The sequence below is a fragment of the Serratia sp. MYb239 genome, from assembly GCF_002966855.1.
GTDB lineage: Bacteria > Pseudomonadota > Gammaproteobacteria > Enterobacterales > Enterobacteriaceae > Serratia_B > Serratia_B rhizosphaerae.
Window position 1 is genome coordinate 2401548 of record NZ_CP023268.1, and the last position, 229021, is coordinate 2630568.

The window sequence follows — 229021 nt, forward strand, 5'->3', positions numbered from 1 at the left end:
CCGACAAGCCGCCGCAGGCCTGACGCTCACGACGCGCCCGGTTCGGGGCGCGTCACCCTTAATTCGGGTGTGCCGACACGCAAGACATGACACGGAAGACATTATGACTGTTACTCGCAAACGCGTGGTGATAACCGGGATGGGGCACCTCTCCTCCATCGCCACCAATGTGCCTGAGTTTAAGCAGGCGCTGCTCAATAAAACCTGCGGTATTAAACCGAGTGAAAAGTACCTGGAATGGTTTGAAGACGCCAACGCTTCGGAAGTGCTGCAGCCGCTGAGCTGGCCGGGACTGTCCGACGAGATGGTTGCTTCGCTGGATAACGCCGCGCTGTGGGCCTATAAGGTGGGCCATGAAGCGCTGGAGCAGGGGGAACTGCCGCCGGGCGCGCTGCGTGACAGAACGGCGTTAATTATCGGCGTCTCCTCGGCCGGCACCGAAGCCTTTATTCCGCTGATCGAGCAGCGTATGGAGGCGTTTTCACTGCAGAAAGCCATCATTTCCGGCAGTTTCGCCTCGTGCAGCGCCATTGTCTCTTCGCTGCTGGGGCTGAAGGGCGGCTTTGAACTGGTCGCCACCGCCTGTACCGCCAGCACCAACGCCATGGGCATCGGCTATGACCTGATCCAGAACGGCAAGAACAGCACCGCGCTGGTGGTGGGCACCGAACCTATCTATCTGCCGACCTTCGCCGGCTTCTATGCGCTGCATGCCATGAAACGCACGCCGTCCAGCCCGTTCTCCGGCTCGCCGGGCATGTCGATCGGCGAAGGCGCCGGCGCGCTGCTGCTGGAAGAGTATGAGCACGCGCTGGCGCGCGGCGCGACCATCTATGGTGAAATGGTGTCGTACGCCACCTCCTGCGACGCCTACCATGAAACCGCGCCGGATCCGCGCGGCGAGGGCGCGGTACAGGTGATGCGCCACGCGCTGCAGAATGCGGCGCTGACGCCGGAAGATATCGGCTATATCAACGCGCACGGCACCGGCACCGAGGCCAACGACCGTTGTGAAACGCTGGCGATGAAGAAAGTGTTTCCCAACATCATGGACATTCCGGTCAGCTCCACCAAGGCCTATGTCGGCCACAATATCGGCTCCGCCGGTATCATTGAGCTGATCGCCTGCTTCCTGACGCTGCCGGAAAACAAAATCCTACCGACGCTTAATTTCACCACCCCCCGTCCCAACTGCGATCTCAACTACGTGCCTAACGAGTTCCAGGACGGCGACGTCAGGTTGTTTATGAAAAACAACTACGCCTTCGGCGGCAATAACTGCTGCGTCATCGCCAGCGTAAAGCCGGAGCAGAGTCCTCCCAGCGTCTACGCGCCGAAGCGCGTGGCAATCACCGGGATGGGCGCGGTCAGCGCCGCCGGCCACACGCTGCAGGCGATGCTGCAGCGTATGTGGCAGCAGCAGACGCCGGACAGTCTGCAACCGCTGCTGCTGGATGAGGAGACGCGTGAAGAGTTCCGGCAGATGCTGGGTGCGGTCAACCAGAACAGTGAATCCCGCGCCTTCCTGAACCAGCGCTTCGCCGGTATGGACATCGACGCCGAACTGGACAAGGCGACCGGCTTGCACCAAATCACCGGTCTGGATCCGCGCAAGACGCTGCGCCGCTTCGATCCGCGCAAGGCCAACCTGATCAGCACCTTTGCGCTGCTGGCGCTGACTCAGGCGATGAACGACGCCGGGCGCAAAATCAAACGCGACGGCCAGACGCTGGGCATGATACTCGGCATGTCCAAAGGCCCGCAGGCGACGGTGGATCGCTATCTGCAGAGCCTGTTCCCGGATCCGACCAAAGTGCGGACGTCGGAATTCCCCGGCTCGCTGATGAACGCCATCTCCACCTTCTGTTCCATCTCCGAAGGCATCAAGGGGTATAACACCTCGCTGGCGACCGGCATCAACGCCGGATTAGGGGCGCTGACCTATGGTTACGAGCTGGTGCGTCAGGCGCTGCAGCCGCAGGTAATCGTCGGCGGCGCAGATGAAAACATGAGCACCTTCGCGGTGTATCTGCAGGCGCTCAGCGGCGATCTGCAGCTGACCTGCGATGCGGCGGCTTTTCAGGTGTACAGCAATCATGCACAAGGCTACATCCCCGGTGAAGGCGCGGCGATGCTGCTCCTGGAAGATCTGCAGCATGCTCAGGCGCGTGGGGCGCATATTCACGCCGAAATCATCGGCTACGGCAAAGACAACGACGGCAGCTTCTTTGATCCCCATGATGTTGTGGCCCGGTCGGCCTCGCTGTCGCGCGCCATCGGACAGGCGCTGCAGGAAGTGGCGCTCGAACCGCATGAGTTAGATCTGGTGTGCGGCACCAGCGACGGCACGCCGCTGCGCAATGCGGTGGAAGTCGACGCGCTGCGCCGTAGTCTGGGTGAGGCGCGTCGCAAGGTGCCGTTGGTCAACTATAACGGCTGGTTCGGTCTGGTCGAATCGAGCATTGGCCTGCTCAATATCGCCGTGGTCAGTGAAATCATGCGGCGCGGTGAAATCCTGCCGATTCCGTATACGCAGGAATTCTGCGCCGAAGATTTCCACTTCGTTAACGCGCCACTGCAGCAGACGGTGAATACGGCGCTGGTGATCGGCGCCACAGAAGGCGGTAACCACTACGCCGTGGTGCTGAGGAAGGCAGCGTGAAACCGCGGGTGATAGCCAGCGGCTGGGGGCAGTGCAGCCCGCTGGCGGCGGATTTTCCGGCGCTGATTGAGGCGATTTCCGCCGGACGCTGTGCGACGGGCACCCCCTGGTTCGACAACGACGATGACTGGCAGAACCTGCGGCTGGGCAGTAATCCGCATACGGTGCACGCACCGCGCGCTGACGCCGAGCCGTGGCAGCAGCTGCAGCCGGTGATTGACGAGGCGCTGGCGATGGCCGGCCTGCAGGCGTCCGCTTTGCAGGGGCCGCGCGTGCGGGCATTCCTGGCCGGCAACGGCATGCGGCCGAATATCGCCGACTTTGCCGGCTACCAGGATCGCAATGACGGGGAAGATTTGCTGTTCTTCCCGGCGATCAAACGGCTGCATGCCGACAGTTACGCGCAGGACGCGCTGGCGCGCCGCTTTGTCGACACTTATCGCCTCGACTGGCCACCGACTTCGGTGTACAGCGCCAGCAACTCCTCGCTGACGGCGCTGCATCTGGCACAGGCCGGCATTGCCGCCGGCCGGCTCGATGTGGCGCTGGTGGCCGGCTGGCTGAAGATCGTGCTGCAGGATGTGGTGTTTATGGGCGGGCAAGGCATGCTCGGCAATGGACAATCGCAGCCGTTCAGCAATCAAGACAACAGCGTATTGCTGGCCGACGGCGCGGTGGCGTTGGTGATTGAAAGTGAAGATCACGCCAGACGGCGCGGCGTCACGCCGGCGGTCGCCATCCGCAGTTCGGTGTGCCGCCAGAGCAGCGGCGGGCGCGGCGGCGCCTTTACCGCCGATTTTCGCACCATTGCGCAAACCATCGACAGCGCGCTGCTGGCGGCCGGGCTGACGCCGCAGGATATCGCCTGCGCACTGCCGCACGCCAACGGCACCGTCGCCGGCGACAAGGCCGAAGCGATGGCGCTGCAGAAAGTGTGGGGCAAAGGCGGCATTCCGGTCGTCAGTTACAAAGGGCAGGCGGGCTATGTCGCCACCTGCAGCGGCGTGCTGGACTTTATGCTGGCGGCGGATGCCCTGCTGCAGCGGCGCCTGCTGGCCGCCGCCGGCCGTCATCCGGTCGACGCCGCTTTACCGATCCATGTGCATATGGACGCGCCGCCGCTGCCTCTGCATACCCCGCACCTGCTCAAGTCCGGCATCGGGCTGGATGGCTCGGTGATCGCCATGGTGCTCTCAGACTGCCGGGAGAGCCCCCATGAGTAAACCGTCTGAACGTCAGATACCGGCGGACGCCGTCCGCCTGGCCGGTTTTTCCCTGCTGGAGCCGAACACGCTGCTGCAGCGTTTTCAGCCGACTTGGTTCAACGTCTGGGAGGCGTCGCTGTATAAAAAAGCCAACGCCAGATCCGGCAGCCGCCAGTGGCTGCTGCGCCGCTTCGGAATTGATGATGCGATGCTGCCCGCCGAGGCACTGCGCAAAACCAATTACCGCGACTGGCTGAACGGCCTGGGCGACGCCTGCCATCAGGCGGTGGCGCAGTTGGGCGCCAAAGGTGAATTTCAGCTGCGCCATGAGCGTAATGCGTTGCTGTACGTCGACGCCTGGGGAGAAACCACTACCTTTGAAGAGGTCAACAGCTGGCGCGATGCGCTGAGCGTCGACATCCTGCCGAAAAATATCGTGCGCGACTATGGCATCAACGGCTTCAGCGGCAAGCTGCGCGGCGAGCGCAACGGGTTAATGAGCGCGCTGCTGATCGCGCAGGACATGCTGAACAGCGATCTCAGCGACAACGTGATTATCTGCGGCCACTTCCGCAGCATCCCGGTGCTGACCTTCTCGGAAATGCAGCGTTATGCCCGCGCGCGCGGCGGTACGCAGAGCAACAGCCAGGCCAGCGTAGAACGGATCGGCTGCCTGATCCTGAAAAAAACCGCCCCCGGCGGCCCCTGGCTGCACCTTAGCCGCTATCTGCGGCTGCCGGACTCGTCGCGCCAGGCCGCGCAGTATCTGGCGGACAGCTGGCTGCAGCATTGCGGCGCCAATACCCGTCAGGTACTGGGCGTTACGCCGCCGGCCGGCGCGCTGCGTCAGCTGCAGCAGCAGGCGTTCGATCGCCTGCCCGTTACGCTGGCACATCGGGCGCTGAACGAACTGTACGGCGACAGCGGCTGCATGAACCCCGCGCTGTTTTGGCGCTATCTGCAGCAGTTCCCGATGCCGCCGGGCCATGCGCTGCTGAACGTGCTGGATGGCCAGGACGGCGCCTGGTTGCTGGAGAGCTGGCTGACGGAGGCGATGCCGTGAAGAAATACGGCTTGTTGATGCTGATCGCCGCCGCGCCGCTTTCGGCCGCGCCACGGCCCGATTACCAGGCGGTGTACCACATCCTGCCGCTGCGCGGCGACGTGCCGATCGGGGAATACCGCGTCAGTCAGCGCTGGCAGCCGGACAGCAATAGCTACCTGCAGCAGGCCAGCATTCAGTTTCGTTGGCGGGTGCTGCTGCGCTCGCACCAGTACCGCTACCGCGATGAAGTGCGCTACGGCGCCGACGGCGGGTTCAGCTACCGGATTGAAGAAGATAACGACGGCAAGACGCGTCAGGTCATCGGCCGCTGGCGTCCCAATGAAAGAGCGTTGACGCTGGCGACACGGTACGAGCGGCGTCAGGAGGCGAAGACGGTAGCGAAAGAGACGTTTGATTTCCCGCTGTTCGCCCTGCGCTTTCCCAACCCCTGCTCGCCGCAGCAGGCGGGGACGCAGCGCAGCCACCGGATGCTGATGCCGATTGACGGTGAAGTGGTGCAGGTCGAGAGCCGTTATGTCAACGTCGGCGATTTTACGCTGCCCGGCGACAGCGCCGTGACCATAGGGCTGTGCCAGATCGTCAGCAGCGGCCCGCGACGGGACGCGAATCACCGCTCCTGGGTCAACCGGGACGGCTATCTGGTGTACGAAATCTCTGCGGATTACCGCCTGCGGCTGGTGCCGGAGGCATCCCATTTACCGCCCAACGTTCAGGAAAAAGGATTATGACGATACACGCTGCACAACCCTTGCCCGTGGTGTCCCTGCAACAGGCCAGCAAACGCTTCGGCAAAGGCCCCGGCGCAATCACCGCGCTGGCGGCGATCAGTACCGAGATCCATGACGGCGAGTTTATCGCGCTGTGCGGGCCGTCCGGCAGCGGCAAAAGTACGCTGCTGAACCTGATGGCCGGCATCGACTATCCAACCGGCGGCCACGTCTATCTGCTGGGCAACGATCTGGCGACGCTGAACGATAAACAGACCGCGCGTCTGCGTGCCGACGCCATCGGCTTTGTCTTCCAGTTCTTCAATCTGCTGCCGGTACTGAGCGTGTTCGATAACGTCTATTACCCACTGATGCTCAACGGCTTCAGCCGCCGCGTAGCGCAGGATCAGGTGATGGACATGATCGAGAAAGTGGGGCTGGTCGACCACTACCGCCGCCAGCCCGGCGAGCTGTCCGGCGGCCAGCAGCAGCGGGTGGCCATTGCCCGCGCGCTGGTCAAGCGCCCGCGGCTGATCGTCGCCGACGAACCGACCGGTAACCTGGATACCCGCACCGGGCAGGAGATTGTCGATTTGCTGCTGACGATGAATCAGGAGCTGAAAACCACCTTTGTGATTTCGACCCACTCGCTGAAATTGCGCGATCAGGCCAGACGCGTGCTGGAAATCAAGGACGGAGAGCTGAAAAATGACTTTCACAATGCTTAAGCATTACGGTGTCACAATATTATTGGCCATCGGCGTCAATGCTTCTGCCGCCGACCAACGCGCCGCGCCGGAGAGCGGGCGGCTACAGACCATTCTGACGATTAACGCGCAGGCGCCGATCGCCGATCTGAACCGCGCCACCGCCAGCCTGAAGGCGCAGTTTGAGCAACATGCGGATTACAGCGTCGGCAAGATGTTCTATGGCTACGGGCAGCTGTTTATCGCTACGGATTTTTTAAAGAAAAAGAACTACCTGCGCGCCGCCGAATCCTCCAAGCTGGGATTTTTCTACATTGATGAGGCGGCGGAAACGGATGACGGCGATTGGCGTCTGCGCTTTTTACGGGCGCGGATGGACGCTTTCGTACCGGCCAGCAACGGCCGCTGCGTGGTGGCGGTAAAAGATACCGACTATCTGCAGCAGAGCGCATCGCTGCCTGCGCCGCTGCGGCCGATGGTCACGCTGATGTCGGCGCGCGCGCTGGAGACCTGCAAGCAGCAGGAAAAGGCCGCCGCCGCCTGGACGGCGCTGGGCAGGCAGGGTGAAGAGGGGCAACGGCTGTTGGCGCTGCGCAATCAGCCAGCACCGGCGTGGGCGCCTGCGGAGCTGAGCCTGGTGATCCGGCCGCTGACGGAGGGCGCGTTATGATGAATATCCTGTTCTGGATCTCCAATATCATCATCGTGTATGCGCTGTTGGTGGTGGTCGTCACCGCGCTGCGCAAGCCGACCGATATCCGTTACACCTTCCTTAACCTGTTCCGCCAGCGCCGTCGCTCCGGCGTAACGCTGCTGGCCATCACCCTGGGCGGCGTGGCGGTGTTTATTTTCGGCGGTTTTGTCGACTATTCGTTCTGGGCGCTGCGGGAGCAAACCATCCGCACCAACCTCGGGCATATTCAGCTGTATGAGAAGGGCTACCTCACCGGCGGCGCCAATAATTCGCTGCAGTACACCATCAAAAACTATGACGAGGTGAAACGGCTGCTGCTGGCGGATGCGCAGATCGCGCCGCAGATCGCCACCGTCACCGGGCAGCTGGCGTTTTCCGGCATTATTTCCCAGTACGATACCGGTACCTCAACCTTCTTTACCGGCGTGGGCATTGAGCCGGAGACGTCGCTGGTGCTGGGTTCGCTGGATCGCATTGTTTCCGGCAGCGATCTGTCGCGCGTGGAGCAGCAGGACATCACCGTCGGCTCCGGCATCGCCAATGCGCTGTCGGCCGGCTACAGCGACTGGGTGGATATGCTGGTGGTGAACCCGCAGGGAGGGCAGAACGCCATGTCGTCTCAGGTGCGCGGCGTGTTCCAGTCCGGCATTAAAGAGTATGACGACACGGCGATCAAACTGCCGCTGAAAACCGCGCAGCGACTGCTGCAAACCAGTGATGTCAGCAAGATCATCATCATGCTGCAGGATACCGAGCGGACGCCGGCGGTGCTGGCGCAGATCAACCGGCTGATTGAACAGCACCAGTTGCCGCTGGAGGCGCGCTCCTGGGACGATCTGGCGGTGTTCTACCACCAGGTGGTGAACCTGTTCGAAGGCATCTTCCTGTTTATCAAATCCATCGTCAGCGTGATTGTGGTGTTTATGATCGGCAATACCCTGATGATGAACGTGGTGGAGCGCACGCGCGAAATCGCCACGTTGCGGGCGCTGGGGTTAAGCCAATCTTATATCGGCCGCTTATTCGTACTGGAAGGCATCATTATCGGCATTATCGGTTCGGTGCTGAGCGTCAGCTTCGGCATTCTGATCGCCTCCATCATCAATATCAACGGCATTCCGATGCCGCCGTCGCCGGGCTATACCCAGGGCTATCTGGCCTTTGTCATGTGGGATCAGGACATCAACCTGTTCTGGTTCTCCTGCGCCTTGCCGCTGGTGACCGCATTGATTGCCTCCATTATTCCGGCGCGTCGCGCCTCAAAACTGGTGATCGCAGAAGCGTTCCGTTTCGTTTAACACTCAGGGAGAACATGAATGACTAAAGGACAAACCGTACTGATTACCGGCGCAGGGCGCGGCATCGGCATGGCCGTGGCGGAAACGCTGGCGGCGGAAGGCTATGACCTGATCCTCAACTATCGCAAGGATCAGGGCAAAAGCGCCGCCAACCTGCAGCGCTTTCAGGCGGCGGAAACCCGCGTCAAGGTACGGTTGGCAAAGGCCGACATCGGTGAAACGCGTGATATTCAGGAGATGATGAAAAAGCTGCGGGCAGACGGCGTGGAACGCATCAATCACCTGGTGCTAAACGCCGCCGCCGCGCCGTTCAAAGGTTTTATGGAGATGACGCGCAGCGACTGGAAGCTGCTGTTCAACACCAACCTGATCGGCAACACCGCCTGCGTGCAGGAAGTGGCGCCGCTGATGAAAGACGGCGGCACGATTTGCGCCATTTCCAGCATGGGCAGCCAGCGGGTGTTGCCGAAATATCCGCTCGGCATCGCCAAATCGGCGCTGGAGAATCTGGTGCGCTACCTCGAAGTGGAACTGCATCCGCGCAATATCCGCGTTAACGGCGTGTGCGCCGGCATGGTCAACACCGATATGTCGCAGTTTCTGAAAGATCTGTGGCCCTCGCTGCACGACCGATACGAGCACTTGCCGCGCCGCTGGCTGCTGGAGCCGCAGGAAGTGGCGGATATCGTCTCGTTCCTGATTTCCGATCGCTCAAGCGCAATACGCGGCACCACGCTGATCGCTGATTTGGGCATGTCGCTGGAAGCTTAACCCCTATTTACGGAAGAACAGGCCATGAGAATTTCGATTATCGCCGGCTGGCTGCTATGCGGCATGTCGCTCAGCGTATGGGCCGATGAGTCATTGCCGAAATCACTGGATCGCACCGAACTGGAGAAACTGACGCAGGAAGACCAGCGTGCGCGCGACATTATCCGCAACGCGGACCGGGTCAGGGCGCCGGAGCAACCGTTCCGCTATACCCTGACGCTGACCGAGCACCGCGGCGGGCGCGATCTCACCGAGAACCAGCAGGTGCTGGATGTTTCGATGCGTTTTTATAAACCGTCGGAACGCTATGAGAAAGGCGACGCACGTGCGCTGGTGCGCTTTGTGTCGCCGGCGCGCGATCGCGGCAAAGCGCTGCTCTCCGATCTGGACAAGATGTGGTATTACGCCCCCGACCTGCGGCGGCCGATTCCGATATCGCGTCAGCAGCGGCTGATGGGGCAAGTCTCTAACGGCGACGTGGTGGCGGCGGACTTTGATTATTCCTACATCTCCACGCTGGTCGGTGAAGAGGCCTGCGGCGACAAAACCTGCTACAAGCTGACGCTGAAGCGCCGCTGGCCTTATGTGACTTACCCGGCGATCGACTACTGGGTGGAAAAGGACACCGGCAACCCCAGCCGGGCGGACTTTCTGTCGGCGGACGGCGTGCTGATCAAACGCTCTTATTACCGCGATTACCAGCAGGCGCTGGGCCGCCTGCGGCCGGGCACCATCGTGGTGGAAGACGCGCTGCGCAAGGACAATTACACCACCATGCAATACAGCAATCTGGAGCTGGAGTCGCTGCCGGAGAGTAATTTCCAGAAAGAGTACCTGATGAGACTGAACGGATGAACCGCGTCAACCGGCTGCCGCTGGCGGGGCTGATGCTGCTGGCCTGTGGCGGTAACGCCTGGGCGGCGGCGGAGTGCCGGCTGCAGCGCGGTTTCGCCGGCGTGGAGGGCGTGGCGGCGCTGACGTCCGGTTCGTTATGGAAGTTCGACGACCCGGCGTTTCGCAACAACGCCATCGCCAACCTGTATCTGACGTCGGTGGCGCGCTGCACCCTCGGCGAAACGCTGAGCATCAAGGGGCAGGCCAGCGGCGCCTATACGCAGCAGGCGCGCCGGCCCGGTGAGCTGGAGGATAAACGGCAGCAGGGCGTGGCAATCCTCAACGAACTGGTGGCCAGCCTGGCGGTGCGCGATAACTTCTATCTCGATCTCGGCAAACTGCGTCATACCAGCGGCTATCTGTTCTCACGCGCGCCGCTCGATCTGCTGCGCAACGTCAGCGGCGGATTGCGCACCGCGCGGGTGTACGCCACCGGCGACAGTTGGCGCGGACTATACGATGAAGGCAGCTACGGCGCCGGCGGCACGCTGTACCGCAAAGAGGGCACCTATACGCTGGCGGTGCTGCCGCGGCTGAAGCGTTTTCCGCCGCGGCGCGAGGCCGCGTCGGAATGGGATGCGCTGCTGCGCACCAACGGCAGCGAGCGCTATTACGCCAGTTACACCTCTACCGGGCTGAACACATTCAACCCGACGGTATCGCTGCTGGCGGGCCAGCAAAAAACGCTGGCGCTGGGAGCCAGCGGCAATCTGACCGATAACCTGATCCTGAGCATTGAGGGCGCCGTGTCCCACGGGGAAACCTGGCGACATCTGGACAGCCGCTACGCGCGTGACATGCGTGAGGATCTGGCGTATCGCGAAGAAGCCTACCGGATAAACGGCAAGGGCATTGAAGGGGAGATCGGCGTCGGCTTGCGTTATACCACGGCCGAACAAACGGAATTCGGCGTGGAATACTATGGCCAAAGCCAGGGGTACAGCCGCAGCGAATGGCGTAATAACACTGATACCATCAGGTTTATCAACGGAGGCTATGCCGACCGGCTGGATCCGTTCTGGCTGCCGGTGGTGCGCGACAGTTTTCAGCAATATTCACGCCTGATGGCGGCGGAAACCACCAACGTCAGCCGCGGCGGCAACCTGTTCGGCAAACACTATCTGACATTTTATACCCGTACCAACAAGGAACGGGTCGGGGAGATCGATTGGTCCGTGTCGAGCATGGCCAATCTGGTCGATTACAGCACGGTACTGAATGTGCATCTCCGCGCGCCGATGAAAAACAATATTGAATTGTACGCTGGCGCCGTCGCCAGTATTGGCCGCAGGGACAGCGAATTTGGCATCTTTGGCGAAAAAGGGAATCTGTATGCAGGTATGCGAATCAGTTGGTAATCGTTTTATGGCGTCCACGCTGGCCGAGGGCTGGATGGTGATTTTTCCGGGGCAGGGATCGCCGACGATCGGCATGGGCGGCGATGTATGCGATGTTTCACCGGGCACCCGTGCGGTGTGGGATTGCGCCAGCGATATCTCCGGTATCGACATGCGGAAACTTTGTCAGAAAGGGCCGATGACGCGGCTGACCAAAACGCTGTATCAGCAGTTGGCGGTCACCACGGTTAATACGGCGATGCTGACGCTGCTGCGCGAACGCCATACGCTGCCGGAAAGCGGCTATGCCGGCCACAGCGCCGGCGAATACAGCGCGCTGTACGCGGCCGGCGTCATGAATCTGGAAACCCTGTTCCACGCCGTCAGCCGGCGGGCCGCCATCATGCAGCAACTGGCGGAACAGCGCAAAGGGGCGATGTATGTGGTGAAACCGTACGAGTATGCGGCACTGCGGCGGCTGATCGACGAGATGCAGTTGGGCGATCGGCTGAATGTCTGCTGCGACAACGGCCGCCAGCAGCAGGTGGTCGGCGGCGAGGTGGCGGCGCTGAAAACGCTGATCAATCAGCTGGCGCGGCAGGGCGTGACCACCATCAAGCTGGCGGTTAACGGCGCCTGGCATACGCCATTGATGGCGGAAGGCGTGGCGCAGATGCGTGAAGCGCTGGCAGTGCTGCCGTTCTCCTCGCCGAGCTGCCCGGTGATTATGAACCGCAGCGGCCGGGCGGAATACGCCATCGCGCAGATTAAGGAGAACCTGGCGCATCACCTGACCGATACCGTCCGCTGGCGCGACAGTATGGATCTGTGGTCAAGCATGGGCTACCGCCGTTTTCTGGAGATCGGCAATAAAAAAATGCTGGGCCATCTGTTGCATGAGCACTATGCCGCAGAAAGCGGGCATGACATTCAGCATTACTATCAGCTACAGCGCGACACGCAGCGGCAGGCAGGGTAACGCGGATGATCCCGAATTTTGATACCTTCAGCACGCGCTACCTGCGGGCGGCGCGCATTCCTGTCGTACTGGTTTCTGCGTTGCTGACCTCATCGCTGCTGCGCAATGTGATCGATATCAGCCTGTGGGAGATGCTGGCCGGGCTGGGGACGATTTGTCTGTCGATCGTCTGGAGCATGATGCGTGACGGGCGCGGCTACTGGGTTTACACGGTCTATACGATGCGGGTGTACGAAACGCCGGAGGAGATCGCACGGCGTATTGAACACCTGCCGCTGGGCGGCGCGTCCAGGCTGTTTTATCAGCCGCTTGGCGCTTCGCTGGTGACGCTGGGCGTGGTAGTGGCGCTGAGCCTGGCGGCATGGCTGTGCGGACCGCAGTACCGTTATCCGCTGATTGGTCTGTTGGGCGTGGTGCTGCTGCCGGCAGTGATGTTATGGCAGTTGTATCGTTCCATTCCCTTTTTAATCCGTCAGGCGATGATGATTCATAAAGATAAAGCAAGCCATACGCCGCGGCCGCGGCGTTTACCGGGCTGTCTGGCGGAGGATCTGCTGCTCGGGCTGCTGATCAACTTTGCCCTGGTGCTGCCCATCGGCCGTAAGGCCGAGTTCAGTCTGGCGGCCGGTTACGGCAATCCGGCGTTTATCGTCGCGTTTATGATTCTGTTGACGATAGTGATGCTGTTTATGTTCTTCTTCGCCATCCGCCCACGCCGTTATGTGCTCCTGGGCGATATGCTGATCGGCAATATTGCTGCGGACTTCGCCCCCTGCGCGCCCTGGTCGCTGACTGCCAGGCTGACGCGCCCGTGGCGGCTGGTTATCTGGCTGGTGGTGGTAGCGCTGTGGAGCGTGGCGATCTGCCTGCTTTTCCAGGCGATGGAGCTGCCGCAAAGTTTTGTGCCGTTTTATCTCTGCAGTCTGCTGCCTATCGTGCTGATTTACTGTGCCGAGCGTTATCAGGCGCTGTATGACAACTACCTTGAGGCGCAGGAGATGCGGCAGCGCTATGAAACCGTCGCGGCGGCCGTCAACGGCAAGCTGAATAAAGCGTAATGACCACAGCCCGGCAGCTGCCGGGCTGTGCGTTTACTTGGCGACCACCAGACCGGTGCCGCGACCGCGCGGATCCGAAGCGGTTTCCGGCGTGTCGTTATTGACCCGAATCACCTGAATATCGCCCATATTCCAGCCCTGATCTTCCAGCGTATAGCCCATCGTCTTCAGCTGTGCCGCCACCTCGCCGGTTAACGGCGCGAAGCTGTCGAAGTAAATGGTGTCTTTCGGCAACAGCTGATGATGCACCCGCTGTGCCGCCACCGCCTGCTGCAGCGGCAGGTGATAGTCATAAATATTGTTCAGCACCTGGAAAATCGAGGTGAAGATCCGCGAGCCGCCCGGCGTGCCGATCACCAGCGTCACGTTACCGTCGCGGGTGACAATGGTCGGGCTCATCGAGGAGAGCATGCGTTTGCCCGGTTCGATGGCGTTGGCATCGCTGCCGACCACGCCAAACGCATTGGCGACGCCGGGCTTGGCGCTGAAATCGTCCATTTCGTCATTCAGCAGGAAGCCGGCGCCTTTGACCACCACGCCGCTGCCAAAGTCCCAGTTCAGGGTATAGGTGTTGCTGACCGCGTTGCCGTCGGCATCCACGATGGAGAAGTGGGTGGTTTGGTGGCTCTCCAGCCCCGGCCGCACCTTCTCGGTGGCGGAGATCGCCTGCGGATTGACCTCTGCCGCACGCTGCTGCAGATAGTCAGCGGCGATCAGTTTTGCTACCGGCACGTCGCTGAAATCCGGGTCGCCCAGATAGTCGGCGCGATCGGCAAACACCCGCTTCTCAATTTCTGCCAGCAGGTGGATATAGCGCGCCGAGTTCAGCTTAACACCGATAAAGTCTGCCGCGCGGTCTTCTTTAATGCCCAGCAGCTGCGCCAGCGCGATACCGCCGGAGCTGGGCAGCGGGGCGGTATACAGGGTGTTGCCGCGCCAGCTGATTTGCATCGGTTCGCGCCACTTCACCCGGTAGTCTTTCAGATCCTGTGCGCTGATCAGCCCGCCGTCCTGTTGCATCTGCCTGAGCAGCAGGGCGGCGGTTTCCCCCTGATAGAAATCCGCCGCGCCTTTATCGGCAATTCTGGTCAACGTTTTCGCCAGCTCCGGCTGTTTAAACACTACGCCCGGCTGCATCTTGCCAAAGTAGTCGCCAAAGTTGGTTTTGCCGGCAAACAGCTTATTGGCGTCTTCACGGTATTGATACTGCTGGCCGGCGACCTTAAAGCCCTGTTGCGCATAGCCGATGGCCGGCGTCAGCAGCTCCGCCCACGGCAGCTTGCCGAATTTCTTGTGCGCCTCCCACAGCCCGAGCACCGTGCCCGGCACGCCGGCGGCCTTACTGCCGATCAGGCTGAGGTTCTCAATCACTTCGCCTTTTTCATTCAGGTACATGCCTTTGCTGGCGGCCTTTGGCGCGATTTCACGGTAATCCAGGAAGTAGGGTTTGCCGTCGACGTACAGCGTCATAAAACCGCCGCCGCCAATATTGCCGGCCTCCGGATAGGTCACCGCCAGCGTAAATGCTGTCGCTACTGCGGCATCCACCGCGTTGCCGCCGGCCTTCAGGATCTGTGCCGCCACTTTGGCGCCGTATTCATCCGGTGCGGCGACGGCGCCGGCGGTGAGATCCGCCGCCAGCAGCGGGGTACTGGTCGCCATGATGGCGGCGCTGAGCGTCAGGATTTTGAACAGACGAGTCTGCATAATGATTCCTTGTAGGGTAGATTCTTATTAGGTTTTTCCTTACCGGACAGCAGCCTGCAGAGCGGCGCCGCGATCGGCCTAAAGAAAGTAGCAGCAGAAACGGCAGGACGCCGGATGAAGGTCGGGTTTCGTGATATGGCGCAAATGGAAGAATGGCACGGCACGCCGCAGCATCCGCATGAGCTGATTCATCACCGCTGCATCGGCTGGCGTAAAGAGCCTGGTGCCTCTCCCTACCGCTGGGAGTTTGCCGAGCAGGGGCGTGATTTTGATGTGGCCGTCAATCCTCAGCTCACCACGAACGATATGGGCGTGATGGTGCGCACCGCCTGCGCAGGCGGCGGTATCAGCTTTGGCATGGAGGAGACCTTTCTGCCATACCTCGCACGCGGTGAGCTGGTGACGCTGCTGGATGAATGGCTACCGACTTTCCCCGGCTTCTATCTTTATTTCCCCAGCAGAAAATATTTGGCGCCGAAGCTCCGGGCGTTTATTGATCATGTGAAGATGTAATAGATTTAATTAATAGACATAGTGATATTTTTCATTAATGGAAAATAAGCACAATCTGGCTGCACTAAAATAACTCCCGCTGCACGCCCGCAGTGAGTTTATGCCGCAAAGAAATAGCGCACACCTGCTGTTACCCACTGTTTAATAATGACTTATTAATAGTGGCATGCCTGATGCATACCTCTGTGAGCACGCTTATTCAATATAACGCATCGTTGCCTGCGCCAAATAGGGCGCCTGGCCTTTTGCCGGAGGAAATATGACTACGCTTAACCTTCCCGTCGTTGTCAGCGCACGCACCAAATGGATTCAGTTATTTCTTGGGCTGGTCTGTATGGCGTCAATATCCAGCCCGCAATATGTCTGGACATTATTAACCCGTCCGCTGGCGGAGAAAATAGGCGTGGGCCTGGCGGAGCTGCAGGTGACTTTCTCGCTGCTGATTATCCTGCAAACCTTTTTCTCCCCGTTTCAGGGCAAACTGATCGACCGCTTCGGCCCGCGCCGGTTGATCGCTATCGGTACGCTGCTGTCGGGGCTGAGCTGGGTGCTGGCCTCGCAGGTCACCAACCTGACCGGGCTGTATCTGGCCTATGGCTGCCTTGGCGGGCTGGGCACCGGTATCGTGTATGTCGGCGTGGTCGGGCTGATGGTGCGCTGGTTCCCGCAGCAGCGCGGGTTCGCCGCCGGTGCGGTTGCCGCCGGCTACGGCATGGGCGCCATTCTGACCACCTTTCCGGTAGCGAACAGTCTGGCTGCGTACGGTCTTGAACACACGCTGTGGCTGTTCGGCGCTATTTTTTCGCTGGTCGGGCTGCTGGCCAGCCAGGGGCTGAAAGCGCCGCTGGACGAGGTGACAGAGCCGGCCAGCCGTTTTGTGGCGCAGTCGTCGCGCCAGTACCGCTCCGGCGAGATGCTGCGCCAGCCGCTGTTTTGGCTGATGTTTGCCATGATGGCCATGATGTCGACCTCCGGCCTGATGGTGACCTCGCAAATGGCGATATTTGCCCGTGACTTCGGCATCGCTGACGTGGTGGTGTTCGGCATGGCGGCGCTGCCGCTGGCGTTAACGCTCGACCGCTTTACCAACGGCCTGACGCGGCCGCTGTTCGGCTTTATCTCCGACCGCTACGGCCGGGAAAAAACCATGTTTATCGCGTTTGCCCTGGAAGGATGCGCGATGACGCTGTGGCTGATGTCGCGCGATAACGCCGTACTGTTTGTGCTGCTGTCCGGCGTGGTGTTTTTTGGCTGGGGCGAGATCTTTTCGCTGTTCCCGTCAACGCTGACGGATACCTTCGGCAGTCGGCATGCCACCGCCAATTACGGCTGGTTATACATGTCGCAGGGCATTGGCTCCATCCTCGGCGGGCCGCTGGCGGCGCTGATGTATCAATATACCGGCGGCTGGCATCTGGTGTTCGGCTGCGCCATTGCGCTGGATTTTATCACCGCCGGCCTGGCGCTGTGGGTGCTGCAGCCGTGGCGCCGTCGTTTTATGCAGCGGCAGGCGTGACGGAAAACGGGGATAAAAAAACCGGTTAGCGAACGCTAACCGGTTGTGTATCGCACGGGCGAGGGTAAATTAACGGCCGGCGACGGTGACGAAGCGGGTTTCCAGATAGGCTTCGATCGCTTCGCTGCCGCCTTCGGTGCCGTGGCCGGAGTCTTTCACGCCGCCGAACGGCGTTTCCGGCAGGCCGAAGCCGATATGGTTAATGGTCAGCATACCGCTTTCGACATCGCGACCCAGCGCGTTGACGGTGGCGATGTTGCGGCTGTAGGCATACGCCGCCAGCCCGTAAGGCAGGCGGTTGGCTTCAGCGATGGCTTCGTCATAGTCGTTGAACGGACGCAGCAGCGCCACCGGGCCAAACGGCTCTTCCGACATGGCGCGCGCGTTCAGCGGCACGTCGCGCAGTACGGTCGGCGCAAAGAAATTACCGTTGCCGGCCAGACGCTTCCCGCCGGTGGTGAGCTTGGCACCCGTGGCAATCGCGTCCTCAACAAAGGTCTCAATCGCGTCGACGCTGCGGCCCAGCACCATTGGTCCCATGGTGACGCCGTCCTCCTGGCCGTTGCCCACCACCAGTTTATTCACTTCGGCGGTAAACTTCTCAACGAAGGCTTCGTAAACGCCCTGTTGGATCAGGAAACGGGTCGGGGCGATGCACACCTGCCCGGCGTTGCGGAACTTGGAGGCCGCCAGCTCTTTGGCCGCGGCATCCAGATCGGCATCGTCGAAAATCAGCACCGGCGCGTGACCGCCCAGCTCCATGGTGGCTTTTTTCATATGCTGGCCGGCCAGCGCCGCCAGATGTTTACCGACACGGGTGGAACCGGTGAAGGAAATTTTACGGATGGTCGGATGCGGGATCAGGTATTCGGAGATCTCCGCCGGCGTGCCGTACACCAGGCCGATAACGCCGGCCGGAATGCCGGCGTCGACGAAGGCCTGAATCAGCGCGGCCGGCGAGGCAGGGGTCTCTTCCGGGCCTTTGACAATGATCGAGCAGCCGGCCGCCAGCGCGGCGGACAGCTTGCGCACGATCTGGTTAATCGGGAAGTTCCACGGCGTGAAGGCGGCCACCGGGCCGACCGGCAGCTTCAGAGTCTGCTGCTGAACGTCCTGCTGGCGCGACGGAATGATCTGGCCGTAAGTGCGGCTGGCTTCGCCGGCGAACCAGTCGATCACGTCGGCGGCGCCGAGGATCTCGGCTTTTGCCTGCGCGACCGGCTTGCCTTGCTCTGCGGTCATCACTTTGGCGATATCACCGGCGCGTTCACGCAGCAGCACCGCCGCCTGACGCATAATGGCGGTGCGGCGGTGGGCGGAGGTTTCACGCCACAGCTTAAAACCGCGCTCGGTGGCGGCCAGTGCCAGCTCCAGATCGGCTTCGCCGGCGTGCGCCACCTGGCCGATAACGGCATCGGTGGCCGGGTTGGTGACGGTCAGGGTTTTACCGGCGACGGCGTCGCGCCATTCACCATCGATAAATAATTGCGTATTTGGGTACATATGGCCTCTTTTTAATGTCTTACTTCTGATTCAACAGCGCCAGCAGCGCTTTGGCGGTGGCCGCCGAGGAAGCGGGGTTCTGGCCGGTCACCAGCAGGTCGTCGGTGATCACGTACGATGCCCAGTCCTCGCCTTTGCTATAGCGGCCGCCATTTTGTTTCAACACCTCTTCAACCAGGAACGGAACGACGTCAGTCAGACCGACCGCATCCTCTTCGCTGTTGCTGAAGCCGGTGACGGACTTGCCTTTCACCCACGGCTGACCGCGTGAATCCTTGACATGGCGCAGCACGCCCGGCGCATGGCACACGGTGGCCACCGGCTTGCCGTGCGCCAGCGTCTCCTGGATCAGCGCGATGGAGTGGTGGTCTTCGGCCAAATCCCACAATGGCCCGTGACCTCCCGGATAGAATACCGCATCAAATTCCTGCGGCACGATCTGCGCCAGTTTCCGGGTGGAAGAGAGCGCCGCTACCGCCGGCGCGTCGTTGACAAAACGGCGGGTATCGGCGGTTTGCGATTCCTCTTCATTACTCTTCGGGTCCAGCGGCGGCTGTCCGCCGGCCGGCGAAGCCAGCACCAGCTGCACGCCGGCATCCTTGAAGATATAATAGGGCGCGGCAAACTCTTCCAGCCAGAAGCCGGTTTTTTTGCCGGTATCGCCCAGTTGGTCATGCGATGTGAGCACCATTAGAATTTTCATCATGGGTTCCTTCAGTGGGATTAGACCAGTCGTCTAGAGTGGCATGTTCGCCAGGCTAATTCTAGCCCAGTGTGGTTTTTCGCTCCGGCAACGCACAGGATGTGAACGTACTACTCAAAAACCAGGCAATTCTTTACTATGATCGCTACAGGATTTTTTTGCCAACAGGATGCTCTGATATGCAAGGCGTACCCGACAGATTCCCCGATAAAAAAGATCATGCCCATTTTCGCCATCTGTCGCAGCATGCCGGGGTAGAGCTTTATCATGCCTATATCGATCGCTACGCCTTCGCGCCCCATACGCATGATGCCTTCGGCATTGGCACCGTGGTGCAGGGCGCGGAGCGTTTTCGCTATCAGGGTGCGCAGCATCTGGCGGCGCCCGGCTCGCTGGTGCTGATGAATCCCGATGAACTGCATACCGGCGAATCCGCCAGCGACGGCGGCTGGCATTACCGCATGATCTATCTGGAACCGGCCACGCTGGCGCAAATCAGCGGCGAGGCGGACATGTGGTTCAGCGATGCGGTACGTCACGATCCGCAGGCTTCTCAGCGCATTGCTGTGACGCTGAGCGCGCTGTGGCGGACAGACGATCCGCTGGCGCAGGACGGCCTGCTGCTGGATATCGTCGATACGTTCCGCCCCCACGCGCGGCTTGCGCGGCCGACGCGTTCTGAAACCGCCCACCGTTTCGCGGTGGTGAGGGAGTATCTGTGGGACAACTACGCCCAACCGGTGACGCTGGCGCAGCTGGCCGCGCTGGTGATGCTCAGCCCGTTCCACTTTCAACGTAAATTCAAGGCGGAATTCCACGTAACGCCGCACCAGATGCTGATGGCGATCCGCCTGTATCGTGCCAAACAGCTGCTGACGCAGGGGGTGCCGGCTGCACAGGTCGCGGCGGCGGTGGGGCTGAGCGATCAGGCGCACCTGACGCGCGCCTTCGCCGCTCGTTACGGTGTCACTCCCGCCGGTTATCAAAAACAGGTATTCTCTGCCTGATAACTTTTAAAACAGCAATTTGCTACAAGCCAGCCATGCCTAATTGCGTTAGATTGGCACCCATTACCGGTTATTCGCACACTGCCAGAGCGTTATCGTATGCGCTCTGGCTCTTTTTATGGAGTCACCATGTTTTTAGGGATTATGTTTGCGCTGTCTGCCGGGCTGATGTGGGGGCTGATTTTCGTCGGGCCGCTGATCGTGCCGGATTACCCTGCAGCGCTGCAGTCCACCGGTCGCTATCTGGCGTTTGGCCTGATCGCGCTGCCGCTGGCCTGGCTCGATCGCCAGCGGCTGAAAAAGCTGCGGCGTCAGGACTGGCTGGAAGCGCTGAAGTTTACCGCCATCGGTAACCTGTTGTATTACGTGTGTCTGGCCAGCGCCATCCAACGCACCGGCGCGCCGATTTCCACCATGATTATCGGCACCTTGCCGGTGGTGATGTCGGTCACCGCCAACCTGTGTTACGGCCGTCATGAAGGGCGGCTCTCCTGGCGACGGTTGACACCGGCGTTGCTGCTTATCGCCTTGGGGCTGGTGCTGGTTAACGTCGCGGAACTGCACAGCAGCACGGTGCCTGTGGATCTCTGGCGCTACGTCAGCGGTCTGGCGCTGGCGCTGCTGGCGGTAGCCTGCTGGACCTGGTATCCGCTGCGCAATGCGCGCTGGCTGCGCGAACATCCGCAGCTGCGGCCGACCACTTGGGCGACGGCAATGGGGGTAGCGACGTTGCCACTGTCGCTGGTCGGTTATCTGCTGGTCTGTGGTCAGCTGGCGCTGACACAGCCTGAGTTTGCCTTGCCGTTCGGCCCCAGACCGTGGGTGTTTGTCGCTTTGATGGTCGTGCTCGGGATTTTTTGCTCGTGGATCGGCACGCTGTGCTGGAACGAAGCCAGCCAGCGTTTACCGACGGTGCTGGTCGGGCCGCTGATCGTGTTCGAGATTCTGGCGGGGTTGGCCTACACGTTTATTCTGCGCCAGAGCTGGCCGCCGCTGCTGACCAGTGCCGGCATCGCCTGTCTGATGATCGGGGTGATTTACGCCATGCGCATCCGGCCGGAGCCGGTAGTGGTCTCGCTGGACAGCAAGGCGTAATGTCTGCCGCCGACGGCGGCAGACAGGGGGTTAACGCGCGCGCTGGCTGATGATCTCATCGGCCACATTGCGCGGCGCTTCCGCGTAGTGGCTGAACTCCATGGTAAAGGTGGCGCGCCCCTGCGTCATTGAACGCAGGGTGGTGGAGTAGCCGAACATCTCGGACAGCGGCACTTTGGCATGGATCTCCTTACCGCCGCCGCCGGCGATATCCTCCATGCCCTGCAGCTGACCGCGGCGGGATGACAGATCGCCCATCACGCCGCCGGCATACTCTTCCGGCGTCTCTATTTCCACCTTCATAATCGGCTCCAGGATCACCGGGTTCGCCTGACGGCAGGCCTCTTTAAAGCCGAAAATCGCCGCCATGCGAAACGCCTGCTCCGAAGAGTCGACGTCGTGGTAAGAGCCGAAGGTCAGGTGCACCTTGACGTCCACCACCGGGAAACCGGCCAGAATGCCGTTGTTCAGCGCCTCCTGAACGCCTTTTTTCACCGCCGGGATATATTCCCCCGGCACCACGCCGCCTTTGATCTCATCGAAAAACTCGAAGCCTTTGCCGGCTTCGTTCGGTTCGACCGTTAACACCACGTGACCGTACTGGCCTTTACCGCCGGACTGGCGCACGAATTTGCCTTCCACATCGCTCACTTTGCTGCGGATGGTTTCGCGGTACGATACCTGCGGCTTGCCGGTGTTGGTGTCCACGCCGAATTCGCGCCGCATGCGGTCGACGATGATTTCCAGATGCAGTTCGCCCATACCGTAAATAATGGTCTGACCGGACTCCTCATCGGTACGTACCCGAAACGACGGATCTTCGGAAGAGAGGCGCTGAAGCGCAATGCCCATCTTCTCCTGGTCGGCTTTGGTTTTCGGTTCGATCGCCTGGGCGATCACCGGCTCCGGAAACACCATACGCTCCAGCGTGATAATCGCGTTGGGATCGCACAGCGTATCGCCGGTGGTGACGTCCTTCAGCCCGACGCAGGCGGCGATATCGCCGGCGTGCAGCTCATCGACGTCTTTGCGGTCGTTGGCGTGCATCTGCACGATGCGGCCGATGCGCTCTTTCTTGCCTTTCACCGGGTTGTAGACGCTGCTGCCTTTCGCCAGCACGCCGGAGTAGACGCGCACAAACGTCAGTTGGCCGACGAACGGATCGGTCATCAGTTTGAACGCCAGCGCCGAGAATTTTTCCTCATCGTCGGCATGGCGCACCACGATCCGATCATCCTCATCGTGGCCTTCCATCGGCGGTACGTCGAGCGGCGAGGGCATCAATTCTATTACCGCGTCCAGCATGCGCTGCACGCCTTTATTGCGGAACGCCGAACCGCACAGCATGGGTTGAATTTCGCCGGCGATGGTGCGCGCACGCAGGCCGGCGGTAATCTCCGCCTCGCTCAGCGCTTCGCCGGCCAGGTATTTCTCCATCAGCGCTTCCGAACCTTCGGCGGCGGCTTCCACCATTTTCTCCCGCCATTCGTCAGCCTCGGCCTGCAGCTCGGCGGGAATGGCCTCAAAGCGGAAGGTCATGCCCTGGCTGGCATCGTCCCACAAAATGGCCTGCATGCGGATGAGATCCACCACGCCGCTGAAGTTATCTTCAGCGCCGATCGGAATGACAATCGGCACCGGGTTGGCCTTCAGGCGGTCGATCATCATCTGCCGCACGCGGAAAAAGTTGGCGCCGACGCGATCCATCTTGTTGACGAATGCCAGCCGCGGCACATGATATTTATTGGCCTGCCGCCAGACGGTTTCCGACTGCGGCTGAACGCCGCCCACCGAGTCATAAACCATCACCGCGCCGTCGAGCACGCGCATCGAGCGCTCGACCTCAATGGTAAAATCGACGTGTCCCGGGGTGTCGATAATATTGATGCGGTGCTGCGGATAATTATGTTCCATGCCGTTCCAAAAGCAGGTGGTCGCCGCCGAGGTGATGGTGATCCCGCGCTCCTGTTCCTGTGCCATCCAGTCCATCGTTGCTGCGCCGTCGTGCACTTCGCCCAACTTGTGACTGACCCCGGTGTAAAACAGAATCCGCTCGGTGGTGGTAGTTTTGCCGGCATCGATATGTGCCGAGATGCCGATATTGCGGTAACGTTCGATAGGGGTAGTGCGTGCCATAATTAACCTTGCTTAGCCGTGTGGCGTTTGACTCGGCGCCGCTGCGGGCGCCATATACCCGTTAATGAAAGGGCGCCCCGGCGTGGGGCGCTCATACCGTATCCGGCGCTGTCGCTGCCGGATGCTCCTTAATCGTAGTTTACCCCGGTGATTTTATTAACCTATGGCTGCGATAGGCGTAGCTTTTCAATATGTTGATTTTATTGTTATTGCTTTTACCCCGGAAGTGACAGGATGAGGCAGGTAACACCCGCAGGCCTGAGAGTGGCGATCGGCGCGTGGTGGCCGGTATAATCTAGCGTGAATATGAACACGCCCGGGCGTAGTTTCCCCGGGCGCTCGGATGGAAAACGGCCGGTGTTAACCGGCCATGATTTAATTTGACGGGGAAATTGTTTTTTTCAATCGCCGGGCTAACATGAAGATCAACTTGCAACACACTATTGATATAAGAACATTTAAAGCAAATGCAATTAATAGCGCTGCAAGATCATATGGCTCTGGATATCCACCGATAATATCCGTTATATATATTGCAGTATCCAATGACATGATATGACTCATGTTTACTCTAATGAAGTAGTAATATGGTAACCACGCACCCATAATTATCATTAATACGATGAAAACAGCTATCTTTGCCAGTATTAAAAATGACTTTTTCATCCGTTTACCTTGCATTCTCCGTGGCTAATCACATCAATCATACCATAAGCACGAAATCTCGTATTTCTGACGGGGACTGTCTTAGTTCTAAGCAACGCGGTACGAATTGCAGCAAAATCCGAGTGGTGTTTTAACGTAATGCAGCCAAGGGACAGAGTGCCCGGATGTAGTCTAAAGTTTCCTCGCCTAACCCCGTTTATCCATGTGTAATCGTCTATCGAACCATCGTCCCTGAATAGTCCGAACCAGTCATTTTTACTCGTTGGCACGTTATATAAGTGACGGTTTACCACGTCACTAAACCACGTCTTTATTGGCTCCCTGACGCCCCCAGAGGGGCGATCCACAATCCAGTATTTCCCCGCCGGAATTGGGCCGTTGTCGGGGATTGCTTCGCACCCCGGTGCGTTCCGGTAATTCCCGTTGCCGGAGAAGGCGAGAAACGTACCGATACCATAAAGAGTCAGCGGTGAATAATCCGCATCATTAACTATAAACTTTCCGTATAGTGCCATGTTTTCTATCCATGATTGATATAAAAAACGCTGTTCCTGCGAACGGACAACATAAACCGTGGCATAAATTTTTTAATTAGCGGTTTGCATTTTTTATAGCAAAATAGGAGATTGCCTGATTTTTTGTAGCCAAACACCGAAAGAGGAGCGGTGAGTCAGGCGTTAGCGGCGGTTATTAAACATCGCCTAAACAAAAGGCATATTTATCGGCAACATAAATCAATCCTGCTTATAATCCCCGCGACGTTTATAGCGATATCTCGTTTGGCGAGGCTCCTATACAAACACAGGTTACTGATCTGACGACATCGAGAGATGCCCAAGGTTAAGACAGGCTTGATCGGATTAAGGTTTAGCCCAAGGTAACTTCTGATATTTCATTCAGATACGTTGTATAGTGCTAAAACCTGGACGCGGAGATAGGCTTCCTGCACTCCCTCTTTGGTTACTCTCCTGACGACCCGCCGCATAAACAGCGTAGCGGGGCGGTTTTTTTGCCATCAAACCACCAGCACCGCACATCTGAAACGGCAACTTATGCCATCAAGGATAGGGAGGTTGAAACTCTTAATGCGACGACGCGAGGTCACTATCGAAAACACTTAACTTGAGGATATGAAAATGGGAAACATGACGGTATTTCTCGGCTTTCTGGGCCTGATCAGCACCTTGGGACTGCTGGCAGCCTATATGAGCATCAAATGGGACGACTAAATGAATCTTAACGATCCACCCAGTCAGCTCCTCCCCGCAATCACACTGCGTATTACGGGGAGGAGATCGTAACGACCTAACCTGGATGCGGTTGCACAGTGTGTTGCTATCATGATTATTTCAATTTTTGTTTTGTTGTATGCCATCCTGATGATCTCCGTCGGCATCAATGAGATCTACTTTTCCTCCACCGGTGAATCCGAATTCTTTATCAGCCTGCTGCTGACTTTCTCCGGCACTCTGGTGCTGCTGGGCGTAATATGGCGCTTTGTCGGCCGGCGCGGTGAACGAAAACGCCATAAATCGCAGCGCTGACGGCCTGCGTTACCGCTCTGCGCACAGCGCGCAGGATTCCGATGTTCTGCCTATCATTAAGCAGCTATCATAATCTCGGTTTATTGTTATAGACGGGATAGCCCGGCTGTCTCATCTGTTTTATCTATCTATCAACTATGTTGGGCATCGAGATTTATGATTAGGCCGTTACAGATCGTTCTGTTGCTACTGGTGCTGTTCGGGCTGCCGCTGTCGCCGCACAGCGGCTATGCCGCCGAAGAGGCGCAGCCTGCCGAGCGGGCCGAACTGAGCCAGCAGGATATTGCCGCAGCGCTGAAAAACTATCAAAAAGAGCTGGACGATATTAAGCAACAGGTTTCCAAAGCCACCACCGATAACCAACTGAGCAAACTGCAGGAGCGTACGCAGCAGCTGGCGGGCAATACCGAACAGTTTCTGACCGACCTGCAGCCGATGCAGGAGAAGCTGAAAGGGCAGCTGGATGTGCTCGGCCCACCGCCGGCGCCGGGTGCGCAGGCGGAAACCGCCGCGGTGGCGCAACAGCGTAACAGTCTGAACAACAGTAAAAAGCTGCTGGATGATTCGGTAAAACGTTCGCAGGCCATTCGCGGCAGCGCCCATGAGCTGACGCAGCAGATCGGCGATTTACGCCGCGTGGCGTTCAAGTCTCAACTGGCGCTGAATTCCGGCAGCGTGCTCAGCCTGTCGTTCTGGACGCCGGTGATTGCGCCGCAGCCGCAGGACAAACAGCGCCTAACGGAGTTCGCCGCTGAACTGCGCGCCGTCTGGGACGCCAGCTGGCAGGCGCCGTGGCGTTACGGCACCGCCGGCCTGCTGCTGTTGGCCGGGGTGATCTGGTCGCTGGGACGCTATTTCTCCGAACAGGCGCTCGCCTGGTTCAGCATCCGCTATCTGCCGGACGGCCGCCTGCGCCGCAGCTTTACCGCACTCGGCACCGCGCTGATTACGCTGTGCACTACCGCGCTGGCGCTTAATCTGTTGTATCAGGCGTTCACCCGCGCGACCGAACTGTCATCGATGCTGCAGGACTTTGCCGACGGCTTCACCCGTCTGGGCATCTTCTGCGCGCTGATCGCCGGTCTGGGAAGGGCATTTTTGTCCAACCGTCGTCCCTCCTGGCGTCTGCCTGCCATTGACGACACCATCGCCGCCGGCCTGCGTAACTTCTCGCCGCTGCTGGCGGCGCTGGTGCTGGCGTTCGGCACGGTCGAACTGATTAACAACGTGATTGGCGCCAGCCTTGGTTCCACCATTTTCAGCAACGGCCTGCTGGCTGCGCTGATGGCGCTGGTGCTGTTGGCGATAACGCTGCGCGCCCATCGTCTGCGCCAGCGCAGCGAACGCCAGGGCGAACAGCTGGAAAAACGCTCGATGATCGGCGGACTGGCGCAGCTCGCCACGCTGCTGGTGTCGTTAGTGGTGCTGCTGGCGCTGCTCATCGGTTATATCTCGTTTGCCCGTTTCCTGATTTATCAGGCGATCTGGACGACGCTGGTGCTGATGGCGTTCTATTTCCTGATTCAGTTCTCCACCGACGTCTGGAGCGCCATTTTCTCGTCGCATACCGCCAGCGGCCGTTCGCTGATGCGCTCGCTCGGCCTTGGCGAGCGCCATCTGGAACAGCTGACCATCGTCTTTACCGCCGCCTTTAAGTGCGGGCTGTTGCTGCTGATGATCGTGGCGCTGCTCAACGGCACCTTCGGCACCACCACGCCGAACTCGCTGCTGGAAAAAATCGTCGCCATTCTCAGCGGCGAAGGGCTGAAAAAGCTGCATATCGTGCCCGGCAATCTGATTAACGCGCTGATTTGCCTGCTGATAGGCGGCTATATTCTGCGCGCCAGCAGCCGCTGGCTGAATAACGAACTGCTGCCGAAAACCATTAACGACGTTGGTATTCGCGCCTCGCTGGTGACGTTGTTCACCAACGTCGGCTATGTGCTGCTGATTCTGATCACGCTGGCCGCGCTGGGCATCCAGTGGAATAACCTGGCCTGGATCGTCAGTGCGCTGTCGGTGGGTATCGGTTTCGGCCTGCAGGAGATTGTGAAGAACTTCATTTCCGGCCTGATACTGCTGACCGAACGGCCGGTGAAAGTGGGGGATATGATCGGCATCGGCGGCGTGGAAGGGGACGTGCGGCGCATCAACGTGCGCGCTACCGAGATCCAGCTCAGCGACCGTTCCACCATGATCGTGCCGAACTCGCAGCTGATTTCGCAGAACGTGCGTAACGCCACCATGGGCAACGCGCAGGGGGTGGTGACCATCGCGCTGACCTTCCCGACCGAGATCGACCCCGAGCAGGTGCGCAACCTGCTGCTGACCGCCTACCAGGAATATGAGGCGATTCAGGAGTCGCCGGCGCCTTATGTGCGCTTCAGCCAGCTCGGCCCGGAGGGCATTATCCTCAGCGTTACCGGCTATGTCGCCAGCCCGCGCATGGTCGGCGCCACCAAAAGCGAGCTGCTGTTCAATATCCTCAAGCTGCTGCGTCAGGAGCAGGTGCATCTCTCCAGTCCGCAGGAGGTGGTGGTCATGAGGCAGCGCCAGCAGCAGCTGACGGAGGATAAGGAGGCTTCGGCGTAATTGCTGCGCGCAGCCCATAGAAAAAATCTATATTTACGCCGCGCAAATCAATTTCACTTTTGTGCCGTCGCGGCGCATGCTGATCGGGTTATCACGCTTGACGGAGGGGTTATGACGTTAGTGAATTTGGCCGACGTACTGCTGGCGGCCTTCGGCGGTGCGCAGAATGTGGATCGCCTGCGCTACTGCGCCAGCCGTATCCGCGTTTCGCTTAAAGAAGATGGCAGGCTGAACCGGGACGGCATCGCCGGGCTGGAGGGCATCAAGGCCCTGCTGGAAGTGCCGGACACACAGGGCGGCGTTGAGTACCAACTGGTAGTCGGCCCCGGCAACGCCAGGCCGTTGTATCAGGCGCTGAGCGAATCCGCCGGTCGCGACTACTGAAGCTGCGGCCCCAGCCGTTCGATATGCTGGCGCATCAGCGCCAGCATCTGCTGAACCTGCGGCGCGTCCGCCTTTTCCCGTATCAGATACATACCCACGGTGCACACATTGTGGGATTCCATATTCAGCGGTGCAATGCCGTAGCGGGCAAAGTAGCCGGCCATACAGCGGGGATAGGTCAGCATCACCGCGTCAGAATCATTTACCATATCAATCGCTGACATCATCGAGTTGGTGGACCAGATCACCCGCTCCGCCAGATGCTGGCGGTTGCGCGTCAGCTTCTTCTGCTGCATATCCGCCACCATATGCTGATAGCGGGTTTCATCCGGCGTCAGCTCTACACAGGGGTAATCCAGCAGATCGTCCGGCCGCACGGCGCGCCCCTGTAGCGGATGATCCTGACGGGCGAACAGCGTGTCGGCGGTGGCGAACAGCGGCAGAAAGGTAATGCCGGCCTTCGGGTTCAGCCCCTGAATTTCATGGCCGATAAACAGGTCGATATCACCGCCTAACAGCAGATCCATCAGCCGCAGGTGGTTGCCCAGGTCAATATGGATATTGACCGTCGCGTGCTGCTCGCGGTAACGGTTAAAGCAGTCGCGCACGAACATATACCACCAGGCGTGGCCGCTGCCCATACGCAGGCTCTGCGCCTGACGCGCTTTGATCGCCGCCATCTTCAGCAGCGTATTATCATAGATACGCTGCATCATCTGCGCCTGCTCCAGCAGCAGCTCGCCATACTGGGTGGTGGTCACGCCGCTGGAGGTGCGCTCCAGCAGCTGCACGCCCAGATTTTCTTCCAGTTTCTTCATGTTATGCGTCAGCGTCGGCTGGCTGAGGCAGAGTTTGTTTGCTGCATGACTCACATTTTTAAACATGGCGACTTCGATAAACTGGCGCAGAATTTTGTCCACGATCATGTTTTCCGCTGTTGATATAGAAGATTTCTATATCGTAGGTGCGAAAAACAATTTCCGCCAATGACGCCCAGCCGATAGCGTGCACCTATGCCGATTGATTCCGCACAGGGGACGCCATGAGAAAACTGTTGTTAAACCTGACCGCCTGCTCATTGGCGTTGCTGCCGGCGCTGGCGCAGGCCGATACGCTGAGGATGGAGTGCTCGCCCAGCAAAGAAGGACGTGAGTTTTGCCATTACGTCAAACAGCGGTTTGAAGCCCAGACCGGGCACACCCTGACCTTTATCGATTTACCCCGCGCCTCTGACGAGAAGCTGTCGCTGTTTCAGCAGTTGTTTGCCGCCAGAGACGCCAACGCCATCGATCTGTTCCAGGCCGACACGGTGTGGATCGGCGTGCTCAATAAACATCTGCTCGATCTGACGCCATACGTCAGCGATATGCAGCAGGACTTTTTTCCCGCCGCCTGGCGCAACGACATGGTGAACGGCCGCGTTAAGGCGATTCCCGCCTATATGGACACCGGCGCGCTCTACTACCGCAAAGACCTGCTGGAGAAGTACGGCGAACAGCCACCGAAAACCTGGGCCGAGCTGACGCGTATCGCCGCGCGCATTCAGCAGGCGGAGCGTGAGAACGGGCATAAAGGCCTCTGGGGTCTGGTGTTTCAGGGCAAATCTTATGAAGGGCTGACCTGCAACGCGCTGGAGTGGGTGGCGTCGCAGGGCGGCGGCACCTTTATCGACGCCGACGGCAACATCACCATCAACAATCCGCGCGCGGCGCGGGCGCTGGAGATGGCCGCCGGCTGGGTCGGCACCATCGCGCCGCCCGGCGTGCTGGGCTATATGGAGGAAGAGGGGCGCGCGCTGTTTCAGAACGGTGATGCGGTGTTTATGCGCAACTGGCTGTACGCCTATGTGCTGACGCAGGATAAAAGCAGCGCGATACGCGGCAAAGTGGGCGTGATGCCGGTGCCGGGCGGCGTCGACGGCCAGTCGGTCAGCACCCTGGGCGGCTGGCAGTGGGCGATCAGCAGCTACACCAAAAATCCGCAGGCGGCGGTGGCGCTGCTGAAAATCGTCAGCGATGCCGAATCGCAGAAAAAAGCGCAGGCGCTGCTGGGCTGGGCGCCGTCACGCCAGGCGCTGTATCAGGATCCGCAGGTGCTGGCGCAGGCGCCGTATCTGGCAACCTTCAGCGGCATTCTGGCCAAGGCCACGCCGCGGCCGGCAACCCAGACGCAACGCAAATACGCCCAGGTCTCCAAGGCGATTTACAACACCTCATTCAACGTATTGCGTCGCGACAGCGATGGCGCCGATGCCGTGCAGACGCTGCAGGCGCGTCTGGAACGCATTCGCGCCCGGGGATGGCGCTAAGCGCCGCCGATTAACCATCAGGAGCCTTATGCCATGAAACGCGATACGCAACCTTTGTCTCTGACGGTGGCCCATCCTCCGCTGGAAAAGCGCGCGCAAACGCGCCGTAAACTGAATTATCAGCAAAAACGCAGCCGCATCGCCTGGCTGCTGGTCGCGCCCGCCTTACTGTTACTGCTGGCGATCGCCGGCTGGCCGCTGCTGCGCACGCTGTTTTACAGCTTTACCGACGCCATGCTGGATATGCCGGGCGAATGGCGCTTTGTCGGTTTCGCCAACTATCTCGATCTGGCCGACGAACGCAGTTACGGCGTGCTGGCGGACCCGCTGTGGTGGCAGGCGGTGGGCAATACGCTGCGCTTCAGTCTGTTGTCGGTGTCGCTGGAGCTGCTGTTCGGCATGCTGCTGGCGCTGCTGATGAATCAGAAATTCCGTGGGCAGGGATTGGTGCGCACCGCCATTCTGGTGCCGTGGGCCATTCCGACCATCGTCTCCGCCAAAATGTGGGGCTGGATGTTCCACGACCAGTACGGCGTGGTGAACGACCTGCTGCTGAAAATCGGTCTGATCGATACGCCGCTGGCCTGGGTGGCCGAGCCGGGGCTGTCGATGTGGGCGGTGGTGATCGCCGACGTGTGGAAAACCACGCCGTTTATGGCGCTGATGCTGCTGGCGGCGCTGCAGCTGATTCCCGGCGATCTGTATGAGGCGGCGCGGGTGGACGGCGCCAACGCCTGGCAGCGCTTCCGCCGCATTACGCTGCCGCTGATTATGCCGGCGATGATCGTGGCGCTGATCTTCCGGGTAATGGATGCGCTGCGGGTATTTGACCTGATCTACGTGCTGACCTCCAACAGCGAGGCCACGGTATCGGTCTCCGGCTATGCCCGCGACCAGATGGTCAGCTACCAGGAGATGGGTGCCGGTTCGGCCGCTTCGGTACTGGTCTTTATGATGGTGGCCGGCATCGCCGCCTGCTTCCTGACGCTGTCCCGTCTGAACGATAAGGAGAAACGCGCATGAAACTGACGCGGCAACAACAGCAGTTCGGCCATCGCGCGATGATCTACGCCGGTGCGGCGCTGGCCAGCGTGATCTGCCTGTTTCCTTTCTACTATGCGCTGATTACCTCGCTGCGCGGCGGGCAGGATCTGTTCCGCGTCGCCTATCTGCCGGACGCCTGGCACTGGGGCAACTATGTCACCGCGCTGATGGAGAACGGCATCGCCCGCAGCCTGTTGAATTCGATACTGGTGGCCGGCGTCACGGTGGGGCTGTGCCTGCTGGTGTCGATCACCGCGGCGTTCGCGCTGGCGCGTATCTCGTTCCGCGGGCGCAAGTATCTGCTGTTCACCATTTTATGCGTGTCGATGTTTCCGCAGGTGGCGGTGCTGTCAGGCATGTTTGAGCTGGTGCGTTTTCTCGGACTGTATGACTCGCTGGGGGCGCTGGTACTGTCCTACGCCACCTTTTCGCTGCCGTTCACCGTCTGGGTGCTGACCACCTTTATGAAATCCATCCCGCTGGAGCTGGAGGAGGCGGCGATCGTCGACGGCGCCGGCACCTGGACCATTATCAGCCGCATTTTCGCGCCGATTATGGGGCCGTCGCTGGTGACCACCGGGCTGCTGGCGTTTATCGGCGCCTGGAATGAATTTATGTTCGCGCTGACGTTTGTCATTTCCAGCGGCAAACGCACCGTGCCGGTGGCTATCGGCATGCTGCAGGGCGCCTCGCAGTTTGAACTGCCGTGGGGGGCGATTATGGCCGCCTCGGTGATTGTCACGCTGCCGATCGTGGTGCTGGTGCTGATCTTCCAGCGTCGCATCGTCAGCGGCTTAACGAACGGTGCCGTAAAAGGCTGATATATCGACTAACCCTGAGGTAAGAGGAAAAAACAATGGCGACAAAAATCGTATTGGTAGGTGCCGGCAGCGCACAGTTCGGCTTCGGTACGCTGGGGGATATCTTCCAGAGCAAGACGCTGTACGGCAGTGAGATTGTGCTGCACGACATCAACCCCGCCTCGCTGGCGGTAACTGAAAAGACCGCGCGCGACTTCCTGGCGGCGCAGGATCTGCCGTTCAGCGTCAGCGCCACCACCGACCGCAAAAGCGCGCTGCAGGGCGCCGAGTTCGTGATTATCTCCATCGAAGTCGGCGACCGCTTCGCCCTGTGGGATCAGGACTGGCAGATCCCGCAGCAGTACGGCATCCAGCAGGTTTACGGTGAAAACGGCGGGCCGGGCGGGCTGTTCCATTCGCTGCGCATTATCCCGCCGATCCTCGATATCTGTGCCGACGTTGCCGACATCTGCCCGGATGCCTGGGTGTTTAACTACTCCAACCCTATGAGCCGCATCTGCACCACGGTGCAGCGTAAGTTCCCCGAACTGAATTTTGTCGGCATGTGCCACGAAATCGCCTCGCTGGAGCGCTATCTGCCGGAAATGCTCGGCACGCCGTTCAGCAACCTGCAGCTGCGCGCCGCCGGCCTGAACCACTTCAGCGTACTGCTGGAGGCCAGCTACAAAGACAGCGGCCGCGACGCCTATCCGGACGTGCGCGCCAAAGCGCCGGGCTATTTTGAGCGCCTGCCGGGCTACAGCGATATTCTGGCCTACACCCGCCAGTACGGCAAACTGGTGGAGACGGAAGGCAGCACCGAACGCGACGCGCTCGGCGGCAAAGACAGCCTCTATCCGTGGGCGGACCGCACGCTGTTCAAAGAGGTGCTGGAGAAGTTCCACCACCTGCCGATCACCGGCGATAGCCACTTCGGCGAGTATATCCGCTGGGCCTACGAGGTGAGCGATCACCGTGGCATTCTCGATTTCTACACCTTCTACCGCAACTATCTCGGCCACGTCGAACCGCGCATTGAACTGAAGCTGAAAGAGCGCGTGGTGCCGATTATGGAAGGCATGCTGACCGACGCCGGTTATGAAGAGGCGGCGGTAAATATTCCCAATCGCGGCTTTATCAAACAGCTGCCGGCGTTTATCGCGGTGGAGGTGCCGGCGATCGTCGACAAGAAGGGCATTCACGGCATTAAGGTGGAGATGCCGGCCGGTATCGGCGGGCTGCTCAGCAACCAGATTGCGGTGCACGACCTGACCGCCGAGGCGGTGATCAACGGTTCGCGCGATCTGGTGATCCAGGCGCTGCTGGTGGATTCGGTGAACGATAAGTGCCGCGCCATCCCGGAGCTGGTGGATCTGATGATCGCCCGCCAGAGCCCGTGGCTGGACTATCTGAAATAAGCCGCTGCGGCGGGGCGCACGTCGCTCCGCCGCCATCGACGTCGCGAACAGGAGACCCTTATGGCGCAACTTACGCTGGAAAAACTGCAAAAACGCTACGGCAGCCACGCCGAGGTGATTAAATCGCTGGATCTGCAGATCAACAGCGGCGAATTCGTGGTGATCGTCGGCCCGTCCGGCTGCGGCAAATCGACCCTGCTGCGGATGATCGCCGGGCTGGAGGCGATCAGCGGCGGCGGCATGTATATCGACGGTAACTACGTTAACGACGATTCGCCGGCGGAACGCGGCATCGGCATGGTTTTCCAGTCTTACGCGCTCTATCCGCATATGACGGTGTATCAGAATATGGCCTTTGCGCTGGAGCTGGCGAAGGTCGGCAAAAGCGAAATTGACCGCCGGGTGCGCGACAGCGCGCGCGTGCTGCAGCTGGAGCAGTTGCTCGACCGCAAGCCGAAAGACCTGTCCGGCGGCCAGCGCCAGCGGGTGGCGATCGGCCGCGCCATCGTGCGCGAACCCAAACTGTTTCTGTTTGACGAGCCGCTGTCCAACCTGGACGCCTCGCTGCGCGTACAGATGCGGATGGAGGTGGCCGCGCTGCATAAGCGCCTCGGCGCCACCATTATTTACGTCACCCACGATCAGGTGGAGGCGATGACGCTGGCCGACCGCATCGTGGTGCTGAACAAAGGGCATATCGAACAGGTCGGCACGCCGCTGGAGCTGTATGACCATCCCGCCAATGAGTTTGTCGCGCAGTTTATCGGTTCGCCGAAAATGAACCTGATCCCGGCGGTGCTCAAGCGCGCCGGCGAACGGCAGAGCGTGGTGGAGCTGGATAACGGCAAGCAGCTGGTGCTGCCTGTGGCGACGCCGCAGGCGGCGGAAGGGCAAAGCGTCAACCTCGGCATCCGCCCGGAGCATATCCGCGGCGGCCGGCTAGAGGAGTGTGAATATCAGGGCGAGGTGATGTTTGTCGAACATATGGGCAACGAGACCTACCTTTACCTGGACAATGGCAACGCCGGCGAGCCCTGGGTGCTGCGCAACCCGCAGCGTTCGCCGATTACGGCGGGCGAGACCGTCGGCGTGCGGCTGCCGGTGGAGTGCTGCTATCTGTTTGATCATTACGGCCGGGCGTTCCCGCGCCAGCTTCCCTCCGAGCAGGCGCACTAACCGAAGGAGCAGGCATGAAACAACGGTGGTGGAAAGAGGCGGTGGTGTACCAGATTTATCCGCGTAGCCTTATGGACAAGCTTGGGGAATGATCCTGATGTTACGGTGTCACATACTTTGCGCCCTTACGAGGCGCGGGTTTGCCTGTTGGCGTGATAGCGCTGCCGGCCTTTTTGCCCTTAAGCCGTGAAGGTCAGGGCTGGCGCGCTAAATGAGCCCCTTCTGGGCAAACGTGAACCGGGTCGCTTCATTCAAATCCATGCTTTTCAGCGCTTCGGCCGGCACCCAGATAACGTCCTGAAACTCCTCGTTAAACGTAATCTTCCTGTTGGTGCTCACACAGTCAAATATCAGATAAATCATGTAAATTTCTTCGGTGGTTCCATCCGGATAGGTTTTGGTCCGGATATCATCACGAAACGCCCATGGTTTAACATCAGTGATGCAGAGTTTTTCGCCTAATTCTTCCATGATTTCGCGCCTTAGCGCGGTTTCCATGGTTTCGCCGGGTTCCATTCCGCCGCCGGGCAAAGCCCATTGTCCCGGGAAAACCCCGCGATCGGCGGCCATTTTAGCCAGCAGATACTCGCCGTTGTTTTGTATCACCGGGCACACGATGACTCTCTGGCGCATTTTCATTCCCTTAATCTTGTTGTTTTCACCAGTGTATCTCTTCCCGACGCCAAGGGGCAGTGCTGATCACATTGCTACGTTTGGATTTGGCCTGCTGGCTGGCGATGACCGTTCAGTCGCTCTTTCTGGGTATATATGCGCTGCTGGCAAACTCCATTTTTATATACGGCCAGGCGAAAAATAAAACCATACCCATAACCGTTATGCCGATCGACACCCTGAAAAAGCGCTTGCCGCCATTGTTCAAAATGAATGAGGGGAAACCCATCAGGCTTACTCGGTATGCGGACTGCGGTAGATTTGAACCACAACGCTATTTGGCGAAGTATATTTAATTAAGGTCACAACATCTTTGGACTGCGGAGTGCGCCAGCACTCTGCTTCAACGTCGCATCGAGACTGTGGTTGATAGCCCGCAGACGCTAGGTAACTGCGAATTTTGCTTGTATCCGTTGCGTTGTCGAATCTAACGGTAAAGACCTGCGCCTCCGGCCCGCTGACGTTACCAAACTCAAAGCTATAGTGCTCCGCGATACGCGGCATGTTTTTCAGCAGTTCAGGCGTGTAGAACGCATATTCCCGACTATCTTGCTGGGTATAGTATGCGCTACCGGCAAATTCCATTTTTATATAGGGCCAGGCGAAGGCGAACATAGCGCCGATGGCAACGAGCACGATTGTCAGTATTCTAAACGTCTTCATAGTTTCATCCTGCCGTTACCTGTACCTATAACGAAAAACGTTTTATCACGGCGTGGTAAAATCACATTCCCCGATAAAAAATCCTTATAGGGTACGATCGTTTGCATAAACGGCGGTAGCATGCCTTTACGTGGTCTGGCATAAGGAAATTTTTTCGGGTCGGGAAACAATAGCGGTTTAAATTCTTCGTTTTTCCATGCGCCAATTTTTCCGTAATGATCCCAGCGTCTTAGCGCTTCCACCTTGCTGACCGGGCGCAGCATAGGAAAAGGGTTCTGAATCGACACGGCGCGATAAAAACCGAGCAAATCAGAAACCAGATCTTCACCGCTGTATCCGCTGTCAGTCACAAAGTTGATAGGGAATGTGCCCTGGAAAGCCTCAAACTTTCGCGCCAGTGTCATCATCATAGCCAACGCGATGCTTTTTTGCTCCCAAAAAGGGCGGCCACGTCTGATACGCCACGTTATCATTTTACCCGAGCGGATTAAGTTAAATGGGTCTCTCATGCCTTGAGAATAAGTCACATCATAGTATTTATGTCCGGATAATTCTCCACGGGCTAGCTTATTCAGCAAAGCATGAATATCAGTTCCTTGCGCATGGCCTAGATCAATCCAACCGAGTACTTCTGTATAAACCAGACCATATTTTTCAGTCGCAGCGTATTTTCCGTCGAGTATATCTGAACGTTTGCTCATCCCTAAGAATCCTTCCTGTCCTTGTTCACTATGCCGCTGTGCATAATTCGCACAGCGGATACTACCTAATCTCCGTGCCGTTTCAATACTGGTTCGCCTATGTCGACCGAAAAAACAGCGCCTTATTATCAGGCGCTGCGGGCGGAGGGCTTAACGCGCTGCCGACGGGTTATCCGCCGCCGGCTGATAGGCCTGAATCGCCTCGGTCATCGGGCGGCAAAACCCCATTTCGCCGGGCGGAATCGGCGCGCCATCCAGTGACATCACCATTTTGGCGTCGTCAGGGCCGTTATTGAGGCGGCAGGTCACCCCACAGCCGGCCGCCGGTATAAAGCCAAAACGCGGGTAATACAGCGGATGCCCAAGAACGGTGATGATTTTCTCGCCGGCGGCGCGCGCCGCCTCAATGCAGGCCAGCATGAGTGCGCTGCCGACGCCGGAACCCTGATGTGCCGGATGCACCGACAGCGGCGCCAACGTTACCGCCGGATGTGCGCCGACGCTGGCGCGGGTGCAGACAACGTGGCCGATAACCGCACCATGGCGGTCTTTGGCAACCAGCGACAGCGCTGGAAGCCAGCCCGGGTCCTGGCGCAGCTGATTCACCAATGCCGCTTCTTCGTGGGAGCCGAAAGCATCAGCAATCACCTGCTGCACCTGGGGGATATCCTGCGGGGTTTCTAAACTAATGGTTATGTTCATATCGTTACCTGATAGATATTGCTGTCACGTCAATAAGCCTACCGGCGGAGCCGATCGCGCCGGTAGGCAATGGGGTTTTAACGGTTGTCGAGCTGTGCGCGGACGTGCGCCAAGCCGGTGGTATTGATGCGGTACGGCTGGCCATTGACTGACTTAATCAGTCTCTTCGTCCGCAGTTTTTTGAATACCGTAAGCGTGCAGTCGCTCAGCAGCAGTCCTTCACGACTGTAACATTCCACTGCGATTACGCGGCCGGAGGCGGCCCGGGTGTGGACGATGCGTCCGCCTTTGGCGAGGACGTGGAGCGTCCGCTGTTCCTGACGGGAGATATTCATGCTGTTAATTACCTGTAATCATCATATGCAAAAACGAACCGACACCGGGTGTCAGCGTAAAAAGTTTTAGCGTGGTGATAATCAGTCCCGTTTTCAGAGAAATGGGAAACCAATTATCAGATGATTACATGCTCCAGCATCAATGCCTCAGGGTGAGATGGGAAAAGGAAACGTGGCGAATAATAGCACAGGCCGGGCGCTATTAACCAGTTTACCCGGCGGCAAAAAGGGGGCTACAATACGCAACTCATGTATGGATAAACAGGTATTTGCTATGACGCTGACCCTGGATGGCGAAAAGATTGACCGCAACCGCTTTACCGGTGCAAAAGTTGAAAATGCGACCTTTCACAACTGTGACTTTTCGGGGGCGGACCTGACCGGCAGCGAGTTTATCGGCTGCACGTTCTACGACCGCGACAGCCGGTTAGGGTGCCGCTTCAGCCGGGCGCAGCTGAAGGACGCCAGCTTCAAAAGCTGTGATTTATCCATGACGGACTTCAGAAACGTCAGCGCGTTAGGCATTGAAATCCGTGAATGCCGAGCGCAGGGCGCAGACTTTCGCGGCGCCAGCTTTATGAACATGATCACCTCACGCAGCTGGTTTTGCAGCGCCTACATCACCAAGAGCAACCTGAGTTACGCCAACTTTTCAAAAGTGGTGCTGGAGAAGTGCGAACTGTGGGAAAACCGCTGGAACGGCGCTCAGATTCTGGGGGCAAATTTCAGCGGCTCCGACCTTTCCGGCGGCGAGTTTGCTTCGTTCGACTGGCGCGCCGCCGATTTTACCCACTGCGACCTGACCAATTCGGAACTGGGCGAGCTGGACCTGCGCAACGTTGATCTGCAAGGGGTCAAACTGGACAGCGAGCAGGCGTCGCAGCTGATGGAGCGCTTAGGTATCCTGGTTATCGGCTAGCGTTGCTGCCCGGCAATGCACACGGCGTCAGGATTCATCCATCAGAATACAGGCGTCGCCGTCGCCGCTTTGCTGGTAACGGGCGTACAGCGCGGCCACGTCAATATGGGCGAACTCTTCCGTCAGCGCATCCAGCAGGCTACGGATGGCGGGCATCAGACCGCGCCGCGACGGAAACAGGGCGTTTACCTCCGCTGGCTTCGGCTGCCAGGCCGGCAGCACTGTGCTCAGTTTGCCGCGTTTGAGATCCTTGTACACCACAAAGGTCGGCAGTTGCACCACGCCGCGGCCTTCCAGCGCCGCGCGGCGCAGGGTGATCATATCGTCGGTCACCAGATTAGGGCTGTGGCGGATACGACGTTCCGCGCCGTCGGGGCCGTGCAGTTGCCATTCGTGCGACTGATAGGCGGTGGAGACCGACAGGCTGGGATAGCGGTCGAGCGCCGCCGGATCGCCGATCGTACCGTATGTTTCCAGCAGCTGCGGGCTGGCGACCAGCTGATAGGTGCAGGGCGACAGCCGTTTGCTCGCCAACCCGCTGTCAGGCAGCGGCGGCACGTCGATACGCAGCGCCAGGTCAAAACCCTCCCGCAGAATATCCACCTGGCGATTGGTGCTCTCCAGATAAATCTCGACGTTCGGATAGCGTTTCATATAGCGCGCCAGCATGCCGGTCACCAGGAAGTTCAGCAACGCCGTCGGGCAGGCGATGCGGATGCCGCCTTTCGGTTCGGTCTGGCTCTGGTGCACGATGGCCTGCGCAGCCTCCGCCGCCGCAGTCAACTCCATACAGTGGCGGTAGTAGGCGTGCCCCAGTTCGGTGACGGAAAACTGCCGGGTGGAGCGGTTAATCAGTTTGATCTCCAGCCGCTCTTCCAGCGCATTGATACGTCTGCTTAACCGTGATTTGGGAATGCCCAACGCGCGCCCGGCGGCGCTGAAGCCACCGTGTTCGACCACGCGGGCAAAGTAATACATATCATCCAGGTTCTGCATCTTTACGTTCCAATATTGCAACAATGAATTCTAAAACTGGCATTTGTGGCTTGCGTGTACCAAGTTTAAGCTAAATGGTAACAGAGTTAACGTAAAACGGGATACACAGATGTCAGTTGAAGCGAACGGCACGACGCTGCCGACCAGTATGAAGCAAATCATTATCCGCGAACCCGGCGGCCCCGAGGTGTTACAGGTAGTCAGCGCCGAGCTGCCGCGCCCCGGCGCCGGTGAAGTGTTGATCCGCGTCCGGGCGGCGGGGATTAATCGCCCTGATATTATGCAGCGGCAGGGAATATACCCGATGCCTGCCGGCGTCACGCCGGTTCCCGGGCTGGAGATTGCCGGCGAGATCGTGGCATGCGGGGAAGGGGCGACGCGTTTCGCCCTTGGCGAACGCGTCTGCGCGCTGACCGACGGCGGCGGCTATGCCGAATACTGCGTGGTGCCGGAAACCCAACTGCTGCCGATACCGCAGGGGTTCAGCATGGAGCAGGCGGCGGCGCTGCCGGAAACCTTCTTTACCGTCTGGGCCAACCTGCTGGCCGACCAGCGGGTGAAGCCGGGCGACAGCGTACTGATTCACGGCGGCACTAGCGGCATCGGCACCTCCGCGCTGATGCTGTGCCGGGCGCTGGGCATTACCGCCTACGCCACCGCCGGCAGCGATGAGAAATGCGCCGCCATCGCCGAACTGGGCGGCATCGGCATCAACTACCGCCGCGATGACTTTGTTGCGGCGATTGAGAAGCACACCGATGGCGCAGGCGTTAATGCGGTGCTGGATATTATGGGCGGCAGTTACTTTAACCAGAATATTGAGGTGCTGAAAAAGGACGGCCAGCTGATTATTATCGGCTTCCTCGGCGGCAACGAGGCGGAAAAGGCTAACCTGATGAAGCTGGTGCTGAAGCGTGCGCGGGTGACAGGCTCCACCATGCGCGCACGCAGCAAAGAGGAAAAAGCGCAGATTGCCCGCGAGCTGCAGCAGCACGTCTGGCCGCTGCTGGAAAGCGGCCAGTGCCGCCCGCCGCTGATCTACCAGACCTGGGCGCTGGACGAGGTAACGCGCGCACATCAGGAAATGGACAGCGGTAAGCATATCGGCAAAATTGTGCTGACCGTTGGTTAACGGCACAGGCAGAAGGCACAAAAAAGCCCGCTTGATTGTAGAGCGGGCTGTTAAAGAACCTCCATTTCATTGCACCTCACTTAGTATTCAATAACCGCAATTCAATAATCCCTCATGCAACGTCCTCTCTATCTTTGCTATTTACCTTATAACTTCGGTTTTTAAGAAAAAAACGCTTTTTTTTATGGGGGGAAGAATGTACTTTCGCCATTAGGAAGTGTTTTTATTTTAAATTAATACAACAAGTTACAAGGAAAGGTAACGTATATGCCAATGGCAAAGCTCCCACAGACCATCTATACCACGCAGCGCAAATTTAATGATTATGGTACTGACGACATGCGGTATGGCGACATTGCAGCAGCCCGGTTAAAAAACGAATTCAGACTGATTTCTGTATCGAATGTCGTTGATCCCTATACATTAACAAGATTGACAGCCTTTAATAATCCTCAGTCAAGATTTGCAGGTGTCTATGGCAATCAGCGTCGCGGAGGCGTTGTCAGTGTTCAAGAGTGCGCTCAATTACTATTCGACGAGATGCAGGTAACCTCATTGCCTTATGCCTTCGTTGGTTCTTATAAATATCTGATTAATAAAATGCTCAGGCACTTCCAACAATCCACTGGAGCTCCATTTACAGACATGCAGCTTAATGCTGCATATAAATCGCGCATCTTTAGCGAGAATAAATTCGATAGTACGCGATCAACCATTTACCAGATGATAAACAACTACGTTGATTACGACAGGCGAGGGTATCCACAAAGACGTATCCCAGAAATAACAGAGCTAATCAATGCCAGAGTATTGCCAAAATTTAACTCTTTAATCATGGATAAAATAAATGGAATGGGTATTACTATTCATGATGTCCACGCAACCCGTATTGAAATATTGCGTTTAGATGTGAAGCAAAACCGTTGGCGAGCTGAGGTTAAATTTTCTGCTCAGGATCATTTTGGCCTGGATGTTGATGACATCCGTAAACTGAGATTTTATCAATTTCAATTCTTTAGGATTTGGTTCATTCTACAACGTTATGACAGGTTTGGTTTCCAGCCGTTCTTCACCAACCTGGAGGCAACGATTGACATGGAAGGGGGGCGGTGATGAGAAAATGGTTGTTCGCAGGTGCCGCTATCGGAGCTATTGCTATCGGCAGTTATACCTATCTGAACCAGCGAGCTATTAAGGTGTTTGCCGCACATCATGGTACTTACACCGCCGAGATACTGGTTGATCATTTGCCGCTATCGGCTGCAGCCAGTATTGATTGGTGGCTAAAAAATCAACATGAGATTCTGTCGAAATACCATATCCGTTCAAGCGATGACGGCGGGCCTGTTTATATTACTGTTTTTGCATTCGGCGATGGTTATAAAGAAGAGGAAAAGAAAGATCGACGCTGTTTTTCAGATGTCGAGCCTCCAAAAAATTGCATCGATAAAGACATTCTGATGACCATTAACCGAACACGCAGTGGTGAAACACGTTTCAATTTTGAGTACTCATCCTACCTAAAAACTCACGATGGCAAGATCGTCAAAACGGATGACTAAAGCGCCCGTTAGGTCGCCATAAAAAAGCCCGCTTGGCGACCAAGCGGGCTGGTTCTTATTGTACGGAATTATTTATCCAGCGCGTAGGCAATCACGTAGTCGCCGCGGTCCGGTGACTGACGTGCGCCGCCGGCGGAGATCAGGATGTACTGCTTGCCGGTTTCCGGTGAAATATAGCTCATCGGGGTGCCGCCGCTGCCGACCGGCAGACGCGCTTTCCATACCTCTTTGCCGGTTGACGAGTCAAAGGCGCGCAGGTAGTAGTCCTGCGTACCGGCGATAAACACCAGGCCGCCCTGGGTCGCCAGCGTACCGCCCAGCGTCGGCATGCCGACCGGCATCTGCGCGCGCATCTTGATGCCGAACGGGCCGGTGTCCTGCACGGTGCCGGCCGGTACCTGCCAGACCACTTTCTGGGTCTTCAGATCGATGGCGGACAGGGTGCCGAACGGCGGCTTCTGGCACGGAATGCCCAGCGGCGACATAAAGCGGTTTTTGTTCACCGCATATGGCGTGCCTTTCAGCGGCACCGCGCCCATCCCGGCATTCACCGATTCACCGCCGGTGCTGGCAGGCGCATTGGCGTCTTCCTGTTTCTGCGGAATCATCTGCACCCACAGGCCCAGACGCATATCGTTGGCGAAGATATAGTGGTTGTTCGGGTCAACCGACAGGCCGCCCCAGTTCATGCCGCCGAGCGAGCCGGGGAAGCTGAGGGATACGTCGGTATCCGGTGCGGTGAACAGGCCGTCATAACGCATCGATTTAAAGCTGATGCGGCACATCAGCTGGTCGAACGGCGTGGCGCCCCACATATCCGATTCGCTGAGCTTCTGTGCGCCAATCTGCGGCATACCGACCGAGAACGGCTGGGTGGCGGAATACTGCTCGTTCGGAATGTTGCGGGTTTTCACCGGCAGTTCTTTCACTTCGGTCAGCGGCTTGCCGGTATGGCGATCCAGCACGAAGATCTGACCGGTTTTCGCGCCAAACACCAGCGCCGGTTTGGTGCTGCCGTCCTTCATCGGGAAGTCGATCAGGCTTGGCTGCATCGGGATATCGAAGTCCCACAGATCGTTATGCACGGTCTGGTAGACCCATTTCTCTTTACCGGTGGTGGCGTCCAGCGCCAGGATGGACGCGCCGTATTTGTGGTCCAGCTTGGTGCGGTTGGCGCCCCACAGGTCCACCGACGAGCTGCCCATCGGCAGGAACACGGTGTTCATCGCCGGGTCATAGGACATCGGCGCCCAGGAGTTCGGGGTGCTGCGCACATAGTTCTGGCCCGGTTTCAACGCCGCATTCGGATCGTCGTTGCCCGGGTCGAACGCCCAGCGCATCTCGCCGGTGATCACGTTAAAGCCGCGCAGCACGCCGCCCGGCATATCGGTCTGAACGTTATCCGCCACGCGGCCGCCCACCACCACGGTGGTGCCGGCCAGCGTCGGCGCGGAGGTCAGCTGATATTTCGGATCGGCGGCGTCGCCGAGACCGGCTTTCAGATCGACGATGCCGTTCTGGCCGAAGTTGTGGCAGAACTCGCCGTTGTCGGCGTTAATCGCCACCAGACGCGCATCGATGGTGTTCATCAGAATACGACGCTGGCAGGTGTCGCCGGCCGCCAGCGCAACCGGCGCGGCAGGGGTGGAGCCGGGAACGCTTGGCTGCGGGATCGGCTTGTTAACGTCGAAATAGGCCAGACCGCGGCAGCGGTTCCAGACCTGAGATTTGGCGTTGATTTCACGCTTCCAAATCTCTTTACCGCTGTCTGCGTCAACCGCAATCACGTTGTTGTGCGGGGTACAGAGGAAAATGCGGTTGCCAACCTGCAGCGGCGTCTGCTGATCTTCCGCGCCGTTGCCGTCCGGGCTCAGCGGGGTATCGCCGGTGTGGAAGGTCCAGGCCACTTTCAGATCTTTAACGTTATCGCGGGTGATCTGGTCCAGCGCCACAAAGCGGTCGCCGCCCGGCGTGTTGCCGTAGTTGTCCCAGTCTTTTTGCTGTTTGGCTTTATCCACCGGCACCAATGGCAGCGGCTCGCCGCTGAAGGCGACGGTCGGGTGCGGCTGGAACATCTGCACAAAGGTCACGACCATGCCGACGGCCAGCAGCGCCGACAGCAGGTAGGAGAGTTTGCCCAGCGGCGCTTTACCTTCCGCCTTGCGCAATGCCGGCCAGGTGAGAAACGCCAGCAGCATCAGGCCGGTCGGCACCATCAGGCGCGACACCAGCGGCCAGAAGTCGAAGCCGGCGTCAATCACCGACCAGATCAGGGTGCCGATAAACATCAGCAGGAACAGCACCACCGCCGACGAGCGGCGGCGGAACAGCTGGATGGCCGCCAGCAGCGTCACCACGCCGGCGATCAGAAAGTACCAACTGCCGCCCAGCGAGACCAGTTTGCCGCCGGCAATGGCGAAAAACAGCCCGGTGGCGGCGAGGACGATCCCCAATAGCGCGCACCATATTTTCATGCCCGGTCGGGCATTTGTATCAGACATATCAGTGACTCTCCCGAATCATGTTACTTATCGTTGTGTGTTAACAAAGTGTAATCGTTAGCCGGTATTGCGCCACGAACGCGGCGCATGGCGGGGCAATTAAACCGTTAAGAAGGCTTTATTGTACCATTTGATTCGTTTTTGTCGTTACAGATATGTGTTGTATAAAAAGGATTAATGTGAAGATTTAGATCGAAGGGAACAACCGGCGCTGCCCGTCAAGCAGCGCCGGCAAATCCAGCGCCGCCAGCGCGGCGGCGTCTGGCCGCTGTTCCAACAGACTTTCGCGCGTGTGCTGCAAATAGTCGCCGGCGGAGAGTTGCAGGCTCTGGGCCAGCGTCTGTTTCGCCTGCTGCAGCGCCGTATCGTTCAGCACGGCTAATTCCTGCCGCATCTGCTGTAAAAACTCGTGGGTATAGCGCTGCAACTGCGCAAGGCTGCAGTGCGGCGACTGCAGGGCAAACAGCATGCCGTCGCGATCGGCGCAGCGGTGATAGGCGCAGTGCGCCACATAGCCGATATTCAGCTCGACCCGCAGCCGCTGGAAGAAGCGGGGCGCATACAGCTGCGCCAGCAGCCGCAGCGCCAGTCGCGCCGCCGGCGAGCTATCCGACAGCGGGCAAAACAGCAGCAGGGTCCGATCGTCATCTTCGTCGCTGAGTATCACCGGCCGTGCGTCGGTGATCATTGCGGCATCCTGCGCGGCGATAATCGGTGCCGGGAAAGCGGACAACAGCCGACTCAACTGCTGATGCAGCGCCGCATCGCCGGCAAACAGCGTCGCCTGCCAACACACCGCATCGCCCGGCGGCGTCAGAACCTCCGGTAATTGCGCCGCCAGACGGCGCACGGCGATCTCGCCCTGAGCGCGCAGCTGCGTACGCTGCCAGCTGAGTGCCGCCTCCTGTTTAAGAGCATCGTCAAGGGAGGTCAGGCGCTGATTGATCTGATTGAGCGACCGACCCAGCAGCGGGGCGTCGCCGGACAGCTGCAGCGTCCAGACGCCGTGACTCTGCATCACGCCGAGATAGCCGCCCTGATGCGCCGTTTCTGCCGCCAGCGTGCGTAGCGCCGAGGTCAGTAAACTGGCCTGCGCCGACGCCAGCGGCGTTGCCGGCGCGGGGCGCAGCAGCAATACCGGCGGATGATCGCCGTCAGAATGCCATGTCAGCGGTGCCCGTTCAGCGGGCAGCATCAACGGCGGCGGCGGGGCGTCGCTGTGCGGATAAAAGCGATAGCGCGGCGCAATGCGCGTGCTGTGGGTGGCGACAAAGGGGGCCAGCGCCAGCGGTAACCCTTGCAGTATGCGCGGCGTTGCCGTTCCCTCCGGGGTCACCAGCAGACGACGCAGATTGCCCGCCGTCAGTGCGGCCAGGCAGGCCGTCCACGGTGCATCTTCAGTCGCCGGCGGCAGGCCGAACGCCCGCGCCCGCAGCTGATCCAGCGGCGGCAAGCGCATAAAGTCCTGATTGCCACGCCGCATGTAGTGCTCGCGCTGTGCTGCGCTGAGCGACGGCAGCTGCCGCAGCCAGTTCAGCAGGGCGCTTTCAATCCTTGCGGCTTCCGCCGCGCTGCCCCGGTTGACGCTAAAGATAAACGTCAGCAGCGCGCGTCCTTCGGCGCAGGGCGTATGCTGCAGCCGGACGCCGTCGCAGCAGGCTTCACGGCGCAGCAGCGCCATCAGGCTGCCGGGCGCTTCGTCCTGCAGCAGCGCATCCAGCAGGCGCAGTCCGTCACGGGCGGCGGCGTCCGGCTGGTTAAGCGCAAAGGTTAAGCGTAGCTGCGGCAGTCCCGGCAGACACAGCCGGCGATCGGCTTGCGGGATCAGCCGCGGCGGTTCCGCCTGTAGGACCACATCGCCGCCAGGGAGCGTCGCCGTCAGCCGCTCGGCCAGCTGTCGCAAAGTGTCGAGCGGCAGCGGCGCCTGCAGCCATAGCGTCATGTTGGCAGCGTGGTAATGGCGACGATGGAAATCGCACAGGGCGGCGCGTAACGCCGGCATATCCTCGCCAAACGCCTGACGGTTGCCGATGGTGAAGCGTCGCATGGCGGCGATGCCGTCAAACGCCTGCTGCTGCGCGGCCTCGCACAGCGTATCCGCGTCTTTGCACAACAGACGGTATTCGGCCTCGATCACCTCAACCTCCTGCGCCAGCGCCGGCAGGGCCAGCAGCGGGGCGGCCAGCATGTCGATCAGCCGCGCCAAACCGTCGGCGAAGCGTTCGCCGTCGATTTCAAAAAAGAAGTGGGTTTGCGTTTCGCGGGTGGTGGCGTTGAGGCGGCCGCCGTGGGCGGGCACCCAGTTCATCAGGCGTTGATCGTCGTCAAAGGTGCGACTGCCGCGAAACAGCATATGTTCCAACAGATGCGCCAGCCCCGGCCAGGCCGACGGTTCGTGGTGGCTGCCGGCGTCAATCTGCATCAACGCCGCCGCGCGCGGGGCAGCCGCATCGGCCAGCAGTTTCAGCTGCAGGCCGCTCGCGAGCCGCAGCGTAACCGGGGGCTGGGGCATGGTTAGGCCTGACCTTTGAAGATCAGCTGGGAGTTGGCGCGGTTGCGGAAGCGCAGCTGATCGATGCCGATCTGCGTCTGGTTCGCCGCCTCGCGTGCCGCCAGGATGGTGCCGTGGTGCGCTGATTTCGAACACACCGGGTCAGCATTGCTGGCGTCGCCGGTCAGCATAAACGCCTGGCAGCGGCAGCCGCCGTAATCCTGCTCTTTTTCCGGGCAGGAGCGGCATGGCTCCGGCATCCAGTCATAGCCGCGATAGCGGTTAAAGCCGAATGATTCGTACCAGATGTGCTCCAGGCTGTGCTCCAGCACCGACGGGAATTTCACCGGCAGCTGACGGGCGCTGTGACAGGGTAACGCCATGCCTTCCGGCGTCACGCTGAGGAAAATCGCGCCCCAGCCGCCCATGCAGCCTTTCGGCCGTTCTTCGTAGTAGTCCGGCGTGACGAACAGCAGGTTGGCCAGGTTGCCGCTGTCGGCCATTTTTTCACGATAGCGCTGCACCACCTGTTCTGCATCGGCAATCTGCTCGCGGGTCGGCAGCAGGCCTTCGCGGTTCAATTGCGCCCAGCCGTAAAACTGACAGGTCGCCAGCTCCACGTCGTCGGCCTCCAGCTGAATCGCCAGCTCGATAATACGGTCGATCTGGTCGATGTTATGCCGGTGCAGCACAAAGTTCAGCACCATCGGGTAGCCCAGCGCCTTGACCGCTTTTGCCATCGCCAGCTTTTGCTGGAAGGCTTTCGGGTTACCGGCCAGCGCCGCGTTCAGCGTTTCATCGCTGGCCTGGAAGCTGATCTGGATATGGTCCAGACCGGCGTCGGCGAAAGTCTGCAGCTTTTTCTCCGTCAGCCCGATGCCGGAGGTGATCAGGTTGGTATAGAACCCCAGATCGCGCGCGGCGGCAATCAGCTCCGGCAAATCTTTGCGCACCAGCGGCTCGCCGCCGGAAAAGCCCAGTTGCACGCTGCCCATCGCCCGTGCCTGCCGGAACACCTCAATCCACTGTTCGGTGGTCAGCTCCTGCTCCTGCGCGGCGAAGTCGAGCGGGTTGGAGCAGTAGGGACATTGCAGCGGGCAGCGGTAGGTCAGCTCCGCCAGCAGCCACAGCGGCGGGTTAACCGACGGTTTTACAGCATTCTCAGTCACGGAAAATTACCCATTTTTGCTCGTAGGCGCTCTGGAAAAACTCCAGCACGTCCTGCGCCAGCCCGTCGGCGCCGGGAAAGCGCGCGTTCAGCTGGTCTATGATGCCTTGCAGCGTCGATTTGCCGTCCACCAGTTGCAAAATGGCGGCGGCGCTGTCGTTCAGTTTGGCCATGCCCTCAGGGTACAGAATCACATGGCTCTGCTGCACCTCTTCCCACTGCAGGCGGTAGCCGCGGCGGAACATCGGGGTTTGTTCTGGATTCAGGGTCATTACACCAGCCTCTGGGTATGCCACGCCCGCGCATCGGTCACGGTGTGGTACGGCGCTCGGTTCAGGGTATAGGCCATGGTCATGGCGTCCAGCATGCTCCACAGAATATCCAGTTTAAACTGCAGGATCTCCAGCATACGCTGCTGCTTCTCTACGCTGTCGCAGTACTCCAGCGCCAGCGCCAGGCCGTGCTCTACGTCGCGGTTGGCCTGGCCGAGGCGGCTGCGGAAGTAGTCATAGCCTTCGGCCTCAATCCACTGATAGTGCTGCGGCCAGGTGTCAAGGCGCGCCTGATGGATCTGCGGTGCGAACAGTTCGGTCAGCGAGCTGCAGGCCGCTTCCTGCCAGCAGGCGCGGCGGGCGAAATTGACATAGGCGTCGACGGCGAAGCGCACGCCCGGCAGCACCAGCTCTTCAGACAGCAGAGTCTCGCGCTGCAGGCCCACCGCTTCGCCCAGCCGCAGCCAGGCTTCGATACCGCCTTCGCCGCCGCCGTAGCCGTCGTGGTCGAGAATACGCTGCACCCACTTGCGGCGCACGTCCGGCTGCGGGCAGTTGGCCATAATCGCCGCGTCCTTGATCGGGATGCTGGTCTGGTAATAGAAACGGTTGGCGACCCAGCCCTGGATCTGCTCGCGCGTCGCCTCGCCGTTGTGCATGGCGATATGGTACGGATGATGAATATGGTAATACGCGCCTTTCGCCCGCAGCGCCGCTTCAAATTCGGCCGGGGAAAGGGGATGTTGCTGTGTCATGGCGTTAACCTACAGGTCGATGTTCATACCGTCCCAGCTCACTTCGATGCCGGCCTGCGTCAGGCTGCGACGCTCGGCGGAATCTTCGTCCAGGATCGGATTGGTATTATTAATATGGATCAGGATTTTGCGTTTTGCCGGCAGCGAAGCCAGCAGCGCCGCCAGGCCCTGTTCCTCGGCCAGCGCCAGGTGGCCCATGTCTTTGCCGGTGTTGCGGCCGACGCCGGTGTCCGCCAGCTCATTGTCGCGCCACAGCGTGCCGTCAATCAGCAGGCAGTCGGCGCGCTGCAGCCACGGCAGCAGGGCATCGTCCGGCTCGCCCAGCCCCGGCGCGTACAGCAGGTTGCTGCCGCGTGCGGTATCTTCGATAAACAGGGCGACGTTATGCCCCGGCAGCGGACGGTGGCGATACTGCGAATAGGGCGGTGCATTGCTCAGCAGCGGGATGGCGGTAAAGCGGATGGTCGGGCAGACCGCCGTCTGGAAGCTCTCCAGCGGTTCAACCGGGTGGTGGATCAGCCCGCCGTTCCAGTGCGACAGCATGGTGAACAGCGGGAAGCCGTTGCTGAGATCGTCGTGCACTTCACGGGTGCACCAGACATGATGCGGGCAGCCTTCACGTAAATTGAGTAAACCCGCGCTGTGATCGATCTGGCTGTCGGTCAGGATAATCGAACCGATGCCGGTACCGCGCAACACGTCGGGGTTATTCAATTCAGGCGAAGCCAGCAGTTGATGGCAGATATCGGGGGAGACGTTGCACAGCACCCAGTTTTTACCGTCGTCGCTGATGGCGATGGAGGACTGGGTACGGCGCGACGCCTTGATGGTGTTGTTACGCACGCCCTGACAATTCTTGCAGTTGCAGTTCCACTGAGGGAAACCGCCGCCTGCCGCAGAGCCGAGAACTTTAATCTGCATGTGTGGACCAGATAAGGGAAAACCAAAGAGATGCCCGCACAGGGCGGGCATGACGGGCAATTAACGGTTGGAAATGTACAGCGTCACTTCCAGGCCCAGGCGCAGGTCGACGAATTCAGGTTTAGTCCAGGTGGTCATATGTCGTACTCCTATTTTATAGTCGCGGGCAAAAAGCGCCCATTTAGAAAACCGTTTACATTCGGCCGCTGCGATGTTGAATAAATGTGATGAACTTCGCAACCTTTAAAGGGTAAAAGTTTTTGGCTACGCGCGCCAGTTGACATCAAGCGTTTTTATCCAGTTGCCCCAACAGAGCTTGTCCAGCAGCGGTTGGTCAAAACCCGCCAGCGACAGCGTCTGAATCAGCGTCGGCAGCCCGCTGACGTCTCCCAGCGGCTGCGGCACATTCACACCGTCAAAATCCGAACCGAATCCAACGTGGTCTTCACCAAGTTTAGCGATTAGAAACTCAATATGTTTAACAATTTCGGTCAAATCGGTATTGGCGCTGTCTCGTTTGCCGTCGGCGCGCAAAAATGCGGTGCCGAAGTTGACGCCGACCATGCCGCCGCTGTGCGCGATGGCCTCCAACTGCGCGTCGGTGAGGTTACGCGGCTGCGGGCAGAGCGCATGGGCGTTGGAGTGGGTCGCCACCAACGGCGCATTGCTGAGCGCGGCGGTGTCCCAGAAAGCCTTTTCGTTCATATGCGAGACGTCGATCATGATGTGCCGCCGGTTGCAGGCGGCAATCAGCGCTTTGCCGGCGGAGGTCAGGCCGGGGCCGCTGTCCGGAGAGCCGGGAAACGCGCCGCGTATCCCTTCGCCAAACGCGTTGGGCACATTCCAGAACGGGCCGATGCTGCGTACGCCCAGTTGATAGAAATGATCCAGCTGTGACAGATCGGCGTCCAGCGCGCCGGCGCCCTCAATATGCAGCACCGCGGCGATCCGTCCGTCGGCCCGGCACTGGCGGATATCGTCGGCCGTACGGCAGATGCGCAGCCGTTCCGGCGCCGCCTGCTCCAGCTGATACATAATAGCGATCTGCTGCTCGACGATGGTCAGCGGATCGAAATAGTCCTGCACCTGCGCTTCAGACTGCCCGCGCTGCTGGGCGACATACGCCACCGGCGGGATAAATACCGCAAACAGCCCGCCGGCGAAACCGCCGCGCCGCATACGCGGAAAATCGAGATGGCCGCCCGCCACCTGATGGTAAAAGGCGCCGGCCGGATCGTCGGGGTGGTCAAGCCACAGTTTGAGCAGCAGGTCGTTATGGCCGTCAAATACGGCGTGGGGCGCTGGGGTCGTCATGGTGGTTTCGCTCTGTCGGCAGGTAGGCGTCTATGTTCCCCGATCTGCCGGGACAGGGCAACCGCCGACCTTGCCGAACGGTGGTTTGTGCGGCAAGTCGCTAAAAAATGGCCGCCCCGAAGGACGCAATTTCTTGATTTTTGGTGGCGAGTTAAAGCAGTGCCTGTGTGACACCTGTTTTCCCCATTTTTTACTATCAAAAGTTGTACACCTCGCACAAATAATCTTCCTGCCAGATAGCTCCTATTGATACGTCCCTCTACCCACATTAACATCAGGAAACTTACTGATAGGGAGAGTTATAAATGGATGTTATGGATGCAGGGAAAGCTATTGCATTAGGTATTGCCAGTATTCCACGTGATGCATATTTAGGGTTAGAACGCACGTTGCAGGATCTAAACCTGAGTGATGGACGTAGCTACTATCAGCGCCGTAATCTGGCAGAGGATGCCCGTTTTGCTCGCGGTATGATTAAGATAGCCAAGAACCGCAATCAGATATACGACATAGCCAGAATCATATTAGATGATGTAATTGATAAAGTTCCTGAACCGGTTCTGCGATGGCTGCATAGTGCTGTAACGCAAAAACAGACGGAAGCGGAGAGTAGCTGGGTTATGCAAAACTTAATTGTCACCTACCTTGCGCAACAACTTTGTGAAGGGGTAATGATGAGTGCATTCTTCAAGCTCACGATCCGTACAACCCTTACCGCTGGGGTAGGTTTGATATTAACGCAAGGCTTGCTAGCCAATGCAGCTAATGCATCCCGTGAACTGGTGTTGACTAACCCCGCCCTGTATCGCAAGCTCTACATCAAAGACTTTGATATGCTGTACTTTATGTTTGAAAAGCCGATCGGTAAAATTACCAAGCTCATCCAAACGTATCAAAACAGCCCGGCTCAGTTGCAGGAGTCTGTACGAAACCTAGATTTTAAAGGGTGAGAATATGATTTTCCTCATGCGTTTACTTTTCGGTCTGGTGGGTTCCGTGATGGGAGGTGCTGCACTTCTTAGTTTTGCGTACTTCTACGAGGAACCCGGCAACATGAAGATTATAGCCCCGTTAGGGATTGTTGTTGTTGGCGTCCTGTTGCTTATCGTGATCGACAAGTTTACTCCCAAAAAAGACTGATGCCGAAGAGTGCCCTCTACTGTTCTTCATCGAATGTCATGGTATGAGGGCAGGAATGACCAGCAATAAGTCTATGGTTTGGCCGGTTCCGGGACGATGGAAAGACAGATGATGTGACGTTCACACAGGGCGTTATGCGTGGTGGATTCCGGTTGCATCCAGCGGGGCCGCGTAAGATTTCTGAGGGCTGCATCACCCTGTTCAATCAGCGTGAATTCAATGTGCTCCGGTGGCGTATCCTCAACTCTCCAAAGTTCAAAATCCCCGGCTCAAACCTTTACGCCTACGGTGAGGTCAGAGTGATATGAAACGCATTCTCTTGAGCCTGATAGCCTTTGTGGTGCTGGCTATCGTCCTGATGTTTATTCTGGGGGCTATTATGCCGGATAGTCTGATCCGCTCACTGGCGAGCCTGCTTGATATCCACGATGCGGAGGGAATAACAAACCTGCTTGCAGATGTGACTCTCATAGCGTCTGCGGCGCTCTCTCTGCCGATCGTCTGGATGGGTAACCGCAGGTTCAGATAGGTAAAGAAAAGGGCGCAGAGCGCGCCCTATAACGATAACGTTCATGGCGGGTTGAAATGACTGATCGTCTCCCCACTTTCCCTGCCTAAGCTCTCACAAAAAAATGGCCGCCCCGAAGGGCGGCCATCTGCTGTACTCACACGCGTTAGCGCGTCAGATTACTTGCTTTCGGTGCCGTCTGGCAGGGCATAGGCCACAATGTAGTCGCCCATTTTGGTGCCGAACGAGCCGTGGCCGCCTGCGGCGATCACCACGTACTGCTTACCGTTGACCTGATAGGTCATTGGCGTTGCCTGGCCGCCGGCCGGCAGACGCGCTTCCCACAGTTTATCGCCGTTGCTGACGTTAAACGCACGCAGGTAGTTATCTGCGGTAGCGCCGATAAAGAAGATATTACCCGCGGTGGTCACAGGACCGCCCAGCATTGGCATACCCATTTTAAACGGCAGTGGAACCGGCGAGCTGTCGCGCACGGTGCCGATACGTTTTTTCCACACGATCTTGTTGGTTTTCAGATCGACCGCAGAAATGTAACCCCAGGCCGGCTGTTTGCACGGGAAGCCCAGTGGCGACAGGAACGGGTTCAGAGTTACGCCGTACGGTACGCCGTACTGCGGCTGAATGCCGGACTCGGAGCCGGTGCCGCCTTTGTCATTTTCATCCGGTTCGATCGGGTTGCCCGGACCGCGCGGAATCAACTTGGAGACAAACGGCAGCGCCATCGGGTTGGCGATCGCCACCTGACGGTCGGTATCCACCGACAGGCCGCCCCATTCAAACATCCCCAGGTTGCCCGGGAACACCAACGTGCCTTGCTCGGACGGCGGGGTGAAGGTGCCTTCATAGCGCAGGCTGTGGAACATCACGCGGCAGACCAGCTGATCGTAGATGGTCGCACCCCAGGTGTCCGCACCGGTCAGTTTCTCTTCCGGACGGAAGGTCAGCTCGGAGAACGGCTGCGTCGGTGACAGACGGTCGCCTTTCGCCGGGCCCTGCGGTACCGGACGCTCCGGTGCAGGCACCACCAGTTTGCCGGTGGCGCGGTTCAGCACGAAGATGTTGCCGGTTTTGGTCGGTACGTAAATGACCGGTACTTTCTTGCCGTCTTTATCAGTGATATCCGCCAGCGTCGGCTGGGCAGGGATATCCATGTCCCACAGGTCGTGGTGCACGGTCTGATAAGACCAGGCCAGTTTACCGGTGCTGGCATGCAGAGCCACCAGGCTGCTGGAGTAACGCTCCATTTCCGGCGTACGGTCGCCGCCCCAGATATCCGGGGTAGGAACGCCCATCGGCAGGTAAACCAGATCCAGTTTGGCGTCATAGGCTGCCGGCGCCCAGGAGTTCGGCGAGTTCGGCACGAAGTGGTGTTCGTCGGCAGGGATCTTGTTCGGATCGGCGCTGCCCGGATCGAAGGCCCACAGCAGTTTGCCGCTGTTGACGTCAAAGCCGCGGATTACCCCGGAAGGCTCGCGGTTGGAGTAGTTATCGGTGACCGCACCGGCGATGATGATCACTTTATCGGTGACCACCGGCGGCGAAGTCGGCTCATAACGGCCCGGCGACGCATACGGCATATTGCTCTGCAGGTTCAGCTCGCCGTTGTTGGCAAAGTCCGGGCAGCGTTTGCCGGTTTCCGCATCCAACGCAAACAGACGACCGTCGTTCACCGGCATGATAATACGGCGGGCGCACTGGGCAGCCGGCGTATGATTGGCATCGGCCTGCGCCGCAGCCGGTGTTTCATGATAAGAAACGCCGCGGCAGGTGATGTGCTGGAAGGTCGAGTTGTATTTGAGCTGCGGATCGAACTGCCACTTCTGTTTACCGGTAGCGGCGTCCAGCGCGAACAGTTTCTGGTGCGCGGTGCACAGATACAGCGTGTCGCGGATTTTAATCGGCGTCACTTCGTTGGTGATCTCACCCGGGTCGTTCTCGGTTTTCAGATCGCCGGTGCGGAAGGTCCAGGCTTCTTTCAGCTGAGAGACGTTTTTGTCGTTGATCTGCTTCAGCGGCGAGTAGCGGGTACCTTCCTGAGTACGGCCGTAGGCCGGCCAGTCAGCGCCGTCAGCCTGCGCGGCCTGATCGACCACCGCCTGTGTCTGCGCCGGGTCCAGCGTGCCGTGGATCTCCTGCGGGTCGTTGAACACCGCATAGACCAGCACCACCACGGTCAGCACCAGCACCGCGCTCAGCGCGCCGTAGGCCAGTTTGCCGCCGGCAACCAGTTTGCGGTAAATGAACGGCAGCACCATCCACAGACCGAAGAAGAAGGTGACGTCGAGACGCGGCGTCAGCGCCCAGAAATCAGGGCCGACTTCCCACAGCGCCCAGATCACCGTGCCCAACAGGAACAGGGCGTACAACAGTAAAGCAGTAGCACGACGACGATACAGCAGCCATGCGGTTATTAACATTACCAGACCGGCGACGATGTAATAGAACGAGCCGCCAAGTTTGGTCAACCATATCCCGCCGACTAACAGATATACGCCGCTTAACGCAGCGAACAGTGCTGTTAATAGGATCAGGATGGATGAGGGGTGTTTTTTTTCCATAGAATTAACCACCGTGAATTAAAAAAGCTTCATTTTGAGAATAAGCCAAATCTCAAAAAGCATTCTGTTTTTTTGTTTCACCGGGCCGAAAATAGCGTTCGGCCGGTCGCTTTATTGACCCTGGAATCAATAAAGATGCGCAAGTATGAGACTTATTTCACAGATATGGTAGAGCTTTAATGGTAAGACGCACGTTTTTTCACCGCCGCAACACCGGCTGGAGAGCGCCTCAGGCCAGTAATCATGCGGCCTGAGGCGGGAAGCGCGGCCGATGAACAATTAATGCGTCACCCGTCACAGAGCGATAGCGCATGGTTTATTAATCATCAAATATCGTACGTTATTTATGGCTATTCACGCGCCGGTGAAATATACCCTTAATTTTATTGCCACAATATATCGGGGGCAGGATGATTCTAAATTTGATTACCCCTGATTTTTTCGTTGTTTTTTTTCGCGTTTTTTTCGTCCTGCGCGCCCGCACGTTCCATCATCTTTACTAATCTATTACAGGCGCGGTCGCATGTTGGCGGCTGCGCATACCTTTGGATGCGTTTAGGAGACGGAAATGACTATCCACCATAATACCTCGGGAAAATCGACGCTTGCCGTGGCGCTGTATGAACTGCTGAACCCGATTCCGCTCGGATTCTTTGTTGCCGCCTGGGTCTTTGACATTATTTACCTGAAAACTTTTGTACTGATGTGGACCCACGCCGCCAGCTGGCTGATCGCCATCGGGCTGGTGATCGCCATTATTCCACGGCTGATTAATCTGGTGCAGGTCTGGTTCAGCGGCAGCGCGCGTGAGAGCGGGGCGAAACTGCACTTCTGGCTGAACCTGCTGGCCATCCTGCTGGCAATCGTCAACGCCTTTATTCACAGCCGCGACGCCTACGCGGTGGTGCCGTTGGGCGTCACGCTCTCGACCCTGGTGGTGATCCTGCTGCTGCTGGGCAATGTGCAATTTGCGTTACGTCAACGTGCCGCTTAAGGAGAAGCCGACCATGAAAAAACTCAATACCGTCCTGACCGCCGCCGTCCTCAGCGCCCTGCTGGCGGGGTGCGACAACGGCTCACAGCTGGATCCGCAAAAGCAGATAGGCCCGGACCCGGAGCTGCCGCAGGCGAAAAACTTCCTGATGCCGCCGATGCAGGTGCCGGAAGGCACCGCCTGGAAACAGGGCGAGATGCCCAAGGTGGCCGAAGGGCTGAAAATTGAAAAAATCGCCGAGGGTCTGATGCACCCGCGCCAGGTTTACGTGCTGCCGAATAACGATATTCTGGTGGCCGAATCCAACGGGCCGGCCAAGCCCACCACGCGGCCGAAGCAGCTGATTATGGGCATCGTGCAGAAATCTTCCGGCAAGGGCGGCGCGGGCGGCAACCGCATTACGCTGCTGCGCAACGTTGACGGCCAGTGGCAGAAACACACCTTTATCGAAAATCTACGCTCGCCGTTCGGCATTCAGCTGATCGGCAACACGCTGTGGGTGGCCAATGCCGACAGCCTGGTGAAATTCCCTTACCAGGAGGGGCAAACCGAGATCCGCGAGCCGGGGGTTGAAGTGACCGAACTGCCGGGCGGCCCGCTCAATCACCACTGGACCAAAGCGCTGCTCGCCAGCCCGGACGGCAGCAAGCTGTATGTCGGGGTCGGCTCCAACAGCAATATCACGGAAAACGGCATCGGCGCGGAGTATCGCCGCGCGGCGGTGCTGGAAGTGGACGCCGACAGCGGCGCCAGCCGTATTTATGCCGGCGGTCTGCGCAACCCGACCGGGCTGCAGTGGGAGCCGCAAAGCGGCAAGCTGTGGGCGATCGTCAACGAACGTGATGAAATCGGTTCCGATCTGGTGCCGGACTATATGACCTCGGTGCAGGAGAACGGCTTCTACGGCTGGCCGTACAGCTATTTCGGCCAGCATGTGGACAGCCGCGTACAGCCGCCGCGGCCGGATCTGGTGGAAAAGGCGATCAAGCCCGACTATGCGCTCAGCTCACACGTCGCGCCGCTGGGGCTGCTGTTCTACACCGGCGACAATATGCCGCAGTACCGCGGCGGGGCGTTTATCAGCGAGCACGGCAGTTGGAACCGCACGCCGCTCAACGGCTACCGGGTGGTGTGGGTGAAGTTTGAAAACGGCAAGCCGGTCGGCAAGCCGCAGCCGGTGGTGACCGGATTCCTGACCGACGACCAGAAGCAGGTGCGCGGCCTGCCGGTCGGCCTGGCGATGGATAAGCAGGGCGGCGTGGTGATTGCCGATGACGCTGGCGACAGCGTCTGGCGCATCAGCGCCGCGCAATAACGCGTTAACCCGGGTCTGGCGCGACGGCCAGACCCGTTATCTTGCCTGCGCCGTCCGGCAACATCAGCCGGACGGCGTTTTTCATCCTCAGCCGTCGCTGGACAGGGCGCTGAGGCGCAGACGCTTGCGGCGCTGGTGCCGATACAGGTGATCCATAATCTCGGCCCGCGACTCAATCGCCGGCGGCGAGCCTTCCAGCGGCTGACAGGCGCTCTCTTTACTCATCCGTACCGCAATCAGCCCCACCAACGCGCCGAACATCAGATAGCCGGCGGGCGCCAGCGGGTTGTCGGTGACGTTGACCAGCCAGGCGCTGAGCAGCGGCGCGGTGCCGCCGAACAGCGACGTGGAGAGGTTATAGGCGATCGCCAGCCCGCCATAGCGCACCGCGGTGGGGAACAGCGCCGGCAGCGTAGAGGCCACGGTGCTGAGAAAGCAGGTCAGCAGCAGCCCCATCACCAGCATGCCGATAAAGGTCAGCGCCAGGTTTTTGCTGCCCAGCGCGTAAAAGCAGGGCAGCGTCAGTAGCAGAAAACCGACGCAGCCGAGGGTCCACAGCGGCTTGCGGCCGATCTTGTCGGACAGCGCGCCCATAAACGGCAGCACCACCATCATACACAGCATGGCCGCCACCACGATGGTCAGCCCCTCCAGCTCGCTCAGCCCCAGCACCACGTTCAGATAGCCGGGCATCCAGGTCAGCAGCATATAGTCGGCAAGATTGAGGATAAACACCATGCCGATGCACAGCAGGAAGGCGCGCAGGTGATGGGTGACAATCTCCCGCCACTGCTGGCGCAGCCCCGGCGGCGGCGCGCTGTTTTCCATATGTTTGGCGAAGGCCGGGGTCTCTTCCAACCGCAGACGCAGCCAGACGCCGATCAGCCCCAGCGGGCCGCCTATAAGAAACGGCACCCGCCAGCCCCATTCACGCATCGCTTCATTGCCCAGCAGCAGGGTCATGGCGGTGACCAGCGCGGCGGAGAAGATCAGCCCCAGCAGGGTGCCGACCTCCAGCCAGCTGCCCAGCCGGCCGCGCTTTCTGTCCGGCGCATATTCGGCAATAAAGGTGGCGGCGCCGCCGTATTCGCCGCCGGTGGAAAAACCCTGTACGCCGCGCGCCACGATCAGCAGCGCCGGCGCCCACAGGCCGATGCTGGCGTAGCTCGGGATCAGGCCGATGGCGAAGGTGCCGAGCGCCATCATGATCATGGTCAGCGCCAGCACCCGTTTGCGGCCGATACGGTCGCCGAGCGGGCCGAAAAACATGCCGCCGAGCGGGCGGATCAGAAAGGCGACGGCAAAGGCGGCATAGGTGGAGAGCAGTTGGGCCCCGGGGCTGATCTCCGGAAAGAAGACCATCCCCAGGGTCACGGCCAGATAGCCGTAGATGCCGAAGTCGAACCACTCCATGGCATTGCCCAGTGAGGCCGCCGCCACGGCGCGTTTCACCAGGGATTTGTCGATGATGGTGACATCGGGGACGGCGTCAGCATGATGTTGTGATGCAGGTGATGTGTTGCTATTCATTATTTTTCTCCATGATTAATCTGGAGAGCGGGGCGGCGGGAACGAAGCGCCGCCCACGGCATTACCCATATTCCCTGCGTTTATACCTCTATGTCGCCTTCACGGCGCAGGCTTTGCAGCGCCGCGACGGACTTTACGTTTTTGGTGACGATATAGGTAAAATAGCGTTCGATGCCCAGGTCGGAATCCAGCCAGCTGTCAATCAGACGCTGATACTCGTCGATAGACAGCGTTTCGAATTTGGCCCAGTAATCCACGCCGCCGCCCACTGCCACACATTCGGTCAGTTCTGGCGTATTGAGCACGCGTTTTTCAAAACGGGCAAAGCTCTCTGCGTTATGTTGTTTAAGCTCGATCGATACCCAAATCGGCAGGCGCTTCATCAGCACCCGGGCGTTGAGCCTGGCGTAATATCCTTCGATCAGTCCGGCCTGCTCCAGGCGTTTTACCCGCTCCCAGCAGGGGCTGACGGACAGGTTTATCGACTCCGCCAGCCGCGACTTGGTAATGCGGCCGTCTTTACTCAGAATGTCGAGGATCTTCAGGTCATAGCGATCGAGTTTCATACGGTAATTACATCCTTAATGGCGACCGGCGCGCCGGGGCCGTTAATCGCTATGGCGATACGATCTCCCGGGCAATAACGGCCAGCGTGTCCCCCATCGCAACCTGTGCCGGAAAGCGCCGCGCCAGCACAATGCCGTCGCGCAACGCCCGGTACTCCACCGGCGGCTGGCCGCTGCGGGAAGGGTCATAAACGCGGGCCAACAGTTCACCCGCGTTTACGCGCTGGCCCAGTGGGCAGAGAAATTCCAGAATGCCGCAGTGCTCGCTTTGTACATAGCAGGATGCATCCGGCATATCAAGCAGCTGCGTTTCTCCCTCCCAGGGCTGCGGCGTCTCCGCCAGCACGCCGTGATGGGCCAGAAAGTTGCGCACGCCGCGTTCCGCCAACTGCTGGCGCTGCGGCGTGGTGGTGCCGCCGCCGCCCAGCTCGGTGGTGACAAATCCCTTACCCTGGCTCTCCACCACCGTGTCGTACAGCTGGCTGGCGTCCAGCTCATACATCATCACGGTCAGCGGCGCGCCGAAGGCCTGCGCGGCGGCCAGGTTATCGGCCTGCTGACGCTCGTCATCCAGCGCGTGCAGCGCGGCGAAGGGCATGATTTCCAGCGTGTGGCCGCCGGAGTGCAGATCCAGCGCCACGTCGCACATCGGCACCAGCACCCGGGTAAAATAGTCGGCAATCTGCGCGGTGACGCCGCCGTCCGGCGCGCCGGGAAAGCTGCGGTTGAGATTGCCGCCGTCGATGGGAGACGTGCGCTTACCGGCCTGTACCGCCGGCGCGTTCATCATCGGAATGATGATTACCCGCCCTTGAACCTCGTCGGCCTGCAGCGTGTTGGCCAGTTTCAGCAGGGCGATAATGCCCTCGTACTCATCGCCGTGGTTGCCGGCGGTCAGCAGCGCCGTCGGCCCCGGCGCGCCGTTGATCACCGTCACCGGGATCATCACCGCGCCCCAGGCGGAGTTGTCGTGGGACCAGGGCAGCTTCAGGAAGCCGTGCTGCACGCCGGGCTGGCCGAAATCCACCCCGGCATACACGGGGCTGGGCTTTTCATGACTCATGCTGTTGGCTCCTTATTTGACGAACAGACGTCGTGGGTAGTCGCACAGGACGTCGGCGCCCTGTGCGGTGATAACGATGCTTTCGGTGATCTCCAGCCCCCAGTCATCCATCCACAGACCGGGCATAAAGTGGAAAGTCATGCCCGGCTGCAGCGGCGTTTCGTCGCTGGCGCGCAGGCTCATGGTGCGTTCGCCCCAGTCCGGCGGGTAGCTGATGCCGATGGGGTAGCCGCAGCGTGCGCCGCCGCGATCGATGCCGGCACGACGCATGGCGCCTTCCAGCGCCCGGGCGACATCGCCGCAGGTGTTGCCCGGACGGGCGGCGGCCAGCCCCAGCTCAATGCCGGACAGCAGCGCCTCTTCACCGCGCCGGAAGTGATCCGGCACGTCGCCGAGGAAAATGGTGCGCGACAGCGGCGCGTGGTAGTGACGGTAGCAGCCGGCGATCTCAAAGAAGGTGCCTTCCCCGCGGCGGAACGGCCGGTCATCCCAGGTGAGATGCGGCGCGGCCGCGTCGGCGCCGCCCGGCAACAGCGGCACTATCGCGGCGTAATCGCCGCCGAAACGCACGCCGTCGTCGTCCACCCAGCCTTCGATGGCGCAGCGCTGGATCTCCGCCACCAACATGTTTTTCGGCAGACCCGGCTCCACCATCTGGTAAATGCGCTCATGCATCCTGCCGACGATGCGCGCGGCGATACGCATATACGCCAGCTCGCGCGGCGACTTGACCGCCCGGCACCAGTTCACCAAGGCGGTGGCGTCGATAAATTCCTGCTGCGGGCAGTTCAGCTGCAGGTTCAGAAAGGCCAGGGCGGAGAAGTAGTAGTTATCCATTTCCACGCCGATGCGCGCCTGACTCCAGCCGAACAGCGGCAGCACTTCCTGAGCCAGGGCGCGCATCGGATGTTCGTCCGGATTCTGCACCAGCCGCTCCGGGTAACCGATAATCCGCTCGTCGGCCATCCAGCAGGTGCGCAGCGCGCCGTTGCTGTCCTGCTGGCGGCCGAACCACACCGGTTCATCTTCCAACCCCAGCAGCACGCACTGATGCACGTAAAAAGACCAACCGTCGTAACCGGTCAGCCAGGCCATATTGGAAGGGTCGCTGACCACCAACAGCTCGATGCCTTGCTGCACCATGGCGGCGCGGGTTTTGGCGATCCGCTGGTCGTACTCTTCGCGTGTGAAGGGCAAAGTTTTCGTCAACATGCTGTTTTATCACTCATCGCAAGCGTGAAAGCCCTGACCGGCGGGGAAACGCCGGCCTGTTTACCCTGTACCCAGGGCGCGGGGTTACTGCGACTGCTCCAACTGCTCCAACTGCTCCAACTGCGCCAGCGCAAAGGCGGCGATGGCGCTGTCCTGCACCCCGGTGCCACTCAGGCAGCACAGGGTGATGTCTTGCGGCGTAAGGCGCAGCGGCGTGCCGCCGGCAACTAATGCGCCCAGTTCGTACACCGTGAAGGGCGGCGTCTGCCCGTTAAACGCTTTCAGCTCGCCGTTGTGCTCGCTCTGGCTGCGCAGATCGCAGACGACGTGGTCGGCATGCAGCAGGGCGCTGATATCAATCTCCCGCTTGTCCGGGCTGTCGGATCCCATGGCGGTGACGTGTACGCCGGGAGGCAGGTGCTCGGCAAACAGCAGCGGCTCGCGGGACGGCGTGGTGGTGACGATAATGTCCGCCCCGGCGCAGGCGGCGCCGCTCTCCGGGTATCCCGTCGCCTGTAGCCCGGCATCCGACAGTTCCCGGGCCAACCGCTGCGCCGCCTCCGTGCGCCGCGCCCAGATTGATACCTGTTCGACCGGAAACAGCAGACGCAGGGCGGCCAGCTGCAGCCGCGCCTGTTCGCCGGCGCCAATCAGCGTGATGCGCCGGCTCTCCGGCCGGGCAAGATATTTGGCCGCCAGCAGCCCGGCCAGCGCGGTACGCACGGCGGTGAGGTAGCCCTCATCCAGCAGCAGCGCCCGTGGGACGCCGGTTTCGGCGCTCAGCACCACCATCAGCCCGTTAAGGCTGGGCAACCCGCGCCGGGGATTATCAAAAAATCCGGGGCTGATTTTGATGGCGAAACTGTCGCTGCCGCGGATCCAGGCGGTTTTGACGTCCACTTCGCCGTTGACCTCCGGCAGCGCCATCGAAAGGATCGGCGGCTGCACCACGTTGCCCGTGCCGAGGGCGCGGAATCCTGCCTCAACCGCCGCCAGCGCGGCGGCATCCAGCCGCACCGCGGCGCTAATCTGCTGTCGGTTATAGATCTGCATCCTGTGCCTGCTCCTGTCTGGCCCGATCGAAGGTTTCCAGCGCGACGTTGTTGCCGCTCAGCACCAACGCCACCTCCTTGCCTGCGATCGGGATACGGTGGTGTTCTATCGCCGCCAGCCCGACGGCCGCGGCCCCTTCCAGCAACATCTTCTCCTGCTCCAGCAGGGTGACCATCGCCCGGGCGATGGCCGTCTCCGGCACCTGATAGTGGCTGTCCATTGTCGCGCGTACCAGCGCCAGGGTGTGGCGGTTATCAAGCCCGATACCGCCGCCCAGCGAGTCGGCCAGGCTCGGCGTCTCCGGCACGCTGACCGGTTTCCCCGCCTGCAGGCTGTGCCACATGGCGGCCCCGTCGCTGAGGCTGACGCCGACCACCTCGGTGCGCGGACTCAGCTGCTTCATCACCAGACCGATGCCGCCCAGCAGCCCGCCGCCGGACAGGCCCGCGAACACCATATCGAGCTGCGGCCGCGCCTCGAGGATCTCCAGCGCCAGCGTGCCCTGACCGGCGATAATCAGCGGGTGGTCGAAGGGCGGAATCGCCACCTGGCCGCGGCTCGTCACCCGTTCATCCACCGTCTCAAACGCCTCATCCTGGCTGTCGCCGCAGCGGCAGACCTCGGCGCCCAATGCCTCAATGGCCGCTACCTTATTGGCCGGCACCAGCGAGGAGAGGCAGACGGTAGCCGGAATGCCCAGTTCCCGGGCGGCCCAGGCCACCGCCCGGCCGTGGTTGCCGGTGGAGGCGGTAATCACGCCGGCCTGCAGCCGCTGCGGCCCGTATTGCTCCAGCAGGGCGGCGATCATGTTGCTGGCGCCGCGCAGTTTAAACGCGCCGGTAGGCTGCAGATTTTCCAGCTTGAGCCAGACCTTGGCGTCATAGCGCTGCGACAGGTACGGCGAATAGCGCAGCGGCGTGTTATCCGCCTGAGCGCGGATGCGCCGGCGCGCCTGCCAGACATCAGCCAGCGTAACGCCGCCGGGAAGTTCAGGATTCATCGTTGTTCCTTCTGTCAGCGTAGCTGGCCGGCGGAGCCAAGCTCATCGGCCACGCGGTTCACCGCCCGCAGGGCGCGGTCGACCAGTTCATCCACCTCGGCGCGGTTGATCACCAGCGGCGGCGCAAAGCCGAGGATATCCCCCTGCGGCATGGCGCGGGCGATCAGTCCGTTGTCCAGCGCCGCTGCCGACACGCGCGGCCCTACTTTCAGCGCCGGATCGAACGGCCGGCAGCGGGTTTTGTCGCCGGAGAATTCAATTGCCGCCATCAGCCCGACGCCGCGCACCTCACCGACCAGCGGATGATCGGCAAAACTGTCGTGCAGGCGCTGCTGGAAGTACGCGCCGGTGTCGGCGGCGTTCTGCACCAGGTTTTCCCGCTCGATAATCTGCAGATTCGCCAGCGCCGCCGCCGCCCCCAGCGGGTGGCCGGAATAGGTCCAGCCGTGACCGATCGGACCGTATTCGCCGGCGCCTTGCTCCAGCACGCGCCACACCTTGTCGCCGACGATCACGCCGGACAGCGGCTGATAGGCGCTGGTCAGCCCCTTGGCGATGGTGATCAGATCCGGGCGCATACCGTAGGTATGGGAGCCGAACTCACTGCCGGTACGGCCGAAGCCGCAGACCACTTCATCGGCAATCAGCAGGACGTCGTACTTATCCAGCACCGCCTGTATCGCCGGCCAGTAGCCCTCCGGCGGCGGCACGATACCGCCGGTGCCCAGTACCGGTTCGCCGATGAACGCCGCCACGCTGTCCGGCCCCGCCGCCAGGATCATTGCCTCCAGCCGCTCGGCGCAGTGCTGCGAGAACGCCAGTTCGCTGACGCCCGCCAGCTCCGGCGCCCGTTGGTAGTAGTAGGGGGCGTCGGTATGCAATATGCCGTCAATCGGCAGGTCGAAATGGTCGTGGAACGACGCCAGCCCGGTCAGGGATCCGGCGGCGATGCTGGAACCGTGGTAGCCGCGCAGGCGTGAGATGATTTTCTTCTTCTGCGGCCGACCGAGAATGTTGTTGTAGTAACGCACCAGTTTGATCTGGGTTTCGTTGGCGTCGGAGCCGGACATACCGTAATAGACTTTGGACATGTTCATCCCGGCTTTGGCGATGATCTTTTCCGACAGCGCCACCAGAGGCTCGTTGGTATGGCCGACATAGGTGTGGTAGTAGGCCAGCTCTTTGGCCTGACGATAGATGGCTTCGGCCATCTCTTCACGGCCGTAGCCGATATTGACGCAGTACAGGCCGGCAAACCCGTCGATAAACTGATTACCGTCGGCATCGTGCACCATAATACCGCTGCCGCCGGTCATCACCCGGCCAGGCAGTTCGCCGTGCGCATAGTCGCGCAGATGGGTGGAGGCGTGAAACGTCACCTGACGATCGCGGGAAATCAAGTCGTTGCGCTGTTCCATGATCATTCTCCTGTTACTGAGGGCAGAGTGGGTTCGCCTGACAAACCGCCAAGGCAGAAGTAGCGGGTGGTGAGATATTCATCGATGCCGGTGCGGCCGCCTTCGCGCCCCAGGCCGGACTGTTTGACGCCGCCGAAGGGCACGGTAGGGCCGGTCATTTTGACGCTGTTCACCGCCACCATGCCGTACTCCAGCTCGCGGATGTAGCGCCAGACCCGGCGCTGATCGCGGGTCCAGAGGTAGGCCGCCAGCCCGTATTCGGTGGCGTTGGCCTGAGCGATCGCCTCATCATCCTGCTGCCAGGCGGCGACGGTGGCGATAGGGGCAAAGCTCTCCTCCTGCCAGACCCGCATCGCCGGCGTCACTCCGGCCAACAGGGTGGGCATAAAGTAGTTGGCGCCCGGCGCCTGACGCTGATCGCCGTGGATCAGGCGCGCGCCGCGGGACAGGGCGTCATCCACCAGGGCCTGCGCCTTCTCGACCGCCTCACGGTGGATCAGCGGGCCGATATCGCTGTCCGGGCTGTCGCCGGGGCCGACTTTCAGTTCGCGCAGCCGTGCGGTAAACGCCTCAATAAACGCGTCGTGGATCTGCTGATGCACCATAATGCGGTTGGCGGCCAGGCAGTCCTGACCGCTGGTCTGGAAGCGGGCGGCGATGGCCGCCGTCGCCGCTTCATCGATATCCACGTCCGGCGCCACCACGAACGGCGCGTTGCCGCCCAGTTCCAGCGACACGCGCTTCACGCTGCCGGCGCACTGGGCCAGCAACAGCTTGCCCACCCGGGTGGAGCCGGTAAACGACAGGGCGCGCACGCGCGGTTCTTCACACAGCTGGGCGCAGACCGCCGGCGGATCGCCGGTAATAACGTTAAACACGCCGTTCGGCAGCCCGGCGCGTTCCGCCAGCTCGGCCAGCGCCAGCGCGGAAAAGGGCGTTTCATTGGCGGGTTTGACCAGCACGCTGCAGCCGGCGGCCAGCGCCGCGGCCGCTTTGCGGGTGATCATCGCCAGCGGAAAGTTCCAGGGAGTAATTAATGCGCAGACGCCCACCGGCTGTTTCAGCGTGCCGGGCAGGGTGCCGTCGATTTGTACGGCGAGCGTTTCACCGTTGATCCGCACCGCCTCTTCGGCAAACCAGCGGATAAAACTGGCGGCGTACTCCACTTCGCCTTCGGCCTCGCGGCGCGGTTTGCCCTGTTCATTCACCAGCAGGGTGGCCAGATCGTCGCGGTGCGCCAGCAACTGTTGATACCAGGCCATCAGCAATGCCGCGCGCCGGTCGGTACGCACCTGACGCCAGCGACTGAAGGCCTGTTCGGCGGCATCCACTGCCCGTTCGATCTGCGCCGGCTCCAGCAGCGGGATATGCCCCAGCAGGCTGTTATCGGCCGGGTTATACACCGGCCATTCAGCGCCGGACTCACTGTGGCACCACTCGCCGTTAATCCAGGCGAAATGACGAAACAGACGGGGATCCTCTAACTTCATCTGCGTTCTCCTTAGCGCCGAATAGACGCGGCGCTTAGTCTGCTCCCCCGTCAAGATTACCGGGGGAAAGGCACATGGGATGCTTTGAAGATAAGAGAAAGTGTGAATAAATAATTTCTGTTTCAGCGTCGTAATTATTGGTTTTTTTCTGTTGTTATTGCAATAGACGCTAAATCAACGCCGCGCAACAGGCACCAAGGAAATAAATATGACCACATTGTTTTTATTTATTACGCCACCGGTGAAACGGTATGCCGCGAGCCAAACAGAATGCTGGACACGCCCGCAGATGGCGGAATGATTGTCTGAAGAAATGGCATAATCCGCTGGTAAATACGTGATCCACAGGAACACCGTTAACGTCGGGGATTATCATAGGTGTTTGATTATAATGGGGTGCCGAGTAGGTTTCGGGCAAAATTCCCCGCACATCCGGGACACCGTCGGCCAGTGCCGCCGCATAGGGCAATAAGCCAAAGTTATTTTTCGTGATATGGCTCATAAATTTAAACTGACACGAGCAGGTTATTAATGATGACGGAGTTCACAGAAATGATGCTTACCGTAAGCGGCTGCAAGATTAATAACAGAAAGACGCAGCAATAATAACGGCAGAATAGTTTTTATGATGCGGCGCTTGAATGATAAGGAATCGCTATGGCGCATATTTCATCCGCCGGAAAAGTATTAATGCCCCCCGAGAAAGGAGGGCTGAAAAGTATCGCTTATTGATCCCAGCGGGCGCGTTGCATATCGATAACAAAACGATATTTCACGTCGCCCTGCAGCATGCGGCTAAACGCGGTTTCTACCTCGCCGGCATCAATCAGCTCTACGTCGGCGGTGATATTGTGCTGGCCGCAGAAGTCGAGCATCGCCTGCGTTTCCGCAATGCTGCCGATCGAGGTGCCGGTAATGCTCAGGCGACGGAACACCATCGGCGTCACGTCCGTCGGCGGGTGCGGGCTGTCCGGAATGCCGACCAGCACCAGATGGCCGTTGGTCTTCAGGCAGGCCAGGTAAGGATCAAGCTGATGCGGCGCGGCAACGCAGTCGAGAATAATGTCCAGACTGTGTTGCTGGGCGGCCATCTGCTGTGCATCCTTGGATACCACCACCTGGCTGGCGCCCAGACGGCGCGCATCGGCGCCTTTTTCCGGCGAGGTGGTGAACAGCGTCACCTCCGCCCCCAGTGCGCTGGCCAGCTTCACCGCCATATGGCCCAGCCCGCCCAGGCCGATCACGCCGACCTTATCGCCCGGCTGCAGTTTCAGGTGCTGCAGCGGCGACCAGACGGTCACGCCGGCGCACAGCAGCGGCGCTACCGCGTGCAGCGGCAGGTTCTGCGGCACCGATACCACAAAATGCTGGTCTACCACGATCTGCTCGGCATAGCCGCCGGTCGTCAGCCGGCCAGTATATCTGTCGGTGCCGTTATAGGTTGGCACAAAGCCCGTCTCGCAGTACTGCTCCTCCTGCTGGCGGCAGAAATGGCAGTCGCCGCAGGAATCCACCATCACGCCGACGCCCACCAGATCGCCCGGCTGAAAGCGCGTTACCGCCGCGCCGGTGGCCCGCACCCGGCCGACAATCTCATGGCCCGGCACCAGCGGATAGTTGCTGACACCCCATTCGTTGCGCGCCATATGCAGATCGGAATGGCATACCCCGCAATACAGGATCTCAATGCTGACGTCTTCCGGCTGTACATCACGCAGCGTAATCTGGGCGGGGGCCAAAGGGCGGTCGGCATGGCTGGCCGCGATAGCGTTAATTTTCATCGTTTCACCTTTCGTTATCGGCATCTGTCCGCAGCGGTACGGACAAACTTGCGTTGAGGGCGGCAGACTATAGACAAAAGGTTCCTTTATTGATAGTAGTCACCATTTGGTAACCATGATGTTCAGGAGTCTCCGATGCCGGATTGGATCGATGGGAAAGTCTATTTTTATGCCGACTCGGCGCCGCGCCGGCTGATGTCGCTGTTTGCCGTCAAGTGGAGCACCATGGTGCTGCATGCGCTGTGGCACTGGCCGCAGCCGGGCGCGCGCACCGGTGAACTGCAGCGCAGCCTGCAGGGCATTTCCAAGAAGATGCTGTTTCAGACATTGCGTGAACTGGAGCTGCGCGGGTTGATTGAGCGTAAGGTGTATCAGGTAGTGCCGCCGAAGGTGGAATATTCGCTGACCCCGCTGGGGTGCACGCTGGCGCAGCCGATTGAGCAGATGTATCAGTGGGGGCTGGATAATCAGGCGGCGCTGGATGAGATGGAGCAAAATCTGGCGCGCAACGGCCAGAACGCCGGCGCAGAGCCGTAAGGCGATAAAAAAAGCCGATAACCTGGGTTATCGGCTTGTTGTCTGTCGGCAGGGCGCTTAGGCGTTTGCCAGCCCCTGTGCGGCGCTGTCTACCAGATCCAGCAGGCGCTTGACGTCGTCCAGCGTTACCGTCGGGTTCAGCAGCGTCAGCTTCAGGCAGGTGACGCCGTTAAATTCGGTCACACCAACGTTGGCCTGACCGGATTCCAGCAGGTTATCGCCGATACGCTGATTCAGCAGCGCCACCGCGGCGTCGTCCGCCAGCTGTGCCGGACGTGAACGGAACAGTACGCTGGCCAGCTGCGGCTGCATCACCAGTTCCAGCGTCGGCTGCGCGTTGACGTATTCCGCCACCTGCTGCGACAGGGTAATACCGTGATCGATAATCTCGGCGTACTGTTGCTGCCCCAGCGCTTCCAGCCCCATCCACAGTTTCAATGCGTCAAAACGGCGGGTGGTCTGCAGCGATTTGGACACCAGGTTCGGCACGCCCTGCGCTTCGTCAAACTCGGAGTTCAGGTAAGCCGCCTGATAGCGCATCAGCTCATAGTGGCGCGCCTCTTTCAGCAGGAACGCGCCGCAGCTGATGGTCTGGAAGAACTGCTTGTGGAAGTCCAGGGTGATGGAGTCCACCAGTTCAATACCGTCCAGATAGTGGCGGTACTGCTCGGACAGCAGCAGCGCGCCGCCCCAGGCGGCATCCACATGCAGCCAGATCTGGTGCTGCGCCGCAATCTGTGCGATATCACGCAGCGGGTCGATCGCGCCGGCGTCGGTGGTGCCGGCGGTGGCGACAATCGCCATAATCTGTTCGCCGTTGGCATGCGCCTGAGCCACTTTTTCCGCCAGATCGTTCAGATCCATCCGCGCGCGCTCGTCGGTTTTCACCTGCGTCACGCACTGATAGCCGAAGCCCAGCAGCGCCATGTTCTTCTGCACCGAGAAGTGGGCATTGGCAGAGCAGAACACTTTGATTTTACGCAGATCGCCGATCAGGCCGTCCTGCTGCACCGAGTGTCCCTGACGGGCGAAGAAGGCATCGCGCGCCAGCATCAGCCCCATCAGGTTGCTCTGGGTGCCGCCGCTGGTGAACACGCCGGCGTCGCCAGGCTGGTAACCCACGCGTTCACGCAGCCATTCGACCAGCTTCATCTCGATGATGGTGGCGGAAGGGCTCTGATCCCAGGAGTCCATGCTCTGGTTGGTGGCGTTAATCAGTACCTCGGCGGCCTGGCTGACCACCAGGCTCGGGCAGTGCAGGTGCGCCACGCACTGCGGATGGTGTACCGCCAGGCTGTCCTGCAGGAAGTATTCAACCGCACGTTCAATCGCCGCCTGGTTGCCCAGGCCCTGCGGATTGAAGTCCAGCTGAATGCGCTCGCGCAGTTCGGCCACGGTTTTACCCTGATACATCTCAGGCTGCTGCAGCCACTGTGCCACCGCCTCGCTGCTCTGGGCGATCGCCTGCTGGTAGGCTTCAATGCTTTGCGCTGAGCCGGCCAGGATCGGGTTTGACTTGGACATTGCGTTCAACTCCACTCAGACAGGCTTAACGCCCGCGCTCAACAGAGCGTTTTCAAATTTATCCAGGAATACGCCCAGCTCTTCATTGCTGATCAGCAGGGAAGGCAACAGACGCAGCACGCTGCCGTGACGGCCGCCGCGTTCCAGAATCAGGCCGCCTTCAAAGCATTTTTTCTGCAGCAGCGCGGACAGCTCGCCATCGGCAGGGTAGCTGCCCATATGATCCGGCGCTTCGTGCGGTTTGACGATCTCGATGCCGAGCATCAGACCCAGGCCGCGTACGTGGCCAATCACCGGGTAACGCTGCTGCAGTTCGGCCAACTTGCCTTTCAGCCATTCGCCCTGAGCGGCTACTTTGTCGGCAATGTTGTGTTCTTGCAGGTACTTCAGCGTGGTCAGGCCGGTCGCCATCGCCAGCTGGTTGCCGCGGAAGGTGCCGGTGTGGTGGCCAGGCTCCCAGGCGTCGAACTGCTTCTTGATGCCCAGCACCGCCAACGGCAGGCCGCCGCCGACCGCTTTCGACATTACGATGATGTCCGGCTCAATGCCGGCGTGCTCGAAGGCGAAGAATTTACCGGTACGGGCAAAGCCGGCCTGCACTTCGTCGATAATCAGCAGAATACCGTGCTCCTGCGTCACCTTACGGATACGCTGCAGCCACTCGACCGGCGCCGGGTTCACGCCGCCTTCGCCCTGAACTGCTTCCAGGATCACTGCCGCTGGCTTACGCACGCCGCTTTCAACGTCGTTAATCAGGTTTTCGAAGTAGTAGCTCAGCGCCTTGACGCCGGCTTCGCCGCCGATACCCAGCGGGCAACGGTATTCATGCGGGTAAGGCATGAACTGCACTTCCGGCATCATGCCGTTGATGGCTTCTTTCGGCGACAGGTTGCCGGTGACCGACAGCGCGCCGTGGGTCATGCCGTGGTAGCCGCCGGAGAAGCTGATCACGCCGCTGCGGCCGGTGTGCTTCTTCGCCAGTTTCAGCGCGGCTTCCACCGCGTCGGCGCCGGAAGGGCCGCAGAACTGCAGGCAGTACTCTTTCCCCTGACCCGGCAGCAGAGAGAGCAGGTGGGCAGAGAAGCCGTCTTTTAACGGCGTAGTCAGATCGAGCGTATGTAACGGCAAGCCGCTGGTAATGACATTTTGGATGCTCTGCAGGACATCAGGATGATTATGGCCCAGCGCCAGCGTACCCGCGCCGGCCAGGCAATCAAGATATTGTTTGTTTTCAACATCGGTCAGCCAGACACCCTGAGCCTTCGCAATCGCTAATGGCAATTTACGAGGATAACTCCTAACGTTTGATTCAAATTCAGCCTGTCTGGCCAAATAGGTTTCGTTGTTTCCATTAAATGAATCGGCACCTAAAGTATCAATACGGACTTTATCCGTCATCATATCACTCCTACAACCAGGGTTATTGACAACGCCTGATTGAATAATTGAATTAACAAATGATTTGCTCTGCATAAAAGCGCGCCCAATATATTTGTTTTTAACCTGTGGCTCAATCATTTATTTTGTTTAATTTTGTTTAGATTTTCCCTATATGAATCAATACGTTGTTGATTTTGTGGCCGAAAATATGCGCCATAACAGAATCGCGCCGGGTTTAACAAGAGGGCGAACTGTTACTTTTTTGCAACATACTGTCTTGTAACGAGTTTTTTATCGTTTAGTGATAAAAGGCGCACCGACGGGCGGCCGCAACAAAGGCTAAGCGATTATTTATAAACCACATTTATTTCTTCGATAACCTTTTCTGGGATAAATAATAAGGCTTTATTCGACGATATAAAGTGCGCCGGCATAGAGCAAAAAGTTATTGATTGAGCCACGGATAAACAAGGAAAGGGCATATGCATAACGCCAGGAGAGCGACAGACAGAAAGCTCTGAATTTTCACTGACGTCAACCGACAACCGTTACTCAGCGAATAATTGGTGCACAGAAGCAAGTTTGCGCGTTCCTGACTCCTGGCCTACAGTAAGCTGGCGTCACGAAACTGTCATATTCCTTGTCCGACTTTGCTTGTTATTCATGACTTCAACACCATGCGGATTTTTGTAGGTGGCAGGGCAGTTATTACCCCTGCCGTATCAAGCTCCGCCTTCATTCCCTGAAGGCGGGAACGTTCGCATAAGGAAAGTACCCGATGAGTAACCGCACCAAGACCTTGTCATTATGTGCACTGCTGGCGTTTACCTGCTCGTTGTCCGCTCAGGCAGAGGAGGCCAGTAAGAGAAGTGAAGTCCAACAAAGTATTGGCCCCAAGCATGGCGCCACGCAGATCCCCAAGGCGCGTCAGGTGATTTGCGAGAACGACGGCGGCTATAACTACCCCGATGACGGTTCCAACATACCCAACGCCGCCTGCCGCGCCGCTTTTCTGTTTAAACAGGACAGCATCCCGGTCTGGGAACGCCGGCAGATGTTTGTCGAATGGCCGGCCTATTCGCAAAACCTGGAGGGCACCAGCTCGCCGGCGGATAAAGTGCCCGATGGCCATTTGTGCTCCGCCGGGGTGGCCAAGTTTGAAGGTATCGACCAGCCGCATAAGGATTGGCAGGTTTCCAGCGTAACGGTCAAAGACGGCAAAGCAACGCTGTACTATGACGCCACCAAGATCCACGAACCCAGTAAGTGGAATATCTATATCGCCAAAAAAGAGTTCGATCCAACCACGCAAACGCTGAGCTGGGGCGTACTGGAACCGCTGACGGTGACCGAGGTGATTGTTCCGCCGGGTGACAATGCCGGGGTCTATCAGATCGAGGTGGACATTCCGCAGGATCGGGTGAACGGTCAACACACTTTGCTCTATGTGCAGTGGGAACGTATCGATCCGGCGCGGGAAACTTTCTTCAGCTGTAGTGACGTCAGTTTTACCGCCACGCCCACCAAGGCAAAACTGAGCAAGTAACGCCATAGCGTAAATTGACATGCCGGAAGCGCTGTCCGGCATGTTTCCGCACTCCCTCGCATGTAACCCGCGTTTCTGATAAAGAATGCCCTATCATTGCGGTTCCGCAACGTCTTACCTAAGCTAAAACAGGAAAATACGTGGAGAATAATGGAGAATTATCTCCGTGTGACCTTCCGGCTCTTGGCGTTAAGGGAAGGGGAACGTGATAACCTTGGCTAGCGGCAGAACGTAGATATGGGAAAAGAGAATAAACGGCGACAACCCGGAGTATTGGCGCATCGGGATGATATGGTCAACCAGGCGATATGCAGCAGTCTTCCCTGGCTGGCGTCCATCAATATCGCCTTCGCCATGCTGGTGGTATTGCGTAATCTGCTGTTCCCCGGTTTCGACGCCACGCTGCATATCGGCGCCGTTATCCCCTTTATTATGGATGGCATGATGGCGACAGTAGTGACGCTGTCACTTATTCTGTGGGGTGTTTCCCGCATCGGAAAAGGTGGCGACGGTCGCCGTGTCCGCCTGTGGGCCTTACTGCTGCTGCCGTTGCTGGGCGTGCTCTGGGCTATCAGCTGTTTTGGCTTCGTGGCTTATTGGCAGTTGCCGTTCGCCTGGCCGTTGGTATGCATACTGATGCTGACCGGCATGACCTCACTCTATTTTTATCCTCCGGGGTTCGCGCTGTTTCTTACTCCGCTGTGGCTTATCACGCCGCTGGCCAGCATCCAGCTTAATCATGGCGTCAACGGCCATTTTGCGGTGATATGGCTGATCTTCACCGTTATTGTGATTTACGGTCGTCAGACCTTGCTGCGCTGGTTTGATGAAGCCTGGTCACGCTATCAGGAAAACCAACTGCTGATCTCTCGCCTGGAGACGCTGGCGTTGCAGGACCCGCTGACGGGGCTGGCCAACAGAAGGGCGTTGGAATCCCATCTCGCCAGCCTGTGCGCCGTACAGGTACCGTTCGCCCTGATCATGGTCGACGTCGACTACTTCAAGCACTACAACGATCGCTATGGTCATCAGGCGGGGGATGCGTGCCTGACGGACGTCGCCGCGCTGCTGGCAGCGGCGGTCAGAACGCCGGAAGATCTGGTTGCCCGCTACGGCGGGGAAGAATTCACCCTGGTATTGGCGCACGCTAATGCGGAGCAGGCTGCGCAGGTTGCCGAACGGATTCGGGCCAGGATAGAGCAGGCGGCATTACCCCATGCCGCATCGGCAGTCAGCCGGTTGGTTACCGTCAGCCTGGGAATTGCCGCCTCGGCCGGGCGGCTGACGCCGCCGCAGATGATTGCCGAGGCCGATGAGGCGTTGTACCGCGCCAAGCAGGCCGGGCGCGATCGCTGGTCATACTGATATCACTGCTGAGTGAAGTCCGGGCAGTGAATGCGTTTCAGCTGTTGCTGATACCGTTCCTGCTGGTGGTTCTTCAACGCGCTGGCGGTGGCGCTGAGCGCGTCGTGGTTTTCCTTGCTGTTGATAAATACCGATTTGATCTTCTCGTCCGGCACCTCTTTGGCGATCTGGCAGTGCGCGCGCAGATCGTTAATCAGCGTTTGCTGATTCAGCGCAAAGGCCAGGCTGTCGTAGGCTCCGGCGGTTGCACCAAAGGCGGGCAGCAGCAGAGCGGCGGATAACACCCATGTTTTTATCATGATCTCTTTCCTCAAACGGTGAAAACATGCGTAGCCAGCGCCCCGCAGGGCGCTGGCTATTCCTTACGGAGTTACAATATTAAACCAGAACTCGAACTTATCCATATAACTCAAGAGTTCATTGACCTTATCAGCGCTGCCTTTGATTTTCAGCCCGCCGTTTTTCTCAGCCTGTTTATTGGGCAACGCCGGGTGGCGGCGTTGAATGCGGCGAGTCATTTGAGCAAGCGGCCATCAGAGAACTGTGGGAAGAAACCGGCATTGTAAGCGACAAGATAGGTGCAAGCGTCGCACAGCGAAATTTCGTTATGACGTTACCGAGCGGTGAAACAGTAAAAGCTGAAGAAAGGTTTTTCGTCGTGCGGGTGGCTAACCATCAGATCAATGGTGACAACTGGAGCCATGATGAAAAGCAGGTTATCAGCGAGCATCACTGGTGGAGTGAGGAAGAACTCAAAACAACCCGCGAAGTTGTTTATCCGCAGAATATGGTTGAGCTGTTGTTGTCGATCCGGGGAAAAAGTGAATCTGCCGGATAGAATGTACAAAGGTGGGATTACGTAGAAAACCCATGATAAAGCCCAAAGACACAGATTCCGTGTACCGGCACCTAGGTGCGCATAATGTATATTATGTTAAATTGGATTGATGGATGCGCACCCGGCTATCTCTTGGCGCTCTATCTCACCTCACCTTCAACCTTTGCCCGATATCTTCGACAGTATTTGCTAAGGTTTATCCCTTGGCCATCATTCTGGTTTAAAGATTTTCTCCAGGCTTAATCATCGATCGGCGTGCCCTGATGAAAACGCATCTGCCAACGAGCTTCTTTTTCTGATGATGATAGCAGCCAGATTGACGAACGTTCCGTGTGACGCACAACTTTGCCACTGGTATCACGCTGAAAACTTTTATACCTCAGCAATGCGACGCCTTCGCTAATCATCGTCAGCTGGAACCCTTCGGCGAAAATTTGCAGCTGCTCAGTTTCCGTTGCCAGCGCCGCAACGGTTTGCCGTTTGTCATAGCGCCGTCCTGAACGACCGACTTCTTCAAATTCATCATGCAGCAACTCGCCAACGATCTCTGTGTTGTTACGCATCGCCGGCAGATGCAGCTGAATCTCCAATGACTGGAGTACCGACAAAAGCCCGCAATAATCGGTCAAAACGCCCTCCTATTTTGATCGCGCTACGTGAAATCTGAGAATGAATGGCTATCTTACCTCTGCAGATTTCACCAAAACGCACGGCTTATTTATGCCCGGCAGCGCTATGTCTGCCGAGCGGCATTACAGGTTTATACAGAGTATCCTTAAATTTGCGCCAGACCACCGTCAACGAAGACCTCGCTGCCAGTCATAAAGCTGCTCTCGTCAGAGGCCAGGAATAAGGCAACGGCGGCGATCTCATCCGAATCACCAATGCGTCCAAGCGGCGCTTCCTGCGCGAAATTGGCCAACAAACTCTCTTTTTTCCCTGAGCTTTCCAGTACATTAAACAGCCCTGGCGTCGCTGTGGAGCCAGGTGAAAGGACATTTACACGGATCCCTGTTCCCTGCAGATCCAGCGCCCAGCTTCTGGCAAAGTTACGGACTGCTGCTTTCGAAGCGCTGTAAACGCTAAATGCTGGCGTGCCCATTGAGCCAGTTGTCGAGCCGGTAAGAATAATCGAACCGCCTTGCGGCATAAGCGGCAGTGCCTTTTGCACGCTAAACAGCGTCCCTTTGACGTTAACGTTAAACGTATACTCATACGATTCCTCGGTAATCGCGCCAAGCGGCTGAAGCTCACCCAAGCCCGCATTAGCGAAAAGGACATCAACTTTTCCTTTCACTTGCTGGATATGAGAAAAAATACGCTCCAGATCGGCCAGTTTTGATACGTCACCCTGAATCGCAAGCGCCTCATGACCAATCAGCGCAATGGCTTCATCAAGCTCTTTCTGACGCCGCCCTGTGATGATCACCTGAGCGCCTTCCCGGGCAAAGCGCCTGGCCGTAGCCAGACCGATACCGCTATTTCCGCCAGTAATCACCGCGATTTTTCCCGCTAATCTGCTCATAACGCTCTCCTCAACAGTGGAAAGCTCTAGCATAAACAGAGTTAAATATTTAGTATAGTATGCACCTTTTGGTAAGTACCCGGCGAATGAGAGCTTATGCTAAATAAAAAATTCAACTGCGGTCTGGAAGCGTCGTTGGCGGTACTAAGCGGAAAGTGGAAACCGCTGATACTGTTTTACCTCGCCCATAAAGTACATCGTTACGGGGAGCTGAAGCGCGCTATTGGAAAAGTAAGCGATAAGGTATTGATTCAACAGCTTAAAGAACTTCAGCAAGATGGCGTGGTTGAGCGCACCGACTACGGCGAAATCCCACCCAGGGTTGAGTACGCCTTAACCGGTTTCGGCGACTCTCTGGCCCGCGCGTTAGCACCGCTCTGTCAGTGGGGAGAGCGGCATACGGAGCAGATTGAAAATATCGTGCGTAATCGAAAAGCGTGACGGATTGCCTTATCAACGGCATCACACTGAGAAATTACGCGTTGCCGGCAGATGCAGCTGAACCGCTACGTATAAGCAATTAGCTCGTTCAGCGTTTTTAATCTCACCAAATACACCTAAATCTTCAGCACCCCTTCAATCAGCGTACAGCTCTGACCGCCAATCCACGGCTCATCGCGAATAAAACTTACGCTGACCCGGCCCTCGCGATGCAGTTGAGTGCCTTGCCGGACCTGATATCCTTGTGCTGTTACACCACCGTCGGGGAAATTATTGGTCTGCAGCAAACGGGCCAGACACGCATTAGCGCTGCCGGTCACCGGATCCTCGACCAGCTTGTCCCACTCAACCAGAAACGCCCGTATCTCGTAATCTGCGGGATCGCCGGATGGATAAGCGCCATAAATCACCACGCCGTCAACCTGATAATCAATTTGCATCTTCTTAATCATGGCCTGGTTTGGCGTCATCGCCAGACAGGATTGCGCGTCTGGCATACGCACCATCAGCCAACGGATGCCCATGTCGGCCACCACCGGCAGAATCTCTGTAGCCATTACCGCCGGTTGAAAATCGGCCGCCAACTGCTGCCGTTCTTCAACCGTCAGCGTGCGCAGCGTGACCTCCGGCGCGGCAAACGCCAGCGTGCCTTCCGGCAGGATATTGACCGCCACCAGACCGACTCCGCATTCCTGCATCATCACCCCCGGTTGTTTGGTCACCAAACCAGCTTCCAGTAAGGCATGGGCCGTGCCCAATGTCGGATGCCCGGCAAAGGGCAACTCTTTTTCAGGGGTAAAGATGCGCACCCGGTAATCTGCGGCCGGATGCGTCGGCTTGAAAACGAAGGTGGTTTCCGAAAGGTTGGTCCAGCGCGCTAACGCAAGCATCTGCGCTTCATCCAACCCTTCCGCTTCCAGGATCACCGCCAGGGGGTTTCCCTGTAGTGGCGAGGTGGTAAATACATCCACCTGTTTGTAAGCGCGTGGCGTTACGTTATCACTTTTGTGCATTTACCCTAACCCGCTAGGTTTGACTGAGAGGGTTCTCAATCTACCGAAATATGCAGATTATTCAATAGCTCAGTCGGATAGATACACCTTAACGTGTGGATCCCGGACGGTGCCGGGATCTTATACACCTCGACGAGACGTCTAACCCTCTCCCCCTGCTTTCAATGCCTTGAAGCCTGCCTGCGCCGACCGTTTATCTTGTTCTCCATGCAACGAAATGCGCGAGGTTTCCGGCAGCGCCAGGCCACCAGCCAGCGCCAGTAATGCCACCAGCGCCAGATAAAATGCCGGTGACACGCTGCTGCCGGTGTAGCCGATCAGCCAGGTCGCGACTAAAGGCGCCGTTCCGCCAAAAATTGTGTAGGCCAGATTATAAGTAATCGCGGAGGCGGTATAGCGCGCTCGGGTGGGGAAAACTTCCGAGAGCAGCGCCGCGGTCACCACGCCGGACAATACCGCCCCGGTCGCCAACAGCAGATCGCCGAGAATCGCTGCCCAAAGATGGCCTGAGCTGGCCAACTGCCAGGCAGGATAGACGCTCAGTATCACCCAGACTCCGGTCAGGGCGACGGTTTTTCTGCGCCCTATCCGATCGCACAGCGCACCGACCGGCGGACACATTCCAGCGGCAAACAGCAGCGCAACGGTGGAAACCAACAGCGCGGCAGCACGGCTAAAATGCCCTTCCAGTTGCAGGAAGGTGGAAAAATAAGTGGTGAACATATAAAACGACAGCGCCGTCAAAGAGATAAACGCCCCCAGCCGCAAGATATTCCCCGCCTGCTGGCGTAACGTCTCGCTTAACGGTGCGTGGGCAGTGGCGGATTCAGCAAGCGCCGCGCGAAACGCCGGCGTCTCTTCCATACGCAGCCGCAGATAAACGCCAACCAGGCCGAGCGGTGCCGCCACCAGAAAAGGAATACGCCAACCCCAACGGCTCATCTGCTCCGCGCTCAGGCTGGCATCCAGCAGATAGGTAATCGTCGCCGCTGCGGCAAAGGCGGAAAAGGTAGAAACCGTGATAAAACTGCCGTACCAGGCGCGTTTGTGGTTAGGGGCATGCTCCATCACATAGGCGCAGGCCCCGGCATATTCACCACCAGCAGAAAACCCTTGAACACAGCGGGTTAGGGTCAGAAACAGCGGCGCCAGCATGCCAATGCTGGCATAGGTGGGCAGCAGACCAATGATCGTGGTCGATCCCGCCATCAGTAACACGGTTAAAGACAAAATACGCTTGCGGCCCAGTTTGTCGCCCAGCATACCGAATATCACCCCGCCCAGCGGGCGCAGTGCAAAAGCCACGGCGAATACGGCGAATGTCTGTAACAATGCCGCCTGCGGCAGATCTGCCGAAAAAAATTGTTGCGCAATGATCGTCGCCAGAAAGCCATAGACGGCGAAATCAAACCACTCGACAAAATTACCAATCGCTGCGGCGGTTGTCACCTTACGCAGCGTGGCTGCCGAGACGGACGTCATATTATCCATAGCCATCTTCCCCCTGTTTGGGTGTTCTAACCAGATGTAGGTCGAAATTACAGGGGAATGCGCTTCCCCTGCGCGGTTATAGCGTGGAATATTCGCTGTCTTTTTGATTCTGTCATTAAGTCATTAGTCCGTTATTGATAACAGATTAACTTCTAATTCGAAAATTAATGACAGACAAGTTCAACCGCAGAGTCGCATAAAGTTTTTGGGTGTTCAACAAAACCGTCGTTACACACCAAATAACAACAACATTCACGAATGAACCCATCAATAAAACACAATAAACATCAATTAGTTATATAAAATCATTGGCTACCATATGATTTTCATTTAGAGAAAAATACTGGAGGGATAACATTAATCGCTGCCGGTTTGGTCGCTTGCTTAGGATAACCTATTGATTTTATTTTTTATTACGGCGTGATTTTTTAGGGAGGCGCGCCAGATATTAAATACTATTTATTCACCTGTCGCTTTTAGATATCGAAGCGTCGTTTTTCATGTTTTTATATTTTATTTAAATCCTATTATAGGCTATTAACATCTGCTCATCCGATTGCAATTAAAATACCCCCTAAATGTATTTTTAAGTTTTCACTATTTTTAACGCCACTTTCACTTTGTCCCGAGTAGCGCTGTTTTTGCTGCCGAAAGGAAACGTTCGGAAATTTCATCCCCTTCAGTTGCCCTTGCCAACATCAACGCCCCCGCCATCAGCGCTAGCTGTGTCAGATGCTTGTCGGCAGGCGCCGTATCCGGTTTATCTTCCTCAATCGCGGCCAGGCGCTCTGCCATTTTTTTGACGCCAGCTTTGTAAGTCTCGCGAACCGGCTTTTCACGATCTTTACGCAACACATCGCTGGCCAGCGCCGAGACCGTACATCCGCTACGGGTGTTATCACGGTGTTCCGTTGAAAGATAGTATTCAACCAGTTGTGCAAAGCTGCCCATGTCGCCTTGATCCAGGAAAGCATCCGTATCATCAAATGCCTGGCGGCAGGCCAACGCCTCTAACTCATCCTTGGAACTAAAATGCCCATAAAAGCCGCCATGGGTCAGGCCGACGGCCGACATAATGTCGTTTACGCTGACACCGTCAAGCCCCCGCTGACGAAACAGTTCTGAGGACGCTTTAATGATATTTTTCCGGTTATGTTCCATCTGTTCTTTAGATACGCGTCCCATTTTTCCTCCTGTAGCCCGTAATATCAGCGCGGATCAATCGCTCCAACCGCCGCATCCCCAGCCTGTCTGGCGTGCGGCGGGATGATGTTAACATACTCCGCCTCGCGGCAGAGAGCAGCAATCTGGTGGATATAAGCCCATTGCTTATCATTTCAGCCGCCCTGTGTGGCTAGTGTGGATTCATCGTACATACCACCAGCCATTGAATCCCTACCCAGCCCCCCACTCACAAACGCCTGAACGCCGGATATCGATCGCCCTTCATTTTAAATGATGGTTGACATTTATTATACATGTCGAGCATCATTTAAAAAGCATGCGTTTTTGCCACAACCACAACCTAAGAGAGATTGCGATGAAAGACACCACCTCGGTATTAATCACCGGCGCTTCAACGGGAATCGGCGCTGTTTATGCGGATCGTTTTGCCCGCCGTGGACACAACCTTATCCTGGTTGCCCGCGATACCACGCGTATGGCGGCGCTGGCTGAACGGCTGCGCGCGCAATATAACGTGAGCATCGACATCCTGCCGGCTGACCTCAGCCAGCCTTCAGAGATCGAAAACGTGGCGCAGCGGCTGCGGGACGATAAGGACATCACCGTGCTGGTGAATAACGCCGGGATGGGGCTGTCAGGCAGCTTTACGTCGCAGAGCGCTGCCGATATCGATCGGATGATAGCCGTAAATCTGTCTGCGGTTGTCCGCCTGGCGCACGCCGTGGCGCCACGTCTGGCTGCGGCCGGCAACGGCGCCATCATCAATATCGGTTCCGTCGTTGGGCTGGCTCCTGAACTCGGCCTGACGGCTTACGGCGCCACCAAAGCGTTTGTGCAGTTCCTCTCCCAGGGATTGAGCCTCGAACTTGCGCCGCAGGGGGTATATGTTCAGGCCGTGCTGCCCGCCGTGACGCGTACCGAAATATGGCAGCGTTCGGGGGCGGACATTACGACGATGAGCGGCGTGATGGAAGCCGGCGATCTGGTGGATGCGGCCCTTGCCGGTTTTGACCGCCGCGAACCGGTGACCATTCCCCCACTGCACGAAGAACGGTTATGGACGGAGTTTGACCAGGCGCGTCAGGCGATGCTGCCAAACTTCCAGCAGGCGCAGCCGGCGCCACGTTATACCCGTGATACCGAGTAACCCGGCAATCTATCTCCCTTAAAGAGCGACGGACATACATGATGAAAGCACTACAGCTGAAAAGTTATGGTAAATCAGCCCAGTTACAGTTTGAAAATATCCCCCGACCGGCGATCAACGATGATGAGTTGCTGGTCAGGGTTTATGCCGCAGGGCTGAATGCGATCGACTGTATGATCCCGACAGGGAGTTTTAAACCCATTCTCAAGCTGACGCTGCCCGCGGTTATGGGCAGCGATCTGGCCGGAGTGGTTGAGGAAGTCGGTAAAAACGTCACCCGCTTCAAGCCGGGCGACGCGGTATTCGCCAGCCTGTTTGATATGGACCAAGGGGCGCTGGCGGAATATGCCGCGGTGCCTGAGCGTGCCGCCGCCCTGAAGCCGGCCCGCCTTGATTTTATCGAGGCGGCGTCCCTCCCGATGGTTGCTCTGACCTGCTGGCAGGCCTTTTCGCGAGCGAAGTTAAGCGCCGGCCAGCGCGTCTTTATCCCTGCCGGTTCCGGCGGGGTTGGGACATTCGCCATTCAGCTGGCAAAACATCTTGGCGCCAGCGTCGGCACCACGACCAGTGCGGCCAACATGGAATTGGTCAGCGCTCTGGGGGCCGATGAGGCGATCGATTACAAGAAAGCCGACTTTGATAAAATCCTGAGCAATTACGATCTGGCGCTGGCAACCGTTCGGGGTGACGGTCTTGAAAAGACGCTTGAGATCCTGAAACCCCATGGCGAGGTTGTTTCTCTCGTCGGTCCGCCGGATCTTCCGTTCGCCCGTCAGCGGGGAATGAATAGCGTGATGAAAGCGCTGTTCTGGCTGTTAAGCCGGAAAATCATCAGCCGCGCCGCCCGCCGCCAGATCCGCTACTCTTTCCTGTTTGTTTCGCCAAACGGCGACCAGCTGTCAGAGATTGCCGCACTGATTGATGCCGGAAAACTGAAGCCGGTAATCGATAAGACTTTTTCATTTGCTGACAGCATCAACGCGTTGTCTTATCTCGCCGCTGGCCATGCAAAAGGGAAAGTTGTCGTGCAACTGACAGACTCGCCGTCCGCATCCTGACAATAAACGCCCCGCATGTCGCGATCAGGCAGGTTATAAGAATTCCCTATGTCGTTATCAGATCAGTGGCAGGAACGCCATTCACCTAGACTGGGCGTGCAGAACCAGTGCGCTATCGCGGTACTTAGTGCTCACTCTGCTTCAGAGATAGACATCTTACAGCATGATATGGAGCAACTATGGGACACTCATCAAACAGAGGCGTTGTATACCAGGGGCCGGGAAACGTTGAGGTGATGGATATTGATGAACCAAAGTTCGTCAGCCCGTCAGGCAAGAAAATCGACCACGCAGTAATTCTCAAAGTTCTGTCGACCAACATTTGCGGTTCGGACCAGCATATGGTTCGCGGCCGCACTACCGCGCCGGCCGGCATGGTTCTGGGGCATGAAATCACCGGGGAAATCATTGAGAAAGGTTCCGATGTTGAAATGCTTAACGTCGGCGATATTGTCTCCGTCCCCTTCAATGTGGCGTGCGGCCGCTGCCGCTGCTGTCGCGAGCTTGATACCGGCGTGTGCCTGACCGTTAACCCGGCGCGCGCGGGCGGCGCCTTTGGCTATGTGGATATGGGCGGCTGGGTCGGCGGACAGGCCAAATACGTTATGGTGCCGTATGCCGATTTCAACCTGCTGAAATTCCCCGACCGCGATCAGGCGCTGGCAAAAATTCTGGATCTGACCATGCTGTCAGATATCCTGCCAACCGGCTTTCACGGGGCGATCACCGCCGGTGTAGGCGTCGGTTCTGTCACCTATGTCGCCGGCGCCGGCCCGGTGGGTCTGGCTGCTGCGGCCTCCGCGCAGATCCTGGGTTCAGCGGTGGTGATGGTCGGCGATTTCAATAAAGAACGCCTCGCGCACGCCGAAAGAATGGGCTTTGTGCCGATCGATTTAGGCAAACACGATCGGCTTGGCGAGATGATCGCCGAAGTGGTCGGCGTGCCGGAGGTCGATTCGGCCATTGATGCGGTAGGCTTTGAAGCCAAGGGCCACTCCGGTAAAGAACAGCCGGCGGTAGTGTTGAACAGTATGATGGACATTACCCGCGTGGCTGGCAATATCGGTATTCCGGGGCTGTATGTAACGGATGACCCGGGCGCCCATGAGCAGGCGGCGCGCGAAGGATCGTTAAGCCTGAAGTTTGGTCTCGGCTGGTCCAAGGCGCAAACCTTCCATACCGGGCAGACGCCGGTTCTACGCTATAACCGGCAGCTGATGAATGCGATTCTGCATGACCGCCTGCCGATCGCCAAGATTGTGAATGCCAAGGTGATCCCGCTGGAAAGCGCCGCCGAGGGCTATGCCAGCTTTGATGCCGGCGTGGCGGCGAAATACGTTCTGGATCCCCACGGCATCCTCGCTTAATCACGATACGTTCACGTTTGTTCTGACAGTTAGCGGCGGGTCTGCTGCTATCTGTCAGGTTATCCCGCCTTCACCCCGTGAACGGGCGGGCATACCCCGCCACGTTCACATCCTGCTAATCCGTTATCGGGGTTCCTGCCTGTTTTGCGCCCTCCGGGCGGATTTTGAACCAGATGGCATACATCGCCGGCAGGAACACCAGCGTGATGATGGTGCCGCCGAACGTGCCGCCGATGAGGGTATAAGCCAGCGTCCCCCAGAACACCGAGTGCGTCAGCGGGATAAACGCCAGAATTGCCGCCAGGGCGGTCAGCAACACCGGTCTGGCTCTCTGGATGGTCGCCTCCACCACCGCATGGAACGGCGTAAGCCCTTCCTGTTCGTTATGGTGGATCTGGCCAATCAAAATCAACGTGTTGCGCATCAAAATGCCCGACAGCGCAATCAGGCCAACCAACGCATTAATGCCGAAAGGCTGGTTAAACAGCAGCAGCGTCGGCACCACCCCAATCAGCCCAAGCGGCGCGGTAAGAAATACCATCACCATCGCCGACATTGAGCGTACCTGCAGGATAATAATCAACAGCGTGATGGCAATCATGATCGGAAACAACGGCGCCATCGCTTTGGTGGCTTTGCCGGACTCTTCAATCGACCCTGCCTGCTCAATGCGGTATCCGGCCGGCAGTTTATCCACGATCGGCTGCAACTCTTTGGTTATCGCCGCAGACACATCCGGCGGCTGCAGGTTTTCAGCAATATCCCCGCGCACGGTAATCGTCGGGGTACGGTCCCGGCGCCGCAGTACGGGATCTTCCATTCGCACGTCAACCTCGCCAATCTGCGACAGCGGCACCCGCTGGCCGGCAGACCCCACCAGGGTAAAACCGGCTATTTTGGCCGGATCGAGCCTGATATCCCCCGCCGCGCGCCCCATGACCTGCACGGAACGAATGTCTTCGCGCACTTCGGTGATCGGCACGCCGGAAAGCAGAAACTGAAGCTGCTGGGCAACGGCATTTGATGTCAGCCCGACCGCCTGCAGTCGGTCCTGAACGAGCGTAAAATGCAGCGTCGGCACCCGCGGCCCCCAGTCGGTATTGACGGTCCTCATCATCGGGCTGGCCTGCATGACGGTTTTCACCTGCTTTGCGATCTCGCGCAGCCTGGCGGGATCCGGCCCCATAACGCGGTAGGCCACCGGATACGGGGAATACGGGCCAAACACCAGCTGCGTCACACGCACGCGGGCTTCAGGCGCCAGCCCGTTGGCCGCCGCTTCACGCAGCCGGAACTTGAGCGCTTCACGCGCTTCCTGGCTGTCCGTCAGCACCACAATTTTGGCAAATGATGGATCGGGCAATTCTGGCGCCATGGCCAGATAGAAACGCGGCGAACCCTGCCCAATGTAAGCGGTGACAATTTTTGCTTCTTTTTGCTGATGCAACCAGTCTTCAATTTTCGCCGTTGCGGCATGGGTCTGTGCTATTGAGGTGCCATAAGGCATTTGTACTTCTACCAAGACTTCCGGGCGATCGGAGGTGGGGAAAAATTGTTTTTTAACCAGCCCCATGCCGAGAATGGCCGCGGTAAATATGCCAAGCACGGCGCCAGCCACCAGCCATTTGCGCGCGATGACGCGGGTCAGCAGCCGGCGAAAACGGTTGTAATGACGCGTGTCGTAAATCGCCGCGTGGCCCCCTGCCACCGTTTTGATTTTCGGCAGCATTTTCACGCCCAGATAAGGCGTAAATACGACCGCCACCACCCAGGATGCAATCAGGGCGATGCCCACAATCCAGAACATGTTGCTGGTATACTCGCCGGCGGTGGACTGCGCAAAGCCGTTGGGCATAAAGCCAACGGCCGTTACCAGCGTACCCGCCAGCATCGGAGCCGCCGTATGGCTCCAGGCATAGGCGGAGGCTTTGATGCGGTCATAGCCCTCTTCCATTTTCACCACCATCATTTCGATGGCGATGATGGCGTCATCGACCAGCAGGCCCAGCGCCAGAATCAGTGAGCCCAGCGTGATACGGTCGAAGTTTTTGCCGGATGCCTCCATCACCACAAAGACGATCGCCAGCGTCAGCGGCACCGCCGCGGCGACGACAACCCCCACGCGCCACCCCATACTGATAAAGCAGACCACCATCACCACCAGCAGTGCAACAAAGAATTTGATCATGAACTCGTCGACGGCTGAGCTAATGTTGACGGACTGATCGGTGACCTTGGTCAACGCCATGCCCAGCGGCATATCCGCATTGATGTTGGCCGTTTCCGCATCCAGAGCCTTCCCCAGCTCCAGTCCGTTCCAGCCTTCGCGCATCACGATGCCGAGCAGCAGCGCCGGTTCCCCCTGATTGCGCACCAGGAAAGTCGCCGGATCTTCATAACCACGTTCCACGGTTGCGACGTCTGAAAGCTGCAGGGTTCTGCCATGTACGACGATGGGCGTCGCGCGGATCGCATCCAGCTTGTTGAAGGCGCCGTCCAGACGGATAAAGACCTGCGGCCCGCGCGCATCAATCGACCCTGCCGGCGTCAGGACGTTCTGACTGTTCAGCGCCGAGAAAATATCCTGGGGAGAAATACCCAGCGTCGCCAGCCGGTCATGGGAGAAAGAAACAAAGATGCGCTCCGACTGCTCGCCGATAATATTGACCTTCTTAACCCCCGGAACGTGCAACAGCCGCTGGCGCAGTGATTCAGCATCACGCACCAGCAAACGCTGCGGCACCCCCTTCGCCTTCAGCGCGAAGAGCGCAAAGGTGACATCGGCAAATTCATCGTTGACCATCGGCCCGATGACGCCGGCCGGCAGGTTTTTTGCCTCATCATTAATTTTCTTGCGCGCCTGATAAAACTCTTCCTGCACCTGCGAAGGCGGCGTGCTGTCCTGCAGCGACAGCATGGTGAAGGCCATACCGGGGCGGGTGTAGGTTTCGCTGCGGTCATACCACTTCAGCTCCTGCAGACGCTTTTCCAGCGGTTCGGCAACCTGGTCCTGCATTTCCTGCGCCGTCGCTCCCGGCCAGGCGGAGATAATCGTCATCTGTTTGACTGTAAACGGCGGATCCTCCGCACGCCCCAGCCCAAAGAACGCGAGGATCCCGGCCACGGTAATCAGAATAATCAGGAATAAGGTGATGGAACGCTCGCGAACGGCAAGCGCCGAAAGATTAAAACGCCCGTCGCTCATGGTTTGCTCCCGGCTACGCGGGCATCGCCCTGTTCAGCCATTCTGACGGTCTCGCCGTCATGCAGCAGATGCGCGCCCAGTGCAACCACCCGATCGCCGGGTTTGAGGTTACCGCTCACGCTTGCCGCATCGTCCCCCAGACTCAGCACCTGAACCGCCCGCCACGTCACCCTGGCAGGCTTGCCTGAAATACTCCAGACCCCCGGACCTTTACCCGGGTCGTAGAGGGCGGCCAAAGGCACCTGCATAACATCGCGGGCTATTTTATCTTTCGCTATTTGCAGCGTAACGGTTGAACCCAGCGGCGCACCCGCCAGCGCACCTTCCAGCACATACCTCGCCTCGAAGGTGCGGGTCACCGGGTCGGCCGCATTGGACAGCAGGCGCAGTTTCGCCGCCACTGCCTGAGTATGGTTTCCGTATAGTGAGGCCCGCGCCTCGCTGCCGATAGCCGGCCGCAGCGTCTCGGGCAACTGCACGCTGGCCTCACGTTGCCCTGCTCTGGCGAGCCTGACCACCGGCTGCCCGGCACTGACAACCTGCCCCGGTTCAGCCAGCGTATCCATGACCACGCCGTCGGCATCGGCCAGCAATACGGTATATGCCGACGCATTTTTCGCTACGTCAGCCTGCGCCTGGGCGGCACTGAGCTCTGCCCGGGCCGTGTCAGCGGCGGCTTTTATTTGGGCGTAGGCGGAGGCGGATACGGCGCCGGTAGCAACCAAACCGCGATAGCGCGCCTCATCACCCGCCGTCTGTCTGGCGCGCGCCCGTGCGGCAGCAACCGCCTGTTGCTGAGCCTTGGCCTGTAGGTTCAGATCGGCGGGATCGAGACGCATCAACGGTTGCCCGCGCTCAACGGTCTGGCCGGTATCAACAAGACGCTCAAGGATTTTTCCTGACACCCGGAAGCCAAGATCGCTTTGCGTCCGGGCAACGATAACGCCGGTGAACGCGCGGGAAGCATCGACGGCAGCGGCCACCGCCGCCGTTCTTACCAGAGGGGGCTGATTGCGCGGATCATCGCTCCCCGACGTGTCGCCGCATGCCGCCAGGGCAAAGGACAACGAACAAATGGCAATAGAGACAGGTTTGAGCCTGAGCATGGGTTCCCTTATTGAGGTAACAGGACAGTAACCGCATTCTCAGACTAGTGACCAATATTGTCAATAGTCACCAATCAAGGCGACAGGCTTCTCAGTATCAATGATGACAACAATACGGCAGCCGATGAGGCCGTTTCCAGGTTGTACTGCAGCTGAACCGGGTTGATGTAAGGCCGCATGACCAGGTATATCGCATGCGCCGCCTCATCCAACGGCGTTTTTCGCTCGAACTCGCCGTTCTGCCGGCCCTCAAGGATGATTTGCTCGATCAGTTGCCGCAGACGCTCCTCATGCGCCGCGGCTGAAGGCCAGCTGTCACGGGCAGCGACCGCAGCGATGTCATAAAGCTTGCGATCGTGAAAAAACAGGTCGCTGCCGGCTTCCGTCAGGGCTTTGAATAGGCGTCTCAGCTTCTCGGCGGCCGTCGGCGCATCGGCGATGGCCGCATGGACAATCTCCATGATCATCGCCAGCCGGTTACTGCAGATCACCTCGCCGATCGCCTGCTTGGAATCGAAAAACTTATAGATATACGCCTTGGAGAAACCGATCGCTTTGGCGAGATCGGACACGGTGGTTTTTTCGTAGCCAAAGTGCCCGAAATGCTCGGTGGCGGCGTCCACGACCTGATCGCGGACGCTGTGGTCCGCGGGGCCCCGCGCAGGGGTTGTATTGATATGTTTAGTCATTTATCCAGCTTAGCGTAATGCGCCCTGAGCGACAACAAGTGACCAGTTTGCGATAAGGTTACACGAATGTGTTCGACCCAGGGCTTCCCTATTATTCCTGTGGCGTGCTGTTACGTTGTGACCGGCAGGGGGAATTGTCCGTCGCCAAACGCCCCTCTACCGTGGAGCGGTTACCGCCCGGTTGCGGGCCACGATGCGATCGTGGGTCAGCGTTTCGCCCGCAGACATAAACTCATCCAGCAGCACATCCCTGTTTTTCGCTGCGCGGGCTTTATCCGCATGCTGCAGAGCCGCCTTTAGCTCGGCAGGAGACAATTCCGTACAATAGGCAGGCGTGCCGGGTTGCTGACGCCAGGATTCTGCCAGTTGGCCCGCATCGACAGGCTCGAATCCCGTGTCACTGACCAATGCCATGGCAATGGATTTGGCGTTTTCATCATCTCCGGCCACGGGAATCGCGATGCGTTCAGCGGCGCCGTCCGGCAAGCCTTTATCCGCCAGCGTGGCGGCAAGCACCGCATTCCACGCTTTGATCAGAGGCCGTCCGAGCTGCTCGCTGGCCCAAACGCCCTCCGGCTTGCCCTGCTCAATCTCGGCGATAGCGCCATCGCGGAACGGATAATAATTTGAGGTATCAATAATCGTCACGCCGGCTGGCGCGTTGCTCAGCCAGGTCGCGACGTCGGTGTGGTTAGCAAACGGGATGGCCAGGATAATCACCTCGGCGTCACTGACGGCCTCTTCCCGGCTCACCGCCACGGCGTTGGCCTGGCGGGCGATATCAACGATCGTCGCCGGCCCCCTGGAGTTTGCCAGCTTCACGTGATGGCCGCAGGCAGAAAGTTTACTCGCCAGTGTCGCGCCGATGCTGCCTGCGCCAATAATGCTGATATTCATCGTAGGTCTCCTCAGTATCCTGAATCGTTTATGACTTATTCCGCTGCCGGATGCGCAAAGTCGTTGAGCGTATCGCGCAGCTGAACCAATCCTTCCTCCGTCAGCTGGCACGCCGAGCGGATTTTGTCGGTGACGGACCAGAGTTCCTCACGCAGCGCTTCGCCACCGGCGGTCAGCGTGATCAGCACCCGGCGCTCGTCGCTCGGATCGCGCCGGCGCAATACCCTGCCCGAAGCCTCCAGCCGCTTTAGTAAAGGCGTTATCGTCCCGGTATCCATCCCCAGACTGTTACCCAGTTCCCCGACAGAACGCGGCGTCCCGCTGAACAGTTCCAGCATCACCAGGTACTGCGGGAAAGTCAGCCCCAGCGGGTCGAGAAAAGGTTTGTGCATCCGGTGCATCCGGTTTGCCGCGCCGTACAACGCGAAGGAAAGCTCTGTGCCAATCCCCCGCGGTTCTTTTTTATTCATCGTCATCGCAAAAATCTGTTGGTTGATATTCTAGTGCACTAGATAAAGTAAGCGAATTCTCCCGCCATCAGCAAACAATATCAATGGATGATCGTGCGCTGCCGCGAGAAAGCGGACTTCAAATATCTGACCGAAGCCGGCTCTGCTGACGGAGCCGATCCGGCGTCACAGGCTAAATGTCCCTTCCATCGTGATGACGCTGTTGCCTCCTACCCGGATACACGGCCTTGTCGACGTGGCGTCATAGCTTGCACAAAGTAAACTTGCACGCCCCATATCTACCCCCTGGCTGACGCGCAGAGACAGCAGCGTTTTACCATGGCGCTGTGCCAACAGAGCCGTCACCGCCGCGGTCGCACTGCCTGTCGCCGGATCTTCCGTCATACGGGGAGTAAACATGCGCGCCTGCAGGTCGCACCGCTCTTCGGGTGTGGTGTCTGACGTATACGCATAGATTGACACCGCACCATCAAGCGGCAGAACGGCACGAAATCCCTGCAGATTTGGCACGCAGCGGCGAAGCGCATCACGGGACACCAGCTCCACCACAAGGAAAGGCAAGCCAACCGAAACAACCTGCGGCCTATGCACTTGTGTGCGGATATCTTCCGTTGCCAGTGAAAGGCAGGCGGCCACGTTTTCCAGACTGACTTCGGAACGGCATGACAATGCCTCTGGCGCCAGAAGCTCTGCGCCGGTGACTGCCCCGTTGTCTTTTATCAGCCTGACCGGCACCAGACCGGCGCCTTCCTCAAAAAGCACAGTATCAGGAAGCGCCTCTCCCTTGACTGCGGCATAGCTTGCCAGCACAAAAGCGGTGCCGACATTAGGATGCCCGGCGAACGGAATTTCACGCGATGGCGTGAAAATTCGGACGCGTGCCGTATTGGACGTCTCTTCCGGAGGAAGCACAAACGTTGTTTCACTATAACCAAATTCAACGGCAATCCGCTGCATCTGCTCCGTGCTCATCCCCTCGGCGTCTAAAACAACCGCGACAGGATTACCGAGAAACGGCCGATCCGTAAAAACATCCGCAATAACATAGCGTCTTTTCATCGTCTGCCCTGAGTTGACTGTTATAGGTATTAAACGCATTTTGGTGCTTAGGTGCCACCATCCTGTTTGGCGGCATTATGCATCAACGCGTTATCTCCGCGTCAGTGAGCGGTATATTTCTAACTTGCCCGCCCGATAACTCAATCCCGGCCACCACGCTTCTTGATGATGTGCTCTCCGTCGGCGAGGCCAGTATATATTGCACGATAAATTGCCCTGTTAGCGGAAACTGATAAAACTCGGGGGGGATACACAGCATGCCGTTTTTTACCGTTAAATCGGGTGAATCGGTCACCGATAATCGCTGCGGCGGAGTATTCCTGGGATTTATAGAGATAAGAGATGGCTGATAGTCTTTGCTGTCAGGAACCTGGAAACAAACGTCTTCCCCGACCTTACTCGCCGTGGCTGTCTCGTCAGACGTTAGCCTGTCGCCAGTTCCGGGACATCCTGACAGCAGAAGAACCGATGCGAACAGCAAAGTGGCACGATTTAAGATTTTAGTTTTCATCATCATCCCCATGGGAAATAACGCATTGCTTCCTGATACTGTCGTCGGATAACAGACTCGGAGAAGTCGCCATCTAACGTGACGTCGCCCCTTCGTTTGAGTGTCAACCAAACCGGATAGCCGTAATTATGGAGGATAAAGTAATCAGCGATAATCTGGGCCTGTTGTTCCATAGGGTAACGTCTCAAGGGTCTGCCATCTAACCTGTAGCGATAGCTAACAGCAAAACTCATCAAACCCCTTACCATCACATTCATCCCTCTCTCACGTTGCCAAACGTGGGTGAGCTCATGAATAAAAAGACGTCTGTGAGGGTAGGAAGCCGTTGAAAAATCCTGAGTATACCAACGCCTGAAGTACAACTCCCCATTGGGGGCCATACCCGTATTTTTGTTTTGCAGACCGAAAGGGAGAAAGCTCCCATGATGAATCCAAACTTTGTTATAATAGATCGCATCTCCAAAAACAGATTTTGCGATCTTTATCTCACCTAGCGTAAGCAACCGTAGGCTACCTTCCTTTAATTCACTCATACGTTCCCTCCTTTTATCTAAAAATAACATATAAATAGGTCCAAACACTCCCTGATTGTTACTCATACAAAGTGAGATATGTATTTCAATATCCTAACGGCCATATCCTGCATATCACCTTGCCCCCTGTTTCGCTACACCGCCAAACCCGCCCCACTTTGCACGTGCAAAAAAACAACAGACGTGCCAACATAGCCAAATCAGTGGCTTAAAGCTTACAAGGGTACGATATGGGGCTGGGAATCAAGGCGTTAATCGGTGCGCTGGTGGTCATTCTGATCGGCGTATTATCCAAATCACGCAACTACTATATTGCCGGTCTGGTTCCCCTTTTTCCTACCTTCGCCCTGATCGCCCACTATATTGTCGGCACCGAACGCTCTCTGGAAGATTTACGCACCACCATCCTGTTTGGCATGTGGGCGGTGTTCCCCTACATGGCCTACCTGGTTTCGCTCTATGTGCTGCTGGGCTATGTCAAACTGCCGACGGCGCTGACTGCCGCGGTGGTGTGCTGGCTGGTCGCCGCCTGGCTGCTGATTCTGGCCTGGAACCGCTGGCACGGCCAGGGATAATACGGCCATGCGCCATTTCCCCGCTCAATGCGAAGAGACAAATTCTGAAGGTGTCATCGACGCGGGTATGGCGAAGGTGCGTTTCATTCGTTCAACCTCTTGCAGCGGCGTCAGCCCGAACAGGCGCTTGAACTCACGGCTGAACTGCGAAACGCTCTCATAACCCACCCGGACGCCGGCGGCCGACACCGTGAAGTTATTGCGCAGCATCAGCAGGCGAGCCTGATGCAGCCGCGTCGATTTCAGGTATTGTATCGGCGAAGTATTGGTCACAGTTTTGAAATGGCTGTGGAAGGTCGGCACGCTCATGCCGGCTTCCTGCGCCAGCGCCGCCACATCCAGATGTGAAGCGTACTCGGCGTGCAGCTTGCGCAAGGCTTTCGCCACCTTGCCAAACTGGCCCTGCATCGTGAGCGCGCTTCTCATCACCGGCCCCTGTTCGCCGCTCAGCACCCGGTAGTAAAGTTCCCGCAGCATCGACGGCCCTAACATCTCTGCATCCAGCGGCGACGCCATAATCTGCAGAAAACGCAGTACGGAACGGCTGAGCGGCGCATCCATGCGGCTCGACATCATACTGCGCGGGGCGTCGGTATCGGCAACACCGCGGCCATCCAGCGCCAGCATCAGGTCGGCGGCCAAGTTAAAATCCAGCCGGATGTAAATCGCCAGCATCGGTTCCGCCGCGCTGGCGTCCGTTTCCATGGTGAACGGCACCGGCACCGAGACCATCAGATAATGCTGCGCATCATACAAATAGACATCATTTCCCAGAAAACCGCGCTTGCTTCCCTGCACCACAATCACGATCCCCGGCTCATACAGCACCGGCGTGCGCAGCAGCGGCCGGTTGGAACGTAAAAAACGGACATCGGGCAACGCGGTGAGGTTATAGCCTTCATGCGGCGTCAGACGATCCAGCAGCGTAACCATCTGGCGGCGGATCTGTCGGGATGTGTGTGTCATAGCGCCTGTGCTAGCCGTGGGAGGGATTTCCAGTGTGCCACTGCGGTTCTGACGCGTCCAGCCCGCTCATAGGAATAGGCAAAACACCGAGAGGATCCGGGCTACGCGCAACGCTTCCCCCGCCGTATGCTGGCGGCTCTACATAACGGAGGGAATACCTGATGACATCAGCAAAGTTATTGTTTATCACCGGCGTCAGCAGCGGGTTTGGCCGCGCGCTGGCGGAACAGGCGCTGCAGGCCGGGTACCGGGTCGTCGGCACGTTAAGAAATGAACAGGCTAAAGAAGCGTTCGAAGCGCTGTCGCCTGGCCGGTGTTTCGGCAGGATCCTGGACGTTACGGACTTCAGCGCCATTCCGCCGCTGGTTGACGCCGTAGAGCAGGACATTGGCGCCGTCGATGTGCTGGTCAATAACGCCGGTTACGGCCATGAAGGCGTGATGGAAGAGTCACCCATGGATGACATGATCCAGCAGTTTAACGTCAACGTCTTTGGCGCCGTCGCGCTGATTAAAGCGTTTCTGCCCTATTTCCGCGCACGACGCGCTGGCCATATTCTTAACATCACCTCAATGGGCGGATTTATCACCATGCCTGGCATCAGTTACTACTGCGGCAGCAAGTTCGCTCTGCAGGGTATTTCAGAAACGTTAACGCAGGAGCTGAAGCCATTTAATATTGTCGTGACGGCCGTTCAACCGGGATCTTTCCGCACCGATTGGGCCGGGCGTTCCATGGTGCGTGCGGCACGCAGCATCAGCGATTACGACCGCAGCTTCGCTCCCATCCGTGAGACGCGCATGAAGCGCAGCGGCCATCAGCCCGGCGATCCGGTTAAGGCGGCCAGTGCCATTTTGCAGTTACTTGACAGCCCCGCGCCCCCGACGTCGCTGCTGTTGGGGAGTGATGCCGTAACGCTGGTCAGGGACAAGCTGCAGCGGATGATCACCGAGATCGATGCCTGGGAAGCGGCCAGTCGCTCAACTGACGGCTGACGCAGCGCTCTGATTCCCCGCGCAGCGCTCGTCCGTATGCGCAATCGCGACCAGGGTTGGCGCAACGGTAAAGCCTTACCTATGATTAAACGCAAACGTCTCAAGGACAGGTTGTCTTTTAAACGCGGGGAATCACATGCGAACGGTATTGTTTACGGCGGCAGTAGTACTTTTATCCGGATGCGGGCTCAGTGACGAACTTGATGCGATCACGCTGGAAAATCACCAAAAAGTCTGTGACGGCTATGGTTTTACCCGGGGAACCGAGGCGTATGCCAATTGCCTGATGCGGCAGGATGAACTCGAAGATGCCGATGAACAGCGCGCCTTGGACCGGGAGGCGAGAAAGAAAAAATAGCCCTTCAGGCGCTGCCAGCCAACCCTGTGGGCAGCGCGTTTTCAGCAGGTGGCGGAGGTGTTTTTCGCTATGCCTGACTCCACTTTTTATACTCCAGGCCACCAAACAACGCGAGACCCGCAAATGAGAACAACAGCACTGGCGTTTACCCTCCCGCTCTTCTTATTTACCGACCTGGCCAGCGCCGCTGACGGTTGCGCACCGCTGAAAACCACGATTAATGCAGACAACAGGCATGTTTATCAGGAATTGGTCCAAAGCGCGTTAACCGAAAAAGTAAAGTTGGCAACCATCGACATCACCGAGGTGCTGGCCGAAGATAAATGGCTGGCCGTTTTTGCATCCACGGAGATCTCCGATCCCGGCGTGTTTTTCTTTAACGACAATAAATTTATTGATGTCTGGGGCGGGATGGTGGAAGCAAAAGAAAAACGCACGGTAACCCAATGGGCACATGGCCTGCACGTACCGGGGACATTAACGCAATGTTTCTTTAAGGGCATTGTGATTAAGTAGGCAGTATCCGTTACTCAGCGCCAGAACGGTAATTTCCCTATCGCCGCTCTGGCCGTTTCGCGCAGCGCCACCTCGCCGGCTGCGTTTGTCCGACTAACTAAACGCCACCCAGCTGGCGCCGTTGTCTGCCGAGCGGACGCAGTTTTCCACCCAGCGCACCCCCATTACGCCGGCGTTCACATCGGGATACCAGAAGTCTTTCAGCAGCGCTTCATCGTGACGATCGCTGGCGTCCATGGCGACGGCAAAGCGGCGATACAGATTCGACCAGGCTTCGAACAGCCCTTCCGCATGGCCGCCGCCGATGCGATCGTCCTGCAGCGCCAGCGCGTCCAGATAGCCCATGCCGCGCTCCAGAATGCGCACCGGCTCGCCCTGCACTTCAAACCGCAGCTGGTTGGGCTGTTCATCCCACCACTCCAGGCTGGCCTTTTCACCGACGATGCGGATTTTCTGCCCGTGCATCGAACCGCTGTTGACCGCCGAACACCACAGTGAACCGATGGCGCCGTTATCAAATTCCATCAGGACATGGGCATTATCTTCCAGCGGCGCTCGGCTTTTGACAAAACTCTGGCGCGAACACATCAGGCGCTGAATCTTCAGCATCGGCGCCATGGTCTCCGCGAGGAATAAAGTATGGGTCGCCAAATCACCCAACACATAGCTGGGGCCGACAAAGCGCGGATCAACGCGCCAGCGGGTGCTGGGGTTGTCCTGCTCAACCGGCTGGGCGTGGAAACCATGACAGAATTGCATATTAACGATGCGGATCTCGCCGAGCTGTCCGTCGGCAATCATCTGCCGCGCCTGCAAAATCAGCTGATGGCCGGCATAGCCGTAGGTCACGCCGATAATTTTATTCTGCCGGCGGCTCAGCGCGGCCAGTTCCTCGGCTTCCTGACTGTTGAAGCACAGCGGCTTCTCACAGACCACATGCAGACCGGCCTCCAGCGCCGCACGGCAAATGGCATAGTGCGTGTTATTGGGGGTCGCGATGGAAACCGCCTCAATGCCGTCTTCCCGCGCCGCCTCCGCCTGAAACATCGTCTGAAAATCCGCATAGCAGCGCTCCTCCGCCACCCCCAGGCTTACGCCAAATGCGCGTCCGCGCTGCGCATCAATATCGAAAGCGCCGGCCAGCAGCGTAAACGTGCCGTCGCGCAGCGCGGCGGAACGGTGAATATAGCCAATCTGACTGGTGCCGCCGCCGCCCACCATGCCCCAGCGCAGCGATCTCTCCAGTGGTTTAACACCATTAATCATACTGCTGTCTCCTGTTTAAAACCGACGGACTGTAAGTAACGCAAACTTTCGCTAACCAGCGGTTCAATCGCGCCGGAAATCACCGAGGAATCATAGTCAAACAGCAAATGGCCATCACGTAGCGGATATGATGTTTTGTGCCTGAAGCCTTCATGCGTTCACGCTGTCGAGGAAATGCCCTCAGTGTTGAATGAAAATTTCATTGTCAGCAATGATGGAATTTTCATTTTTTGACGAGGGTCATATTTATTTTGATAGTCTATATGATGGTTTTTTATCAAAAATAGCGACAAACCGACGCGGCTCCACGCATGAGGCATGGAGCGATGACAAGGTGAAGGTTTTTTACGGAATCAGAGGTTTTCTTTGGTGATGATATCAAACGGCTGGAGAGCGCTGATAAAGCCGCCCGGTGTTTGCAGCGCGGCATTGACGAAGGTGCGGATCACCGCCGCCGCCAACGCATCCAGCCGCTGCGACAGCATCACATCCACGCTGCCGTCGATCAGCGCCAGTTCGCCGCCCTGAACCGGGCCATGGCAGACCAGCATCACCTCCTGCTGCCTGCCGTATTGGCGCAGCGCGTCGATGATGCCTTCCACGCCGCCGCACGGCGCATAGAGAGCCGTCAGCGCGGGGTACTGCTGCAGCAGGCGTTCCGTGACGGCAAACGCCTGCTGCTGTTGCTCATGGCCCAGCACCGGCTCCAGTACCCTTCGCCCTTTACCCTGCTCCCGCAGATAGGAGCGAAAGCTGATCTCACAGGTCTCCTGACACATAAACCGGTTATCACCAATGATAATCCCGATGTCGCCGTCGGGCCGGCTCATACGGTCAATGGCCCAGGCGGCGGTACGCCCCATTTTTTGGTTGTCCATGCCGATATAGCCCGTCCGCCCTGGTGCGGACAGATCCGAAAACAGCGTGAAAACCTGTACCCCTCTGGCGACCGCCTGCTCCACAGCATGGCGAATCAGCGGGTTATCCAGCGCGACCAGGCCGATGACATCCACCTGTTCACTGAGCTGCTCAATGGCCGCCACGGTATGTTCAATGGCGTTAATATCGTGATGGATAAATATCGGCGCCTGTTGTGAGTGATGGTAAGGTGCCGCATGCTGCTGCAGCGCCTCGCTCAGCAGGTGATAAAAAGAGTGCGATTCGCGCAGCAGAATAAAACCCATTTTCAGGCTGACCGCTGACTTGCCGGCCACCAGTCGGTAATGGGATTGCTCCAGATTAAAGCCCAGCCGCCGGGCGGTCTCCAGCACCTTACGTTCCGTACCCGGTCTCACCGGCGCCCGGTTGTTCAACACCCGGTCAACCGTGGCGATCCCCACCTGCGCTTGCCTGGCGATCTCCGCCAGCGTCACTTTTTTTGCCGCCATCGCTCTTCCAACATGAGATAAAATGATAAAAAATTATCAGAAGACGTTACGCGAAAAACAGCCATGGCGCCATGACTTTACCCAGGGATTGCGAGATCGGCCACGGAGGACGAGCGGTTTATTGCCTCGTTGAGGTAGGAACTGGCGGCAGGGAGATTTCAGTAAGCAAAAGGCATTGCTTCGCGATTCTGCAGGGTAATATAAAAAGCCGGGGTTTCCCCCGGCTCAGGCAAGCGGATTAACCGTTCTGGATAAATGCCAGCAGATCGGCGTTGATCGTCTCTGCCTCGGTGGTTGGCATGCCATGCGGGAAACCGTGATAGGTTTTCAGCGTGCCGTTGGGCAACAGCTTGGCCGACAGCGGACCGGAATTGTCATAAGGCACAATCTGATCGTCGTCGCCGTGCATCACCAGCACCGGAATGGTGATGCTACGCAGATCGTCGCTGAAGTCGGTCTGTGAAAAGGCGACAATGCCGTCATAGTGCGCCTTGGCGCTGCCCATCATACCCTGACGCCACCAGTTTCTGATGATGCCTTCGGAAGGCTGCGCGCCGGGACGGTTGTAGCCGTAGAACGGCCCCGCCGGCACGTCATGATAAAATTGCGCCCGGTTGGCGGCCAGCTGCGCCTGCATATCATCGAACACCGATTTGGGCAGGCCGCCGGGGTTGGCGTCGGTTTTCACCATCAGCGGCGGCACCGCGCTGATCAGCACCGCCTTGGCGACGCGGCTGTCACCGTGGCGGGCAATATAGTGCGCCACCTCGCCGCCGCCGGTTGAGTGGCCGACGTGCACCGCTTTTTGAATACCGAGGTGATCAACCACCGCCGCCACGTCATCGGCATAGTGGTCCATATCGTGTCCGTCCCAAACCTGGCTGGAACGCCCATGCCCACGGCGATCGTGGGCAACGACGCGGTAGCCGTGCGCCAGGAAAAACAGCATCTGCGCATCCCAGTCATCTGAACTCAACGGCCAGCCGTGGTGGAAAAAGATAACCTGTGCATCCTTCGGGCCCCAGTCTTTGTAGAAAATCTCGACGCCGTCTTTCGTTGTGACAAATCCCATTGCATTTCTCCCTCAGGTTTATGGTGTGAACTCACTTCGCCGACTGCACGGTTATGCCGGCAGCGGCTCTGTTTAAGGATAGTGGTGGTACGGGCATTCATCACGACGCTATTTTCTATCGTTTTGATTGATCAATGCGCCATTTTTAATCAATACCGTGTGACGGGCAGAAGCTCTGCCCAGCATCACAAGCGGGGATGACCCTGCCGGTTACATCAGGACTGGCACGCCCCCCGCGCAGGCCTTAAACTTGTCTCCATTCATATCAATTAGACTTTATCCGCCATGCATGATTTTCTGATTATCGTCCCCGACGGGGGCATGCTGTTTGAGGCGGCGGGCGTCGCCGATATTCTGACGCAGGCCAACCGCCTGCTGCCGCAGGATGCCCCCGGCGCCGCCTATCGGGTAACGGTGGCCACCACCCAGTCGCACCGGGTGGTGCACGGCGTCTCAGGCCTGAATCTGCTGGCCGATCGGCGGCTGTGCGATCTTGACCCTACGCATCCTTACGACACCGTGATGGTCGCCAATAAGGGCCAGTCCGACGCCGAGAACCTGAGCGTGGTGCACTGGCTGCAGCAGGCGGAGCACCACGCCCGCCGGATCGCCTCAATCTGCGGCGGTGCGCTGCTGCTGGCGCAGGCCGGCTTGCTGAACGGCCGTCACGCCACGACCCACTGGCGGCTGCTGGAACGTCTGCAGGCGGAGTTTCCGCAGGTAACGGTCGACAGAGGGCCGATCTATGTGCAGGACGGCAATATCTGGACCTCGGCCGGCGTCAGTTCCGGCTTCGACCTGACCCTGGCGCTGGTTGAAGAAGATCACGGTTTCAGCCTGGCGCGGGATGTGGCGCAGGATTTGGTGATGTTCCTGCGGCGTCCCGGCGGACAGGCGCAGTTCAGCCGTTACCTGCTGCATCAGGCCGGTGACGGCCCTATCTGTCAGCTGCAGACTTGGCTGGCGGAGAACCTCACGCAACCGCTCTCCGTCACCCAGCTTGCGGAACGCGTCGCCATGAGCCCACGCAATTTCACCCGGGTGTTTACCCGCACCACCGGCGTCACGCCGGCCAGATACGTGGAAGAAGTACGCCTGAACGCCGCCAGACAGCGGCTGGAGCAAACGACGCAGGGCATTGAGCAGATCGCCGTGGACACCGGTTTCGGCAGCGGCCTCAATCTACGCCGGGTGCTCGAGAGAAACCTGCAGCTGACGCCGACGGAGTACCGGCAGCGCTTTTGCGCACGACACCTGTCCTGAATTGATTGTTTATTGTCATTTACGCCAAAACTGCGCCGCACTACATTGATGACAGACACCGATAACGAAGGAGTTCATCATGGTCAACGTAGGCATCAACGGCTTCGGCAGGATTGGACGTAACGTGTTGCGCGCCGCGCTTGGACGGACAGATTTTCAGGTCGTGGCGGTTAACGATCTCACCGACAGCCGCACCCTGGCCCATCTGCTGAAATATGATTCACTGGCCGGCACATTCGCGGCGGAGGTCGAGGCCGGTGAAGGCCAGCTGAAGGTTGAAGGCCGAACGATCCGCGTGTTTTCAGAACGGGATCCGGCGGCGATCCCCTGGCGCAGCGCCGGGGTGGACGTGGTTATCGAAGCCACCGGCTTATTCACCGAGAAAGCCAAAGCGATGGCGCATATCACCCACGGCGGCGCCAAACGCGTGATTATTTCCGCCCCGGGCAAGGATGACGACATCACCATCGTGATGGGCGTCAATGACGCGCAGTACGATCCGGCGCGGCATCAGGTGGTCAGCAACGGCAGTTGCACCACCAATGGTCTGGCGCCTGCCGCCCAGGTGCTGCATCAGGCATTCGGCATTGAACATGGCCTGATGAACACCACCCACGCCTATACCAACAGCCAGGCGCTGCACGACCAGCCGGAAAAAGATCTGCGCGGCGCACGGGCCGCCGCCGTTTCCATCGTGCCGTACTCCAGCGGTGCCGCCAAGGCGATCGGCAAAGTGATCCCCGAACTGGACGGCCGGATGACCGGCTATTCGCTGCGTGTTCCGGTACCGGTAGTGTCCATCGTCGATTTAACGGTCAACCTGCAGCGCGAGGCGACGGCTGAAGAAATTAATGCCGCGTTCCGCAGCGCCGCCGCATCCGGCCCGCTGCAGGGCATTCTGGGCTACAGCGATGAGCCGCTGGTATCGAGCGACTACCGCGGCGATCCGCGATCTTCAATTATTGACGGGCTGTCGACGCTGGTGATTGGCGGCAAGATGGTGAAAATCCTCGCCTGGTATGATAACGAATGGGGCTTCTCCAACCGCCTGATCGATCTGGCGCTGCTGATGGAAAAACGCGGCTTATAAGTCCCTTTGCGCAAGGTTCAAGGCTATACTGACGACACCGCCGACGGCGGTGTTTTTTTGTCTCTTTCGATAACGGAGTCATTATGCCAGCGCCATTTCCCCTCACCCCCGCCGAACGCGTCGCCGTGATGACCTTCGCCGACGGCGATCCTGATGAAAACCCCTGGGTTGCCGGCAAACCACGGGTGGAGGAGATCGACGTCGTCGACTATGACCCGTCTTGGCCGCAGCGCTTCGCACAGGAAAAGGTGCGGCTTGAGCGCACGTTGGGGTCATACGCGCTGCATATTGAGCATGTGGGATCCACCGCGGTGCCGGCGCTGGCGGCCAAGCCGATTATCGATATCGATCTGCTGGTGGCCGACCCGGCGGATGAAGCGGGCTACATACCGCCGCTGACCGCATTAGGCTATACCCATACCGTGCGCGAGCCGTCATGGTATCAGCACCGGATGCTGCGGCTGGACGCGCCGCAGATCAATCTGCACGTTTTTGCCGCCGGCAGCCCCGAGCATTTGCGTCACCGGCTGTTCCGCGACTGGCTGATCGCGCATCCTGAAGATCGGCAGCTGTACGCCGCCAGTAAACGGCGCGCAAAGCAAGGCGTAAACACCATGACCGATTACAACCGCAACAAGCAGGAGACCGTGCGGCAGATTTACGCAAAAATTTTCGCCGCACTGGCTAACGGCGCGAATTAAGCGTTATTCCCCGGCAGCGCGCTGGCCAGCGTCGCCATCAGCCGTGCCCGCCGCTGCTCCAGTTCGTCAATCTGCCGTTCGATATCCGCCAGGCGTTGATACTGCACCGCCTGCGTTTCCGGACAAAACGCGGCGCCTTCTACCAACAGCATGCAGTCCGGAAACGCACGGATCTCCGCAATGCTGAACCCGATGCCAATCAGCCGCCGAATCTGGCGTACCTGAGTGACCGCCCGTTCGGAAAAATAACGGTAACCATTCTCGGCGCGCGTTGAAGTTACCAGCCCCTGCGCGTCGTAATGACGGATCGCCCGTACGCTGACGCCGGTTTTTTGCGCCAGCTCCCCGATTGATAACTGCATTGCTCCCCCTGAATCAGCGCTTGACCCTGACATTAATGTCAGGGTTTAGCATAGCCGGGAATCGTTATTGAGACAGGAGCTTTTTATGCCGTTATCCCTTCGTCACCTTATTCTGGCGCTGATGCTGGCGCTGGTTTCCGCCACTCTGCCCGCCGCAGAGAAACACTACACCGTCAGCGCGCCCGACGGCGTGCAGATCGCCGTGCAGGAATCGGGCAACCCCGCCGGCCCGCCGATTATCTTTATCCACGGCCTGCTGGGGAGCCATCTGAACTGGACGCAGCAGCAACAGGCCCCGCAGCTGCAGCGCTACCGGCTCATCACCTTTGATCTGCGCGGCCACGGTCTGTCCGGCAAGCCGCAGCAGGAAGCGGCGTACCGCGACGGCAAACGCTGGGCGGACGATCTGGCTGCCGTCATCAACAACGCGCAGGCCCGGCGACCGCTGCTGGTCGGCTGGTCGCTGGGCGGCGCGGTGATCACCAACTACCTGGCGGCCTACGGCGACAGCAACATCAGCGGCGCCGTCTATGTCGACGGCGTGGTGAAATTAACCCCTGACCTGATCCCCGCCCATCCGCAGGTTTATAGCGCGATGACCGCCGAGCGGCTCGGCACCCACCTGGACGGCGAGCGCGCCTTTCTGCGCCTGTGCTTTTATCAGCAGCCGGATCGGGTAACGTTCGAACGGCTGCTGGCCAATGCGGCGCTTGCCGCCTGGCCGATGCAGCGTGCGGTACCGACGATGACGATCCCGCTTGAGCAGGGGCTGAAAAACGTCCGTGCGCCGCTGCTGTTTATCTATGGCCGACATGATGCGCTGGTCAATCCGCAGGCATCACTGGCCAGAGCGCGAAGCGTCAACCCCCCGCAATATTTCACACCGTTATCCTCCGCCTGCCCCACGAGCCAGCAGTGACCAATGAGGTATTTTCAGCAAACAACTATACACCGGATAATGAATATCATAGTATCGGTTAACTAATTGATACCGGAGAGTATTGTTGATGAAAAAACTGCTGTTTTCGGCGTTAATCGCCACGTCCGCCGTGTTGTTATCCGCCTGTTCACCGGATAACGATCATAACGTTAAAGTGGCGATCAATACCGGCCCGGATGAAGCCATCTGGAAAGTCGTCCAGCAGGTGGCAAAAGACAAATATAATCTGGATGTCGACGTTATCTCCTTTAACGATTACGTGCTGCCTAACGAAGCGTTAAACAATAAAGATGTCGACGCCAACGCCTTCCAGACGCTGCCTTACCTGGAGGATCAGTCGAAGGAGCGCGGCTATAAGTTTGCCATCGTCGGCAAAACCTTTGTGTTCCCGATCGCCGCTTACTCGCACAAGATAAAAAATATCAGCGAGTTAAAAGACGGCGCCACCATCACCATCTCCAACGAGGTCACCACGCTGGGCCGCAGCCTGCTGCTGCTGCAGGCGCAGGGGCTGATTACGCTGAAAGACGGCGTGGGTTACCTGCCGAGCAAAATGGATATCACCGCCAACCCGAAAAACCTGAAGATTGTTGAGGTGGATACGCCGCAGCTGGCGCGCACGCTGGACGATCCGAACGTGGCGATCTCGATTATCAACACCAACTTCTCCGCCCAGGCCGGGCTGTCTGCGGTGCGCGACGGCTTGTTCATGGAAGAGAAAGACTCGCCGTACGTCAACGCGATTGTGGCGCGCGAAGATAATAAGGACAGCAAGAAGATTCAGGAACTGAAAGACGCCTTCCAGTCCCAGGCCGTCGCCGACAAGGCGATGGAAGTGTATAAAGGCGACGCGATTAAAGGCTGGTAATTAACATCCTCGGCCAGCTAAAAGACGGCGGCCATACCGCCGTCTTTGCCCTCTGCCCGGATCTTCACCGGGAAAAACCACGGCGTATTGAAAATCAGGCACCGTGCAGCGCCAACCCCTTGATCGCCTTATCCACCGCCTTCTTCGGCCCGAGCAGCGCCAGACCGACCAGATTCAGATTATCAGCATCCTCCGCCAAAAACACCTGACGGTTGGCTTCATCGTGCCCGGTGGTAAACATGGCGTGCACGTAGGGGATCAGGGTGAGTTCACGCTCCAGCCCTTTTCGGTGGCTGGTCTGCAGCCCGGCAATATCCGCCTCAAAAATCAGCATCGGCTGGCCGGAAATCGCGCCGTAATGGCGGCCGTGCGCGTCCACGTAGCGCTCGCCCAGTATCTCCGGTGCGGCTGCGGCAATCCCCGTCGCCAGAAAAGCCACCACATTCAGCCGCTGCCAGGCGGCCAGATCGTCACGCACGATAAAGGCGATTTTGCTATCAAACATCACTGCCGGTACTCCGTTGGTTGCTAAAAAACGCATCATCGGAGATCGGCCGTCCGTCAGTATAGAACGTTTGTGCACTGGCGCTGATAGGCCTGCGGCGACAGCCGGTAGGCGCGCTGGAACCAGCGGCCCAGGTGGCTCTGGTCGGCAAACCCCACCTGCATCGCCACCTGCGCCGGCGGCTCGCCCCGCGCCAGCCGCATACGCGCGGCGCGCAGACGCAGCCGCACCAGATAGGCGTGGGGCGACAGGCCAAAAGCTTTTTTAAACTGGCGAGTCAGGCGAAAGCGATCGATGCCGCTCTGCCGGGCCAGTTCGTCCAGCCCGATATTGTCGGCCATATGTGCGTGCAGGTATTCCCTGAGGCGATGGATCAACACCTGCGACTCATCGCTCAGCGACGAGGGCCTCACCTGGATATGGCGGGCCAGCAGATCGATCAGCCGGTCCAGACTCTGGTCGCGCGCCAGCCGGCCTTCGTTGTGGTGCACGGCGCAGAACGCCTGCTGGATCGCCGCACTCAACCGGGCATCGTCGGTCAGCGTGTGGCGGAACGCCCCTTCCAACGTCGACACATCGCCCAGCCCGCGCCGCCGCATCACGCCGGATACCCAGCTCTGCGGCAGATACAGCATGCCGTAGGTAAAGCCCTCATCCTGCGGCGCGTGGCCATCGTGCACCGCACCCGGTTCTATCAGGATCGCGCGCCCGGGGCGGCTGGTATGCAGCGAACGGTGACAGTTGAAGCGCTGTAATCCCTGCTGGGTAACGCCGACCAGCATCTCGTCATGATCGTGGGGATCGTAAGCGTGCCCGCGAAAATGAGCGTGAACGCTTTCGATACCGGTGTCGTCATCACGCCGCAGGGTAAGCCAGTCTTCGCTGCGCGGCGCATTATGCGTTGACGCCATGGGATTCTGTTCTCCGAAACGGTATGGATGGATGTCAGAATTATCATACGTTCATCCCCGGGCGTTACAAAAAAATTGAAACTCATGCCGCTTTGCCGCCACTCAATGACTATGTATTCAGTCAGGAGTCATCAAGGTGAAAATGCCACAGATCAAAAACGTCTTCAGCAGCAACCGGGTCAATCCGCCGCCGCAACAAGAAACCGCCCGTCCCGTCACCGTGGCGGATTTACTGCAACGCGGCGCCAACCAGAACGACAGAAGCGTGGAGCCAACCGGCTTTAACTCGATTCATGAGCTGCGGGATTTTGCCCGCAACAACCCGCTGCCTAACACGCTGTATCGCGCCCATTTTGGCGATCGCGACGAGATTGACGCCTACGGCCTGGAACGTTCCGACGCATCGGATAAAAAGAGCGGCGACGACTATCTGGCGGATATTATCAAGCACACCTCGCGCACCGGCGGCAGCAGCGGCGGCGTGCTGTCGCTGTCCGGCTCGCTGCAGACCGCGCGCCGTTTTGCCACCGGCCGCACCGTGGTGCAAATCGACGCCAGCGCCTTTTCCGGTCGCTTTAAAACCACCGCGCAGATCCTGCTGGACGATGCGGACCGCCTGATGGCGGCGAAGAAAGTCTCGCCGAGCACGGTCAGAAATGCGCTGGAGCATTTACAAAGTGATGGGGAGTCCGAGGCGTTCTACCTGGACGGCGATATCCCCCGCAGCGCGGTGACCCAGATCTACTAACGCCCCGCCCGGATCCTGTCGCGCAGGCGATCAGGCGAAACCGCCGTTGACCCTGATCACCTGCGCGTTAATCCAGCGCCCCTGTCCGCCGGCCAGAAACGCCACCACCTCGCTGATGTCCTGCGGCACGCCCAGTCTTTCCAGCGGCGCGGCCTGCGCCAGCGCGTCAATTTGCTGCTGACTCTTACCGTGCATAAACAGTTCGGTGGCGGTCGGCCCGGGCGCGACCGCATTGACGGTAATATCCCGCCCGCGCAGCTCATTCGCCATCACTCTGACCAGCCCTTCCACGGCAAGCTTCGAGGCGATATAAGGGCCATAGCCGGGCATCGATTTGGCAATCACGCTGGTAGACAGCGCGATAATGCTGCCGCCCGCCGACAACTGCTCGCCGGCCGCCGCCATCATCAGAAAAGCGCTGCGGGCGTTGACGTTCATCATGGCGTCAAAGTCCGCAAGACTGGCGCTGGCAATCGGCGCCATGCGCATAATGCCGGCATTGATAACCACCGTATCAAGCCGGCCAAAGGTGGCCTGCGCGGCGCTGAACAGACTGGCTACCACGTCCGGCTCGGCGACGTCTCCCGCCACCAGGACGGCTTTTCTGCCCAGCGCGGCGATCTCATCCGCCACCGCCTGCGCCGCTGCGCGATCCCTGCCAAAACCCAGCACGATATCAAAACCGTCCCGGGCCAGCGTGAGCGCGATATCGCGCCCTATGCCTTTACTGGCGCCGGTCACAATGGCGCTTTTGTTCTCCACCGACATACGTGTTCTCCTGTCCGGCACGGTCGCCGGGTTGGTTGGTCATCAGCAGCGCACGGCCGCGCCGCCGGCACGAGTAGTAATTATAGCGGCGGCACGTGGCCGAGCTGCTGATACAGCGCCAGCCAGTCTTCCATGTGCCAGGTGGCGGTTACACGCTCGCCGTTCAGGGTATGAAACTCGTGCAGCCTGACGCTGATGCTGCGCCCGCTCGGCGCAATGCCCATAAATTCGCCCAGATGGGTGCCGGTAATTTCGGCGCGAACGGCGGCTTTGCCCGGCTCCTGCAGCATCTCGTGAATGGTGATGCGGATATCGGGAAACGCGGCGATAAATCCGGCCAGCAGCGGCTTGAAGCCGTCAGGCCCCGGCCCCTGTCCCGGCGCCAGCGGAATATCCTGCCAGTCGCGGGTAACCGCCAGGTGCACCAGCTCCGGGTCTTTATCATTAAACGCGCGGTACAGCGTCTCGACGGCGGCGCGCTCGGTTTGTAAACGTTGGGTCAGATCGTCAGTATCGGTCATGCCTGGAAGCCTTTTGCTATCGGCGGTGCAGCTCACCGCCTTGCGCAGTATTCACCGCCGTGCCATCATCAATCCAACAAATTTCATGTATAGAGTAATATATAAAATATGAATTTTGAGGGGTTCGATCTTAATCTCCTTGCGGCGTTTGACGCGCTGATGGCGGAACGCAATGTCACCAAAGCGGCGGCGATGGCGGGCGTCAGCCAGCCGGCGATGAGCGCGGCGTTGGCGCGTCTGCGGCGCGCGTTCGACGATCCGCTGTTTATCCGCAGTGCGGAAGGCCTGCAACCGACCGCCAAGGCGCAGGCCATCGCCCCGCCGGTTGCCGAAGCGCTGGCGCGCATCCGCGGCATTATGCACCCCGCCGAGGCATTCGATCCGGCGGCGCAAACGCTCAGCTTTACCCTGGGGCTGACGGAGTATCCGCTGCATATCGCGCTGCCGGCGCTGAGTAAGAAATTTGCGGCGCTGGCGCCGAACGGCACGCTGCACATCCGCAGTTTTACCGACCGCGATGAAACGGTGGCGCTGCTGGACAGCGGTAAAATTGACGCGGCCCTGAGCGTAACGCCCACCAAGACGCAGCGCCGGATCGTATCCGTTCCGTTGCTGAGCGATGAGTTTGTCACGCTGACGGCAAAAGACGACGAGACGGCGCGCGACGAAATGACGCTGCAACGCTTTCTGGCGATGAAGCACATCCTGGCGTCGCCGGAAGGCAACCGCTACGGACTGATGGATGAGATGCTCAGAGAACGCGGGCTGACCCGCCAGGTGGCGCTGACGCTGCCCAGCATGTTCGCCATCCCGGCGCTGCTGCCCGGTTCGCACTATGTCAGCACGGTGCTGCGCCGGGTGGCGGCAACCTCGGCCTGCCGCGAGGCGCTTACCATCACCGAGCCGCCGCTGCCGATGCCGCAGATTCAGTTTCACCTGTTATGGCATCAACGCACGCAGGAGCATGCGGCGCATCGCTGGCTCAGAGAGATGATTGGCGCGGTGTGCCGGGAGATTGACTGACCGTCCCCCGGCGCGCGCGCATGACACCGTCACTGATGGCGGCGCGCGACGGGGAACATGCTCCGCCTGGATAATAATCCAGCCGCAGTATCTTCCTCTGCACAGGCGCCGCCGCATCCGCGCTGGCGTCAGATCCCTAAAACGGTTATGCAAATGCCGCGCGGAACGCCTGCAGCGCCGGCTCCGGATCGCCGGACGCCCATCCCTCCAACGCCACCACGCCCTGATAGTTAATCTCCCGCAGCGTGCGGGCGATCGCCGGATAGTTGATCTCCCCGCTGCCGGGTTCACAACGGCCCGGCACGTCGGCCACCTGTATTTCACCAATATGCGCGGCGCTGCGGCGAATCAGCTCGCACAGGTTCCCTTCGCCAATCTGCGCGTGGTAGAGATCGAGATTCATCTTCACAAAGGGGCTGTCCACCGCGCTGACCAGCGCCAGCGTCTCCTCCGCCCTGGCGAACGGCGTGCCGGGATGATCGACCGCCGTATTCAGGTTCTCCAACGTAAACACGCGGCCCGCCCGCTCTCCCAGCGCGGCCAACGACTGCAGCGTTTGATAGGCTTGCAGCCACATCGCACCGCTGGCCGTCGCCACCGGCCTGACCGGCAGTCCGCGGTGATCCAGCCCGGTGCCGTGCAGGTTCAGCACCGGGCAATTCAGACGCTGCGCCACCTGCAGCGATTCCTGCGCGCTGTCCAGCAGTTGGCCAATGGCATCCTCGTCATGCAGATTGCCGCTGATATAGCCGGTCATCGAGGTAAAGCGCGCGCCGGTCTGCACCAGCGCCTCGATGTCTTTCTGCGTCCAGTCCCAGATTTCAACGCCGAATCCCAGCTGATGAATGCGCCGCACCCGCTCAATAAACGGCAAATCGAGAAACACCATTTCGGCGCAGACGGAAAGCGTAAAGTCTGACATGCGCGTTCTCCCTTACAGTACGATCGGTTTGGACTGTTGCACGGAAGCAATGCAGGCCAGCGCGATTTCCAGCGCGTTGCGCGCATCCTGCCCCGTCGCCTGCGGCGTATCCCCCGTCGCCACGCAGCGCACAAAATCGCCTAGCTCCGCGATATAGGCATCGCGCAGCAGATCCGTATCCCGGCGGGCGGTATCGATGGATATTCCCTGCGCGTTGTAGCGCACGCAGTTGTTGATATTGATATTGCCCGCCTGCAGCATGCCCTGGCTGCCGAACACCTCGCCGCGCACATCGTAGCCGTACACCGCCTGGAAGTTGGCCTCGGCGGTAGCGATGGCGCCGTTGTCGAAACGAATGTTGACCACCGCGGTATCCAGCAGGCCGCGCGCTTTAAAGTCCGGTCGCACCAGCGCATCGGCCATCGCGTACACTTCAACCGGTTTCGCGCCGGGGTTGAGGTGCAGCAGAATGTCGAAGTCGTGGATCAGGGTTTCCAGGAAAATCGTCCAGTGCGGGATCGGCGTCGGATCGCCCAGCCCCGGATCGCGCGTAACGGAGCGCATCAGCTGCGGCACGCCGAGATGGCCCGCCTTAATCTCCTGATAGGCGGCGGCAAAGCCGCTGGCAAAGCGGCGGTTAAAGCCGACCTGCAGCACCACGCCCGCCTGCTGCGCCGCCGCGATCGCCGCATCCGCCTCCTCCAGCGTCACCGCCATCGGCTTCTCGCAGAAGATGCTTTTCCCGGCCCGGGCCGCCGCCGTCACCAATTCGGCGTGGGTACGGGCCGGCGAAGCGATGACCACCGCGTCGATATCGCCATCGTCAAACAGCGCCTGCGGATCGGTATAGGCGCGTGCCGCCCCCAACGTCGCCGCCAGCTTCTCCGCCGCCCCCGGCACCGGATCGGCCACCGCCGCCAGCGTCGCCCCCGGAATACGCTGCGCCAGCGTCTGGCCGTGGAAACTCCCCATCCGTCCTGCGCCAATCAAACCAACGCGCACCATCTTTGCAACTGCCATAACGTTCTCCTTTTTTATCGGTAAGGTACTGACTATTTAGTGTGGGAAACCGGCTGTGTAGCGGAGATCTCCGCCTGTTCACCGCCAAAGCGCCGGGATTTCGACAGCATCAGCGGTTCGATATGCTCCAGGGAGACGCCCTTGGTTTCAGGCAGGAATCGCCCGACAAACCAAAACGCGATCAGGCTGAAACCGCCGCACAACAGCAGCGGAAATGCACCGTGGAAATGCGCCATCAGCGCAGGACTGCGGTTCATCATCGGAAAGCTTTGCGTCACGATAAAATTGGCCGCCCACATGGAGCAGAATGCGAAGCCCATCGCCACGGCGCGCATGCGGTTGGGGAAAATTTCAGAGATCAGCAGCCAGGCGCCCAGACTCCAGGAGAGGCCGAACACCAGCACAAAGCCGACCAGCCCGACGATCGGCAGATAGCCTTTCATCTCCTGCATAAACGTCCAGGCGGTGAAGAACAGAAACAGCGCGCAGCCTAACGAGCCCCAGCGCAGCAACGGAAGACGGCCGAGGCGGTCAACGGCGAACAGCGCAATAACAACGCCCGCCAGCAGCGCGGCGCCGAGGAAAATACTCTGAAACAGCGAGTCCTGGGTGTTGCCGGTCACGTTCTGCAACAGCGACGGCGCGAAATAGAGCAAAATATTGATGCCGGAAACTTGCTGCAGCACGGCAATCGCGCAGCCGATCCAGAGAATGTAGCTGGCTTTTTTATCCTGCAGGATGCCCGGCTTTTTTCTTGCCTGCGCCTGCTCGGACGCCAGCGAACGCATAATCTCTCCGTGCAGCCGCTGGCCGTGTTCCGGATTCGACAGCGAACCCAGCACCTTCAACGATTTGTCCTGCTTGCCGCGCATGGCATACCAGCGCGGCGACTCCGGCATAAAGAACGCCAGCAGCAGGAACAGCGCGCAAGGCACCAGACCGGACGCCAGCATCCAGCGCCAGCCGGTGGCGACCAGCCATTCATGAGGCATCCCCTTGGCGATCAGGAAATTCACCACATAGACGGTCAGCTGGCCGCCGACCATCAGCATCTGCTGCATGCCCAGCATTCGCCCGCGCAGATCCTTGGGCGAGACCTCGGCGATATAGAGCGGCGTCACGGCGGAGGCCATGCCAACCGCCAGCCCGCCGATCATGCGGTAGATAACAAAGTCGGTCAGGTCGTGCGCCAGCGCCGAGCCGACGGCGGAGATAATAAACAGCACGGCGGTGACGATCAGGGTGCTTTTGCGCCCGCAGCGGTCAGACAGGTAGCCGACGCCCCAGGCGCCGATGACGCAGCCCAGAATCACATTGGACACCGCCCAGCCGCTCTCCGCCGGCGACAGCGACAGATGCTCGGTCAGCGGGTCGATCACCCCCGAAATCACCGAGGCGTCATAGCCCAGGATCACGCCGCTGAGTGAGGCGATCGCGCAGATAAACAGGATGTAAGGTACGTTGTGTTTGCGTTGCGACATGGCGCTTTCTCTCCACGTTTTTATTGTTAGATTTATCGGTCTTATCGGTAAGAGCGATATTGCTTAGCAACCGCCATGCCAAAAATTAACGCACTGTTTTATAAGGAAAAGTAAAAAACGATCGTGATCACATTATGTTCACAAACAAGACATGTTCACGCCACATGTCTCTATACTGAACACTTTATGATCTGCGGACACTACCCATGGATTACACACCGGAACGGTACTGGGATGAGGAGTGGGAGTTGATTGCCAGGCTTAATAATGAGCAGGCTTTCAGCCGTTATATCAAGGCATTGCACCAAGCCTGGCGGGTGTTCTGGCGCGGTGAGACGCCGTCCGGCGTGCGCGCCGCCGTGCACGCCTCCTGGGCGCGCAGCCGCAGCAACGGCATCGATCCCGACCATTTTCAATACCGGTTTTGCGAAGAGAAACGGCTGCAGACGATACTGGCGCACAACGCCCCGCTGATCGCCATCGCGCGCGGCGTGATGCGCAACCTGCTGGCTTATAATCCCAACGGACATATTAATCTCACCGACGCCAGCGGCATTACGCTCTACTTTTGCGGCCAGGATCTGACGCCGGTGGGCAGTATGCTCAGCGAGGACGTTTCCGGCACCAACTGCACCGGTCGCTGCCTGAGCGAAAACCGCCTGGTGTATCTGCTGAACGGCGAGAATTACAAACGCGCCCTGCGTCAACGTGATAAACACTGCGCCGCCGCGCCGGTCAGGGACGAAAACGGCGTGACGATCGGCGTGCTGACGCTGACCGCCAACTCCGGCAACTTCCACTACCATACGCTGGGCACCGTGCAGGCGGCGGCAGAGGCGATTTCCCAGCAGCTGATGCTGTGTCAGCTGCTCGAGGAGCAGCAATCGGTGCTGGAATCTATCAATGAAGGGGTGATCGTCCTAGGGCAACGGGGCAATATCCGCCAGCTCAACAGCTACGCCCGCCAGGTGCTGGGCATCTCTCCACGCGCGGACAATCAGGATATCGACAACGTTCTGCAGCCGGAAGCCTGCTCGCTGAAGACGCTGAACGCCTGTAAAGACCGCAGCATTACTTTCTGCCCGGACGGCGGCAGCCGCATCACCTGCCTGATTTCCGTCGTCTGTACGCCGGACGGCGGTAAAGTCATTTCACTGCGGGAAAACCGCCGCATCCGCGATATCACCCACAAGGTAATCGGCAGCAGCGCCAGCTACCACTTCGACATGATCCTCGGCCAGTCGGCCGCCATGCAGGCGATACGCAACCGGGCGCGCACCGCCAGTCGCAGCGACAGCACCGTGCTGCTGGGCGGCGAAAGCGGCACGGGGAAAGAGCTGTTTGCCCAGTCGATCCACAACAGCAGCGCGCGGCGTAACGGCCCTTTTCTGGCGGTCAACTGCGGCGCAATCCCGCGCGATCTGGTGCAGAGCGAGCTGTTCGGCTATGAAGACGGCGCGTTCACCGGCTCACGCCGCGGCGGCGCGGCGGGCAAATTTGAACTGGCCGACGGCGGCACGCTGTTTCTGGATGAGATCGGCGATATGCCGCTGGATGCACAGGCCAGCCTGCTGCGCGTGCTGCAGGAGAACGAGGTGACGCGCATCGGCGGTAACCGCCCGCTGAAGGTCAACGTACGCATCATTGCCGCCAGCCACCGCGATCTGGAAAAAGAGGTCGCCGGCGGCGCTTTCCGCCGTGACCTTTGGTTCCGCCTGAATGTCATCGACCTGCAGATCCCGCCGCTGCGTCAGCGTAAAGAAGACATCAGCGAACTTGCGGACGGATTCTGCGAGCAGATCTGCCGGACGCTGGGGCGAGAGAAGGCGCGCTTTACCGCCGCCGCCCTGCGCCGGCTGGAGGCCTACGGCTGGCCGGGCAACGTGCGTGAACTGGAGAACATCGTCGAGCGCACCCTCAACCTGACGGACAGCCGGGTGATTGACGAGCAGGATCTGCCGGATGTTCTGCAAACCGCCGGCGCGGCGCGCGGCCACGCGATAAGCGGCAGCCACAGCCTGCAGGAAAGTGAAAGAAATCTGATTATCCTGTGTCTGACGGAAAAGGCCGGCAACCTGCGCCAGGTGGCGCTGGCGCTGAACCTGTCGCGCGGCGCGTTGTATAACAAGCTCAAGCGCTATGGCATTGATGCCAACAACTACCGGCGCGACAAAGCGGTGCGTTAACCCCGTCGTTGCCGCGCCGGGCCGGCAGATAGCCTGGCGATATTCACGTGCCCGACCAAACCGGCGGCCTTTTTTCCAGAAAGGCGTCCACCCCCTCAAGCAGGTCCTGGCTGTGCAAGCGCCGCTGTTCTGCGGCATACTGCGCCTGAAAAGCCTCCGGCAGGCTTTTATCGGCGCTGTCGTAGGCGATATTTTTAATCGCGCGCGTCGCCGCCGGCGAGCAGCGCAGAATATCATTCACCAGTTGTTCAACCGTATCCGCCAGTTTCGCCCCGTCGACCACCTGATTGACAATGCCGAACGCCTGCGCCTGACGCGCCGAGATCTGTTTGCCCGTCAGCAGCATCTCCATGGCCAGTTTCATCGGCATCTGCCGGGTCAAACGGAAAATGCCCCCCGCCCCCTGAATCAAACCAAGCTTGGCTTCAGGCAGAGCGAAAACTGACGCTTCACTGGCGACAATCAAATCGCAGGCCAGCGCCAGTTCAAAACCGCCGCCAAAGGCGTACCCCTCCACTACCGCAATAATCGGCTTGTAAATATCAGTGCGTTCGGTCAGTCGCGGCCAGCCCGGACGTCCGGCGCTGCCCAGGCTGGAAAAAGGTTCACCGTCAGCGTAGCGCGTTTTCAGTTCCTTCAAATCCTGACCGACGGAGAAGGATTTGCCGCCCGCCCCGGCCAGCACCGCCACCCACAGTTCGTCGTCATGGTTAAAATCTTCCCATACCGTCAGCAACTGCCTGTGCATGTCAAGATTCATCGCGTTAAGCACGGCCGGGCGGTTCAGGGTGATATAGGCGACATGCCCCCTTTTCTCGTATAACACCGCCGGCGGTAGATTGTCTCGTTCTGCCATATTGCCTCATCCTGTTTCATCAGGCGCGCCGGTCAGCGCGCCTGTCATTACTCCACCGGTACCTCGGGGATTTTTCTGGCGAATTTACCGGTCTTTTCTTTTACATCGACGGCATACATTCTGATGACCTGTTCGCGACAGAATGCCTGCATATAGTCGCGGAACGCCGCCAATGGCTCTTTGGCAAGCACCAGCATGCGTTTATTCACCGGTACGGCCGGCGCCGCCATCAGCGTAATCGCTTCCTGCAGGGTCCGTTCCAGCGCCTCTGTAGCCACAACCCGATCGAAGATAAATCCGGCATCAGCATCGTCAGCCCTGACTTTACGCCCATGCAAAATCACCTGCTTGGCAAAGCGCTCACTGGTCGCGCTGGTGAGCCGCAGATTGGAAACGCCGGGAATAATGCCCTCTTTGGCTGCCGGCAACGAGACATAGCACCCCTGCTCGCCGATCACATAATCGCAGGCCAGCACCATCTGCATACCGCCGCCGATGGCGAAGGTCTCCACCAGGGCGATCCAGGGTTTCGTGATGCTGACCGCCGCCCCCTCTGACGGGCAAACGACGCCGTGGATCAGCTTGTTAATGCACCCCATCTCTCTGCCAATCAAAAATTCCGGATAAGAGATGCCGGCATCGTGCAGTTTTTTCAGATTGATGCCCGAGCAGAACACCCGGCGTCCGGCATATTTCGGATGGCTGACCACGCCGCCGCGCAGCACACCGGCTTTAACCTTGTCCGATAAATGGACAATATCCGCCGCCGTTTCCAAATCGCGGACAAAGTCGCCGTCTTCGGCATGCAGCGTATCGCCATCAAGGAAAGTGACCACCGCCGCCTCGCCTTCCTGACGGATCTCCAGCGCCGTCAGTCTGACGTAACCGCTGCGGTTAAAGGCCTCGACCAACGGCAGCGACGCGTCTTTCGGTTGCAGCATGGCGTTTAGCAGATGCGTACCGGCGTCCTCGTCCTGCAGCACCTGCGCCAGCAAAAGCGAAAAACAGTAATCGGCAGCCGCCTGCTGCGGCGTGCCTTGCGCGATCTCGCCAAACAGCAGTTCCGCAGCAGACTGATAAAGCGCCTCAATACGCTGAGAACGGCAATAGTGCCCCGTCCATAACCGGTACAACGCCAGCCCGTAGCGCGAGAAAAACTGCGTAACGTCCGGGTCGGCAGCGCATTCGGCAATGATCATATCGTCTCTGAGGGCGCTATTGCCGTAATGCGCCTGCAGCGCGGTCTTTAACGCCGCGGCCTGCTGGCGCAGCGCATGGGAGAACTCATCGGTATGTTCACTCATCATCCGGCGCTTACCCCTGACGCAACGTACGGTCGCTGGCGGACAGCGACAGGCCGATCGTGTCCTCGTACGAGGTATGACAGGCTTCCAGCATCAGCTTGCGGCGCACGCGGATATCGGTAAAGGCGTGCGGGTTCATGCCCATCGCCAGATCCTCCGCCAGCGCGGCGGGCTGCGTGCTGGTGCGGTCCAGCAGACCGCTCGACAACGCCTCCTCGGCGCACAGCGTATTCCCCAGCACCAGCAGCAAACGCACCCAGTTGGCCGCCAGCTGATTGGTTAAGCGGTGAATCAGCATCCCCGGCAGCGTGATATCTTTCCCGCGCAGGGCAAAGGTGCTGTCAGGCGTGCCCAGACGCAGATCGGCAATGGCGATAATGGATAAGGCCACCAGCCCGCATTCGCCGTCGGTGGTGGCGATCAGCAGCGCATTCAGGTTTTCCACCCGGCGCAGCGCCTTTTCCCACTTGTGCAACAGACCGACATCCATACTCTCTGTTCCCTGCGCCGGCGCAGCGCCGCCCGCAAAAGCGAACAGCACCTGATCGATCGCCGGAGTATTTTCAACCTGAGCGCAAAGTTGATTAAGTTGTTCAATCATGTCGCTGGTAATTGCCGCTGAGCCGGTAAAATTGATTGTTAGACGTTCCATAAATGACCTCAATTACGTTAAATTATTTTTCCCATTGCACCAGGGCAGTTTCAATCGCCGCGCCGGGGCCCATCGTCATAAAGACCCCGATATCTCCGGCTGACGTTATTTTTTCATTTTGCAGACGTTCTAAAGAAAACAGGAATGAACCGCTGGAAAGATTGCCGAAATCATTTAATACGCTGCGCGTGTGGCGCAGATCGCTTTTCGTTAATCCCAAATTGATACAAATTGAATCGAGCACTTTTTTGCCGCCGGAATGCACGACCCAGTGATCAATATCGCTGACGTTGAGCTGATGTTCGCCCAGCAGTTTATGCACCACTTTTTCAACTTTCGATCCCACCACATACGGCACGTCTTTTGAGAGGTAAAAGCGGTTTTTATGCTGCTCATCATTCCAATCAAACTTCATCATGCCGATGGCCGAAGGTTCGGTCAGGCTGAGCTTCGCCCGCAGTTTGATCGCGCCGGCAGGTGGCGCATCGTCTTCCGACGAGCTGACGACCGCCGCAGCGCTGGCGCCGTCGCCAAACAGACTGTTAACCACCGCGGTAGGGAGCGTGCCGTCCTCAATGTAGGCCGCAGAACAGATTTCCGTGCAGACCACCACCGCCAGCTTGCCCGGATTGGCAAGCGACCAGTTTTTTACCGCGTCCAGGCCGTTCAGCCCGGCGGAACAGCCCATGCCGACAATATCAATCCGGTTGCAAAAGTCCGACACCCCCAGCGATTCACAAAAACGGGCGCTTAATGCCGGCACTAAAAAACCCGTCGACGTCACGCAGCAAATACAGTCAATATCTTCAATCCGCATGCCGATTTTATCCAGACACTTGCGGATTGCATTCCCCCCCAGTTTGAGCGCATTTTTTTCATGACGCGCCAGCATTTGCGCATGCGTTTCACCCTCGGCGGCGCTTCCCGCCATATTGTCTATCGACAAATGTCTTTTGCTGATTCCGCTGTTAATAAATATGGAGCGAATGCGGCTATCCGTAATATTAAGGTTGTCACAGACCTCGCTCTGTGAATAGGCGGTTTCCGGTACATCATGCGCACAGGCCAGAATATAGGCGTTCATTCCGTTATTCGTTCTCTCTTTCATCTGCAAATACCCACCGTCATCTATAAATACCCGATCGAATTCCATTCGATTAGCGGGAAAATGAAATATCACTCTGTGAATGAAGCTGTTTAACGTTCAGATCTGTTGCGGCAAGAGTTTTTCATTGAGAAACTGACAAAACTTGCGGGTTCCCGCCGCAATCGCGGCCGGCGGGTAATAACTGAAGGCGAGCCGGATACCGTGAGCGCGCTGCCGGCCGTCCCGCACCGCATAACTGACCGGCAGAAATGTCACCTGATACCCCTCCGCACAGTCGAGCAGGTGCGCGGTGTTGATCTCCTGCGGCAAGCGGATATACACGAAAAAGCCGCCGGCAGGCGCGTGCCACTGCAGCAGACCGGCGTCCAATTCCTGCTCGAGCACCTGCAGCATCGCGTCACGCCGGGCACGGTATTCATCGCGGATCGGACGGATCCAGTTTTCCAGTGAGTATTGATGCTCGATTAAAAAACCGGCGACAATTTGCTGATTCAGCGCACTGCTGCTCAGGCTGGTGTGATCTTTAATATGCAGCAAATGGTTAAAGGTTGCGTCGCCGTGCCGGCTTATTACCAGATAGCCCAGACGCAGCGACGGACATAACGTTTTGGAAAACGAGCCGATATAATAGACCTGGCCTGCGTTATCCCGGGTTTTTATTGCGCGGGGCTGTATGCCATCGTAATAGAACGCCGAATAGGTGCCATCCTCAATAATCTTCACCCCCTGCTGAGTGCAGACCGCGAGCAGCATGCTTTTCTCCGCCTCGCTCAGTTGGTAGGTCATCGGATTATTAAAATCAGGATTGATATAGATAAGTTTTATCTGCTTACCCTGCCGGCGATACTGTTCGATAACCGCCGGCAGCAGCGTAAAATCAACGCCGCCGGCAGGATCGGCAAGATCGTCGATAGCGATTTTAACGGATGACTTCCCCAGGACCGCGACGCAATCGGTAAATCCGAAGTAGCTGGGCTCAATAATCAGCACGCAATCCTCGGGCTGGCGTAATTCGTGCAGTAGCACCAGGTTGTAGGCTTCCTGGCAACCATTGGTCACCAGAATCTCCTTCTCGCCAGCGTGGATCCCCTCATCATTCGCCAACCATTTGGCGAGATGAGCAGTAATCATCCCCTGGCTGGGCCCGTAAGTGTAAAGATTCTCTCTGATTTTCGCGTTGTCATAGTGCTTTTCTGTCCGTAAGAACGCCTGATAGATCCGCGCATAACGTTCAAGATCCAGTCTGGCGTAAATATCAGGGTTGGGACGCCCTAATGACAGTGAACAGGCATGAGGATAGCGCTGGTTAAGCGCGCCCACGATGGATAAAACACTCTCCTGAGTTGGCATACAAACATCCGTTGATTCATGTAGATAGTGATGACGGGCCACAATAAGGCCGGCCAGACGCGTTGCCTGTCACACGCTCGTCGCCGGCGTGCCGCATGTTATTTATTCATCGACGATGCGATAAATATCATCCCGCTGCTGCCATGCCAGGATCTGATTAAAATCGCGCGTTAACTGGGATTGATCCTGATGCAGTAAATAAGCGAATCCGGGCAATCCCTTGGTGTCCGCCGTGCGGGTGACGCGCTGTCCCGGACGCGGCAGCGCAAAGAAATTGGAAAAGGAAGGAAGCCGCTCTATCGCGCGTTTCCCCGGCATCGCCTCCAGCACGCCGTCGCGCTTGAACAAAAAGGATATTTCAGACACATAGGCATGCATGCGGTAATGCGTGCCCACGTAGCGGTCGATGAAATCCTGCGGCGCCAGATACATGGCCGCACACAGGCTGACCTGGGTGTAGCCGAGGCAGGCGCTGAATGTCACGTCATTGATGGAGGCGCCCATCAGGCGGGCATTGGTTTCAATCAGCACCGGCCCTTCCGCCGTCAGGATCACCTCATTGTGCGCCGCGCCATAATCGACGCCCAAGGCGGATAATACCTCAAGGGTATAATCCGCCAGCGCTCTGGCGTACGTTTCCTGCGCATCGATCAGGTGCATCCCTTCAAAATTGTAAGCGCCGCCGCTCACCCGGCTGCGCACTTGCTCCCAGATGTCCGTCACATAATGCTGTCCGTGCCAGCTCAGCGTGTTGACGAAATACTGGGTGCCGTCAATCAGTTCCTGGATCAACAATTCATCATTCACATAACCCAGCAGATTCTCTTTGCCCAGCAGTTGTTCTGCCGCACGCTGCACGTCCTCCCCGCTCTCACACAGCGTTACGCCGTCGCTGGCGCCGCTGTTCAGCGGTTTTACAATCACGGGATAACCGTTCAGCTCGGCCCAGGACACCAGTTCCGCGGCTGAAGAGGCTTTGCACTGCCTGATTGAGCGAATGCCTTTTTCCGCCAGCTTTTGCTGCGAAATATACTTATTCCGTCGCCAGTCGGTGGTTTCAGGGTCATTCGCCGCCGGTATCCCCATGGCTGACGCCAGCATATCCGCCAATGCAATGCCGCTGTCCGCACCGGCAATCACATAGCGAATATCATACGGTCTCAGCTGCTGGATAAGGTCATCCAGCGATCCGGCATAATTAATGGTTTCGACAAATCCCTGAGTACGCGTTTGGCGCGAAAAATCTTGCCAGATATGCACCACGTCGCAGCCGCGCGACATAAATGCCGCCGCCAGTTCATTTCCCGTTGATAGCGCATTAATAATAACAATCGTATTTTTCACCAACCACTCCTGTCTTGCGTAAGAATAAAACCGGGAAAATAAACATCCAAAATAAACGACACAAATATTCCCACACCATTATCTGGCGGGCTCTCGCCAGCGGTGCATTAATTATTTATCAGAAAGTAAAAACAGGCATTCCCTGCCAAAACAATGGCCGTTATATTATTCCTGATATTTTACTATTTTGTTCTTGCGAATATCGTCTAGGCGTCTTTAACCTTTAACAACAACAATAATGCCAGCAGCGACAGTGACAGCGCCGCATAATAAACGGCCTGATGATTCCAATGCTGACTGATGGCGCCCTGAAGCAAACCGGCAAAAATCGCCCCGGTGGCAATACTGTTGCTGTACAGCGTACTGGCCGTTCCCGGGCTCTCCGGCATCAATTCTTGCAGATAGAGCATACCCAGTGCGCCGACGATACCGATAAAAACAGCATTCAGCACCTGAATCGCCGCCAGCGCCCATGGAGAAACCGCCTGTGTCATGCCCAGGTAAAACAGCGCGGAACAACCGGCGGCCAGCAGCATCATAGGGCGCGTGCCAACGCGCTTGATCACCGGCGAGCAGAACAGCATGATCAGAATTTCCAGCCCTGCCGCGCCTCCCAACAGCCAGCCGGCGAAACTACTGCCCATACCCGGCAGGCTGCTGATATATATCGGCATATCGATCAGGTACATCGTATCGCCGCCCCACAGCAGCGCCAAAGCGGCAAACAGCAGCCAGGCTTCTTGCGACCGACCCGTGGCCGTCGGGGTAGCGGACGTCGCCGGCGTCGCTGAACGTGGCGGCACGTCCCCCGCAGGCAGCGAGGACAGGACGAAAAGTCCGCCCAATACAAACAGCAGAGCCACCAGCAGATACAAGGCGGTAAAACCGAAATGCGCGATGATAAAGAAAGCGACGGGCGGCGCGATCACCCAGGAGATCGAAATCTGGGCACGCATCCGGGTGGTGAATTTGATAACGTCAAAATCGGCGCCGACCGAATACTGACGCGCCAGAGCAAACAGTTGCGGCATCGCCGTTGTCGCCAGCGCCGACAGTATCACGCCTGCCGACACCAGAATGCGATAATCCCGGCTAAACGCGAACAGCAAGGCATTGGCTATGGCAACCGAACAACACAGCAGGATCAGACGGCGGCGATTACCGCCCGAATCCGACTTTCGCGCCATCAGTTGGCTGACGCCTACGCCGGCCAACGCGTTAACGGTATAAAACATCCCCACCATAAACGGACTGGCGCCGATTTCCCGCGTCAGAAACAGGCTGACAACCGGCATTTGTAACGCGCCCGCCATTCCTAATATTAAGGCTACTGCCATAAAAATAATATTGACGCCCTGTCCCTGGCTTACCGTATCACGCTCCAACTCCATAAACCCATTCCGTTATTTAAATAGAGAAATAAAAAACACAGGGGAAAAACACCCTATATTTATATCGCAGCGGCACGGCCGAAAGGATCATCTTACGGTTATTTTTTGTGCCGCTGTTCACATGTTTTATTGATCGTTTTTAGCGCGACAATATCTGATGGGGAATAATAATGTCTTTTTAAGTGACCGTTTCGTTAAAAAGCTGGTGAATATATTTAACAGACTTTTGGTCTTTTACAATGCGCCATTTTTCATCGTAGGCGTTATATCCTTATGCCAAAAAAGTGACTTGCATTTTTTTTGACATAAATCACTGAAACGGAAACGAAAGGCTGGGGATTCCACTGGCGTTGCCGGTTAACTCGGACTTATCTGCCAGATGGCGCCGGTCTCGGCAGCAACATGCACATTTGCATCAACATGAAGCATATTAGCAGTGGCTTGCGCCTCATACCCACGGCCACAGGAGGTCATAGAGGAATTCCAGGACGTTTCTGCGCCGCCGGTTTGGCGGCAGTAACGTCTCTGGCTGCGGTGCTTTGGGTCGCTTGCAGGCAACGCCCTGCTCATCCAGCGCCTGCCAGGCGGCCTGCCGCACGCTCAGAACAAAATCTTGCCGCAGCATGCGCAGCAAAATCGCCTGGCCGCCGTCGATCGGCCGCTGGCGCAGCTGTTCGATCAGCGCCAGGCGTTTGCGGTAATCCGTTTTATCGCGCGACAGCCGATCCGCGTGTTCAAGATTGATAGGCGATCTCCAATGTCTGTGTCTGACAACCAGGCGCGATGATAGCGCGTCCGGGCCGTCAGTACATCCTGTCGCTGTCCAGCGCCTGCTGCATCCAGTGCAAAAAGCGCTTCACCCGCGCCAGCTGGCCGAAACCGCGCGGATAAACCAGATGATGGGCGCTGACCGGCAGGCTCAGCGCCGCCGGAAACAGCCGCACCAGCGAGCCGTCGCGCAGGTAGTCCCGCGCCAGCAGTTCGCTCTCCAGCACCACGCCGTGTCCCAGTCGCGCGGCCTGCAGGCTCATGTAGGAACGGTCAAAGCTGAACACCCAGGGGCGCTCCGGCTGGGGCAGATGGTGGGCGGCGAACCACTGCGGCCACTGGATCAACGGCGTTTCCGACAGAATCAGCTGGTGCTCCGCCAGCGCTGCCGGCGAAGGCGCCGGATGACGCTGCAGATAGTCCGGCGATGCCATGGCGGTAATGCATTCATCACGTATCGTTTTGATATCAAACGGCGACCAGTCCGGGAAGCCGTGGCGGATCGCCACGTCGATGTTATCGCGGCTGAACGACAGGTTTTCATAAGAACATGACAGTGTCACGTTAAGCTCCGGACAGGCCTCATGCAGCTGCTTCAGCCGCGGCAGCAACCACAGCAGGCCGAAGCTGGGGGCGCAATGGATGCGCAAGGCATTGTTCTCTTTCTGGTCGCGGATCTGCGCCGTGGCCTGGGCCAGGTTCAGCAGCAGCTGACTGATTTCACGCAGGTAGGTTTCCCCCGCCAGCGTCAGGCTCACCCCTTTGGCCGAGCGGTTAAACAGCGAGTTGCCCACCAGTTTCTCCAGCTTGGCCAACTGGTGGCTGGCCGCCGAGGGCGTGATATTCAGCTCTTCCGCCGCGCGCGCCACATTGCCGAAATGCGCCACCTGCTCAAACACCTGCAGCGCCTTGATTGAGGGGATCGCCGCCTTTTGTATCTCCAACCGCCGTACCTCCGCTTGCCGTGATTTCGTCACAGCCTGTCACGTCGCCGGAGCTGAAAATGTTAAGCCGATCAAAACATAAGTTTAATTCATCATCGACTGAATTTTTTTGCATTGCCGAAAAGTGCATCTCCTTCAATGCTGAACACACCCTACCGGCCGCGATGGCCGTAAAAACATAAAAATACTCAGGAGTCGCAGATGTTACTGAACAATAAAATCGCCGTTATCACCGGCGCCGCCTCCGAGCGCGGCATCGGCCGCGCCACCGCCGCCTGCTTTGCCGCCCACGGCGCACGCGTGGCAATCCTGGATCTGGATCGCCACGCGGCGGCCCATGCCGCGCAGCAGCTTGGCGACGGCCATCTGGGACTGGCGGTTGACGTCGCTGACCCGCAGGCGGTCAATCAGGCCGTGGCGCAAATCCTCGAGCACTACGGCCGCATCGACGTACTGGTCAACAACGCCGGCATTACCCAGCCGGTAAAAACGCTGGAGATCGGCATGCAGGACTACGACCGCGTGCTGGACGTCAGCCTGCGCGGTACGCTGCTGATGTCGCAGGCGGTGATCCCGGCGATGCGCGCCAACGGCGGCGGCAGCATCGTCTGCCTGTCGTCGGTATCCGCCCAGCGCGGCGGCGGCATCTTCGGCGGCCCGCACTACAGCGCCGCCAAGGCCGGCGTGCTCGGGCTGGCGAAGGCGATGGCGCGCGAGTTCGCCCCGGAGCAGATCCGCATCAACAGCATCACCCCCGGCCTGATCCAGACCGATATCACCGGCGGCCTGATGCAGGACGAGCGCCGGCACGCCATTATCGACGGCATTCCGCTCGGCCGGCTGGGCAACGCGCAGGACGTCGCCAACGCCGCGCTGTTCCTGGCCAGCGACCTCTCCAGCTACCTGACCGGCATCACGCTGGACGTGAACGGCGGCATGCTGATTCACTGACCCGGCCTCGCCCGCCTTACGGCCCCCGCACCGCGGGGGATCCCCGTCTGTTTCAGGAGTGGACATCATGACAACGCTTAACCTGACCGCCGCCGCCGGCGTGCGCGACACGGCTTACCGCAAGATCGCCTGGCGGCTGATGCCGATTTTGATGCTGTGCTACCTGTGCGCCTACCTTGATCGGGTAAACGTCGGCTTCGCCAAGCTGCAGATGATGGACGATCTGGCTCTCAGCGAAACCGTCTACGGTCTCGGCGCCGGCATTTTCTTTATCGGGTATTTTTTCTTCGAAGTACCGAGCAATCTGATCCTGCACCGGGTGGGCGCCAGACGTTGGATCGCCCGCATCATGATCACCTGGGGACTGATTTCCGGCCTGTTCGCCCTGGTGGAAACCGCCTGGCAGTTTTACCTGCTGCGCTTTCTGCTTGGCGTGGCGGAAGCCGGCCTGGCGCCCGGCCTGCTGCTGTATCTCACCTACTGGTTCCCGGCGGCGCGGCGCGCGCGCATGACGGTGCTGTGGTTTATCGCCATTCCGCTGTCCGGCATGATCGGCGGCCCGATCTCCGGCTGGATTATGGAGCGCTTTGCCGGCGTGCACGGCTGGGCCGGCTGGCAGTGGATGTTTGCGCTGGAGGCAGTGCCCACGCTGCTGATGGGGCTGGTGGTACTGATGGCGCTGAAGGACCGGGTTGAGGACGCGCCCTGGCTGGATGAACACCAAAAACGCCTGGTGCGTGCCGATCTCGACGCCGACGATCAGCATAAACACCAGCACGGCACCATCGCCGCGTTTATCGGCGACAGGCGGCTGTGGCTGCTGGCGCTGATCTATTTCTGCGTGGTGATGGGCCAGTATGCGCTCACCTTCTGGCTGCCGACGCTGGTCAGAAACGCCGGCATCCGCGAACCGCTGCAGATCGGTCTGCTCAGCAGTCTGCCGTATCTGTGCGCCATCGTGGCGATGATTCTGGCCGGGCGCAGCGGCGACCGTCATCGTGAACGGCGCTGGCATCTGGCGATCCCGATGCTGGCGGGCGCTGCGGCGCTGCTGCTGGCCACCCAGTTCGGCCATTATGTCGCGCTGTCGGTCGCCTTTCTCTGCCTGGCGGCGGCGGGCATCCTCTCCGCCTCCTCATTGTTCTGGATGCTGCCTACCAATCTGCTGGGCGGCGTTTCCGCCGCCGCCGGCATCGCCGCGGTGAACTGCTTCGCCAACCTAGCGGGCTTCTTCTCCCCTTACCTGATCGGCGGCATCAGCAGCATCACCGGCTCACCCGCCTGGGGCATGTATCTGATCACACTGGTATTGCTGGCCGGTTCGCTGTTGGTGTTCCGCATTCCGGCCGCGCAGGTTAACCGATAATCACGGAGTTAAAACATGACCACAATCGATGTACCGCAGACCGCCGCGCTCTCACTGCAGCAGCGGGCGTACAACATTCGCCGGCACGCGCTGATTATGGGCCAGGTGCAGGGGCAAGGCTATATCGGCCAGGCGCTCGGCGCTGCAGACCTGCTGGCGGTCAGCTATTTTCACGCCCTGCGCTACCGCGCGGACGATCCCGAATGGGAACAGCGCGACCGTTTCTATCTGTCGATCGGCCACTATGCTATCGCGCTCTACGCCGCGCTGCTGGAGGCCGGCATTCTGCCGCTCGATGAGCGCGAAACCTACGGCGCCGACGACAGCCGTCTGCCGATGTCCGGCATGGCCGCCTACACCCCCGGTATGGAGATCACCGGCGGTTCCTTGGGGCACGGACTGGGCATCGCGGTGGGCGCCTGCCTGGGGCTGAAGCGCAAAAACAACCCGGCGTTTATTTACAACCTGCTGTCCGACGGCGAACTCAATGAAGGCTCCACCTGGGAGGCGGTGATGTCCGCCGCGCACTGGCGGCTGGATAACCTGATTGCCCTGGTGGACGTCAACAATCAGCAGGCGGACGGCCACTCGTCGGAAATCCTCTCCTTCGAACCGCTGGCCGACCGCTGGCAGGCGTTCGGCTGGCATGTGCAGCGGGTAGACGGCAACGACCTCGACGCACTGGTGGCCGCCTTCGACGCCGCGCGCCGCCACGATAAACCCCAGCCTCGGGTGATCCTGTGCGACACCCGCATGGGCAAAGGCGTCCATTTTCTGGAGGCGCGGGAGAAAACGCACTTCATCCGCGTGGATGAACATGAATGGGATCAGGCGCTGACCGCCCTGGAAATCGGAGAACAACCATGAGCCAGACCACCACCACGCCCGCCGGCGGCAAAAAGCGTTTAACCACCTCGGCGATGATCGCCTCCATCGCCGCCGAAGGCCAGCCGACACAGTCCGCGCCGTTTGGTGAAGCGCTGGTTGCGCTGGCCCGGCAGCGCGACGACATCGTCGGCATGACCGCCGATCTCAGCAAATACACCGATCTGCACCTGTTCGCCAAGGCGTTTCCCGAGCGTTTCTATCAGATGGGCATGGCGGAGCAGCTGTTGATGAGCGCCGCCGCCGGCATGGCGCGCGAAGGCTTTACGCCGTTCGTCACCACCTATGCGGTGTTCGCCGCCCGGCGCGCCTATGACTTTATCTGTATGGCGATCGCCGAGGAGAACCTGAACGTTAAAATCGCCTGCGCCCTGCCGGGGCTGACCACCGGTTACGGCCCGAGCCATCAGGCCACCGAAGATCTGGCGATCTTCCGCGGCATGCCGAACCTGACGGTGATCGATCCCTGCGATGCGCTGGAGCTGAGCCAGATGGTGCCGGCGGTGGCGGCGCATCAGGGGCCGGTGTATATGCGCCTGCTGCGCGGCAAAGTACCGCTGGTGCTCGACCGTTACGATTATCAGTACCGTCACGGTAAGGCCCAGCGGCTGCGTGACGGTAAAGATGTGGTGATTATCGCCAGCGGCCTGATGACCATGCGTGCGCTGGAGGCGGCGGAACAGCTGGAGCAGAGCGGCGTCAGCGTGGCGGTGGTGCATTCGCCGGTGATCAAACCGCTGGATGAGGAGACCATTCTGCGCGAGGCCGGCGTCTCCGGCCGGCTGGTGATCGTTGCGGAGAACCATTCACAGATTGGCGGTCTGGGGGAAGCCGTGGCGTCAACCCTGCTGCGCAACGGCGTGACGCCGGCGTTCCGGCAGATCGCTCTGCCGGACGCCTTCCTGCTGGCCGGCGCGCTGCCGACCCTGCATGACCGTTACGGCATCTCCACCACCGAAATCATCCGGCAGATCAAGGGCTGGCTGTAGCTGTAGGCCGCACCGCGACAGGGAAGTCGCATTACGCCAGCCGCAGCTCGCTCTCTTTGATATCGGCGATAGGCCCGAGCAGCGCGCGGTCGAATTCCTGCAGCGCCAACCCCTGACGCACCCGCCGCGGCCAGTCAGGGTTAGCCAGCGCGCCGCGCCCCAACGCAATCACATCGGCCCCCTGCTCCGTCAGCTGCAGCGCCCGCTGCGGTTGATGCAGCCCGCCGTTGGCAATCAGCGTCAGCGACGGCGCATGGCGATGCGCCAGTGCCGCCAGCGACGCCCCGTCGGCGTCGAATGCCGGCTGCCACGCCTCATGTTCGGTAATGTGCAGAAAATCGATGCCCGAGGCCGCCAGCCGTTGGAACACCGCTTTGGCCCCGGCCTCACCTTCGGACCATTTATGGTCAAAATCATTCACCTTGCCCTGCGACAGGCGAATTCCCAGCGGCGCCGCACGACCAATCCGCTGACGCACCGCGTCGATCACCGCCAGGCTGAGCGACAGCCGGCCGATAATATCGCCGCCCCAGCGGTCATCGCGCTGATTGCTGTAGTCGGTGAAAAATTGGTCCAGCAGGTAGCCATTGGCGCCGTGAATCTCGATACCGTCAAAACCGGCGTGCAGCGCACGTTCCGCCGCGGTAGCGAAATCCGCGATAATCTGTTGAATCTCCTCGTCGTCCAGCGCTCGCGGCAGCGGATATTGCCCTTCACCGCGGTAAAAGGCCATCTGCTCGCCTTTCGGCCGCAGCGCTGAAGGGGCGACGGTATGCATACGATGGCGGTTTGCCTGCGACAACGCGCCGGCATGCTGGAGCTGGGCGAAGATTTTGCCGCCGTGCTGATGCACCGCCTGCGTCACTTGCTGCCAGCCGCGTTGCTGCGCCTGGTTCACCAGCCCGGACTGAAAGTCATAGCTCTGCGAGCTGGCGCTGTCGATATAGATGCCTTCACTGACGATCAGGCCAAACTCGCCCTGCGCGAAGCGCTGATAATACTGGCGCATTCTCTCGCCCGCCACGCCGTCGGCGGAGGCGGAAACCCGCGTCATCGGCGCCACCGCCAGCCGGTTGGGCAACAACAGTTGGTTGATTTGCTGCGTCTGGAACAGCGCGGAATGATTCATGACAGGCCTCTCCGGTTAGCTTATTATAAACAAAACCAATTGTAATCCCGGGTTTGGTCAGGAAAAATACCGGGGCCAGATAAACCCGTATAACGGAATTCATTATAATGAACCTGAAAGAGATTGAAATTTTCCTGCAGGTGGCCCAGACCGGCAGCCTGACGCAGGCGGCGCACCGTCTGGACATGTCGCCGATGTCGGTCTCGCGGCGGCTGGCGGCGCTGGAGGCCTCGCTCGGCGTGCGCCTGTTGCACCGCACCACCCGCGCGGTGTCGCTCACCCCAGAAGGCGTGGAGTTTATGCCTTACGCCCGCACCATGCTGGAAGCGGAACAAAGCGCACGCGTCCTGTTTTCCAGCGGGCGGCAAGGCGCTGGCGGTCAGCTGCGCGTCACCGCCCCCTCCGGGCTCGGGCAGCGTATTCTGGTGCCGCTCATTCCGACGCTGCTGGCGGAAAATCCTGATATGAAAGTGGATCTGCAACTGAGCGACGAGGTCGTTGATATCGTCGCCCAGGGCTTTGACGTGGCGATCCGTGTCGCCCCGCTGCGTGATTCCAACCTGATCGCCCGCAAGATTGCCGATAATCCGCGCGTACTGTGCGCGGCGCCGGCTTATCTGCAACGGCACGGCCGGCCGCAGCGGCTGGCGGATCTTGCCAGCTTTGCCTGCTTGCGGCTGAGTAACGTGCTGCAGTGGACATTTTCCGACGACGGTCAGACCACCGGAATAAGTATCGACGGGCGCTTTAGCTGCAGCAGCGTTGAGGGCGTGCGTTCACTGTGCAAGGCGGGGCTGGGGCTGGCGCAGCTCACCCACTGGGATATTCGGGAGGAACTGCGCCGCGGTGAGCTGGTCGCCATTGAACTGCAGGATGTTCAGCCGCAGGCATTGGCCGTCTGGGCGCTGTTTCCCAGTCATCGTTACCTGCCGCTGCGGGTCGGCGTGTTTCTTGACGCGCTGGCGAAAGCGATGGGCTAGCGTCGCCGTCCCCTCAGACGCCGCTCAGGTGCGGCGTCAGGTAGTCGACCACGTCGCGCACCCGGCTGAATTTAGCCGCATCCGCCAGCGGGATCGTCATGCCGAATTCCTGTTCCAGCAGCGTCAGCGCCTCCACCCGATCCAGCGAGTCCATTTCCAGATCGAAAAAGAAATCTGCATCAATCGACATGTTGGATTTATTAATCCCCTGTAGTTTGGCCAGTGTGCCGAGCACGCGTTGCCCAATGGTTTCCATACGTTTTCTCCGAAAAATCTTCCAAGACGGGCGATCATTGCCGACGCCAGTGGCTGAAAATATAGGATTATGTTGAAAAAATGCCGCATTTTTGCCAAAAAAATCCTCATTCGTCACGTTTTATTCCTCGGATGCCGTTTTGCCACCTGTATCACGTCGCCGGAAAAAACCAGACAAAAAGAGATTGAATATCCGACGCATCGTTCTATATTCAACCATATGGTTAAATTACCGCACTCTCAGCTGGACGCCGTTTTTCATGCGCTGGCCGATCCGACAAGACGCGCGATCCTGACGCGGCTGTCGCAGGGCGAGCGCAGTATCGGCGAGCTGGCCGCGCCGCTTAACATGAGTTTCGCCGGCGCCTCCAAGCACATCAAAGCCCTGGAACAGGCAGGACTGGTGCAGCGCACCGTGCAGGGAAGAAACCATATTTGCCGACTCGAACCAGAGCCGATGGCGCAGGCCATGCAATGGCTGCAATCCTATGAACATTTCTGGACGGAACGACTCGACGCGCTGGAACAGGCGCTGCGGCAGTCGGAGCCGTCCACTCCCAAGGAGTGAACGATGAATGATTACGGTATGGTAATTGAAACCGGCACGTTGAGGATCCAGCGTCTGCTGCCCGGCCCGATTGAGCGCGTATGGGCCTATCTGACCGAGTCAGACAAACGCGCCACCTGGCTGGCGGCGGGCGAAATGAAGCTGGAACGCGGCGCGCCGTTCGAGCTGGTGTTCAATAACGGCGAACTGGCGGGCAAAGATGAACCCACGCCGGCGGAGTACAAGGCTTACAGCGGCCCGGTCACCAATCCCGGGCATATTATCTGCCTGTTTCCGCCGCAGGTTCTGAGCTTCACCTGGGAAGAAAAAGGCGAAGAACGCCCGTCGGAAGTCACCTTTGAGCTGACCGAGCAAGGCGACAACGTGCTGCTGACCGTCACCCACCGCCGCCTGGCCGACCGTAGCCAGATGCTGAGCGTCGCCGGCGGCTGGCACACCCATCTGGATATTTTGGTCGATCGCCTGAACAATCAGCCGCCGCGACCGTTCTGGGCCACGCTGACGCAGGCCGAAGAGGCATACCGCGCCAAGCTGTAGTCAATGAAAGTCGCATTGGTGATTACGCGCCAGGCTAAAGCCTGGCCGTTTTTATTAACGCGTATAGGGACTGCTGTAAATCTGGATAAATACCCTTTCCGGTTCTGATAGCTGCGCAACCATCACCACATCTTTTGAACCCGTTGTGCGCCAGCACTCGGCCACAACCATACAGGTAGGCTGCGGTTGGTAACCCATGGCGGTCAGATAGTCGTTCACATGACGAGTATCGTCAGTCCCATAAAATGTCACCGCATAGATCAAGGCTTCTGGGCCGGCAACATTTGCATAATTGAAATCATAGTGGTCAGTAATGCGCGGCATGTTCTTGAATAATTCAGGAGTGTAGAACTCATACTGTCGAGAATCTTGCTCGGTATATTGTGCACTGCCGGCAAAATTCATTTTTATGAACGGCCAGCAATAAGTCCATGCTGCGACAATACCGATAATCAGGACAAGGGTAACTTTTACTGACGTCTTCATACTATGGGTTCTCCTTTCCCACCCTGCATAAAAGAGCCATTCCGAGTAGCGACAGCAACATTCCCAGAGTTAAAATCACCGTAGGGTCTGATGGTTTTCATAAAGGGCGGCAGATCTCCTCTGCGCGGTTTAGCATGGGGATACCTGACCGGATCGGGAAATAGTATCGGTAAAAAACTCTCGTTCTTGAACGAACCGATCGGGCCATAATGGTCCCAACGCCTTAAGGCTTCAACTTTACTAACGGGACGCAGGAAAGGAAACGGATTTTCAATAGACATCACGCGGTAAAACCCGAGTAAATCGGAAACCAGATCTTCACCGCTAAAACCGCTGTCGGTAACCAGGTTGATAGGAAATGATGATTGGAATGCCTCAAACTTGCGTGCTAGCGTCATCATCATCGCCAGCGCGATGCTTTGCCGCTCATAATACGATCGCCCCCGTCTGATACGCCATTTAATAAACTTCCCCATACGAGTGAGTTTAAATCTGTCAGTCATAGACTGTGAGTAAGTCACATCATACCGTTCATCGCCTGATAGTTCTCCAGTATTGAGTTTATCCATAAGCAATTTGATATCGGTTCCCTGAGCATGACCCAGATCCACCCAGCCAAGCACTTCCGTATAAACCAGCCCATAAGACGCGGTGTGCGCCTGACTGCTGTCAATAATATCGCTGCGCTTACTCATCCCTGATTATCTCCCTGATTAACGACAGATAGATTCCGCTCTATCTTTATTCCCTGTTAAATCGCGTGCGCACAACATAACCAACCGCCGCGGTCAGTTCAATAACGTCCGGGAGAGAAAACGCAGATAACCGATTGAAAAAGTTAAGTTCAGGAACAATCTTGGATACGTGTGCGGCCGGTACGTTGTATTTCACGTAACGCATTGCTTTTAACGGACGAAGCGCGCTTCGCCCGTTATGCCGGGGAGAGCGCCCCGCTAATCGGCAGCAAGCGAAAGCCGGGCCACGCACCAGTCCCATACCGCATCCTGCGGGGCAAGCGGCAAGGATGAGCGCTTGCGGACAAGGAAATAGCTGGGCTCTATCATCATGGTCTCATCCGTGACCTGCATGAGACGCCCGGCCTTGAGATCCCTCGCCACAAACGCGCGGCATGCCAAGGCGATGCCCTGGCCGGCCAGGGCCGCATCCAGCGCCAGCGTCGTCTGGTTAAATACCGCACCGGGCAGTTTGCCGTCGGCACGCAGAAACAGCGGCCAATGGTCGAGCGCATCATGCAGGAGCGGAAGTTCCCTAAGCCGTTCTCTAGATAGCGGGAGCGGTAAATCTTTGACCAGATGAGGGCTGGCGACCGCCACCAGTTCCTGATGGAACAGCAGCCTGGCCTCCAGCTCGGATGGGAACGGGGGACGGGTTAGCCGCATTGCGATGTCCACCTGGTCACGCTCAAAATCGCAGAGCGCCTCGGTGGCGACCGTGCGCAATTCCACGCCGGGTAACGCGGCGTTCAACTCGGCCAGACGAGGGATCAGCAGCTTTGCGGCGAAGGTCGGCGTAACGCTGATCGTGACCGTGTCTGGCCGCTCAAGTAGCCGCCCGGTGGCGTCCCCGAGCGTATCGAAGGCGCGGGTCACTTCCGTCAGGTAGGCCGCGCCCTGTGGCGTCAGAGCAAGACCGCGCGGCAGACGCTGGAACAGGCTCTGGCCCAGGTGCTCTTCCAGCGCGCGCACCTGCTGTGCGACGGCGCCCTGGGTGACGCCCAATTCCTCGGCGGCGGCCCGAAAGCTCAGCCGGCGGCCTGAAACCTCGAAGGCCCGCAGAGCATTAAGCGGGGGGAGTTTACGGCGGGATGGCGTCATAGCGGTACCCTATAGTTTTTCTACAGTCTTACGCGTTTATTTATCACACGAAACTTCAGCTGTCACCTGACACAATACCTGTATAACCTAACCAAAGGAGACTGTTATGGCTGAAGAAAAAGTTGCACTCATCATGGGCGGCGGATCCGGTATGGGGGCCGCTGCCGCACGCAGACTGGCTCAGAGTGGCTATCGTATCGCTATTCTCTCCTCGTCGGGCAAGGGCGAGGCGCTGGCCCAGGAACTGGGTGGCGTCGGCGTTACCGGCTCGAACCAGTCCATCGACGACGTGAAGCAAATCGTAGATCTGACAATGGCAACATGGGGACGGATCGACGCACTGGTCAATTCCGCTGGCCATGGTCCGCGCGCACCGCTACTCGACATCACTGACGAGGAGTGGCGCCAGGGCATGGATGTCTATTTTCTGAGCGCCGTGCGCCCGATTCGTCTGGTCGCACCGATCATGGCCGCGCAAGGTGGTGGCGCCATCGTCAACATTTCGACGACCTGGGCTTTCGAGCCGTCCAGCCTATTCCCGACGTCGGTGGTATTCCGGGCGGGTCTTGCCAGCTTCACCAAGCTCTTTGCGGACGCCTATGCGGCGCAGAATGTCCGCATGAACAACGTGCTGCCCGGCTGGATCGACAGCCTTCCCGAAGTCGCTGAACGCCGCGACAGCGTGCCGATGGGCCGCTATGGAACCGTTGAGGAAATCGCAGACACCGTGGCCTTTTTGCTGTCGGAAGGCGCGGGCTACGTCACCGGCCAGAATATCCGCGTCGACGGCGGCGTAAGCCGCTCCATCTGATTGCCTTTAAACGATCCGCCTTCTCAGATGGAAGGCGGATGGTTGCCCGGATCCCCTATTTCACCGTGAGGTATCCCTCGCGATCAATCACTGCTCTTTCAACCCACGGTTGATCAGCATCGGTTCAATGCTCGGCGCTTTACCGCGCCAGGTTTCATACAGTTTTTCCAGATCTTCGCTGTTGCCGCGCGACAGCACCATATCACGGAAGCGCTGGCCGTTTTCCGCCGTCAGGCCGCCGTGCTCGCTGAACCACTGGAAAGCGTCGTCCGCCAGCATTTCGGTCCACAGATAGGCGTAGTAGCCGGCGGCATAGCCGTTGCCCCAGATATGCTGGAAGTAGCTGGAACGGTAGCGCGGCGGCACATAGCTAAGATCGATGTTATCTTTCTGCAGCGACTGCGCCTCGAACTTGTCGACGTCCTGCTGCGGCCGATCGGCGCTCAGCATATGCCAGTGCATATCCAGCAGCGCCGCCGACAGCAGTTCGGTCATATCGTAGCCTTTGTTGAACTTGTCGGCCTTGTTGATCTTGTCGACCAGTTCCTGCGGCATCGCCTCGCCGCTCTGATAATGCTTGGCGAAGTGGGCAAAGACTTTCGGATCGCGCGCCCAGTGCTCGTTAAACTGCGACGGGAACTCGACGAAGTCGCGCGCGGTATTGGTGCCGGACAGGCTCGGGTACTCCTGATCGGCAAAAATGCCGTGCAGCGCATGACCAAACTCATGGAACATGGTGATCACATCGTCATACGACAGCAGCGCCGGCTGGCCGGGCGCCGGTTTGGTGAAGTTGGCGACGTTGTAAATCACCGGTTTGGTGCCGTTAAGCTTCGACTGCTCGACGAAGTTGCTCATCCAAGCGCCGCCGCCCTTGTTATCGCGCTTAAAGTAGTCGGTATAGAACAGCGCCAGCGATTTGCCGTCCTTATCAAACACCTCATACACCCGCACGTCCGGCTGGTACACCGGGATATCCTTACGCTGTTTAAAGGTGATGCCATACAACAGGTTAGCCGCGTAGAACACGCCGTTATTCAGCACGTTATTCAGCTCAAAGTAAGGTTTGATCTGTGATTCATCCAGGTCGTACTTCGCCTTGCGCACCTGCTCGGCGTAGTATTGCCAGTCCCAGGCCGCCAGTTTAAAGCCGCCTTTTTGCTGGTCGATCACCGCCTGAATATCCTTCGCCTCGCGCTGCGCACGCGCGGTCGCCGCCGGCACGATATCGCGCATAAAGCTCAGCGCCGCCTTCGGCGTTTTCGCCATCTGATTTTGCAGTTTCCACGAGGCGTAATCCGGGAAGCCTAACAGTTTGGCCTGCTCGGCGCGGATCTTCGCCAGCCGGGCGATGGTCTGGCGGGTGTCGTTGCCGTCGCCCTTCTCGGCGCGCGTCCATGAGGCGTCAAACAGCGCCTTGCGCGTGTCGCGATCCTTCAGGGTCTGCAGATCCGGCTGCTGGGTGGTGTTCTGCAGCACCAGCAGCCACTGTTTATCCAGCTTGCGTTCGCTGGCCGCCTGGGCCGCTGCCGCCAGTTCGCCGGCGGACAGGCCGTCCAGTTTGCTCTTGTCGCTGATGGCCAGCGCGCCGTTCTTCGCCGCCGCCAGCAGCTTATTGGTGAACTGGGTGCTGAGCGTCGCCGCTTCCTGGTTCAGCGCCTTCAGCTTGGTTTTGTCGGCGTCCGACAGGTTGGCGCCGGCCAGCTCAAAGCTTTGGTAAGCCACTTCCAGCAGACGGCGGGATTCCGCATCCAGCTTCAGCGAGTCACGCTGCGCATACACCGCTTTAATCCGCGCAAACAGCTTGCTGTTGAGCATAATGGCGTCGTCCATCGCCGCCAGCTTCGGTGACACCTCTTCATCCAGTTTCTGCAGGGCGTCGCTGGTATTGGCGGAGGTCATGGCGCCGAATACGCTCATCACCCGGGTCAGCAGCGCGCCGGTTTTTTCCAGCGCCACCAGGGTATTGTCAAAATCCGCCTTGGCCGGGTTATTGGCGATCTTGTCCACTTCCGCCAGTTTCTGTTTGATGCCCTCATCAATCGCCGGCGCGTAGTCGCTCTCTTTAATCTGATCGAACGGCGGCGCCTGATACGGCAGACGGCTTTGGTAGAAGAACGGGTTGTCGCTTTTTTGGTTCTCGTGCTGATTGGCTTCGCCGGTCACCGTCGCCTCCTTCGCCTGGCCGCTGGGCAGCGCCGCATGTTCGGAGGGGGTTTTGCTCTCCTCGGCCTGCGCCTGCGTGCCCAATGCCATGCTCATCGCTAACACTAAAGTGGATAAACGCATCAATTCAAACTCCTCCATGTAGGGTGCGGGGAATCACGCTTCCCCAATGCCATCCCAAGCTTAGGCGCAGTTGTCAGATTCAGCAAAAACAACTGATTAGCGCCGCGCTTCTTGCCCGCCGGCGTAATGGGCGATCACTTCACCGGCAACGGCGACGGCGATTTCCGCCGGCAGTTTGCCCTTCACGTCCGCCAGCCCCAGCGGGCAGCGCATCCGCGCCAACGCCGTCGGTGCTACACCGCGCAAACCGAGCTGATACTCGAAACGCTTCCGCTTGGTCAATGAACCGATCAGCCCGAAATAGGCGGCGTCGTTACGTTTAAGAATACGCTCCGCCAGCGCCAGATCGAGACCATGATCGTGGGTCATCACAATATAGAGGCAACCCGGCGGCAAGTCATCGACCGCTTCCGGCAGATCCTCACACAGCTGCGGCAAAATATTGGCGGCCACCTGCGGCGGAAACTGTTCTACCCGGCTGTCGAACCAGCGCACCTGCAGCGGCAGCGTCGCCAGGATCTGCGCCAGCGCGCGTCCCACATGGCCGGCGCCGAACAGCGCTACCTGCGGCCGTACCGCGTTCTGCGGCTCAAACAGCACGCGGACGTGGCCGCCGCAGCACTGCCCCAGCCGCGCCGCCAGCGGAAAGCTCTCCAGCCGCAGCGCCGTCTCGCCCTGCTGCAGCATGGCGCGGGCAATTTCCAGCGCCTGAAACTCCAGGTGCCCGCCGCCGATGGTGTCCAGCGCCTGCCCGGCGGTCACCAGCATCTTCGCGCCGCGGTTGCGCGGCGTGGAGCCGTGCTCATCAATCACGGTGACCAGCACGCAGGGTTCGCCGCGCTGCCGCAGGGCGGCCAAGGCATCAATCCAGTGCGCCATCTTCACCCTCCCGTAGACTTTTGGTGACACTGTCACCTGAAAGCATCTGCTGTACGCCCCACAGCACCCGCTCCGGCGTAGCCGGCGCGTCAATATCCGGCTGACGCCGGTAATCGCTCAGGCTGGCGACCGCGTCCTTAATCGCGCACCAGACCGAAATCGCCAGCATAAACGGCGGCTCGCCCACCGCTTTGGAGCGGAATACCGTCTGCTGCGGGTTGCGGCGGTTTTCCAGCAGCGATACCCGCAGATCGGCCGGCACATCACCTATTGCCGGGATCTTGTAGCTGGCCGGCCCGTTGGTCAGCAGCCGGCCCTGTTCATCCCATACCAGCTCCTCGCAGGTCAGCCAGCCCATGCCCTGCACAAATCCCCCTTCGATTTGCCCGATATCAATGGCCGGATTGAGCGAGTCGCCGACGTCATGCAGGATATCAGCGCGCAGCAGCTGATACTCGCCGGTCAGGGTGTCGATCAATACTTCAGAACAGGCCGCGCCGTAGGCGAAGTAATAGAAGGGATTCCCGGCGCCGGCCTCGCGATCGTAGAAAATCTTCGGCGTGCGGTAATAGCCGGTGCTGGACAGCGAAATCTGGTTCAGATAGGCCTGCTGGACGACCTGTTCAAAACTGAAGTAGCGCTCGCCGACCCGCACCTGGCCGTTGCTGAACACCACCTGCCGCGCCGGCACCTGGTGCTGTTTGACCAGCATGTCGATCAGCCGCTGTTTAATGGTCAGCGCGGCGTTTTCCGCCGCTTTGCCGTTCAGATCGGTGCCGGACGACGCCGCCGTCGGCGAGGTGTTCGGCACTTTGCCGGTATCGGTGGCGGTGATCTGAATCCGCGCAATATCCACCTGGAACACTTCGGCCACAACCTGCGCCACCTTGGTGTTCAGACCCTGACCCATCTCCGTGCCGCCGTGATTAAGCTGCATGCTGCCGTCGGTATAGATCAGCAGCAGCGCCCCGGCCTGATTGAGGAAGCTGGCGGTAAACGAAATGCCGAATTTCACCGGCGTCAGCGCCAGCCCCTTTTTCAGCAGCGGGCTGCGCGCATTGAACGCCCGCACCGCCGCGCGGCGCGCCCGGTAGTCGGCGCTGTGTTCCAGCCGCCGGGTAATCTCCGCCAGCAGGTTCTGGCCGACCGGCTGCTGATAATGGGTCACATTGCGCGTTTTCTGCCGGTAGTAGTTGGTTTTCCGCACCGCCAGCGGATCCAGCGCCAGGTGGCGGGCAATAACGTCCATAATGTTCTCGATCGCCATCATGCCCTGCGGGCCGCCGAAGCCGCGATAGGCGGTATTCGACGCGGTATGGGTCTGGCAGCGGTGGCCGGTTATCACCACATCCTGCAGGAAATAGGCGTTATCGGCGTGGAACATCGCCCGATCGACGATCGAACCGGACAGGTCGAGCGAATAGCCGCAGTTGCCCGCCAGGTCGATGTTGATACCGCTCAACAGGCCACTGTCGTCAAACCCCACGTCGTAGTGAATGTAGAACGGGTGACGTTTGCCGGTGATCATCATGTCGTCACGGCGGTTAAGGCGCATCTTCGCCGGCCGGCCGGTCAGGTGCGCCGCCAGTGCGCACAGGCACGCCGGCCCGGCGGCCTGCGTCTCTTTACCGCCGAAGCCGCCGCCCATCCGCCGGGTGTCGACCGTTACTTTATGCAGCGGCAGCGCCAGCACCGAGGCCACCAGTTTCTGCACCTCACTCGGGTTCTGGGTAGAGGAAGAGACCCGCATACTGCCGTCCTCGCCGGGCACCACCGCAGAAATCTGGGTTTCCAGATAGAAATGCTCCTGGCCGCCGATGCGCAGCTCGCCCTGCAGCCGGTGTGGCGCACGCGCCAACGCCGCCTCCGCGTCGCCGCGACGGTGGCGATGGCTCTCCTCGACCAGCCAGCCGTTGCGGTATGACTGTTCAACGTCCAGGCGCGCCGGCAGATCCTGATAGTCGATGACGATCGACTGCGCCGCTCGCCAGGCGGTTTCCTCATCTTCCGCCGCCACCACCGCCACCACCTGACCGACATACTCGACCCGATCTTTGGCCATCAGCGGATCGCCTGCGGTCAGCGCGGCGATATCCAGCTCTCCCGGTACGTCCTGCCAGGTCATCACCCGCACCACGCCGGGAAACTGCGCGCAGGCGGCGCAGTCCAGCGCCACAATCTTCGCATGTGCACGCTCGCTCAGCCGTGCAGCCAGATGCAGCTGCCGCGGATACTCCAGCTGGTCATCAATGTATTGCGCCTCGCCGCTGACGTGCTTATCGGCGCTCTCGTGCTTCTGGCTACGTCCGACGCCGCCGCGCAGCGGCCGGCCGAACTGTGCGGCCAGCTCGGCCTGGCTGCGTTCTGGTTGGGGTCGCTTACTCATGGCTGGTTACCTCAATAACGGTGGCCGGCGCGCTCAGCGCGATGAAATAGCGGCGCAGCAAATTTTGCGCCACCAACATGCGGTAGGCGCCGCTGGCGCGAAAGTCGCTGAGCGGGGTGAAATCCTGCGTCAGCGCCTGTGCCGCCCGCTCCACGCTGGCGTGCTCCCAACGCGCGCCAAGCAGCGCCTGCTCGCAGGCGACCGCCCGTTTCGGCGTGGCGGCCATGCCGCCGAAGGCGATGCGCGCAGAGCGCACCCTGCCGTCTTCAATCTGCAGGTTAAACGCGCCGCACACTGCGGAAATATCATCCTCCAACCGTTTGGAGACTTTCCAGATGCGGAAATCCGCCGGGATCGACGCCGGCAGCTGGATGCTTTCGATAAATTCCCCCGGCTGCAGCGCCGTCTGCCGGTAGGCGAGAAAGAAGGCGTCCAGCGGCAGTTCACGCCGCTGGGCGCCGCAGCGCAGCGTCAGTACCGCATCCAGCGCCAGCAACAGCGGCGCGCCGTCGCCGATCGGGGAGGCATTGGCGATATTGCCCCCCAGCGTTCCCTGATTGCGGATTTGCTGCGATGCAAAACGCTGCAGCAGCGCCCCCAGCGCCGGATGCTCATGCCCCAGCGCGCGGTAAAGTTCGCTCAGCGTCACGCCGGCACCAATGCGTAACTGCGCGCCCCGCTCAATCTGCCGCAGTTCGGCAAGCTGGCCGATGGCGATGGTCAGCGGCAGATCCTGGTGGCGTTGCGTCACTTCCAGCGCCAGATCGGTGCCGCCGGCCAGTAATTTCGCCTGCGGATGCTGCACATACCATTGCGCCAACTGATCCAGCGTTTGCGGCATCAGGCAGCGTTTGCCGTCGCCGGCCGACTCGTCTGCGGCGGGGATCTGGCGCAGACGAGTCAGTGTCTCCGCCTGTCGGGCATCGAACTGATCCGGCGTTTTTGCCGTACACGCCTGCTGCGCCGCCGCAACGATCGGCCGATAGCCGGTACAGCGGCACAGGTTGCCCGCCAGCGCCTGCAAAGCCTGCTCGCGCTGATAGCCGTCGCTGTTCTTTTGCAGGCAAAATAGCGACATCACAAACCCCGGCGTGCAAAAGCCGCACTGAGAGCCGTGGCAGTCCACCATCGCCTGCTGCACCGCATGCAGCCGCCCCTGATGGCGCAGATCCTCAACGGTCAGCAACTGTTTGCCATGCAGCGCGCTGACAAACGTCAGGCAGGCATTGACGCTGCGGTAACGCAGCCGCTCGCCGTCGGCCTCTGCCAGCACCACGGTGCAGGCGCCGCAGTCGCCGGAGGCGCAGCCCTCTTTGCTGCCGCAGCGGCGCAGATGGCGGCGCAGATACTGCAATACCGTGGTATTGGGATCGAGCCGTTCACTTTTCAGCGTATCGTTCAGCAGAAACTGGATCATGCCGCCTCCTGCCGCTGCGGCGCCTGAAACACTACTTTGCCGTCCACATAGGTGCGATACACGTTGCGGTCATCACCGAGCGTCATCAGCATAAACAGCACTTCATCCAGCGTGCGGCTGTTGGCGTAGCGCAGCTGTTGCAGCGGCGAGACCGCCGGATCGAGCACCACAAAATCCGCCTCTTTACCGACGTCAAAGTTGCCGATATGGCTGTCCAGCGCCAACGCGCGCGCGCCGCCCAGCGTGGCGTGATAGAAGGCTTCGCCGGCCGCCAGTTTGTAATCCTGTAACTGCGCCACTTTGTAGGCTTCCCCCAGCGTCTGCAGCATATTAAAGGTGGTGCCGGCCCCGACGTCGCTGCCGATGCCCAGCCGGACCTTCCGCCGCCAGGCCTGCTGCAGCTTAAACAGCCCGCTGCCGAGAAACAGGTTGGAGGTCGGGCAAAAGGCGATCGATGAGCGGGTATCACACAAGCACTGCCATTCGGCGTCTTCCAGATGCAGACAGTGGGCGAAGACGCTTTTCTCACCGGTCAGCCCGTATTGATGGTAAACGTCCAGATAGTTGCGCTGCTGCGGAAACAGTTCTTTCACCCAGGCCACTTCATCGCGATTTTCGCTCAGGTGGGTATGCAGCCAGACGTCGGGAAACTCTTGCCACAGGCGCTGCACCTGCGCCAGCAGCTGCGGGGAGCTGGTGGGCGCAAAGCGCGGCGTCAGGGCATAGCCCAGCCGCTGTTTACCGTGCCAGCGGCGGATCAGCGCCCGCGTTTGCTGATAACTTTGCGCCGGCGTCTCCAGCAGCGCCTCCGGCGCGTGGCGGTCCATCATCACTTTGCCGGCAATCAGCCGCATATTGAGCGCAGCTGCCTGTGTGAACAGCGCGTCGACCGACTGCGGATGCACGGTGGCGAACACCAGCGCGGTGGTGGTACCGTTGCTCAACAGCTGCTGCAGGAAAAATGCAGAGATATTCTCAGCATGCTCCGCGTCGCCAAAGCGCCCTTCGACCGGAAAGGTGTAGCGCTGCAGCCAGCCCAGCAGTTGATCGCCATAGGCGCCGATCATTTCAGTTTGCGGATAGTGAATGTGGCAGTCGACAAAGCCCGGCACCACCAGTTTATCGCGGTAGTCCGTCACCGCCGTGCCGGCCGGCAGCAGCGCTGCGCCCTGTTGCCACTCGCCGAACCAGACGATGCGCCCCTGATTCAGCAGCAGCAGACCGTCCGGCAGATGCCGCAGTTGGGCGCCGAGTTGTTCCGGTTGTTCCACGCAGGCGGCAATATCGAAAAAATTGCCACGAATGGCGTGGGTAAATGACATGCTCATAATGCTGTTCCTATTTTTCTGGCGCGCATAGCGCAACCGGCGGCGATAAATATTTCACCGGTTAACGCATGGCGAATTTATCATCAATTGCAGGCGATAAATTAAAGATAGCAATCGCCATGCCAGCATGCAGAAAACAGAATAAACACTGAAAAATCAGTCAATTAAAAAACACTCCATTATGCGTAAAATCACAGGATAAATATCCTCCGCATAAGCAAACGGTTGCGGTTAAATAGCAACCGTTTGCCTTTATTCATGCAATATTGCGCTGCACCATTGTTGCGCAACGATTATTTTTCGCCGTCCGGCCAATGGCTATGCGTATTAGCCTTGAGCCAACGCGTTAGCATTTCTGTTCAGTTACGCCACATATCCCCGACGCTGCACCATCAGCATGCAGACGGCTGCAGCCCCGCTCGCGCCAGCGGCAGCAGGCCGGCTTGCCGCTCGCTCCTTTGCCATCCGGTATTCACATTTACGGTAATTCTCAAAAGATGCCTTCACTTTATTAACCACTTTTTAACAATGGCGCATTGCGCTATGCTCACCCTCTTGTCTGTACCAATATCTACGCCACTGGGTTGCCGTTATGCCGGAAAATCGCCGCTGTTTTACTCTGGACGCTCTGTTATGAGCGTTTTTTCACGCGTCGGCGCGCTGCCGCTGCTGGTGGCAGGCGCATTTTTTATGGAGAACCTCGACGGTACGGTGATTGTCACCGCGCTGCCGCAGATGGCGGCCGCGTTCGGCGTGCAGCCGGTGGATATGAATATCGGCGTTGTTGCCTACATCCTGACGCTGACGGTATTTATCCCCGCCAGCGGCTGGATCGCCAACCGCTTTGGCGCACGCCGCGTGTTCTCGGCGGCGATTGTCATCTTCACGCTGGCCTCGGTGCTGTGCGCGCTGAGCGCGGATCTGGTCACCTTTACCGCCGCCCGTATTCTGCAGGGCTTCGGCGGTGCGCTGATGGTGCCGGTGGGTCGGCTGGCGGTGCTGCGCAACACCGATAAAAGCGGTTTGATTAAAGCCATCGCCACCATTACCTGGCCCGGGCTGGTGGCGCCGATCCTCGGGCCGCCGGTCGGCGGCTTCATCACCACCTATGCCTCATGGCACTGGATTTTTATTCTCAACCTGCCGCTGGGGCTGCTGGCGCTGCCGCTGGCCTGGCGGCTGATCCCGGGTGAGGCGCAGCAGGAGCGCGCACCGTTTGACGGCATCGGCTTTGTGCTGACCGGCGTTGCCTGCTTCGGCCTGATGTTCGGTCTGGATCTGATCAACCATCCGCAGCTCTCCTGGCTGGTGCCGCTGTTGTGCATCGCCGCCAGCCTGGCGGTCGGCGCGCTGGCGGTGCGCCACGCCAAACGGCATGCCGCTCCGCTGATCAACCTGTGGGCGATGCGGGTCAAAAGTTACGCGGTCACTATCTGGGGCGGCACGCTGTTCCGGCTGGCCATCGGCGCGGTGCCCTTTCTGCTGCCGCTGCTGTTCCAGATCGGTTTCGGCCTGAGCGCCTTTGAAGCCGGGCTGCTGGTGCTGGCGGTGTTTGCCGGCAACCTGGCGATGAAGCCCTTTACCTCCGCCATTCTGTACCGCTTTAATTTCCGCACCACGCTGATGGTCAACGGCCTGCTCAACGCCGCCGCTATCTTCGGCTGCGCGCTGCTGACGCCGGAGACGCCAATCTGGCTGATTATCGCCCTGCTGTTCGTCAGCGGCCTGACGCGCTCCATGCAGTTCACCGCGCTCAATACGTTGGCATTTTCCGAAGTGCCGCAAAGTAAAATGAACGACGCCAATACGCTGTTCAACGTGGCGCAGCAGATGGGCGGCGGGCTGGGTATCGCGGTGGGCGCGCTGGTTCTGCGGCTGGCGGAGATCTGGTTCCCGCCGGCGGGCGATGCAATCCCGCTGGCCAACTTCCAGCTGGCGTTTGTGGTGATCGGCGGTATTGCGCTGCTGTCGGTGGTTGACAGCTTCGGCCTGCCTGCCGAAGCCGGCAATGAAATTCGCCGGCAAACGCCGCCTATCTCAGCGCCGGAGAGCGGAAAACGCGGTTAACCGCACGCTTTGTGCCCTTTTATCCGCCGGTGGGTAAAAATGGCTCGCATCGGCTGACAATCCACGTAATATCGACGATCCGCCCGGCGTCAGCCCGGCGGATTTTTTGCCATTCGGGCCTGAAAAGCGAGGTAAGAATAATGATTCACAGTGACCTTTCTCAGTGCCGCGTAAACAGCGAACGGCTGTTGCTGACCCCTTTTAGCGCAGCCGACGCCGATGAGGTTTACCAGGCGATTACACCGACCCTGACCCGCTTTATGAGTTTTGAGCCGGAACCCTCCGCCGAGGCGTTTGCCGAGGTATGGCAGGGCTGGCTGCCGCTGATGCGTGAAGGGGAAGAGATCTTTTTTGTCGTCCGCCGACGCGAAGACAAACAGTTTGTCGGTATGGGCGGCGTGCACAATCTGCGCTCGCCGACGCCGGAGCTGGGGCTGTGGGTAAAAGAGGACCAGCAGCATCAGGGCTACGGCCGCGAACTGCTGCAGGCGATTGCCCGCTGGGCCGGCGAACGCTATCGGCCGCACTACTTTATCTATCCGGTTGCGGAGCAGAACCTTCCCAGCCGCCGGCTGGCCGAGTCGCTGGACGGTGAATTCAACGGCCGTCGGGATAACATCAAATTCGACTGCCTGGTCTACCATATCCCGCCGTTCAGCGAATAATCTGCGCTGATTTCGCCACCCGGCAGCACGCTACGGCAAATCTGCGCCGCACCGCCATCTTCCTTTGCCGCCGTGGCGCGGAATATGCTAATCATAGATGCAGACATGGGTAAAAACAGTTGAGGAACAGAGGGATGATTATTTTTGTTACCGGCGCCACCGCCGGTTTTGGCGAGGCTATTGCACGTAAATTTGTCCAGCAAGGCCACCAGGTGATTGCCACCGGTCGTCGCATCGACCGTCTGGATAGTCTGAAGGATGAGCTGGGCGACGCCCTGCATACCGTGCAACTCGATGTGCGCAACCGCGCCGCCATTCATCAGGCCATCGCCGCCCTGCCGGCGCAGTGGCGTCAGGTGGACGTGCTGGTGAATAACGCCGGGCTGGCGCTGGGACTGGAGCCGGCGCACAAGGCCAACGCCGATGACTGGGAAACCATGATCGACACCAACGCCAAAGGGCTGGTCAATATGACCCGTGAACTGCTGCCGGCCATGGTGGAACGCAACGTCGGCCATGTGATCAATATCGGCTCTGTCGCCGCCAACTGGCCGTATGCCGGCGGCAACGTTTACGGCGCCACCAAGGCGTTCGTCAAGCAGTTCAGTCTCGGCCTGCGCGCCGACCTGCAGGGCACCCGCCTGCGCGTGACCGATATTGAGCCAGGCCTGGTGGGCGGCACCGAGTTTTCCAACGTGCGCTTTAAAGGCGACGACGACAAGGTGGACCGCACCTATCAGGGCGCCAACGCCCTGACGCCGCAGGATATCGCCGAATCGGTGTATTGGGTGGCGACGCTGCCGTCGCACGTGAATATCAATACGCTGGAAATCATGCCGGTCAGCCAGTCCTTCGCCGGACTGAGCGTCCACCGCGACGCCTGACCCTCACGCGGCAGACGCTGTCTGCCGCCGTTTCTCAGGCTGCACGCCAGCCGGCCACGATAATCAGCATCCCCGCCAGCGCCACCCCGGCACCCAGCCAGTCGAACGCCGTCAGTTTTATCCCATCCACCACCCGCAGCCACAGCAGCGCGGTCGCCACGTATACGCCGCCGTAGGCCGCATAGACCCGGCCGCTGGCCGCCGGATGCAGCGTCAGCAGCCAGACAAACGCCATCAGACTCAGCGCCGCCGGCAACAACAGCCAGGCGCTCGCCCCCTTTTTCAGCCACAAATACGGCAGGAAGCAGCCGACGATCTCCGCCAGGGCGGTGGCGAAAAAGAGCAAGGTGGTTTTTAGCATGATGTGCCTGAGCTCTCTAAAAGGTAAACGAAAAGCGCGCCTGGCTGGTCTCCGGCAAGTGCGCAGTGTTATTATTAACCAAACGCTCATCGAGCGCGTGTCAGGTGCCGGATCGCCGCAGCCGCGGCGCGTCCGGCGTCGCAACACTAACTCATAAGGATAACAAGATGAAATCACTTTTCTCCCAACGACTGCTGCGCAGGATGCTGCCGGTCGCGGCATTGGCGCTGTCTGGCGCCTGGCAACTGCCGGCGCTGGCCGCCAGCTGCACCCAGGGCAGTACCTGCGTTACCGTTGACGGCAACGGCGGCACCGCCATGTCCAATGAAAACGCGCGCCAGAGCAAAGAGCAGTGGAACGACACCCGTAACCTGCGCCACAAGGTCAATACCCGCGTGGAGAAAGACTTCGATAAGCTGGACAGAGCGGCGGATGATGAAGATCGCTGTAACGACAGCCTGAACGTCAACGCCTATTGGGAGCCGTCAACGCTGAAATGTCTTGACCGCACCACCGGCCGTCGGATTAATCCTTAAACCGCCTGCAGCCGCTGCGTAGGCGTTAATTTTCACATCGGCAACTGCTATCCTGATAAAGGAAATTCATTCTCAACCAAGGACAGAATGATGAAAAAAGCGCTGATACTGAGTGCACTGTTATTGGCCACGGCGCCGCTGGCGGCCTTTGCCTCATGCGAAAGCGTGAAGGCGGAAATTTCGCAAAAAATTATCGCCAACGGCGTACCGGAATCCGGTTTCAAACTGGATATCGTGCCGAACGATCAGGCCGAACAGGCCGGCGGCCAGGTTGTCGGCCATTGCGAAAACGACACACAGAAAATTGTCTACACCCGTCTCGCCAACGGCGATGACGGCAGCGATGCAGCGGCCACCGGCACCAGCCAGGATGCCAACGCACCGCAATAACCGTTCACGGGCGCAGCACGCTGCGCCCGCTTCCTTTCAAACCCGCTCCGCCTCGCCCTCTTCGCTCTGCGGCCGCTGATGCGCCGGCACCAGCAGCGCGGCGCCCAACGCGCACAGCGACACCAGCGCCGAAACCAGAAATACCCAGTGCAATGACAGCGCAACCTGATGACTCAACGCCCCCAGCGTTTCCGCATCCAGCGCCGCACGCCGCGCCGGATCCATCAGCTGCTGTACCGGATCGGCGGTCTGCGGCAAACGCAGCTGCAGGTTGATATTCAGCGTCGCGCCGAGAATCGCGGTGCCGATCGCCGAGCCCATCATGCGGGTAAACACCGTACAGGCGGTGGCGATGCCGCGGATGCTGTGATGCGCGGCGTTTTGCACCGACACCAGAAAAGTGGTGTTGCACAGCCCCATGCCGGCGCCGACCATAAAGGCCGCCACCCGCCCCCACAGCAGACCGCCGTCCGGCTGTAACAGCAGTAAAATCGCCCCGCCGGCGACCAGCAGCCCGGCCCCCAGCAGCGCCGTGGTGCGGTAAGAGGTCAGCAGCATCAACCGGCCGCTGAAGGTGCTGGCCAGCGGCCAGCCTATCGACATCAGGGCCAGCGTGGTGCCGGCCTGCAGCGGCGTACCGCCCATCGCGCCCTGAATAAAGGTGGGCAGAAATGCGCTGATGCCCATCATCGCCGCGCCGATCGCCAGGCCGCCGACGTTGCCGGCGACGATCACCCGGCTGCGCCACAGCGCCAGCGGGAACAGCGGCTCCGGCGCGCGGCGCTCCTGACGAATCAGCAGCCACAGCGACAGCGCCGCCAGCAGCAGCATCGGCACGATCCCTATCCCCAGCGTATCCGCCTGCAGCAGCGCCAGCAGCAGACTGGCGACGAACAGCGTCATCCAGGCGGTGCCCGCCCAGTCCAGCGCGTGGTTGCGCACCCGCTCGCCGGACGGCAGGTAGCGCCCCAGCAGCGCCATCGCCAGCAGGCCGATCGGCAGATTGACCCAGAACACCAGCGCCCACGGCAGATGTTCGACGATAAACGCCCCCAGCAGCGGGCCGATAATGGCGGAAAACCCCCACACGCTGGACAGATAGCCCATCACTTTCGGCCGTTCGTCCGGTCCGTAGACGTCACCGATAATGGTGGTGGCGATCGGCATCACCGCCCCGGCGCCCAGCCCTTGCAGCAGACGGAAACCAATCAGCCAGTACATATTCGGCGAAAAGCCGCACAGGATAGACCCCAGCAGAAACAGCGCAGCGCCGAAGAAAAAGACCCGCTTGCGACCATAGAGATCCGCCAGCCGGCCATAAATCGGAATGGTAATCGCCTGGGTGAGCAAATAGACCGCAAACACCCAGCCAAGCAGCGAAAAGCCGCCCAAATCGGCGATGATGGTCGGCATGGCGGTCGCCACAATGGTGGCTTCAATGGCCGACATAAACATCGCCAGCATACAGGCGATCAGAATCAGCGGCCGGTGCGCCACCCTGGTGGCAAAAAGGTCATTAGTCATTATTTAACCAGTAAATCCGCAAGTGTGAGGCAATAAGAATCAAGTATATCAGCGCAGCTCGACAAGCCGCCGGCTCGCTGTCCGCTCTGCGATCTCGGTAGTTTAAAAAGGCATCAATTGAACATTTTGTGACAGCGTAACGAAAAGTCGGGTAATTTTTTTCATTACCGCCTACGGCTAGCTACCATGCGGGCTAAGGTAAAAAAATTGTTAAATTCAATCGCCTGATTTCGCTGGCAAAACTTGTCAAGCAAAACAACAGGATGTTATACCTTGATTCAGCCGGACGCAGCACGATCCGGCAGCTTTCGTAATCGTTAAAATCATTATTAACAATTGATTTTAAAGCCTTATTGGGACAGCACTCTGCGTAATGCATGGACGAGGCCGCCTTCTGCCCAATAACACCATTTTTAATGCGATACGCCCGTTTGGCCCCCACCGGCAACTGTGGGTCGCCATCGCGCGTCACTGCGCCCTATAACCGGCGTTACGCACTACGGAGGACGCACCACATGACTACCTCAGCGCACCAACGGCGCTTTGTTCTCGGCGGCCTGCTGCTGCTGGCCGTGATCGCTCTGCTGATCTACGGCATCGGCTGGGAGACGATAAAAGCGCGGCAGGTCGACCTGATTTATCTCGGCGAGCAGCATATGTTCCTGGTGTTCTGCTCCATGCTGCTGGCGCTGCTGGTCGGCATTCCCAGCGGTATCCTGCTCAGCCGCCCCTTCGCCCGTCGTTGGGCCGAATACGTCATGCAAATCTTCAACGTCGGCAACACTCTGCCGCCGCTGGCGGTGCTGGCACTGGCGATGGTGATCGTCGGTATCGGTGACAAGCCGGCGGTGGTGGCGCTGTTTCTGGCGTCGCTGCTGCCCATCGTACGCAACACCTATTCCGGGCTGATTTCCGTACCGGCGCCGCTGCTGGAAGCGGCCAACGGCATCGGCATGACCGCCGCCCAGCGCCTGCGCCAGGTCGAACTGCCCAACGCGCTGCCGGTGATTATGGCCGGCGTGCGCATTGCGATGGCGATTAACGTCGGCACCGCGCCGCTGGCCTTCCTGATCGGCGCCAGCAGCTACGGCGAACTGATCTTCCCGGGCATCTATCTCAACGATTTCCCGACCCTGATTCTGGGCGCCGCCGCCACCGCGCTGATTGCGCTGCTGCTCGATCTGGCACTGGCCGGGCTGGGCCGCTGGCTCAGCCCGCACACCGCATCCTGAGGAGAACACCATGACCCCTTGGCTGAAACAAGGTAAAGCGGCGCTGCTCAGCGCGCTGCTGCTGTTTACCAGCGTCAGTTGGGCCGCTCCGCTGACGCTGGCCAGCAAGAACTTTACCGAACAGCGTATTTTGTCGGAAATCACGGTGCAGTATCTGCGCACGCAGGGATTCCAGGTGGAGCCGAAAACCAACCTGGCCACGGTGATCACCCGCAATGCGATGATCAATAAGCAGATCGATATGACCTGGGAATACACCGGCACCTCGCTGATTATCTTTAACCATATTAAGCAGCGCATGACGCCGCAGCAAACCTACGACACGGTGAAAAAACTCGACGCCAAACTCGGCCTGGTGTGGCTGCAGCCGGCGGATATGAACAACACCTACGCCTTCGCCATGCAGCGCAAACGCGCCGAAAAGGAAAATATCCGCACCATGTCGCAACTGGTGGCCAAAATCGAGCAGGTGCGCCGGGACGACCCCGATAATAACTGGCTGCTCGGACTGGACCTGGAGTTTGCCGGGCGTTCCGACGGCCTGAAGCCGCTGCAGAAGCTGTACAACATGCCGCTCGATCGCCCGCAGATTCGTCAGATGGATCCGGGGCTGGTGTATAACGCCATCCGCGACGGCTTTGTCGACGCCGGCCTGATCTACACCACCGACGGCCGGGTGCAGGGCTTCGACCTGCAGGTATTGGACGATGATAAAGGCTACTTCCCCAGCTATGCGGTCACGCCGGTGGTGCGCGCCGACGTGCTGAAAAACACGCCGGGGCTGGAAAAGGCGCTCAATACCCTGTCGAAGCAGCTGACCAACCCGGTGATCACCCGCCTGAACGCCAAAGTCGATATCGATTATCAGACGCCGCAGCAGGTCGCCCGCGACTTCCTGAAGCAACAGGGCCTGATTTAAGGAGAGATGATGCAAACCTTAATCTATGCATGGCAGAACTGGGGCTACATCGCCGGTCTGACGCTGGAACATATGATGCTGGTCGGGCTGGCCGTCGGCCTGGCCATTCTGATTGGCGTCCCGCTCGGCGTGCTGATCGTGCGCCATAAATGGCTGGCGACGCCCATTCTCAGCCTGGCCACCATCGTGCTGACCATTCCGTCCATTGCGCTGTTCGGCCTGATGATTCCGCTGTTTTCGCTGATCGGTCACGGCATCGGCTACCTGCCGGCGGTCACTGCGGTGTTCCTCTACTCGCTGCTGCCGATCGTGCGCAATACCCACACCGCACTGGACAATCTGCCCGGCGGCCTGCGTGAAGCCGGCCAGGGTATCGGCATGACCTTCTGGCAGCGGCTGCGCTGGGTCGAAATTCCGGTGGCGCTGCCGGTAATTTTCGGCGGCATCCGCACCGCCGTGGTGATGAATATCGGCGTGATGGCGATTGCCGCCGTCATCGGCGCCGGCGGCCTCGGCCTGCTGCTGCTTAACGGCATCAGCGGCAGCGACATCCGCCAACTGATTACCGGCGCCGTCATGATCAGCCTGCTGGCGATCGTGCTTGACTGGCTGCTGCACCGCTTACAAATTGCCCTCACGCCCAAGGGGATCCGCTAATGATTAAATTAGAAAACCTGACCAAACAGTTCGTACAGAAGAACGGCAAAGCGTTCAACGCCGTCGATAATGTTAATCTGGAAGTGCCCGCCGGCGAAATCTGCGTATTGCTCGGCCCGTCCGGCTGCGGCAAAACCACCACGCTGAAAATGATTAACCACCTGATTATGCCGACCAGCGGCAAAATCCTGATTAACGGTGAGGATACCGCCGGCCTGGACACCGTCACCCTGCGGCGCAATATCGGCTACGTGATCCAGCAAATCGGCCTGTTCCCCAATATGACCATTGAGGAGAACATCACCGTGGTGCCGCGCATGCTGGGCTGGGACAAACAGCGCTGCCGCGCGCGCGCCGAAGAGCTGATGAGCATGGTGGCGCTGGATCCGAAGCGTTTTCTCAGCCGCTATCCGAAAGAGATGTCCGGCGGCCAACAGCAGCGTATCGGCGTGATCCGCGCGCTGGCCGCCGATCCGCCGGTGCTGCTGATGGATGAACCGTTCGGCGCCGTCGACCCGATTAACCGTGAGACTATCCAGAATGAGTTTCTCGATATGCAGCGCCAGCTGAAGAAAACCGTGATGCTGGTCAGCCACGATATTGATGAGGCGCTTAAACTGGGCGACCGCATCGCCGTGTTCCGTCAGGGCAAAATCGTGCAGAACGCCAGCGCGGACGAGCTGCTGGCGCGCCCGGCTAATGAGTTCGTCGCCTCATTTGTCGGCCAGGACCGTACGCTGAAGCGCCTGCTGCTGGTGCAGGCCGGCGACGTCACCGACCAGCAGCCCACCGTCACGGTGCGTAAATCCACCTCGCTGGCCGACGCCTTCGCCCTGATGGATGACAACGATGCGCGTTCGGTGACGGTGGTGGACGATGACGGTAAGCCGCTGGGCTACGTCAAACGCCGTGAGGCGCGCGGCGCACAGGGCGTCTGCGCCGACGCCATTCACCACTTCCGCGTGCACGGCAAAGCCGAGGAAAACCTGCGGGTGGTGCTGTCGAAGCTGTATGAGCACAACACCTCATGGATGCCGATCGTCGATGAAGACGGCCGCTACAGCGGGGAGATTTCGCAAGATTATATCGCTGATTATCTTAGCTCCGGGCGTACCCGCAGGGCCTTGAATCCTCAGTAAATTCTGAAATTTGGCGGCCCCGGCCGCCGTTTCTCTGAACCATAGCCAAAACCTATTCCAGCGATAGCCCATAACTCTATAATTGCTTGATATCAATCAAGTATCATCCGCGCCCGTCCTCCGACAATCCATACTGCCGTTTTTTTCGCCATCCCGTTGGATGGCGCGGCAATCACTGTAAGCAAACTCAATGGAGCGAGAGCAAGATGAAAAAAATTATTTTGGGGTGTGCGATCCTGGCGATCGCGGGGTATCTGGGCATCGTCGGTTATATCTATCATTACGATCAGCAGCGCCAGCCCGCGACTGCCGATAATGACATCAACGCTATTTTCACCAAGCATGGCTGTGATTACTGCCATACCCAATCCGCCGAACTGCCCTTCTACGCCAGCCTGCCGGTGGCCAAGCAGCTGATGCAGTACGATATCAAAACCGGTTCGCAACATTTCGACCTGAACCCGACCCTGAATGCACTGAGCCAGGACGGCGCGGTGCCGGAAGTGGATCTGGCGAAAATGGAAGCGGTGCTGCAAAGCGGTGAAATGCCACCGATGCGCTATAAAGCGGTGCACTGGTCCGGCGAACTGGGTGACGCCGACCGGCAGACCCTGCTGAGCTGGATCCGCACCCAGCGTGAACGCTTCTATACCCGTCCGGGTACGCCGGAAGCGCTGCGCGGTCAGGCGCTGCAGCCGCTGCCTGACTCGCTGCCGACCGACGCACAAAAAGTGGCGCTGGGCTTCCGCCTGTTCCACGATCCGCGTCTGTCTGCCGATAACAGCATCTCCTGCGCCCATTGCCACCAACTGGGCGCCGGCGGCGTGGACGGTCGCGTCACTTCACTGGGGGTCAACGACCAGCACGGGCCGATCAACGCGCCGACGGTGTTTAACGCCGCGCTGAACTTTTCACAGTTCTGGGACGGCCGCGCCGCGGATCTGCAGCAGCAGGCCGGCGGACCGCCGCTCAACCCGGTTGAAATGGCCTCCACCTCCTGGGATCAGATTATCGGCAAGCTGGACCAGGACGCGCGACTGAAGGCGGATTTCCAGCGCGTTTACGCCGACGGTTTCTCCGGCGATAACATTACCGACGCCATCGCCGAGTTTGAAAAAACCCTGCTGACGCCGGACAGCCCGTTCGATCGCTATCTGAAAGGCGACGAAAGCGCGCTGACCGCCCAGCAAAAGCGCGGCTATCAGCTGTTCCGCGACAACAAATGCGGCACCTGCCATACCGGTGAAAACCTCGGCGGCCAGTCATATGAAGTGATGGGGCTGAAAGCCGACTACTTCGCCGACCGCGGCAATCTGACCGAGGCCGACAACGGACGTTACAATGTCACTAAAAATGAAGCCGACCGTCACCGCTTCAAGACGCCGACCCTGCGCAACGTCGCGCTGACCGCCCCGTATTTCCACGACGGCAGCGTCACCAGCCTGCACCAGGCGGTGAAGGATATGCTGAAGTATCAGGTCGGCGTCACGCTGCCTGACAGCGACGTCGACGACCTGGTCGCGCTGCTGGATGGCATGACCGGCAAATACCAACCCTCCTCCCCGCCGGCGAACTAAGCCAGAATGTCGTCTCACCAGCGGATCTGCAAAGATTCGCTGGTTTTCCCACCGCCAGACAAGCACAATGCCTTCCTGCCTCATTCATTTTATTCACTATTTTATTTTGACGGACGCATGAAAAGACGGATTCATCTGCGCCACTATCGCGCCCTGCTGCGCCGCCTGTTCATTGCGGTCTTCCTCGGTATTGCCGCCGCGCTGGTGGTCTGGCTGTTTCACCGCGCCATGCTGGGGCTGGAGTGGCTGCTGCTCGACCATGAAGACGGCAGCCTGGTGGCCGCCGCTGCCTCGCTGCCCGCCTGGCGACGCGTGCTGACGCCGGCGCTGGGCGGACTGGCGGCCGGCTTTCTGCTGTGGATCTATCAGCGCTATCAGCATCAGCAGCCCAACGCGCCGACCGACTATATGGAAGCGATTGAAACCGGCGACGGCCGGCTGGACGTCAAGGCCAGTCTGGTGAAGTGTCTGGCGTCGTTGCTGGTGGTCTCCAGCGGCAGCGCCATTGGCCGCGAAGGCGCGATGATCCTGCTGGCGGCGCTGATTGCCTCGGTGTTTGCCCAGCGTTTTACCCGTGAAAGCGAATGGAAACTGTGGGTGGCCTGCGGCGCCGCCGCCGGGATGGCCAGCGCCTACCACGCCCCGCTGGCGGGCAGCCTGTTTATTGCGGAAATTCTGTTTGGCACGCTGATGCTGGCGTCGCTGGGGCCGGTGGTGATCGCCGCCGTCAGCGCCCTGCTGGTGACCAATCTGCTGAGCGGCGGCCAGGCGCCGCTGTATAACGTCGAACCGCTGCCGGCTCCGTTGCCGCTGCAATATCTGCTGATGGCGCTGCTCGGCGTGCTGGCCGGCATCTGCGGGCCGCTGTTTCTGTCGGCGATGTCCGCCACCGGACGCGCTTTCCGCTCATTACGCCTGCCGCCGCCATTGCAGCTGGCGCTGGGCGGGCTGATCGTCGGGCTGCTGTCGCTGCTGTTTCCTGAGGTGTGGGGGAACGGTTATAGCGTGGTGCAGGCGCTGCTTAGCGCACCGCCGGGCGTGCTGTTGGTCGGCGCGATTCTGATCTGCAAACTACTGGCGGTGCTGGCCAGCAGCGGCTCCGGCGCACCCGGCGGCGTATTTACGCCAACGCTGTTCGTCGGTGCGGCGCTCGGTTCGCTGGTCGGCCAGCTGTGCGCCCTGTGGCCGGAATTGGGCAGCGCGATCCCGCTGCTGATGGCGCTGACCGGCATGGCAACCCTGCTGGCGGCCACCACCCATGCGCCGATTATGGCGGCGCTGATGGTGTTCGAGATGACCGGCGAATACACCCTGCTGCCCGGCATCCTGCTCTCCTGCGTGATCGCCACCACTATCTCCCGCGGGTTACGTCCGGTATCGGTCTACCACAACGCTTAGCCATTCAGCAGCGCGCTGATGTCCAGATAATGGGCCAGTTCGCGCTGCTCCGCGCGTGGCAGGTAAGGAATTTCCCCCAGCAGCGGCGCCGCAATCCGCTGCTGTAGGGCATCGATGGTTTCCGCATAGTGCGCCAGCCCCGGGTTGATACGGTTGGCAACCCAGCCCAGCAGCGGCAGGCCGGCATGGGCGATCGCCTGCGCGGTCAACAGCGCATGGCTGACGCAGCCTTCTTTAATCCCCACCACCAACACCACCGGCAGCTGTTCCTGCGCCACCCAATCGGCATACGGGCGCAGATCGCTCATCAGCACCTGCCAACCGCCGCTGCCCTCAACCACCACCACCTCGGCCTTTTCCGCTATCTGTTTCAGGCCGCGGCTCATCAGCTCGTAGTTGACGCCATCGCTGGCGTGGGCATGAAAAACTTCATCCAGACAGGTGATCGGATTGATCTCCTCATAGCTCAGCGGCACGCAGGAAGAGGCCTGCAGCACCAAAGCGTCTTTATTGCGAATACCTTCGCTGGTTTCCTGACAGCCCGCCGCAATAGGCTTATAGCCTACGGCGCTACGCCCCTGTGCGGCGAAAGCCTGCAGTAAAGCGCGGGAAATCACCGTTTTACCCACAGAGGTGTCCGTACCTGTAACAAATAAACGCTTTAACATGAATAAAATGCCCCGGGATGCTCCGTTAACCAAAAAAAATGCCATCACTTCGGCGGAAGGTAGAACGGAGAAATTCTAGGGGATACAAAATGCGGGCGGATTGAGGTAGCTCAATATTTTGTCGTTAAATAATAACAATCTCTGATACGAGCTGGCGTGCAGCGACAAAAGCGCTAGCCCTGCAACAGTTTCACCAACAGCGAACCGTTGTACAGCGCCTCTTTCACCAACGCTGCGCCGGGCATGGTGCCCTGATTGAAAAATTGCGTGGACTCAACCTGCAGCGCCTGGCTATAAATTGGTAAGGACTGCTGGAGAATACAGGACATGATCGCGGGATGCAGAATCTCCGCCGCACGGTTAAGCGGCGAGCCGATCAGGATCTTTTCCGGATTAAACAGATTGACCATTATCGCCAAAATGCGTCCGACGCTGTGCCCGACGCTTAAAATAATATCTTTAGCCAGTCGATCGCCGGTCAGCGCCGCATCGCACAAGGATTCCACCGTCAGCGGCTGATCGCGCAGCGTAGAACCAGCGGATACCTGCAACCGCTGCTGGGCTATCTCCAGCATATTCTCAATGCTGGCCACCGTTTCCAGGCAGCCGTGGTTGCCGCAATAACAGCGCTTGCCGTACGAATCGACCTGGGTATGGCCAATCTCCACCACCCGCTGGCTGCCGGTGTGCAGCACCCGCCCGCCGGTAATCACTCCCGCGCCGACGTTATGGTCAATCACTACCTGAATCACGTTCTGACAGCCGCGTGAGGCGCCGTACAGCGCCTCGGCCATGGTCCAGGCGCCGATGTCATGCTGCAGGAACACCGGCAAACCGGTGCGGGCCGACAGCGCCGGCCCCAGCGGCATATCTTCCACCGTATAAAACGGCATACGGTGCACAATACCATTGGCGGCATCGATCATCCCCGGCAGGGTGATGGCGATCGCCGTCAGGCGCTCCAGGAGACGCTGATGGCGACTGAAGAATTGATCGACTTCCGTCAGAATACGCGTCAGCAGCGGCTCGTCATGCTCCGCCGCCAGCGGCAGTTGCTCTTCCACCACCATTTTGCTACTGAGATCGCGCAGCGCCAGCGTAATGCTGCCGCGGCTGATGCGGGCGGACAGGTAGTGCCAGGCCTCGGTATCCAGCACCAGCCCGACGGCCGGGCGGCCGCGGCTGCCCACTTCCTGATATTCGGTCTCTCTGACCAGATGGGCTTCCAGCAGTTCGCGCACGATTTTGGTGATGCTGGCCGGCGCCAGCTGGGCGCGCTTTGACAGTTCAATTCGCGAAATCGGCCCGTGCTGATCGATCAGTCGGTACACCGCCCCTGCATTTGTTTGTTTGATCTGATCAATATGCCCAGGCTGAGCGTCCGCAATCACAAACCGGCTCCTACTATTTTTCGCGCTGCTAAATAAAGACTAAAGGGTATGGTGGAGCTTTTATAATAAAGCGTCAACTATTTGATTCGTTATGTGATTAGCAGCACAAATTCCGCTTTGTTTCAGTGAAGTTCATCGTATTTACGCCGGTTAAACCGGCGCTTCGGCGCGCGTCAACATCATTTGCATCAGCGCACGGGCGGCAGCGGTTAACGGCCGCTGGCGATGGTGCACCAGCCAGACTTCGGTTTGCGCCTGCGGTTCGGCCAGCGGCAGGTATTTTACGCCGTCAAGCTTCACCCGGCCGAACGAAGCCGGCAGGATGGAAATCCCCAACCCGGCGGACACCAGGCCGATAATGGTCATCGCCTCGCCCACTTCCTGCGTGATATACGGCGTGATGCCGGCGTTCTCCAACAGCAGCAGCGTTTCATCGTACAGCGCGGTGCCGACCTCACGCGAGAAAAACACAAACGGCTCCTGCGCCAGATGGCTAAAACGCAGAGCATCCGGCGCCAGCTGCGCCAGCGGGTGCCCTTCCGGCACCACGGCCAGCATCGGTTCGCGCAGCAGCAGCGTGTGCCGCAAGGCATCCGGCAGCTTGGTATTGCGCATCACGCCCAGATCCAGCTCGCCGTTCAATAACGGTTCCAACTGTTGCTTAGTATTGATTTCACGCATTTTAATATGCACGTCGGGATGCTGCTGCCGGAATGCGCGCAGATTACGCGACACCGCGCCGATAAACGGCGCCGACGAGGTGAAACCGATGGTCAGTTCTCCCGATTCGCCGCGCTCCAGACGTGCCGCCTTTTCCGCCGCACGATTCACCTGGTCGATCACCTGCCAGGCCTCTTTCAGGAACATTTCGCCGGCCTGCGTCAGGCTGACGTTGCGGTTGTTGCGCGCCAGCAGACGCGCGCCGACCATCTCTTCCAACGCCTGTATCTGCTGGCTGAGCGGCGGCTGCGAAATCCGTAGGCGCTGGGCGGCGCGGCCAAAGTGCAGCTCTTCCGCAACGGCGATAAAGTAACGCAGGTGGCGCAGTTCGATATTCATATTTAAAACGTCTCAATTTTAATTATTAATATATTAGACAAAAAATTCGCCGCTCCCTATGATTTTATACAGCAACCATCGCTGTGTATTTCCGAAGTCCGGTAAGGAACCTGTGTGAATTCCCCAATGCGTTCTGCGGCCAAGACGCCGTCGACGCGGGCCGCCAATGATGAAACGGCGGCCGCTGCGCCAAAAAACCAACGCTCTTCGTTGAACAAACTCCCCTATATTGAACGCGGTACGCCGCAGTTTATGCGCGTGACGCTGGCGCTGTTTTCCGCCGGTCTGGCCACCTTCGCACTGCTGTACTGCGTACAGCCGATCCTGCCGGTGCTGTCGCAGGACTTCGGCATCTCTCCGGCCGAAAGCAGCCTGTCGCTCTCCTTCTCCACCGGGCTGCTGGCAATCGGCCTGATGTTTACCGGCCCGCTGTCCGACGCCATCGGCCGTAAATCGGTGATGGTGGTGGCGCTGCTGCTGGCGGCGGTGTGTACGCTGATCTGCGCGGTGATGACCAGCTGGCACGGCATTTTGCTGATGCGCGCGCTGATCGGGCTGTCCTTGAGCGGGCTGGCGGCGGTGGGCATGACCTACCTGAGCGAAGAGATTCACCCCAGCTTTGTGGCGTTCTCCATGGGGCTGTATATCAGCGGTAACTCCATCGGCGGCATGAGCGGCCGTCTGGTGACCGGCGTACTGACCGATTTCTTCTCCTGGCGCGTATCGCTGGCGGTAATCGGCCTGTTCGCGCTGATCGCAGCTTTTGTGTTCTGGCGCATTCTGCCGGCCTCTAAACATTTTCGCGCCAGTTCGCTGCGCCCGCGCACGCTGATGATCAACTTCAAGCTGCACTGGCACGATAAAGGGCTGCCGCTGCTGTTTGCCGAAGGTTTTCTGCTGATGGGCAGCTTTGTCACCCTGTTCAACTACATCGGCTATCGGCTGCTGGCAAACCCTTACCACCTGAGCCAGGCGATTGTCGGCCTGCTGTCGGTGGTGTATCTCACCGGTTCTTACAGTTCGCCGAAAGCCGGCGCGATGACGGCGCGTTTTGGCCGCGGCCCGGTGCTGCTGGGATCGATCCTGATTATGCTGAGCGGCATTCTCCTCACCGAGCTGGCGCCGGTGGCGGTGATCTTTGTCGGCATGATGCTGTTTACCGCCGGCTTCTTCGCCGCCCACTCGGTGGCCAGCAGTTGGATTGGCCGCCGCGCGCGCCGCGCCAAAGGCCAGGCCTCCTCGCTGTATCTGTTCAGCTATTACGCCGGATCCAGCGTCGCCGGCACGCTCGGCGGCGTGTTCTGGCACAGCTTCGGCTGGAGCGGCGTGGTGGCCTTTATCGGCGTGATGCTGCTGCTGTCGCTGTTCGTGGTGCACTACCTGCGCAAACTGCCTGAAGCCGCACGCGTTTAACTCTGCCGCTGTGGGCGCGGCCCTCGCCGCGCCTATATTCTCCGCCCGTCTCACCTTGTCTGTCCTGTTTGGCCTTGACTACACCGTTATTCCCCTTATTTACCGTTGCTGAGGTTGCCCCCTTGGTTGGCCTACCCTACAATGCATGTTGTAACTAAAATACGAGGTAGCGATGAGCAACTACGACCTGATTGCCCGGATGAACCAGTGCTTTAATCAATTAGAAGCGGCGCTGGCGGAACTCCACCAGCAGATCGTGCCGCTGCGGCTGCTGGCCGCGCGGGTGTTCAGCCTGCCGGAGATTGAGAAAGGTAAAGAACACCAGGCCATCGAACAGATCGCCGTTGAGCAGCACCTCGGCCAGGCGGCGCGCGACCTGGCGCTTGAGCACTACCAGCGGCTGTTTATCCATCACAATAAGCAGCACGTCAGCAGCAAGGCGGCGGTTCGCCTGCCGGGCGTGCTCTGTCTGGCGGTGGAGCCGCTGCAGTACGCCGCCCTGCAGCAACAGATCTCACGGATCAACCGTCTGAAGGCAGAACTGGAACATATCATCACCGTCGAATCCGGGCTGGCGCCGGAACAGCGCTTCGACTTTGTCCATACCCATCTTCACGGGCTGATCACCCTCAGCGCCTACCGCACCATTACCCTACTCACCAACCCGGACTCGGTGCGTTTCGGCTGGGCCAATAAGCATATTATCAAGAAGGTAAAGCGCGACGACGTGCTGCAGCAGTTGGAAAAAAGCCTGAAGGCCGGACGCGCGGTGCCGCCGTATAACCGCCAGCAGTGGGCGGAGCTGGTCGAGCGGGAGATTGACGACGTCAGCCGCCTGCCGCAGCAGGCGACGCTGAAGATCAAGCGCCCGGTCAAGGTGCAGCCTATCGCCAGGGTATGGTATCAGCAGCAACAAAAGCAGGTGCAGCACCCCTGCCCGCTGCCGCTGCTGGCGCTGTGTCAGTTGGAGCGCGGCGCGGCGGTGCCAAAGATTGGCGAGCTGCTCAACTACGACGCCAACGCGGTAAAACATAAGCATAAGCCGCAGGCCAAACCGCTGCGGTTGGTGGTAAAGCGTCTGCACCTGTATACCGATGCGCCTACGCTCTGAGGGATTCCCCTTGAACAAGGGTTAATCCGCTTTACTATCAGGATTAAAGATACCGAACAGATATCGAAGCCGTGGGTATCGATGTAAACTGGATAATATTTGCCGAAGCCAAAGAATACAGAAAATTATTAGCCTTATCTGAAAGCATCAACGCCATAAATACCCCTAACGATGAACCTGTCGTTGCTTGATTAAGGAACAATCGCAATGAAACTCAACGCTAGCGTGCCACCAAATCGGATGAATCATGAGGAGTAAAATGGACACTGAAACGATTTATTTTATTTCCAGCCCCTCACCGACGCTCGGCCGCTCCCCACTCCACGGCATGGGCGGAGGGCTTTTTGGTCACTATAAAGAAGAGGAATACCTTGCCTGTTTACGACAAGGATTAAAAGAAAAGCACACCACATGGACCGTAGCCAGTGATAATACCGAATCCGATATAGAGAAGATTATCGCACAGCGGGTCAAACTCCTGGTTTGCGCCCCCGGGCTGCGCTTTCAGTTCTATAGCCAAGGATTTGAGCCAAAAAACATCATCCATCTCAGCACGATGGATTACGTTAATAATAATATTCAGCCGGTAATTAACCGTATAACGGCACTATGCCATGAGGAAAGTTTGAACCGATAATAACCACGTTCAAACAGGACCTGCCTCTCGGCAGGCCCATTTTACACCGCCCGGCAACCGCTACGGCTTCATACTGCCGACCATATTTTCCGGCCGCACCCACTGGCCGAACTGCTGCTCCGTCACATACCCCAGCTTCAGCGCCGCGGCCTGCAGCGTCAGCCCTTCCTTATGGGCCGTTTTGGCGATTTCTGCCGCCTTGTCATAGCCAATGTGGGTATTCAGCGCCGTCACCAGCATCAGCGATTCATTCAGCAACTGGCCGATGCGTTCGCGGTTCGGCTCGATGCCGGAGGCGCAGTAGGTGTTGAAACCGTTCATCCCGTCGGCCAGCAGGCGGATCGACTGCAGATAGTTATGGATCACCATCGGGCGGAAGACGTTCAGCTCAAAGTTACCCGATGCGCCGCCGATATTCAGCGCGACGTCATTGCCCAGCACCTGCGCGCACAGCATGGTCATCGCCTCACACTGGGTGGGGTTGACCTTCCCCGGCATAATCGAGCTGCCCGGTTCGTTCTCCGGGATGGCGATTTCGCCGATGCCGCAGCGCGGACCGGAAGCCAGCCAGCGGACGTCATTGGCGATTTTCATCAGCGAGGCCGCCAGCCCCTTCAGCGCGCCGTGCCCCTGCACCAGGGCGTCGCAGGTGGCCAGCGCCTCAAACTTGTTCGGCGCGGTGACGAACGGTTCGCCGGTCAGCTCCGCCAGCGCCTTGGCAACCCGCACCGCATATTCCGGATGGGTGTTAAGCCCGGTGCCGACGGCGGTGCCGCCCAACGCCAGTTCGGCGATATGCGGCACGCTGGCGTCGATATGCCGCAGGCTGTGCGCCAGCATCGCCGCCCAGCCGGAAATTTCCTGCCCCAGCGTCAGCGGCGTGGCGTCCTGCAGGTGGGTGCGGCCGATTTTAACGATGTCGTGAAACGCCTCGGCCTTAGCGCTCAGCGTACGCTGCAGCGTCTGCAGCGCCGGGATCAGCTGCTGACGCAGCGCAATCACGGCGGCGACGTGCATCGCGGTAGGAAATACATCGTTAGAGCTCTGGCTTTTATTGACGTCGTCATTGGGATGCACCCGGCGCCCCTCTCCCCGTTCGCCGCCCAGCAGCTCGCTGGCGCGATTAGCCAGCACCTCATTCATATTCATATTGGTCTGGGTACCGGAGCCGGTTTGCCAGATAGAGAGCGGGAACTCATCCGGATGCTGCCCCGCCAGCACTTCGTCCGCCGCCTGGATAATCGCCCCGGCGCGCTCGTCCGGCAACAGGCCAAGCTGCCGGTTAACTTCGGCGGCGGCGCGCTTGGTCAGCGCCAGCGCGTGAATCAGCGCGGTCGGCATCTTTTCCGTAGATATATGAAAGTGTTCCAGAGAGCGCTGCGTCTGAGCGCCCCACAGACGATCGGCCGGAACGTCAATCGCCCCCATCGAATCTTTTTCGCTACGCATGACTGCCATTACCTTCTCCTTAGTACATCGCCTAAAAACTCACCACTCCAGTATAGCGATATAATAATTATTCGCATTTAGCGAATGATGATGGCCCGCTTTTCGACTTATCCGCTTGCAAGCCCCCGAGCGGCGTTGTTTACTGGCGGCAATTCATTGTTCACTCAGGGAGTCATCATGCAAAAAATGACCAATACGGTGCAAAACTACGCCTGGGGCAGCCACGACGCGCTCACCAAACTGTACGGCATTGCCAACCCGCAGGGAAAACCGATGGCGGAACTGTGGATGGGCGCACACCCCAAAAGCAGTTCTCAGGTGACGGACGCCACGGGCGCGCAGCGCGCATTACGTGATGTTATTAATGAAAACCAACCGCAGCAGTTGGGGCGCCAGGTCGCCGAGCGCTTTGGCGAGCTGCCGTTCCTGTTTAAAGTGCTGTGTGCCGATCAGCCACTGTCGATCCAGGTGCACCCCAGCAAATCCGCCGCAGAAATCGGTTTTGCCAAAGAGAACGCCGCCGGTATTCCTCTGGACGCCGCCGAGCGCAACTACAAGGATCCGAACCATAAGCCGGAGCTGGTATTCGCCCTGACGCCGTTTTTGGCGATGAACGGTTTCCGCCAGTTGGACGATATTGCCGCCCTGCTGCAGCCCATCGCCAGCGCCCATCATGATATCGCCGCTTTCCTGCAGCAGCCGGACACGGAACGCCTGGCGAAGCTGTTCGCCGGCCTGCTCAGTATGCAGGGCGAACAAAAAGCCCGGGCGCTGGGCGTGCTGAAAGCGGCGCTCAACAATCAGCAGGGCGAACCCTGGAACACCATCCGCTTTATCGCCGGTTTTTACCCGGATGATAACGGCCTGTTCTCGCCGCTGCTGCTGAACGTCGTGCAGTTGGCGCCGGGCGAAGCGATGTTTCTGTACGCAGAAACGCCGCACGCCTATCTGCAAGGCGTGGCGCTGGAGGTGATGGCCAACTCGGACAATGTGCTGCGCGCCGGCCTGACGCCTAAATTTATTGATATCCCGGAGCTGCTGGCCAACCTGCAGTTCCGCCCGCAGTCCGCCGACGCGCTGCTGACCCGGCCGGAGCCGCGCGGCGACGAGCTGTTCTTCCCGATTCCGGTGGACGATTTCGCCTTTTCGCTGCATACGCTGTCCGCCGCGCCCCAGCCGTTGGCGCAACAGAGCGCGGCCATCGTATTCTGCGTGGATGGCGAAGCCATATTGGAACGACAGGATCAGCAGCTGCGGCTGCAGCCGGGCGAATCCTGCTTTATCCCCGCCTGCGAGTCGCCGGTGAGCGTCAGCGGCAGCGGCCGCATCGCGCGGGTTTATACTCTTTTGTCGTAACCATTTGGTAAATTTCAGCAAATGGGTTGCTAAAAGCAGGCGCATGCCTTCACAATTAAACGCCTGCGGGCGTTTTTTTGTTGGCCCTGTTCGCCTTGCGACGATGCAGCCACCGCTTACGCGCAGTGTTAAGCGCCACAGGAATGCCAAACCCTTTACAACAGGATGAGAGAACGATGAAAAAGTCAGTCGTCGCCGTCGGCGTTATTGCGATTCTTGGCGCAGCATGGACCGGGGCTTCATGGTACACCGGCAAACTCATTGAGCAGCGGATGGGCGAAGTGGTGAGCAGCACCAACAGCCAGCTGGAAAGCTACCTGCCGCAGGCCGGCATCAAACTGAGCTATGAAGATTACCAGCGCGGCCTGTTCAGCAGCCACCTGCGCTTTGTCATCCGTCCGGACGGCACCGCCAGCGGCGAGCAGGCGGCGCTGCAGCCGGGTGAGGAAGTGGTGCTGCAGGAGGTGATCGACCACGGCCCCTTCCCGTTCGCCCAGCTCAAGCGCTTTAACCTGATCCCCAGCATGGCATCGGTACGCACCGAACTGGCCAATACCCCGGCGGTGAAAACGCTGTTCGATATCGCGAAAGGCAAAGCGCCGTTTACCGCCGATTCACGCATTGCCTATAACGGCGATACCTCCACGGCGCTCAAAGTGCTGCCGCTGGATTACCAGAAGGACGGCAACACGCTGACATTCGCCGGCGCGGATCTGACCATTGACGTCGCCCGCGATCTGAAAGCGGTGCAGGTGGACGGCAGCAGCGACAGCGCCACGCTGTCCGGCCGTACCGAATTTGGCCAGACCGAGCAGATCACCCTACAGGGCATTACGCTGAAAACCGACACCCGCACCGGCCAGTTCGATCTGAGCCTCGGCGATCAGGCGCTGAACATTAAGCAGCTGAAAGTCGCGGTCGATAACAAAGAGGCGCTGACGCTGGACGGCTTCAATCTGGCGAGCAAATTTGGCGAGCAGGACGGCAACCTGAACGGCCAGATCGATTACACCATGGATGCGCTGAAGCTGCAGGGCGCCGACTTCGGCTCCGGCAAGCTGACGCTGAAAATCGACAAGCTGGACGGCAAATCGCTGAAAGAGTTCGCCGACCGCTACAATCAGCAGATGACCGCCCTGCTGCAGCAAAGCCAGTCGCTGCCGCCTGAAGCCTATCAGGAGCAGGCCAGCGCCATCGTGATGCAGAACCTGCCGCTGCTGCTGAAAGGCAACCCGACCATTAACGTTGCGCCACTGAGCTGGAAAAACAGCAAAGGCGAAGGCACCTTCACGCTGAACCTGGATCTGGTCGATCCGACCCAGGGCGTCTCCCCGCAGGCGCCGGACGATCTGCTGCTGGCGCGCGCGGTGAAGAAACTCGACGCCAGCCTGAATCTTCCTGTGCCGATGGCGACGGAAGCCACCGCGCAAACCGCCAAACTGCAGGGCTACAACGCCGAAGAGGCGCAGAAGCTGGCGCAACAGCAGGTGCAGGGTCTGGCGGCCATGGGGCAGATGTTTAAGCTGACCACGCTGAAGGACGATGTGATCGGCTCCCGTTTCCACTATGCCGATAATCAGGTGGAGCTGAACGGCAACAAGATGTCGCTGCAGGAATTCCTCGGCATGTTCGGCATGCTGGCCGGCCCGGAACAGGGCGTACCGCCGGCGCCAATGCCAGTCCCGGCTCCGGCTCCGGCTCCGGCTCCGGCTCCGGCACAATAATCGCATTATGGGGGCTGTTACAGCCCCCTTTCTCTATCCCCTATGTCGCCAGCCCGGCATACACCGCATCGCGGATTTCCTGCGGATAATCACCGCACATCCCCTCAAACGCCGTGTTGGTTAACGCCACTACGCTAAGCCCCGCCTGCGGATCGCAGAACCAGCTATGCCCATAAACGCCCCCCCATTGCAGCGTGCCATTATGCTGCGGTGTCGATGCCAGTTCAGCATCTACCAGCAATGCGCCGCCAAAACCGAACCCCCAGCCCGGCCCCTGAACTTCGGCGGCAGCGCTGACATGCGGCCGCTGCAGTAGTGCCACCGTTGCCGGTTGCAGCAGGCCGTTGGCACCGTTGCGCAACGTTTCCACCAGCTTGAGCACATCATCCGCCGAACCAACCATACCGGCACCTGCTGACGGGTACGCCGTGGCGTCCAACGCGCGTGACGGGGAAAATTCAACGTCAAAGCCGAATTCAGGCGGCAAAGACAAACGCTGACCATCTTGCATCACCGCCGGTCCGGCATCGGTATTGTAATAGGCGCCTGTCAGCCGCTCGGTATCCTGAGCAACAAAACCACTGTCCGCCAGCCCAAGCGGCTGCGCCACCCAATGGTTAAACAGATACGGTAGAGGCATCTCTGCCGCCTGTTCCAACACGGCGCCCAAAAGGTCAATCGCCAGCGAATAGCTGAACTGACTGCCCGGTTCTGCCGTCAACGGCACTTCCGCCAGCCGCCGCAGGTTCTGCTCTAGCGTCAGCGTCGATAACTCCAGACCGTCCATCACCGCCCGCTGATGGTACGGTCCATCCGCCGGTTGTTTAAACCGATAATCCAGCCCGGCGGTGTGAGTCAACAGATGACGGAGACGGATAACCGGCGTCTCGCCGTTGTCGAGTGCCGGACGAAACCACGGCAACCAGCGACTCACCGCGTCGTCCAGCGTCAGCTTTCCCTGTTCGGCCATCCGCAGCGCCACCAACGTGATAAACGGCTTAGACACCGAAGACAGCCGGAACAGCGCATTGCGCCTCATCGGTCGCCGTCTTTCACGGTCGGCCTCACCGCTGGCCAGTGCGGCAATGATCTTCCCATGCTGCGCCACCAGCACTACGCTGCCGACAATGCTGCCCTGTGCAACAGCCCGCTGATTTACCGTCTGTAACCGTTTGATAACCGAATGATAGTTGGCCGACATCGTATGAACGCTCCTGAATTGACGATCAATCCAGTCTAGGGTGTTCAACATAAAATTAAATACGCTAAAATTTAATACATCATAAAGCAGAGGTTAATGATTAATGAGCTCACTCCTGCACCTGCTGCCCTTTTTTGAGGCCGTCGCCCGCCTCAGCAGCTTTACCCGTGCCGCCAATCACCTCGGGGTCACGCCGCCGGCGGTATCACAAAATATTCAGGCACTGGAAAACCGCCTGGGCGTGCGCTTATTTAATCGTACCAGCCGCTCGGTCAGGCTCAGCGATGAAGGACAGCGCTTTTATCACAGTGTTATGCCAGCCATGCGCGATATCGACATTGCGGCCGACGACCTTCGGGCGCGGCAGGGAATGCCAAGCGGCCAGTTACGTATCACGCTGCCGCAGTTGGCCGCATCACTGCTGGTCATGCCGCTGCTTGGCGAGTTTCAGGCACGTTACCCCGAAATTCAGCTGGAATTGTGCACCGACGATCGCTTTGCGGAATTGGTACCGAACAATTTTGACGCCGGCATTCGCATGCACGCCATGCTGCAAAAAGAGATGATCGCCGTCCCGCTCGACCACGGACAGCGACGGGTGCTGATTGCCGCCCCGAGCTATTTGGCCACGCATGGCGCTCCGCAATGGCCGGAACAACTACACGAACATAATTGCCTGCGCTATCGCTTCCCCGGCAGCGGTAAACTGGAACCCTGGTTCCTGACGCATCGCGGCGCTCATCGAGTGATAGAGGTAAACGGCAACCTGATTTTCAATGAGGATCGGCTGTTGAAAGACGCAGCATTAGCCGGGCTGGGGATAACTCAACGCTTTCACGCGACGGTAGCGCAGGAACTGGCAAACGGACAACTGGTGGAAGTGATGGCGGATCACGCCAGCGAAGCCGCCGGCTTTTTCCTCTATTTTCCTGCCAATCGGCATATTCCCCCGCGGCTGCGGGTATTTATCGATTTTCTGCGCGAAAAGCGCTGCTAAGGCTGCCAAATATTATTTTTCAGCATCCGGCAAAGGCGCGGAATGGTGTATCACCTCCACCCGCGAATCCAGTTGAATATCAGGATAGTGCTCTCTCATGCCTTCCAGCAGCACGGCATCCGGCCATTCATCTGATTTACCCAAATAACACGCAACCGATGACAGCGGCATGGTGACGACAGCGCTAACCCTCACCGTGGCTGTGCTGTTTGGATCCTCAGTGCTGACATAGCGCATCAGACCTGGTGAAATCGTGCGCTCCTGCCAACGGATGGTGTGGCGTTTTGCGCCGGTGCGCACGTCAGTCATCAGGCGTGGAACGATCGGCAGACTCTGCATCGTGCCCTCCTTGTTATCAGCATGGGAATGCATCAATGTAGACCATAAGAAACCCGGCCGCTATGCCGACGCCCGCTCAATCAGTTTCGGCGCCAGAATCACGTCCTGCGGCGGCAGTTCGGGGGACTCAATCCGCTGCAGCAAACGGGCGGCGGCGCTGCGCCCGACGTCGCGCGCCGACGTGGAAACCAGCGTCAGCGGCGGTTCACTCAACGCCGCATCCGGCGCGTCGCCAAAGCCGATCAGCGCCACCTGCTGGCTGAGGAAACTGTCGATGCCGTCCGAGCCGATGCCGCGCCCGCTGCGGATAATGCCAAAATAGGCGCCCAGCGCCACCGAGGCTTTATCGCACACCATGGCGCTGATGTTGGGGTGCTGACGCAGCAGCTGTTCGGCGGCCAGCGCCGCCGCCTGTTGTTGGCTCTCACACTCGATAATCCACTCGCAGCGAAAAGGTAAACCGTACTGCACCAGCGTGGCGCAAAAGCCTCCCAGCCGCTCGGCACGGGTCAGCGAGTCGCTGCGCCCGCCCAGATAGGCAATCTGCCGGTGGCCGCGTTTAATCAGGAATTCGGTGGCAATCTGCGCCGCCTGCATATTGTCCGGCCGCACCACGTCCACTTCCGCCACGCCGCCGGAGCGCGCAGCGCACACCAGCGGTACGCCCTGTTCTGCCGCCTGCGCCTGCAGGCCGTCGACAGCGCGTGCGCCCCCCGCCAGCACCAGTCCGTCGACGCCGTGCGTCAACAAGGTGTCAAAGCAGCGCATCAGCCCGGCGCCGTCGCGTCCGCTCTGCATCAAGAACAGCACCTTGCCCTGCGCTTCCAGCGCTTCGCTCAGGCCGGCGGTCATCTCCGCATAAAAAGGATCGCCGATATCACGCAGGATCAGACCAATCACGCCGGACGCCGCGCCGCGCAGCGTCGCCGCCTGTCGGTTGCGCACATAGCCCAGCTGTTCGATAGCCTGATGCACCCGCGCCACGGTAGCCGAAGAAATGCGCCCTTTGCCGCTCAGCACCAGCGAAACCGTACTGACGGACACCCCGGCGTGCTGTGCAACATCGGTAATGGTGATCTTTTTGATGGTGTAACCTCAACAAACGATGGCCATGGCGCTAAATGTATACCCATCAGTCCGATACAGTAAAACGATTTACCGGCTTTCTGTATAGCGGTGAAAAGTTCACCGTTTAATTGTGATAATCGGCGCATTTTTAATAGGTAAATCGTTTTATCTTATTTTTACCTTCGGCAGGCGCGCTTGCCTGCTCATTTTCATTCGCCAGGAGTCTCCGGTAATGCCAGCAAGTCAAAAACCCAAAGTTACCCTCTGGGAGTTTTTCCAGAGCCTGGGCAAAACCTTTATGCTACCCGTTGCGCTGCTCTCGTTCTGCGGCATTATGCTCGGTATCGGCAGTTCGCTCAGCAGCCGCGATGTCATCAGCCTGCTGCCGTTCCTCGGCCACCCTGCCTGCCAGCTGCTGTTTACCTGGATGAGCAAGGTGGGGTCTTTCGCCTTCAGCTTCCTGCCGGTGATGTTCGCCATCGCCATCCCGCTCGGCATGGCGCGGGACAATAAAGGCGTCGCCGCCTTTTCCGGCTTCGTCGGCTTCGCGGTGCTCAATCTGGCGACCAATTTCTATCTGACCGCCAGCGGCGTACTGCCCAGCAGCGATCCGCTGGTGCTCAAGGCGCATAATATCCAGAACGTGCTCGGCATTCAGTCGATCGATACCGGCATCCTCGGCGCGGTGCTGGTCGGCATTATCGTCTATCTGTTGCATGAGCGTTTTAATACCATCCGCCTGCCGGATGCGCTGGCGTTCTTCGGCGGCACGCGTTTTGTCCCGATTATCACCACCCTGACGCTTGGCGTGTGCGGGCTGGTAGTGCCGCTGATCTGGCCGTGGTTTGCCGCCGGCATTAACGGCCTGGGCTGGGTGATTAACGGCGCCGGCGCTTTTGGTCCGATGATCTTCGGCAGCGGCGAACGCCTGCTGCTGCCCTTCGGTCTGCACCATATTCTGGTGGCGCTGATCCGCTTTACCGACGCCGGCGGCACGCTGGACGTCTGCGGCCACAGCGTCAGCGGCGCGCTGACCATTTTCCAGGCCCAACTCTCCTGCCCGACCACCCACGGCTTTGCGGAAAGCGCCACCCGCTTCCTGTCGCAGGGGAAGATGCCGGCCTTCCTCGGCGGGCTACCGGGCGCTGCGCTGGCGATGTATCACTGCGCCAAGCCAGAGAACAGGCATAAGATCAAAGGGCTGCTGATTTCCGGCGTGGTCGCCTGCGTGGTGGGCGGCACCACCGAACCGATCGAGTTCCTGTTCCTGTTCGTCGCGCCGTTCCTGTATCTGATCCACGCGATCCTCACCGGCCTCGGTTTTACCGTGATGGCGCTGCTTGGCGTCACCATCGGTAATACCGATGGCAACATCATCGATTTTGTGGTGTTCGGCATTCTGCACGGCACCGCCACCAAATGGTATCTGGTGCCGCTGGTGGCGGCCATCTGGTTCGCCGCCTACTACGCCATTTTCCGTTTCGCCATTTTGCGCTTTAACATTAAGACGCCGGGCCGCGACAGTGACAACGCCGGCAGCGCGGCGCACGCCCCGTCAGGTACGGTGGGCCAGTCGGGCTATAATGTTCCGGCGATCCTCACCGCGCTGGGCGGCGCCGGCAATATCGTTTCGCTGGATAACTGCATTACCCGCCTGCGGCTGTCGGTGGCGGATATCAGCAAGGTCGACGATGCGGCGCTGAAGGAGAACCGCGCCATCGGCGTGGTGCGCCTGAACGCGCACAGCCTGCAGGTGGTGATCGGCCCGCAGGTACAGTCGGTCAAAGATGAATTAGACTCATTAATAGCGGCAAGCCGGCCTGCAGCAGAACTGTCTGGAGCAACCCATGTTTGATTTTTCCACCCCGATCGACCGTCACGGCACCTGGTGTACCCAGTGGGACTATATCGCCGACCGCTTCGGCAGCGCCGATCTGCTGCCGTTCACCATCTCGGATATGGACTTCGCTACTGCGCCCTGCATTCTGGATGCACTGCAGCAGCGGCTGCAGCACGGCGTGCTGGGCTACAGCCGCTGGCAGCATGAAGATTTCCTCGGCGCATTGCGCCACTGGTATCAGTTGCGCTTCCAGACCGCGATCGATACCGCCGACGCTGTGTATGGGCCATCGGTGATTTATATGGTTTCCCAGCTGATCCGCCAGTGGTCAGCGCCGGGGGAATACGTGGTCACCCATACCCCCGCCTACGACGCGTTTTACAAGGCGATTCTCGGCAACCAACGTCAGCTGTTGGCCTGCCCGCTACAGAAGGCCGGTAACCAATGGCATTGCGATATGGCCCACCTGGAGGCGCTGCTGGCCCGGCCGCAAAGCAAAATTCTGCTGCTGTGCAGCCCGCATAACCCGACCGGTAAAGTGTGGAGCGCCGAAGAGCTGCAGCAGATAGCAACGCTGTGCGAGCGCCATCAGGTTCGGGTCATCAGCGACGAGATCCATATGGATATGACCTGGGGCGAACATCGGCATCTGCCGTGGAGCCAGGTCGGTGCCACGCCGTGGGCGCTGCTGACCTCCGGCTCAAAAAGCTTCAATATCCCGGCGCTGACCGGCGCCTACGGCTTTATCAGCGATGAGGCATCGCGCGACGCCTATCTGCACCAGCTTAAAGGCCGCGACGGCCTCTCCTCCCCGGCGGTGCTGGCAATTGTGGCGCATATTGCCGCCTACCGCCACGGCGCCCCCTGGCTGGACGCGCTGCGCGACTATCTGCAGGACAACCTGCGCTACGTCGCCGAACGGCTTAATCAGGCCTTTCCGCAGCTGGCGTGGCAGCCGCCGCAGGCTACCTACCTGGCGTGGATCGACCTGCGTCCGTTGAATATTGACGACCATGCGCTGCAACAGGCGTTGATCGAGCGGGAAAAGGTGGCGATCATGCCCGGTTTTACCTACGGCGAAGAGGGTCGCGGCTTTGTTCGTCTCAACGTCGGCTGCCCGCGCAGCAAGCTGGAGGATGGCATGGACCGGCTGATCGCCGGCCTGCGGTTTGTGGCAACGCCAGTCTGACGCATCACGGCGGGCCAACGCCCGCCGTTGTCGATTACTGCACAGCAGGGATATCCGCCAGTTGACGATAGACCGTCAGTCCCAGCGCCTCAGCCACTTCCACGTCCTTATCCGCCCCTTGCGAAGCGCCCTCAATACGGTAAATCCCCTGGCACTGGGCAATCAGCCGATGCGCAACCGGATACAGGTAGGCCTCGCTGATCTCATCCCCCACCTGCTGTGAGCCGGCGGCGCCGGCCAGCGGCAGCGCCAGCCATTCGCCAATCACCGGCACATGCCCGCGCTGATAGACCGCCAGCGCCGCCTGCTCCAGACGATGCAGATTGGCGGCAATACGCGCCGCATCACCGTTGGTGCCGCTGCGATAAGGGCCAGCAATCAGAATTTGTTGCGCTTTCATAGGGCATTCTCCCAGTCAGGATTCAGGGCGATAAATTGTAATAACATGATGGTTTTGGCATCGACGATCGTTCCCTGTCTGATGGCCTGCAGCGCCTCTTTCAGCGTCATCTCCAGCACCTCGACATCTTCACCCTCATCCTCAAGGCCACCGCCCTGATGCATACGCGCCGAGGCGTCATATTCACCGATAAAGAAATGCAGTTTTTCGGTCACCGAACCGGGGCTCATATAAGCCTCAAAGACTTTCCGCACGTTCTGCACGAAATAGCCGGTTTCTTCTTCGGCTTCTGCACGAATACGCTGTTCCGGCGACGCGTTATCCAGCAGGCCGGCCGCCGCTTCAATCAGCATGCCGTCGTGACCGTTGACGAACACCGGAAAACGAAACTGCCGCGTGAGGATCACCGTTTGCGCCTGGCGGTTGATCAGTAAAATCACGGCGCCGTCGCCTCTGTCATAGGTTTCACGGCTTTGCCGCTGCCAGCTGCCGTCGCGACGCAGAAAATCAAAGGTGTTCTTTTTCAGCACATACCAGTCATCGGATAACACCTGCGTTGCCACCATGCGTACGCGATCTTTTGTTGGGATCATCTTATCTGCTCCAAAGAGGTTGTGGGTCGCATTGATACTATCGTGCAGTTTCGTGTATGATCAAGATAATTCGTGCAAACAAAAAATTGACGGGGACGTATGCTGACCAGCCAGCGCAAGAAGCTAATCCTGGAGAAACTTGCCAGCGAGGGCCAGGTATTGGCCAAACAGTTAAGTGAGATGTTCGGGCTGTCGGAAGACACCATCCGGCGTGATTTACGCGAGCTGGACAGCGAAGGCTTACTCCAGCGCGTGCACGGCGGCGCGCTGCCGGTATCCCCCGCCATCGCTCCATTTGCCGAACGCAACAAGCAGGAGTCCGGTGCCAAACGCGCCATTGCCCGCGCCGCCGCCGCCATGATTTTGCCGGGCCAGGTGGCGATCGTGGACGGCGGCACCACTTCTGCCGAGCTGGTGAAACAGCTGCCGCTGTCTTTACAGGCGACCATTGTCACCCACAGCCCCAGCGTGGCGGTCGGGCTGGTGGACCACCCGCAGATCGAGGTGATCCTGATTGGCGGCCGGCTGTTTAAACATTCGATCGTCACCGTCGGCGCGGCCGCGGTAGAGGCGATGTCGCATATTCGCGCCGATCTCTACTTTATGGGCGTGACCGGCGTTCACCCTACCGCCGGTCTCAGCACCGGCGATTTGGAGGAGGCCTATATCAAACGCGCGCTGGCGGCGCGCGCGGCAGAAACCGTGGTGCTGGCTTCCGCCGCCAAACTTAACGCGGCCTCACAGTATGCCATCGGCGATATTACGCTGGCGCAGTCCATTATTGTGGAGCACGCCACCGACGAGGCCTTGATATCCCCGCTGCAACAGGCGGGCGTCAGCGTCATTAAAGCCTGACGGGCGACATCTGCGCGCGCCGTTTAACGGTGCGCCAGACGCTGCTTACCGGCGAAAAATGCCAAATACGCAATAAAATGCGATGAATCTCACATTTGTATTAAGTTTTTCCGAATTAGCGGAGCGCCCTTCCCATCAGCCCATGATTTCAGCGGCTAAATCAATCAACTCTTTGAATAAAAATAAAAAAACCTCATCGTCCCCAGTATGGCCTGATTCTAGAAATGTGATTTAATTCGCAAAAAATGTCCATAAAACTAATGAGTCAATCGCTATAACGACGATTTTTGTCATTATTTTGTGATGTCGCTTGCAAATTTACCCCTATTTAAAATTCAACAATGACGTTAAAGCAACGAAGGGGGCCTACGATGAAAATCGGTATAGTGATTAGCGGCGGCGATGTCAGCGGTATTAATAATTTTATTTTTCAAATAGCCAATCTGACGCATGCCGAAATAGTTTTATTTGACGGCGGCATTCCGGGGTTATTGGCAAACCGGCACCGCCCTATGACACAACGCGATCTGATCGATTATGCCATTTCCGCTATTCCGCTTCTTAGCTCCGGCAGAACCAGCCGGAAACTCTACGCATCGGAATATGAAGGCATCAGTAAACAACTCAAGGCACTGCGGATTGACGTCATTATTATGGCCGGCGGCGACGGCTCCCTGCAGTTTTTAAATACCCTGAGCGAATTTGGCGTCAACTGTTTTGGCATCGGCATGACCATTGATAATGACGTATTCGGCAGCAGCTATACCGTCGGTTTTTCTACCGCCTGCGAACAAATACTCAAAGAGGTCGCCAAATTACGTAATACCGGCAGGGCACTGCCCGGCCGCGTATTTATGTTGGAATTGCTTGGCGGATATTGCGGCGAACTGACTCTGCAGTCCGCCATTAAATCCAATGCCGATTTCGCGCTCATTCCGGAGTGTCAATATAACCTGCCGGAGCTGGCCGAGAGAATAAAACACAAGCTGACATCGCAAAACAGCGTAATTATTTTGTGTTCCGAGGGCTACACCAAAGAGTATTCACCGGGCTTCCAGGGGGCGATCGACACCATGATCAAGCAGCTGGAGCCGCATATCGGCGTCCGTATTCGCAAGACCATCGTTGGGTATGGCCTGCGCAACGGCGACCCCACCGGCGAAGAGATTTATCAAGGCACGCTGATGGCCAATGAGGTCGCGCGCTGTATTCAATCCGGCATGAAAAATAAAGCCATCGTGATTAATGCCGGCAATCAGGCAATTCCCATTGATTTAATCAGTATGAAAAAGCGTCTGGTAGATACCGAAGGGCACCATTACAAACTGGCCAAACAGTTAAATATTATTTGAGGAGCAACGTCATGTTAAAAATACTCTGCGTATGCGGCTGTGGTTTAGGTTCAAGCTTTGCTATTGAAATGAGCGCCAAGGCAGTACTCAAAAAACTAGAGATCGACGCGGATATCGACCACACCACTATTTCAGAAGCCGGAGCCTTTAAGTCCGATATTATTCTCACTCAAAAAACGTTTGCGGATATTCTCAATGCCGATGCCAGCGAGGAAGAAAAGAAACGGGTCATCATTCTTAATAAGCTGACGGATAAAGCGGAGATTGAGCAGAAGATCGTCGCGTTTCTTAAAGAACGGAATATGCAAGGGCTGCCATCATGAACAGCATGATAAATTTCATCGTAAAGGACCTGCTGGGTCAGGCATCGGTGCTTATTGCGTTGATTGCCATGTTAGGACTGCTGCTACAGAAAAAGTCCGCGGGTAAAGTGGCCGAAGGCACCTTTAAAACGCTGTTGGGTTTTTTAATCATGATGGCCGGCATTAATATTATCGTCGGCGCCCTGACCTATCTAAACGATATATTCACTCACGGTTTCGGCATGCACGGCTATATTACCGACGTCGCCGCAATAGCCGGGGTGGCTAATCGCGAACTGGGTTCTGAAGTGGCGCTGACGCTGTTGGTCATCTTTGTGGTCAATATCATCATCGCCCGGCTGACACCGTTCAAATATATCTTTCTGACCGGTCAGGCGCTGTTGTGGATGGCCACCATCGGCGCAGTGGTCGGCTATAAGGCCGGGCTGAGCGGGCTGCCGTTGATTCTGACCGGCGGGATCTTTGGCGGTGTGATGGCGGTGCTGATGCCCGCGCTGGCGCAGCCGGTGGTGCGTCGTATTACCGACGCCGACGATGTGGCGCTGGGACACTTCTGCACGCTGGGCTATCTGGTGCAGGCGGCGGTGGCCAAAGTGGTCGGCAGAGGCTCCCGCTCCACAGAAGATCTGCAGTTGCCGGACAACTTTAAATTCCTGCAGGACACCTATGTGTCGATGGCGGTGGTGATGGTCCCGATGTACCTGATCCCGGCGCTGGCCGCCGGCCCGCAGTATATCGCCCAATACGCCGACGGCATGAACTACCTGATGTACTCCTTTATGCAGTCCATTCAGTTTGTCGCCGGGGTGTTCATCCTCTACAGCGGCGTACGCCTGTTGCTCAACGAACTGGTGCCGGCTTTCCGCGGCATAGCGCTGCGCATCGTGCCCGACGCGAAACCGGCGCTCGATTGCCCGGTGCTGTTTCCCTACGCCCCCAACGCGGTGATCGTCGGTTTTCTCGCCACCACGCTCGGCTCGGTCATCGGCATGATCGTCTTCCCGATGTTTGGCCTGGCGATGATTCTGCCTGGCCTGCTGACCAACTTCTTCGCCGGCGGCACCGCCGGGATCTTCGGCAATGCGCTGGGCGGACGGCGCGGCGCCATGATCGGCGGCGTCGTGCACGGCCTGTTTATCACCCTGCTGCCGGCGCTGTTAGTGCCCATGCTCGAAAGCTACGGCTTCGTCGGGCTGACCTTCAGCGACTCCGACGTCATCAGCAGCGGGCTGGTGCTGGGCAATGCTCTGCAGCACAACTGGCTGTTCGTCGGCCTGTTTATTGCTTTTGTCGCGCTTCTCGCGTGGTTCGTTAACGGTAAATCAACCAAGCACCATGAGGAAAAAGTCCATGAAACTTTATAACTTTCCCGCGTTGTTACAGCTGGCCAAAGCCCGCAACTACAAAGCGCTCGGCTCTTTCAACCTTCACTGTCTGGAAATGCTGCCCGCCTATTTCCGCGCGGCGCAGCGCGCCGACAGCCCGCTGATGATTCAGATATCCACCGGCACCGCCGAATATCTGGGTTATCAGCTGCTGGTCGACGCCGTTTCTTCTCTCGCCGCCAGCGAGCAGATACCAACCTGCCTGCATCTGGACCATTGCTCCGATCCGCGCGCGATCCGTACGGCCATCGACGCCGGGTTCAGCTCGGTCATGTATGACGGTTCCCACCTGAACATCGATGAGAATATCGCCAATACGCGCCTGGTGATTGAGATGGCCCGGCCGCGCGGCGTTTCGGTGGAGGCGGAACTGGGGGCCATCGGCGGCGCCGAGGATGGGAAGATGGTCGCCGCCGAAGACATCAGTTTCACCACGGTGGCCGATGCCAAGCGTTTTGTCGATGAAACCGGCGTCGATATGCTCGCCGTATCGGTCGGCACGGTGCACGGGTTGTATACCGGCAAGGCGCAAATCCAGCATCAGCGCCTGATGGAAATTACCGCCGCCACCGCTACGCCGCTGGTGCTGCACGGCGGTACCGGCGTCAGCGATGATGATATGCGCCGGGCGGTAAGCGGCGGCATTGATAAGGTTAACGTCGGCACGGAAATGAATGTGCAATGGGTCGGGCGCTGCAAAGAAACGTTTGAGAAAGGCAAAGTCAGCGACAGCGTACGTAAATTTCTGATCCCGGCGAATGAAGCGGTGACTAATGTATTAACTGAAAAAATGAATTTATTTCGCTGAATAATTTTATTCCCTTTTAAACGTTGAAAGAAAATCATGCCTGGCGCCCCGGCGCGCTCCGGGGCTGGAGACAACCATGTTTAAATTTATGAAGCGGCATAAAACGGTGATTGCCGATGACGATCAATATCACCGGGAGGCGGCGCAAATCGCGGAAAGTATCGCCCGCCAGGAACGCCAGTTAGACAGCCATCCGCAGGACGGCGAAATACAGAAACAATTAATGTTGGAATATAACCGGGCGCTAAAAATATACGCTAAAAGTAAAGCGTATCGCGATCGGGTTGATGAACTCTTTGTGAAGATTGATGAGTTACGCAATGTCATAAGAAAAAGTATCTGAGGACCAGCTATGTCGATAAAACAATTGTTGATCGAAGCCAACGCCATCCAGCTCGGCGTTAAGGAGCAGGACTGGCAACGGGTGATTACCCTGGCGGCGCAGCCGCTGGTGACACAAGGTTATATTGAAGCATCCTACTGCCAGGCGGTTATCAACAATACGCTGGCGCATGGCGCATATTACGTTTTTGATGAAGGCATCGCCATTCCTCACGCACGGCCCGAGTGCGGCGTGATTAAGAACTGCTTTAGTCTGGTGGTGCTTGACCAGCCCATCGCTTTCCAGGGCAGCGAAAAAGCCGATATCGTGATCCTGTTCGGCGCCACCAGCAGTGATGACCACATTGAAGCCGGCCTGCGTGCGATTGTTGAATGGCTGGACGACCCGCAGACGATGGCAAAACTGCGGGCCGCAACCCAATGGCGGCAAGTTGTGGAGATCTTATGAGTGCAGCATTCTCTACCAACGGCAATAAATGCGTCATTTTGGTCAACGGCGTTCCCGCTTCGGGGAAAAGCACCGTGGCTCGCCACATTGCCGAACGCTTTGGTTTCCCCTATCTGACCATTGACGGCATCAAAGAGCCTTTTATGGAGCTGTTCGCCCCGGTCGATCGCCAGCTGAATCGTAACATCGGCCGGGCGGCGTATCAGACGATCTGGTCGATTGTCGCGCATGCGCCGGCGAACTGCGTTTATGTGATTGATGCCTGGTTCGGTTTCCAGCCCAGAAGTGAATTGCAGCGCTATCTGCAGCAGGCCGGGATCGCGCACGTCGTGGAAATCTGGAACCAGATATCAGGCGATCTGGCGGCTGAACGCTATGCCAGCCGCTTGCACCAGCGTGCCGACGGCCACCCCGGCGCGGAGTATGTACCGGAATTGCGCCAGTTGGCCGAGCGCGCGACGCCGATGGCGCTGGGGCCGGTGCTGACGCTCGATCAGTCCCAGCCACTCTGCCTGCCGCATATTGAACGCTGGCTGCAGACGCACCGCCTGCAGCCCGTCCACGCGCACTCAGAACGGCGGTCCGTTGCGGCGCTTGGGGTGCGCGACTGATCTGACGCAACGGCAGGCTTGCCGTCTGCCGTTGCATAAAAACACGCCACAGCGCGGCTTCATTGTGATTGTTGTCACTTTTTTATGTAACAGCATGGCTATTTTCATCAAATTGTTTTTATACTGTTCTGCACTTTACCTTCCCTCATCAGCGAGTGCACAACATGATTGACCCACGCCTCCCGCTTACCGATATCCACCGCCATCTTGATGGCAACATTCGTGCGCAAACCATTCTCGATCTGGGCCGCCAGTTCAACCTCGACCTGCCGGCGAACGATTTGGAAAGCCTGCGTCCGCACGTGCAGATCACCCATACCGAACCGGATTTGGTCAGTTTTCTGCAAAAACTGGACTGGGGCGTGGCGGTGCTGGGCGATCTGGACGCCTGCCGCCGCGTCGCCTATGAAAACGTCGAGGATGCGGTCAACGCCGGCCTGCACTATGCCGAGCTGCGCTTTTCCCCCTACTACATGGCGCTGCAGCATCAGTTGCCGGTAGCCGGCGTGGTCGAGGCGGTCGTCGACGGTATTCGTTCCGGTTGCCGCGACCATGATATCGATATTCGCCTGATCGGCATTCTGAGCCGCACCTTCGGCGAGGCAGCCTGTCTGCAAGAGCTGGAAGGCCTGCTGGCGCACCGCGACGCGATCACCGCGCTCGATTTGGCCGGTGACGAGCTGGGCTTCCCCGGCAGCCTGTTCCTGTCCCACTTTAACCGGGCGCGCGACGCCGGGCTGCGTATTACCGTCCATGCCGGCGAAGCCGCCGGGCCGGAGAGCATCTGGCAGGCGATTCGCGAGCTGGGCGCCGAACGTATCGGCCACGGGGTGAAAGCGGTGGAAGACCCGGCGCTGATGGATTACCTCGCCGAGCACGACATCGGCATTGAGTCCTGCCTGACCTCCAATATTCAGACCAGCACCGTAGCGGCGCTGGCGCAGCACCCGCTGGCGACCTTCCTGCGCCACGGCGTGACGGCGTCCATCAATACCGACGATCCTGCCGTACAGGGCATCGAGATTGAGCATGAATACCGCGTGGCCGCGCCGCAGGCGGGACTGACGCCGGAAGAGATGCGCCGCGCGCAGGAAAACGGCCTGACCATGGCGTTTCTCAGCGAGCAGGAAAAACAGGCGCTGCGCGCCAAAGTGGCCGGTTAACGCCGGCTCATCACGACAGCGGCGTCATGCCGCTGTCGCCTTCACCACGGCACCGTCCGGCCGAGATAGTCCAGATATTCCAGCCCCGGCCGCTCCCGTTTGGCCAGCAACACCCTGACCAGCTGCGGAATCGTCTGCTCAATCGTCAAAGGCGCGTCTGCACCGCCCAATTCCGTATTGATCCATCCCGGCGCCATGGCGACCAGCGCGCGGGCGCCGCCGTGCTGGCGGGCGGCAAAGCTGCGCATAAACATATTCAGCGCCGCCTTGCTGCCGCGATACAGTTCGCGCTGCCCCGTATGGTTGTTGGCCACGCTGCCCTGGCCGGAGGACATCACGCCAATCAGGCCGTCGTCCGCCACCCGTTCTGCCAAACGCTCGATGACGCGCATCGGCGCCAGCGCATTAGTCAGCATCACCTGCATAAATTCCTGCGCGCTCACCTCGCCAATCGTCTGAGTAGGATCGCGGTTGGTGATGCCCGCATTAACAAACAGCATATCGAAGCGGCGGCTCGCCAGGCGCTGCTGTAAGGCGTCAAGCTGCGCCTCTTCGCAAATATCCAACTGTTCCAGCTGCAGACGGCTGCCATAATTCTGCGCCAGCTGATGCAGCGGCGTATTGTCGCCGCGCACCGTGCCGGTAACCTGCCAGCCATGCCGGAGAAACTCCTGCGCAATGGCGTGGCCCAGGCCGCGTGATGCGCCGACGATTAAAATACTGCCGCTCTGCGTGTTCTTCATCATGATGGCTCACTCCTGCATTTACCGCATGTAAAGTCTGTTCAGGCAATATAGGCTTCCATGATATAAGGCGGAAGACGCAGCATTTGCATTTATAAAGTGCAGCAGACGCCATGCCAAAACAGGAGTCGAACATGAGTAACCCCGACTTTAATTTACTGGCCGCCCTCGATGCGCTGCTGGCAGAAGGCAGCGTGGCCGGTGCGGCCCGCCGCCTGGGGCTCAGCGCCTCGGCGATGAGCAGAACCCTCAGCCGCCTGCGCCAGGTGACCGGCGACCTGTTGCTGGTCAGGGCCGGACGCGGCATGGTGTTGACCCCGCATGCCGAACAGATCCGCGACCGTACCCGGCAGACGCTGACCGAGGCGCGCTCCCTGCTGCTGCCTGCGGCCTCGGGGCTGGATCTGCGGACGCTGCGGCAAACGTTCCGTCTGCGGACTAACGAAGGCTTTGTCGAGACGTTTGGCGCCGCGCTGGTGACGGCGGCGGCGCAGGCGGCGCCGGAGGTATGTCTGCGCTTTGTGCCGAAGCCGGAGAAAACCCCGCGCTCGCTGCGAGAGGACGACATTGATATAGAGGTCGGGGTATTACACGGCATGGGGCCGGAAATCCACCTCCAGACGCTGTTCAGGGATCGGTTTATCGCGGCCGTCAGGCTGGGGCATTCGCTGGTCACGCCAATGCCCGTCACGCCCGAGCGTTACGCCGCCTGCCGGCACGTCATCACCTCACGGCAGGGCAAACTCGCGGGGCCGGTGGATAAGGCGCTGGCCGCACACGGGCTGACGCGCCGCATCGCCGCCGTCACGCCGGATTTTTCCGCCGCGCTGGCCATCGCCGCGCAGTCGGATCTGGTGGCGCTGGTGCCGGCATCGTTTTTTATGCAGAAAACGCTGGGCGGCGGCACCCGGCAGACGCTGCAGGCTTTCAGTCTGCCCGTCGCCACGCCGGAAATCACCGTTTCCCAGATGTGGCATCCGCGCAGAAAAGCCGATCCCGCCCATCAGTGGCTCCGGCAGCTGCTGCTGACGGTTTGCCGCCGACAGGCGGACGAGTTACACCGCTGCGCTCAGCGCGAATGGCCGACCTGGTTCCGTTAACCCCTGCCGGCCACCGGACTTATTCCGCCGCTGCAGCCTGCTGCTCACGCGCCGTTTTACGCGCATAGCGCTGCGCCAGCACCGCGCAGATCATCAGTTGGATCTGGTGGAAAATCATCAGCGGCAGCACCATCGCCCCCACCGCCGCGGCCGGGAACAGCACGTTCGCCATCGGAATACCGTTCGCCAGGCTCTTTTTCGAACCGCAGAACACAATGGTGATCTCATCGGCGGTATTAAAGCCCAGCAGGCGTGCGGCGTAGGTATTGATGATCAGCACCACCGTCAGCAGCACCAGCGACATAACCAGAATCACCAGCAGCGACATGCCGTCGATTTTATGCCAGATGCCCTCAACCACCGCGGCGCTGAAGGCGGTGTACACCACCAGCAGAATCGAGGAGCGGTCGGTCAGGTTAATCAGCTTGCGGTGCCGGTCGACCCATTTGCCAATCAGCGGGCGCGCCAGGTGGCCAATCACAAACGGCACCATCAGCTGCAGGATAATCGCACCGATGGCGTGCAGCACGTCGGTATTGCCGCCCTGCGTATGCATCAGCGCGCCGACCAGCAGCGGCGACAGAAATACGCCGAGGATGCTGGAGGCCGAAGCGCTGCAGATCGCCGCCGCTACGTTGCCGCCGGCGGCGGAGGTAAAGGCGATTGCCGACTGCACCGTCGCCGGCAGCGCGCACAGATACAGGAAGCCGAGATACACCGTCGGCGTCATAAAGCTCGGCACCAGCAGGTTCATCGCCAGTCCCAGCAGCGGGAACAGCGCAAAAGTGCTGAGAAAGACCACCAGATGCAGTTTCCAGTGGCTCATGCCGGCGATAATCGCCTGTCGCGACAGCTTGGCGCCGTGCATAAAGAACAGCAGCGCGATCGCCGCGGTGGTCAGCCGCTCAAAAAACACCTGCCATACCCCTTCACACGGGAACAGCGAAGCCACCACGACGACCAGAATCAAAACCAGTAAAAATTTATCGATACGCAGACGTTGTAACCAAGACATCAATCAGAATTCCTTGCCAAAAAAACGGGCTCAGCGGCTGAGCCCGTCATAAAAAAGACGTACGGGTTAGCTGACCGGCAAAGCGGCCTGCTGTTTGTCCGACTCAATCCCCAGTTCGATCATTTCCATCACGGCGATCGCTTCGGCGGCAGGCACCGGATTGGCGCCGTCGCCGTTAATCGCGTCGCGGATGGCGGCGTAGTAGGCCGGATAGTTGCCGGGCAGCGTCAGCAGCGGCTGTTCCGCCAGCACATCATCACGTGACAGCGTCACCACACCGTCGCGCATATCATAGCCCCAGTCGGCCTGCGGCAGCCGTTCGCCGGCCTTCAGCCGGTCTTCCTGCGGGTCCAGGCCATATTTGATATAGCTGCCCTGGGTGCCGTGCACGATATAACGCGGGCCTTCCGCCGCCGCCAGCATGGAAGCATGCAGCACCACGCGCCGTTTGCCGTACTGCAGCAGCGCGTGGAAATAGTCCACCGACTGCGAGCCGGGCCGCAGCTGGCCCAGATCGACAAACAGCGTCTGCGGTTTGCCGAATAGCTGCAGCGCCTGATCGATCAGGTGCGGCCCCAGATCGTACCAGATGCCGCTGCCCGCGCCGCCCTGTTCGCGCCAGCGCTGGCGCACCTGCGGCCGGAAGCGGTCAAAGTGCGATTCAAAGTAGACCACGTCCCCCAGCGAACCTTCCTGCAGCAGCGTTTTCAAGGTCAGAAAATCGCTGTCCCAGCGGCGGTTATGGAATACCGACAGCAGCAGGCCACGCTGCTGCGCCTGCTGCTGCAGCGCACGCGCCTGTGACAACGTCACGGTAAACGGTTTATCCACCACCACGTGCTTGCCCGCCGCCAGCGCCTGCTGCGCCAGCGGATAGTGGGTATCGTTCGGGGTGGGAATGACGATCAGATCCAGTGAGGGGTCGTTGAACAGCGCCTGAGGTTCGCTGACTACCGGCAGCGCCGGCCAGTCGGCGTGCACCTTGCCGGCGTCGCTGCTGACCACCGCCGCCAGTTCCAGGCCCGGCGTGCCGGCAATCAGCGGCGCATGAAAGGTCTTGCTGGCGTAGCCGTAGCCCACCAGCCCAACGCGAAGAGTTTCAGCCATGGTGTTTCCTCTGCAAGGCCAGTTATCACCCTGTGATTTGACACCATGATGCCGGACGGAACAAGAAGTAAATTAAATGTTAATCTGCAGCCGCAACGCCCGGGTTGTTCCAGGCCCGTTCGCGGCCTCGTTGCGCCGGATAATTAATCTCCACGCTGCGGCGACGAAAGTCGCTGGGGCTGACCCCGACGCGCTTGCGAAACACCCGCGAGAAGTAAAGCTGGTCGTCATAGCCCACCACACGGCCAATGGCGGCGATCGACTCCTGAGTGGTCTGCAGCAGCAGTTTGGCGCGGATCACCCGCTGGTCTTCGCGCCAGCGCAGAATATTGATGCCCACCTGCTCGCGGAACAGGTGCGCCAGCCGCGACGGCGACAGGCAGACGTGGCGCGCCACCTCCTCAATACGCAGCTCCCCCGCCAGATTGCCGGTAATAAACTGACAGGCTTCAATCACCCGCGGGTCCATAATTTTCTGCGGGCTGAGCGGGTCTTCTTCCATCGCGCGCAGCAGCAGACGCTCCAGCAGGTTCATGCTCATCTCTTCCGCCAGCCGCCTGCCGGAACGCTGCGTCTGCTCGATATTGGCGAACAGGCGGTCGAACTCCTGCAGCAGCTGGCCGTTGGGCAGCGTCAGCCGTCCGACCTGATGATTCTTGCTGTGCCATTCCAGCCAGTCGGCCCAGTAGGCCCGCGGGCGGAAATAGACCCAGCGGTGGTGCCAGCAGTCGCTCTCCGGCGAGCGGCCGTAATAGTGCGCCGCCTTCGGCGGAAACAGCAGCAGATCGCCGGGGTTGCAGTACAGCGTCTCCTCGCCGTCAAACACCTTGCCCTGACCCTTGATGGTCAGATTGAGGATGTAGCCCTTCATGCCGCCCGGCCGGTCGATAAAGAAATCCAACGGCCCTTCCGCCATAATCGGCGTCAGGCCGGCCACCAGGTAGGCGTTAAAACTGTAGCCCGGCATCAGCGGGTCTGACTGGGATTCCTGCGCCATACGATGGTACATCTGGCCTCCATAATACTCGGTTATCCTGCCGCGCTGCCGGCCCTGCGCCGACAACGCGATAGCGTGCCTTAAACGGTACGTTTGCTCTGCTGTTTGTAGCGGTCGAAAATCACCGCCGCCAGCAGGATCGCTCCGCGTACCACGTACTGCGAGAACGGTGAGATATTCAGCAGGTTCATGGCGTTTTCCACCGTGCCGAGAATCAGTATCCCGGCAATCACGTACGAAATCTTGCCGATGCCGCCCTTCAGCGAAACGCCGCCCAGCACGCAGGCGGAGATCACAATCAGCTCATAGCCGATCGAGGTCATCGGCTGGCCGCTGGTCATGCGCGACGCCAGAATAATGCCCGCCGCGGCGGACACCAGCCCGGACAGCACGAAGATGATGATTTTGGTGCGCACCACCGGCACCCCGGCCAGGCGCGCCGCCTCTTCATTGCCGCCGATCGCCAGCGTGTTGCGGCCGAAAGTGGTTTTATTCAGCAGGAAACCGAACAGGATCAGGCAGCCGATGGTGATCCAGATTGGCGCCGGCACCCCCAGCCAGTTGGCGTAGCCGAGGGCGAAGAAGCGTTCATCCTCAATCCCCACCGCCTTGCCGTCGGAAATGATATACGCCAGGCCGCGGAAGATTTGCATGGTCGCCAGCGTGGTGATCAGCGCGTTGATTTTCAGCCGCGCAATCACAAAGCCGTTAATCAGGCCGGAGGCTACGCCCAGCAGCAGCCCGGCGCCGACGCCGATCCACAGGCTTTCGCTCATATTGATCACCACCGCCGTGGTCACCCCGGCGCAGGCGATCACCGACGCCACCGACAGGTCAAAATCGCCGGAGGCCAGGCAGAACAGCATGCCGCAGGCCACCATGCCGGACATGGAGATCGCCAGCCCCAGCCCTTTCATATTGATAAATGAGCCGAAGTTAGGCACCAGCAGTACGCAGGCCAGGAACAGCACCGCGAAGACCACCAGCATGCCGTAGCTGTCCCAGATGCGCGACAGCCCCAGGCTGCCACGGTTTTTTACCGAATTGGTCGTTAGGGTCGACATCTTTTTCTCCTCCACGGTCAGGCCACCGCCGCCGCGGCATCAGGGGTAATATCGGGGGTGCGCAGCATCGCCAGGCTGAGCGCCTGTTCCTCGCTGGCCTCATCGTGCGCCAGTTCGCCGGAAATCGCGCCTTCGCGCATCACCACGATGCGGTCCGCCAGCCCCAGCACTTCGGGCAGATCGCTGGAGGCAAACAGCACCGCGATGCCCTGCTGCGCCAGCTGGTAAATCACGTTATAGATTTCATGCTTGGCGCCAACGTCAATGCCGCGCGTCGGCTCGTCGAGCATCATCACTTTCATCTCCTCCGACAGCCAGCGGCCAAGGATCGCCTTCTGCTGGTTGCCGCCGGAGAGGTTCATAATCAGCTGTTCGGCGCTGGGGGTTTTGATATTGAGCGAACGGATATGCTGCTCCGCGTTGCGGTTTTCCCAGGCGTTGTCGATCAGGCAGCCCGCCCGCAGGCTTTTGCGCCGCGCGCTGATATTGATATTGTCGCGCACCGAGTGCACCGGGATGATGCCGTCGGCTTTGCGGTCTTCCGGGCACAGCATGATGCCGGCGCGGATGGCGTCGATCGGCGAGCGGATGGTCAGCGGCGCGCCGTCCAGCGTCAACCGGCCGCCGCCGACGCGCGTGGCGCCGAAAATGCCTTTCATCAGTTCGCTGCGCCCGGCGCCCACCAGCCCGAACAGGCCGACGATCTCGCCGGCGCGCACGCTGAGGCTGATCGGCGTTTTCACTCCGGCCGCCTGCAGATTATCCAGCTGCAGCCGCACCGGGCCGTGTTCACGCGGCTGATAGCCGTAAATATCCCCCAGATCGCGGCCGACCATCGCCTGCACCAGCCGCTCGTGATCTACCTGACTCATATCGTCAAAGGTACGCACGTAGCGCCCGTCTTTGAATACCGTGATGGCATCGCTGAGGGCGAAGATTTCCTCCATACGGTGGGACACGTACAGAATGACCCGCCCTTCGGCGCGCAGTTCGCGGATCACCCGGAACAGGTGTTCAATCTCGCGCGCCGACAGTGAGCTGGTCGGCTCATCAAAGGCGATGATCTTGGCGTTGCGCGCCAGCGCCTTGGCGATCTCCACCATCTGCCACTGGCCGATGGAGAGGTATTTCAGCGGCGTATCCGGGTCAATATCCAGCCCGAGATGCTCCAGCTGCAGCCGCGCCTCATAGCGCAGCAGTTTACGATCCACCAGGCCGCGCCTGCTGGGCAACTGCCCCAGGTAGATATTCTCGGCCACCGTCATTTCCGGCACCAGATGCAGCTCCTGATAGATAATCGCCACGCCGGCGTCCAGCGCCTCGGTGGTGGCGTTAAAACGCACCGGCTGTCCCTGCAGTAAGATCTCCCCCTGGCTGGGGGCGTAGTTGCCGCTGAGGATCTTCAGCAGCGTGGATTTGCCGGCGCCGTTCTCACCCATCAGCGCGTGAATTTGCCCGGCCTGACAGCTAAAACTGATATCGTCCAGCGCCTTGACGCCGGGGAAGGTTTTGCCGATGCCGCGGAAGGCCAGATAAGGCGTGCTGGCGGTCATAATGCTTTCCTCATGGCTTGCGAAAACACGCCGCCCGGCGTAAACCGGGCGGCTCAGGCATTACATCAGGCCTTTTTTCTGCAGTTCGGTTTTAAAGTTGTCGCGGGTGATCAGCACCACGTCGGTCACTTCGGTAAACTTCTGCGGTTCAACGTCTTTCGCAACCCAGTCATGCAGCATCTGGATACTCTTATAGCCGTGGATATCCGGGCTTGGCAGCAGCGAGCCGTAGAAGCCGGTGGCCTGCCCCTTGGAGAGTTCGCTGACGGCGTCAACGCCGTTGATGCCGATGCCGATCACGTCCGCCGCCTTGAAGCCCTGGCCCTCGGTGGCGCGCACGCCGCCCAGCACGGTGTTGTCGTTCATGCCGATAATCAGCCAGTGTTTCACCTTCGGATGCTGTACCAGCATGGAGTTGGCGGCGTCAAAGGCGCCGGGGATATCGTTGGATTTGGTCGGCACCTGATAGATCTGTTTTTCCGGGAAGCCGGCGGCCTTCAGAGCGTCCATTGAGCCGGTGGTGCGGCGGCGCGCGGTATCCAGCTCGTTGGCGGTAATCGCCATCACGCCGGTTTCTGCCGCGTTCCAGCCGCGCTTGTTCATCTCCTTCCACAGCTCCTGCCCCTGCCGCTCGCCGATTTTGCTGGCCGCCATCATCACCAGCGGTACGCTGTCCATCGGTTTGCCTTTGGCAGTGACGAACTGATCGTCAACGGCAATGACTTTCAGGTCATAGCTGCGCGCTTTGGCGACGATCGCCGAACCCAGTTTCGGATCCGGCGTACAAATTACAAACCCTTTGGCGCCGCTGGCCGCCAGACTGTCGATGGCGTTCAGGGTTTTTTCGCCGTCCGGCACCGCGATTTTTATCACTTCAAAGCCGAGGTCCTTACCGGCTTTATCGGCAAATTTCCATTCGGTCTGGAACCACGGCTCTTCCGGCTGTTTCACCAGAAAGCCCAGTTTCATGGTTTCGGCAATAGCTGATTGTGACATAACCGCCGCCAGTCCTATCGCCGCCAGCGCCTTAGTGAATTTATGCATAGTGCTCTCCGCTGTGTGGTTCTCCCCGGCGCTGAAAATCTCGCGCAGTGAAAACGTTCTCATTAGGGTATTTTCGGTTGCCTCATCGGTAAGGCGCTTATTGGCGCGACCTGCCCGGCGTCGGCATGCAGACCGGATAAGTTTTAGCGGTTATTTGTTAATGAAATGTAGAGCGCTATCACATCCAGAGATAACAGCAGACAAGTCCATATATTTAGCCGATTCAGTCTGTCGCCAACTTTTGATAGCCATCACAAAATCGCTGCGGGAAGCAGAAATGTGCATACATCCAGCCAACGTATCCTCACCGGCCCACCCGGCGCGCTTTTATGGTGATAGCCGTCCTTTTTAATCAGGAGTCACTATCATGACGGCAGACGCAATCGCCCTGGGACTGGACTTCGGCAGCGACTCGGTGCGCGTATTGGCGGTAGATTGCCGCAGCGGCGAGGAGCTGGATACCGAAGTGGCCTATTACCCGCGCTGGCAGCGCGGCGACTACTGCGACGCGGCGCAGAATCAGTTCCGCCATCACCCGCGCGACTATATCGACGCCATGGAACAGGCGATTGTCGCGCTGGTGCAGCGTATGACGCCGCCGCAGCGTCAAAGCGTGATCGGCATCGGCGTCGATTCCACCGGCTCTACGCCGGCGCCAATCGACGAACATGGCCAGGTGCTGGCGCTGCGGCCGGAGTTCGCCGATAACCCGAACGCCATGTTTGTCCTGTGGAAAGATCATACGGCGATCGATGAGGCGGAGGCGATCAACCGCCTGTGCCGCAGCGGCGAGTTTGCGGATTACACCCGCTATATCGGCGGCGTTTACTCATCGGAATGGTTCTGGGCCAAGATCCTGCACGTCTCACGCCAGGATGCGGCGGTGCGCCGGGCGGCGGCCTCCTGGGTAGAGCTGTGCGACTGGGTGCCGGCGCTGTTGTCCGGCACTACGGCGCCGCAGCACCTTATCCGCGGACGCTGCAGCGTCGGCCACAAAACGCTGTGGCACCCGGACTGGGGCGGCCTGCCGCCGCGGGCGTTCTTCGCCGCGCTGGATCCGCTGCTGGTTGACTGTCTGCCCTATCCGCTGTTTGAAGAAACCCGGACCGCCGAACAGCCGGTCGGCACGCTGAGCGCCGAGTGGGCGCAGCGGCTCGGCCTGTCGCCGCAGGTGGTGTTGTCCGGCGGCGCGTTCGACTGCCATATGGGCGCGGTGGGCGCCGGCGCCCGTCCCCATACGCTGGTCAAAGTGATTGGCACCTCGACCTGCGATATTTTGCTGGCCGAGCCTCAGCGCGTCGGCGACCGGGCGATCGCCGGCATCTGCGGCCAGGTCGACGGCAGCGTGGTGCCTGGGCTGATCGGCATGGAGGCGGGCCAATCGGCATTCGGCGACATGTACGCCTGGTTCGGCCGCCTGCTGAGCTGGCCGCTGCGCGAAGCCGCCCGCAGCCGGCCGGAGCTGCAGCCGCAGCTGGCGCAGATTGAACAGCGGCTGCTGACGACGCTGACCGACGCCTGGGCCGCCAATCCTTCTTTGGAACATCTGCCAGTGGTGCTGGACTGGTTCAACGGCCGCCGCACGCCGTATGCCAACCAGCGCCTGCAGGGAGTGATCGGCGATCTTAATCTCGGTACCGACGCGCCGACGCTGTTCGGCGGCCTGATCGCCGCCACCGCCTTTGGCGCACGCGCCATTATGGAGTGCTTTGAGCAGCAGGATATTCCGGTGGAAAACGTGCTGGCGCTGGGCGGTATCGCCCGTAAATCGCCGACCATCATGCAAGCCTGCGCCGATGTGATGAACCGCCCGCTGCAGATTGTCGCCTCCGATCAGTGCTGCGCGCTGGGGGCGGCGATTTTCGCCGCCGTCGCCGCCGGACGGCATGCCGATATCCCGACGGCACAGCGCCATATGGCCTGCGGCCTGGAGCGCACCCTACAGCCCGACCCACAGCGCGTTGCGCGCTACCAGCAGCTTTATCAACGCTATCAACAGTGGTGTCAGGCCGCCGAACCGCGCTATGCCGCGCCGGCATCATGCCCTGACCATGCCCAATAACCGCCAACCGACCTGGAGTTTCTGATGGACGTATTTACACAACGCGAAGTCTGGTTTGTCATCGGCAGCCAGCACCTGTATGGCCCGAAAACCCTGCAGCAGGTGAAACAACACGCCGAACAGGTGGTTAACAGCCTTAATCAGGACGCCGGCCTGCCGGTGAAACTGGTGTTAAAACCCCTGCTCACCACGCCGGATGAAATCAGCGCCGTCTGCCGCGACGCCAACTATCAGCAGGCCTGCATCGGTATTATCACCTGGCTGCACACCTTCTCGCCGGCCAAGATGTGGATCGCCGGTCTGTCAATCCTCAGCAAGCCGCTGCTGCAGTTCCATACCCAGTTCAACGCCGAGGTGCCGTGGGACAGTATGGATATGGACTTTATGAACCTGAACCAGACCGCGCACGGCGGCCGCGAGTTCGGCTTTATCGGCGCACGCATGCGCCAGCAGCACAGTGTGATCACCGGCCACTGGCAGGATAAGCAGTCTCATCAGCGCATTGCGCAGTGGATGCGCGTCGCCGCCGCGCGTCAGGAGAGCCAGCAGCTGAAGGTAGCGCGCTTTGGCGACAATATGCGTCAGGTGGCCGTGACCGAAGGGGATAAGGTCGGCGCGCAGATTCAGTTCGGCTATGAGGTCAACGCGTACGGCATCGGCGACCTGGTCAGCGTGATTAACGAGGTCGGCAACGGCGAGGTGGACGCGCTGATCGACGACTATGAAGCCAGCTACACGCTGAGCGAGGCGGTCACCCTGCACGGCGCCAAGCGGCAGAATCTGCTGGACGCCGCGCGTATCGAACTGGGGATGCAGCGTTTCCTGCAACAGGGCGGTTACCACGCCTTCACCACCAACTTTGAAGATCTGCACGGCATGCGGCAGTTGCCGGGGCTGGCGGTGCAGCGCCTGATGCAGCAGGGCTACGGCTTCGGCGGCGAAGGCGACTGGAAAACCGCCGCGCTGCTGCGCATTCTGAAAGTGATGGCCGACGGACTGCAAGGCGGCACCTCCTTTATGGAGGACTATACCTATCACTTCCAGCCAGGCAATGATTTGGTGATCGGTTCTCATATGCTGGAGGTCTGCCCGTCGATTGCCGAGCAGAAACCGCTGCTGGACGTGCAGCCGCTCGGCATCGGTGGTAAAGACGATCCGGCGCGGCTGATCTTCTCCACCCCGGCCGGGCCGGCGGTCAACGCCAGCCTGATCGACATGGGCGACCGCTTCCGTCTGCTGGTGAATCAGGTCGATACCATAGAGCAGCCGCACCCGCTGCCGAAGCTGCCGGTGGCGCGCGCCATCTGGCGGGCGCAGCCGTCGCTCGCCACCGCCGCCGAAGCCTGGATCCTCGGCGGCGGCGCTCACCATACGGTGTTCTCACAGGCGCTGAACGCCGACTACCTGCGTTTATATGCAGAGATGCACAACATTGAGTTTCTGCTGATTGATAATGAGACGACGCTGCCGGTATTCAAGAATGAACTGCGCTGGAATGAAGTGTATTACCAACTGAACCGCCGGTGATTTTTTCACCACACGGTCCGGATGCCGGTCAGGTTCACTGACCGGCATTTCCTGCTCCCCCCGTAGCGTAAACCGTTATAGAGGATATACGTATACCTGCGATGCGGGTCGATATCGGCCCGTCCCTGAGCCGCATCCCTACCGAATCGCCGGCGCACCTGACCTTGCACACCGGCATCAATAACGCTTACTTCACCATCGCGATTTGTTCACGCATCGCCGCTTTCGCCTTTACTCGCCGCGACCAGACAGCGGTCACGATCGGCACCAGAATCGACGTCACAATCACCGAGGTGGCCACCAGCGCGGTCGCCGCTGGCGCCACCGGCTTAAACTGCGGCACCATTTCGGCAATCAGCACCGGCGTCGCCACGGCAGCGCCGGCCGAACTGGAAGCCGCCACGCCGGCGGTGCCGTCGCCGCCGCCAATCAGTTTATCGGCGACGATCAGCGGAATGCCGGTGACGATAATCACCGCGACGCCCAGCAGGATCCCCAGCAGGCCGGTCTGGGCGATAACGCTCAGATCGATGGTGTTGCCGAGCGCGAAGGCAAAAAACGGAATCAGCGTCTGCACCGCTTTGCCAAACAACTCGCGCAGTTCCGGGTCAAGATTGCCCAGCACAAATCCCACCAGGAACGGCAGCACCGCGCCGATAAACACATGGGGTTCAAACGAGGCGATACCGGCGGTACCGAGAATAATCATCGTCATCAGCGGCCCGGATTCCAACGACATCAGCACAAACGCCCCGGCCTCTTCTTTCGTGCCGTACTGCTGCATAATCGACGCGTACAGGCCGCCGTTGGTCATATCCATCGCCGCCACCAGCGCCAGCGTCGACAGCCCGGCAAAGAAGCCGACTTCCACCCCATGTTCCGGCAGCAGGCGCGAGGCCACCGCCGCCACCACCCAGGCGACGGCGATCTTGGTCACCACCAGCGTACCGGATTTGCGCAATACGGTGCCGGTGGCGCTCAGTTTGATCGCCGCCCCCATACAGAAGAACCATACCGCCAGGATCGGCACCGTGCCGGACATCAACCCGTTGGTAAACGAACCGAAATATTTGCCTGCCCCCGGGGCAAAGGTGTGGCAAGCCGCACCGATGAACAACGGCACCAACATCATGCCGCCCGGGATCTTGTCTATCGCACGTTTTATCTGCATCACTCACTCCGTCTGGATGAACTGGTTATAGCAACGCATCGTCGACTGCCGCCTTCCCGGGCCGCTGCGAAACGATTGGGTTATCCACACTAACGGTTCACGACAGGAATAAAAGTGATCGCATGCATAAAATTAAAACGATGTTTTATTTTTATAGGGCCACCATTCCAAAATAAAGCACAGCGCACAAAAAAGGCGGCAGCTGCCGCCTAGTGACATGGAGGTCTGCTCAGCTCAATACCGTACTGCCAAACGCCGCCTGCCAGTCCTGCTCAAACGTCGCCAGCGCGGCGTCCACCGCCGGCGTGGCGATCAGCTGCTCGGCCACCTCGATCGGCAGCGTTACCGCGCGGCAGCCCGCCAGCATGCACGCCAGCACCTGACGCGGCGTTTTAAAGCTGGCGGCCAATACTTTGGCGTGCGGCGCATGCAGCGTCAGCAGTTGCTGCAGCTCCCGCACCATTTCAAGCGCATCGCCGCCCTGCGCATCGACGCGGTTTACGTACGGCGCGACATACTCGGCGCCGGACAGCGCCGCCAGCAGCCCCTGCGTGGCGCCGTACACCGCCGTGCCCAGCGTCGGAATCGACATCGACTGCAGCTTTTTCATCGCCGCCAACCCTTCGCCCGTCGCCGGGATCTTCACAATCAGCCCCGGTACGCGCTGATTCAGCAGCACCGCGTCCGCCACCATCCGCTCCGCATCGTTCGCCATCACCTGTGCAAACAGTTTGCCGGTGCCGCCCAATGCATCACGCAGCGCCGGCAACACCTCCCAAAGCGGCTTGCCTTCTTTAGCGACAATGCTCGGGTTGGTGGTCACCCCCTGTAACGGCAACACCCGCGCCAGACGCTTTACCGCCGTGACATCCGCACTATCGAGGTAAATCTCCATTTCGGACTCCTGCATAGTTATCTGCTGATTCAAACGCCGTTTGCCCTATGCTAAACCAAAAGCGCGCCGCTGACGATGCGAGGGGCTTTAGCGCATTACCCTGCCGACGCAGCATGCTATTATCCCCCCATCTATCTCTTTGAAAACAGGCGCACTCCGCCCATCAGGAGCCTATGAACGCAAGACAACAGAACATTTTGCAATGGGTCAACGAGCGGCGGCGCATCAGCGTCGGCGAACTGGCGCGCGCGTCTGGCGTTTCGGAAGTGACCATCCGGCAGGATCTGAATCTGCTGGAAAAGCGCAGCTATCTAAAGCGCATCCACGGCGCCGCCGTGGCGCTGGAAAGCGATGACGTCGATGCCCGCATGATGTCCAACTTCGTGCTTAAACAGCAGCTGGCGCGCTATGCCGCGTCGCTGGTCAACGACGGCGAAACCATCTTCATCGAGAGCGGCAGCGCCAACGCCCTGCTGGCCCGCTACCTGGCGGAACGCCGGCATATCACGCTGATCACCGTCAGCCATTACATCGCCCATCTGCTGAAAGAGAGCGACTGTGAGGTGATTGTCCTCGGCGGGATGTATCAGAAGCAGAGCGAAACCGTGGTCGGCCCGCTGACGCGCCTGTGCATTCAGCAGGTGCATTTCAGCAAGGCGTTTATCGGTATCGACGGTTATCACGCCGATACCGGCTTTACCGGCCGCGATATGATGCGCGCCGACGTGGTCAACGCCGTACTGGCGAAAGGCGTGGAGAATATCGTGCTGACCGACGCCTCCAAATTCGGCCAGATACAGCCCAACCCGCTGGCGACGCCGCAGCAAATCAGCCGGGTGATCACCGACACGCGGCTGGCGCCGGCCTATCAGCAATTACTGCAGCATCAGGGCGTGCAGCTCGATATGGTGGGCGAATAACGCCCTGCGCTTACTGGCCGTAGTAGGCATGCTTGCCGTGTTTACGCAGGTAGTGCTTATCCAGCAGGGTCGGCTGCATCTGTGGCAGATCGGGCGACAGCTGGCGTGAAAAGATCCCCATATAGGCGATCTCCTCCAGCACCACGGCGTTATGCAGCGCATTAGCGGCGTCCGCGCCCCAGACAAAAGGACCGTGTGAATGCACCAGCACCGCCGGCACCGCGGCGGCGTCCAGCTGACGCTGGCGGAAGGTTTCCACAATCACCTGACCGGTTTCCCACTCATAGCGGCCTTCGATCTCGGCATCGTGCATTTTGCGGGTGCAGGGAATGTCGCCGTAAAAATAATCGGCATGGGTGGTGCCCCAGGCGGGAAGATCCAGACCGGCCTGCGCCCAGATGGTGGCATGGCGGGAATGGGTGTGCACCACGCCGCCGACGTCGTCAAAATTCAGGTACAGCGCGCGGTGCGTTTCGGTATCGGATGACGGCTTTTTGTTGCCTTCCACCACCTTGCCGCTCTCCAGCTCCACTACCACCATATCTTCCAGCGACAGCGCCTCATATTCGACGCCGGACGGTTTGATCACCATCAGCCCCGCCTGGCGATCCACGCCGCTGACGTTGCCCCAGGTAAAGGTGACCAGTCGGTGGCGCGGCAGCGCCAAATTCGCCGCCAGAACCTGTTGTTTTAGCGCGTTAAGCATCGTTTTTCCTCAATTCACCGGCTTTGCCGCTATTGTCAAAGGCGCCGGCGGCAACGGGTATGGGCAAATTGGCTAAAGACAGGCAGCTTTCTGCTGCCGCGGGCAAAGCGTGCGATCGGGCATACTTCGGATTCTGGCGATAGAACACGCCAAAAGTTTCAGAATATTTACCTGCAAATGGAAATGTAACTATTTATACTGAATTACTGCGGCACAACCTGCCGCGTTTTTATCTGCCGGCATGGCGCCGGCGGTTTATTTGCTACTGTATGGGTGTGAATAGCAGGCTTGATGTATGGTTTACGCCTGTGCCCGGCCCCTTTCTGCAGCATACGCTGGCGGCGGCACTCAACGCCGGCGTCAACAAAAAAGCAGCAGGAAAGTGACAGGGTATATACTTACTTAAGGCACTTCCATATAGCCCATGCTAAGGAGAAGTCATTATGATGATCATTAACAAACGTTTTGCTACCGCCGCTCTGGCGATTACGCTGGCATTTTCGCTGAGCGCCTGCTCCAACATGTCCAAGCGCGATCGTAATACCGCTATCGGCGCCGGCGCCGGCGCAGTCGGCGGCGCAGTACTGACCGACGGCAGCGCGTTAGGTACGCTTGGCGGCGCGGCAGTCGGTGGGATCATCGGTCATCAGGTTGGTAAATAACCCGGCGGATGGCGCAGACCGCTGTCGGTAAACCGGCAAAAGCGGCAAGTTTGTAGATAACGAAAAAAATAATTTCAGGTCGCTCTGTTTTGTCTGTGGCTTTTTCCTGCAGTCACCGGGTTCACCACCCAAACACACGATAAGCCATGCCGCAATGCACCACCGCGGCATGGCAATAAATCCGCTTAACCGCCCGCCAGCTTGACCTTCATGCCTTTTGCTTCCAGCAGCTGTTTGAGCAGATCGCGCTTGTCGCCCTGAATTTCGATGACGCCGTCTTTCACCGAACCGCCGCAGCCGCACTTCTTCTTCAGCTCCGCCGCCAGTTTGTCCAGTGCGCCGTCATCCAGATCGAGACCGCTTATCAGGCAAACGCCCTTGCCTTTACGGCCGCTGGTTTGCCGCTGAATGCGTACGATACCGTCGCCGCGCGGACGCTGCGGTTTGGCCTCTTCTTCTTTCACCCGCCCGCCGTCGGTGGAGTAAACCAGCCGGCTATTGCTGTCTTTCATCCTGGCCTCCGAATTATCGCAATGATGCGCGGATAGCGGCCAGCGTAGCGGCCGGATCGGCGGATTGGGTAATCGGACGACCGATCACCATATAGTCGACGCCGGCAGCCTGCGCCTCGACCGGCGTCATTACGCGGCGCTGATCGCCGGTCGCGCTGCCCTGCGGGCGGATCCCCGGCGTCACCAGTTGGAACTGGCTGCCGCAGGCGGCTTTCAGCCGCTGCGCTTCCTGTGCGGAACACACCACGCCGTCCAGGCCACAGTCGCGCGTCAGGCGCGCCAGACGTTCCGCCTGCTCCGCCGGGCTGATGTCGATGCCGATCGCGCGCAGGTCTTCCGCCTCCATGCTGGTCAGCACCGTGACGGCAATCAGCAATGGCGCATCGGCGCCATATGGTTGCAGCGCCTCTTTTGCCGCGCTCATCATGCGCGCGCCGCCGCTGGCGTGGACGTTAACCATCCACACGCCCAGCTCGGCCGCCGCCGCCACCGCATGCGCCGTGGTGTTGGGAATATCGTGGAATTTTAAATCGAGGAATACGTCAAAGCCGCGCTGGTGCAGATCGCGCACCAGCTGCGGGCCGAACAGGGTAAACATCTCTTTGCCCACTTTTAAGCGGCAATCCTGCGGGTCGATGCGATCGACAAAGGCTAACGCGGCGTTCTTATCGGCATAATCCAGCGCAACAACGATCGGAGATGATTTTAAGCCATTGTTATTAACGTTACTTTCAGAACTCATTGCTTTTACCCTTTGTAAAATGGACATCGGCCTTCCCCGGAGTACTCCGCAGGGCGAACCCGCAAAAACGGCACGCCGCATTCTACATGCCGGCCGCCGGAAATCCCAGCCGCAAGACGTTAACTGCACGATGTCTGGGCATTCTGCCCCGCACTTCTTTTACCTGCGGAGCCAGCCTCCGCTGACAGGCCCAATATTAAATTTTTGTGACTCACTAGACGGTGTAGCCTGGCTGGATTAGCGTGAAGTCTCCCTATCTCATACAAGGCTGTGACATGAGCGAGATATCTACCCTAACGATAAAAATCCCTCTTGAGCTGAAAGAGAAAGTCAGAGCCGCAGCGCTGGCCGGCGAATGCTCGCTGAGCGCGGAAGTTTGCCAGCGCCTGGCGGACAGTTTCGCCACGCCGGCCGCCGGTCAGAAAAAGGCGCAGCGACAGGCGGAGATTGACAGCCAGGAAACCACAGAAGTGGTTGAAGCCCCATTGAGCCAGAAAGAGTTGAGAAAACTGCGGCAGTTGCTGAAGATAAACGTCAAAAGCGGCAAGAAGAAATAGGTCACGCTTAAAAAAACGGGGCGAAAGATTCGCCCCGTTTTTTATTGGCCATCCAGACCGCGGATCGGCTTCACCGAAGCCCAGGAGCGGCATGACGGACAGTGCCAATAGAGCGAATGGGCGGTAAAGCCACACTTATGGCAGCGATAGCGCGGCTTGGTGCGGATCTGTTCTCCGACCATATCGCGCAGCAGCAGCAGGCTCTCCTTCGCACGGCCGTCCTCCGCGTCAGCCAGGTGGTAGTCCATCAGGCGGTAGAACACCAGCATGGTCGGGTGACGCTGCAGCTGACGGTTGATATACACCTGCACCACGTCGCGCCCTTCATGCTGCTCGATCACTTCGGCCAGCATCAGCTCTGCCGTCGCGCCACAGTTCTCCTCCACGCAGCGCTTGAGGAACTCGGCCCAGGCGGCTTCCTGCTGCGGCAGGTGCTGATAGCACTCCTGCAGCATCGGCAAGGTTTCACTCACCAGATCCTTATCCTGATCCAGCACGCGCTTGAGCGACTCCACCGCCTTGGCATACTCGCCCTGCGCCATACAGATGCGGCCGACCATGATCGATACACGGGCGCACTGCTTGTCCGCGGCGGCGGCACGTTTCAGCAGCGACATCGCCTTATCGAGATCGTCGCTGCCCATCGCCTGCAACGCCAGCTCACAGTAGAAATGCGCGATTTCGCCGCGCTGTTTGTCTTTACCCAGCTTGACCAAACGCTCGGCTACTTCAATGGCCTTCTGCCAGTCGCTGGTCGCCTGGTGAATCACCAGCAGTTGCTGCAGCGCGGCCAGCCGGAAGTCCTGCTCACCGGTCAACTGGCTGAACATATCCTCAGCGCGGTCATACAGCCCGGCGGCCATGTAGTCGCGCCCCAGCTGCTGAACTGCCAGCAGGCGTTGCTCAAAGGTGAGCGACGAGCTTTCCATCAGCGCCTGGTGAATACGGATGGCGCGATCGACTTCACCGCGGGAACGAAACAGGTTACCCAACGTCAGGTGGGCCTCCACGGTGTTGCTGTCCTCTTTCAGCATATCGAGGAACAGATCGACCGCTTTGTCCTGCTGGTTGGAAAGCAGAAAGTTAACCCCGGCCACATATTCACGCGACAGACGGTTGGCTTCCTGCTGTTTATCCTGCTGAGCACTTCTGCGCCCCATGTACCAGCCATAGGCGGCAGCCACGGGCAGCAACAGAAACAGCAGCTCTAACATAGAAGGTTATTCCTTGCTGACAACGGGCTGAGTCACCGGTTCAGCTGGCGTTTCCAGCTGCGACTCCAGCCTTTTTACTTTCCGCTCGGCGCGGCTCAGGGCAAGGCGCGTACGCAGATAAAACAGGCCGCAGATAATCCAGCCAAGTACGAACCCCATGCCGAACAGCGTCGCCAGAAGTGTGGATACCCGGTAATCGCCCTGCGCCACCAGATAATTAAACGTCACAACCTGATCGTTCTGCGCGCCAAGCGTTACGGAAATAACGAAGATCACCAGAACCAGCAAAAAAATAAGTAAATATTTCACATTCTTTCCCGCGATGCCGAGTTTATCGGATGAATTATGCCCAAGGGTGGCGTCCGTAATACATTAAGTTAGCATTTCCCGCAGCAGCAGGGAAACCCTGGCGTGCGATAAATGCATAAAGACGCTGGTATATTCGGCAATAACGACGTCACCGGACACCCAGATGAGAACGCATCTCAAAATAGTGAATTAATAATGAAATGGGGGCGAAAGCGATCAATTACAAGGCGGGGGGATTAATACGTTGGCGACGGGCATTCGTCGCCAACGTGACATCGTCACAACAACGACCTAACGCCTGTGGCCGCGATGCGCGATCTCCTGCTGTTCTTCCGGCGGCGGCGTCAACGGCCCGAACCAGCGCTGCGCCAGCCAGCAGACGATCGCCACCAGTAATGCGCTGATTAAGGTCGCCACCGCCAGATCGCGCGGCCAGTGCATCCCCAGCAGCAGACGGCTGATCATCACGCCGGCGGCCCAGACCATCAGCACCGCCACGGTTTTATAGTGCCGGCGCGGCCACAGCAGACCAACGCCCAGCAGTGCCCAGGTGGCGGCAAACGTGGTATGGCCGGAAGGGAAAGCAAAGCCGGTTTCAAACTGCCAGTGCTTGCGCAGCCACTCCGGCACCAGCGGCTGCCCCTGCAGCTGATCTTTCACCAGCGCCGCGCGCTGCTTACGCTTCAGCGAATAAAAGTGTTCCTCACTGATATTGTGCTGCTGCTCCAGCCACATCACGAACGGTCGCGGCGCCTGCACCTGCTCTTTTATCAGCGATTTTATCCCCTGGCCCACCAGGATCGAGGCCAGCAGCAGCACCATCAGCCCGATCGCCGGTTTAAGACGAAAGCGCAGGCACCACAAAAACCAGGCCGACAACAGCACGCTGGTCAGTATGCCCCACGGCGCGGTGACCGTTTCCGTCATCCAGAACATCACTTTCAGCAGCGCATTATCGCCGCCGGGCTGCCATTGCCAGCCGGTCAGCCAAACGGCCAGCGGTATTAACAACAGCAACAGGGTTCCGCCGGCGGTGCGTTTTGCGATATCAAACATTTTATCATCCCGGTTATGGTTCAGAGCTCAGTGTAACAACCTTGTAATCTCAAGAACATAGCAGACGGCACGGACGCAGGCCGCCAGGCGGAGGAAAGCCCGGCCCCCTATTGCATCAATAGGTGGCGCACGGCGCCGGATGCTGGTTTGCTGAGCACCACTGGGCAAGAAGTTATGGCAGAATAGTCGATAATAAGCCATTAGAATACGCGGCGGCGCGTTTAATGCTGGTCAGGCGTTCATGTCGGACGTACCATGCGTTGCAGCGATTGAATCGAAAGTGTTGGAGAGTAACATGCAGCTTAAACGGGTGGCAGAGGCTAAACTGCCGACACCTTGGGGCGATTTCCTGATGGTGGGTTTTGAAGAACTCGCCACCGGGCACGATCATCTGGCGTTGGTTTTCGGCGATATCAGCGGCGATACGCCGGTGCTGGCGCGCGTACATTCGGAATGTCTGACCGGCGACGCCCTGTTCAGCCTGCGCTGCGACTGCGGTTTCCAACTGGAAGCCGCGCTGGAGCACATTGCCGAAGAAGGCCGCGGCATCCTGCTGTATCACCGCCAGGAAGGCCGCAACATCGGCCTGCTGAACAAAATCCGCGCCTATGCGCTGCAGGACAAAGGCGCCGATACGGTGGAGGCCAATCATCAACTGGGCTTCGCGGCGGATGAGCGTGACTTCACCCTGTGTGCGGACATGTTTAAACTGCTGGGCGTGGATGCGGTGCGTCTGCTGACCAATAACCCGAAAAAGGTGGAGATCCTGAGTGAAGCCGGGATTAACATCGTCGAACGGGTGCCGTTGATCGTCGGCCGCAACCCGAAAAATGAGCGTTATCTGGCGACCAAAGCGGCCAAAATGGGCCATCTGTTGGACCAGAAGTAACCCACGCTAAAATAATCAGGGCGCCCGCAGGCGCCCTTTTTTATTACAACATTTTCCTGATGACGTAATGCAGGATGCCATCGTTCTGGTAGTAGGTCAGCTCGGTTTGCGTGTCGATGCGGCAGCGGGTATCCACCACCTCTTCACGGCCGTCGGCATAGGTGATATGCAGCGGCACCGTCTGCCCCGGCTGCAGACTCTGCAGGCCGCCGACGCTGATGCTCTCATCCCCGCTCAGCGCCAGCGTTTTGCGCGTCACGCCCTGCGGAAATTCCAGCGGTAGAATCCCCATGCCGATCAGGTTTGAGCGGTGAATACGTTCGAAAGACTCGGCGATCACCACGCGCACCCCGAGCAGGCGCGGCCCTTTGGCAGCCCAGTCGCGGCTGGAGCCGGAGCCGTACTCTTTACCGGCGACCACCGCCAGCGGCACCTGCTCTTGCTGATAACGCATCGCGGCGTCATAAATCGCCATCTCTTCCTGTGACGGGATATGGCGCGTATAGCCGCCTTCCACCCCCGGCACCATCTCGTTGCGGATGCGGATATTGGCGAAGGTGCCGCGCATCATCACCTCATGGTTGCCGCGACGTGAGCCGTAGGAATTGAAGTCACTGTCCGCCACCCCGTGCTCGCTGAGGTAACGTCCCGCCGGGCTGTCGTGCTTGATATTGCCCGCCGGGGAGATGTGGTCGGTGGTGACAGAATCCGCCAGGATCGCCAGCAGACGCGCGTTGTTGATATCCTGCACCGGCTCGGGTTTTTCCTGCATGGTGCTGAAGAACGGCGGATGGCGGATATAGGTGGAGTCCTCCTGCCAGTTATAGGTCGCCGACGCAGCCACCTCGATTGCCCGCCACTCCTCGTCGCCGTTAAACACTTCGCTGTATTCCTTACGGAACATCTCGGTGCGGACTTCCTCTACCGCCTTGGCGATATCGGTATTGCTTGGCCAAATGTCTTTCAGATACACCGGTTTACCGTCGCGCCCTTCTCCCAATGCATCCTTGGCCAGATCCAGCTGCATATTACCGGCCAGCGCATAGGCGACCACCAGCGGCGGCGACGCCAGCCAGTTGGTTTTTACCAGCGGATGGATACGTCCTTCAAAGTTACGGTTGCCGGACAGCACCGCACCGACGGTCAGATCGCCGGTTTTAATCGCCTGCTCGATCGGCTCCGGCAGCGGGCCGGAGTTACCAATACAGGTGGTGCAGCCGTAACCCACCAGATTAAAGCCCAGCGCCTCCAGATAAGGCATCAGCCCGGCGCTGGCGAAGTAGTCGGTCACGACTTTGGAACCCGGCGCCAGCGAGGTTTTCACCCATGGCTTCACCTGCAGGCCTTTATCCACCGCATTTTTCGCCAGCAGGCCGGCGGCCATCATCACGCTGGGGTTAGAGGTATTGGTGCACGACGTGATGGCGGCAATCACCACCGCGCCGTTGCTGAGCGGATGTGTTGCGCCGTCCAGCGTGAAAGGAACGGAGTCCGCCCGGTTTTTCTGGCCGCCGATGTCCAGCTCGGTCGCGGCCTGGAAGGCCTGCGGCACTGCCGACAGCGCCACCCGATCCTGCGGCCGCTTCGGCCCGGCCAGACTGGTTTCCACCGTCGACATATCCAGCGCCAGCGAACTGGTGAAGACCGGCTCATCGCCGGGATGACGCCACATGCCCTGCGCTTTGGCGTAACTTTCCACCAGCGCGATCTGCTCGTCGCTGCGTCCGCTCAGTTTCAGGTAGCCGAGCGTGACCTCATCCACCGGGAAGAAGCCACAGGTAGCGCCATATTCCGGCGCCATATTGGCGATGGTGGCGCGGTCCGCCAGCGGTAATTGCGCAAGGCCGTCGCCGTAAAATTCCACGAACTTGCCGACCACGCCGTGCTTACGCAGCATCTGCGTGACGGTTAACACCAAATCGGTGGCGGTGATGCCCTCACTGAGTTTACCCGTCAGTTTAAAGCCCACCACATCCGGGATCAACATCGATACCGGCTGCCCCAGCATCGCCGCTTCCGCTTCGATACCGCCGACGCCCCAGCCGAGGATGCCCAGGCCGTTAATCATGGTGGTGTGGGAATCGGTGCCCACCAGCGTATCCGGGTAGGCGATGCGTTTGCCGTCCTGCTCCTCATGCCAGATGGTCTGGCCCAGATACTCAAGGTTGACCTGGTGGCAGATCCCGGTGCCCGGCGGCACCACACGGAAGCGGTTAAAGGCTTGCTGCCCCCAGCGCAGGAAGGTGTAACGTTCGTGGTTGCGCTGCATTTCGATACGCACGTTATCGGTAAATGCCTGCTGGTCGCCGAACTCATCGACGGTTACCGAGTGGTCAATCACCAGATCTACCGGCGACAGCGGGTTGACCTGGTCGACATTGCCGCCCAGCCGCTGCACCGCTTCGCGCATCGCCGCCAGATCGACCACCGCCGGCACGCCGGTAAAATCCTGCATCAGCACACGCGCCGGGCGGTAGGCAATTTCACGGTCGGCATGTCCGCTGCGCTGCCAGTCGACGATCGCTTGTAAATCCTCAACCTGCACCGTATTGCCGTCGATATGACGTAGCAGGTTCTCCAACAGCACTTTCATGGACTTCGGCAGCCGGTCGATATCTCCGAGCTGTTTGGCCGCCTGTGGCAGGCTGTAATAGTGATATTCGCTATTCAGTGCAACCAGCTTATCCATACTCGTTTCACTAAGATTGGACGACATAGCTCCTCCATTTTTATTATGTCAAAAACAGGGTAATTACTGAGGTCTTGTTTAAAGATAACACAAACGTGATGTAACGTTTTGATAACAACACGATTTGATCACAGCGATAGGCAAAAGCGATGGCGCGCCGACAAGTGTTAGCTAAGTCAAAGGGTTAGGATGAAACCCACCAAAAAAGGAGTAATAAATAACCACATCATTGGCAAGGATTGTGGACGCCGCGTGCGACAAAAGACAGGAAAACACCGAGGCATCGGCAGGCAAAAAGTAACGCCGGGATCCGGCAGGAATTAATCGTTCTGCACTTTGGTCAATACCGCTTCACCAGTGCCGCGATTAAAAGAGAGATAAAAAACCGCGCCGCCATGTCGTTCCTGCTGCGACCAAACCTCATTAGCGCCAAGTCGCCGCTTATCCAGAGCGTAACCCAAGCCCCGCAGATAAATCCTGAGCGGCTCAATGTCAGAGGCACGTTGAAAAATAATAGCGTTTGATGGTGCATGCCCGTCGCCGGGTTGCGAGACAAAAACGTAATCCGCTGAAATACGCGGCGCTTGCGCGATCTCTTTATCCGTCAGGATGCGATAGGTAAAAAAGTCGTTTTCCGTGTATTCAGTCACCTCATTAACGCCTGATGCAACGACATAGATAAACACACCACTAAGAAGAAGCACGCCCATCAGCGTCAAACTGCCCCACTTCAACAACGTTCTCACGGTTACCTCACTCCTTTGAATTCAAATGATGTTCCATTGCCCGTAAGAACGTTGACAGTCCCGGACGTAAAGTCATCCCACGGACGCATCCACGTCATAAAATGTGGAAGATTTACCTTGTACGGTTGGCGCCTGACACAAGGGTCGCTTGGATCAGGAAAAAGTATCGGTAGAAAACCGCTATTTTTATGGGAGCCGATAGAGCCGTAATAATCCCATCGACGCACAGCCGCAGTATAACTCACGGGCCTGACTCGATAATCATATCGGCCAGAAATCATATAACGATAAAATACAAACAGTTAGAAACGAGATCTTCACCACTATAGCCGCTGTCTGTATACCACGAAAAAACACGCTGGCTTTGTAAGTTTTCAAAGAAAAACGATGTACTCAACATCATCGCCAACATAATACGGTTAACATCACTACCGCTGCGCCCTCGCTTGATCTGCCACCGTGAAAATTTCCCGATACCCAACCGGCTCCCAAATCTGGCAATACGCATATCTTGGCGATACATCACGGTATAAAAATCTTTCCCGCTATTCTCACCCGCCAAGAACTGGCGTTTCAGGGCAATGATATCATCACCGCGAGCGTGCCCCATATCAAGCCACCCTAAGACCTCGGTGTAAACAAGCCCGCTTGTCAGCCATTCAAATTTCGCTCCATCCTGTATATCCCGTCGAGTACTCATAACCTATATGCTTTCAGATTAACATATTGATTTTTATTAATATTTAGCACATGCATGCTGGAAAATCTGCAGATTATTTTAAGGGTATAAACAGAAAAAGATGCGACCTGGGTCTAGAGTAAATTTACAGTGAATAGCCCCGATGACACTTTTGAATGCGTGACCCACTCCATGTTAGTAAAAAGCTATCAGACCATAACTCAGCTCTATAGGTGATAGCGTCGAGGGCACGTTAGAAGGGGTGTGTGGTGAGTATGTAACGTGAATCAATATCGCCTTGGCGCTGCGCTCTAAGGAGATATGAAAACGGGAGGGATAAATGTTCCCTCCCGGTAAGTCTGGCTTTACAGCCTGTTTCAATCAACAGATTGAAACAGGTGAGCGAACACCCGAATGTTGATTCTGCGGTAAGTCGTTAATTTTACGCCCTACTTCACCGGCAGTTTGATGTCCTTGAACATCGCCTCGATCTCTTCATTCGAGCGCAGCGCCACTGCGGTGTCCACCACGTCGCGCGTCAGATGCGGCGCAAAGCGCTGGATAAAGTCGTACATATAGCTGCGCAGGAAGGTGCTGCGGCGGAAACCGATTTTGGTGGTGCTGTAGGTGAACACATCGCGGGCGTCGACGGTCACCAGATCCGGATCCTGCACCGGGTCAACCGCCATGCTGGCAATCACTCCCACCCCTAGCCCCAGGCGGACGTAGGTTTTGATCACGTCGGCATCGGTAGCCGTGAACACGATACGCGGCGTCAGCCCGGCGCGGTTAAAGGCGGTATCCAGCTCTGAACGACCGGTAAAGCCGAAGGTGTAGGTCACTATCGGATATTCAGCCAGCTCTTCAATGGTGATATGGCTTTTGCCGGCTAACGGATGATCGGGTTTCACCACCACCGCGCGGTTCCAATGGTAGCACGGCAGCATAATCAGATCGTCGTACAGATGCAGCGCCTCGGTGGCGATAGCGAAGTCGGCGGTGCCTTTGGACACCGCTTCGGCGATCTGCGTCGGCGACCCCTGATGCATATGCAATGAGACGCGCGGATAACGTTCGATAAAGCCTTTGATCACGTTAGGCAGCGCATAGCGCGCCTGCGTATGGGTGGTGGCGACGTACAGGGAGCCTTTATCCGGATAAGTATGTTCGCCGGCAACCGCTTTGATTGCCTCGACCTTGGACAGCACCTCGCGCGCGATGCGGATAATCTCCTGGCCTGCCGGCGTCACCTGCGTCAGGTGTTTGCCGCTGCGGGCGAAGATCTGAATACCCAGTTCATCCTCCAGCATACGCACCTGTTTGCTGATGCCAGGCTGAGAGGTATAAAGCCCTTCCGCTGTCGATGACACATTCAGGTTGTGATTAACCACTTCCACAATGTAACGAAGCTGCTGCAATTTCATATCTTATACCATCCTAGGTTAAACACTGCGGCCAGGCCGCATTCAGGTATATCGGTGTTTCCCGGTATGCTGAAAAGTTGGTGAGCCATAACACAGTGTTAACCCAGATGCTGCAGAAAACGCCGTTGTTAATAAGCTTTAATCATAAATACATATTTTTATATAACCACTATATCACGCCATAGCTTCAAGTATAGATCCACGTCACACTATGATAACGATTATTTCGCATTACTATCAATGCGCAACGCCGGTCCACGGTGATTAAAACGCACCAGAATGGCCGATTTCCCCGGGCACGGGCATAAAAAAACCAGCCGCCCGGGCTGGTTTTTTAAGATTGCTGCCGTCAGCAACGATTACTTTTTGGTTTCAACCCATTTGCCATCCACGAAGAATGCGGTCCAGCCGGTGGCCTTGCCCTCTTTCTCCGAAGAGACGTACTGCTGCTTGGTCTTACGGCTGAAGCGCACCAGCGTTTTGTTGCCTTCCGGATCGGCCACCGGCGCATCGGCCAGGTAACGCAGTTTTTCCGGCAGACGGTCCTTAAAGCGCTGCAGTTCTTCCACCAACGGCGCACGGGTTTCGCGCGATTTAGGGAACGTATTGGCCGCCAGGAACACGCCGGCCGCGCCGTCACGCAACACAAAATAGGCGTCCGACTTGGCGCATGGCAATTCCGGCAACGGCACCGGATCTTCCTTCGGTGGCGCGACTTCACCGCTGCGCAGGATTTTACGCGTGTTCTTACAGTTTTCGTTGGTGCAGCCCATGTATTTACCGAAGCGCCCCATTTTCAGGTGCATTTCGGAACCACACTTCTCACACTCAACCACTGGGCCGTCATAGCCTTTCAGGCGGAACTCGCCCTCTTCAATCTCGTAACCGTCACAGGCCGGGTTGTTGCCGCACACGTGCAGTTTGCGCTGGTTATCGATCAGGTAGCTGTCCATCGCGGTGCCGCACTTCTGGCAGCGACGGCGCGCGCGCAAGGCGTTGGTTTCCGCATCGTCCCCTTCCAGTATGTTAAGCACTTCGGCTTCCGGCACCAGGTTGATGGTGGTTTTGCAACGCTCTTTCGGCGGCAGCGCATAGCCGGAACAGCCGAGGAACACCCCGGTGCTGGCGGTGCGAATGCCCATCTGGCGGCCGCAGGTCGGACAGTCGATGCTGGTCAGCACCATCTGGTTCGGGCGCATCCCGCCTTCTTCCGGGTCTTTTTCCGCCGTTTCCAGCTGTTCGCTGAACTCGGCAAAGAACTCGTCCAGCACCGCTTTCCACTCCGCGTGGTTGTTCGCCACCTGGTCGAGGCCATCTTCCATGCGGGCGGTGAAATCGTAGTTCATCAGCTCACGGAAGTTCTCTTCCAGCCGGTCGGTGACGATTTCGCCCATTTTTTCCGCATAGAAACGGCGGTTTTCCACCCGCACGTAGCCGCGATCCTGAATGGTGGAGATGATCGAGGCATAGGTGGAAGGACGGCCGATGCCGCGTTTTTCCAGCTCTTTCACCAGCGATGCTTCGCTGTAGCGCGCAGGCGGCTTGGTAAAGTGCTGGCTCGGGATCAACTGCTGCAGATCCAGCTCGCTGCCGATGTCGACAAACGGCAGAGTGCGATCTTCGTCGCCCTTGCGCAACGCCGGCATCACCTTGGTCCAACCGTCGAAACGCAGCGTGCGGCCTTTGGCGCGCAGTTGGTAATCACCGGCTTTTACCGTCAGCGTGGTGGAATCGTACTGCGCCGGCGTCATCTGACAGGCGACAAACTGACGCCAGATCAGCTGATACAGTTTTTGCGCATCCGCTTCCATATCTTTCAGCTGTTCGGCCACCACGTTCACGTCCGAAGGACGAATCGCTTCGTGCGCTTCCTGAGAATTCTCTTTGCTGCTGTACTGATTCGGCGCTTTCGGCAGGTATTTCTCACCGAAGCTGTCGCCGATATAACCCCGCACCATATTGAGCGCATCCTGGCTCAGGTTGGTGGAGTCGGTACGCATATAGGTAATGTGGCCCGCTTCATACAGACGCTGCGCCATCATCATGGTTTTCTTCACGCCGAAGCTCAGACGCGTACTGGCCGCCTGTTGCAGCGTGGAGGTAATAAACGGCGCGCCCGGCTTGCTGCTGGTCGGTTTGTCTTCACGATCCTGCACCGTGTAGCGCGCTTTCTCCAGCAACGCCACCGCCGCGTAGGTCTGGTCGCGGTTTACCGGTTTGAACGGTTTGCCGTGCGCATGGGTCACTTCCATCTGCAGCGCGGTTTCACCCTGCGCCAGCAGGTCGGCGCGCAGTTCCCAGTACTCTTCCGGCACGAAGGCTTTGATATCACGCTCGCGCTCCACCACCAGGCGGACGGCCACCGACTGTACGCGGCCGGCGGACAGGCCGCGGGCAATTTTCTTCCACAGCAGCGGCGAGACCATATAGCCCACAACGCGGTCCATAAAGCGACGCGCCTGCTGGGCGTTAACCCGGTCAATATTCAGTTCGCCCGGCTCGCTGAACGCCTGCTGAATGGCGTTTTTGGTGATTTCGTTAAACACCACGCGGCTGAAGCGCTGGTCGTCGCCGCCGATCACTTCCCGCAGGTGCCAGGCAATGGCTTCCCCTTCGCGGTCCAAGTCGGTTGCGAGATAAATGTGGTCGGCGTTTTCCGCTAACGATTTTAACTCTGCGACAACTTTTTCTTTACCAGGCAGGATTTCATAATGCGCTTTCCAGCCGTGATAAGGATCGACGCCCATTCGGTTTACCAGCGCCGTCGTTGCGTCTTTTTTAACTTTTTTCTTGGCCTTGGTTTTGTCTTCGCTTGAGTCAGCGCTCTTTTTGCTGGCTGAGCCACTGGTCGGCAAATCACGGATATGACCGACGCTGGACTTCACCACGTAGTCATTACCCAAATATTTATTAATAGTTTTGGCTTTTGCCGGGGACTCAACTATTACAAGAGCTTTACCCATATTTACCTTTACCTAATTTATTTCTTCTGAAAAGAAGTCTTTTATCTCGCCGTGCCGCGGCAATTCACATCTCTTTTTTATATTGCGGCAGTCTGGCCGGAGATCAACATGTTTTTTTCCGTTGGCTGCTTAACTGCTCAACCTGAACGCAAGTTGCTGATCGCCCCCGCCTTTCAGCCATGCTCCAGAGGTATGGCCGTCTATGGCTCGCCGTTGGCGTAAACAAAAATTTCCACCTGAGGCCGCAAAATCCCACACTGTACCTGATAAAAAGCGCCACGCAACCTAATTAGCACGGAAAACGCTTTTTCGCCAACTTCTATAGCCTGCCAGCCGTCCGGACGGCGGCTAAACCTTAGTTTATTTGCGGATAAACGGAAAGCGGCGCTAGTATATGCGCAGTAAAGATATCCGGAGTGCAATAAATGAACAATAATACTTCACCGATTAACCGTGAGACGTTACTCAAAGAAGCAAATAACATCATCCGTCAGCATGAGGATTATCTCCACGGCATGGTCGCCACCGATGTCGAACAAAAAAACGGCGTGCTGGTATTTCGCGGCGAATTCTTTTTAGACCCGGACGGTTTGCCTACGGCAAAAACCACGGCGGTATTTAATATGTTTAAACATCTCGCTCACCGACTTTCGGAAAAATACCACTTGGTCGATTGAGCGATGGATAAAAAACGGGAGCCAAAGCCCCCGTGCCAAAGTTCGGCTTACAGCAGCGGCTTTTCTCCACGCTGCCACCAGCGCAGCAGCAGACGATCGGCGCTTTCCGCCGCGCTGCCGGTAAAGCGGTCGATCAGCCGTTTGTGGCGGGTATAGCGCACCCCGATCACCTCATGGGTTTCCATTTCGGCAATCAGCAGGTCATCGCTGGTGCCCACCGCGTCGACCAGCCCTTTTTCCCGGGCCTGCGTGCCGAGCCAGTGCTCACCGGTCGCCACGCTGTCGATATCCAGCGAAGGACGTTGCTGATGGACGAACTGCTTGAACAGCAGATGGGTTTCATTCAGCTCCTCGCGGAACTTCTCACGCCCTTCGTCGGTGTTTTCACCAAACAGCGTCAGCGTACGTTTGAACTGGCCGGCGGTGTGCAACTCGACGTCCACATTGTTCTTTTTCAGCAGGCGGTGGAAGTTGGGGATCTGCGCCACCACGCCGATGGAGCCAATGATGGCAAACGGCGCCGCCACAATGCGATCCGCCACGCAGGCCATCATATAACCGCCGCTGGCGGCGACCTTGTCCACCGCCACCGTCAGGCGGATGCCGCCGTTGCGCAGGCGTTCCAACTGCGAAGCGGCCAGGCCGTAACCGTGTACCACGCCGCCAGGGCTTTCCAGACGCAGCAGCACTTCGTCCTGCGCCGTCGCCACCGCCAGCACGGCAGAGACCTCTTCGCGCAGTGAAGAGACTTCATGCGCGTCCATGCTGCCCTTGAAATCCAGCACGTAGAGACAAGGCTTACCCGCCTCCACCGCGCCCGCCTTCGCCCGCTGCTTTTTGAGCTTATCGTCGGCCTTGGTCTGCTTCTTAAACTGCTTGTTCCAGATTTTTTGCTCTGCCGCATCCATCCGCGCCAGACGCATATCGCGCTGCATATCGCGGTATTGTTCGCCGAGATCGGTCAGCCGCAGCTCCCCTTTTTGCTGGCTCTTGCGATGTCCCAGACTTACCGCCAGCAGCGCCAGCGCGGCGATAGCGATCGCCACCGTGGCGACCTTGGCCAAAAACAGGCCGTAAACAGATATAAACTCCACAGATTCCGCCTTGATAACAGGTTGTTAGTTGTCTTCGTTCATTCTAGCCAACTGTTCCCCCGGCTGTCGCGGCAAATTCCCCTTCCTGGAATACGCTACGCATCGGATGAGCGTTTTCACCCGGGCGGCACGCTGGGATTGTTCCGTTTTTGTTACAAAAGAATGCCGTTTCGCCCGCCTTATCATTGAAAATGCGATCCGTTTCAGGCATATAACACGCATTATTTATCAATGTGATCATCGCATTCGCTGTGGGGCCAGCGCGACCGTCGAACCGACACGCCCGCCGCCGGCCTCCCACACCCACTGCATTTCCCCGAAAACGGTGGAAATTGCCCGTCACAGCGCGAGGAATTATTGTGCATTACAACCCTAAACACGATCTGCTGGAGCAACGCATCATTCTGGTTACCGGCGCAGGCGACGGCATCGGCCGCGAAGCCGCATTAACCTATGCGCGTTTCGGCGCACAGCTGGTGCTGCTGGGCCGCACCGAAAGCAAACTGTTGGCTGTTCGCGACGAAATTGCCGCCCAGGGCGGCGCGCCGGCGCTGACCGTCACGCTGGATCTGCTGCATGCCACGCAGGAGCAATGCCGCCAGGTCGCCGCCGACCTGACGGATCAGCTGCCGCGTCTGGACGGCGTACTGCATAACGCCGGCCTGTTGGGTGATATCGTGCCAATGGCCGAGATCGATATGGCAATGTGGCACGATGTGATGCAGGTCAACGTCAACGCCACCTTTATGCTGACCCAGGCGCTGCTGCCGCTGCTGTTAAAATCCCCTGCCGGCTCGCTGATCTTTACCACCTCCAGCGTTGGCCGCATGGGACGCGCCGGCTGGGGCGCTTATGCCGTCTCCAAATTCGCCACCGAAGGCATGATGCAGGTGCTGGCGGAAGAGTATAAAAGCCGCCATCTGCGGGTAAACTGCATCAATCCGGGCGGAACGCGCACCAGTATGCGCGCCGCCGCCTTCCCGCATGAAGACAAAAACAAGCTGAAAACCCCGGCGGATATCATGCCGCTGTACCTGTATCTGATGGGTGATGACAGCCGCCGTAAAACCGGCATGAGCTTTGACGCCCAGCCCAACCGCAAACCCGGCGCCGCCGAATAGGGAGAATGCCTTATGGCTGAAGATCGCCACCAGCAGCGTCAGCAGCGGTTAAAAGAGCAGGTCGACGCGCGTATTGCCGCCGCGCAGGAAAGTCGGGGGTTACTGTTGGTATTCACCGGCAACGGGAAAGGGAAAACCACCGCGGCGTTCGGCACGGTCACCCGCGCGGTAGGCCACGGCATGCAGGCCGGCGTCATTCAGTTTATCAAGGGCGAATGGCCCAACGGTGAAAAGAATCTGCTGCAGCAGCATGGCGTGGAGTTTCAGGTGATGGCTACCGGCTTTACCTGGGAGACGCAAAGTAAAGAGAACGATACGGCGGCCTGTCAGGCGGTCTGGCAGCACGGTAAACGCATGCTGGCCGATGCGTCGCTGGATGTGGTGCTGTTGGATGAGCTGACCTATATGGTCGCGTACGGCTATCTGGAACTGGAAGCGGTAATGACGGCGCTGGCGCAGCGCCCGGCCCATCAGACGGTGATAATTACCGGCCGCGGCTGCCATCGTGATTTACTGGAACTGGCGGATACGGTGACGGAGATGCGACCGGTGAAACATGCGTTTGACGCTGGCATCAAAGCCCAACAGGGCATCGACTGGTAATCATCCTCCGCATAGCCGTCGATTGGCGGCTACGCGGGGCTGCGGATTAGCTGCGTTTACGCGTCGGCTTGGCGGCAGATTTAGCGCCCGCCGGCTTGCCGCCGCCGTTGCCACGGCGTCCTGGAGAGACCTGGCTGTGACGCTTCACCGCACGGCGAATCTGGTTGGCCTTCACACGGCGACGCTCACGCTCGACCGGCAGCTTGCTGACCGTTTCCGGCTTCAGCTCCACCAGTTCGCGCAGGTAGTTGATCGATGACAGATCCAGTTCAGCCCAGCCGCCGCGCGGCAGGCCTTTCGGCAGATCGATATCACCATAACGCACGCGGATCAAACGGCTGACCTGTACGCCGACCGCCTCCCATAAGCGACGCACTTCGCGGTTGCGTCCTTCGGTCAGCGTTACGTTGTACCACTGGTTCAAGCCTTCCCCGCCCTGGAACTTGATGGTGCGGAACGCCGCCGGGCCATCTTCCAGCTGTACGCCACGGCTCAGCTGTTTCACCTTGTCGTCGTCAATCTGACCGAATACGCGCACGGCATACTCACGTTCAACTTCACGGCTCGGGTGCATCAGACGGTTGGCCAGTTCACCGTCGGTAGTGAACAGCAGCAGCCCCGAAGTATTCACATCCAGACGGCCCACGGCCACCCAGCGCGAACCACGCAGTTTCGGCAGACGATCGAACACCGTCGGGCGCCCTTCCGGATCGCTGCGGGTGCAGAGCTCGCCTTCCGGTTTGTAATAAGCCAGTACGCGGCACACAGCCTCTTCCGACTCTTTTACCGACACCACATGGCCGTCAATACGGATTTTCATCGCCGGATTCACTTCCACGCGATCGCCCAGCGTCGCCACTTTACCGTCGACGCTGACGCGTCCGGCTTCAATCATGCCTTCAATTTCACGACGCGAACCGTGACCGGCACGCGCTAAAACTTTCTGTAATTTTTCGCTCATGGAGCAACCTCTTGCGTCGCCTTCACAGGCGTCTGCGTATACTATACGTTCAATCAGTTACGGCAATCGGCGCCATAACCCTATAATCTTGCACACTTTTTGGCACGCTGCATGGCACACGCGGCACCACACCAGCTACCACGCATCATTCAACGTGGCCGCACATTCTACACAAATTTTAGAATTAATGATTCTAAAAAGAATGTTCGTTTTTCACCCAGCGCTGACAGCCTGAAATAAGCCTAATAACGCATAAGCACGTTTCTACGCACACCATGCGCATGACGCCAGCGCAAAGCATGTGGAATGACGGTGTACCGCCAGGAATTATCAGTAACCGCCTCGGCCACAACACAGGCGTTACTTTATGCTAGCCGGATATCACCAGGGATCAGGTGCCAAGGGTAAACGCTGAGAATCTTACAAAGTGGGGAATACGGCATCAGCCGCAAGACAGGGCCGGCGAGCGCCAGCCCTCTGACAACATTAGTGACGCTCGCAAGGATAAGCGGCTGCCAGCGCCAGCATAATCACCGACGGCGCCGAATAGTGCAGTTGTTCAGGATGGTCGTTGAGGTATTGCATCACCGCGTCGGACGCCGTGCCGACGCTCATTCCGGCATCCGGGCAGATGTTGCGGTTGCCCTGCATCGAATAAGTATCGAATACCCCGGCGACATAGCCCATGAACATACCGCCGTTCAACGCCTCGGCGACGGTCGCCACGCCGTTTTTATTCTTCACATAGCCGTCACTTTCCGCTAACAGCGCGCTGCCAGAATAAAAACCGGCGTTCGCCGCCGAAGAAACCAGTAAGGAAGCGACCAGTAAAGTCTGTTTTATCATTGTTACGCGCCCTGCCATTACTTATTATTTTGTTATCGTAGAATAGCGGTTTTCGCCACGTTTGCGGTCGCGAAAGCCGATTTTCAGAATTTCTATAGAGTTATCAGCGGAACGGCGACGGGTCGCCGGCACCCTCGCGCATCACTTCCGGCGCGGCCTCAGTCAGGTCTACCACCGTGGTCGGCTGCTGCCCCAGGAAGCCGCCGTGGATCACCAGATCGACCTGTTTACCCAGGTGATCGCTAATCTCTTCCGGGTCGGATTCGGCAAAATCATTGCCCGGCAGCATCAGCGTGGTCGACATCATCGGTTCATTGAGCGCTTCCAGCAGCTCCAGCGCAATCGGGTTGGAGGGTACGCGCAGGCCGATAGTTTTACGCTTGTCGTTCATCAGGCGACGCGGCACTTCTTTGGTCGCCTTGAGGATAAAGGTGTAATGCCCCGGCGTATTATTCTTGATCAGGCGGAATGCCGTGTTATCCACATAGGCATAGGTCGACAGCTCCGACAAGTCGCGGCACATCAGCGTAAAGTTATGGTGGCCGTCCAGTTGACGGATACGGCAGATACGCTCCATGGCCGATTTCTCTTCCAGCCGGCACCCCAGCGCATAGCCGGAGTCGGTCGGATACACGATCACCCCGCCTTTACGCAGCACATCAACCGCCTGATTGATTAAACGCGGTTGCGGGTTGTCCGGGTGAATATAAAAAAGCTGGCTCATCTGTTACTCCTAAAAGTGCTGCACGCGGACGCCGCCGCCCGCACTCATGCCTGATGCGTCAGGCTAACCAATCATTGCCGCGCCAGCGGCCAATCACGCCACACCGGCTCTACGCCGCCGGGCAGCCACAGTTTGCGTCCCAGTTCAATCCAAGCACAGGGTTGGTGAAAATCTGAGCCCTGCGACGCCAGCAGCTGAAAATCCTGGGCATATTGCGCCAGCTGCGTACGTTCATTCGGCGCCTGCTGACACTGGGCAACTTCCATCGCATCGCCGCCGTGTTCGGCAAAATACGCCAGCAGGCGTTTTAGCCATTTCGCCGTCAGATCATAACGACCGGGATGCGCGACAACCGCCTGTCCGCCGGATTGATGAATCACATCAATGGCTTGTTCTATTGTACACCACCGTGGCGGAACGTAGCCGGTTTTCCCCTTGGCCAGATATTTTTTAAACACCTGGGCGATATTGTCGGCGACGCCGACCTGCACCAGATAACGGGCAAAATGTCCGCGCGTTACCGCTCCGCCGTCGGCCAGCCGCTGTGCGCCTTCAAAGGCGCCTTCGATACGCGCTTTGGCCAAACGGACGCCAATTTCCTGCGCGCGCTGCTGCCGCCGTTCAATCTGCTCCGCCAACAGTTGCACCATCGCCGGATGTGCCGGATCGATGCCCAGACCGACGATATGGATCTCGTGATTTTCCCACAGGGTGGAGATCTCCACGCCGTTGACCAGCTGCAGCGGCAGCGCCTGCTGCTCAATGACCGCCGCCGCCGCCGCCAGGCCGTCGGTGGTGTCGTGATCGGTAATCGCCAGTACGCCGACGCGCATCTCCGCCGCACGCTGTACCAGTTGTGCTGGCGTGCAAGACCCGTCTGAAGCGGTAGTGTGGCTGTGGAGATCGTACAGGGTAAAGGCAGAGGATGGAGCAGTGGTGTCAGTCAAAAGAAATATCCTGCAATGGCTTAGCTTTTTATCATAACCGCTAATGCCGTCCGGACGGAAATCTATTCTCCGGCCCCGACGATGCGTTGGATGAAAATAATTCACGACGCTGATAAAAACATTGCTGATTAAAAGTATTGACATCGCAGCCATGAACCAGTTAACTAGTACACAAGTTCACGGCAATCCCCGTGTTGGATGATAATTAGCGAGAGCGCGATAATGAGCAAACAAACTTCTCTTCTTCGTTGGTGGCGTACCTCCCTTTCGCGGGCGGTGTAATCACGCATACCTGTCATCCGACAATGCAGATTCTCCAGGCCCGCAGTAATGCGGGCTTTTTTATGGGCAAAATTTAACGGGAAGTACAGTCAATGAGCAAACCACAACTGACATTACTCAAGGCGCAAGCCGACTACCGGGGCGACCCCACCACCCTGTTCCACCAGCTGTGCGGCGCCCGGCCGGCCACACTGCTGCTGGAGTCGGCGGAAATTGAAAGCAAACAGAACCTGCAAAGCCTGCTGGTGATCGATAGCGCACTGCGCATTACCGCTCTGGGGCGTCAGGTCAGCCTGCAGGCGCTGAGCGCCAACGGCGCCGCGCTGCTGCCGCTGCTGGATGAGGCGCTGCCGGCCGAGGTGCAGATTGCCGTACGCCCCAATGGCCGTGAGCTGACCTTCCCGCAGATTGATGCAGTGCAGGATGAAGATGCGCGTCTGCGTTCGCTGTCGGTATTCGATGCGCTGCGCACGCTGCTGAAGCTGGTCGACTCCCCGGCCGACGAGCGCGAGGCAATGATGCTGGGCGGGCTGTTCGCTTACGACCTGGTGGCCGGTTTTGAAGAGCTGCCGCAGCTGCGTCAGGACCAGCGCTGCCCGGATTTCTGCTTCTATCTAGCGGAAACACTGCTGGTGCTGGACCACCAGCGCGGCGTCGCCCGCCTGCAGGCCAGCGTGTTTACCGGCGACGATGCGGAGCAGCAGCGTTTGCAACAGCGTCTGCAACAGATACAGCAGCAGCTGAAGCAAACGCCGCAGCCGATTCCCCACCAGACGCTGGAAAACATGCAGCTAAGCTGCAACCAGAGCGATGAGCAATATGGTGCGGCGGTCAGCGAACTACAGCAGGCGATCCGCCACGGAGAAATCTTCCAGGTGGTGCCGTCACGCCGCTTCTCCCTGCCTTGCCCGACGCCGCTGGCGGCCTACCAGACGTTGAAGGACAACAACCCCAGCCCGTATATGTTCTTTATGCAGGACAACGATTTCACGCTGTTCGGCGCATCGCCGGAAAGCGCACTGAAATATGACGCCGGCAACCGGCAGATTGAAATCTATCCAATTGCCGGCACCCGCCCGCGCGGCCGCCGAGCCGACGGCTCCCTGGATCGGGACCTCGACAGCCGCATTGAACTGGAGATGCGCACCGACCATAAAGAGCTGGCGGAGCACCTGATGCTGGTCGATCTGGCGCGTAACGACCTGGCGCGCATCTGTCAGGCCGGCAGCCGCTACGTGGCCGATCTGACCAAAGTGGACCGCTACTCCTTCGTGATGCATCTGGTGTCACGCGTGGTTGGTACGCTGCGTCAGGATCTGGACGTGCTGCATGCCTATCAGGCCTGCATGAATATGGGCACGCTGAGCGGCGCGCCGAAGGTGCGCGCCATGCAGCTGATCGCCGCCAGCGAAGGCAGCCGCCGCGGCAGCTACGGCGGTGCCGTGGGCTATTTCACCGCCACCGGCGATCTGGATACCTGCATCGTGATTCGTTCCGCCTATGTGGAGGACGGCATCGCCACCGTGCAGGCCGGTGCCGGCGTAGTGCTCGACTCTGTCCCGCAGGCGGAAGCCGACGAAACCCGCAATAAAGCACGCGCCGTGCTGCGCGCCATCGCCACCGCGCATCATGCCAAGGAGGTGTTCTGATGGCCGATATCTTACTGCTCGACAACGTCGACTCTTTTACCTACAACCTGGTGGATCAGCTGCGCGCCAGCGGTCATCAGGTGGTGATCTACCGCAACCAGATTGCCGCCGAGGTGATTATTGAACGGCTGAGCCAACTGGAACAACCGGTGCTGATGCTGTCGCCGGGGCCTGGCGCACCGGCCGACGCCGGCTGTATGCCGGAGCTGCTGCAGCGTCTGCGCGGCCAACTGCCGATTATCGGCATTTGTCTGGGGCATCAGGCGATTGTGGAAGCCTACGGCGGCCACGTCGGCCAGGCCGGCGAAATCCTGCACGGTAAGGCCTCGGCCATTCGCCACGACGATGACGCAATGTTCGCCGGCATGGCGAACCCGCTGCCGGTCGCGCGCTACCATTCTCTGGTGGGCAGCAACATCCCCGCCGCCCTGACGGTGAACGCCCGCTTTGGCGACATGGTGATGGCGGTGCGGCACGATGACGATCGCGTCTGCGGCTTCCAATTTCATCCGGAATCGATTTTAACCACGCACGGCGCGCGCCTGCTGGAACAAACGCTGGCCTGGGCATTGGCTCAGCCGCCAAAGGGGGCAGAATAATGCAGCCTATTCTTGAAAAACTGTACCGCGCCGAGTCGCTGAGCCAGCAGGAAAGCCAGCAGCTGTTCAGCGCCATCGTGCGCGGCGAACTGGAAGCCAGTCAGCTGGCCGCCGCGTTAATCAGCATGAAAGTACGCGGCGAGCGGCCGGCGGAAATTGCCGGCGCGGCCAAGGCGCTGCTGGCGGATGCTCAACCGTTCCCTCGCCCGGACTACCTGTTCGCCGATATCGTCGGCACCGGCGGTGACGGCACCAACAGCATCAATATTTCCACCGCCAGCGCCTTTGTCGCAGCGGCCTGCGGCGCCCGGGTGGCCAAACACGGCAACCGCAGCGTCTCCAGCCGTTCTGGATCTTCCGACCTGCTGGCGGCCTTCGGCATCCGTCTGGATCTGCCAGCCGAACAGGCGCGTCAGGCGCTGGACGATTTGGGCGTCTGTTTTCTGTTCGCCCCGCAGTACCACACAGGGTTCCGCCATGCGATGCCGGTACGTCAGCAGTTGAAAACCCGCACGGTGTTCAACGTGCTGGGGCCGCTGATTAACCCGGCGAGACCGCCGCTGGCGCTGATTGGCGTTTACAGCCCCGAACTGGTGCTGCCGATCGCCGAAACGTTGCGGGTGCTGGGCTATCAGCGCGCCGCCGTGGTACACGGCGGCGGCATGGACGAGGTGGCGATCCACACCAGCACGCAGGTGGCGGAGCTGAACAACGGCGACATCACCACCTATACCCTGACGCCGGAATCATTCGGCCTGCCGAGCTACCCGCTGGAGGCGCTGCTGGGTGGGACGCCGGAAGAAAACCGTGACATTCTTGCGCGGTTGTTACAAGGTAAAGGTGAGCCTGCTCACGCCGCAGCAGTGGCGGCTAACGTCGCGTTACTGCTGAAATTATTCGGACAGGAAGACCTGCGCCAAAACGCGCAGCAGGCATTAGCGATGATTGACAGCGGCCAAGCCTATGAGCGAGTAACCGCGTTGGCAGCAAGAGGATAAATGATGCAGGAAACCGTGCTCAACAAGATTGTTCGTGATAAAGCGCTCTGGGTCGCAGCACGACAGCAACAACAGCCGCTGGCCAGCTTTCAGAACGAACTGGTCCCCAGCGAACGCAGTTTTTACCATGCCCTGCAGGGCGCCAGAACGGCGTTTATTCTCGAATGTAAGAAAGCCTCGCCTTCCAAGGGGCTGATTCGGGAAGATTTCAATCCGGCGGAGATTGCCGGCGTCTATAAAGAGTACGCCTCAGCGATTTCCGTGCTGACCGATGAAAAGTATTTCCAGGGCAGTTTTGACTTCCTGCCGCTGGTCAGTAACGCCGTCAGCCAGCCGGTGCTGTGTAAAGACTTTATCATCGACCCTTACCAGATTTACCTGGCGCGCCACTATCAGGCCGACGCCGTTCTGCTGATGCTGTCGGTGCTCAGCGACGAGCAGTACCGACAGCTGGCGGCGGTCGCGCACAGCCTGAAGATGGGCGTACTGACCGAAGTCATCAGCGAAGAAGAGCTGCAGCGGGCAGTTACGCTCGGCGCCAAAGTCGTCGGTATCAATAACCGCGACCTGCGCGATTTGAGCATCGACCTGAACCGCACCCGCACGCTGGCGCCGCAGGTGCCGCACGGCGTCACGGTGATCAGCGAATCCGGCATCAATAACTACGCGCAGATCCGCGAGCTCAGCCGCTTTGCCAACGGTTTCCTGATCGGCAGCGCGCTGATGTCGGAGCCGGATCTGCGTGCGGCAGTGCGTCGCGTGATCCTCGGCGACAATAAAGTCTGCGGCCTGACCCGGCCGCAGGACGCGGCGGCGGCGTATCAGGCCGGCGCCAACTATGGCGGGCTGATTTTTGTCGGCCGTTCACCGCGCTATGTGGATATCAGCCGCGCACGCGAAGTGATCGCCGGCGCGCCGCTGAAGTACGTCGGCGTGTTCTGCGACGCGCAGGTCGACACCGTGGCGCAAACCGTTGAGCGTCTGGGCCTGCGCGCCGTACAGCTGCACGGCGCCGAAGACCAGGATTATATCAGCGCCCTGCGCGCCCGCCTGCCCGCCGACTGCCAGATCTGGAAGGCCCTGAGCGTTAAAACGCAGGTGCCGGCGCGCGATCTGCAGCACGTCGACCGCTATCTGTTGGATAACGGCGCCGGCGGCACCGGACAGCGCTTCGACTGGAGCGTATTGCACGCCGAGCCGCTGGATAACGTGCTGCTGGCCGGCGGCCTGAGCGCCGATAACTGTATTGAGGCCGCACAGCTCGGCTGCGCCGGTCTGGATTTCAATTCCGGGGTGGAAAGCGAGCCCGGCATTAAAGACGCGCAGCGTCTGAGCGCCGTCTTCCAGACGCTGCGCGCTTACTGAACGGCAGACATTTTTAACGAATTAACGCATAGGACGGGAACCTCGATGACGCTGCTTAACCCTTATTTTGGTGAATTTGGCGGAATGTACGTGCCGCAAATTCTGATGCCGGCTTTGATCCAACTGGAAGAAGCCTTTGTCAGCGCCCAGCGCGATCCAGAGTTTCAGGCCGAGTTTATCGACCTGCTGAAAAACTACGCCGGGCGCCCTACCGCGCTGACGCTGTGTAAAAACCTGACCGCCGGCACCAACACCAAACTGTATCTGAAACGTGAAGACCTGCTGCACGGCGGCGCCCACAAAACCAACCAGGTTCTGGGACAGGCGCTGCTGGCGAAACGCATGGGCAAAACTGAAATTATCGCCGAGACCGGCGCCGGCCAGCACGGCGTGGCGTCGGCGCTGGCCAGCGCGCTGCTGGGGCTGAAGTGCCGCGTCTATATGGGTGCCAAAGACGTTGAGCGCCAGTCGCCGAACGTATTCCGCATGCGGCTAATGGGCGCCGAGGTGATCCCGGTGCACAGCGGCTCCGCCACGCTGAAAGATGCCTGTAACGAAGCGCTACGCGACTGGTCCGCCAGCTATGACAAGGCGCACTATATGTTAGGCACCGCCGCCGGCCCGCATCCCTATCCGACCATCGTCCGCGAATTCCAGCGCATGATCGGCGAAGAGACCAAGGCCCAGATGCAAGAACGCGAAGGCCGCCTGCCGGATGCGGTATTGGCCTGTGTGGGGGGCGGCTCCAACGCCATCGGCATGTTCGCCGATTTTATCGATGAGACCAGTGTTAAACTTATCGGCGTCGAGCCTGCCGGGCTGGGCATCGAAACCGGCCAGCACGGCGCGCCGCTGAAACACGGCCACGTCGGCATCTACTTTGGCATGAAGTCGCCGATGATGCAGACCGCGGAAGGCCAGATCGAAGAATCCTACTCGATCTCCGCCGGTCTGGATTTCCCGTCCGTCGGGCCGCAGCACGCCCATCTGAACAGCATCGGCCGGGCGGATTATGTCTCCGTCACCGATGACGAAGCGTTGGAGGCCTTCAAGGCGCTCTCGCGTCACGAAGGCATTATTCCGGCGCTGGAGTCCTCCCATGCGCTGGCGCACGCCCTGAAAATGATCCGTGAAACGCCGCAGAAAGAGCAGATTCTGGTGGTGAACCTGTCCGGCCGCGGAGATAAAGACATATTTACCGTTCACGATATTCTGAAAGCACGGGGAGAAATGTGATGGAACGTTATCAGCAACTGTTCAAGCGCCTGGCGAGCCGGCAGGAAGGCGCCTTCGTGCCGTTCGTCACGCTGGGCGACCCTAACCCGACGCTGTCGCTGCAGATTATCGATACGCTG

The 229021-nt window shown here is 59.1% G+C and carries 216 protein-coding genes, 5 pseudogenes, 1 riboswitch and 1 other annotated feature (2 of these 223 only partly in view); of the genes and pseudogenes, 107 read left to right on the forward strand and 114 right to left on the reverse strand.

What is annotated here, in order from left to right; all coding sequences use genetic code 11:
- From CLM71_RS11560 to CLM71_RS11620, 13 genes are all read left to right on the forward strand, one after another.
- Positions 1 to 23: the end of an aminomethyltransferase family protein gene (locus CLM71_RS11560; protein WP_105231127.1), read on the forward strand. The gene continues 1231 nt to the left of window position 1, outside the view; only the last 23 of its 1254 coding nucleotides appear in the window; its start codon lies beyond the left edge, outside the window; the stop codon is at positions 21 to 23.
- 80 nt (positions 24 to 103) lie between these two features.
- Positions 104 to 2662, forward strand: a complete 2559-nt coding sequence (locus CLM71_RS11565; protein WP_105231128.1) for a beta-ketoacyl-[acyl-carrier-protein] synthase family protein — start codon at positions 104 to 106, stop codon at positions 2660 to 2662.
- Entirely contained in the window at positions 2659 to 3885 is a 1227-nt protein-coding gene (locus tag CLM71_RS11570) for a beta-ketoacyl synthase N-terminal-like domain-containing protein (protein WP_105231129.1), read from the forward strand. Before CLM71_RS11565 ends, CLM71_RS11570 begins: the two co-directional genes overlap by 4 nt.
- Positions 3878 to 4930 carry a hypothetical protein gene (locus CLM71_RS11575; RefSeq protein WP_105231130.1) on the forward strand — a complete coding sequence of 351 codons (1053 nt, stop codon included), beginning with the start codon at positions 3878 to 3880 and terminating at the stop codon, positions 4928 to 4930. The genes CLM71_RS11570 and CLM71_RS11575 overlap by 8 nt, the downstream gene beginning before the upstream one ends.
- Complete coding sequence (locus tag CLM71_RS11580) at positions 4927 to 5661, forward strand: hypothetical protein (protein ID WP_105231131.1); 735 nt, start codon at positions 4927 to 4929, stop codon at positions 5659 to 5661. Before CLM71_RS11575 ends, CLM71_RS11580 begins: the two co-directional genes overlap by 4 nt.
- Positions 5658 to 6368 carry an ABC transporter ATP-binding protein gene (locus CLM71_RS11585; RefSeq protein WP_105231132.1) on the forward strand — a complete coding sequence of 237 codons (711 nt, stop codon included), beginning with the start codon at positions 5658 to 5660 and terminating at the stop codon, positions 6366 to 6368. The genes CLM71_RS11580 and CLM71_RS11585 overlap by 4 nt, the downstream gene beginning before the upstream one ends.
- The gene (locus CLM71_RS11590; protein WP_158684810.1) at positions 6349 to 7017 is read left to right on the forward strand and encodes a hypothetical protein; all 669 of its coding nucleotides are present in this window, start codon (positions 6349 to 6351) and stop codon (positions 7015 to 7017) included. Before CLM71_RS11585 ends, CLM71_RS11590 begins: the two co-directional genes overlap by 20 nt.
- Positions 7014 to 8339, forward strand: a complete 1326-nt coding sequence (locus tag CLM71_RS11595; protein WP_105231134.1) for an FtsX-like permease family protein — start codon at positions 7014 to 7016, stop codon at positions 8337 to 8339. The genes CLM71_RS11590 and CLM71_RS11595 overlap by 4 nt, the downstream gene beginning before the upstream one ends.
- A gap of 18 nt (positions 8340 to 8357) precedes the next feature.
- Entirely contained in the window at positions 8358 to 9110 is a 753-nt protein-coding gene (locus tag CLM71_RS11600) for an SDR family oxidoreductase (protein WP_105231135.1), read from the forward strand.
- Between the two features lie 24 nt (positions 9111 to 9134).
- A complete protein-coding gene (locus CLM71_RS11605) occupies positions 9135 to 9965 on the forward strand; it encodes an outer membrane lipoprotein-sorting protein (RefSeq protein WP_232251546.1) in 831 nt (276 codons plus the stop codon).
- Entirely contained in the window at positions 9962 to 11362 is a 1401-nt protein-coding gene (locus CLM71_RS11610) for a hypothetical protein (RefSeq protein WP_105231136.1), read from the forward strand. Before CLM71_RS11605 ends, CLM71_RS11610 begins: the two co-directional genes overlap by 4 nt.
- Before the next feature lie 7 nt (positions 11363 to 11369).
- Positions 11370 to 12320, forward strand: a complete 951-nt coding sequence (locus CLM71_RS11615) for an ACP S-malonyltransferase (RefSeq protein WP_234008643.1) — start codon at positions 11370 to 11372, stop codon at positions 12318 to 12320.
- Between the two features lie 5 nt (positions 12321 to 12325).
- A complete protein-coding gene (locus tag CLM71_RS11620) occupies positions 12326 to 13378 on the forward strand; it encodes a hypothetical protein (RefSeq protein ID WP_105231138.1) in 1053 nt (350 codons plus the stop codon).
- A gap of 33 nt (positions 13379 to 13411) precedes the next feature.
- Here the strand turns inward: CLM71_RS11620 and ggt are convergent, their stop codons facing one another.
- Complete coding sequence (gene ggt, locus CLM71_RS11625) at positions 13412 to 15085, reverse strand: gamma-glutamyltransferase (protein ID WP_105231139.1); 1674 nt, start codon at positions 15083 to 15085, stop codon at positions 13412 to 13414.
- A 156-nt stretch (positions 15086 to 15241) separates the two neighbouring features.
- Here ggt and CLM71_RS11630 point away from each other — a divergent pair.
- Positions 15242 to 15598, forward strand: a pseudogene (locus tag CLM71_RS11630) (LysR substrate-binding domain-containing protein); the annotation flags it as partial.
- 259 nt (positions 15599 to 15857) lie between these two features.
- Positions 15858 to 17114: an oxalate/formate MFS antiporter gene (gene oxlT / locus CLM71_RS11635; protein WP_105231140.1), complete on the forward strand. Its 1257-nt coding sequence runs from the start codon at positions 15858 to 15860 to the stop codon at positions 17112 to 17114.
- 69 nt (positions 17115 to 17183) lie between these two features.
- Here the strand turns inward: oxlT and CLM71_RS11640 are convergent, their stop codons facing one another.
- Entirely contained in the window at positions 17184 to 18617 is a 1434-nt protein-coding gene (locus tag CLM71_RS11640; RefSeq protein ID WP_105231141.1) for an NAD-dependent succinate-semialdehyde dehydrogenase, read from the reverse strand.
- A 19-nt stretch (positions 18618 to 18636) separates the two neighbouring features.
- Entirely contained in the window at positions 18637 to 19320 is a 684-nt protein-coding gene (locus CLM71_RS11645; protein ID WP_105231142.1) for a type 1 glutamine amidotransferase domain-containing protein, read from the reverse strand.
- 179 nt (positions 19321 to 19499) lie between these two features.
- Here CLM71_RS11645 and CLM71_RS11650 point away from each other — a divergent pair, with 179 nt between their 5' ends.
- Together CLM71_RS11650 and CLM71_RS11655 are read left to right on the forward strand one after the other, a co-directional pair.
- Complete coding sequence (locus CLM71_RS11650) at positions 19500 to 20327, forward strand: AraC family transcriptional regulator (RefSeq protein WP_105231143.1); 828 nt, start codon at positions 19500 to 19502, stop codon at positions 20325 to 20327.
- Between the two features lie 129 nt (positions 20328 to 20456).
- Positions 20457 to 21422, forward strand: a complete 966-nt coding sequence (locus CLM71_RS11655) for a DMT family transporter (RefSeq protein ID WP_105231144.1) — start codon at positions 20457 to 20459, stop codon at positions 21420 to 21422.
- Positions 21423 to 21452: 30 nt separating this feature from the next.
- Here CLM71_RS11655 and fusA read toward each other — a convergent pair whose 3' ends face one another.
- Positions 21453 to 23558, reverse strand: a complete 2106-nt coding sequence (gene fusA, locus CLM71_RS11660) for an elongation factor G (protein WP_105231145.1) — start codon at positions 23556 to 23558, stop codon at positions 21453 to 21455.
- A 662-nt stretch (positions 23559 to 24220) separates the two neighbouring features.
- Positions 24221 to 24739 (reverse strand): DUF2778 domain-containing protein, encoded by a 519-nt coding sequence (locus CLM71_RS11670; RefSeq protein WP_105231147.1) that lies wholly within the window; start codon positions 24737 to 24739, stop codon positions 24221 to 24223.
- A gap of 252 nt (positions 24740 to 24991) precedes the next feature.
- A riboswitch (M-box (ykoK) riboswitch) is annotated at positions 24992 to 25165 on the forward strand.
- 195 nt (positions 25166 to 25360) lie between these two features.
- Here CLM71_RS11670 and mgtS point away from each other — a divergent pair.
- From mgtS to CLM71_RS11685, 4 genes are all read left to right on the forward strand, one after another.
- Complete coding sequence (gene mgtS / locus CLM71_RS23965; RefSeq protein WP_145961125.1) at positions 25361 to 25453, forward strand: protein MgtS; 93 nt, start codon at positions 25361 to 25363, stop codon at positions 25451 to 25453.
- A gap of 111 nt (positions 25454 to 25564) precedes the next feature.
- Positions 25565 to 25768 carry a hypothetical protein gene (locus CLM71_RS11675; protein WP_105231148.1) on the forward strand — a complete coding sequence of 68 codons (204 nt, stop codon included), beginning with the start codon at positions 25565 to 25567 and terminating at the stop codon, positions 25766 to 25768.
- 156 nt (positions 25769 to 25924) lie between these two features.
- A complete protein-coding gene (locus CLM71_RS11680) occupies positions 25925 to 28360 on the forward strand; it encodes a DUF3772 domain-containing protein (RefSeq protein ID WP_105231149.1) in 2436 nt (811 codons plus the stop codon).
- Positions 28361 to 28471: 111 nt separating this feature from the next.
- Positions 28472 to 28744: a PTS transporter subunit EIIB gene (locus tag CLM71_RS11685; RefSeq protein ID WP_105231150.1), complete on the forward strand. Its 273-nt coding sequence runs from the start codon at positions 28472 to 28474 to the stop codon at positions 28742 to 28744.
- Here the strand turns inward: CLM71_RS11685 and CLM71_RS11690 are convergent.
- Positions 28738 to 29670, reverse strand: coding sequence for a LysR family transcriptional regulator (locus CLM71_RS11690; protein WP_105231151.1), 933 nt, complete (start codon positions 29668 to 29670; stop codon positions 28738 to 28740). The two genes, CLM71_RS11685 and CLM71_RS11690, sit on opposite strands and share 7 nt — an antisense overlap.
- Positions 29671 to 29786: 116 nt before the next feature.
- Between CLM71_RS11690 and CLM71_RS11695 the strand changes: the two genes are divergently transcribed.
- The 5 genes from CLM71_RS11695 to CLM71_RS11715 are packed head-to-tail and all read left to right on the forward strand — an operon-like array spanning position 29787 to position 35490.
- Positions 29787 to 31052, forward strand: coding sequence for an ABC transporter substrate-binding protein (locus CLM71_RS11695; protein ID WP_105231152.1), 1266 nt, complete (start codon positions 29787 to 29789; stop codon positions 31050 to 31052).
- Positions 31053 to 31085: 33 nt separating this feature from the next.
- Complete coding sequence (locus CLM71_RS11700) at positions 31086 to 32075, forward strand: carbohydrate ABC transporter permease (RefSeq protein ID WP_105231153.1); 990 nt, start codon at positions 31086 to 31088, stop codon at positions 32073 to 32075.
- Positions 32072 to 32917, forward strand: coding sequence for a carbohydrate ABC transporter permease (locus CLM71_RS11705; protein WP_105231154.1), 846 nt, complete (start codon positions 32072 to 32074; stop codon positions 32915 to 32917). The genes CLM71_RS11700 and CLM71_RS11705 overlap by 4 nt, the downstream gene beginning before the upstream one ends.
- A 35-nt stretch (positions 32918 to 32952) precedes the next feature.
- Entirely contained in the window at positions 32953 to 34314 is a 1362-nt protein-coding gene (locus CLM71_RS11710) for an alpha-glucosidase (RefSeq protein ID WP_105231155.1), read from the forward strand.
- Between the two features lie 60 nt (positions 34315 to 34374).
- Positions 34375 to 35490: an ABC transporter ATP-binding protein gene (locus CLM71_RS11715; protein WP_105231156.1), complete on the forward strand. Its 1116-nt coding sequence runs from the start codon at positions 34375 to 34377 to the stop codon at positions 35488 to 35490.
- A 207-nt stretch (positions 35491 to 35697) separates the two neighbouring features.
- On the opposite strand, the gene nudI is transcribed toward CLM71_RS11715, so the two are convergent.
- From nudI to CLM71_RS11740, 5 genes are all read right to left on the reverse strand, one after another.
- The gene (gene nudI, locus CLM71_RS11720; protein WP_105231157.1) at positions 35698 to 36123 is read right to left on the reverse strand and encodes a nucleoside triphosphatase NudI; all 426 of its coding nucleotides are present in this window, start codon (positions 36121 to 36123) and stop codon (positions 35698 to 35700) included.
- 273 nt (positions 36124 to 36396) lie between these two features.
- Positions 36397 to 36825 (reverse strand): hypothetical protein, encoded by a 429-nt coding sequence (locus CLM71_RS11725; protein ID WP_105231158.1) that lies wholly within the window; start codon positions 36823 to 36825, stop codon positions 36397 to 36399.
- Complete coding sequence (locus CLM71_RS11730) at positions 36822 to 37526, reverse strand: hypothetical protein (protein WP_105231159.1); 705 nt, start codon at positions 37524 to 37526, stop codon at positions 36822 to 36824. Before CLM71_RS11730 ends, CLM71_RS11725 begins: the two co-directional genes overlap by 4 nt.
- A gap of 150 nt (positions 37527 to 37676) precedes the next feature.
- Positions 37677 to 38228: a GNAT family N-acetyltransferase gene (locus CLM71_RS11735; protein ID WP_105231160.1), complete on the reverse strand. Its 552-nt coding sequence runs from the start codon at positions 38226 to 38228 to the stop codon at positions 37677 to 37679.
- A gap of 77 nt (positions 38229 to 38305) precedes the next feature.
- Positions 38306 to 38563 carry a YjhX family toxin gene (locus tag CLM71_RS11740; protein ID WP_105231161.1) on the reverse strand — a complete coding sequence of 86 codons (258 nt, stop codon included), beginning with the start codon at positions 38561 to 38563 and terminating at the stop codon, positions 38306 to 38308.
- 274 nt (positions 38564 to 38837) lie between these two features.
- Here CLM71_RS11740 and CLM71_RS11745 point away from each other — a divergent pair, with 274 nt between their 5' ends.
- Positions 38838 to 39482, forward strand: a complete 645-nt coding sequence (locus tag CLM71_RS11745) for a Qnr family pentapeptide repeat protein (RefSeq protein ID WP_105233346.1) — start codon at positions 38838 to 38840, stop codon at positions 39480 to 39482.
- 27 nt (positions 39483 to 39509) lie between these two features.
- On the opposite strand, the gene CLM71_RS11750 is transcribed toward CLM71_RS11745, so the two are convergent.
- The gene (locus tag CLM71_RS11750) at positions 39510 to 40478 is read right to left on the reverse strand and encodes a LysR substrate-binding domain-containing protein (protein WP_105231162.1); all 969 of its coding nucleotides are present in this window, start codon (positions 40476 to 40478) and stop codon (positions 39510 to 39512) included.
- Between the two features lie 148 nt (positions 40479 to 40626).
- Here CLM71_RS11750 and CLM71_RS11755 point away from each other — a divergent pair, with 148 nt between their 5' ends.
- From CLM71_RS11755 to CLM71_RS11765, 3 genes are all read left to right on the forward strand, one after another.
- Positions 40627 to 41610, forward strand: coding sequence for an NAD(P)H-quinone oxidoreductase (locus CLM71_RS11755; RefSeq protein WP_199776412.1), 984 nt, complete (start codon positions 40627 to 40629; stop codon positions 41608 to 41610).
- 267 nt (positions 41611 to 41877) lie between these two features.
- Complete coding sequence (locus CLM71_RS11760) at positions 41878 to 42723, forward strand: DUF3289 family protein (RefSeq protein WP_105231164.1); 846 nt, start codon at positions 41878 to 41880, stop codon at positions 42721 to 42723.
- Positions 42723 to 43172 (forward strand): DUF943 family protein, encoded by a 450-nt coding sequence (locus tag CLM71_RS11765; RefSeq protein WP_105231165.1) that lies wholly within the window; start codon positions 42723 to 42725, stop codon positions 43170 to 43172. Before CLM71_RS11760 ends, CLM71_RS11765 begins: the two co-directional genes overlap by 1 nt.
- Positions 43173 to 43240: 68 nt before the next feature.
- Here the strand turns inward: CLM71_RS11765 and CLM71_RS11770 are convergent, their stop codons facing one another.
- The 8 genes from CLM71_RS11770 to CLM71_RS11805 all read right to left on the reverse strand — a co-directional run bounded on the left by CLM71_RS11770 (position 43241) and on the right by CLM71_RS11805 (position 52594).
- Positions 43241 to 45673 (reverse strand): glucose/quinate/shikimate family membrane-bound PQQ-dependent dehydrogenase, encoded by a 2433-nt coding sequence (locus CLM71_RS11770; RefSeq protein WP_105231166.1) that lies wholly within the window; start codon positions 45671 to 45673, stop codon positions 43241 to 43243.
- 187 nt (positions 45674 to 45860) lie between these two features.
- Positions 45861 to 48185, reverse strand: coding sequence for a pyrroloquinoline quinone biosynthesis protein PqqF (gene pqqF, locus CLM71_RS11775; RefSeq protein WP_105231167.1), 2325 nt, complete (start codon positions 48183 to 48185; stop codon positions 45861 to 45863).
- Between the two features lie 2 nt (positions 48186 to 48187).
- Positions 48188 to 49333, reverse strand: coding sequence for a pyrroloquinoline quinone biosynthesis protein PqqE (pqqE, locus tag CLM71_RS11780; protein WP_105231168.1), 1146 nt, complete (start codon positions 49331 to 49333; stop codon positions 48188 to 48190).
- Positions 49326 to 49604, reverse strand: coding sequence for a pyrroloquinoline quinone biosynthesis peptide chaperone PqqD (pqqD, locus tag CLM71_RS11785; RefSeq protein WP_105231169.1), 279 nt, complete (start codon positions 49602 to 49604; stop codon positions 49326 to 49328). Before pqqD ends, pqqE begins: the two co-directional genes overlap by 8 nt.
- Positions 49604 to 50359 carry a pyrroloquinoline-quinone synthase PqqC gene (gene pqqC, locus CLM71_RS11790; protein WP_105231170.1) on the reverse strand — a complete coding sequence of 252 codons (756 nt, stop codon included), beginning with the start codon at positions 50357 to 50359 and terminating at the stop codon, positions 49604 to 49606. Before pqqC ends, pqqD begins: the two co-directional genes overlap by 1 nt.
- 9 nt (positions 50360 to 50368) lie before the next feature.
- Positions 50369 to 51280, reverse strand: a complete 912-nt coding sequence (pqqB, locus tag CLM71_RS11795; RefSeq protein WP_105231171.1) for a pyrroloquinoline quinone biosynthesis protein PqqB — start codon at positions 51278 to 51280, stop codon at positions 50369 to 50371.
- Positions 51281 to 51340: 60 nt separating this feature from the next.
- Complete coding sequence (gene pqqA / locus CLM71_RS11800; RefSeq protein WP_004937827.1) at positions 51341 to 51418, reverse strand: pyrroloquinoline quinone precursor peptide PqqA; 78 nt, start codon at positions 51416 to 51418, stop codon at positions 51341 to 51343.
- 126 nt (positions 51419 to 51544) lie between these two features.
- Entirely contained in the window at positions 51545 to 52594 is a 1050-nt protein-coding gene (locus CLM71_RS11805) for a dipeptidase (RefSeq protein WP_105231172.1), read from the reverse strand.
- A gap of 305 nt (positions 52595 to 52899) precedes the next feature.
- Here CLM71_RS11805 and CLM71_RS11810 point away from each other — a divergent pair, with 305 nt between their 5' ends.
- The 4 genes from CLM71_RS11810 (at position 52900) to CLM71_RS11825 (ending at position 54263) form a co-directional block, all read left to right on the forward strand.
- Entirely contained in the window at positions 52900 to 53544 is a 645-nt protein-coding gene (locus CLM71_RS11810) for a hypothetical protein (protein ID WP_105231173.1), read from the forward strand.
- Positions 53545 to 53548: 4 nt separating this feature from the next.
- On the forward strand, positions 53549 to 53734 hold the full coding sequence (locus CLM71_RS11815; protein WP_105231174.1) for a hypothetical protein: 186 nt from the start codon (positions 53549 to 53551) through the stop codon (positions 53732 to 53734).
- Between the two features lie 113 nt (positions 53735 to 53847).
- Positions 53848 to 54042 carry a tlde1 domain-containing protein gene (locus CLM71_RS11820; RefSeq protein ID WP_234008644.1) on the forward strand — a complete coding sequence of 65 codons (195 nt, stop codon included), beginning with the start codon at positions 53848 to 53850 and terminating at the stop codon, positions 54040 to 54042.
- Positions 54039 to 54263 carry a hypothetical protein gene (locus tag CLM71_RS11825; RefSeq protein WP_105231176.1) on the forward strand — a complete coding sequence of 75 codons (225 nt, stop codon included), beginning with the start codon at positions 54039 to 54041 and terminating at the stop codon, positions 54261 to 54263. The genes CLM71_RS11820 and CLM71_RS11825 overlap by 4 nt, the downstream gene beginning before the upstream one ends.
- A gap of 158 nt (positions 54264 to 54421) precedes the next feature.
- Here the strand turns inward: CLM71_RS11825 and CLM71_RS11830 are convergent, their stop codons facing one another.
- Entirely contained in the window at positions 54422 to 56821 is a 2400-nt protein-coding gene (locus CLM71_RS11830; RefSeq protein WP_105231177.1) for a glucose/quinate/shikimate family membrane-bound PQQ-dependent dehydrogenase, read from the reverse strand.
- Between the two features lie 574 nt (positions 56822 to 57395).
- Between CLM71_RS11830 and CLM71_RS11835 the strand changes: the two genes are divergently transcribed.
- Positions 57396 to 57815, forward strand: a complete 420-nt coding sequence (locus CLM71_RS11835) for a DUF2231 domain-containing protein (protein ID WP_370447007.1) — start codon at positions 57396 to 57398, stop codon at positions 57813 to 57815.
- A 13-nt stretch (positions 57816 to 57828) separates the two neighbouring features.
- A complete protein-coding gene (locus CLM71_RS11840) occupies positions 57829 to 59130 on the forward strand; it encodes a sorbosone dehydrogenase family protein (RefSeq protein ID WP_105231179.1) in 1302 nt (433 codons plus the stop codon).
- 87 nt (positions 59131 to 59217) lie between these two features.
- Here CLM71_RS11840 and CLM71_RS11845 read toward each other — a convergent pair whose 3' ends face one another.
- The 9 genes from CLM71_RS11845 to CLM71_RS11885 form a co-directional block, all read right to left on the reverse strand.
- Complete coding sequence (locus tag CLM71_RS11845) at positions 59218 to 60660, reverse strand: MFS transporter (RefSeq protein ID WP_105231180.1); 1443 nt, start codon at positions 60658 to 60660, stop codon at positions 59218 to 59220.
- An 80-nt stretch (positions 60661 to 60740) separates the two neighbouring features.
- Positions 60741 to 61226, reverse strand: a complete 486-nt coding sequence (locus CLM71_RS11850) for an Lrp/AsnC family transcriptional regulator (protein WP_105231181.1) — start codon at positions 61224 to 61226, stop codon at positions 60741 to 60743.
- Between the two features lie 49 nt (positions 61227 to 61275).
- Positions 61276 to 62289 (reverse strand): N(2)-acetyl-L-2,4-diaminobutanoate deacetylase DoeB, encoded by a 1014-nt coding sequence (gene doeB / locus CLM71_RS11855; RefSeq protein WP_105231182.1) that lies wholly within the window; start codon positions 62287 to 62289, stop codon positions 61276 to 61278.
- 12 nt (positions 62290 to 62301) lie between these two features.
- Positions 62302 to 63501 (reverse strand): ectoine hydrolase DoeA, encoded by a 1200-nt coding sequence (gene doeA / locus CLM71_RS11860; RefSeq protein ID WP_105231183.1) that lies wholly within the window; start codon positions 63499 to 63501, stop codon positions 62302 to 62304.
- Between the two features lie 84 nt (positions 63502 to 63585).
- The gene (locus CLM71_RS11865; RefSeq protein WP_105231184.1) at positions 63586 to 64554 is read right to left on the reverse strand and encodes a cyclodeaminase; all 969 of its coding nucleotides are present in this window, start codon (positions 64552 to 64554) and stop codon (positions 63586 to 63588) included.
- Positions 64541 to 65554: a hydroxyectoine utilization dehydratase EutB gene (gene eutB / locus CLM71_RS11870; protein WP_105231185.1), complete on the reverse strand. Its 1014-nt coding sequence runs from the start codon at positions 65552 to 65554 to the stop codon at positions 64541 to 64543. The genes CLM71_RS11865 and eutB overlap by 14 nt, the downstream gene beginning before the upstream one ends.
- A 14-nt stretch (positions 65555 to 65568) precedes the next feature.
- Entirely contained in the window at positions 65569 to 66972 is a 1404-nt protein-coding gene (locus CLM71_RS11875; RefSeq protein WP_105231186.1) for an aminotransferase, read from the reverse strand.
- Positions 66973 to 66974: 2 nt separating this feature from the next.
- A complete protein-coding gene (locus CLM71_RS11880; RefSeq protein WP_105231187.1) occupies positions 66975 to 68462 on the reverse strand; it encodes an NAD-dependent succinate-semialdehyde dehydrogenase in 1488 nt (495 codons plus the stop codon).
- Positions 68463 to 69187: 725 nt separating this feature from the next.
- Positions 69188 to 70243 (reverse strand): NAD(P)-dependent alcohol dehydrogenase, encoded by a 1056-nt coding sequence (locus CLM71_RS11885; RefSeq protein ID WP_105231188.1) that lies wholly within the window; start codon positions 70241 to 70243, stop codon positions 69188 to 69190.
- Positions 70244 to 70378: 135 nt separating this feature from the next.
- Between CLM71_RS11885 and CLM71_RS11890 the strand changes: the two genes are divergently transcribed.
- Positions 70379 to 70780, forward strand: coding sequence for a helix-turn-helix domain-containing protein (locus tag CLM71_RS11890; RefSeq protein ID WP_105231189.1), 402 nt, complete (start codon positions 70379 to 70381; stop codon positions 70778 to 70780).
- Positions 70781 to 70837: 57 nt separating this feature from the next.
- On the opposite strand, the gene CLM71_RS11895 is transcribed toward CLM71_RS11890, so the two are convergent.
- On the reverse strand, positions 70838 to 72304 hold the full coding sequence (locus CLM71_RS11895) for an aspartate aminotransferase family protein (RefSeq protein WP_105231190.1): 1467 nt from the start codon (positions 72302 to 72304) through the stop codon (positions 70838 to 70840).
- Between the two features lie 15 nt (positions 72305 to 72319).
- A complete protein-coding gene (locus tag CLM71_RS11900; RefSeq protein WP_172606278.1) occupies positions 72320 to 73705 on the reverse strand; it encodes a diaminobutyrate--2-oxoglutarate transaminase in 1386 nt (461 codons plus the stop codon).
- Positions 73706 to 74462: 757 nt separating this feature from the next.
- On the opposite strand from CLM71_RS11900, the gene CLM71_RS11905 reads away from it, so the two are divergent.
- Together CLM71_RS11905 and CLM71_RS11910 are read left to right on the forward strand one after the other, a co-directional pair.
- Positions 74463 to 75230, forward strand: coding sequence for a lytic polysaccharide monooxygenase auxiliary activity family 9 protein (locus CLM71_RS11905; RefSeq protein ID WP_105231192.1), 768 nt, complete (start codon positions 74463 to 74465; stop codon positions 75228 to 75230).
- A gap of 237 nt (positions 75231 to 75467) precedes the next feature.
- Complete coding sequence (locus CLM71_RS11910) at positions 75468 to 76595, forward strand: GGDEF domain-containing protein (RefSeq protein ID WP_234008645.1); 1128 nt, start codon at positions 75468 to 75470, stop codon at positions 76593 to 76595.
- Between the two features lie 2 nt (positions 76596 to 76597).
- Here CLM71_RS11910 and CLM71_RS11915 read toward each other — a convergent pair whose 3' ends face one another.
- Both CLM71_RS11915 and CLM71_RS11920 read right to left on the reverse strand, forming a co-directional pair.
- Positions 76598 to 76894, reverse strand: a complete 297-nt coding sequence (locus CLM71_RS11915; RefSeq protein ID WP_105231194.1) for a YicS family protein — start codon at positions 76892 to 76894, stop codon at positions 76598 to 76600.
- Between the two features lie 63 nt (positions 76895 to 76957).
- Positions 76958 to 77071 (reverse strand): annotated as a pseudogene (locus CLM71_RS11920) (alkyl sulfatase C-terminal domain-containing protein); the annotation flags it as partial.
- A 41-nt stretch (positions 77072 to 77112) separates the two neighbouring features.
- On the opposite strand from CLM71_RS11920, the pseudogene CLM71_RS11925 reads away from it, so the two are divergent.
- Positions 77113 to 77433, forward strand: a pseudogene (locus CLM71_RS11925) (NUDIX hydrolase); the annotation flags it as partial.
- A gap of 239 nt (positions 77434 to 77672) precedes the next feature.
- Here the strand turns inward: CLM71_RS11925 and CLM71_RS11930 are convergent.
- Together CLM71_RS11930 and CLM71_RS11935 are read right to left on the reverse strand one after the other, a co-directional pair.
- A complete protein-coding gene (locus CLM71_RS11930; protein ID WP_105231196.1) occupies positions 77673 to 78062 on the reverse strand; it encodes a DUF4440 domain-containing protein in 390 nt (129 codons plus the stop codon).
- Positions 78063 to 78208: 146 nt separating this feature from the next.
- Complete coding sequence (locus CLM71_RS11935) at positions 78209 to 78958, reverse strand: SDR family NAD(P)-dependent oxidoreductase (RefSeq protein ID WP_105231197.1); 750 nt, start codon at positions 78956 to 78958, stop codon at positions 78209 to 78211.
- A 96-nt stretch (positions 78959 to 79054) separates the two neighbouring features.
- On the opposite strand from CLM71_RS11935, the gene CLM71_RS11940 reads away from it, so the two are divergent.
- Positions 79055 to 79399: a helix-turn-helix domain-containing protein gene (locus tag CLM71_RS11940; protein ID WP_105231198.1), complete on the forward strand. Its 345-nt coding sequence runs from the start codon at positions 79055 to 79057 to the stop codon at positions 79397 to 79399.
- Between the two features lie 116 nt (positions 79400 to 79515).
- On the opposite strand, the gene CLM71_RS11945 is transcribed toward CLM71_RS11940, so the two are convergent.
- The 3 genes from CLM71_RS11945 to CLM71_RS11955 all read right to left on the reverse strand — a co-directional run bounded on the left by CLM71_RS11945 (position 79516) and on the right by CLM71_RS11955 (position 83088).
- Complete coding sequence (locus tag CLM71_RS11945) at positions 79516 to 80412, reverse strand: PhzF family phenazine biosynthesis protein (RefSeq protein WP_105231199.1); 897 nt, start codon at positions 80410 to 80412, stop codon at positions 79516 to 79518.
- A 141-nt stretch (positions 80413 to 80553) separates the two neighbouring features.
- Positions 80554 to 81903, reverse strand: coding sequence for an MFS transporter (locus tag CLM71_RS11950; RefSeq protein WP_105231200.1), 1350 nt, complete (start codon positions 81901 to 81903; stop codon positions 80554 to 80556).
- A 615-nt stretch (positions 81904 to 82518) separates the two neighbouring features.
- Positions 82519 to 83088 (reverse strand): TetR/AcrR family transcriptional regulator, encoded by a 570-nt coding sequence (locus tag CLM71_RS11955; protein ID WP_105231201.1) that lies wholly within the window; start codon positions 83086 to 83088, stop codon positions 82519 to 82521.
- 355 nt (positions 83089 to 83443) lie between these two features.
- Between CLM71_RS11955 and CLM71_RS11960 the strand changes: the two genes are divergently transcribed.
- From CLM71_RS11960 to fdhA, 3 genes are all read left to right on the forward strand, one after another.
- Positions 83444 to 84235 (forward strand): SDR family oxidoreductase, encoded by a 792-nt coding sequence (locus tag CLM71_RS11960; protein WP_105231202.1) that lies wholly within the window; start codon positions 83444 to 83446, stop codon positions 84233 to 84235.
- 41 nt (positions 84236 to 84276) lie between these two features.
- Positions 84277 to 85293 (forward strand): NADP-dependent oxidoreductase, encoded by a 1017-nt coding sequence (locus CLM71_RS11965; protein WP_105233348.1) that lies wholly within the window; start codon positions 84277 to 84279, stop codon positions 85291 to 85293.
- Positions 85294 to 85472: 179 nt separating this feature from the next.
- Positions 85473 to 86660, forward strand: coding sequence for a formaldehyde dehydrogenase, glutathione-independent (gene fdhA / locus CLM71_RS11970; protein WP_105231203.1), 1188 nt, complete (start codon positions 85473 to 85475; stop codon positions 86658 to 86660).
- A gap of 115 nt (positions 86661 to 86775) precedes the next feature.
- On the opposite strand, the gene CLM71_RS11975 is transcribed toward fdhA, so the two are convergent.
- The 8 genes from CLM71_RS11975 to CLM71_RS12010 all read right to left on the reverse strand — a co-directional run bounded on the left by CLM71_RS11975 (position 86776) and on the right by CLM71_RS12010 (position 95130).
- On the reverse strand, positions 86776 to 89865 hold the full coding sequence (locus CLM71_RS11975) for an efflux RND transporter permease subunit (RefSeq protein WP_105231204.1): 3090 nt from the start codon (positions 89863 to 89865) through the stop codon (positions 86776 to 86778).
- On the reverse strand, positions 89862 to 90971 hold the full coding sequence (locus tag CLM71_RS11980) for an efflux RND transporter periplasmic adaptor subunit (RefSeq protein ID WP_105231205.1): 1110 nt from the start codon (positions 90969 to 90971) through the stop codon (positions 89862 to 89864). The genes CLM71_RS11975 and CLM71_RS11980 overlap by 4 nt, the downstream gene beginning before the upstream one ends.
- A gap of 74 nt (positions 90972 to 91045) precedes the next feature.
- Positions 91046 to 91660 carry a TetR/AcrR family transcriptional regulator gene (locus CLM71_RS11985; RefSeq protein ID WP_105231206.1) on the reverse strand — a complete coding sequence of 205 codons (615 nt, stop codon included), beginning with the start codon at positions 91658 to 91660 and terminating at the stop codon, positions 91046 to 91048.
- 156 nt (positions 91661 to 91816) lie between these two features.
- Positions 91817 to 92557 (reverse strand): NADPH-dependent F420 reductase, encoded by a 741-nt coding sequence (locus CLM71_RS11990; protein ID WP_232251550.1) that lies wholly within the window; start codon positions 92555 to 92557, stop codon positions 91817 to 91819.
- A 35-nt stretch (positions 92558 to 92592) separates the two neighbouring features.
- Positions 92593 to 92949 carry a MarR family winged helix-turn-helix transcriptional regulator gene (locus CLM71_RS11995; RefSeq protein WP_234008571.1) on the reverse strand — a complete coding sequence of 119 codons (357 nt, stop codon included), beginning with the start codon at positions 92947 to 92949 and terminating at the stop codon, positions 92593 to 92595.
- A gap of 243 nt (positions 92950 to 93192) precedes the next feature.
- Positions 93193 to 94086, reverse strand: a complete 894-nt coding sequence (locus CLM71_RS12000) for a PhzF family phenazine biosynthesis protein (protein WP_105233352.1) — start codon at positions 94084 to 94086, stop codon at positions 93193 to 93195.
- Between the two features lie 82 nt (positions 94087 to 94168).
- Complete coding sequence (locus tag CLM71_RS24455; protein WP_370446953.1) at positions 94169 to 94609, reverse strand: putative T6SS immunity periplasmic lipoprotein; 441 nt, start codon at positions 94607 to 94609, stop codon at positions 94169 to 94171.
- Complete coding sequence (locus tag CLM71_RS12010; protein WP_105231208.1) at positions 94600 to 95130, reverse strand: type IV secretion protein Rhs; 531 nt, start codon at positions 95128 to 95130, stop codon at positions 94600 to 94602. The genes CLM71_RS24455 and CLM71_RS12010 overlap by 10 nt, the downstream gene beginning before the upstream one ends.
- Before the next feature lie 230 nt (positions 95131 to 95360).
- Between CLM71_RS12010 and CLM71_RS12015 the strand changes: the two genes are divergently transcribed.
- On the forward strand, positions 95361 to 95705 hold the full coding sequence (locus tag CLM71_RS12015) for a GlpM family protein (RefSeq protein WP_105231209.1): 345 nt from the start codon (positions 95361 to 95363) through the stop codon (positions 95703 to 95705).
- Positions 95706 to 95729: 24 nt separating this feature from the next.
- Here CLM71_RS12015 and CLM71_RS12020 read toward each other — a convergent pair whose 3' ends face one another.
- Positions 95730 to 96671, reverse strand: coding sequence for an AraC family transcriptional regulator (locus tag CLM71_RS12020; RefSeq protein ID WP_105231210.1), 942 nt, complete (start codon positions 96669 to 96671; stop codon positions 95730 to 95732).
- A 161-nt stretch (positions 96672 to 96832) separates the two neighbouring features.
- On the opposite strand from CLM71_RS12020, the gene CLM71_RS12025 reads away from it, so the two are divergent.
- The 3 genes from CLM71_RS12025 to CLM71_RS12035 all read left to right on the forward strand — a co-directional run bounded on the left by CLM71_RS12025 (position 96833) and on the right by CLM71_RS12035 (position 98540).
- Positions 96833 to 97666 carry an oxidoreductase gene (locus tag CLM71_RS12025; protein WP_105231211.1) on the forward strand — a complete coding sequence of 278 codons (834 nt, stop codon included), beginning with the start codon at positions 96833 to 96835 and terminating at the stop codon, positions 97664 to 97666.
- A 136-nt stretch (positions 97667 to 97802) separates the two neighbouring features.
- Positions 97803 to 98024: a hypothetical protein gene (locus CLM71_RS12030; RefSeq protein WP_105231212.1), complete on the forward strand. Its 222-nt coding sequence runs from the start codon at positions 97803 to 97805 to the stop codon at positions 98022 to 98024.
- Between the two features lie 69 nt (positions 98025 to 98093).
- Positions 98094 to 98540: a hypothetical protein gene (locus CLM71_RS12035; protein WP_232251552.1), complete on the forward strand. Its 447-nt coding sequence runs from the start codon at positions 98094 to 98096 to the stop codon at positions 98538 to 98540.
- A gap of 93 nt (positions 98541 to 98633) precedes the next feature.
- Here CLM71_RS12035 and CLM71_RS12040 read toward each other — a convergent pair whose 3' ends face one another.
- From CLM71_RS12040 to CLM71_RS12050, 3 genes are all read right to left on the reverse strand, one after another.
- On the reverse strand, positions 98634 to 99806 hold the full coding sequence (locus tag CLM71_RS12040) for a Gfo/Idh/MocA family protein (RefSeq protein WP_105231214.1): 1173 nt from the start codon (positions 99804 to 99806) through the stop codon (positions 98634 to 98636).
- 353 nt (positions 99807 to 100159) lie between these two features.
- Positions 100160 to 101194 carry a LacI family DNA-binding transcriptional regulator gene (locus tag CLM71_RS12045; RefSeq protein WP_105231215.1) on the reverse strand — a complete coding sequence of 345 codons (1035 nt, stop codon included), beginning with the start codon at positions 101192 to 101194 and terminating at the stop codon, positions 100160 to 100162.
- Between the two features lie 238 nt (positions 101195 to 101432).
- Positions 101433 to 102266 (reverse strand): alpha/beta fold hydrolase, encoded by an 834-nt coding sequence (locus CLM71_RS12050; RefSeq protein WP_105231216.1) that lies wholly within the window; start codon positions 102264 to 102266, stop codon positions 101433 to 101435.
- Between the two features lie 285 nt (positions 102267 to 102551).
- On the opposite strand from CLM71_RS12050, the gene CLM71_RS12055 reads away from it, so the two are divergent.
- The 3 genes from CLM71_RS12055 (at position 102552) to CLM71_RS12065 (ending at position 105320) form a co-directional block, all read left to right on the forward strand.
- Complete coding sequence (locus CLM71_RS12055) at positions 102552 to 103529, forward strand: GlxA family transcriptional regulator (RefSeq protein ID WP_105231217.1); 978 nt, start codon at positions 102552 to 102554, stop codon at positions 103527 to 103529.
- A gap of 79 nt (positions 103530 to 103608) precedes the next feature.
- Complete coding sequence (gene gap / locus CLM71_RS12060; RefSeq protein ID WP_105231218.1) at positions 103609 to 104619, forward strand: type I glyceraldehyde-3-phosphate dehydrogenase; 1011 nt, start codon at positions 103609 to 103611, stop codon at positions 104617 to 104619.
- A gap of 83 nt (positions 104620 to 104702) precedes the next feature.
- The gene (locus CLM71_RS12065) at positions 104703 to 105320 is read left to right on the forward strand and encodes a GrpB family protein (RefSeq protein ID WP_105231219.1); all 618 of its coding nucleotides are present in this window, start codon (positions 104703 to 104705) and stop codon (positions 105318 to 105320) included.
- Here CLM71_RS12065 and CLM71_RS12070 read toward each other — a convergent pair.
- Positions 105317 to 105682, reverse strand: a complete 366-nt coding sequence (locus CLM71_RS12070) for a MerR family transcriptional regulator (protein WP_105231220.1) — start codon at positions 105680 to 105682, stop codon at positions 105317 to 105319. The genes CLM71_RS12065 and CLM71_RS12070 overlap by 4 nt on opposite strands.
- An 85-nt stretch (positions 105683 to 105767) precedes the next feature.
- Between CLM71_RS12070 and CLM71_RS12075 the strand changes: the two genes are divergently transcribed.
- Positions 105768 to 106601 carry an alpha/beta fold hydrolase gene (locus CLM71_RS12075; protein ID WP_105231221.1) on the forward strand — a complete coding sequence of 278 codons (834 nt, stop codon included), beginning with the start codon at positions 105768 to 105770 and terminating at the stop codon, positions 106599 to 106601.
- 88 nt (positions 106602 to 106689) lie between these two features.
- Positions 106690 to 107490, forward strand: coding sequence for a MetQ/NlpA family ABC transporter substrate-binding protein (locus CLM71_RS12080; protein WP_105231222.1), 801 nt, complete (start codon positions 106690 to 106692; stop codon positions 107488 to 107490).
- A gap of 94 nt (positions 107491 to 107584) precedes the next feature.
- On the opposite strand, the gene CLM71_RS12085 is transcribed toward CLM71_RS12080, so the two are convergent.
- Together CLM71_RS12085 and CLM71_RS12090 are read right to left on the reverse strand one after the other, a co-directional pair.
- A complete protein-coding gene (locus CLM71_RS12085) occupies positions 107585 to 107995 on the reverse strand; it encodes a DUF2000 domain-containing protein (RefSeq protein WP_105231223.1) in 411 nt (136 codons plus the stop codon).
- Positions 107996 to 108051: 56 nt separating this feature from the next.
- On the reverse strand, positions 108052 to 108906 hold the full coding sequence (locus tag CLM71_RS12090; RefSeq protein ID WP_105231224.1) for an AraC family transcriptional regulator: 855 nt from the start codon (positions 108904 to 108906) through the stop codon (positions 108052 to 108054).
- Positions 108907 to 109042: 136 nt separating this feature from the next.
- Here CLM71_RS12090 and CLM71_RS12095 point away from each other — a divergent pair, with 136 nt between their 5' ends.
- Positions 109043 to 109654, forward strand: a complete 612-nt coding sequence (locus CLM71_RS12095; protein ID WP_105231225.1) for a hypothetical protein — start codon at positions 109043 to 109045, stop codon at positions 109652 to 109654.
- A 30-nt stretch (positions 109655 to 109684) separates the two neighbouring features.
- Here CLM71_RS12095 and CLM71_RS12100 read toward each other — a convergent pair whose 3' ends face one another.
- Both CLM71_RS12100 and CLM71_RS12105 read right to left on the reverse strand, forming a co-directional pair.
- Positions 109685 to 110422: an SDR family oxidoreductase gene (locus tag CLM71_RS12100; protein ID WP_105231226.1), complete on the reverse strand. Its 738-nt coding sequence runs from the start codon at positions 110420 to 110422 to the stop codon at positions 109685 to 109687.
- A gap of 80 nt (positions 110423 to 110502) precedes the next feature.
- Positions 110503 to 110943 (reverse strand): ester cyclase, encoded by a 441-nt coding sequence (locus CLM71_RS12105; protein ID WP_105231227.1) that lies wholly within the window; start codon positions 110941 to 110943, stop codon positions 110503 to 110505.
- A 108-nt stretch (positions 110944 to 111051) separates the two neighbouring features.
- On the opposite strand from CLM71_RS12105, the gene CLM71_RS12110 reads away from it, so the two are divergent.
- A complete protein-coding gene (locus tag CLM71_RS12110; RefSeq protein WP_105231228.1) occupies positions 111052 to 111966 on the forward strand; it encodes a LysR family transcriptional regulator in 915 nt (304 codons plus the stop codon).
- A 145-nt stretch (positions 111967 to 112111) separates the two neighbouring features.
- Here CLM71_RS12110 and CLM71_RS12115 read toward each other — a convergent pair whose 3' ends face one another.
- From CLM71_RS12115 to CLM71_RS12125, 3 genes are read right to left on the reverse strand one after another with little or no spacing between them, the layout of a single operon-like run.
- Positions 112112 to 112888, reverse strand: a complete 777-nt coding sequence (locus CLM71_RS12115) for a TIM barrel protein (RefSeq protein ID WP_105231229.1) — start codon at positions 112886 to 112888, stop codon at positions 112112 to 112114.
- A 12-nt stretch (positions 112889 to 112900) separates the two neighbouring features.
- Positions 112901 to 113908: a Gfo/Idh/MocA family oxidoreductase gene (locus CLM71_RS12120; protein ID WP_105231230.1), complete on the reverse strand. Its 1008-nt coding sequence runs from the start codon at positions 113906 to 113908 to the stop codon at positions 112901 to 112903.
- A 32-nt stretch (positions 113909 to 113940) separates the two neighbouring features.
- Positions 113941 to 115389, reverse strand: a complete 1449-nt coding sequence (locus tag CLM71_RS12125; protein WP_105231231.1) for a sugar porter family MFS transporter — start codon at positions 115387 to 115389, stop codon at positions 113941 to 113943.
- A 206-nt stretch (positions 115390 to 115595) separates the two neighbouring features.
- Here CLM71_RS12125 and CLM71_RS12130 point away from each other — a divergent pair, with 206 nt between their 5' ends.
- A complete protein-coding gene (locus CLM71_RS12130) occupies positions 115596 to 117575 on the forward strand; it encodes a sigma 54-interacting transcriptional regulator (RefSeq protein WP_105231232.1) in 1980 nt (659 codons plus the stop codon).
- A gap of 43 nt (positions 117576 to 117618) precedes the next feature.
- Here the strand turns inward: CLM71_RS12130 and dpgD are convergent, their stop codons facing one another.
- The 9 genes from dpgD to CLM71_RS12170 all read right to left on the reverse strand — a co-directional run bounded on the left by dpgD (position 117619) and on the right by CLM71_RS12170 (position 127292).
- Entirely contained in the window at positions 117619 to 118431 is an 813-nt protein-coding gene (gene dpgD / locus CLM71_RS12135) for an enoyl-CoA-hydratase DpgD (protein ID WP_105231233.1), read from the reverse strand.
- 47 nt (positions 118432 to 118478) lie between these two features.
- A complete protein-coding gene (locus CLM71_RS12140) occupies positions 118479 to 119738 on the reverse strand; it encodes an enoyl-CoA hydratase/isomerase family protein (RefSeq protein WP_105231234.1) in 1260 nt (419 codons plus the stop codon).
- 7 nt (positions 119739 to 119745) lie between these two features.
- Positions 119746 to 120387: an enoyl-CoA-hydratase DpgB gene (dpgB, locus tag CLM71_RS12145; protein WP_105231235.1), complete on the reverse strand. Its 642-nt coding sequence runs from the start codon at positions 120385 to 120387 to the stop codon at positions 119746 to 119748.
- A 22-nt stretch (positions 120388 to 120409) separates the two neighbouring features.
- Positions 120410 to 121567, reverse strand: a complete 1158-nt coding sequence (gene dpgA, locus CLM71_RS12150; protein WP_234008572.1) for a 3,5-dihydroxyphenylacetyl-CoA synthase DpgA — start codon at positions 121565 to 121567, stop codon at positions 120410 to 120412.
- 24 nt (positions 121568 to 121591) lie between these two features.
- Complete coding sequence (locus CLM71_RS12155) at positions 121592 to 122845, reverse strand: PLP-dependent aminotransferase family protein (protein ID WP_105231236.1); 1254 nt, start codon at positions 122843 to 122845, stop codon at positions 121592 to 121594.
- 102 nt (positions 122846 to 122947) lie between these two features.
- The gene (locus tag CLM71_RS12160; protein WP_105231237.1) at positions 122948 to 124189 is read right to left on the reverse strand and encodes an ATP-grasp domain-containing protein; all 1242 of its coding nucleotides are present in this window, start codon (positions 124187 to 124189) and stop codon (positions 122948 to 122950) included.
- Between the two features lie 206 nt (positions 124190 to 124395).
- Entirely contained in the window at positions 124396 to 125580 is a 1185-nt protein-coding gene (locus tag CLM71_RS12165; protein ID WP_105231238.1) for a sugar efflux transporter, read from the reverse strand.
- 448 nt (positions 125581 to 126028) lie between these two features.
- Complete coding sequence (locus CLM71_RS24275; RefSeq protein ID WP_160030994.1) at positions 126029 to 126205, reverse strand: hypothetical protein; 177 nt, start codon at positions 126203 to 126205, stop codon at positions 126029 to 126031.
- A 178-nt stretch (positions 126206 to 126383) separates the two neighbouring features.
- Positions 126384 to 127292, reverse strand: coding sequence for a LysR substrate-binding domain-containing protein (locus CLM71_RS12170; RefSeq protein ID WP_105231239.1), 909 nt, complete (start codon positions 127290 to 127292; stop codon positions 126384 to 126386).
- Between the two features lie 201 nt (positions 127293 to 127493).
- Between CLM71_RS12170 and CLM71_RS12175 the strand changes: the two genes are divergently transcribed.
- From CLM71_RS12175 to CLM71_RS12190, 4 genes are all read left to right on the forward strand, one after another.
- Positions 127494 to 128243 (forward strand): SDR family NAD(P)-dependent oxidoreductase, encoded by a 750-nt coding sequence (locus CLM71_RS12175; protein ID WP_105231240.1) that lies wholly within the window; start codon positions 127494 to 127496, stop codon positions 128241 to 128243.
- 67 nt (positions 128244 to 128310) lie between these two features.
- Complete coding sequence (locus CLM71_RS12180; protein ID WP_105231241.1) at positions 128311 to 129609, forward strand: MFS transporter; 1299 nt, start codon at positions 128311 to 128313, stop codon at positions 129607 to 129609.
- Positions 129610 to 129624: 15 nt separating this feature from the next.
- On the forward strand, positions 129625 to 130476 hold the full coding sequence (locus tag CLM71_RS12185; RefSeq protein WP_105231242.1) for a transketolase: 852 nt from the start codon (positions 129625 to 129627) through the stop codon (positions 130474 to 130476).
- Entirely contained in the window at positions 130473 to 131483 is a 1011-nt protein-coding gene (locus CLM71_RS12190; protein ID WP_105231243.1) for a transketolase family protein, read from the forward strand. The genes CLM71_RS12185 and CLM71_RS12190 overlap by 4 nt, the downstream gene beginning before the upstream one ends.
- Before the next feature lie 31 nt (positions 131484 to 131514).
- On the opposite strand, the gene CLM71_RS12195 is transcribed toward CLM71_RS12190, so the two are convergent.
- Positions 131515 to 132612: a tRNA-dihydrouridine synthase gene (locus tag CLM71_RS12195; protein WP_105231244.1), complete on the reverse strand. Its 1098-nt coding sequence runs from the start codon at positions 132610 to 132612 to the stop codon at positions 131515 to 131517.
- 107 nt (positions 132613 to 132719) lie between these two features.
- Here CLM71_RS12195 and CLM71_RS12200 point away from each other — a divergent pair, with 107 nt between their 5' ends.
- A complete protein-coding gene (locus CLM71_RS12200) occupies positions 132720 to 133592 on the forward strand; it encodes a LysR family transcriptional regulator (protein ID WP_105231245.1) in 873 nt (290 codons plus the stop codon).
- Between the two features lie 13 nt (positions 133593 to 133605).
- Here the strand turns inward: CLM71_RS12200 and CLM71_RS12205 are convergent, their stop codons facing one another.
- On the reverse strand, positions 133606 to 133848 hold the full coding sequence (locus CLM71_RS12205) for an acyl carrier protein (protein WP_105231246.1): 243 nt from the start codon (positions 133846 to 133848) through the stop codon (positions 133606 to 133608).
- Positions 133849 to 134067: 219 nt separating this feature from the next.
- Between CLM71_RS12205 and CLM71_RS12210 the strand changes: the two genes are divergently transcribed.
- Both CLM71_RS12210 and CLM71_RS12215 read left to right on the forward strand, forming a co-directional pair.
- Complete coding sequence (locus tag CLM71_RS12210) at positions 134068 to 134415, forward strand: helix-turn-helix transcriptional regulator (RefSeq protein WP_105233358.1); 348 nt, start codon at positions 134068 to 134070, stop codon at positions 134413 to 134415.
- 3 nt (positions 134416 to 134418) lie between these two features.
- Positions 134419 to 134952 carry an SRPBCC family protein gene (locus tag CLM71_RS12215; protein WP_105231247.1) on the forward strand — a complete coding sequence of 178 codons (534 nt, stop codon included), beginning with the start codon at positions 134419 to 134421 and terminating at the stop codon, positions 134950 to 134952.
- 54 nt (positions 134953 to 135006) lie between these two features.
- Here CLM71_RS12215 and CLM71_RS12220 read toward each other — a convergent pair whose 3' ends face one another.
- From CLM71_RS12220 to CLM71_RS12230, 3 genes are all read right to left on the reverse strand, one after another.
- The gene (locus CLM71_RS12220) at positions 135007 to 135438 is read right to left on the reverse strand and encodes a hypothetical protein (protein ID WP_105231248.1); all 432 of its coding nucleotides are present in this window, start codon (positions 135436 to 135438) and stop codon (positions 135007 to 135009) included.
- Positions 135435 to 136133, reverse strand: coding sequence for a hypothetical protein (locus CLM71_RS12225; RefSeq protein ID WP_105231249.1), 699 nt, complete (start codon positions 136131 to 136133; stop codon positions 135435 to 135437). Before CLM71_RS12225 ends, CLM71_RS12220 begins: the two co-directional genes overlap by 4 nt.
- Positions 136134 to 136391: 258 nt before the next feature.
- Positions 136392 to 137273 carry a LysR substrate-binding domain-containing protein gene (locus CLM71_RS12230; RefSeq protein WP_105231250.1) on the reverse strand — a complete coding sequence of 294 codons (882 nt, stop codon included), beginning with the start codon at positions 137271 to 137273 and terminating at the stop codon, positions 136392 to 136394.
- A 106-nt stretch (positions 137274 to 137379) separates the two neighbouring features.
- Here CLM71_RS12230 and CLM71_RS12235 point away from each other — a divergent pair, with 106 nt between their 5' ends.
- On the forward strand, positions 137380 to 138084 hold the full coding sequence (locus tag CLM71_RS12235) for an SDR family oxidoreductase (protein ID WP_105231251.1): 705 nt from the start codon (positions 137380 to 137382) through the stop codon (positions 138082 to 138084).
- 87 nt (positions 138085 to 138171) lie between these two features.
- Here the strand turns inward: CLM71_RS12235 and dcp are convergent, their stop codons facing one another.
- The 5 genes from dcp to guaD all read right to left on the reverse strand — a co-directional run bounded on the left by dcp (position 138172) and on the right by guaD (position 146383).
- The gene (gene dcp / locus CLM71_RS12240) at positions 138172 to 140373 is read right to left on the reverse strand and encodes a peptidyl-dipeptidase Dcp (protein WP_105233360.1); all 2202 of its coding nucleotides are present in this window, start codon (positions 140371 to 140373) and stop codon (positions 138172 to 138174) included.
- A 96-nt stretch (positions 140374 to 140469) separates the two neighbouring features.
- Positions 140470 to 141252 carry a xanthine dehydrogenase accessory protein XdhC gene (gene xdhC, locus CLM71_RS12245; RefSeq protein WP_105231252.1) on the reverse strand — a complete coding sequence of 261 codons (783 nt, stop codon included), beginning with the start codon at positions 141250 to 141252 and terminating at the stop codon, positions 140470 to 140472.
- A complete protein-coding gene (xdhB, locus tag CLM71_RS12250; protein ID WP_105231253.1) occupies positions 141236 to 143638 on the reverse strand; it encodes a xanthine dehydrogenase molybdopterin binding subunit in 2403 nt (800 codons plus the stop codon). Before xdhB ends, xdhC begins: the two co-directional genes overlap by 17 nt.
- The gene (xdhA, locus tag CLM71_RS12255) at positions 143631 to 145055 is read right to left on the reverse strand and encodes a xanthine dehydrogenase small subunit (protein ID WP_105231254.1); all 1425 of its coding nucleotides are present in this window, start codon (positions 145053 to 145055) and stop codon (positions 143631 to 143633) included. Before xdhA ends, xdhB begins: the two co-directional genes overlap by 8 nt.
- The gene (gene guaD, locus CLM71_RS12260; RefSeq protein WP_105231255.1) at positions 145052 to 146383 is read right to left on the reverse strand and encodes a guanine deaminase; all 1332 of its coding nucleotides are present in this window, start codon (positions 146381 to 146383) and stop codon (positions 145052 to 145054) included. Before guaD ends, xdhA begins: the two co-directional genes overlap by 4 nt.
- 633 nt (positions 146384 to 147016) lie before the next feature.
- On the opposite strand from guaD, the gene CLM71_RS12265 reads away from it, so the two are divergent.
- The 3 genes from CLM71_RS12265 to ydfG all read left to right on the forward strand — a co-directional run bounded on the left by CLM71_RS12265 (position 147017) and on the right by ydfG (position 149999).
- Positions 147017 to 148450 carry an MFS transporter gene (locus CLM71_RS12265; RefSeq protein ID WP_105231256.1) on the forward strand — a complete coding sequence of 478 codons (1434 nt, stop codon included), beginning with the start codon at positions 147017 to 147019 and terminating at the stop codon, positions 148448 to 148450.
- Positions 148451 to 148590: 140 nt separating this feature from the next.
- The gene (locus CLM71_RS12270) at positions 148591 to 149115 is read left to right on the forward strand and encodes a GNAT family N-acetyltransferase (protein ID WP_105231257.1); all 525 of its coding nucleotides are present in this window, start codon (positions 148591 to 148593) and stop codon (positions 149113 to 149115) included.
- Between the two features lie 134 nt (positions 149116 to 149249).
- Entirely contained in the window at positions 149250 to 149999 is a 750-nt protein-coding gene (ydfG, locus tag CLM71_RS12275; RefSeq protein WP_105231258.1) for a bifunctional NADP-dependent 3-hydroxy acid dehydrogenase/3-hydroxypropionate dehydrogenase YdfG, read from the forward strand.
- 34 nt (positions 150000 to 150033) lie between these two features.
- Here the strand turns inward: ydfG and CLM71_RS12280 are convergent, their stop codons facing one another.
- Positions 150034 to 150360: a YnfA family protein gene (locus CLM71_RS12280; protein WP_105231259.1), complete on the reverse strand. Its 327-nt coding sequence runs from the start codon at positions 150358 to 150360 to the stop codon at positions 150034 to 150036.
- A gap of 167 nt (positions 150361 to 150527) precedes the next feature.
- Here CLM71_RS12280 and CLM71_RS12285 point away from each other — a divergent pair, with 167 nt between their 5' ends.
- Entirely contained in the window at positions 150528 to 150896 is a 369-nt protein-coding gene (locus tag CLM71_RS12285; protein ID WP_105231260.1) for a DUF1283 family protein, read from the forward strand.
- A 90-nt stretch (positions 150897 to 150986) separates the two neighbouring features.
- Positions 150987 to 151286 (forward strand): DUF1161 domain-containing protein, encoded by a 300-nt coding sequence (locus tag CLM71_RS12290; protein WP_105233362.1) that lies wholly within the window; start codon positions 150987 to 150989, stop codon positions 151284 to 151286.
- 36 nt (positions 151287 to 151322) lie between these two features.
- Here CLM71_RS12290 and CLM71_RS12295 read toward each other — a convergent pair whose 3' ends face one another.
- Positions 151323 to 152810 (reverse strand): MDR family MFS transporter, encoded by a 1488-nt coding sequence (locus tag CLM71_RS12295; protein ID WP_105231261.1) that lies wholly within the window; start codon positions 152808 to 152810, stop codon positions 151323 to 151325.
- 515 nt (positions 152811 to 153325) lie between these two features.
- Between CLM71_RS12295 and CLM71_RS12300 the strand changes: the two genes are divergently transcribed.
- The 6 genes from CLM71_RS12300 (at position 153326) to clcB (ending at position 159732) form a co-directional block, all read left to right on the forward strand.
- Positions 153326 to 154042, forward strand: a complete 717-nt coding sequence (locus tag CLM71_RS12300) for an ABC transporter permease (RefSeq protein ID WP_105231262.1) — start codon at positions 153326 to 153328, stop codon at positions 154040 to 154042.
- A 10-nt stretch (positions 154043 to 154052) separates the two neighbouring features.
- Positions 154053 to 154961 carry a glycine betaine ABC transporter substrate-binding protein gene (locus CLM71_RS12305; RefSeq protein WP_105231263.1) on the forward strand — a complete coding sequence of 303 codons (909 nt, stop codon included), beginning with the start codon at positions 154053 to 154055 and terminating at the stop codon, positions 154959 to 154961.
- A gap of 9 nt (positions 154962 to 154970) precedes the next feature.
- Positions 154971 to 155618, forward strand: a complete 648-nt coding sequence (gene osmW / locus CLM71_RS12310) for an osmoprotectant ABC transporter permease OsmW (protein WP_105231264.1) — start codon at positions 154971 to 154973, stop codon at positions 155616 to 155618.
- Positions 155618 to 156757, forward strand: coding sequence for an osmoprotectant ABC transporter ATP-binding protein OsmV (gene osmV / locus CLM71_RS12315; protein WP_105231265.1), 1140 nt, complete (start codon positions 155618 to 155620; stop codon positions 156755 to 156757). Before osmW ends, osmV begins: the two co-directional genes overlap by 1 nt.
- A gap of 206 nt (positions 156758 to 156963) precedes the next feature.
- Positions 156964 to 158334 carry a cytochrome c peroxidase gene (locus CLM71_RS12320; RefSeq protein ID WP_105231266.1) on the forward strand — a complete coding sequence of 457 codons (1371 nt, stop codon included), beginning with the start codon at positions 156964 to 156966 and terminating at the stop codon, positions 158332 to 158334.
- Positions 158335 to 158451: 117 nt separating this feature from the next.
- Positions 158452 to 159732 (forward strand): voltage-gated ClC-type chloride channel ClcB, encoded by a 1281-nt coding sequence (clcB, locus tag CLM71_RS12325; protein WP_105233364.1) that lies wholly within the window; start codon positions 158452 to 158454, stop codon positions 159730 to 159732.
- Here clcB and bioD read toward each other — a convergent pair.
- The 3 genes from bioD to CLM71_RS12340 all read right to left on the reverse strand — a co-directional run bounded on the left by bioD (position 159729) and on the right by CLM71_RS12340 (position 162850).
- A complete protein-coding gene (gene bioD, locus CLM71_RS12330) occupies positions 159729 to 160400 on the reverse strand; it encodes a dethiobiotin synthase (RefSeq protein ID WP_105231267.1) in 672 nt (223 codons plus the stop codon). The genes clcB and bioD overlap by 4 nt on opposite strands.
- A 173-nt stretch (positions 160401 to 160573) precedes the next feature.
- Positions 160574 to 161791: an ROK family transcriptional regulator gene (locus CLM71_RS12335; protein ID WP_105231268.1), complete on the reverse strand. Its 1218-nt coding sequence runs from the start codon at positions 161789 to 161791 to the stop codon at positions 160574 to 160576.
- A gap of 150 nt (positions 161792 to 161941) precedes the next feature.
- Complete coding sequence (locus CLM71_RS12340; RefSeq protein WP_105231269.1) at positions 161942 to 162850, reverse strand: LysR family transcriptional regulator; 909 nt, start codon at positions 162848 to 162850, stop codon at positions 161942 to 161944.
- Positions 162851 to 162976: 126 nt separating this feature from the next.
- On the opposite strand from CLM71_RS12340, the gene CLM71_RS12345 reads away from it, so the two are divergent.
- The 3 genes from CLM71_RS12345 to CLM71_RS12355 all read left to right on the forward strand — a co-directional run bounded on the left by CLM71_RS12345 (position 162977) and on the right by CLM71_RS12355 (position 166011).
- Positions 162977 to 164263 (forward strand): MFS transporter, encoded by a 1287-nt coding sequence (locus tag CLM71_RS12345; protein ID WP_199776414.1) that lies wholly within the window; start codon positions 162977 to 162979, stop codon positions 164261 to 164263.
- A gap of 172 nt (positions 164264 to 164435) precedes the next feature.
- Positions 164436 to 165374, forward strand: coding sequence for a DNA replication terminus site-binding protein (tus, locus tag CLM71_RS12350; protein WP_105231271.1), 939 nt, complete (start codon positions 164436 to 164438; stop codon positions 165372 to 165374).
- 259 nt (positions 165375 to 165633) lie between these two features.
- Positions 165634 to 166011, forward strand: a complete 378-nt coding sequence (locus CLM71_RS12355; RefSeq protein ID WP_234008573.1) for a hypothetical protein — start codon at positions 165634 to 165636, stop codon at positions 166009 to 166011.
- A 60-nt stretch (positions 166012 to 166071) separates the two neighbouring features.
- Here the strand turns inward: CLM71_RS12355 and fumC are convergent, their stop codons facing one another.
- Positions 166072 to 167469, reverse strand: a complete 1398-nt coding sequence (gene fumC, locus CLM71_RS12360; RefSeq protein WP_105231272.1) for a class II fumarate hydratase — start codon at positions 167467 to 167469, stop codon at positions 166072 to 166074.
- 168 nt (positions 167470 to 167637) lie between these two features.
- On the opposite strand from fumC, the gene manA reads away from it, so the two are divergent.
- Together manA and CLM71_RS12370 are read left to right on the forward strand one after the other, a co-directional pair.
- Positions 167638 to 168816, forward strand: a complete 1179-nt coding sequence (gene manA, locus CLM71_RS12365; RefSeq protein WP_105231273.1) for a mannose-6-phosphate isomerase — start codon at positions 167638 to 167640, stop codon at positions 168814 to 168816.
- A gap of 176 nt (positions 168817 to 168992) precedes the next feature.
- Positions 168993 to 170540: a YdgA family protein gene (locus CLM71_RS12370; RefSeq protein ID WP_105231274.1), complete on the forward strand. Its 1548-nt coding sequence runs from the start codon at positions 168993 to 168995 to the stop codon at positions 170538 to 170540.
- A gap of 40 nt (positions 170541 to 170580) precedes the next feature.
- On the opposite strand, the gene CLM71_RS12375 is transcribed toward CLM71_RS12370, so the two are convergent.
- A complete protein-coding gene (locus CLM71_RS12375; protein ID WP_105231275.1) occupies positions 170581 to 171741 on the reverse strand; it encodes a serine hydrolase in 1161 nt (386 codons plus the stop codon).
- A 103-nt stretch (positions 171742 to 171844) separates the two neighbouring features.
- Between CLM71_RS12375 and CLM71_RS12380 the strand changes: the two genes are divergently transcribed.
- Complete coding sequence (locus CLM71_RS12380; RefSeq protein WP_105231276.1) at positions 171845 to 172738, forward strand: LysR family transcriptional regulator; 894 nt, start codon at positions 171845 to 171847, stop codon at positions 172736 to 172738.
- A gap of 12 nt (positions 172739 to 172750) precedes the next feature.
- Here the strand turns inward: CLM71_RS12380 and CLM71_RS12385 are convergent, their stop codons facing one another.
- Both CLM71_RS12385 and malI read right to left on the reverse strand, forming a co-directional pair.
- A complete protein-coding gene (locus CLM71_RS12385) occupies positions 172751 to 173077 on the reverse strand; it encodes a hypothetical protein (protein WP_105231277.1) in 327 nt (108 codons plus the stop codon).
- Between the two features lie 60 nt (positions 173078 to 173137).
- Entirely contained in the window at positions 173138 to 174163 is a 1026-nt protein-coding gene (gene malI, locus CLM71_RS12390) for a Mal regulon transcriptional regulator MalI (protein WP_105231278.1), read from the reverse strand.
- Between the two features lie 214 nt (positions 174164 to 174377).
- Between malI and malX the strand changes: the two genes are divergently transcribed.
- Positions 174378 to 176000, forward strand: coding sequence for a maltose/glucose-specific PTS transporter subunit IIBC (malX, locus tag CLM71_RS12395; protein WP_105231279.1), 1623 nt, complete (start codon positions 174378 to 174380; stop codon positions 175998 to 176000).
- Complete coding sequence (locus tag CLM71_RS12400; protein ID WP_105231280.1) at positions 175993 to 177174, forward strand: MalY/PatB family protein; 1182 nt, start codon at positions 175993 to 175995, stop codon at positions 177172 to 177174. Before malX ends, CLM71_RS12400 begins: the two co-directional genes overlap by 8 nt.
- Before the next feature lie 34 nt (positions 177175 to 177208).
- Here CLM71_RS12400 and CLM71_RS12405 read toward each other — a convergent pair whose 3' ends face one another.
- Positions 177209 to 177574 carry an NUDIX hydrolase gene (locus CLM71_RS12405; protein WP_105231281.1) on the reverse strand — a complete coding sequence of 122 codons (366 nt, stop codon included), beginning with the start codon at positions 177572 to 177574 and terminating at the stop codon, positions 177209 to 177211.
- On the reverse strand, positions 177571 to 178167 hold the full coding sequence (locus CLM71_RS12410; protein WP_105231282.1) for an NUDIX domain-containing protein: 597 nt from the start codon (positions 178165 to 178167) through the stop codon (positions 177571 to 177573). The genes CLM71_RS12405 and CLM71_RS12410 overlap by 4 nt, the downstream gene beginning before the upstream one ends.
- A gap of 99 nt (positions 178168 to 178266) precedes the next feature.
- Here CLM71_RS12410 and CLM71_RS12415 point away from each other — a divergent pair, with 99 nt between their 5' ends.
- The 9 genes from CLM71_RS12415 to add all read left to right on the forward strand — a co-directional run bounded on the left by CLM71_RS12415 (position 178267) and on the right by add (position 185454).
- Complete coding sequence (locus CLM71_RS12415) at positions 178267 to 179022, forward strand: DeoR/GlpR family DNA-binding transcription regulator (RefSeq protein ID WP_105231283.1); 756 nt, start codon at positions 178267 to 178269, stop codon at positions 179020 to 179022.
- Positions 179023 to 179393: 371 nt separating this feature from the next.
- Positions 179394 to 180374 (forward strand): 6-phosphofructokinase, encoded by a 981-nt coding sequence (locus CLM71_RS12420; RefSeq protein WP_105231284.1) that lies wholly within the window; start codon positions 179394 to 179396, stop codon positions 180372 to 180374.
- 11 nt (positions 180375 to 180385) lie between these two features.
- Complete coding sequence (locus CLM71_RS12425; protein ID WP_105231285.1) at positions 180386 to 180697, forward strand: PTS sugar transporter subunit IIB; 312 nt, start codon at positions 180386 to 180388, stop codon at positions 180695 to 180697.
- Positions 180694 to 182061 carry a PTS sugar transporter subunit IIC gene (locus tag CLM71_RS12430; protein ID WP_105231286.1) on the forward strand — a complete coding sequence of 456 codons (1368 nt, stop codon included), beginning with the start codon at positions 180694 to 180696 and terminating at the stop codon, positions 182059 to 182061. The genes CLM71_RS12425 and CLM71_RS12430 overlap by 4 nt, the downstream gene beginning before the upstream one ends.
- Positions 182048 to 182890, forward strand: a complete 843-nt coding sequence (locus CLM71_RS12435) for a class II fructose-bisphosphate aldolase (protein ID WP_105231287.1) — start codon at positions 182048 to 182050, stop codon at positions 182888 to 182890. The genes CLM71_RS12430 and CLM71_RS12435 overlap by 14 nt, the downstream gene beginning before the upstream one ends.
- A gap of 76 nt (positions 182891 to 182966) precedes the next feature.
- Positions 182967 to 183233, forward strand: coding sequence for a hypothetical protein (locus tag CLM71_RS12440; protein ID WP_105231288.1), 267 nt, complete (start codon positions 182967 to 182969; stop codon positions 183231 to 183233).
- 9 nt (positions 183234 to 183242) lie between these two features.
- Positions 183243 to 183680 carry a PTS sugar transporter subunit IIA gene (locus CLM71_RS12445; RefSeq protein WP_105231289.1) on the forward strand — a complete coding sequence of 146 codons (438 nt, stop codon included), beginning with the start codon at positions 183243 to 183245 and terminating at the stop codon, positions 183678 to 183680.
- Complete coding sequence (locus CLM71_RS12450) at positions 183677 to 184291, forward strand: AAA family ATPase (RefSeq protein WP_105231290.1); 615 nt, start codon at positions 183677 to 183679, stop codon at positions 184289 to 184291. Before CLM71_RS12445 ends, CLM71_RS12450 begins: the two co-directional genes overlap by 4 nt.
- 164 nt (positions 184292 to 184455) lie before the next feature.
- Entirely contained in the window at positions 184456 to 185454 is a 999-nt protein-coding gene (gene add / locus CLM71_RS12455) for an adenosine deaminase (RefSeq protein WP_105231291.1), read from the forward strand.
- Positions 185455 to 185495: 41 nt separating this feature from the next.
- On the opposite strand, the gene CLM71_RS12460 is transcribed toward add, so the two are convergent.
- Positions 185496 to 186197, reverse strand: coding sequence for an SDR family NAD(P)-dependent oxidoreductase (locus CLM71_RS12460; protein WP_105233368.1), 702 nt, complete (start codon positions 186195 to 186197; stop codon positions 185496 to 185498).
- Positions 186198 to 186331: 134 nt separating this feature from the next.
- Here CLM71_RS12460 and CLM71_RS12465 point away from each other — a divergent pair, with 134 nt between their 5' ends.
- Entirely contained in the window at positions 186332 to 187297 is a 966-nt protein-coding gene (locus CLM71_RS12465) for a LysR family transcriptional regulator (protein WP_105231292.1), read from the forward strand.
- 19 nt (positions 187298 to 187316) lie between these two features.
- On the opposite strand, the gene CLM71_RS12470 is transcribed toward CLM71_RS12465, so the two are convergent.
- From CLM71_RS12470 to CLM71_RS12495, 6 genes are all read right to left on the reverse strand, one after another.
- Positions 187317 to 188312, reverse strand: coding sequence for a bile acid:sodium symporter family protein (locus CLM71_RS12470; protein WP_105231293.1), 996 nt, complete (start codon positions 188310 to 188312; stop codon positions 187317 to 187319).
- 66 nt (positions 188313 to 188378) lie between these two features.
- Positions 188379 to 189419: an oxidoreductase gene (locus CLM71_RS12475; RefSeq protein WP_105231294.1), complete on the reverse strand. Its 1041-nt coding sequence runs from the start codon at positions 189417 to 189419 to the stop codon at positions 188379 to 188381.
- 79 nt (positions 189420 to 189498) lie between these two features.
- Positions 189499 to 190428, reverse strand: a complete 930-nt coding sequence (gene araC, locus CLM71_RS12480; protein ID WP_105231295.1) for an arabinose operon transcriptional regulator AraC — start codon at positions 190426 to 190428, stop codon at positions 189499 to 189501.
- Between the two features lie 68 nt (positions 190429 to 190496).
- On the reverse strand, positions 190497 to 191480 hold the full coding sequence (gene araH / locus CLM71_RS12485) for an L-arabinose ABC transporter permease AraH (protein WP_105231296.1): 984 nt from the start codon (positions 191478 to 191480) through the stop codon (positions 190497 to 190499).
- A gap of 17 nt (positions 191481 to 191497) precedes the next feature.
- The gene (gene araG / locus CLM71_RS12490) at positions 191498 to 193033 is read right to left on the reverse strand and encodes an L-arabinose ABC transporter ATP-binding protein AraG (protein WP_105231297.1); all 1536 of its coding nucleotides are present in this window, start codon (positions 193031 to 193033) and stop codon (positions 191498 to 191500) included.
- A gap of 60 nt (positions 193034 to 193093) precedes the next feature.
- Positions 193094 to 194077, reverse strand: a complete 984-nt coding sequence (locus CLM71_RS12495) for an arabinose ABC transporter substrate-binding protein (RefSeq protein WP_105231298.1) — start codon at positions 194075 to 194077, stop codon at positions 193094 to 193096.
- 367 nt (positions 194078 to 194444) lie between these two features.
- Between CLM71_RS12495 and CLM71_RS12500 the strand changes: the two genes are divergently transcribed.
- Both CLM71_RS12500 and araA read left to right on the forward strand, forming a co-directional pair.
- Positions 194445 to 196139, forward strand: a complete 1695-nt coding sequence (locus CLM71_RS12500; RefSeq protein WP_105231299.1) for a ribulokinase — start codon at positions 194445 to 194447, stop codon at positions 196137 to 196139.
- Positions 196140 to 196163: 24 nt separating this feature from the next.
- Positions 196164 to 197666, forward strand: coding sequence for an L-arabinose isomerase (araA, locus tag CLM71_RS12510; protein WP_105231300.1), 1503 nt, complete (start codon positions 196164 to 196166; stop codon positions 197664 to 197666).
- A gap of 187 nt (positions 197667 to 197853) precedes the next feature.
- Here araA and kdgT read toward each other — a convergent pair whose 3' ends face one another.
- Positions 197854 to 198837, reverse strand: a complete 984-nt coding sequence (gene kdgT / locus CLM71_RS12515; protein ID WP_105231301.1) for a 2-keto-3-deoxygluconate transporter — start codon at positions 198835 to 198837, stop codon at positions 197854 to 197856.
- Positions 198838 to 199066: 229 nt separating this feature from the next.
- Complete coding sequence (gene fsa, locus CLM71_RS12520; RefSeq protein WP_105233372.1) at positions 199067 to 199732, reverse strand: fructose-6-phosphate aldolase; 666 nt, start codon at positions 199730 to 199732, stop codon at positions 199067 to 199069.
- A 173-nt stretch (positions 199733 to 199905) separates the two neighbouring features.
- Here fsa and CLM71_RS12525 point away from each other — a divergent pair, with 173 nt between their 5' ends.
- A complete protein-coding gene (locus CLM71_RS12525; protein WP_105231302.1) occupies positions 199906 to 200652 on the forward strand; it encodes a DNA-binding transcriptional regulator YciT in 747 nt (248 codons plus the stop codon).
- Positions 200653 to 200662: 10 nt separating this feature from the next.
- Here the strand turns inward: CLM71_RS12525 and araD are convergent, their stop codons facing one another.
- Entirely contained in the window at positions 200663 to 201358 is a 696-nt protein-coding gene (araD, locus tag CLM71_RS12530; protein ID WP_105231303.1) for an L-ribulose-5-phosphate 4-epimerase, read from the reverse strand.
- A gap of 443 nt (positions 201359 to 201801) precedes the next feature.
- On the opposite strand from araD, the gene osmB reads away from it, so the two are divergent.
- Positions 201802 to 202020: an osmotically-inducible lipoprotein OsmB gene (osmB, locus tag CLM71_RS12535; protein WP_015672500.1), complete on the forward strand. Its 219-nt coding sequence runs from the start codon at positions 201802 to 201804 to the stop codon at positions 202018 to 202020.
- A gap of 185 nt (positions 202021 to 202205) precedes the next feature.
- On the opposite strand, the gene yciH is transcribed toward osmB, so the two are convergent.
- Positions 202206 to 202532, reverse strand: a complete 327-nt coding sequence (yciH, locus tag CLM71_RS12540) for a stress response translation initiation inhibitor YciH (RefSeq protein WP_054307362.1) — start codon at positions 202530 to 202532, stop codon at positions 202206 to 202208.
- A gap of 13 nt (positions 202533 to 202545) precedes the next feature.
- Positions 202546 to 203274, reverse strand: a complete 729-nt coding sequence (gene pyrF, locus CLM71_RS12545; RefSeq protein ID WP_105231304.1) for an orotidine-5'-phosphate decarboxylase — start codon at positions 203272 to 203274, stop codon at positions 202546 to 202548.
- A 275-nt stretch (positions 203275 to 203549) separates the two neighbouring features.
- On the opposite strand from pyrF, the gene CLM71_RS12550 reads away from it, so the two are divergent.
- Positions 203550 to 203831, forward strand: a complete 282-nt coding sequence (locus CLM71_RS12550; protein WP_105231305.1) for an Arc family DNA-binding protein — start codon at positions 203550 to 203552, stop codon at positions 203829 to 203831.
- Between the two features lie 41 nt (positions 203832 to 203872).
- Here the strand turns inward: CLM71_RS12550 and lapB are convergent, their stop codons facing one another.
- From lapB to pgpB, 3 genes are all read right to left on the reverse strand, one after another.
- Positions 203873 to 205045: a lipopolysaccharide assembly protein LapB gene (lapB, locus tag CLM71_RS12555; RefSeq protein ID WP_105231306.1), complete on the reverse strand. Its 1173-nt coding sequence runs from the start codon at positions 205043 to 205045 to the stop codon at positions 203873 to 203875.
- Between the two features lie 6 nt (positions 205046 to 205051).
- Positions 205052 to 205354 carry a LapA family protein gene (locus CLM71_RS12560; protein WP_105231307.1) on the reverse strand — a complete coding sequence of 101 codons (303 nt, stop codon included), beginning with the start codon at positions 205352 to 205354 and terminating at the stop codon, positions 205052 to 205054.
- A 291-nt stretch (positions 205355 to 205645) separates the two neighbouring features.
- Entirely contained in the window at positions 205646 to 206410 is a 765-nt protein-coding gene (gene pgpB / locus CLM71_RS12565; protein ID WP_105231308.1) for a phosphatidylglycerophosphatase B, read from the reverse strand.
- A 295-nt stretch (positions 206411 to 206705) separates the two neighbouring features.
- Between pgpB and ribA the strand changes: the two genes are divergently transcribed.
- On the forward strand, positions 206706 to 207299 hold the full coding sequence (gene ribA / locus CLM71_RS12570) for a GTP cyclohydrolase II (RefSeq protein WP_105231309.1): 594 nt from the start codon (positions 206706 to 206708) through the stop codon (positions 207297 to 207299).
- A gap of 43 nt (positions 207300 to 207342) precedes the next feature.
- On the opposite strand, the gene acnA is transcribed toward ribA, so the two are convergent.
- The 5 genes and pseudogenes from acnA to topA form a co-directional block, all read right to left on the reverse strand.
- A complete protein-coding gene (gene acnA, locus CLM71_RS12575; RefSeq protein WP_105231310.1) occupies positions 207343 to 210015 on the reverse strand; it encodes an aconitate hydratase AcnA in 2673 nt (890 codons plus the stop codon).
- A gap of 293 nt (positions 210016 to 210308) precedes the next feature.
- A complete protein-coding gene (locus tag CLM71_RS12580) occupies positions 210309 to 210734 on the reverse strand; it encodes a hypothetical protein (RefSeq protein WP_105231311.1) in 426 nt (141 codons plus the stop codon).
- A gap of 2 nt (positions 210735 to 210736) precedes the next feature.
- A pseudogene (locus CLM71_RS12585) lies at positions 210737 to 211434 on the reverse strand (hypothetical protein).
- 428 nt (positions 211435 to 211862) lie between these two features.
- On the reverse strand, positions 211863 to 212837 hold the full coding sequence (gene cysB, locus CLM71_RS12590; protein ID WP_015672511.1) for an HTH-type transcriptional regulator CysB: 975 nt from the start codon (positions 212835 to 212837) through the stop codon (positions 211863 to 211865).
- 359 nt (positions 212838 to 213196) lie between these two features.
- The gene (gene topA, locus CLM71_RS12595) at positions 213197 to 215800 is read right to left on the reverse strand and encodes a type I DNA topoisomerase (RefSeq protein ID WP_105231312.1); all 2604 of its coding nucleotides are present in this window, start codon (positions 215798 to 215800) and stop codon (positions 213197 to 213199) included.
- A gap of 425 nt (positions 215801 to 216225) precedes the next feature.
- Here topA and CLM71_RS12600 point away from each other — a divergent pair, with 425 nt between their 5' ends.
- A complete protein-coding gene (locus CLM71_RS12600; RefSeq protein WP_105231313.1) occupies positions 216226 to 216477 on the forward strand; it encodes a YciN family protein in 252 nt (83 codons plus the stop codon).
- Between the two features lie 47 nt (positions 216478 to 216524).
- Here the strand turns inward: CLM71_RS12600 and sohB are convergent, their stop codons facing one another.
- On the reverse strand, positions 216525 to 217571 hold the full coding sequence (gene sohB / locus CLM71_RS12605; protein ID WP_105231314.1) for a protease SohB: 1047 nt from the start codon (positions 217569 to 217571) through the stop codon (positions 216525 to 216527).
- Positions 217572 to 217930: 359 nt separating this feature from the next.
- Here sohB and CLM71_RS12610 point away from each other — a divergent pair, with 359 nt between their 5' ends.
- Together CLM71_RS12610 and cobO are read left to right on the forward strand one after the other, a co-directional pair.
- A complete protein-coding gene (locus CLM71_RS12610) occupies positions 217931 to 218692 on the forward strand; it encodes a YciK family oxidoreductase (RefSeq protein ID WP_105231315.1) in 762 nt (253 codons plus the stop codon).
- 12 nt (positions 218693 to 218704) lie between these two features.
- Entirely contained in the window at positions 218705 to 219295 is a 591-nt protein-coding gene (gene cobO, locus CLM71_RS12615) for a cob(I)yrinic acid a,c-diamide adenosyltransferase (RefSeq protein ID WP_105231316.1), read from the forward strand.
- 46 nt (positions 219296 to 219341) lie between these two features.
- Here cobO and rluB read toward each other — a convergent pair whose 3' ends face one another.
- The 4 genes from rluB to CLM71_RS12635 form a co-directional block, all read right to left on the reverse strand.
- Complete coding sequence (rluB, locus tag CLM71_RS12620) at positions 219342 to 220256, reverse strand: 23S rRNA pseudouridine(2605) synthase RluB (RefSeq protein WP_105231317.1); 915 nt, start codon at positions 220254 to 220256, stop codon at positions 219342 to 219344.
- Positions 220257 to 220742: 486 nt separating this feature from the next.
- Positions 220743 to 221102: a Rap1a/Tai family immunity protein gene (locus CLM71_RS12625; RefSeq protein WP_105231318.1), complete on the reverse strand. Its 360-nt coding sequence runs from the start codon at positions 221100 to 221102 to the stop codon at positions 220743 to 220745.
- A gap of 103 nt (positions 221103 to 221205) precedes the next feature.
- On the reverse strand, positions 221206 to 221826 hold the full coding sequence (locus CLM71_RS12630) for an L-threonylcarbamoyladenylate synthase (RefSeq protein ID WP_105231319.1): 621 nt from the start codon (positions 221824 to 221826) through the stop codon (positions 221206 to 221208).
- Between the two features lie 71 nt (positions 221827 to 221897).
- Positions 221898 to 222773, reverse strand: a complete 876-nt coding sequence (locus CLM71_RS12635; RefSeq protein WP_105231320.1) for a PHP domain-containing protein — start codon at positions 222771 to 222773, stop codon at positions 221898 to 221900.
- Between the two features lie 243 nt (positions 222774 to 223016).
- Positions 223017 to 223119 (forward strand) — a sequence feature (Trp leader region).
- A gap of 28 nt (positions 223120 to 223147) precedes the next feature.
- Between CLM71_RS12635 and CLM71_RS12640 the strand changes: the two genes are divergently transcribed.
- The 5 genes and pseudogenes from CLM71_RS12640 to trpA all read left to right on the forward strand — a co-directional run.
- A complete protein-coding gene (locus tag CLM71_RS12640) occupies positions 223148 to 224704 on the forward strand; it encodes an anthranilate synthase component 1 (protein ID WP_105231321.1) in 1557 nt (518 codons plus the stop codon).
- A pseudogene (gene trpD / locus CLM71_RS24280) lies at positions 224704 to 226301 on the forward strand (bifunctional anthranilate synthase glutamate amidotransferase component TrpG/anthranilate phosphoribosyltransferase TrpD). The gene CLM71_RS12640 and the pseudogene trpD overlap by 1 nt, the downstream one beginning before the upstream one ends.
- Before the next feature lie 3 nt (positions 226302 to 226304).
- Complete coding sequence (gene trpCF / locus CLM71_RS12655) at positions 226305 to 227666, forward strand: bifunctional indole-3-glycerol-phosphate synthase TrpC/phosphoribosylanthranilate isomerase TrpF (RefSeq protein ID WP_172606339.1); 1362 nt, start codon at positions 226305 to 226307, stop codon at positions 227664 to 227666.
- Positions 227667 to 227711: 45 nt separating this feature from the next.
- Positions 227712 to 228902 carry a tryptophan synthase subunit beta gene (trpB, locus tag CLM71_RS12660; protein ID WP_105231325.1) on the forward strand — a complete coding sequence of 397 codons (1191 nt, stop codon included), beginning with the start codon at positions 227712 to 227714 and terminating at the stop codon, positions 228900 to 228902.
- Positions 228902 to 229021 carry the start of a tryptophan synthase subunit alpha gene (gene trpA / locus CLM71_RS12665; protein ID WP_105231326.1) on the forward strand. The gene runs 687 nt beyond the window's last position, so the window shows 120 of its 807 coding nt (coding positions 1-120); its start codon is at positions 228902 to 228904; its stop codon lies beyond the right edge, outside the window. Before trpB ends, trpA begins: the two co-directional genes overlap by 1 nt.

Bases quoted from the DNA above. Each gene is read 5' to 3' on its own strand.
- CLM71_RS11910 (WP_234008645.1), top strand. From the start codon at position 75,468: ATGGGAAAAGAGAATAAACGGCGACAACCCGGAGTATTGGCGCATCGG.
- CLM71_RS12190 (WP_105231243.1), top strand. From the start codon at position 130,473: ATGAGCCAGACCACCACCACGCCCGCCGGCGGCAAAAAGCGTTTAACC.
- fusA (WP_105231145.1), bottom strand. From the start codon at position 23,558: ATGGCACGCACTACCCCTATCGAACGTTACCGCAATATCGGCATCTCG.
- pqqA (WP_004937827.1), bottom strand. From the start codon at position 51,418: ATGACCACCTGGACTAAACCTGAATTCGTCGACCTGCGCCTGGGCCTG.
- CLM71_RS11815 (WP_105231174.1), top strand. From the start codon at position 53,549: ATGATTTTCCTCATGCGTTTACTTTTCGGTCTGGTGGGTTCCGTGATG.
- CLM71_RS11805 (WP_105231172.1), bottom strand. From the start codon at position 52,594: ATGACGACCCCAGCGCCCCACGCCGTATTTGACGGCCATAACGACCTG.
- CLM71_RS12495 (WP_105231298.1), bottom strand. From the start codon at position 194,077: ATGCATAAATTCACTAAGGCGCTGGCGGCGATAGGACTGGCGGCGGTT.
- CLM71_RS11890 (WP_105231189.1), top strand. From the start codon at position 70,379: ATGCCGGATTGGATCGATGGGAAAGTCTATTTTTATGCCGACTCGGCG.
- doeB (WP_105231182.1), bottom strand. From the start codon at position 62,289: ATGAGTCATGAAAAGCCCAGCCCCGTGTATGCCGGGGTGGATTTCGGC.
- malX (WP_105231279.1), top strand. From the start codon at position 174,378: ATGCCAGCAAGTCAAAAACCCAAAGTTACCCTCTGGGAGTTTTTCCAG.
- CLM71_RS12600 (WP_105231313.1), top strand. From the start codon at position 216,226: ATGAACAATAATACTTCACCGATTAACCGTGAGACGTTACTCAAAGAA.
- araC (WP_105231295.1), bottom strand. From the start codon at position 190,428: ATGTACCATCGTATGGCGCAGGAATCCCAGTCAGACCCGCTGATGCCG.
- CLM71_RS11915 (WP_105231194.1), bottom strand. From the start codon at position 76,894: ATGATAAAAACATGGGTGTTATCCGCCGCTCTGCTGCTGCCCGCCTTT.
- CLM71_RS11900 (WP_172606278.1), bottom strand. From the start codon at position 73,705: ATGATGACGGATAAAGTCCGTATTGATACTTTAGGTGCCGATTCATTT.
- doeA (WP_105231183.1), bottom strand. From the start codon at position 63,501: ATGTTGACGAAAACTTTGCCCTTCACACGCGAAGAGTACGACCAGCGG.
- CLM71_RS11945 (WP_105231199.1), bottom strand. From the start codon at position 80,412: ATGCACAAAAGTGATAACGTAACGCCACGCGCTTACAAACAGGTGGAT.
- CLM71_RS12120 (WP_105231230.1), bottom strand. From the start codon at position 113,908: ATGGCAGTTGCAAAGATGGTGCGCGTTGGTTTGATTGGCGCAGGACGG.
- CLM71_RS11905 (WP_105231192.1), top strand. From the start codon at position 74,463: ATGAGTAACCGCACCAAGACCTTGTCATTATGTGCACTGCTGGCGTTT.
- araH (WP_105231296.1), bottom strand. From the start codon at position 191,480: ATGTCGACCCTAACGACCAATTCGGTAAAAAACCGTGGCAGCCTGGGG.
- CLM71_RS11830 (WP_105231177.1), bottom strand. From the start codon at position 56,821: ATGGAAAAAAAACACCCCTCATCCATCCTGATCCTATTAACAGCACTG.
- CLM71_RS11975 (WP_105231204.1), bottom strand. From the start codon at position 89,865: ATGAGCGACGGGCGTTTTAATCTTTCGGCGCTTGCCGTTCGCGAGCGT.
- topA (WP_105231312.1), bottom strand. From the start codon at position 215,800: ATGGGTAAAGCTCTTGTAATAGTTGAGTCCCCGGCAAAAGCCAAAACT.
- lapB (WP_105231306.1), bottom strand. From the start codon at position 205,045: ATGTTAGAGCTGCTGTTTCTGTTGCTGCCCGTGGCTGCCGCCTATGGC.
- CLM71_RS11955 (WP_105231201.1), bottom strand. From the start codon at position 83,088: ATGGGACGCGTATCTAAAGAACAGATGGAACATAACCGGAAAAATATC.
- guaD (WP_105231255.1), bottom strand. From the start codon at position 146,383: ATGAGCATGTCATTTACCCACGCCATTCGTGGCAATTTTTTCGATATT.
- CLM71_RS12300 (WP_105231262.1), top strand. From the start codon at position 153,326: ATGACTACCTCAGCGCACCAACGGCGCTTTGTTCTCGGCGGCCTGCTG.
- CLM71_RS12175 (WP_105231240.1), top strand. From the start codon at position 127,494: ATGTTACTGAACAATAAAATCGCCGTTATCACCGGCGCCGCCTCCGAG.
- CLM71_RS11960 (WP_105231202.1), top strand. From the start codon at position 83,444: ATGAAAGACACCACCTCGGTATTAATCACCGGCGCTTCAACGGGAATC.
- CLM71_RS12320 (WP_105231266.1), top strand. From the start codon at position 156,964: ATGAAAAAAATTATTTTGGGGTGTGCGATCCTGGCGATCGCGGGGTAT.
- ribA (WP_105231309.1), top strand. From the start codon at position 206,706: ATGCAGCTTAAACGGGTGGCAGAGGCTAAACTGCCGACACCTTGGGGC.
- tus (WP_105231271.1), top strand. From the start codon at position 164,436: ATGAGCAACTACGACCTGATTGCCCGGATGAACCAGTGCTTTAATCAA.
- CLM71_RS11585 (WP_105231132.1), top strand. From the start codon at position 5,658: ATGACGATACACGCTGCACAACCCTTGCCCGTGGTGTCCCTGCAACAG.
- CLM71_RS12370 (WP_105231274.1), top strand. From the start codon at position 168,993: ATGAAAAAGTCAGTCGTCGCCGTCGGCGTTATTGCGATTCTTGGCGCA.
- CLM71_RS11675 (WP_105231148.1), top strand. From the start codon at position 25,565: ATGATTATTTCAATTTTTGTTTTGTTGTATGCCATCCTGATGATCTCC.
- CLM71_RS11935 (WP_105231197.1), bottom strand. From the start codon at position 78,958: ATGAGCAGATTAGCGGGAAAAATCGCGGTGATTACTGGCGGAAATAGC.
- CLM71_RS12430 (WP_105231286.1), top strand. From the start codon at position 180,694: ATGAACAGCATGATAAATTTCATCGTAAAGGACCTGCTGGGTCAGGCA.
- add (WP_105231291.1), top strand. From the start codon at position 184,456: ATGATTGACCCACGCCTCCCGCTTACCGATATCCACCGCCATCTTGAT.
- CLM71_RS11810 (WP_105231173.1), top strand. From the start codon at position 52,900: ATGGATGTTATGGATGCAGGGAAAGCTATTGCATTAGGTATTGCCAGT.
- CLM71_RS12015 (WP_105231209.1), top strand. From the start codon at position 95,361: ATGGGGCTGGGAATCAAGGCGTTAATCGGTGCGCTGGTGGTCATTCTG.
- CLM71_RS12640 (WP_105231321.1), top strand. From the start codon at position 223,148: ATGAGCAAACCACAACTGACATTACTCAAGGCGCAAGCCGACTACCGG.
- CLM71_RS12265 (WP_105231256.1), top strand. From the start codon at position 147,017: ATGAGCGTTTTTTCACGCGTCGGCGCGCTGCCGCTGCTGGTGGCAGGC.
- CLM71_RS12155 (WP_105231236.1), bottom strand. From the start codon at position 122,845: ATGCCAACTCAGGAGAGTGTTTTATCCATCGTGGGCGCGCTTAACCAG.
- osmW (WP_105231264.1), top strand. From the start codon at position 154,971: ATGCAAACCTTAATCTATGCATGGCAGAACTGGGGCTACATCGCCGGT.
- CLM71_RS12035 (WP_232251552.1), top strand. From the start codon at position 98,094: ATGCCTGACTCCACTTTTTATACTCCAGGCCACCAAACAACGCGAGAC.
- CLM71_RS12065 (WP_105231219.1), top strand. From the start codon at position 104,703: ATGCCAGCGCCATTTCCCCTCACCCCCGCCGAACGCGTCGCCGTGATG.
- manA (WP_105231273.1), top strand. From the start codon at position 167,638: ATGCAAAAAATGACCAATACGGTGCAAAACTACGCCTGGGGCAGCCAC.
- CLM71_RS11880 (WP_105231187.1), bottom strand. From the start codon at position 68,462: ATGAAGTTAGAGGATCCCCGTCTGTTTCGTCATTTCGCCTGGATTAAC.
- CLM71_RS12625 (WP_105231318.1), bottom strand. From the start codon at position 221,102: ATGATAAAACAGACTTTACTGGTCGCTTCCTTACTGGTTTCTTCGGCG.
- nudI (WP_105231157.1), bottom strand. From the start codon at position 36,123: ATGCGCCAGAGAGTCATCGTGTGCCCGGTGATACAAAACAACGGCGAG.
- rluB (WP_105231317.1), bottom strand. From the start codon at position 220,256: ATGAGCGAAAAATTACAGAAAGTTTTAGCGCGTGCCGGTCACGGTTCG.
- CLM71_RS12185 (WP_105231242.1), top strand. From the start codon at position 129,625: ATGACCACAATCGATGTACCGCAGACCGCCGCGCTCTCACTGCAGCAG.
- CLM71_RS12290 (WP_105233362.1), top strand. From the start codon at position 150,987: ATGAAAAAAGCGCTGATACTGAGTGCACTGTTATTGGCCACGGCGCCG.
- CLM71_RS12340 (WP_105231269.1), bottom strand. From the start codon at position 162,850: ATGAATATCGAACTGCGCCACCTGCGTTACTTTATCGCCGTTGCGGAA.
- CLM71_RS12130 (WP_105231232.1), top strand. From the start codon at position 115,596: ATGGATTACACACCGGAACGGTACTGGGATGAGGAGTGGGAGTTGATT.
- CLM71_RS12105 (WP_105231227.1), bottom strand. From the start codon at position 110,943: ATGACCGATACTGACGATCTGACCCAACGTTTACAAACCGAGCGCGCC.
- CLM71_RS11620 (WP_105231138.1), top strand. From the start codon at position 12,326: ATGATCCCGAATTTTGATACCTTCAGCACGCGCTACCTGCGGGCGGCG.
- pgpB (WP_105231308.1), bottom strand. From the start codon at position 206,410: ATGTTTGATATCGCAAAACGCACCGCCGGCGGAACCCTGTTGCTGTTG.
- CLM71_RS12630 (WP_105231319.1), bottom strand. From the start codon at position 221,826: ATGAGCCAGCTTTTTTATATTCACCCGGACAACCCGCAACCGCGTTTA.
- CLM71_RS11985 (WP_105231206.1), bottom strand. From the start codon at position 91,660: ATGACTAAACATATCAATACAACCCCTGCGCGGGGCCCCGCGGACCAC.
- CLM71_RS12435 (WP_105231287.1), top strand. From the start codon at position 182,048: ATGAAACTTTATAACTTTCCCGCGTTGTTACAGCTGGCCAAAGCCCGC.
- xdhC (WP_105231252.1), bottom strand. From the start codon at position 141,252: ATGGCGCACTGGATTGATGCCTTGGCCGCCCTGCGGCAGCGCGGCGAA.
- osmV (WP_105231265.1), top strand. From the start codon at position 155,618: ATGATTAAATTAGAAAACCTGACCAAACAGTTCGTACAGAAGAACGGC.
- CLM71_RS12140 (WP_105231234.1), bottom strand. From the start codon at position 119,738: ATGATGAGTGAACATACCGATGAGTTCTCCCATGCGCTGCGCCAGCAG.
- araA (WP_105231300.1), top strand. From the start codon at position 196,164: ATGGACGTATTTACACAACGCGAAGTCTGGTTTGTCATCGGCAGCCAG.
- CLM71_RS12055 (WP_105231217.1), top strand. From the start codon at position 102,552: ATGCATGATTTTCTGATTATCGTCCCCGACGGGGGCATGCTGTTTGAG.
- CLM71_RS11590 (WP_158684810.1), top strand. From the start codon at position 6,349: ATGACTTTCACAATGCTTAAGCATTACGGTGTCACAATATTATTGGCC.
- CLM71_RS11710 (WP_105231155.1), top strand. From the start codon at position 32,953: ATGGCGACAAAAATCGTATTGGTAGGTGCCGGCAGCGCACAGTTCGGC.
- acnA (WP_105231310.1), bottom strand. From the start codon at position 210,015: ATGTCGTCCAATCTTAGTGAAACGAGTATGGATAAGCTGGTTGCACTG.
- CLM71_RS12020 (WP_105231210.1), bottom strand. From the start codon at position 96,671: ATGACACACACATCCCGACAGATCCGCCGCCAGATGGTTACGCTGCTG.
- kdgT (WP_105231301.1), bottom strand. From the start codon at position 198,837: ATGCAGATAAAACGTGCGATAGACAAGATCCCGGGCGGCATGATGTTG.
- trpB (WP_105231325.1), top strand. From the start codon at position 227,712: ATGACGCTGCTTAACCCTTATTTTGGTGAATTTGGCGGAATGTACGTG.
- CLM71_RS12090 (WP_105231224.1), bottom strand. From the start codon at position 108,906: ATGGCGTCAACGCATAATGCGCCGCGCAGCGAAGACTGGCTTACCCTG.
- gap (WP_105231218.1), top strand. From the start codon at position 103,609: ATGGTCAACGTAGGCATCAACGGCTTCGGCAGGATTGGACGTAACGTG.
- CLM71_RS11760 (WP_105231164.1), top strand. From the start codon at position 41,878: ATGCCAATGGCAAAGCTCCCACAGACCATCTATACCACGCAGCGCAAA.
- CLM71_RS11575 (WP_105231130.1), top strand. From the start codon at position 3,878: ATGAGTAAACCGTCTGAACGTCAGATACCGGCGGACGCCGTCCGCCTG.
- CLM71_RS12400 (WP_105231280.1), top strand. From the start codon at position 175,993: ATGTTTGATTTTTCCACCCCGATCGACCGTCACGGCACCTGGTGTACC.
- CLM71_RS12235 (WP_105231251.1), top strand. From the start codon at position 137,380: ATGGCTGAAGAAAAAGTTGCACTCATCATGGGCGGCGGATCCGGTATG.
- dpgD (WP_105231233.1), bottom strand. From the start codon at position 118,431: ATGGCAGAACGAGACAATCTACCGCCGGCGGTGTTATACGAGAAAAGG.
- CLM71_RS12295 (WP_105231261.1), bottom strand. From the start codon at position 152,810: ATGACTAATGACCTTTTTGCCACCAGGGTGGCGCACCGGCCGCTGATT.
- dcp (WP_105233360.1), bottom strand. From the start codon at position 140,373: ATGCGTTTATCCACTTTAGTGTTAGCGATGAGCATGGCATTGGGCACG.
- ydfG (WP_105231258.1), top strand. From the start codon at position 149,250: ATGATTATTTTTGTTACCGGCGCCACCGCCGGTTTTGGCGAGGCTATT.
- pqqD (WP_105231169.1), bottom strand. From the start codon at position 49,604: ATGACCCTGAATCCAGAACAAACCCCGATGTTCCGCCGCGGCTACCGC.
- CLM71_RS12475 (WP_105231294.1), bottom strand. From the start codon at position 189,419: ATGGCTGAAACTCTTCGCGTTGGGCTGGTGGGCTACGGCTACGCCAGC.
- CLM71_RS12225 (WP_105231249.1), bottom strand. From the start codon at position 136,133: ATGAGTAAGCGCAGCGATATTATTGACAGCAGTCAGGCGCACACCGCG.
- CLM71_RS11730 (WP_105231159.1), bottom strand. From the start codon at position 37,526: ATGAGCAAACGTTCAGATATACTCGACGGAAAATACGCTGCGACTGAA.
- CLM71_RS12165 (WP_105231238.1), bottom strand. From the start codon at position 125,580: ATGGAGTTGGAGCGTGATACGGTAAGCCAGGGACAGGGCGTCAATATT.
- araD (WP_105231303.1), bottom strand. From the start codon at position 201,358: ATGCTTAACGCGCTAAAACAACAGGTTCTGGCGGCGAATTTGGCGCTG.
- CLM71_RS11735 (WP_105231160.1), bottom strand. From the start codon at position 38,228: ATGAACATAACCATTAGTTTAGAAACCCCGCAGGATATCCCCCAGGTG.
- xdhB (WP_105231253.1), bottom strand. From the start codon at position 143,638: ATGAGTAAGCGACCCCAACCAGAACGCAGCCAGGCCGAGCTGGCCGCA.
- CLM71_RS11875 (WP_105231186.1), bottom strand. From the start codon at position 66,972: ATGGAACAGCGCAACGACTTGATTTCCCGCGATCGTCAGGTGACGTTT.
- CLM71_RS11750 (WP_105231162.1), bottom strand. From the start codon at position 40,478: ATGCAGAACCTGGATGATATGTATTACTTTGCCCGCGTGGTCGAACAC.
- ggt (WP_105231139.1), bottom strand. From the start codon at position 15,085: ATGCAGACTCGTCTGTTCAAAATCCTGACGCTCAGCGCCGCCATCATG.
- dpgB (WP_105231235.1), bottom strand. From the start codon at position 120,387: ATGGAACGTCTAACAATCAATTTTACCGGCTCAGCGGCAATTACCAGC.
- CLM71_RS11595 (WP_105231134.1), top strand. From the start codon at position 7,014: ATGATGAATATCCTGTTCTGGATCTCCAATATCATCATCGTGTATGCG.
- CLM71_RS12415 (WP_105231283.1), top strand. From the start codon at position 178,267: ATGCTGACCAGCCAGCGCAAGAAGCTAATCCTGGAGAAACTTGCCAGC.
- pqqC (WP_105231170.1), bottom strand. From the start codon at position 50,359: ATGACACAGCAACATCCCCTTTCCCCGGCCGAATTTGAAGCGGCGCTG.
- CLM71_RS11680 (WP_105231149.1), top strand. From the start codon at position 25,925: ATGATTAGGCCGTTACAGATCGTTCTGTTGCTACTGGTGCTGTTCGGG.
- CLM71_RS12355 (WP_234008573.1), top strand. From the start codon at position 165,634: ATGGACACTGAAACGATTTATTTTATTTCCAGCCCCTCACCGACGCTC.
- CLM71_RS12040 (WP_105231214.1), bottom strand. From the start codon at position 99,806: ATGATTAATGGTGTTAAACCACTGGAGAGATCGCTGCGCTGGGGCATG.
- CLM71_RS11670 (WP_105231147.1), bottom strand. From the start codon at position 24,739: ATGGCACTATACGGAAAGTTTATAGTTAATGATGCGGATTATTCACCG.
- CLM71_RS11645 (WP_105231142.1), bottom strand. From the start codon at position 19,320: ATGAAAATTCTAATGGTGCTCACATCGCATGACCAACTGGGCGATACC.
- trpCF (WP_172606339.1), top strand. From the start codon at position 226,305: ATGCAGGAAACCGTGCTCAACAAGATTGTTCGTGATAAAGCGCTCTGG.
- CLM71_RS12450 (WP_105231290.1), top strand. From the start codon at position 183,677: ATGAGTGCAGCATTCTCTACCAACGGCAATAAATGCGTCATTTTGGTC.
- CLM71_RS11765 (WP_105231165.1), top strand. From the start codon at position 42,723: ATGAGAAAATGGTTGTTCGCAGGTGCCGCTATCGGAGCTATTGCTATC.
- fsa (WP_105233372.1), bottom strand. From the start codon at position 199,732: ATGGAGATTTACCTCGATAGTGCGGATGTCACGGCGGTAAAGCGTCTG.
- CLM71_RS11865 (WP_105231184.1), bottom strand. From the start codon at position 64,554: ATGCAGATCTATAACCGACAGCAGATTAGCGCCGCGGTGCGGCTGGAT.
- pqqB (WP_105231171.1), bottom strand. From the start codon at position 51,280: ATGCAGATTAAAGTTCTCGGCTCTGCGGCAGGCGGCGGTTTCCCTCAG.
- CLM71_RS12030 (WP_105231212.1), top strand. From the start codon at position 97,803: ATGCGAACGGTATTGTTTACGGCGGCAGTAGTACTTTTATCCGGATGC.
- CLM71_RS12025 (WP_105231211.1), top strand. From the start codon at position 96,833: ATGACATCAGCAAAGTTATTGTTTATCACCGGCGTCAGCAGCGGGTTT.
- CLM71_RS11700 (WP_105231153.1), top strand. From the start codon at position 31,086: ATGAAACGCGATACGCAACCTTTGTCTCTGACGGTGGCCCATCCTCCG.
- CLM71_RS12110 (WP_105231228.1), top strand. From the start codon at position 111,052: ATGAATTTTGAGGGGTTCGATCTTAATCTCCTTGCGGCGTTTGACGCG.
- eutB (WP_105231185.1), bottom strand. From the start codon at position 65,554: ATGAATCCTGAACTTCCCGGCGGCGTTACGCTGGCTGATGTCTGGCAG.
- CLM71_RS11770 (WP_105231166.1), bottom strand. From the start codon at position 45,673: ATGTCTGATACAAATGCCCGACCGGGCATGAAAATATGGTGCGCGCTA.
- cysB (WP_015672511.1), bottom strand. From the start codon at position 212,837: ATGAAATTGCAGCAGCTTCGTTACATTGTGGAAGTGGTTAATCACAAC.
- CLM71_RS24275 (WP_160030994.1), bottom strand. From the start codon at position 126,205: ATGCTGCGGCAAGATTTTGTTCTGAGCGTGCGGCAGGCCGCCTGGCAG.
- bioD (WP_105231267.1), bottom strand. From the start codon at position 160,400: ATGTTAAAGCGTTTATTTGTTACAGGTACGGACACCTCTGTGGGTAAA.
- CLM71_RS12305 (WP_105231263.1), top strand. From the start codon at position 154,053: ATGACCCCTTGGCTGAAACAAGGTAAAGCGGCGCTGCTCAGCGCGCTG.
- CLM71_RS11565 (WP_105231128.1), top strand. From the start codon at position 104: ATGACTGTTACTCGCAAACGCGTGGTGATAACCGGGATGGGGCACCTC.
- CLM71_RS12085 (WP_105231223.1), bottom strand. From the start codon at position 107,995: ATGTTTGATAGCAAAATCGCCTTTATCGTGCGTGACGATCTGGCCGCC.
- CLM71_RS11950 (WP_105231200.1), bottom strand. From the start codon at position 81,903: ATGGATAATATGACGTCCGTCTCGGCAGCCACGCTGCGTAAGGTGACA.
- cobO (WP_105231316.1), top strand. From the start codon at position 218,705: ATGGCTGAAGATCGCCACCAGCAGCGTCAGCAGCGGTTAAAAGAGCAG.
- clcB (WP_105233364.1), top strand. From the start codon at position 158,452: ATGAAAAGACGGATTCATCTGCGCCACTATCGCGCCCTGCTGCGCCGC.
- fumC (WP_105231272.1), bottom strand. From the start codon at position 167,469: ATGGCAGTCATGCGTAGCGAAAAAGATTCGATGGGGGCGATTGACGTT.
- CLM71_RS11755 (WP_199776412.1), top strand. From the start codon at position 40,627: ATGAAGCAAATCATTATCCGCGAACCCGGCGGCCCCGAGGTGTTACAG.
- CLM71_RS12050 (WP_105231216.1), bottom strand. From the start codon at position 102,266: ATGGGATTTGTCACAACGAAAGACGGCGTCGAGATTTTCTACAAAGAC.
- CLM71_RS11940 (WP_105231198.1), top strand. From the start codon at position 79,055: ATGCTAAATAAAAAATTCAACTGCGGTCTGGAAGCGTCGTTGGCGGTA.
- CLM71_RS12070 (WP_105231220.1), bottom strand. From the start codon at position 105,682: ATGCAGTTATCAATCGGGGAGCTGGCGCAAAAAACCGGCGTCAGCGTA.
- osmB (WP_015672500.1), top strand. From the start codon at position 201,802: ATGATGATCATTAACAAACGTTTTGCTACCGCCGCTCTGGCGATTACG.
- yciH (WP_054307362.1), bottom strand. From the start codon at position 202,532: ATGAAAGACAGCAATAGCCGGCTGGTTTACTCCACCGACGGCGGGCGG.
- CLM71_RS11610 (WP_105231136.1), top strand. From the start codon at position 9,962: ATGAACCGCGTCAACCGGCTGCCGCTGGCGGGGCTGATGCTGCTGGCC.
- CLM71_RS11725 (WP_105231158.1), bottom strand. From the start codon at position 36,825: ATGAAGACGTTTAGAATACTGACAATCGTGCTCGTTGCCATCGGCGCT.
- CLM71_RS11685 (WP_105231150.1), top strand. From the start codon at position 28,472: ATGACGTTAGTGAATTTGGCCGACGTACTGCTGGCGGCCTTCGGCGGT.
- CLM71_RS11825 (WP_105231176.1), top strand. From the start codon at position 54,039: ATGAAACGCATTCTCTTGAGCCTGATAGCCTTTGTGGTGCTGGCTATC.
- CLM71_RS12270 (WP_105231257.1), top strand. From the start codon at position 148,591: ATGATTCACAGTGACCTTTCTCAGTGCCGCGTAAACAGCGAACGGCTG.
- CLM71_RS12525 (WP_105231302.1), top strand. From the start codon at position 199,906: ATGAACGCAAGACAACAGAACATTTTGCAATGGGTCAACGAGCGGCGG.
- CLM71_RS12080 (WP_105231222.1), top strand. From the start codon at position 106,690: ATGAAAAAACTGCTGTTTTCGGCGTTAATCGCCACGTCCGCCGTGTTG.
- CLM71_RS12375 (WP_105231275.1), bottom strand. From the start codon at position 171,741: ATGTCGGCCAACTATCATTCGGTTATCAAACGGTTACAGACGGTAAAT.
- CLM71_RS12550 (WP_105231305.1), top strand. From the start codon at position 203,550: ATGAGCGAGATATCTACCCTAACGATAAAAATCCCTCTTGAGCTGAAA.
- CLM71_RS12205 (WP_105231246.1), bottom strand. From the start codon at position 133,848: ATGGAAACCATTGGGCAACGCGTGCTCGGCACACTGGCCAAACTACAG.
- CLM71_RS11745 (WP_105233346.1), top strand. From the start codon at position 38,838: ATGACGCTGACCCTGGATGGCGAAAAGATTGACCGCAACCGCTTTACC.
- CLM71_RS12445 (WP_105231289.1), top strand. From the start codon at position 183,243: ATGTCGATAAAACAATTGTTGATCGAAGCCAACGCCATCCAGCTCGGC.
- CLM71_RS12280 (WP_105231259.1), bottom strand. From the start codon at position 150,360: ATGCTAAAAACCACCTTGCTCTTTTTCGCCACCGCCCTGGCGGAGATC.
- CLM71_RS12010 (WP_105231208.1), bottom strand. From the start codon at position 95,130: ATGAGTGAATTAAAGGAAGGTAGCCTACGGTTGCTTACGCTAGGTGAG.
- CLM71_RS12045 (WP_105231215.1), bottom strand. From the start codon at position 101,194: ATGGCGGCAAAAAAAGTGACGCTGGCGGAGATCGCCAGGCAAGCGCAG.
- CLM71_RS12385 (WP_105231277.1), bottom strand. From the start codon at position 173,077: ATGCAGAGTCTGCCGATCGTTCCACGCCTGATGACTGACGTGCGCACC.
- pyrF (WP_105231304.1), bottom strand. From the start codon at position 203,274: ATGAGTTCTGAAAGTAACGTTAATAACAATGGCTTAAAATCATCTCCG.
- CLM71_RS12405 (WP_105231281.1), bottom strand. From the start codon at position 177,574: ATGAAAGCGCAACAAATTCTGATTGCTGGCCCTTATCGCAGCGGCACC.
- CLM71_RS12420 (WP_105231284.1), top strand. From the start codon at position 179,394: ATGAAAATCGGTATAGTGATTAGCGGCGGCGATGTCAGCGGTATTAAT.
- CLM71_RS11990 (WP_232251550.1), bottom strand. From the start codon at position 92,557: ATGAATATCAGCATTATTGGCGCAGGCAGCATCGGCGCGACACTGGCG.
- CLM71_RS12410 (WP_105231282.1), bottom strand. From the start codon at position 178,167: ATGATCCCAACAAAAGATCGCGTACGCATGGTGGCAACGCAGGTGTTA.
- CLM71_RS11640 (WP_105231141.1), bottom strand. From the start codon at position 18,617: ATGTACCCAAATACGCAATTATTTATCGATGGTGAATGGCGCGACGCC.
- CLM71_RS12115 (WP_105231229.1), bottom strand. From the start codon at position 112,888: ATGTCAGACTTTACGCTTTCCGTCTGCGCCGAAATGGTGTTTCTCGAT.
- CLM71_RS11895 (WP_105231190.1), bottom strand. From the start codon at position 72,304: ATGTCCAAGTCAAACCCGATCCTGGCCGGCTCAGCGCAAAGCATTGAA.
- CLM71_RS12220 (WP_105231248.1), bottom strand. From the start codon at position 135,438: ATGAAGACGTCAGTAAAAGTTACCCTTGTCCTGATTATCGGTATTGTC.
- oxlT (WP_105231140.1), top strand. From the start codon at position 15,858: ATGACTACGCTTAACCTTCCCGTCGTTGTCAGCGCACGCACCAAATGG.
- CLM71_RS12500 (WP_105231299.1), top strand. From the start codon at position 194,445: ATGACGGCAGACGCAATCGCCCTGGGACTGGACTTCGGCAGCGACTCG.
- CLM71_RS11980 (WP_105231205.1), bottom strand. From the start codon at position 90,971: ATGCTCAGGCTCAAACCTGTCTCTATTGCCATTTGTTCGTTGTCCTTT.
- CLM71_RS12230 (WP_105231250.1), bottom strand. From the start codon at position 137,273: ATGACGCCATCCCGCCGTAAACTCCCCCCGCTTAATGCTCTGCGGGCC.
- CLM71_RS11845 (WP_105231180.1), bottom strand. From the start codon at position 60,660: ATGAATAGCAACACATCACCTGCATCACAACATCATGCTGACGCCGTC.
- CLM71_RS12200 (WP_105231245.1), top strand. From the start codon at position 132,720: ATGAACCTGAAAGAGATTGAAATTTTCCTGCAGGTGGCCCAGACCGGC.
- CLM71_RS12125 (WP_105231231.1), bottom strand. From the start codon at position 115,389: ATGTCGCAACGCAAACACAACGTACCTTACATCCTGTTTATCTGCGCG.
- CLM71_RS11650 (WP_105231143.1), top strand. From the start codon at position 19,500: ATGCAAGGCGTACCCGACAGATTCCCCGATAAAAAAGATCATGCCCAT.
- CLM71_RS12180 (WP_105231241.1), top strand. From the start codon at position 128,311: ATGACAACGCTTAACCTGACCGCCGCCGCCGGCGTGCGCGACACGGCT.
- CLM71_RS24455 (WP_370446953.1), bottom strand. From the start codon at position 94,609: ATGGGGATGATGATGAAAACTAAAATCTTAAATCGTGCCACTTTGCTG.
- araG (WP_105231297.1), bottom strand. From the start codon at position 193,033: ATGACCGCCAGCACGCCTTATCTGGCCTTCCGCGGCATCGGCAAAACC.
- CLM71_RS12465 (WP_105231292.1), top strand. From the start codon at position 186,332: ATGAGTAACCCCGACTTTAATTTACTGGCCGCCCTCGATGCGCTGCTG.
- CLM71_RS12195 (WP_105231244.1), bottom strand. From the start codon at position 132,612: ATGAATCATTCCGCGCTGTTCCAGACGCAGCAAATCAACCAACTGTTG.
- CLM71_RS12075 (WP_105231221.1), top strand. From the start codon at position 105,768: ATGCCGTTATCCCTTCGTCACCTTATTCTGGCGCTGATGCTGGCGCTG.
- mgtS (WP_145961125.1), top strand. From the start codon at position 25,361: ATGGGAAACATGACGGTATTTCTCGGCTTTCTGGGCCTGATCAGCACC.
- CLM71_RS12000 (WP_105233352.1), bottom strand. From the start codon at position 94,086: ATGAAAAGACGCTATGTTATTGCGGATGTTTTTACGGATCGGCCGTTT.
- CLM71_RS11885 (WP_105231188.1), bottom strand. From the start codon at position 70,243: ATGAAAATTAACGCTATCGCGGCCAGCCATGCCGACCGCCCTTTGGCC.
- CLM71_RS12100 (WP_105231226.1), bottom strand. From the start codon at position 110,422: ATGTCGGTGGAGAACAAAAGCGCCATTGTGACCGGCGCCAGTAAAGGC.
- CLM71_RS11995 (WP_234008571.1), bottom strand. From the start codon at position 92,949: ATGCACAAACCTTTTCTCGACCCGCTGGGGCTGACTTTCCCGCAGTAC.
- CLM71_RS12460 (WP_105233368.1), bottom strand. From the start codon at position 186,197: ATGAAGAACACGCAGAGCGGCAGTATTTTAATCGTCGGCGCATCACGC.
- CLM71_RS12470 (WP_105231293.1), bottom strand. From the start codon at position 188,312: ATGTCTTGGTTACAACGTCTGCGTATCGATAAATTTTTACTGGTTTTG.
- CLM71_RS11715 (WP_105231156.1), top strand. From the start codon at position 34,375: ATGGCGCAACTTACGCTGGAAAAACTGCAAAAACGCTACGGCAGCCAC.
- xdhA (WP_105231254.1), bottom strand. From the start codon at position 145,055: ATGATCCAGTTTCTGCTGAACGATACGCTGAAAAGTGAACGGCTCGAT.
- CLM71_RS12345 (WP_199776414.1), top strand. From the start codon at position 162,977: ATGCGTTCTGCGGCCAAGACGCCGTCGACGCGGGCCGCCAATGATGAA.
- CLM71_RS12215 (WP_105231247.1), top strand. From the start codon at position 134,419: ATGAATGATTACGGTATGGTAATTGAAACCGGCACGTTGAGGATCCAG.
- CLM71_RS11850 (WP_105231181.1), bottom strand. From the start codon at position 61,226: ATGAAACTCGATCGCTATGACCTGAAGATCCTCGACATTCTGAGTAAA.
- CLM71_RS11840 (WP_105231179.1), top strand. From the start codon at position 57,829: ATGAAAAAACTCAATACCGTCCTGACCGCCGCCGTCCTCAGCGCCCTG.
- CLM71_RS11740 (WP_105231161.1), bottom strand. From the start codon at position 38,563: ATGAATATCTCCCGTCAGGAACAGCGGACGCTCCACGTCCTCGCCAAA.
- CLM71_RS11655 (WP_105231144.1), top strand. From the start codon at position 20,457: ATGTTTTTAGGGATTATGTTTGCGCTGTCTGCCGGGCTGATGTGGGGG.
- fdhA (WP_105231203.1), top strand. From the start codon at position 85,473: ATGGGACACTCATCAAACAGAGGCGTTGTATACCAGGGGCCGGGAAAC.
- CLM71_RS11600 (WP_105231135.1), top strand. From the start codon at position 8,358: ATGACTAAAGGACAAACCGTACTGATTACCGGCGCAGGGCGCGGCATC.
- CLM71_RS11705 (WP_105231154.1), top strand. From the start codon at position 32,072: ATGAAACTGACGCGGCAACAACAGCAGTTCGGCCATCGCGCGATGATC.
- CLM71_RS11615 (WP_234008643.1), top strand. From the start codon at position 11,370: ATGGCGTCCACGCTGGCCGAGGGCTGGATGGTGATTTTTCCGGGGCAG.
- CLM71_RS12440 (WP_105231288.1), top strand. From the start codon at position 182,967: ATGTTTAAATTTATGAAGCGGCATAAAACGGTGATTGCCGATGACGAT.
- CLM71_RS12425 (WP_105231285.1), top strand. From the start codon at position 180,386: ATGTTAAAAATACTCTGCGTATGCGGCTGTGGTTTAGGTTCAAGCTTT.
- CLM71_RS11605 (WP_232251546.1), top strand. From the start codon at position 9,135: ATGAGAATTTCGATTATCGCCGGCTGGCTGCTATGCGGCATGTCGCTC.
- CLM71_RS12285 (WP_105231260.1), top strand. From the start codon at position 150,528: ATGAAATCACTTTTCTCCCAACGACTGCTGCGCAGGATGCTGCCGGTC.
- CLM71_RS12210 (WP_105233358.1), top strand. From the start codon at position 134,068: ATGGTTAAATTACCGCACTCTCAGCTGGACGCCGTTTTTCATGCGCTG.
- CLM71_RS11965 (WP_105233348.1), top strand. From the start codon at position 84,277: ATGAAAGCACTACAGCTGAAAAGTTATGGTAAATCAGCCCAGTTACAG.
- CLM71_RS11690 (WP_105231151.1), bottom strand. From the start codon at position 29,670: ATGATCGTGGACAAAATTCTGCGCCAGTTTATCGAAGTCGCCATGTTT.
- pqqF (WP_105231167.1), bottom strand. From the start codon at position 48,185: ATGCCCCAGCCCCCGGTTACGCTGCGGCTCGCGAGCGGCCTGCAGCTG.
- CLM71_RS12380 (WP_105231276.1), top strand. From the start codon at position 171,845: ATGAGCTCACTCCTGCACCTGCTGCCCTTTTTTGAGGCCGTCGCCCGC.
- CLM71_RS11695 (WP_105231152.1), top strand. From the start codon at position 29,787: ATGAGAAAACTGTTGTTAAACCTGACCGCCTGCTCATTGGCGTTGCTG.